A 220,613-nucleotide genomic window follows, 5' to 3' on the forward strand; every position below is an offset into this window, starting at 1 on the left:
GCAGCGGCGCGCCGACCGGCGGCGGGGGAGGCAGCGGCGCGCCCGGCGGCGGAGGCAGCGGCGCGCCCGGGGGAGGCGGCACGGGTGCACCCGGCGCCGGCGGCATGCTGACCGAGATGATGTTGGGCCCGGCAGGCGGCGCAGGCGGCACGGGCTGCTCGGCGGGCATCGGCAGGAACATGTGCTTGGTGAACTGCGGCTGGTAGGCGCCTTCGCCACCGACCTTCACGCCGCCGCTCTCACCGGACGAGACCGGGGTGCCATCGGGCAGTGTCACGGCCGCATGGCCGCTGTTCCAGCCGATGACCAACGCACCAGGCTCCGAGCCGTGCTTGAAGCCGCGGGCCAGCAGGGCGCTCTCCATGTTCCCGGTATGGAAACGGTCGCCGTAGATCGGTCGCCCGGTGGCTGCGTTGCTCACCCAGGAGGCCAGCCCTGAGCAGTCCGTACCTGCGGGGCTGTCGCCGCCGGAGACGTACGGCGTGCCCGAGACCTGGTTGATGAGCGTCAACATCGTCGCTAGAGCAAACATGCGGCCGGACATTAACAGAACGCCCGGAGCGCTCCAAAAACCGTGAGAGCGGCCACAATACGGATAGTCTATGACGAAGATCACCAAAGTGGCTCGAGTTTGGCAACACTCGACAGCTACATGGAGGGGTTCTACTCTCGCGCCCGAAACACACATCCGCCCAGCGGAGCTCTGTCCTCAGACCGTCAAAACCGCCTGGCAGGTGGACATTCGGACCGACGAACGGACAGGCCGCCGACCCGCCGGAGGCGGCCACCGGCCGACACGCGACGATCCCGCTTCGACCGATCCGGGGTGGCCCCGTCACCGCCGCCGTTACCATTCGCCGGTGGCCAAACTGGAGTTGACCCGATCGTTGTCCATATCCCCTGAGCAGGCGTGGGACCATGCGTCCAATCTCTCCGAACTGGGCGACTGGCTCACGATGCATCAGGGGTGGCGGGGCGAGGTGCCCGCAGAACTCCGCGAGGGCACCACGCTGGTGGGTGTCGCCGGCGCCAAGGGCATGCGCAACCGGGTGGCATGGACGATCCGCACCTTTGATCCGCCGCAACTGCTGAAGGTCACCGGTGACGGCGTCGGCGGGACGAAGTACGCCCTGACGATGTCGGTGAAGCCCGCACCCGACGGATGCACGTTCACCGTGCTCATCGATCTGGGTGGCCGTCCGCTGTTCGGTCCCATCGGCGCCGCCGCCGCCCGTGCGGTCAAGGGTGACATCGAGCGCTCGATCGAACGCTTCGAGGAGCTGTACGGCTGACGCCCGGTCAGCCGCCCGCAGGCGTGGCGACCGCGGCGATCCGGGCCGCGACGTCGGCGGCGACCGCGAGGGCGGCGGCATCCTCGGCCGCCTCGTACCGGTCCGCGGCGGCGTCGTAGGTGGCGCCGGCGATGGCGGCGTGATCGGTGTCCAGTTCCACCATGTCGACCGGCCAGTCCTCGCGCCGCAACGCCGAGGCGAATTCCCGGCTCGCCGTCGCCGGCACGACGTCGTCGCGCGTCCCGTGTAAGAGGAGGAAGGGCGAGCGATGGCCGTCGCGGGGCAGGCTCGTCGGCAGGGTCTCGCCGGTGAACGGCTCGGGGGCCATGAAAGCCCCTGCGAGACAGACGGTATGGCGCACCCGCAGGTCGAGTTCGGCGGCCCGCAGCGCTAGCCCGGCCGCCGCTAGGCCTCCCATGGACCAGCCGACCACCACGAGTTCGTCAGGTGCGGCGGCGCGCTGCTGTGCGAAGCGCACGGATCCGAGCAGGTCCGACCTGCCCGCATCCTCGGCATGGGCATCCCAGTCGGCTGCCACGACGGCGACCCCGTGGTCGGCCACCTGCTGCGCCAGAGCGCGCACCGCGCTGCGCGAGTCGGTCTGCATGCCGTGCCAGATCAGCACCGTCGGTCCGCCGCCGACTCCGAACAGGTCGGCCTGCCGGCCGGGCGCGTACTCGACTGTCTGCACGGCGCCAGTCTGCCGCAGCGGCCGGGCGGCCGCCACGACTCAGCCCCGCCGGTGCACCGACACCGCGTAGTCGCCGCCGGTGAACGGTTCGCGTTCCCAGGTGGCCCAGCGGGCGACCGGCTGCAATCCGGCCGACTCCGCCAGTCGGTCGTAGTCCGCCACGGACAGCCGATCGGGGCGGATCTGGAAGCCGGCGACCAGCAGACCACCCGCTGTGAGGCGGTCGGCGACCGCAGCGAGCACCCGGCCCTCGGTCCCCGGTTCGACGAAGATCATCACGTTGCCTGCCATCACCGCCAGGTCGAAGACGTCGCGGAGGTGCACTCCCAGGTCGCCGAGATCCGCCTCGATCCATGTCATCGCGGGTTGCTTGGCGCGAGCCGCGGACAGCATGCCGGCGTCGACATCGACGCCGACCACGGTGTGACCCCGGTCCGCCAGCGCGATCGCCACCCGTCCCGTGCCGCAACCGGCGTCGAGCACGCGGCTGCCGCCGTGCTCGGCCAGCAGTGCCGACACCAGGTCGGCCTCGCCGTGCACGTTGCGCCCCTCGGCGGCGAGGGACCGCCATCTCGAGTCGTAGTCGTCGCCCCGCGGGGCATCGGTGCGCTGCCATCGGGTGCTCACCGGATCAGGGTCTCAGATCGGCGCTGATCGGCGCCAACGATGTGCGTCCCGCCGCGAGAATCATCTAGTCTGGCGAACTATGAGGTCGACGAGGAGGATCGCCGCGACGGCGGCACTGCTTGTCCTGGTGAGCGGCGGCGGTTCCGCCGGTGTCGCGGCCGCCCAGCCCGGGCCGCTTCCGGGCCCGGCGCCGGAGCCCACGCCGTCCGCCGAAGTCGCACCCGCCCCGGCGCCCGCAGCGGCGCCGCCCCGCGGACGCCTGCCCGGTCCCGCGACCGCACCCGAACCGGCCCCGGCCGAGAGCCCGGCACCGTCCGGGGAGACCGCGCCCGCCGAAGAAGTCGCACCGCCGGAGGCCGCGCTGCCCGCCGAGGCCGCGTTGCCCGCCGAAGCCGCACCTTCCGCGGAGGCCGCACCGTCCGCGGAAGCCGCACCGCCCGCGGAGGCTTCGCCGGGATCGGCACCGGCGCCGGACGCCGCGCCCGAAGAGGGCGCACCGCCGGCCGAGCCGCAGACCGCCATGAGCGAGGACGGCTCCTACAACGTGGGCACCCAGATCGTCCCGGGAACGTATGTGTCCTCCGGTCCGGTGGAAGGCGGCGTCTGCTACTGGAAGCGCCTCGGCGCCGGTGACCACGGCGAGATCCTCGACAATGCGATGACGAAGAAGCCTCAGACGGTGTCGATCGAGGCGACGGACCGGGCTTTCAGCACCTCCGGCTGTCAGCCGTGGCAGCGGTCGAACTCGGCGGCACCCGCGAAGACCCTGCCGCCGATCGTGGCCGGACTCCAGTTCCGGCAGTGGATCAACACCATCGACAACAACGCCCGCCAGTCCGGCAACGGCGCGCTGCCCCCGCGCTGACGCCGCCTCAGAACTGCGGCAGCCGGACCACCTGGACGAAGAACTCGTCGATCTGGCGTACCGCGTTCATGAACTGATCGAGGTCGACGGGCTTGGTGACGTAGGCGTTGGCGTGCAATTTGTAGCTGCGGAGGATGTCCTCCTCCGCCGACGAGGTGGTCAGCACGACGACCGGGATGTGCGAAAGGTCGGGATCGGACTTGATCGTCTCGAGTAGCTGCCTGCCGTCGTACTTCGGCAGGTTGAGGTCGAGCAGGATCAGGTCCGGACGCGGCGCATCCGGGTAGGCGCCCCGCTGATACAGGAAGTCGAGGCCTTCCTCGCCGTCGTGCGCGACATGAAGGTTGTTCTTGATCTTGTTGTGCTCGAACGCTTCCCGGGTGATCAGCTCGTCCCCGGGGTCGTCCTCGATCAACAGGACGTCGATGGCGCGGCCGGCCGTGGTCATGAGGGTGTTCCTTCCGATGAGGCCGCCGCCAGTTCGTCGGTTGCGGCGTGGGGCGCGGTGAGCGCAGCGGGCAGGGTGAAGCGGAACCGGGTCCCGTCGGTGTAGTCGGTGTCGATCCAGATGGCGCCGCCGTGGTGTTCGACGATCTTCTTGCACAGCGCCAGGCCGATGCCGGTGCCGGTGTAGGTGTCGCGCCCGTGGAGCCGCTGGAAGATCACGAACACCTTGTCGACGAACTCGGCTGCGATGCCGATGCCGTTGTCCGAGACGGTGATGAGCCATTGCCCGTCGTCATCGCCTGCGCCGGCCTCGCAGTCGATGACGATGCGCGGAGCGCGGTCCTCGTGCCGGAACTTCACGGCGTTGCCGATCAGGTTCTGCCAGAGCATCGCCATCAGCGTCGGGTCACCGATGACTGGGGGGAGCGGCGCGGACCGGACGATCTGCGCGCCTGCCTCCTCGATCGAGGTCTCCAGGTTGGACAGCGCGGCGTCGAGGGCGGCGTCGAGCTCGATCTCGGCGTACGTCGCGTTGAGCCGGCCGACGCGGGAGAACGTCAGGAGATCGTTGATCAGCACCTGCATCCGCTTGGCCCCGTCGACGGCGAACCCGATGTAGGAGATCCCGCGCTCGTCGAGCTGATCGCCGTACCGCTTCTCCAGCAGCTGACAGAACGAGGCCACCTTGCGCAGCGGTTCCTGCAGATCGTGCGAGGCGACGTAGGCGAACTGCTCGAGTTCGGCGTTGGACCGGCGCAGGTCGACTGCCTGCTCGTCGAGCGCTTCGGCCTGCAGCACAAGCCGCTCGCGCGCCGATCGCGAGGAGTCGAGCTCGTCGACGATGCGTTGCCGCATGTTCTCGACGTCAACGGCGATGCCGCGGATGTCCTTGGGTCCCCGGGGGACGATGCGTTCGGTGAAGTTGCCTTCGGTGATGCGGCGGCAGGTCTCGGCCAGACGTGCCAGCGGGCGGCTGACCGCATTGCGGACCAGCACCGCCAACCCCACCGCCGCGGCGACGAACGCGACCACGATCGCGGCCAGAACACGGTCCCGCCAGGTGCGGACCTGGGCGAGTTCGTCCACACCGGTGGCTCTCGCCGCCGACAGCTGCTCGTTCTGGACGTTGAACAGGGCCCGCAGGTTGTCGAACTCGAGCTTGCCGCGCTCGGCGGTCGCGCTGTCGACGAAGCTCGGTTGGCCGGGAGTGATACTGCGGATCAACGGCTCCGCGTAGTTCGTCCGCCATGATTCTGCGGCGTTCTCGATGGCGTCCAGGTCGGCAAGCAGGTCGGGCCGTTCAACCAGCCGCGCGCGGATGTCATCGGCGGCGACCTGCTCCGCGCGCTGTCCGTCGTAGTACGGCTCGAGGAACTGACGATCGGCGGCGATGGCGTACCCGCGGACCGCGGTCTCCTGATCACGCAGCGCCGCCTGGAGTTGATAGGCCGCCACCCGGGACGGTTGGATGCCGTCGACCAGATCGCGGGCCACCCCGTCGGTCCGGTTGAGCAGCACCACGGTGGCCACCGCCCCCGCCAGCACGACGAAGCCGATGACGGCCAGCACCAGGGTCTGCCAGCCCGCGACCGTCAGCTGCGAGCCCCGGTGCCGGTCGGCGACGGGTGCCGGTTCAGCGGTCACTGCGCCGTCCGTTCCACCCGCACCACCGCGATGTCGTCGGTGATGCCGCCATGGCCACGCGCCATCTCTTCCGCTCCGTTGATCAGTGCTTCGACGAATTCCGGGCCGGGCAGGGCGGCCAGCGACCTGGCCAGTTCGAGGAGTCCGTCCTCGCCCAGACGTTCGTTGCCGCGGCCGGAATGCCCTTCGAACAGCCCGTCGGTCAATAGGACCAGCCCCTTGCCGACGGGGAGTTCGACCTGTTGGGGCGCCCAGTCACCGGAGTGCAGCCCCAGGGCGGGACCGCCGGGTGGCTCCACCCAGTCGACCGTCCCGTGGCCGTGCAGCAGCATCCCCGGATGACCGGCACGGACCGCGGTGATCAGCGGTTTGTCGGGCGGGATCGCCAGGCTGAGCACGGTGGCGAAGATCCTCCTGCTGGCGCGCTCGGCATGCAGGATCCGCTCGAGCTGTCGCATCCGCTCGCTGCCGCGCAGGCCGGCGAAGGTCAACGCGCGCCACGCGATGCGCAACGCCACGCCGAGCGCCGCCTCGTCCGGTCCGTGACCTGCGACGTCACCGATCATCACGTGCACCGTGCGGTCCGGTGTCTGCACGAAGTCGTAGAAGTCACCACCGAGCAGAGCGTTCTCCCGGCCGGGGCGGTACTGCGCGACGATCTCGACGCCCGGATTGTCGAGCAGCAGCGGCGAGGGAAGCAGCCCCCGTTCGAGCCGGGAGTTCTCCCGGGCCCGCAGCCGGCTGGCGTGCAGCTCCACCGCGGTCAGCTCAGCACGCTTGCGTTCGATGGCGTAGAGCACCGCGCGACGCAGCATCTCGGGTTCGACCCGGCCCTTGACCAGGTAGTCCTGGGCGCCGGAGGCGACGGCGGAAACCCCGAAGTGCTCGTCGTTGCGGCCCGTGAGGACGATCACCGGGATGGTGGCGTCGCGGGCAGCGATGCGGTCGAGCGCCTCGATGCCGTTGACATCGGGCAGATGCATGTCGAGCAGCACGCAGTCCGGGCGCCTTCTCGTCAGCTCGCGTTCGGCCTGCGCCATCGATTCGGCCCAGACGACGATGAACTCGGCGTCGGCGTCGGCCACCAGTTCTTGGACGAGTACGGCGTCGCCGCGGTCATCCTCGACCAACAGCAAGGACAACGTCTGACGCTCGATCGGGGGTGGGAGCACGGGCATCGGTCCCGAGTCGTGCGGGGCGCGCATCGGCAAGTCGTCCTTCACCTCACATCACGCGGGCCGCGTCCGCCTCCGACCGAAGCGACGCTGACGACAATACCCAGCGGGTCCGGCGCGGGTGCGGCGATACCGGTGTATTCCGCCGGGTGAGGCGCTGATCCGCGTCAGGACGCCAGCACGAACGACAGGAAGAAGCCGCCGGCGGTGGCGAAGGCGTTCAGCGGCCGGCCGTGTTCGAAGGCCTCGGGCATCAGGGTGTCGGCCAGCGAGGCGAGCACCGCGCCGCCGGCGTACGCCAGAGCCACCGCGAGGACGTGTTCGCTCATCGCGCCTGCTGTGAAGCGGCCGATCACCACCGCCGCGGCCAACAGCACCCCGCACGCCACCCACGTCCCGATCACCGCGCGCGCACTGGTCCCGCCGCTGCGCATCGCGACGGCGCTCACCAGGGCCTCCGGCAGATTCGAGAAGAAGATCGCCACCAGCAGCGACAGCGACACCCCGCCGACCAGGGACACCCCGAGGGCGAGGTTCTCCGGCACTCCGTCGAGGGTCACCGCGGCCAGCAGCGCAAGGCCCATGCCCGAACGCCCGCCGGAGGCCGCGACCTCGCGCTCGTCCGGGCCGGACTTGCCGCTGATGTGGCGATCGAGCGCGGTGTCGATGAGCACGAACGTGGCGGCGCCCGCCAGCAGGCCCAGCCCCGACGGAAGTGCGCCGCCCATCGTGAACGCCTCTTCGAAGAGTTCGAAGGCCAGCGCCGAGATGAGTGCGCCACTGGCGAACGCCAGCAGCACCCCGGTGACCTTCTTGGGTGGACTCCACCGCACACCGACCGACGCCCCGATGACGAGGGCGCTGGACGCGGCGAGCCCGAACAAGACCGCGATGAGCACGTCGGCATCCACTCCTTTCCGGTACCGACTACGGTGTGGCCGTTTCGGCGCCGCCCAAACCGCCGCGGAATAGGCCGCCGCCGGCGAATGGTTGGCTCTCGACATGACCGACATCACATTCGACCCGCGTGCGCTGGTCGCCCAGAGCCGGCTGGGTGTGCTCGCCACGCTGAAAGCCGACGGCCGTCCGCAGTTGTCGCCGGTCACGCCGTACTACGAGCGCGACGCCGACCTGCTCTACGTGTCGATGACCGAAGGCCGGGCGAAGACCGCCAACCTGCGCCGGGATCCGCGTGCCGCACTGGAGGTGACGAGTCCCGACGGGTGGTCCTGGGCCACCGCGGAGGGCACGGTCACGCTCACCGGCCCGGGCACCGACCCGCACGGTCCCGAAGTCGAGGCCCTCGTCGACTACTACCGCAGGGCTGCGGGCGAGCATCCCGACTGGGACGAGTACCGCAGCGTCATGGTCTCCGACCGGCGCGTGCTGATGACGATGACGGTCGCGCACGTCTACGGCGAGCGCCTGCGCTGAGGTCGCCGCTCAGGCGGTGGGAGCCGCCCCGAGCACCTTCTGCAGGTCGGGCTTCATCGCCTGCAGCTGAGCACCCCAGTACCCCCAGCTGTGGTTCCCGTCCGGCGGGAAGTTGAAGATCGCGTTGCGCCCGCCCGCGGCGACATAGCTCTCCTGGAACGCCTTGTTGGTGTTCAGCGTGATGTTCTCGAGGAGCCGGCGGAGAACGTCCCGCCGAAATTGCCTCCCGCAGTGCTCAGGTCCGATGTCGTGCCGGTGCCGCAGTACACCCACACCGCCGTGCCGTTGGCGACCAGCCTGGCGATGTTGACCGTCGGGTCGTTGCGCCGCCATGCGACGTCACGGGCCGGCCCCCACATGTTCGTCGAGTTGTAACCCCCCGCGTCCTTCATCGCCAGCCCGATCATGGTGGGCCACAGGCCCAGTGAGGGATTGAGGTAACCCGACAGCGATCCCGCGAAGATGAACTGGGCGGGATGCCAGATCGCGAGGTTCAGCGCTGACCCGCCCGACATCGACACGCCCACAACGGCATTCCCCGTCGGTGAGATGCCGCGGTTGGCCGCCAGCCAGGCGGGCAGCTCCCGGGTGAGGAAGGTCTCCCACTTGTAGGTGACGGTGCCGCTGGACCCCGCCGCCGGCTGGTACCAGTCGCTGTAGAAACTCGACTGTCCGCCGACGGGCATCACCAGCGACAGACCCGACTGGTGGTACCACTCGAACGCCGCGGTGTTGATGTCCCACCCGTTGGCGTCCTCCTGGGCCCGAAGGCCGTCGAGCAGGTACACCGCGCGGGGGCCGCCGCCCTGAAACTGGATCCGGATGTCGCGGCCCATCGACGGCGACGGCACCGCCAGGGTCTCCACCGGCAGTCCCTCCCGCGAGTAGGCCGCGGCGGTGGCGGACTGGCCCGCGATCCCCAGCAGGCCCGGCAGCATCAGCGCGAGCAGGACGACGACCGACGCCCGGGGTGTCCGTGCGCGCGACCTGGATTCAGAACAAGCCATCATCGGTATCCGTCTCGGTTCGTTGGCAGTGCACCGGGCACGGTATCGCCGTCGAAGCGGTCCGGCGCGCCGCCCACGCCGGGCGTGATCGGCTTGTGATCAGGGAGAGGGGCAATCGATTTCAGGGCCGGAAGGAACCGTTCACCCGGTTCGGGGAGACAAGTGTGCCGTTGATCGTCGAGCTCATCGATCCGTTCTGCGTGCGCTCGAGGCGCTCAGCCCGCTCGAGCTGACGCTTGTTGCGCACCTTCTCGCGGAACTCCGCCTGCTTCAGCTGCTGCTTCTCGAAGACCGTGAGGTCGTCGTTGTCACCGGTGAACTGCACTCCGAGCGACGAGCCGTCGGAACGCACGATCCAGGACGCGCGGGTGGTGCCGGCGGCCGCGGTGTAGATGCCGGCGGGCGGTTCGGCGGGGGCGGCGGTGAATTCGTAGGTGGTCCCGTCCATGGTCAGGTCGCCCTCGACATCGGTGCCGTCGAACGATGCCGTCAGTGTGTCGCGGAATCGTGATGTGATGTCGATGCCGCCGGCGTTCTGTTCGCCGAAGAACCAGGCTTCGTCGTCGGTGCCGTTGCAGGCGTACGCGGTGATGTTCTTGCCGTCGACGGTGATGCCTATCGTCATCGCGGCGCCGTCCTTGTCCATGTCAGCGACGAAGGTGGCCGACGGCGGGAAGGCGGTGGCAGCGGACGTGGCCGACGAGGTCTGTGGGGCATCCGGTTTCGCGGGTTCGGAGCCACCGCCGCAGGCCGACAGGGTGCCCAGTGCGAGCAACGCACCGGAGCAGGTGAGCACGATCCGGCGGTATCCACCCATGATGAGGTCCTTTCTGTGCGCTCCGGGCGGAGCGGGTCATTCCCATCGACGGGCCGCGGGTCGAAAAGGTTCATCGCGGTTCGCGGTGACCTCCGCGCCGCGGTGCCAAGCCTGACAGAATCGGGCACAACCGGTGTCGGGTTGAACCGGATCGCAGTCCCACCCGTCGAACAGGTGAGAGATGACAAGCCCGGAGACGCCACCAACAGCGCGCACCGCCGGCCAGGCCGAGCAGTTGCGCGCGATGCATGATGCGCACAGCCTTCCGCTTCAGCGCTATGTGCTGCGGCTGACCCGCGGCGATCAGCAGTTCGCGGAGGATGTGGTGCAGGAGTCACTGTTGCGGCTCTGGCAGAAGCCGGAGGTGCTGGCCCGGCCGAGTGAGTCGGTGCGGGCCTGGCTGAACACCGTCGCCAAGAACCTGGTCATCGACGATCGTCGCAGCGCGCGCTTCACCCGCGAGCAGCAGACCGAGGAGATGCCGGAACGCCAGACGCCTGACATCTTCGGCCCCTCGGTCGACAAGATGGTGCTGGCGGACGTCTTGCGGTCATTGAGTCCGGAGCACCGGGCCGCGATCGTCCGAACGTACTACCTCGGGCAGACCATCAGTGACATCGCCGCGCACGAGGGGGTACCGCCCGGCACCGTGAAATCACGGCTGCACTACGCGGTTCGGGCGTTGCGGACAGCTTTGGAGGAGAGGGGGGTGGTCCGATGAGTACGGACGACAACCTGGCCGAGTGGGATGCGGCCTACGTGCTCGGCGCCCTGACGCCGCAGGAGCAGCAGGAGTACGAGCGGTATCTCGCCGCCGACCCTGCGCGCGCCGCGGAGGTGGAGGAGCTGCGGGTGATCCCGCCGCTCCTCGACGCGCTGACACCCGAGGAGGCCTACGCGCTCCTCGATCCGGCCGGCACGGACGAGGAACCGGGGGAGCCCGCCGCGGTGACGTCCCTCGCCGACGCCCGCGCCGGGCGGAAGGGCCGCTCGCGGACGGGGATGTGGACGAGTGCGCTGGCCGCCGCCGCGGCACTGCTGCTCATCGGCGGCTTCGTCGGGTACGCGGTGATCCCGCGGCAGGCCACCCCGACGGGCGAGGTGGCGCTGCAGGCGATGTCGCCGGGCTCCCGGGGCGGTGTCAGCGCCGCGCTCGCGGTGTCCGAGAAGGGCTGGGGCACCCGCTTCGACTGGACGTGCGAGTACACCGCCGACTGGGCCACCGGCGTGGCGAGTTACGACCTGGTGGTCACCACCGTCGACGGCGCTCAGTCGACGGTGGCGTCGTGGAGTCCGGCCGGCGACGAAGCCAGCGGGCTTGCCGCCGCCACGGTCATCCCCACCTCGCAGATCCGCACCGTCGACATCCGGGTCGCGGGGACGGACACCAAGCTCGCGGTGACGACGGTGAACGCCTGACCGGGACGACTCAGCCGCAGAGGCGCCGCACCTCGGCGTCGGCTGCGTCGGCGTCGCGCAACCGGGCCGCCTGATCGGGATCGGAGTTCTGCGCGCCTGCCGTTGCGGCGGCCGCGATGTCCATGAGTGCGTCGGCGAGTCGGTGCACCGCTTCGGAGAGATCGGTGGGGGTCGCCGGATCGAGGCGCGCCAGCAGGTACTGGCCGCCGTCGAAGAGGGACAGCCGGGCATTGGCGGCCGCGGCGAGCGAGCCCGCGACGTCGTCAGGCGCGACCGGCCCGGGCTCGCCGGTGTTCAACGACACACCCGTCCGCACCAGATCCGCTGCCGCACAGGCATTCTGCTTGGCCTGATCGCGCTGCGCCTGCGGGTACTGCACATCAGCGGCCGACCCGGGGAACGTGCGCCACAACGCCCACCCGGACAGGCCGAGCGCCGCGACGGCGAGCACCAGCGCAGTGCCCGACACCCACCGTGAGCGTTGCGGTACCCCGGTGTCCGGCGTCTGACCGGGCAAAGGCTGCGACATGTCGGCGATCGTAGCCGCGACGAGGCGTACTCCCACATCGACGGCCGGGTCCGCCGGCGCGCCCGCATCCGAAATAGGATCTCCCCATGCGGCTGCCGGTGCTCATCGCGATCACGGCGGCGACGGTCGCGCTGGCCGCGTGCAGCCCGGCCGCGACCGAGCCGCAGCCGCCCGCCGGACCGGCCGCCCCACCGGTCCCGACGGTCGCCGACGACTCGCGGCCGCCCGGCGCCGCCGTGCTGATCGGCCCGGCGGCGCAGTACCAGGGCACCGGCCCGACCGACGCCGACACCTTGACCATCGGTGACGCCGCCACCGACACGGTGGGCGGTCTGCTTCCCGGCGACACGATGCTCAGCCCGTTCGAGGTGTCGACGCCGATTCTCGAACTCCTGGACCCCGCGCTGCTCGACGCGGTCCAGCGGGCCGCCCGGCGCGCCGCCGCCGACGGTGTCGAGATGAGGATCACCTCGGGTTGGCGGTCGCGCGGGTTCCAGCAGCGGCTGCTCGACGACGGCGTGCGCACCTACGGCGGTCTCGACGCCGCACGGCAGTTCGTCGCCACCCCCGAGGTGTCAAGGCACGTCGTCGGCGAGGCGATCGACATCGGCCCGACCACCGCGGCGGAGTGGATGATCGCCAATGGCCGCCAATTCGGGCTCTGCCAGATCTTCGCCAACGAGAACTGGCACTTCGAGCTCGCCACCGACGAGCGCGGCGAGTGCCCGCCGCTGCGCCCCAACGCGGCCGGCTGAACGCGCCGCGTGTTCGACCACGCGGTGTAATCACCGACGGCAGGGGTACACGAAACCGTGCCCGAGACCATGACGATCCGAGATCCCCGCACCGGTGACGTCGCCGCCGAAGTCCCGATCGCCGACGCGTCCACCTGCGACGCAGCGGTGCGCCGCGCGCATGCTGCCGCGGCAGGCTGGGCCCGCACCCCGGCCGCCGAGAGGGCTGCCGCGCTGAGCGCGGCCGCCGGCGCGGTGCGCGCCGCCGCCGACGAGCTGGCCGGCCTCAACGAACGTGAGACCGGAAAGCTCATCGACGACGCGCGTGGCGGTGTGGAGGCCGGCGCCGGGACACTCGTCCAGTACGCGGAACTGGGCCCGCTGCACCGCGGCCGTAGCCTGCACGGCGGCTGGTCGGCCACCGACCTGATGATCCCCGAGCCACGCGGTGTGGCGGCGGTGCTGACGCCGTGGAACGACCCCGTCGCCGTGGCGGCCGGGCTGCTGGGCGCTGCGCTGGTGGCCGGCAACACGGTCGTGCACAAGCCCAGTGAACGGTGCCCGGGCACCGGCCGCCGGTTCGCCGAACTGCTGGCCGCCCAGCTGCCCGACGGTGTGCTGGAGATCGTCGACGGCGACGCGACGGTGGGCGCCCGGCTCGCCGCAGCCGAAGAGGTCGACGTCGTCGCGCACGTCGGCAGCAGTGTCACCGGCCGCGCCATCGCCCGGGCCTGCGCCGAGCGGGGCGCCAAGGCGATTCTGGAGAACGGCGGCAACGACGCGCTGCTCGTCGACGACGGCGTCGACCCCCGGTGGGCCGCCGAGCAGGCGGCGCAGGGCGCCTTCGCCAACGCGGGCCAGATCTGCGTGTCCGTGGAGCGCATCTTCGTCACCGAATCCGTCGCCCAACAGTTCCTCGACGCGCTCGTCGAGCAGGCCGGCGTCTGGGCCGACCGAATCGGACCGCTGGTCGACGAGCGTCAGCGCGAAGTGGTGCACCGGCACGTCACCGAGGCGGTCAAGGAGGGAGCGCGGGTGCTCGCCGGGGGCGAGCAGGGCCGCGGGCCGGGCACCTTCTACCCGCCGACCGTGCTGACCGACTGCGCTCCGGACATGTTGGTGTTCCGCGAGGAGACGTTCGGTCCGATCGCCCCGGTGCGGGTGGTTCCGGACTTCGGCACCGCGCTCACGGAGGCCGCCGACGACCGCTACGGCCTGGCGGCCACCGTGCTGACGCCGGACATGGCACACGCACAGGAGGCGTGGCGGGCGCTTCCGGTGGGCACGGTGAAGATCAACGCCGTGTTCGGCGGGGCGCCCGGCGGCGCCGCCGAACCGCGCCGCGCCAGTGGCAGCGGCATGGGCTACGGCCCGGAACTCCTCGACGAGATGACGGCCATGAAGGTGGTGCACTGGTCACCGCCGCCGGCGTGAGCCGGCCGGCTCACCGCCCGGCTCCGGCGAAATCGGCGACGATGCGGCCGAGTTCGGCCCCGCGTTGCTCCTGCACGAAGTGGCCTGCACCCGCGATGGTCACGTGCGCCTGATCCCGCGCCCCCGGCACCCGCTGCTGGAACACCTTCTCCCAACCGGCGGTCGCGGGATCACCGTCGGAGTAGGCCGTCAGGAACGGCCGGTGCCACCGCTCGAGCGCGGCCATCGTGGCGCGTCCGATCGCGGCGCCAGGATCGTTGCGCGTCAACGGGATCAGCGCGGTGAGCTGCCGCAGCCCGGCCTGATAGGACGGGTCCGGGAACGGCGCGTCGTACGCGGCGAGCACACCGGGTTCCAGCGGCCCGGCGACCGCGTCGAGGAACATGCTGGCTGTGATGGTGGGACTGCGCTGGTAGTACGACACATAGTCCAGCAGCGTCTCGGTCAACAGCACCGCATCGTCGCCGACCCCGTGGTGCGGCCACGTCAGGGCCCCCGCCAGCGCGGGGTCGCAGGTGTGCAGGATGGTGTTGGCGGCGACCACGCCGGAGAACCGGTCCGGATCGCGGGCCAGCACGCTCAGCCCGATCGGCCCGCCCCAGTCCTGAGCCACCAGGGTCACCTCGCGCAGATCCAGCCCGGTGACCAGGCTGTGCACCCAGTCGACGTGCCGGCCGAATGTGTAATCCGTTCTCTGCGTTGGCTTGTCGGAGCGACCGAAGCCGATGTGGTCCGGTGCGACGACGCGGTGCCCGGCATCCACGAGCACCCCGATCGTCGTCCGGTAGAGGTACGACCACGTGGGCTGTCCGTGCAGCAGCAGCACCGCAGGGCGATCGGGCGGCCCTTCGTCGACGTAGTGCATCCGCACCGGCTCGCCCCCGCGGCATCGCACGTCGATGTAGTGCGGTGCGAAGTCGAAGCCGGGCAGGTCCGCGAAACGGTCGTCGGGTGTCCTCAAGACGTCCATCTTCACCCGTCCCGCCGCGTCGTCGGACACCGAACCCGTAGCTTGGTCTGCTGGTGAGAACATTAATCGACTTCGACGCCGCACCCGCGTTCGCCATCCCGGCCATCGACGCCCGGGGTGCGCCGACGGTGTGCGAAGGCATGCTGCTCGAGGGTCCGCAGGGATGGGGCGAGTTCAGCCCGCCCGCCGACGGCGGTGACACCGAGGCCGCGCGCTGGCTGACCGCTGCCGCCGAACCGGGCACCGTGGGCTGGCCCGACCCGCTGCGCGGGCGGGTGCCGATCGCGGTTCCTGTGCCCGCCCTCGACACCGACCGCGCGCACGCGATGGCCGCCTCGTCCGGTTGCCGGGCCGCCGACGTCACCGTCATCGGTACCGCGGATTCCCTCGCCGGCGACATCGCCCGCGTCGCCGCCGTCCGCGACGCCATCGGCACGGCCGGTGCCCTGCGCTGCATCCCGTACCGGCGGTGGGACGTCGAAACGGCGGTGCGTGCGATCGAAGCGCTCGCCGAAGCCGCCGGCGGTCTCGAGTTCGTCGAACAGCCCTGCCGCACAATCGCAGAGCTCGCCGCGGTGCATCACCGGGTCGATGTCCTGGTCGCCGTCGACGCGTCGGCCTTCGAGCTGGCCGGGGTGACGCCCGGCGCGCTCGCCGACGCCGCGGATCTCGCCATGCTCCGGTGCGGGCCGCTGGGCGGGGTGCGGCGCGCGCTGCGCGTCGCGGAGGCGACTGGCCTGCCGTGCACGGTGGGATCGGCAGGCGAGACCAGTGTCGGACTGGCCGCCGGGCTGGCACTGGCGGGCGTGCTTCCGCAGCTGCGTTTCGCGTGCGGCCTCGGCACCGGCCTATTGCGCGGCGGCGACGTCGTCGGCGGGCGAAGCCTCATCCCGGTCGACGGCCATCTGCCGGTGGCGCCGATGCCCGCAGCACCCGACCGCGCGCTCCTCGAGCGGTTCGCGATCACCGATCCCGCCCGCGTCGCCTGGTGGCGCAACCGGTTGCGTCGCGCCACCGGGAGCTGACGTTTCGCGGAAAAGCGATTCGGGCAGACTGTCGGTCTGCCGTCGCGGGGACGGCACGCCGGGCATCCCTCCCCGAAAGGCGGCGGTGTGATGAGTGAGCAGACCACGACGGCCAACGGCCTCGGCACGAGCCTCAAGTCACGGCACATCACAATGATCTCGATCGCCGGCGTCATCGGCGCCGGACTCTTCGTCGGATCGGCCAATGCGATCAAGGAGGCCGGGCCTGCGGTCCTGATCTCGTATTTCCTGGCCGGCACGCTGGTGGTGCTGGTGATGCGGATGCTCGGGGAGATGGCCACCGCCAATCCCGACACGGGGTCCTTCTCGGTGTACTCCGACCGGGCATTCGGCGGCTGGGCGGGATTCTCCGTCGGCTGGCTGTACTGGTGGTTCTGGGTGCTGGTGATCCCGGTGGAGGCGACGGCCGCCGCGGAGATCCTGTCCAACCTCGTCGGTGGGGCACAGTGGTTCTGGGCGCTCGCGGTCACGCTGCTGCTGACGGTGACCAACCTCGCCAGCGTCGGCAACTACGGCGAGTTCGAATTCTGGTTCGCCCTGATCAAGGTCGTCGCCATCGTCGCGTTCATCGGGATCGGCCTGGCCGCCATCTTCGGCGTCATCCCCGACTCGCAGGTGAGCGGCGTCCAGCAGCTGTGGGAGCCGGACGGCTTCATGCCCAACGGTTTCGGCGCGGTGATCGCCGGCATGTTGATCACCATGTTCTCCTTCATGGGCACCGAGATCGTGACGATCGCGGCCGCCGAGTCGCCGAACCCGTCGAAGGGGATCAGCAAGGCGGTCAACTCGGTGATCTGGCGGATCTCGCTGTTCTACCTCGGGTCGATCTTCGTGATCGTCGCCCTCATGCCCTACGACCAACTCGAAGACGGCTCCTACCAGTCGACGCTGGAGGCCATCGGCATCCCGGGATCGAAGCTGATCATGGATCTGGTGATCCTCACCGCGGTGGCGTCGTGCCTGAATTCGGCCCTGTACACCGCGTCCCGAATGCTGTTCTCACTGGCCGATCGCCGCGACGCACCACAGGTGGTGCGCAGGGTCGCCGGCAACGGCGCGCCGTGGGTGGCGGTGCTGGCGTCGACGTTCGTCGGGTTCCTCACGGTGATCGGCAACTATCTGTTGCCGGAGAAGATTTTCGGCTATCTGCTGGCGACCAGCGGCGCGGTGGCGTTGTTCATCTACCTGGCCATCGCGTCGAGTCAGTTCGTGCTGGGCAGACGGATGCGCGCGGAGGGCGAAGAGCTGCCGTTGCGGATGTGGCTGTTCCCGTATCTGACGGCGGTCGTGATCGTGTGCATCATCGCGGTGCTCGTGCTGATGGCGTTCGATCCCGGTCAGCAGCAGGCAATCCTGCTCTCGACGGTGTCGGCGTTGTTCATCGTGGGCGCCGGAGTGGTGGTGCACCGCCGGCGCAGCCGCGACACCACACCGGTGTAGCTCATTCCTGTTCGCGCAGCGCGGCCCGGATCATCGGCAGCAGCCATCCCGACAGCGGCCAGACCGCGGCAAGCGCGATGGCGCAGGCCACGCCGACGAGGTTGAGCACGGCGCGGTGTTGCGGGTCGCGGGTGACGCTCGGGCGCAGCAGCAGGAAGGTGGTCAGCACCCATCCGGCCAGATACCCGGTGATCAGCACGACGTTCATGTCCCGCCGTTTCTACCCCTCCCGCGAATCCGCCGCATTCCGGCAGGTCAGGCCGGCCACACCTGCCTGCGGTGGGCGGCGTCGAAGAACATCCACTCGTAGCGGGCGGTGGTGGCGAAGTGTGCGCGGGCAACGGCTTCGTCCTCGGCGGTGAGCGCCGGCCCGATCCGGTCGGTGAGGTCGAGCACCTGCCTCACGGTCGCGGCGAACTCCTCCCCGCCGTAGCTGTCGATCCAGCGTTGGTAGCGGGGGTCGGTTGATCCCCGGTCGGCAAGTGCGGCACCGACTTCGGCGTAGATCCAGTAACACGGCAGGACGGCGGCCAGCCCGTCGGCGAAGGTCCCGCCGTACGCGGTGGCGATGAGATAGCTGGTGTAGGCGACGGTCGTCGGGCTCGCGGTGACACCGGCCAGGGCGGCGGCGTCGAGGCCGAGCTCGGGCAGCAGCGCGCTGTGCAGTTCCAGCTCGACGTCGAACACCTCAGCGGCGTGCCTGCTGAACATCGCCGTGTCGGTCAGCGTCGGCGCCTTCGCGCCGACGATCGCCAGCGCGCGGGCGTAGTCACGCAGATAATGCACGTCCTGCGCCACGTACTCGGCGAACGCGCCGGCGTCGAGGCTGCCGTCGGTGAGGCCGGTCAGGAAGGGGTGTCTGAGGATGGCGTCGAAGGTCGGCGCGATTTCGTGCCACAGTCTCGCCGACCAGGAGTGCGGATTCGACGCGCCGATGGTGGGGTTCGTCACGACGACCATCCTCGCAGCAGCGACCAGGGGCTCACTGTGCGGCGTGTCGTCGACGATGCCGCCGGAACTCGCCGGCTCGCCGCACACTCGGCGCCACCGCCACGGTGTTCACAGCCGCCCCTTGAGGATCAGGTTCCAATAGCTGCGCGGCAGTCCGTAACGGTCGAACGCCCAGGCGCTGCGCCGCGCGGCGAGCGGCTCGAGGAACGACGGCAGCGACGAGGTGATGGCGCCGCTGCGGTCGAACTCGCCGGGGATGAGGCGGTGCGCCGAGGTGGTGACCGGGGCGACGGTGTAGCCGTCGTAGGTGTCGAGGCGCTTGCCGGCGCGGGCGGCGAGCAGGTTGTCCACCAGGATCGCGATCTGGCGCCGCAGTGCGCCGCCGGAGGGGTCGGTGTCCACGGCGGCCGCGTCGCCTGCCGCCCAAACGTTGGCGTGGTCGCGGTGCTGCAGGGTCAGCGGATCGATGTCGATGAGACCGTGCGGCGCCCGGCCGGCGAGGCCGGAGGCCTCGATCCAGTGCGGACCCCGGAACGGCGGAACGAGGTGGAGCATGTCGTAGGGCAGCTCACGGGTCGCTCCGGCGTTGTCCGCCACCGTGATTCGCCGCTCGCCTGGATCGACGGCGGTGACCGCGGTGTCGTGCAGGACGTGCACGCCGAGTTCGTGGCAGCGGCCGAGCAGCCGGTCGTCGAGGTCCGGCACGCCGAGCAGGCGGGGCCGGTCGATCACCAGTGTGATGTCGACCGGTCGCGAAGTCTTGTGCCAGTGCGCGGCCGCCAGGAACAGCGGCTTGAGGGTGGTGCCGGTGCAACTCACCGGCGGCCGGGGCACCGTGAAGACGGCCCGGCCGTGCGGGGCGATCTCCTGCACCAGTCGCCACGTCTCCTCGGCCTGGTTCAGGTAGTTGCTGGCCACCGAGGACGTGGCCATCGCGGCGTCCACCCCGGGCAGGGCGTCGGTGTCGGGAACCAGCCCCGGTCCCAGGATCAGGTCCCGGTACCCGTATCGCTTCCCGGAGGCGCACTCGACGACGCCCTGTGCGGCGTCCACCGCGACGGCGGAGTCGCGGATCCAGTCGCAACCGCTCGGCGTGACCGACCGCTGGGTCCGTTCGGCACTCTGCAGGGTGGCCTGGCCGCCGCCGACGTAGGACAGCAGCGGACGGTAGGTGTGCACCTGCTGCGGTTCGATCACGGCGACGTCCTCGACGCCCTGCCGGATAAGGCGGGCCGCGGCGCTGATGCCCGCGTTGCCGCCCCCGATGACAAGGACGTCGTACGAACCGTCGGCAACCATCCCCGCGCTCTACCCTCAGACGGCGGCGGTCAACCCTTCGCCCGGGTCCTGGCCTGTTCGAGCTCGGCGATCAGGGCGTCCACCTCGGCGCGCCGCTCGGCAGGCACCAGCAGCGAGTAGAAGGTGCCGACGCTGACTGTCACCTGCAGCAGGTCCTCCTTCTCGCGGCCGAACAGCTTCTTGCGGCGGGTGATCTCGTCGACCCGGGTGTCGGAGTACTGGTCGGCCGGGTTGCGGCCACGCGACGATCCGGTCCTGAGTTTCTCGACCCAGTTGCCGTCGACCACGATGCTTTCCCCGTTGAGCCCGTCGATGCGGAACATGGGTGAAGTAAACCAGCGCGAAGCGCGGAGCGCGGTGACTCGGCGGCGGATTCGCCGCCGGGCCACGGCCCGCGACCGTGCGACGATCGGTTGGTGCCGGATTGGACCTACCACCCGTTGAGTCCCGTCGCCGGCGCCGTGCTCGGTGAGCACCGGACCCGGGTGCTGGCGCTGCGCCTTCTCGCAACACTGATCCGCTTCGCCGGCGGCCGGCGCTGGATCCCGCGGGTGTTCGACCACCCGCGGTCGCCGCCGGAGTGGGCGGGCCGCTTCGGCGCGTCGGTGCCGCTGTCCGTCGCCCGCGACGCCGTGACCGTCCTGCCGGTGCAGGGCGCGGGGATCGTGGAGATCGGCCCGGTGGGCGCCGCGGACATCGACCGCCTGCGTGCCGCGACCGCGGGACGGACCTGCCGCGTCGTCGCCGTCGCCACCGACGACGCCACCGCGCGCGCCGCCACCCCCTACGCCGACGAGGTCACCGTGGGGGAGGACCGGGCGACGATCCGGCTTGACGACCCGGGGATCGCCGACGCCGTCGACGCGCTGAGGCGGGGTCCGACGGTGCTCGCCACTCCGGCGGTGCTGCTCGCCGCCGGGCCCGGCTGGTTCCACCGGGTGATCGAGGCGGCCACGGCGACGTCACCGCCGCCGCCGGCGCTGCGGGACGTACCGGCCGACCCGCGCCGCTGGCCGGGCTGGCTGTGGGGCGTCCTCGTCGGTCTCGGTATGATCGTCGCCGGCGCGGGCGCGGCACTGATCGCACTCGGGCCGGTGCTGCTGTGGTACGACCGCGACCACCTCGGCGCGTCGGTCGCCGACCTGCACGCCGTCAACCATCATCTCGTGGGCTTCCTCCAGCATGACCGGATCACCATGGCCGGCAACATGATCGGCATCGGCGTGCTCTACCTGGGGCTGGCGTGGGGCGGGATGCGGCTGGGACGCCGGTGGGCCCGCAACGCGCTGCTGATCTCGGGCCTTGTGACGTTCCTGACCTACTTCTACTTCCTCGGCACCGGCTTCCTCGAGCCCCTGCACACACTCGTCGTCATCGTGTTATTCCCGATGCTCCTTCTCGCGGTGTGGCGCGTGGTTCCGCCGCCGTCGTGGCGCGCCCCGATCGAGGGCGCCGAATCCGAACGGCGCCGGGCGTTGTGGGGACAGCTGCTGATGATCGGGGTCGGCGGGGGCCTGGTGGTCGCGGGCGGCGTCATCTCGACCGTCGGCCTCACGTCGGTGTTCGTGCCGACCGACCTGACCTTCATGGACACCGATGCGCACACACTCGATTCGGCGGGCCCGCAACTGTTGTCGTTCATCGCCCACGACAGGGCCGGCTTCGGCGGCGCGCTGATCGGCGCCGGTCTGGCCGTCCTGCTGATCAGCATGTGGGGCTGGCGGCGCGGCGAGATCTGGGTGTGGTGGGCGCTGCTGGTCGGGTGCGCGGTCGGCACCCTGCCCGTGCTGGTGATCCACTTCTCGATCGGGTACACCAGCTTCATCCACCTGCTACCGGTCTACGTCCTGATCGCCGCGACGGGTACGGCGCTCGCCCTTGCCAGGCCGTATCTCGCGGCGCGTGAGGCCGTGACCATTCCCACAACCGCGGTGCCGTGAGCGGGAAATTCGCCCCTCACCCACGGCGTTGAACCGGGCACATGACGACTGCCAGCATCCCCGCCGACCACGCCCCCGCCGCCCCGACGCTGTGGACTCCTCAGCGTGTCCTGGTGACGCGCTCGGCGTCGGAGACTCCGCACGGGGCCGCCATCATCGAGCGATGTGGCACCGCGGGCGTCACCGACATCACGGTGCTTTCCGGTGATCGGCTGCCGCCGGTGCGCGCCGAGAACGACCGGGCGGCCTACGCACTGGCCAAGCGCACACTGGCCGTGGTGGTCGCGCCACCCAGCAAGCGCCGGCTGCAGCCCATCCCGCCGAGCGCCGACTGGCGCATCGACCTCGCCGAGGGCTGCCCGGCGCACTGCCAGTACTGCTACCTCGCCGGGTCGCTGTCGGGTCCGCCGATCACCCGCGTCTACGCGAACCTGCCCGAGATCCTCGCGGCGATGGACGAGCACGTCGGCCAGGGCACGATCACCTCGGCCTCCGAATCGCGCTCGGCCGAGGGCACCACGTTCGAGGCCTCCTGCTACACCGATCCGCTCGCGCTGGAGCACCTCACCGGCTCGCTGTCGACCACGATCGCCCATGTCGGCACCCGCGACTGGGCGGGCCCGGTGGGGCTGCGCTTCACCACCAAGTTCGACAACGTCGCCGCGCTCACCGGCCTGCCACACGCCGGCCGCACCCGCGTGCGGATCTCGGTCAACGCCGACGACGTCGCCCGCCGCTTCGAGGGCGGCACCGCACCGCTGGCGCGCCGGCTCGCGGCGATGCGCACGCTCGCGCTGGCCGGCTATCCCGTGGGGCTGACCATTGCCCCGATCATGGCCACGCCGCAGTGGCGCGACGGTTACGCGGCGCTGCTGCGCGATGTCGCCGCCGCACTCGCCGACGTCCCGGATCCCGACCTCACCGTCGAGTGCATCACCCACCGGTTCACCGCGTCGAGCAAGGACGTGCTGCTTGGGTGGTATCCGCGCACCAAGCTGGACATGGACGAGTCGGGCCGCACCCGCAAGTTCGGCAAGTTCGGCTCCGCCAAGTACGTCTATCCCAAGGACACCATGGCGGAGATGCGGGCCTGGTTCGAGGCCGAGCTGGCCGAGGTACTGCCCGCCGCCCGCGTCCTGTACTGGACCTGAGCGCCGCGGGCCCGCGCACCCTGGCTCCCGATCGACGGTCGCACCTTGGCAGACTGGGGTCATGGCACAGATAACGTTGCGTGGAAATCCGATCAACACGGTAGGGGAGCTGCCCGCCGTCGGTTCAGCGGCACCGCAGTTCACTCTCACCGGAACCGATCTCGGCGCGGTGACGAGCGACGACTTCCGCGACGCGCCCGTCCTGCTCAACATCTTCCCGTCGGTCGACACTCCCGTGTGCGCCACCAGCGTGCGGACGTTCAACGAGCGCGCCGCGGCCGGCGGCGTCTCGGTGCTCTGCGTGTCGAAGGACCTGCCGTTCGCCCAGAAGCGGTTCTGCGGCGCCGAGGACATCGAGAACGTCAAGACGGCGTCGGCGTTCCGCGACAGCTTCGGGGAGGACTTCGGCATCACGATCGCCGACGGACCGATGGCCGGCCTGCTCGCGCGCGCCGTCGTGGTGATCGGCGCCGACCAGAAGGTGGCCTACGCCGAACTGGTGCCCGAGATCGGCACCGAACCCGACTACGACGCCGCGCTCGCCGCGCTGAAGTCCGCCTAGAACCCACCTCTTCCGCCGAACGTGCGGTCACTGCGAAGAATCGCCTCGATTTTCGCAGTGGCCGCACGTTCGGCGCATTGGGGCGCCCGCCCGAAACGCGTCTGACCAGCCGCGCGATCACCGTTCGGTATCGGTACGGCATCTCCTTCGCCGAGACGCCCGCCCAGTTGGCATTCCGGCCGCCGCGAGTTGTAGAAGTGACTGTGGTGACAGATGTCAACCGACGCGTCGACCCGACGCGGCAATTCTCGTGGTGCAGGGAGTGGATTCGAATGAGGCGTATCTATGCCGTTGTGATCGGTGTGGCCATGCTGCTGGTGACCGCGGGCCACGCCTCGGCCGATCCCTACACCCGCTCGACGGCGCATCAGCAGGCCATCGACTACGTGATCGCCCGCGCGCTGGCACAGCGCGGGGTGCCGTTCGTCTACGGCGGCGGTGACGCCACCGGTCCGACCAGCAAGGCCGCACGCAAGGATGCTGACCCCGCCGTCCTGGCGTTCGACCCGACCGCCACCGTCGCCGGCTTCGACGCGTCGGGCCTGATGCTCTACGCGTTCGCCGGTGTCGGCGTGAAGATCCCGCGCTCGTCGGGTGACCAGTTCCTGGCGGCGGCGAAGGTCGCGCCTGCGCAGGCGCTGCCGGGCGATCTGCTCTTCTACGGTCCGAACGGAACCCAGAGCGTGGCGATGTACCTGGGCAACGGGCAGATGCTGGAGGCGACCGATCCCGCGGTGGCCGTGACGCCGGTCCGCACCGCCAACATGATGCCCTACCTCGGCCGCTTCATCGCCTGAGCAGGTCAGGCGTCGCCGGCCTGCCACAGGCGCTGGTAGTAGTCGATCCGCACCGCATCGCGCCGCACGCCGTAGGCCGCGAGGAGTTCGTCCTCCCAATCGGCGGGGCCGAAGTTCCACGACAGCGACAGCAGAGCGACGGCGATGTCGGCCCACCGGTCGGCGACTCCGAGGTCGCCGAGGTCGACGTGCGCACTGAACGCACCGTCGTCGCCGATCAGGGTGTTCGGCGCGCACGCGTCGCCGTGGCAGACCACCATCCGGTCGACGGGCGGCGCCTCGCCCACGGTCGCGCGGGCCTGGGCCGGCACCTCTCGCCGCAGCCGCGTCGGCACCGACCAGTCGAAGGGACACCCGGCGACGGGCAGGGTGTCGTGCAGGCGCCGCAGACCGGAACCGATGGCGCGGACCGCCGTTCGCGGTGCGGCGAGCCAGCGCGGGTCCACCGCCGAGCGTCCCGGCATGCCCGCGGTGTGCAGCCAGCCGTCGCCGACGGCGATCAGGCGGGGGACCGGAGTGAATCGTGCCGCCCAGCGCATCCTCTCGGCCTCGGCGGTCAGCAGGTGCGGTCTGCCCGCAGGTGCGGTCTTGACGAACTCCCGGCGCTCGCCGGTGCCGATCTGGAAGGTGACGCCGCCGAGTTCGTTCACCCAGACCGCGGCCACCGGCCTGCCCGCGGCGATGTCGTCGACCACAGAGGGCACCGGGGTCGGGCCGGTGGGTGCGCTCACGGATTCGGCCGGCGCGTCAAACGGTGGGCATCCGGCCGACCAGCGTGAGCATGATGACGATGCCGGGCAGCAGGTTGGTGACCGAGTGGGCGGCGATGCTGGCGACCAGGCTCCCGGTGTACAGCCGGGCCAGGCCGAGCGGGATCGCGACGATGAGAAGCAGTGGCGTCCTGCTCAACTCGAGGTGGGCCACCGCGAACAGCACAGTCGTCACCGCGAAGGCGACCCACCGGCCCCAGCGCCAGTCGATGGCACCCCAGAGCAGTCCGCGGTACACGATCTCCTCGCACACCGGCGCCACCAGCACCACACAGAGGAAGATGGCCACCGCCCAGGCCCATGACGTCCGGATGTCCCCGAAGGCCGCGCCCACCGCGGAGTTCGCCTCGGGCCCCACGATCGACAGATAGAGCGCCGCGGCGGGCAGCGTGATGAACAGCCCGCCGAATCCGAACAGGGCACCCCATCCGAGGCCGCGCCACGTCCAATGCAGCCGCAGGTCGATGCGCGGCCCGTTGCCACGTAACCGCGTGATCAGCACCGCGAGACCCGCGGCGCATACGGTGGGGACTACCAGGACCGTCGCGATCTTCCCCACCGACGCCCCGCCACCCCCCAGCACCAGCAGCAACAGGAGCCCGACCGCCACATAGGTGGTCACCACCACCAGGTACGCGCCGATGCCCCAGCGGTGCGGCCGCGCCGCGGGCGGGGCCGGCGGCGGGGCGGCGGCCTCGGGCGGTCCGGGCACTACGACCGGATTGTGTTCGGCATTCACGTCTTCGACGCTACTGCAGTCACGCGACACTGCCGATCGCCGAAACACCACGGCCGTCCGCAGCAGGCGCCCGTGTGTCACACTCTGCGACGGGCACACCGATCGGGCAGGGGGTGAGCGCGTGAACGAGGCACACGAGCGCTGCGGTAGTGACGAGTGGCGGCAGATAATCCGGGACGTCATCCTGCCGTGGGCCCTCGGCAGCACCGATCTCGGTGACGACGTCCTGGAGGTCGGACCCGGCTACGGCGCGACCACCGACGTGCTCAGCGGCACTGTGGGCCACGTGACGGCGGTGGAGATCGACGCCGGCCTGGCCGCCATGCTCACCGAGCGCTACTCCGGGGCGCCCTCGGTGGACATCGTGCACGGCGACGCCACCGCGCTGCCCTACGAAAGCGACCGGTTCACCGGCGCGGCGTGTTTCACGATGCTGCACCATGTTCCGACGGCGCAGCTGCAGGACCGGCTCTTCGCCGAGGTCGCGCGGGTGCTCGCCCCGGGGGCGGTACTGGTCGCGAGCGACAGCCTCGCCAGCGACGAGCTCGAGGCCCACCACGAAGGCGACACCTACAACCCCGTGGATCCGGACTCGCTGGCGTCCAGGCTCGCGGCGGCGGGCTTCGAGGGGATCGAGGTGCGCACGAATCCGTACGGCTGGACCGCCACCGCCCGAGCGCTCACCTCATAGGCTGCTGCGCCCCGAGATGGCGTTCACCAGCGCCACGGCGTGCTCGCTGACACCCCTGTGGGACGCGCGGACGTCGACCACCACATCGCCGACGACCCGCATCGCGTGGGTGCTGACGTAGCCGGTGTCGGACCGGACCCGGACCAGTTCGACGCCGTCGTCGCGCTGCGGTTCGTCCATCGACAGCAGCCACGGCTCCGGGTCCTCGTCGGTGACGGTCAGCACCCCACCCGCGCAGCGCTGCCAGGTGGCCACCGTCCGGTCGACGAAAGCACGTGCGGCGGAGGGAGTTTTGAACTCGATCACTCCCTGGTCCACGTCGGCGGTCTCGTCGTCGGCGTCCAGCACCGCACCACGCACCGCACCGAATCCGCTGCCGTCGTACACCTCGGTCATCGTATTCGCCTCGACGGCAAGGCATTCGGCGGGGGCGTAGGCCTTGCCCTCGCGGAGTTCGAACAGCGTGCGGTAGGTGAACGTCGTCGTCAGCACCGCCGGCGCGATGATCGCATTGACCTCCGTCTCGCTGAGCAGCATGCTCGCCAGTGGGTCGACCGGCGGCGGACCGGCTTCCTCGACAGCGGGGGTGCAACCCGCGCAACCCACCGCCACGGCGGCCGCGGTACCCACCACGCCCGCGCGGATTCGACCTGCCCGCATGGGTCGATCGTAAGCCGCGCGGACCGAGGTGGACTGCACGAATCAGGCCGTCAGCGGCCCACACCGAGATCGTCGGACCGTCCCGCTGCGATGCGGGACCACTGCGGGATCGGCCGCCCGTCGCTGCGCGTGTTGGAGCCGTCGACCTGCCAGGGTTGCGGCCAGCCGGACGGCGAGTCCTCCCAGGGCTCCTGCCGCCCGTAGACGGTGAGGTCCATCAGCGCGAGGCTGTAGTCCATCGCCTCGACACCGCGCAGTGTGGTCCAGTAGGTCTCGAACACCCGGTCACCGTCGCGTACGTAGCAGACGATGTGCATCATGCCGGCCTGCCGCCCGACGAGCAGCCGGTCCAGGGACGGCAACGCGGAGTACCACGGCACGTCCCAGCCCATGAACTCGCGATAGCGCAGACTCTCGTCGAGCGGGCCCTGACAGAACACGGCGTAGGTGATGTCCCGCGAGTGCAGGTACGACAGCTCCGTGACCTGCGTGGTCACCCAGGTGCAGCCCTCGCACTGCTCGGGAGCCGGCCGCCCGGGATTCCACATGAAGTAGTAGGCGACGAGCTGCGTGCGTCCGTCGAAGGCGTCACGGAGCGTGAGGGGGCCACCCGGGCCGGCGATCTCGAGTCCGGCGTCCACTTCGACCATCGGCAGCCGACGGCGGGCCGCGGCGATCGCGTCGCCCTGCCGGGTGTGTGCCTTCTCCTGGACCCGCAGCTCGCTCAGCTGTGTCTCGAACGCGGCACGGTCGACGGGTGGGGGCAGCGGTGTTCCCGCCGGGACGCCGGTCACGGCGTCGAGGGGGCGCAGTGGGCGCAGCCATCCGGCTCACGCGCGGGGCGGACATCGTTCGGATCGTCGGGATCGGGCTCTCCGAACCACCGCCACGGCTCGCGACGGCCGTACTCGTCGTGCCAGCACCACCACTCGTACGCCGGGGTCTGCGGATAGCCCGGCGGCGAATCCTCCCATGTCTCCTGGCGACCCAGCGCTGTCATGTCCAGGAAGCTCCACGTGTTGACGAAAGCCTCGTCGCCACGGTTGTTGATGCAATAGGTGCGGAACACCTGGTCGCCGGTGTCACCGGCGCGGATGAAGGCGTTGGTGCCGTGCCACTCGTGCACCCCGAAGTCGACGTCGAAGCCGCTGTCCGGTTCGGCGACGATGGTGTACCAGGGGATGTCCCAACCCATCCGGGCCTTGATGCGGGCGATGTCGGCCTGCGAGCCGCGTGACACGTACACCAGCGTGGTGTCACGGGCGTTGAGGTGCGCGAGGTTGCCGATGTGGTCGGCCATCAGGGAGCAGCCGACGCAACCGTGGTCGGGCCACCCGTGCAGGCCGGGATCGACGAACGCGCGATAGACGATCAACTGGCGCCGCCCGTCGAAGAGATCGAGCAGGCCCACCTCGCCGTCGGGCCCGTCGAAGACGTAGTCCCTGTCCACCGCCATCCACGGCATCCTGCGGCGCTGCGCGGCGAGCGCGTCCTTCGCCCGGGTCAGCTCCTTCTCTTTGACCAGCATCTCCTGCAGAGCAGCTTCCCACTGCTGCGCGGACACCACCGGAGGCGTGTGCATCGCCCGTCCCCTCTCCACCGCGGCGGCCGTCGTCGATGACCCCGCCGGACGTTATACAGATCAGTTGAACATTCCGAATCCACCACAACACAGGCGCCCGCTATAGTCAACAAAATGGTTGAAGATCAGGTGCTCGACCGCACCTACGGCGCGCTGGCGGACCCCACCCGCCGCCGCCTCCTGGAGGCCCTGCGCGGGGGCGATGCGCGGATCACCGATCTCGCGGCGCCACTGCCGATGACGTTCGCCGGGGTGTCGCGGCACATCGGCGTGCTGGAGTCGGCAGGACTGGTGCAACGGGAGGTCCGCGGCCGTGAGCACTGGGTGTCGCTGCGTCCCGACGGGCTGACGCTGGCACAGCGGTGGCTCGACCAGCAGACGGACTTCTGGACCGCACGCGCCGACGCGCTGCAGGACCGCCTGCGCCGGAAGGGGCAGGCGCGTTGACCGAGGCGCCGGTCGTGCGGGTGCAGCGCGTGATGGCCGCCCCACCCGATGTCGTGTTCGACCAGTGGCTGGACCCGGAGTCATTGGCGGAGTGGATGTGTCCGCGCCCGGACCGGTGCATCCACGTCTTCATCGACCCACGCGTCGACGGCCGGTTCCGCTTCGACGTCGACAACGCGGGCACGCTCGTGCTCATCACCGGGCGCTTCCTCGCCATCGAGCGCCCGCGCCTACTGCGGTTGACGTGGAGCAACTCCGACTGGCCGGATCCGACGGTCAGCAGCGTGGTCGAGGTGACGTTCACGCCGGCCGGTGACGAGCAGACGGTGATGGCCATCGAGCACGCGATGCTGCCGCCGCACGAGTACGACAACTTCCACGGCGGCTGGACCGCCATCTGCGAACAGCTCGCGGAGGCGCTGACCGGCGGGTGACGGCGACGCCGGTCAGCCGGGAATCTGGGTCTGCTGGTAGAGCGCGAGTTTCCAGCCGGCGTCCGTGCGCGTGTAGACGCTGGACATGGCGCCGACGAACGGCGGGCTGTCGCCGTCGCGGTATCCGGTCGCCGTGTAGACGAGGATCCTCGTATCGTCAGCGGGGCGGACGAGGCGGACGTCGCCGAGTTCATAGCGGCGCCACGGCGGGGATTGCGACAACGCCGCCACCACCGCGTCGCGGTCCATCACCATGCCGTTAGCGAGCACCATCAGGGCGTCGGGCAGCATGACCCCGGCGTAGAACTCGGACCCGGTGCCGTTGCACAGCGAATCCCAGCCGGCCCGTTCGAGTTCGAGGAGCAGATCGAGCACTTCATCGGTCACCCCCGGGGGATACCCGCGTGCGGCGACATTCATGACCGGAAATCGGTCAACGGCCGCGCCAGGTGGGTTTGCGCTTCTCGAGCCAGGCCCTCGGGCCCTCGGCCGCATCCTCGGTGGCACCGGCCACCTTGCGCATCGTCTCGCCGAACCGGACCGACTCGATCCAGCCCATGTCCGCAGACCGCCAGGCGACCTCCTTGGTGGCCCGCTGCGCCAGGGGCGCCGCCTCGGTCAGCGTCCGCGCCCACGCACGGGCCTCCTGTTGCAGCGCATCGGGTTCCACCAGCCGCCACACCAGGCCGATCTCCTTGGCGCGTTGGGCGCTCATCGGCTTGCCGGTCAGCAGCAGCTCCATCGCGTTGGCCCATCCGACGCGCTGGGGCAGCCGGATGGCCCCGACGATCGTCGGGACGCCGATCGCCACCTCGGGGTAGGAGAAGGTGGCCTCGGTGCTGGCGATGATGAAGTCGCAGAACAGGACTCCGGTCAGTCCGTAACCGATGCACGGGCCGTGCACCGCGGCGATGGTCGGCTTGAACAGTTCCATGCCGCTTTCGAAGGAGTTGATGGTCGGCTTCTCCCAGAACGTGCCGCCGAAGGTGCCCACCACGCCTTCGCTGTCCTTCAGGTCGCCACCGGCGCAGTGCACGTCCCCGTTGGCGGTCAGGATCGCGACCCAGGCGTCCTCGTCGTCGCGGAACCTGTCCCACGCCGCGTTGAGGTCACTGCGCAGCGCACCGTTGATGGCGTTGCGTGCCTCGGGGCGGTCCATGGTGATGGTCGCGACGTGATCGTCCAGCTCGTAGGTGACGAATCCCATGGCTGAACACTAGGTGCGCAGGTGTGCCGACTCCAGCGCACCGTCGGCGATCATCGTCCGCAGGGCCCGGCGGTCCAGCTTGCCGCTGGCCAGAGTCGGGATGCGGTCACTCGTGGCCGATGCCCACCGGGTGGGGATCTTGTAGGCCGACAGGTGGGCGCGCGCGTACGCCGCGAGGGCGGCGAAGTCTGTCGGGCCCGCCTGCGCCGCCGGGACGACGACCGCACACACCTCCTCGCCGCGCTCCGGGTGCTCCACCCCCACCACCACGCACTGCGCCACGTCGGCCGACGACTCGATCACCGCCTCCACCTCCAGAGGGGACACGTTCGCGCCCGCGGCCTTGATGAGGTCACCGGTGCGGCCGACGTAGAACAGCCGCGGGTCGCCGGTCCTGCGGTAGACCCGGTCACCGGTGTGGTACCAGCCGTCCCGGTCGAAGGTCTCCCAGCGCTCCTTCTTGTTGTAGCCGGCCATCACCCCGACGCCGCGGACCAGCAGTTCCCCGGTGGTCCCGTCGGATACCGGTACGCCGTCGTTGTCGACGACCGCGATGTCGGTGAAGACGAAACCGCCCGCGGTCTCGGACATGGTGCGGTGCACCGGGTAACCGTCCGGCACGTCGGTCATCGCGATGTCGAGCGGACCGTCGCGCAAAATGGGCGCACTGCTCAGGTCGCGGGCGGCGAAGCTGGGGTGCTCGCGCAGCCGCTGGGTGAACGCCGGCCAGCCCACCACCCCGGTGGCCCGTTCCCGCTCGACGAGGTCGAGCGCCGTGCCCGCGTCGAGCCGCGCCATGGTGAGCACCGTGGTCGGTTCATGCAACGCCCCGGCCGCCGCGAGCACGCCGCCGATCCAGAAGAACGGCATGGCGCAGAGGATCCGGGGCGGACCGGAGGACCGGGAGATGGCCCTGACGGCGGCGGGCCAGGTCGAGGTCTGCCGGGCCAGCGTGCCGTGCGTGTGCAGCACGCCCTTGGGGTCCGCCGTGGACCCGGAGGTGTGCACCATGATCGCCAGGTCGGCGGGCGACACCTCGGCCTCGACGGCGGCCAGGATCTCCGGCGCCACCCCGTCCGCGGAGTCGTCGTCCCACACGGTCGCCCATGCGCGATCGGCGGGCCCGGTCAGCACGACGCGGCGCAGATACGGCGCAGCGGCCACCGCGACATCGCCGTCGCGCTGCGCGGCCAGTTCCGGAAGCGCGGCCTCCAAACGTTCCGAGGTGTCGGTGGTGAGCACCCGGGGCGGCGCCACCAACAGCCCGACGTCGGCCAGCCGCAACACCTTCGCGATCTCGGCCGGCGCGTACATCGTGCTCAGCGGGACGACGACCGCACCGATTCGGGACAGTGCGAGCCACCAGACGACCCACTCGGCGCCGTTGGGGAAGAACAGCCCGACGCGGGCGCCCTTGCCGACACCGCTGCGCAGCAGCCGTCGCGCGATGTGGGCGGACCGCCGGTCGGCGTCGTCGTAGGTGAGTCGGTCGGTGGGGGTGACGAGGTAGGGGTGAGACCCGTGTTCACGCACGCTGCGCCGCAGGAGCGCCGGAACGGTCGGCGGGATCGCCGCGGGGATGGATGTCACAGTCCCGATCCTGCCCAACGACGGCGAACACGGAACGCCCGGGCGCCGCACCACGTTGAATCAGGCATGCCATCGACGCTCCACGACGAGGCAGCGGCCCGCCGGACCCCGGCCGATCTGGCCGACCGCCTCCTCGACATCAAGCGGATCTACCACGAGCCGGGCATCGACCGGTTCCCGCGCGCCCGACAGGTGCTCGACCGGTACGCCGGTGCCGAACTCATCGAGGTTCCGTCGCACCAGGCCATCCCCGGCCTGTACGGCAACGAGGGCAACGTCGAGGACTGGGTGCGCATCAAGCGCGAGGTGCTGGTGCTCGGCGAGAAGAAGAGCCTGGCAGCGCGCCGCAACGAACGGTCGAGTGACTGGATCGCGCCGTCCACCGCGAACGGCTGCGCCATGGCGTGCTCCTACTGTTACGTGCCGCGACGCAAGGGCTATGCCAACCCGATCACGGTGTTCGCCAACATCGAGAAGATCACCGGCTACCTCGAGCGGCACGCGGCACGCCAGGGCGTCAAGCCGGAGCCCAATCAGTGCGATCCCGTCGACTGGGTCTACGACATCGGTGAGAACAGCGACTGCTCCGTCGATGCGATGGTGTCCGACAACGTCCGCGACCTCGTCGAGCTGTTCACCCGTGTCCCCAACGCCAAGGCGAGCTTCGCGACGAAGCTCGTCAACCGGGACCTGCTCGACTACGACCCGCGCGGCGGCACCCGGGTGCGGTTCAGCCTGATGCCCGCGGACACGTCGCGCACTGTGGACGTCCGTACGTCGAAGATCGCCGACCGCATCGCCGCACTCGACGACTTCGTCGACGCGGGCTACGAGGTGCACCTCAACTTCAGCCCGGTGATCGTGCACGAGAACTGGCTGGCCGACTGGGCGGAACTGCTCGAGCAGATCGCCGACGGCACCAACGAACGCACGAAGCGGCAACTCGCCGCGGAGATCATCTTCCTCACCCACAACGAGGGCCTGCACGACGTCAACATGGGCTGGCACCCCAAGGGTGAGGACCTGCTGTGGCGGCCGGACCTGCAGCAGCTCAAGCGGAGCCAGAGCGGCCAGTGGAACGTCCGGTACAAGTCGCCGTGGAAGGGCCGCTGGGTGGAGCAGCTCACCGACCTGATCGCCGAGACGCTGCCGGACTGCCGGATCCGGTACGCCTTCTAGACTATTCGTGCTTCGGCGTGCCGACCGCGCTGGACAGGTCGGTGTCGAGGAATGCGGCCGTGTCGTAGTACGTGCGGAACGCGGTGATGCTGCCGTTCTTCGCCTCCAGCACGCTCACCCCGTCGTAGCGGAACGCCGTCCCGTCCCGCAGGGTGCCCTCGGAGGTCCACTCCAGGAACGTCACGTCGTCGTCAGTGACCCGGTGCCGGAACGCCGCGTCGATGTCACCGAAGACGTCACGGTACTGCTGCCAGAACGCCCGGGCGCCGTCCTTGCCGCGCTGCCCGTGCGGCAGGCCGGCCTTGTTCAACGTCGCGTCGTCGCCGAACAGGTCCACCAGCGGATCGACGTCGCGGTCCCGGTGCAGCCTGTCCAGTGCGTTGACGAATTTCTGCGCCAGATCATGCATGGTGCCGATGTACCCCGCGCCGCCAGGACCATGCGGCACGTCAGCCGTTCGTCACACATTTCGACGTCCCGATGTCGGCGGCCACGGCCGATAGAATGCCGAGATGGGCCGCGAGCTCCAGGTGACGTTCGACTGCGCCGATCCGGCTGCCCTCGCCGGGTTCTGGGCGGAGGTGCTGGGTTTCGTCGTCCAGCCGCCTCCGGAGGGGTTCGACACGTGGGACGACGCGCTCGAGGCGATGGGCGTTCCGCCTGAACGACGCAACGACGCCTCGGCCCTGGTCGACCCTGATGGCCGCGGGTCGCGCATCTACTTCCAGCGCGTGGCCGAGGGCAAATCCGCCAAGAACCGGGTGCATCTCGATGTGCGCGTGGCACCCGGATCGAGCGGGGACGAGCGGATGACCGTATTGGAGCGCGAGTGCGAACGACTACAGGGCCTCGGCGCCACCCGGCTGAGCCGGCACGAACCCGCGCCCCCGTTGCAGGGCGGCCACATCGTCATGGCCGACCCCGAGGGCAACGAGTTCTGCCTCGACTGACCGGTCGCACCGATGAGTGATCCACCGAGAACCGCCGACGGTCACCACATCGTCGTCGACGGACGCAAATGGCGGGCGACCGACCCGGCGATCCCCCAGGAGCGGCGGGCCGAGCTCACCCGCATCCTGATGGGGTGGCGGCGAAAGGTGCGCCAGGCCCGCGGAACCGATCGCGAACCGGCGGTGCGGGCGGGTGTGCACGCGGCCAAGGTCGCACTGGGGGAGCGGGGCACACCGTGGTGGGAGCAGACCGACGAGGAGCGCCGGGCGCGGTGGGAGACCCACGTCCCTGCACCCGACGACTCGTCACCGAACTAGTGCCGCCGGGCGGTCCACGGGCGCTCGTTGCGTTCGCGCCGCTCCGCTTCGTCGGCGCGGTCCTCGGCCCAGAAGTCCTCGAATCGCTCGCCCGGGCGGACGTTGGGGACGCGGTTCATGATGTTGCTGAACCATTTCGGCGGCGTCTTGGGCTCATACTGGGGAAGCACGGCGCTCAGCGATGCGAGTGTCTTGAGGACGACGAAGACCCCGAAGAACGCGCTGGGCGAGTCGGTCAGGGCGATGCCGATGAATCCGAAGATCAGGGTGAGATGGACGACGACGACGCGGCTCAGCCCGCGCTGGGCGGTCTGTTCGAGCTGCCAGAACGACCACCTGCGCAGGCTGAACAGGTCGGCGAAGAAATCCAGCGCGAGGAAGGCGAGCACGCTCAGACATCCGAATCCGACGCTGCGCCAGTCGACATCGGCGAGGCGGCCCTCGCCGTTGCGGTTGAGCAGGAACAAGATCGCCGCGAGGAACACCGCGTGCGCCGCGCAGAACGCGAAACCGGTGACGGCGAAGCCGGTGAGGAACGAGGAGCTGTTGCGTGAACTGCGCCGGTCCGCGCTCGGCGCCGTGTACCGGAAGTGACCGCTGCGCGGAGACCACCGCCGGTGCAGCACGATCCGGGCCACGATGAACGCGCACATCGCGAGGTTCTCGAACCAGTAGACCACCAGCGTGGTGGGTCCGGACCAGTCCTCGAAGAACCAGCCGACAATCGGGACCGCGATCACCGCCAGCAGGCTCAGCGGGTGGACGAAACGCGTCACCCGGTGGTCCTGTTCGCCGGCATGCCCGCTCCTCTCCGCCGATCACGCACCGCGCAGTGCGCACGTCGGAGATTAACCCGGCCGCCGAGGCGCCGCCGGGATCAGCGTCGGGAGAGCTCCGCCTCCAGCCGCTCGATCAGCGTCTTGCGGGCCTTGCCGTCACGCTCGCGCTGCAGCGCGGAGGTGAGCTGACGCTTGTCGAGTTCCCCGACGAGCTTGACGGCTTGGGCGACCGGCAGCTCGTCGAGCCGGCCGACCGCGCGTGCGCCCTTGGCGGCCTTGGTGTTCGGCACGTGCTGCCTGCCGGATGCCGACGCGCTGCGCTTCTTGCTGTCGGTGGCTTTCTTCTCTGCCTCGGAAAGCTGATCCCATGCCTTCTTCGGCAGGTACCGCTTCGTCTCACCACGGTTGCCGCGGGCGCGCGCGCCGCCGTCCTTCGTCTGCCAGTCTTCCTTGCCCCACTGCTCCAGAGACTTCTGCCGGTCGTCTTTCGGGCCTCGGTAGCCGCCGCCCTGCCGCTCGTACTCCTGGGTCAGCAGCTGACTCTTGCGTGCCGACCACTGCCCCTTCTTGCCGCCCTTGTCCGAGGCCTTGATCTCTTCTTTGATGCGCTCCCGTAATTCGGGATCGGTGTACTCCGCCATGGAGGGGGAGATACCCGCTTTCGGCTTGGGTGTTCCGCACCATCACGGCGGCGGCCCGGCCGGGCCCGGCTGACAGTGCGGACACCACCAGGTGCGTCGCCGCTCCGGATCGTTGGGCACCTCGGCGACCACCCGCACCGTGGTCCCGCAGCGCAGGCACGGCCGGCCGGCGCGACCGGCCACCCAGTGCTGCTCACCCTTGCGGCGCACCCCCGTCGTCACCTGCATCGCGCCCGGGACGGTGGCCGAGTGTCGAAGCGCCCGAGCACCGAGGTCCAGCAGGGCCGGCAGGTCCACGAGTCGCACCGGCGTCCACGGGCTGTGGCCGCGCAGGAAGCACAGCTCGTTGGCCCACAGGTTGCCGAAGCCCGCCACGCAGCGCTGGTCGAGCAGGGCGGCGACGAGCGGGCGGTCCGGTTCGGCCGCGATGCGGCGCGCGGCCTCGTCGATGTCCCAATCGTCGCGAAGCGGGTCGGGGCCGAGGTGTCCGACGACGTCGGATTCGTCGCGGGTGCGCAGCAACTCGACCACGGGCAGCTTCACGCCGTAGGCGGCGGGCCCATCGGTGCGAAGCACGACCCGGACGTCGGGCATGACCGCGCGCGGCAACCAGCGCCCGGTCGGGGAGATGGTCCACGATCCCGACATCCGCAGGTGGGTGTGCAGGGTGAGGTCGCCCGACAGCCGGGTGAGAAGGTGCTTGCCGTGCGTGATGTGGGCCTGCACGGTCCTGCCGGTGAGGTCGTCCGTAGCGTGACTCGGCACCCGTAGCTCGCCGTGAGTCAGCGTGCGACCACGCAGCGCGCGGTCGAGTCGTTGCGCCAGTGCGTACACGGTGTCACCCTCGGGCACGCGTCAGCGCTCTTGACCGCGGCGACTCAGCAGTCGAGCTGGACGATGGCGGTGGAGACGATGTCCGTCGCGGAACCCACGGTGACGCCGAGGGGGTCGAGTTCCTTCTGGACCAGGCTGACGATGGTGGCCGAGCCGACGCCCTGGCGGGAGGCCTGGCACGCCTGATAGCCCGTGGTGAGCAGCTGCGCCTGGGACAGGAACGGGAACTTGTCCTGCAGGCGCAGGAAGTCGGCCTCGCCGGCGGCCGCGGGCGGTGCGAAGGCCAGCCCGGCGGATGCGGCGATGACCAGGGCTGCGAATGATCGGACCATGGGACTTCCTTCGGCTTGCGGCGGGATCGCACGATCGAACTGGCGGACGCTGACGCTGGTCATTGTCCACCACGGGCGGGCTCAAACATCGGGAAGTCGCGCTGCCGGTCGCTCACACTGGGAGATGTTGGGATCGGTAGCCGGCTGCGCGCCGTGTACTCGAAGCACGAGCAGCGCCATGGGGGCGGTGCCCGACGAGAGGATCCGACCTTGAACCGACTCACACGGTTCGTGACGGCGGCCGCGGTGTCCGGCGGGGTGGCGTTGACCGGCTTCGCGTTGACCGCGGGCACGTCGACCGCTCAGGGCCCCAGCTATCAGGGCGGGAACTGCCCGGTGGGGCAGACCTGCACGCACTGGTGTCCAGGCGATCCGGCCATACCGGGCGGCCAGGTGCTGACGTGGGACCGCAAGGTCTGCCATGACTGGTATTGGAATTCCGAGGGCATCGTCGACGTCACCACCTGGACCATCTATCCCTGGTCCGGCGCGCCGCATCCGGCCACGCCGCCGCCACCGCTGTATCCGGCACCTCCGCCGCCGCCGCTGCCGCCGGGTACGCCGTTCTGCAGCCCGCGTGGATCGCTCATCATCATTCCGCCGATCTGCGACGAGATCGGCGTCGACATGCCGCCCGGGTCGGTGCGGCGTTAGTGACGAAGGGGGCAGAAGATTGCGGGTGGTGAGCGCGCGCCATTTCATCGCGGCGCCGATCGGCGAGGTGTTCGACTGGCTCGCCGACGGACGGAACTGGGCGGCGATCCCGGGAATGTTCTACTCCCGGGTCCGCCCCGTCGACGGCCCCGAGCCGTACGGCGTCGGCTCGATCCGGGAGTTCGCCTCCTCCGGTTCGAAGGTGACCGAACTGGTAACCGGATTCGAGCGGCCGCATTTCATGAGTTATCAGGCGCTGAGCTCGATTCCGCCGATACGGCACGGCGGCGGATCGATGACCTTCCGGGTGGTGCCCGGCGGGACAGAGGTTGAGTGGGAGACCAGGATTCGGCTCGAGTCACCGGTGTTCGCCGGCGCGCTGACGGCGATGTATGCGCCGCTGGTCAAGCTGGGTTTCCTGATGCTGATGCGCACCGCGGCGCGCGCTCTGGGCTAACCGAGGCCCGCGCGCCACTTGTCGAGTAGCCGTCGGTCCCGTTTGGTCGGCCGCCCGGCCCCGCGGTCACGGACCGCCACCGCGATGACCGGCTCCGCGGGCCGCGCCGGTGTCCGGTCCAGGTAACACGTCACCGCTTCGGCCGCACCGACCCTCTTGTGGATCACCCGCAGCACCTCGACGATCCGCGTGGTGTCGGCCATCCGGACGTGGATCTGGTCACCGGGGGAGAGCATCGTCGACGGTTTGGCGATCCGGTCGTTGACGCGGACGTGGCCACCGCGGCAGGCCGCGGCGGCGTCCGGCCTGGTCTTCGTCAACCGCACCGACCACAGCCAGCGGTCCACGCGCGTCGCCTCCACGGACCCATCATGGCGGCTCGGCGCGCACTCATCCAGCGCGACGGCGTGAGTGACGGTGCTAAGTTCGGCATCGACAGCGTCTAGGGTTCCGACGCGCTTGCGCGTGCCTGGTCCGAGCGACGCCACCGCGACTCCCGACGAGTCGCGGTCATCTGAACGGACAAAAGCCTGGAGGATCTCCGGCGGTGCGCCGCGCCCCGCCGAGGAGGTCCATGATGCGCACAGGCACCCAACCGCACACACCTGCTTCGGCGGGCCGACCGGCTGTCGTCCGATGACACTCACCATCGCCCTCGCCGTGCTGTTCTCGGCGCTGTTGCACGCGATCTGGAACTCACTGGCGCACGGGGCCAGTGACCGGCTGGTCGGCTTCGCGTTGATCGGCGTGGTGGATGCGGTGGGCGGGGCGGCGATGGCGGCGGTCGGCGGGCTGCCCCCGGCCGGCGCCTGGCCGTTCATCGTCGCCTCTGCGGCACTGCACGTCGTCTACAACCTGCTGCTGCTCGCCAGCTATCAACTCGGCGAGTTCAGCCAGATGTACCCGCTGGCCCGCGGCACGTCGCCGTGGGTGGTCGCGCTGGTGTCGATCGTGGCTCTCGGCCACGATCTGCCGATCGGACAACTTCTCGGCGTGCTGGCGGTATCGGCCGGTCTCATCGCCCTCGTCCTGGTCGGCGGGCGGCCGGGGCGGCGGGAGCTGCCCGCGCTCGCGGTGGCGATGCTCACGGGCCTGATGATCGCCGCGTACACCGTGGTCGACGGTGTGGGCGTGATGCAGGCGCCACTGTGGTCCTACACCGGGTGGATGTTCCTCCTGCAGGGCCCGCCGATCGCCGTCATCGCGCTCATCCGGCGGCGACGCGCCGGGCTGTCGCGGTCGGTGCGCATGTCGGCGGCGTCCGGCGCCGCCGGCGGCGTGATCTCGCTGACCGCCTACACGATCGTGTTGTGGGCGCAGACCAGCGGTGCGCTGGCGCCCATCGCGGCTCTGCGGGAAACGAGCATCGTGTTCGGCGCGTTGATCGGCGCGTGGTTCCTCGACGAGAAGATGGGGGCGCGCCGGGCGATCGCGGCCGGTGTGGTGCTGGCCGGTGTGCTGCTGATCAGCCTGACGTGAGTCGGCTCAGCTCGAGGCGTCGAGGATCTTGATCGCGAAGACGAGCGTGTCGCCCTTCTCGATGCCGGCGCTGGGCTGGCCGTCGGGATAGCCGTCGGCCGAGGTCATCGCGACACCGACGGTGGAACCGACCTTCTGCCCGGCGATGGCCTTCTGGAAGCCGGCCACGACACCGTCGAGCGAGAACTCGACCGGGGGACCCCCCACGTAGCTGCTGTCGAACACCGAGCCGTCCCGGCCGTTCACGCCCATGTAGCAGACCGACACCGATGCGGTGTCCGCGACGACCGGGCCGTCGCCCGCCTGCAGGGTCTGCACCTGGGTCTCACCCACACTGAACGGTGCGGTCACGGTGATGAGCGGGGCGGCCGCGTCGGTGGACCCGGTGACCGCCACGCTGCCGGTCGCCCCTGGCAGCGTCCACTCCGGTGCGGCGCCCTGCGCGGGCGGTGTCGACGGGCACGCGGCGGCGGCGGCCGGCGCCTCGGGGGTCGCCGGCGCCGCCGGGGACGGCGGGAAGAATTCGACCGGTGTGCGCGACGACGACGAGCTCGTCGACGCGGTGCTCGTGTCGGACCCGCACGCGGTGAGCCCGATGACGAGCGATGCGGCGCACGCTGCGAGCGCGACGGACGAGGACAGGCGAGGAGAGTTCACGATCCGCCACGCTACCGCCGACGCACCGGTCGTCGGCCGAAGGCCCGGTCCGGGCCGCGCACCGCGACCCGGACCGGGCTCCGCGTCAGCCGGACATGCGCGCAAGCATGCCGGCCTCGTAGGCACCGCCGGGACTGCGCACGATGACGTTCATCCGGTTGGCGGCGTTGGTGAGGGCGACCAGGCAGATGAGGGCGGCCACCTGGTCGTCGTCGTAGTGCGTGCGGACCTGGTCCCACGTGCCGTCGGACACGCCGGTGTGCGCGTCGGCGAGCCGGGTGCCCTCCTCGGCCAGCGCCAGCGCGGCTCGCTCGGCTTCGGTGAAGACGGTGGCCTCCCGCCACGCGGCCACCATGTGCAGCCGATGCGCGGTCTCACCGGCGGCAGTCGCCTCCTTGGTGTGCATGTCGGTGCAGAAGGCGCAGCCATTGATCTGGCTCGCCCGCAGGCTCACCAACTCCTTCGTGGTGGTCGGCAGCGTCGATTCCTCGATGACCCTCGCAGCGGTGGTGAATCGTTTGGCGAATATCGTGGCGAACCCGTTGCCGAACAGATCGAACCGTGCATCCATGTCGTCCTCCTGTGGTGTGGTGCTGGACGACCTCTAGATGCCGGCGGCGGGCGATTTGTGACACGTCGCCGAAATTCGACGCGATTCTCAGTTCAGCACGGCCAGATCATGCACGGAATCGCGCGGCAGGTCTCCGTCGACCACGGCACGGATCTCCATGTATCGCAAGTTGATCGACCCCTTGTGATTGTCCAGGAACGCGGTGTCGGCGGCGTCACGCCCGGTGGCGATGCGCACCATGGACTGCCGCGGCGCCAGGCAGGTGGGATCCACCACGCGCCAGACGCCGTCGACGAAGGCCTCCGCGACCGCGTGGAAATCCATCGGGTCACAACCCGGCGCGTAGACGGCGACCATCCTCGCCGGGACGTTGACCGAGCGGAGCAGCGCGATCACCAGATGGGCGTAGTCGCGGCACACCCCGGAACCGGCGAGCAGGGTGTCCGCGGCTCCGTCGATGGGGTCGCTGGACCCCGGTACGTACATGAGCCGGGTTCCCACCCACGACGAGACCTTCTCCAGCAGGGTCGCCGAGTCGGCGTACTCCCCGAACTCGGTGGCCGCGAACCCGAAGAACTTGTCGGCCTCGGCGTAGCGGCTGGGCCGCAGATAGGTCGACATGTCGATTTCCCGGACCTCCGCCGGATCGGTGCGACCGAGGATCGTGGCCCGATAGGAGGCGGTGACGGTTCCTTCGGGAGCGTCGAAGCGATGGATGCGTGTGCCGTGCTCGCCGATGAGCTCCTCGGCCTCCACGGCCCTGCCCTTGCAGCGGAACTCGAGCGATTCGGTGACCTGCGCCCCGGGTTGGTGCGCGAGCGCGATCTGGAACTCCAGGGTGGTCGCGGCGGTGACGTCGATCTCGAGGTCGGCACCGACGTCACGCTTGAAGGCCGGCGGGGCATCGGTTTGCCCTGTTGACTTCTTGCCGGGCCACAGGGGCATCACGCACCGCTTTCGTCGACGGATTCGTCATCGCAATGGGTAACGGCACACCTTCTTGACCGTGGCGACGATTCGCACACCCTAGCGGCGGTCGTCGGCGGTCGCTCGGCGAGTCGGCCGCCTCGGTCAGTCGTCGGCGTCGGGGCTCATCGAGGCGTGGGGTTCTTGGCCGCGACGATCGCCGACTCGATGGCCGTGAAGCATTCCGCCGCAGCGGGTTCGGTGCCCAGTCCGACATACAAGCTGCCGGGCCGCTCGCTGCCCGCGAATCCCGTGATCGTGAACCCGGCGGTCTCACCGGCCAGCCGGCCCAGTTCGGCGCCCAAACCGGTGCCGGCCGCGATCGATGCCTGGGTCAGTGGCACCGAGAGGATCGAGGTTCCGCGGCTGGCGCCGTCGATCGCGACGAGGACGTGCGTCGGGTGCAGTATCGCGACGGTGTCGTGCTCGGCGTCGGGATCAGCGGAGTTGGCCCGGCGCCGCATCAGCTTTCCGAAGCCCTTGTCAGCCGGTGGATTCTCGCTGTGCGTGAGCCACATCCGCACACCGGTCAGGTCGAGTTGGTTCGACTCGGCGTGGGCGGTGAGCTTGTCGCGGACATGGGGGGCCAGGTCGACCATCTGCACCGCGCTGGTGTGTCGCACGTACATCGGCATGCGAGGAGTATCCACGATGAGTTACTGCCACCGAGCGGGTCTGCCCCGAGAAGAACCGATGAAGAAAGCTGAGATCTGATGGGAAACGAGCATCCGCGCGGCGGTCACCTGGCGATCAACGGGCTGAATCTGTACCACGAGGTGTACGGCGACCTCAGCGCATCGACGCCGCCGTTGTTGCTGATTCCCGGTGCGTTCATGGCCACCGAATCCATGAAGGTGTGGGCTGAGGCATTCTCAGCCGACCGCACGGTGATCGTGTTCGATCAACAGGGGCACGGCCGCACGCCGGACACCGCGCGGGCGATGTCCTACGAGCAGTTCGCCGACGACGCCGCCGCGCTGTTGCGCGCTCTGGGGGTGGCGCGTGCGGATGTGATGGGTTACTCGCAGGGCGGTGGGGTCGCTCTGCAGCTGGCGATCCGGCACGGCGCCCTGGTGAGCAAGTTGGTGTCGATGTCGGCGACGTTCCGAAAGGACGGCTGGTACCCGTCGGTGTTCGAGGCCCTCGGTGGTCTCACCGCCGATGTGTTCGCCGGCACGCCGGTCGAGGCGGCGTTCAAGCAACACACCCCGGACGCCGGAGCGTTCGACGCCTACGTCGAGAAGATGAAGACCCTGAACATCGACGACCAGGACATCAGCGACGACGCGATGCGGTCGATCTCGGCCAACACGATGGTCATCGTCGGCGACGCGGACGGGGTGACGCTCGAACACGCGCTGGCGATGTTCGCGCTGCGCGGGGGAGGCGACGCGCAGGCGGCGGCAACGGGGGTGCTGACGGACGTTCCGGCCGCTCGACTGGTGGTGCTGCCGGCGATGTCGCACATCGGGATCTCGGGGGCCTCAGAGCTTCTGGTGCCGATGATCACGGCTTTTCTCGATGAGGTGCCACCGGAGACCCCGGACCTCTTCTGAATGTGGGGGCGAACGCCCTCGCGCCGATGGTTCGGCACCGAAAACGGTTGAGCGGCACCCACATCAGCCGCCGGCCAGGCCTGGCGGTGTTCGCCGGCTCCGGCGTGCGCGGCGGAGCCGGTCGGTCAGGGTGGTCGCCATCTCTGCACTCGTTGCGCCGGGGCGACGGCGAAGCGCCCGGGTGGCAGCGCCGCCGAGCCGTCGCGGGGTCATCAGCCGTTGCGGGCTGACTTCGTGGTTGAGCACGCGCAGCAGCGTCTGCGTCGCGACGGAATCCCCGGCGATGTCGCGCAGCATCTCCGTGACGAGTGGAGTCGGCGGACCGGGCGCTCCCATGTCCGTGGCGAACCAGTACATCGGGTGGGCGTCGCGGTCGCGCCAGCCCCACCATCGCCGGGTCGCCTCGTCGACGGCCCGGCCGTCGGCGAGGTCGGCGGGCAGCACATCGGCGAGACGCTCTGCCTGTCGCAGCGCGTCGGCGATGCCCTGCGCCGGCGTGAAGTCCTTGAAGTGCCCGGCGTCGCCCACCAGGACCCAGCCGGGCCCCGCGGTCTGACGAAAGTACCCGTGCCACTTCGTCATCACCCGGATCGGGCCTACTCGCTGTGCGCCGGTGAGCAACTCGGCGAGTTCGGGCCAGCCGGCGATACCGGCGTCGAACGCCGCATCGCGGTTCGCGCCCACCGCCGCGCCCGTGGCGATGGTGACCATGTACAGGCCGGCATCGGTGGGGCAGGCCAGGTATCCGCGTTCGCCGAGGCGTGCGAGTCGCAGGCGGCCTTCACGGCTGGTGACTCCCTCGAAGTAGGCCCACGCCGGCATCCGGCCCGGCGGGGTGGTCAGGTACTCCTGAGCGCCGACGTTCGCGGCCACGCCGGACTGCCGGCCGTCGGCGCCGACCACCAGGTGCGCCCTGATGGGCCCGCGGCCGGTCTCGACACCGACCGTCCGCTCACCTTCGGTGAGCACCCCGGTCACCTTCACCCCGGTGCGCACGTCTGCACCCGCCGCGACTGCCGATTCGACCAGAAGCGCGTCGAGTGTCAACCTGCGCACGCACAGTCCCGGTCGGGGGAACACCGCGGGATCGAGCCCCCCGTCGATGCGCACGTCCTCGTTGACGAGGGTGAAGCGGTCGATCGGCACGGCGCCGGCCGCCATCACCGCATCAAGGGCACCGATGCGCTCGAGCACAGCCGTCCCGCAGGGCTGGATGACGTGGGTGGACGGCGTCTCGGAGGGAAACTGCGCCTTGTCCACTATGCATACGGTGAATCCCCGGCGCGCGAGCATCACCGCCAGCGGGGAGCCGGCGCACCTCGCACCCACGATCACCACGTCGAAGATCCGCATCGGACGTCCCGCCTCGAGGAGAACTTACCAGTGGATAGTCTGCCCCCAACGAGGGAACTTATCAATGGTCAGATCGTGCGCTAGGCTCGCGCCATGTCAGGCAGTGCCCGGTCGTATCACCACGGCCACCTCCGCGAAGCAGCGATCGAGGCTGCGGTCGCAGAGGTGGACCGAGTCGGAGCCGCCGGAGTGAGCATGCGTGAGATCGCACGTCGCGCCGGCGTGACGCACGCGGCCCTGGCGTACCAGTTCGGCGATAAGGCCGGGCTGTTCACCGCGATCGCCACCGAGGGGTTCCGCCTGGCGGCCGCCGCGATCGGGCCCGCTGCCACGGGACCGGACGCATTCCTCAAGGGCGGCATGGCCTACGTCATGTTCGCCCTGACGCATCCCGGGCACTACGAGGTGATGTTCCGCCCGGACCTGTACGGCGAGGACGACCCCCAGCTCGTCGAGGCCCGCGACGCAGCCTTCGCACTCCTCTACGACAGCGCCAGGACGAGCGTGGCAGCGCCGCCCACCCGGGACGTCACGGGTGTCGTCGTCGCGGGATGGTCGATGTCGCACGGACTGGCCACGCTCTGGCGCACCGGCAATCTGCGTGGCCGGATCGGCGACGACCCGACCCGACTCGCCCGGCAGATCGCCGAGTGCATCGTCGAACTCGGCGATCTCGCCGGCCGCTACCTCGACACCCTCGACGAGCCGGACACGGACGCGAAGTGATCGGTCAGTGATCCCGGCTGGTCAGTAATCCCATACAGCGGGCACCATCCGGAAGCCGTCGCCGGCGACCGCCACGTGGCAGACCGACGGGAACGGCAGGTGGGTGGCCACCAGCGCCTCGCCGCTCGCGGCGAGCTCGCGCAGCAGTTTGATCCGGACCCGTGTCGACTCCTCGGGGTCGTGTTCGAAGCCGTTCTGCCAGTCGGGTTTGTCGAATCCTGGCTGGAACACCGCGTCGCCGGCGAAAGTGAGTGCCTCGCCGCCAGATTCGAGGCGGACGATGCTGTGTCCCGGGGTGTGACCACCGGTGCGGCGGAGCAGCACGCCGGGTGCCACCTCGTACTCCGTCTCGAACGGCCGCAACTGGCCGCGGTAGACGTCGAGGAATTGCGCGGCGGTCCGCCGAAGCACGTCCGGAATCGGAGCAGGCATGACGGTGCGGGAGAAGTCGGGCGCCTCCCAGAATTCGGCCTCGGCCGCCGCCAGATGGACCCGAAGATCGGGCCGCAGTTGATTTCTGAGCCCGTCGACGAGCAGTCCGCCGATGTGATCCATGTGCAGGTGGGTGAGCACCACATCGGTCACGGAGGCGGGATCGATCCCGGCGGCGACGAGTCGCGAGGCCAATTGCCCGGCCCGCGGGAAGTCAGGGAACTCCGTCCCGAGTCCCGAGTCGATGAGGATGGTCTTGCCTCCGCTGCGCACCACGGCCACGTTCAGCGGCCAGTCGAGCACCTCCGGTGGCAGGTACATGTCCTCGAGCCAGGCCGACAGGTCGGCAGGGGCGGCGTTGGTGGCCATCGTCACGGCGGTGATCGGCAGCACCCCGTCGCTGATCACCAGCACGTCGATGTCGCCGACCTTCAGCGCGTAGCGCGAGGGAACCAATTCGTCATAGCCCGTCGCGAAAGGGCGTGATGTGTCGACCAAGCTCATGTTTTTCTCCTCTTGTGAACCCGAAGACATGGTGGAAGTGACCTGTCCTCCTGGTTGATCGTCTGGCGACGGCCGGATTCATCCGGCCGACAACCCGCACGGCTCCACGTCGCTTCCCGGTGATGCAATCCCGTTCGAGTAGTTGACTACTCGTGTCTGCATCGCCCTCGCGAATTACGTTCGCCGAGAGAGCGAAACGGACCAATAAGGAGGTTGCCATGAACGGCGTTCTGTACTGGAATTCAGTCCTTCTCGAAGCCTCGCGACGAGATTTCACCCGCGGCTATGCCAATAACCAACAGCCCGGACCCATCCGGACGTCCTGGGCCATGGCGATCGTTCATGTGGCGATTCATGATGCGGTCGCCTTCAGCACCAATCAGCCGGGGGCTTGCTATCTCAACAAGAAGGGGGTCGCTCACAACGTCCCCAACCTGACCGGTCCCGTCGACAGCGTCATCGCCGGGGCAGCGGTGACGACGCTCAAGGCTCTCTACCCCGCTTACACCACGTTCTTCGACGACGCGCTCGGCACGGTGAACACTGCTGCCTTCAACCACGGCGTGACGATCGGCGAGGCCATCCTGCTGCATCGCGCGAACGACGGCGCACACACCATGCTCACCGCGCCGCAACCGGCGGCACCGAAGTACGGACAGCACCGCGCCGACCCCTACTCGCCGAGTCAACCGCGGCTGGGGCCGGTCTGGGGCCAGGTGACCCGCTTCACCGGCACGGCGCATCAACCGCTGGACCCGTTCCCAGGCAACAAAGAAGGGATCTATCTCGACGACGCCCACTACCGTGACGACTACGAGGAGGTGGTCGAGCGCGGCGCGGTGGCGCGCGGATTCCGCAGCTCCGAACAGGAGCGAATCGGCGTCTACTGGGGGTATGACGGCGCCAATAACCTGGGTGTGCCGCCGCGGCTGTACAACCAAATCGCGCGGGCCATCACACAGAAGCGCAATCTCAATCTTGCGCGGGTGGCTGAGCTGTTCGCGGCCCTGAACGTGGCGATGGCCGATGCCGGAATCGATGCGTGGCACTACAAATACCTGCACGACCTGTGGCGGCCGGTGGTCGGGATACGCCAGGAGTCGGCCCCCGATGGCGATGCGTTCTGGGCTCCCCTCGGGGCTCCGCAGACCAACGCGGCGCGGGGCACGCTGACTCCACCGTTTCCCGCTTATCCCTCCGGCCACGCGACCTTTGGCGCCGCGCTCATGCAGGCGCTGCGGCTCGGACTGCACAAGGCGGCCGGTCCGATCACACTTCAGGAGGTGCTCGACGTCGAAGACGGAGACTCCACTGCGGTCGCCGAGGAGACGTTCACCTTCGTCTCCGACGAACTGGACGGCGTGTCGATCGACCCTGACGGGTCGGTCCGGACACGCACACCGATCACCTTCAAGAACTTTGCCGAGCCGGTGTGGGAGAACGCGGTGAGCCGCATCTACCTCGGTGTGCACTGGCGCTTCGACGGCCTTCCGCGCAGCGCCGGAGACAATGTCGGCGGGGTTCCGCTGGGCTTGGCCATCGGGCTCGAGGCGCACGACTTCTTCAACGAGGCGCCGTCACTGGGAGGTAGTGCCTAGCCGGCGTCGAACCGGACGGCTCGCTCATTTCATCCATTTGCATGAGGTGCTGCGCAGTTGCGAGTGCTTGTCTATAGGCGTGGCGCTTCGGAAGCGGTCGGCTCCATCAAGGGTGTGTGCACAGGGGCCAGATCGCCGCCGCGGCTGGGTGTGGGGGCACCCTGAGCCGCCTGGATACGCGGCCACGTTCGACCGGGAGTGCCGGTCCGCCTCGTCGACGAGGAGACCACGCGCGAGGGGTCCGGTCGAACAGGTCGCGATCTTCAGTGGGCACAAACCCGTCCGCAACTGATGACGGCTGAAGATTCCCGATCCTGACCGGTCCCGCCGTGCTAGACATTGGTGACTGAACCAATGCCGACCAGCCGGATAAGGACGACAAGCATGGTTTCGGTCGATGAGTTCTCGAAACTGGTCGACGCCGCCTACGCAGCGGCGGCGGTTCCAGCGCAGTGGCATTCGGTACTGACCGGGGTCGGCCGCACGCTCGGCGGCAATGGCGCCGCGCTACTGACCTCGAATGGCCCCGTCTGGACGATCGACCATGCACTTCTTCCTTCGGAAGCGCAGATGAGCTATGCCCAGCACTATTGCCGCGTAGATCACACCATGGCGGCCCTCCGAAAGGGACCGGTGGGTGCCTTGAGAACGGGCGATGAACTCATCCGGCCTTACCGCAACGAGGAGTTCTACAGGGACTGGCTCCATCCTCACGGGATCGAAGACGGCATGTTCGTTCGACTCGACGGCACGCCGAACCCAACGGTCCTCATCGTCCACACCGGAAAGCGCCGAACGGCGTTCGCGACCGACGAACGTGTCAGCGTGATGCGAGCCTTATCGCCCCACCTGCAGCGCGCCCTCGGTATGCGCAGGCAACTTTCGGGCGCTGCCGACCATGCGGCAGACATCGTTGACGCGCTCACCTCAGTGACACACGGTGTAGTCGTCATCGGCGCCAGGCGCACCATCGTCATGCTCAATTCCACCGCCGAACAACAGCTTCGCGCAGCAGACGGCCTGCACTTCCGCTTCGGCAGGCTCGGTGCCGACACCGCCGGTGCCGAGCACGCGCTACGGCGCAGTCTCACTGCTGCCCTTTTCGGCGATCAGTCAGGCATCCGCTCCGGAGGGACGCTGCTATGCGAGCGCCCCTCGGGCAAGCGGGCTTAAGTGATTCGCATCCTCCCGCTAGGCAAGGAGCGTCGCGGCGAACAACACACCGAGCCCGCAGCCCTTGTCACCATCACGGATCCTGACGCCGAGCCGGTGCCTCAGCCGCAGCTGTGGCATCGCCTGTACGGATTCACCAAGACCGAGTCCGAGGTCGCCTCCCAGGTCATGCAAGGCGCTAGTCCGCGAGATATCGCATCGGAACTCTGCGTATCGCTCTCGACGGTGAGAACCCACCTTCAGCACATCTTCGAGAAGACGAAGACCCACCGCCAAGGTGAACTCGTCCGCCTCCTCCTGGCACTCGGGCACTGACGCCTCGGCCTCTTGGCCGGCATAGGCGTCGCCGGTGCGCGCGCCACGAGGAGCGCACTTCCTGCCACCGGTCGATCAATTTCTGCCAGCGGAATTAAACCCCTGACCTGCCCGTTCAATGGATCAGACCGGAACGAGAACCACCAAGAACCGGCCGACACCGCGTCCGAACCGCGACCTCTCCCGCCACGGCTCGAACCTCGAGACAAGAAAGAAGTACGGCCATGAACAAGTTCGGATTCGCCACCATCGCCGCCAGCGCCTTCGCCGCCGCCTTCATCGGCCTCGCCGGCCCCGCCGCCGCCGCACCCACCGGCCCCGGCAACGCCGAACAAGCCATCGAAGAACTGCGCTCGCAGGGCTACCGCGTTCAGGTCAACCGCCTCAACGACGTCCCGCTCGACGAGGCCCGCGTCGTCTCGGTCAGCCCCAACGCCAGCATCCGCCCCGACGCGATCCGCTCCAACGACAAGAACAACAGCACCTTCAGCCCAACAGTCACGGTCAGCGTCAAGTAACACCCCCGCACCACGATCACGGCCCCCGGAGCAATCCGGGGGCCGTCGTCGTTGTCTACGAGTCCGGTCCGACCACCCGCAGCTTGCCGGCGATCCGCATCAGGGCCTGTTGGTCGGTGGCGGTGAGGCGGTCGAGAACGAACTCGCGCACTGAGCGCACGTGGATCGGCGCCGCTTCGACCACGAGGCGGTAGCCGTCGTCGGTGAGCGCAGCGATCGTGTAGCGGCCGTCGTCGGGATCCGGTGAGCGGGTGGCCCAACCGCGTTGTTCGAACCGCTTGACGACGTTCGACAGCCGCGACAGGGAACCGTTGGCCAGATACGCCAACTCGCTCATGCGAATTCGGCGATTCGGGGCTTCTGAGATGTGGCTCAACGTCAGGTACTCGAACAGGGTCAGGTCGATCTGACGGAGCGGTGCCTCCAGCTTGCCTGGCAGCAGCAGGATCACCGAAATAAGGCTGGTCCAGACGTCTTTCTCCTGCGGGCTGAGCCATTGCGGATCGGCGGTACGCGCCATCGGTGCCTCCTGTCGATGTCCGGATGAGTTTACACGTGAAGTGATTCGCGGTATGGTTAGTTCATGGATGAAGTGAAATCAGGAACAGCGGTCGAGTTCTTCGTCACGCCGGGGTACGGCGAGATGTTGCGCAAAGAACGGCATTACAGCCAAGCGGTGCGGATCGGGGACAGGGTGGAGATCTCCGGACAGGGGGGCTGGGACGACGAGTTGAACTTCCCGGAATCGCTCAAGGACGAGATCGAGCGGGCCTTCGAGAACGTCGAGCGGACGCTCGCCACGGCCGGCGCCTCCTGGCGTGACGTGGTCCACCTGAACTCGTATCACATTGCCAGCCGACCGGATTCCATCGGCGATGAGCACAATGACGTCATGATCGCGCAGCTGCGCAAGTGGATGCCCGACCACGCGCCGATCTGGACAGAGACCGGTGTCACCGCGCTAGGGGCGCCCAAGATGCGGGTTGAGATCCGCGTCACCGCCATCCTCGGCCTACACGAGGGGAGTGCTCTGCCCGAATGACGTCGAAGCCCGTCCGACCCTTCGGCGGCCGGTTCTTCGCGATGGCGAGGAGGGATGCACCATGACGCCCAACTACCTGCGTCGCCGCTGACGCTGTGGAAGCGTTGACATGCGTTTGTCGGGACCGGACCACCGGAGGCAGGGCATGGCCATCATCGACGTGCCGGGGTGCGCGCTGCACTACGAGGCGCGCGGCAGCGGCGAGCCGCTGGTGCTCGTCCACGGCACGGGCACGGACGCTACGACCTGGGATCCGGTGCTCGATCTGCTCGCCGCCGATCATCAGGTGATCACCTACGACCGCCGCGGGTACGGGCGTTCGACACATCGGCCGGTGCGCGACTACCGCCTGCACACGAACGACCTGGCTGCGCTGCTCGAGCACGTCTGCGACCGCTCCGCTCATGTCGTGGGCTGGAGCTCCGGCGGAAACGTTGCGATGGCGCTGGCGGCCGCAGACCCGTCACGAATGCGCAGCCTGTGCGTCATAGAACCGCCGTTCCACAACGTCCGCCTCGGCGACAGGGCGGTCCTCGCTGCCACGACCCGGGTGAAATGGCAGCAGTGCCGCGGACGCCGAATCGAGGCGGGCGAGGAGTTCTTCCGGAGCGTCTACGCGCTGCGGTCCGGCGGTAACGCCTACGACCTCGCTACTGACCAAGTCCGGGAGGGCATGCGGCGCAACGTGGAACCGGTGCTGGTCGAGTTCGATCCGCACCCGTTCGGCGTCTCCGTCGAATATGTCGCCACCCGGTCCGTCGCCGCCGCACCGGTTCCCATGACCTGGATCCTCGGTGACCAGAGCCCGCAGTGGCTGCACCGGATCCATCATCGGTTCAGTCAGCGCCGGCCGGACCTTCGCACGGTGGTGATCCCGAACGTCGGACACCTGGCGCACGACCAAGATCCGGAGGCGTTCGCGAGGGCGGTGACGTCGGGGGCGTGAGCCCCGACTTCGAGCGGTAACCCGCGTATCGCTCGCTGCGCGGCAGCAAGCGGGCTTCGCGTGAGTCGTCGGCACCGATCGTGTTCGAAGGGCGACATCCACCCCTCTGCCTCGCCGCAATGGCCGAGTGATGGCGGATCGGTGCGACAACCTCGACCTGGCGCAACGTTGCCGTAATGGCTGAGTTTCGGCAGTGTGGGGAGATGAGCGAAAACGCGAAGGTCACCGTTGAACGAACCATCGATGCGTCCGCAGCCGCGGTCTTCGACGTCATCTCCAATCCCGAGCGCCACCCAGCACTCGACGGCTCGGGTTTCCTCCGCAGTGTCCATCACGCTGACCGGATACAGGCAGTGGGCGAGGTGTTCACGATGAACATGCAGGGCGACCACATGGGCGGGGAGTACAAGACCGACAATCACGTGTCCGGTTATGCGAAGGACAAGCTGCTCGCCTGGAAGACCGCGCCCGCGGGCACGGAGCCTCCAGGATGGGAGTGGCTGTGGGAGTTCGAGTCTCAGGGGCCGAATCAGACGTTGGTACGCCACACCTATGACTGGTCGAAGGTCACGGACAAGAAGCTTCTCGAGAAGGTGGCGTTCCCTCTGGTCACCAAGGATCAACTGGATGACACGCTGGCCGGGCTCGCCGTCGAGACCTCGTCCTGACCGGGCGGCTCATCGGGGGAGCGGACTCGGTTTCGTCCTATCCGTTGTCCCGCCAGGTGAGTACCTCCTTGAGAGACGTGAGGTCGTAACCGTTCTTGGCGGTGAGTTCGGTCTGGAACAACGTGACTCCCGCCTCGCGGAAGGCATCGGCGCTGTCGGCGTTCTCCCAGAGCGTCGAGCGTTCGATATCGGCGCCGCTGCGGCCGAACGTCGCTGCCAGCTCGTCGACGCGGTCGCTGGACTTGCGGAAGGCGTCGAGGTCGGTGAACGCGTGCCAGATGTCGGCGTGCCGGGCAACGGCGGGCAACGAGCGCTTGGGCCCGGTCCCGCCGATGAGGATCGGTAGCTTGCGCACGGGCGGCGGAATCAGTGCGGCGAGCCGGTTCTCGATGCGGATCAGGCTCTCGTCGAACAGGTCGAAGCGGGAGCCGAAGGTGCCGAAGTCGTAACCGTAAGTGGTGTAATCCTTTTCGTACCAGCCCGCGCCGAGGCCGAGGATGAGCCGGCCGCCGCTGATGTGGTCGACGGTGCGCGCCATGTCAGCGAGCAGATCCGCGTTGCGGTAGCCGACGCCGGTGACGAGGAGCCCGATTTCGGCGTGTGAAGTGATCTCGCCCCACGACGCGAGCGCGGTCCAACCCTCGAAGTTGGCGACGTCGGGTTGGTCGTCGAACATGACCGGCTTGCCGTCGACGATTCCCTTCATCGCGGGGTAGTGGAAGTGGTCGTAGCCGAAGATCACGTCGACACCGAGGTCGTCGGCGGCCAGGACGGCCTCGCGCCATGTGCGGTAATCGGGCGTGCCGCCGGGCTGAATCTGCACGGCGACGCGGACGGGACGGGTCATGGATGCTCCTGAGTCGGGGGAGAGGCGACTCTTGAGCCAAGTTCAGCGGGTGCGGGTTTATTCCGGATCGGCGCGTCGACGCCGACTCTCATTCCAGGATTGCCCGCGCTGCGCGTTCGGCGATCAGCATGACCGGCGCGTTGGTATTCCCCGAAGTGATGGTGGGCATCGCCGATGCGTCAACCACTCGAAGGCCGGCGACGCGGTACACGCGGCAATCGGTGTCGAGAACCGTAGCGGCCGACCGCGGCCCCCCGCGTGGATCGAACGCCCCCATCGCGCAGGTGCCCACCGGATGAAAGATGGTCGTCCCCAGCTCACGGGCCGCTTGCTCCAGGTCTTCGTCGCTCTTCAGCTGAGGGCCAGGAAGCACTTCTTCTGGGCGGTAGCGGGTCAGGGGTTGCGCCGCCATGATCTGCCGGGTCATCCGGAGGCCGAGCACGGCGATTCGACGATCGGCGTCAGTCGACAGGTAGTTGCAGGAGATGCGCGGGGAGGTCAGCGGATCTGCACCGGCTATGCGCACATGACCTCGAGAGGTGGGGCGCAGATTGCACACCGACGGAGTGATCGCTCCGAAGGGATGCAGGGGCTCGCCGAACTTGGCCAACGACAACGGCTGCACATGCCACTCCAGATCGGAACTGGCCAGTGTGGGATCGCTCTTGGCGAAGGCTCCCAACGTGGAGGGCGGCATGGTCAGGGGTCCTGAGCGCAGCAACAAGTACTGAATTCCCATGCCCGCACGGGTGATCCAATTCCGATACAGCGTGTTGACAGTCCGGGCGCCCCACACGCGGTAGACCGTTCGCAGCTGCAAGTGGTCCTGGAGGTTTTCGCCCACCCCGGGTAGATCGACGGTGACCGGCACCTGATGCTGGGTGAGCAGCCCCGCTGGCCCGAGCCCCGAGGCCTGCATGAGCTGCGGCGACCCTATCGCTCCGGCGCTCAGGATCACCTCCCGGCGGGCCTGGACGTCGATGATCTGGCCGTCTCTGCGCAGCCGGACACCGGTGGCGCGGTGCGCAGCTGTGGTCCAGGCGCCGCGACGCTGACCTTCGTGGACCTGGTCGTCCATCAGCAGGTGCAGGGCCTGAGTGTGGGTGTAGATGGTGAGATTCGGTCGTTGCGCGATGGGGTGCAGGAAGGAATCGGCCATCGACCAGCGGCGGCCACGCCGTTGATTGACGTGAAAGTACGCACTGCCGTCGTTGCTTCCGCGGTTGAACTCGTCGATCGGGTCAATGCCCAGTTCGGCAGCGGCGGCCTGCCAGGCGTCCAGGATCTTCCAGCGCACTCGTGGCCGCTCGACAGCGATCTCACCACCGGCGCCGTGCCACTCGTCGGCGCCGCCGAAGTAGTCTTCCAACTCCTTGTAGATCGTCAGGGTTTCACCAGGCCCGCCCGTTCCACCCCACAGCCACCGCTCGTCATCGGTGGCCTGTGCCCACAGCTCGTAATCGGAGGCCTGGCCGCGCATATGGATCATCGCGTTGATCGACGAGCTCCCGCCGATCACCCGGCCCCGCGCGTAGTGAATGCTGCGGCCGGCCAGTCCGGGGTCGGGCTCGGTTACGAAACACCAGTCGGTGCGTGGGTTGGCAATGGTGTACAGGTAGCCCACCGGAACCTTGATCCAGAACCAGTCGTCTTTGCCGCCGGCCTCGATCAAGAGCACACGGTGGTCAGGATTGGCGCTGAGCCGGTTGGCGAGCAGGCAGCCCGCACTGCCTGCTCCTACGATGACGAAGTCGAACTCGGCGACGGGGCTCACTTCCGGCGCGGTCAGTCTTTTTCCTCGTCGCGGCGGTGCGCGGCCTCAATCACCTCGGGCGAGGCTGGTTTCTGCAACCAGGCCCGTATCCGCAACAAGCCACCGGCGACGGTGCCGACGGCCAGGACCGCAACGAAGATCCAGAGCGCAGTGGACATACAGCCAGTGTCCTCCAGCGCCCAAACTGTTCGGGCCGATATCCGTGACAGGACCCGCAGCGAGATGAGCGTCCATTGCGCCAACGCTATCGATCAGCACCTCGGGCTCAGAAGTTCACTGCAACGGCTCGGGCGTGAAGGTGACGTCGACACCGCCCACCGTCATCGTCACCTGATCTTCCATCACCATCACCTGCGCCGAGACCCGTCGATCGATGCTCTGAGCCAGTTGCTGCACCGGCCCGTGCGGTATCTGCACCACCGACAGGTTCGACAGCTTCGCCACCTTGGGTCCCACGGTGCGCCACCAGGTGGCCACGCCGGCGGCGAACGGGAACAGCAGCACCTGGTCAGCCTGGCTGGCCGCCTTGCCCAAGGCGCGTTCATCCGGTTGGCCAACATTGATCCACTCCAGGATCCGGCCCGTGTAGTCCGCAAGCCGCAAGTCCGGTACACCGGGGGTGGACAGGCCCGCCCCGAACGCCAACTCACCGTCGACGGCGCTGAGCCGGTGTGCGCGCAGCCCAAACGCCAACAACCGCACCACCATCCGCTCATCGGTCTCACTGGGATGACGGGCTACGGTCAGAGTGTGATCGGCGTAGTAACCGTGATCGACATCGGAGACGCCAAGTTCGACTTTGAACACTGTTGCAGAAAGAGCCACGTCATAGTGTCCACCCTGGTGGTGTTCCCCGAGTAGTCAGGCTGCTTCCGAAACCCACCCAACCCCAGGTTGGGCCTCCATGGCCTACGCGCATCCCCTAAGGCACAGTCGCGTAGATTCTTCGGGAACAGTCCGAGCATTCAACGAAGGCCATCATGTCCGAGCATCAAGACACAGACGTTCCACCGAATCACCTCTCCATCGATCCACGCAGCGCCTTCTACAACGAAGAGGTCCTTCGCCGCGACGTGGGTATTCGCTTCAATGGCGCCGAGAAAACCAATGTTCACGAGTACAACGTGGCCGAGGGTTGGGTGCGTGTTGAGGTCCCTACCGCGAAAGATCGCCACGGAAATCCAATGGTCGTCAAGGTCAGTGGGACGGTTGAACCTTATTTCCGCTGAGCGGGGGGTAACGCCACCCCCGCCGGACTCGATAACCACAGCATGACCTCGGGACCTGCTGCCGGAGCGCTCGCCACCGCGCTGATTGCACCTTGGTTGTTCGCAGGACCGGCGTATGCGCAAGCCTCAGCAGTTCTCGATCGTGTCCCTGTGATCGCATCCGCGACGTGCGCTGGCAACGTCCGCGCCGAGGCGCAGGTGACGCCTGTTCAGGCCGGCGATCGGGTGCAGGACGGTGTGAAGGTGGCGATCCACTACGACGCCGGCATTTACGACGGATCATGCGCGCTCACCGTGACTGCCAACTGGGCGAACCTCGACACCGGCGCATCGGGACAGGGCGAGATCACGGCCGTGTCCACGATATGGGGGCAATACGGCTTCATCGGCTACGCTGAAACATCGTTCGACACAGGTAGCGGGGCGGTGGTCGCCACCGTAAGTTCGCACCCCGGAGCGGAAATGCGAATTTCGACGTGAAAGTGGCGTCGCCGTCGATTTGATCGGCAGAGCCCGCGCCAGCACGGTCTGCCGTGTCGTCGCCAAACCACAGCGGGGGCAATCCCAGCGAAGTTGCGGTGCTGTCCAGGGGCCAGGTCTCTACCCGCTACTCTCGGCGCCGCGGGCCCAATCGCCTGCCGAAAGTTTCTTCGAGCGGGCGGTTCGGCTTGTGTCATCGACCATACGAAACTGACATAATGTGGCTTATCGGCACAATGTTGAGCTGCGGGCACATCCGTACTGTCAACATATGTTGACGCGCGCGGCAGGGTCCTCGTGCCGACAGCGCGCGATTATTTCGCATGGGCCCGCCCGCTCAGCCCGCCGGTGCGCGACAACGCAATGTACTGAAACCACGCGCAGCGTCCGGCTCTGAGTTTCATGATGCTGCGGCCGGCCGTCTCGCCGGTGACAGACCGTCACCGGGCGGACCTCACCCGCCCAGCCCGACCGAAGCTTCACGCCCCCGCACGGCCGACCGCAAAACGTCACTGTGACGAATGGCGGCCGGCCGACGTGGCCTCTCCGCTTCATAGTCAACTGTTGCACAACCGTTTTCGGAGCCAACTGGTGATCCCCGAGTTCTGCGGCTCCTGTCCCAATACGGTCCGATTAGGTGATTGCCCTACTCGCGGGTAACGTTCGAGGCGGTTGTTGCTCCAGACACGGGTAGCCAACTCATTCCGGTGCTTTCGCGCATCTCACATCTACTGAGACTCTGCTCGACACCCGAAGGTTCTGACCACATACACGCGGTAGCACGGGTCGATAACCCTGCGTGGCCCATCACATCGATCATTAATGAGTACGACCGATCGTGTCTTCTGCGTGTGACTTACGCATCTCACGGCATTCCAAACGGGCTGCCATCAATGAACAGCCAGACCGGTGCATTCCGGCCTGAGCATCGAGGAGAATAATGACGACAAGCAATCCCACCACCCACGATTCGACTTCCCATCGCTCGAATGGTCCCGTTGCCTACGCTGCCGAGGGTGCCCAACCGGCTCGAGTCGCTCGCCGCGGTGATGAGACGAAAGCTGCTTTCAAGACAACGGAATTCATCGCCTACGTCCTAGCGGTCATCGGCGTGCTGGTCGCGTCATTCCTCGTTGAGACCACTGAGGCACACGAGGACTACTTCCGGGCCGACCGGGCATGGTTCCTCGTCGTCATCCTCAGCATCGGTTACATGGTGAGCCGCGGGTTGGCGAAGTCCGGCAGCCGCCACCACGGCGACTCTTAAGCGCCGCAGGCCCCCGTCGTGACATGACGACGCCAGGGTCAAGCGCAAAAGTTCGATCTTTCGACGGCCCCCGCCAGCGTTATCGCGTTGGCGGGGGTCATTTTTCGCGTGGCGACGGAACATTCATGGACCGTTGGTCGCGTAATGAATTGTGCACAAATAGGATTGATGTTATGCGCGTTCGAAAGGGTCGCTAGCCGCGATGGGAACGGCGCAGGGTTGAGCGGCATAACGGCACTTTGAGGCGTGCGTCGGGCTGTTCTCTGGTTGGAAGGCTTCCTGCGCAATCCGAGCTCGTGGCCACGCAGTAGAGCTAGGCTGGCGTTGGCACGCTGCAGCGTGCGTGGTCAGTTGCGAGGTTCCGGTGCCCGATACACGGTATGCGCTGAGCGGCGATATACATGTCGCGTACCAAGTGATGGGCGACGGCCAAACTAACCTCGTTTACATTCCCGGCTGGGTGTCGCATCTCGAGCTGGAGCTGGAAAACGGGCTGTCGCGGCTGTTCTACGAAGCGCTGGCGTCGTTCACCACGCTGGTCCGTTTCGACAAGCGCGGAACCGGGATGTCGGACCGAATGATCGGCACGCTTTCGCTCGAGGACCGGATGGATGACATCCGCGCCGTGCTCGACGCCGCAGGGATCGAGCGCACGTCGCTGTTCGGGTTCTCAGAGGGCGGAACCCTAGGTGCGATTTTCGCCGCTCGGCACCCCGACCGCGTCGAGAAACTGGTCCTGTTCGCCAGCCACGCCGGCAAGGTCACCGGCAGCCCGGATTTCCCGTGCGGCTACGAGTCGGAAGAAAAAATCCACTGGCTCGAGGACATCATCGAGAAGCGCTGGGGCACAGGTGACTCTCTGGAACACCTAGCTCCGTCGTTGTGGCGGCATCGACAGGCCGATCGAGCCAGGGCCGGAATGGCCCGCTTCGAGCGCATGGCGGCCTCCCCTGGCTCGGCCCTGGCACTTTTCCGAGCCAACATCGGCAACGACGCCAGGTCAGTGTTGCCGCAGGTCCAGGCCCCCACGCTGGTGTTGCATCGCGCGGGTGACCGCTTCGTTCCGCGCTGCAACGGCGAGCACCTGGCGGCGGCGATCCCCGACGCCCACCTGATCGTCGTCGACGGCGACGACCACCTGCCGTACGTCGGCGACATGACGGCCGTCTTGCGAGAGACCGAGCGATTCCTCGTCGGCACAACGCACCACGCGGAAAGCCTTCGAGGGCGGGCCGGTCTCGTCGGCGACCCGCTGAACTCGCTCAGCCCCGCCGAGCTGCGGGTCGCCGAATGCGTCGCACAAGGGATGTCCAACCCTGCGATCGCAGAGGCCCTGCACCTGTCGCGACATACCGTGGAATCACACCTGAAGCGGATTTACACCAAACTCGGCGTGACCCGCATCCAGCTTGCCGCGGCGATCACGGCCGGCGCCAACCGCTAGCGGGAAGATTGGCCGAGTTCGGGGATGCGCCTGCGGGTCGCCGCTCGAATACTCAATCCATGAGTATCGACAACAACCTCCCCGTCGGGTCCTACCTGCAGCTGGAGCGCGACGGCGGCGAGCGCCTGAAGTTCCTGGGCGACAGCGCGATGTGTCTCAAGATCGACGGCGCCGGCACCGCTGACGCGTTGACGTTCTACGAGTACATATCCGAACCCGGTGTCACCGGCCCTCCTCAACACATCCACCATGGCCACGACGAGACCTTCTACGTCGTCGACGGCACCTATGAGTTCACCTTCGGCACCGAGGGGGTGATCGCCGAACCCGGTGCGTTTCTGTACGTCCCGCGCGGCCGGCCCCACACCTTCCGCAACGCCGGGCATGGGTCAGGTCGCATCGTTGGCACGTTCGCTCCGGCCCGCTTCGCTGAGTACTTTCGCGAGCTTGCGGAGATCATCGACCGCACCGGCGGCCCGCCGAATCGGGCGCAGTGGGCTGAGCTTTACGGCCGCTACGACACCACCTTCCTCGACGATGCGTAGGTGAGATGCGCGCTGGCGCCGTGCGCGTTTAGGCGTTTCCCATGCCTTCGACGACGGCGACGCACAGTCCGGCGGCGATCGCTGCGAGTTCGGCAGGCGTCTCCTTCGGGTCGCTGAGCCACGTCTCGATGAGGTGGTTGGCGCCGCCGACCATGAACAGCGCCCCTCGGCGCAACGCGTCCGCACTCGGTGTCTCGTCGCCGAGGACCTCGGGAGCGAGTTCGACGATCAGGGAGGCGATCTGGTCGAGGATTCCCGCACGGTGTTCGGGAAGACCCGGGACGGCGCTGACGTCGCCGGTCGCGATGCGATGGACGTGCGGGTCCGCGGCGATGATCTCCAGGAACGCGGTCAGTGCCGACGTCAGCTTGTCGGCAAGGGTGCCCGGATCACCGACCCCGGCCTCGACCAACGCGGCGAGCAGCTCGGCACGCACCTCGTCGACGACCGCGAACACGATCGCCTCCCGATTCGGGAACTGCTCGTAGAAGTAGCGGGTGGTCAGCCCCGCGGCACTGCACACCCCGCGCACCGTCACGTCGGCGACGCCGGACGTCCCCCAGATCTGGCGTGCCGCGGCGATCAGCTTCTGACGCCGCTCGGTGCGGCGGTCGTCCGCACTCACGCCGCCGTAGTCACGCACCACCTCCGCGCGTTTCATTGACACGACCCTACCTGCGATCTAGTTTTGGACAACGGTTGTTATCAGAAGTGCTCGAGGAGCGTTGCGATGAACCATTCCGTGCCCGCCCGCCATCCGTCGAAGCCCGGTCCGGTCCCAGCGGCCGTCCGGCTGTTCGCGAACCTGCTGGGCGTCGAGCCTCCGTCCGCCGAGCGCTGGCAGCGGCTCGGCGAGCACCTCACCGTCGGCGACGAACCGATGGACCGCCTGGTCGACTGGATGTCGGCCACGGGGATGGAGCAGCTGCGGCCACTGTTCGACCGCGCGCTGACGTCGGGCATCGACAGCGTGCCTGAGGCGCCAGAAGCCCTGCGCGCGTTCTTCACCGAGGTCGAGACGGCTCCCGCGTGGGTCGACTGGGAGCTGCTGCGCATCGGGCAGCGGGCGATGCGCCGCGGCGGGGCCGACGGCATGTACATCGCGCGTGATGTGTCGCTACTGGGCGGCTACCAGTTCTCCGGCTTCAACAAGACGCTGATCCGGACGGGCGCGCTGGAGAAGGGGTCGAACAAGCGATTCGCCGAGACCATGCAGTGGGCGATGGACACCTTCGTCGAGGGCGGTCTGGCGCCGCAGGGCGTCGGCTACCGATCGACGCTGCGGGTGCGGCTGATTCATGCGTTCGTGCGTCGTCACGTCGCGACGATGCCGGACTGGCGGGGCGACGAGTGGGGCCTGCCGGTCAACCAGACGGACATGGCCGCGACGCTGGTCGGCGCGCTGATCGCACCGTCGGCGGGCGGCCTGGCGATGGGACTTGTGTTGTCGCCCAAAGAATATGACGCCATCGCGCACCTGACCCGTTACGTCGGGTGGCTGCTCGGGGTGGACGACGCGTGGCTGCCGCGCAATTTCCGCGACGGCATCCGGGTGCTGTATCACACCGTGGCGGCGCTATCGGAGCCCGACGAGTCGACGAAACAGTTGGCGATGCCGATGGCCGAGGACCCGCTGCGGTGGAACTATCCCCTGCTGGCGTCGCTGCGCCGTCGGCTGGCGCGCGCCCAGCACCTGTCGGTGACCAGCGCCTACCTGGGCCCGCGGGCGATGCGGTCGCTGGGTCTGCCTGCGTATGTGCCGCCCTGGTACCCGGCCATGAGGTTGCCGGCCAACCTCGTGCGAAGCGCGGCGGCGCTGACCCGACGTGGCGGGCTCGACCGGGCGGCGCAGCGCGGCTACCGGGAGCAGAAGGCGTTGCTGCGCATCATGATCGGTGACGACGAGGCGACGGTCGGCGAGTCAGCCACACATGTGAGCCGGGTGGCCTGACCGGAGCAATTCCCCAGTTGGGGACGGCGACGACAATCGACCGATACCCTACGCAAGCAACTCGGCATCGATCTCGCTGCGCGGCAGCGCGATCCACGGCCCTGCCGGATCGATCACCAAGCCGCCGTACCCATCTGACCGCATCTTGTGCAACACCGCTGAAACCGACATCGCGGCTACCGCATCGGAGGGGCTGTAGGCGACGACCTCCGGCGCACTGGTGAAACCCAGCAGCGCCGAAGACCCATCGGCAAGGGTCGTCGACCGGACACCGATCTTGCCCGGCGCACTCCGATCATCAGCGGCCAGCAGCAGCGGCCCATCATCACGCAGCACGTCCACCACGCTGCTGCGCTCTGCCTGTCGGGCGGCGAACCTCACGACGGCGTCCTTCAACGGGCCATTGCGCGGATTGCGCAGCGCGAAGTCGACCTCATCCGCCGCCAAGGCACACGTCGGACCCGCTGGGTCGAGGTACACCCACCCATCCCCCTGCTGTCGCGCAAGCTCCAAGGCGCCAACTGCCGGCGTGACCATCGACTGCGTCCGAGTGCCTGGCGGATGCAGTCGCGCGATCTGCTCATTGCTGGTGAACGCGAACAGGGTCCGGCGCCCGTCAGGGCCCGTACCGCCACGGATCTGAAGGCGGGACCCCGCGGTGAACATGGCCTCGGCCAGCGCGTCGGAGCCGGTGATGTCGAGTAGCAATTCGCCGGACATGCACTGGCGCAACACCTCCAACGCACCTTTCGGCCCCGGCTCGGCGGCGAACGCTGCCACCGCGTGCCGAACGGCGCGATTGTCGACCGATGTCATCACACAAGTATCCGCCGGCATCCCACTCGCTACTCACGGACAACTGCTCAGCCCCGCAGGTCGGCCAGCGATTTCCTGATGCCGCCGTCGAGCACGATCTGCACCGCGGCCACCGCGATCATCACCGTGGCGGTCACCACGTGAATCACCGCGTCGGTCACGTTGTTCGGGAACGTGAAGACGTAGGCGACCTGTTGCGAGAAGAACGCCCAGATCCCCGGCAGCCCAGCGGCCACCGCGCCGACGAGCAGGTACAGCACCGACCATGACTTGCGCAGCGCGAACACCAGTCCGGGCCCGAAAAGCGCGACGCCGGCGAGCGCGTGCCAGCCGTTGTAGTCCATCCCAAGGATCTGAACTGTCGGCGCGCCGGGTCCGGTCGCGAAGCTGGGTTCGGCTATGTAGCCGATAACCGCCTGGATCAGGTGCAGCACACAGATGATCAGCAGTCCGACCTGAGCCAAACTCCACCGCATTGCGCGCCTCCCCTGCCCTCTGAATCGGATACTACGCGCTGTAGTAGTCGATGCCAATGCCCTGACGGAAGCACTTGGAAAGGAGGTCAGTTCGGGGAAACGATCCCGTGGTCGTAGGCGTAGACGATCGCCGCCGCCCGGTCGCGCAGACCGAGCTTGAAGAAGATGCGGCCGATGTGACTCTTGACCGTCACACCGGAGATGAACAGCTCGTCGGCGATCTCGCCGTTCGACCGGCCCCGGGCGATCAACGTCAACACATCGAGTTCGCGGGACGTCAGGTCGGTGGCGACCGGTTCGTGCGGCGACTGCGCCGCACCGCGATACACGTTCAGCACCCGTGAGGTCACCGCCGGATCGAGATAGCTGTCACCCCGGGCAACGGCGCGCACGGCGTGGATCAGCTCCTCGGCCGACGAGTCCTTCAACACGAATCCCGCTGCGCCGGCGCGTAACACACCGGAGAGGAGGTCGTCGTCGTTGAACGTCGTGAGGGCGAGCACCGGCGGCCCACCGCCGCTGGTGAGCAGCCGGGTGGCTTCGATGCCGTCGACCCGCTTCATCCGCAGATCCATCACCACGACGTCGGGCCGGTGCTGCTCGACCGCTTCGAGCACCTCGTCGCCGTCCGAGCATTCGGCCACGACCACGATGCCGTCCTTGCGACGAAGGATGCGCCGCAGCCCCGAACGCACCAATTCCTGGTCGTCCACCAGCAGTGCGGTGATCTCCGCCGTCTCGTGGCTCACAGCGGGCAATGCCTCGGCGGCCGGCCGGCGTTCCCGTCGGCCAGCGGGATGTCGGCACGCACCGACCAGGCGCCTTCGGACGGCCCGGCCTCGATCCGCCCACCCAGCAGTTCGACGCGCTGGCGCATCCCCTGCATGCCGCGGCCCTCCCCCGGGCACGCGGCGCCGACGGTGACCGGAATGTCGTTGGTGACGGTCAGCAGCGCGTGGTGGGCGGTGATGGTGAGCACGACATGACACCGGGCGTCCGCGGCGTGTTTGGCGACGTTCGCCAGCGACTCCTGGGTGATCCGGTACAGCGCCAGGCCGACGGCGGCGGTCACCCGGTCCAGCGGGCCGTCGACGACGAGATCCACCTGCACGCCGGCGCGAGCGAAATCGTCGACCAGGCCGCAAATGTCGGCGACGCCGGGTTCGGGCGCCGTCTTCACCGTGGTGGTGTCCAGCAGCCCGACGGTGCGGCGGATGTCGGCCATCGCCTGGCGACCGAGCTGCTCGGCCTGCTCGAGCGCCTCGACGGCATCGTCGACGTCACGATCCTCCTGCAGTCCGCGGCGGGCGCCGGTGACGTGCAACAGGGTGATGGACAGCGAATGGGCGATCACGTCGTGCACCTCGCGGGCGATGCGGCGGCGTTCCTCACCGGCGGCCATCTCGGCGAGCCGGGCCTGAGCCTGCTGCTGCTGGATCAGCAGCTGGCTCTGACCGTTCATCAGATACCCCACCAGCCAACCGATCCCGACGAAACTCAGGTACAGCGGCAGCGAATCGACGCGACCAGCCGCGGACGCCACCAGCAGCAGAACCGCCGCTGCCGACGCCGCCAAGAATCCGCCCGTCATCGCGGTCAACGCGCCCACCACGCCGACCATCAGGCCCAGCAGCAACGGCGCGAAGTCGTCGGCGACCGGACCCGAGGTGGCGAACAGAAAGATTCCGGTGGCCGCCGTCCATGCGACGCACAGCGCGAAACCCTCGTGCTTGGGCCCGAACGTGAAGAAACACAACCACGGCGTGAGCGACACGACAAGCGCGACGGCGGCGATCGGCAAGTCGGACAGCGGGCGCTGCAGAGCCGCAACGAGGCCGACGCCCAGCATCGTGGCGTCGACGGCCATCACGAATCGCCACGTGTAACCGAGCGGAATCATCTCGGCTCCGCGGCGGAGGCATCTCCGCAGGTAGCGCTCTGCCTGACGCGGCATCGTGCCATCGTAGAAGAGTCGGCCGCGGGCGTACATCATCCCGTGGTCGGCATCTGTCGTCCTACCACGGTCGCAGACGCGATCGACCCGCAGCACGACGCGTACGCCCGTACCAGTTCGTAGCGTCGAGACATGACATGGTCAGAGTTGCACGAACGCATGGCATTCATGGCTGATCTCATCGAACGGGCCACCGTCGACCCCGAACGGGCACTCGAGCTCGACGACCGTGCCACCGAGGTGATGCGCCTCTTCGGTGACGAGGAGGGGCTGCTGCTGTCGCTTCGGCACCGCTGGATGACGATGCTGGCGGCCCGGCTCGACCAGGCGGTGCACGACGACTTCCCCGCCGAGCAGGCCCACGCCGAACTGATCGCGAGCCACCCCGGGTTGCGTGCGCTGCTCGACGCCGCCGCCCGGCGCTCGGTCCGGATGCGCGGCCTGCAACGCGGCGAGCAGCGGATCATCGACATCCACTCCAGCCCGGACACGAACCGCCGAACAGTCGCCTGACCTCCACATCGGCTCATCAAAGCGTCACTGTGACAATTCATCCCGGTTCCGCTCGAGCCGGAATGTGTGCACAATAGGTCGTCTGAAACCCCCGGACGACAGGAGCGATCTTGGCCGCTGTGTTGGCGCCCCCGTCAGGTCAGTACCGGACTCGGGGACGACACAGGAAGCCACCGTCGCATCGGCAGCAGTTCGTCAGGCGCTGTCTGGCCGGCGGCGGGGTCACCGCTCTGCTGGCCGGCCTGCTCGTGCTGGCCGGCCTCGTGATCACATGGCCGATGAAGGCGGCGGGGCCGATGGTGGGGCCCCGGCCGGCACCGTCGGCGACGGCGGCGCCGCCGCCACGCCCCTCGCCCGATCCGCCGTCACGCACGGCGACCGCGTCGGACATCCGCGGGTTCACCGAGAGCGGGCCGCGCTGTGACCCGGCCCAGACCGCGCTGGCGATCGGCCGCACTCCACGGTCGCTGGTGGTGATCTGCACCGCCGCCGCGGGACGACTCGAGTACCTCGGTGTCCGGTTGAGCGACTCTGCGATGCTCCGAACCACTGCCGAGCGCACCGCCGCGCGGGGATTCGTCGCGCGCAACGACGATGTGCGCTACGCCGTCTCACCCACCGAGCTGCTGATCACCGCCGGCAGCACCGTCGTCAAGCGCGAACCGATGATCGAATTCGTGCGCGCCGGCGCCGCCGATGCCCCGGCACCGCGGTGATGCGTCGAGTGACTACGGTGTGACGGTGCGGACTCTCCTGCTGATCGGCGTGCTCCTGTTCGGGATCGTCGCGGCGCCGTGGACTGCATACGCAGATCCGGACACGGACGGCTCGGTCCCCTTCGTCGACACACCGCAGATCGTCGACAGCCATCCGCTCCAGGTGGAGTCGTGGACCGTGCAGGACGGCGGCCTTACCCTGCGTCTTCGTTTCACCGCGGGCACCCCTGAGTGCTTCGGCGTGCACGCCACGGTGCTGGAGACTGCCGACACCGTCGAAGTGCGGTTGCGCAGCGGCGCCCGGCCCGAGTCCGTCGCCCGTGCCTGCATCATGATCGCGGTGTCGGGCACGCTCGACGTGCCGCTGGCCCAGCCGTTGGCGCACCGCGCGGTGCTCACCCCGTACTGAGCCCTGGGTTCACGGACGGAGGCCGCGCACCGCCCAGACGCCGCGCCGGCCATGCCCGTGCTCCGTGACGCTCATATCGGTGAATCCCGCAGCCCGGCACAGCGAGGCGAAGGCCTCCGCCTGATCGCCGGTCCAGCCGTGTGAGGCCAACCCGGTGGCGTCGGCGGAGGTTCGGCGCTCGACGGCCAGCAATCGCCCCCCGGGCTGCAGGACGCGGTGGGCTTCGGCGAGCCCGGCGTCGACGTCCTTCCAGTGGTGCACCGTCGCCAACGACCACAGCACCGTCGCCGACGCATCCGGCACCGGAACCTGCTCGGCGCTCCCCTGCGCCCAGCCGACCTTCCCACTGCCGCGGGTGACGAGCCGGGCCACCCGCAGCATCACCGGCGCCGGGTCGACACCCGTGGCGCTGGCCCCCCGGCGTGCGGTGGCGCGCACCGCCACCCCCGCACCGCAACCGATGTCGACGACGCGATCGGCGTCCGAAACCTCGGCGAGCTCGACCGCGAGGCGGGCGTTGGGGCGCCCGATCAACAGCAGGGCGATCGCGAACAGCAACCCGCCCGGGCCGGCGAAGCCCGGATGGTCCGCGTGATGATTGACAACGGTGGTCTCGGCCATCCCTGACTCCTTCGGCCACATCGGCGGTGATCTCGAAAAGACCTTGCCGGTTCAAGCCGGGTTGAAGTCAAATGCGGAGATGGAACTGATCCCGATCGGTGATGCGGCGCTGCGGCTGGGGATGCGGACGTCCGCACTGCGCTATTACGACGAGCGCGGACTGGTGTCGCCGTGCGCACGCAGGGGCGGACGCCGCATGTACGGGCCCGACGAGTTGCGGCGGTTGGCCTTCCTCAAGCTCGCCAACGGACTGGGACTGCCTCTGGACACCGCCGCCGCGGTGCTGGACGCCCCCAGTTCCGATTGGCGACAGACGGTCCGCGACCAGATCGACGCCCTCGACCGCGTCATCGCGCAGGCGAAAGGCGCACAGGTGTTCCTCACCCATGCCCTGCACTGCCCGGCCGACCATCCGGCCCGGGAATGCGCGACGATGGTCGGCACGCTCGACCGCTTGGTCGACGGCCTCAGCGTGGAACAGCTGGCCGCCGAGCAGATGGGTGCTCACCCCGCCGGCGAGTCATGACCGCCTGCGGCCCGCGTCCACGGCCACGTCATCAGCGCCCACACTCCGAACACGGCGGCCGCGCCCACGACGACGTAGAGCGGCCACGGGCCGAGGACGTCGAGCAGGCTCCCGGTGCTCGGCTTGCCGTTCAGGAAGCCGTAATTGCTGCCCGTCAGCCGGTTGAACGCGAACGTGACCACCATCCACGCCGACGTCACCGCCACCGCGATGCGATAGCTGCGCCAGTTCGGGCGAATGCCGCGCCCCCAGGTGAGATACACCGCCCCCCACACGACGACGAGGTGGATGAACCAGAAGCCGAGGTACTGGTAGTGCGGAAAGTCCGGGCCGCGCAGGGCCGGTGAGATCAGCGCCTGCACGCTCAGCACCAGGCCCCAGTAGTACATCAGCGCATGCGCCCAGTGTCGCTGGGACCACCAGGCGTACGCCGACACCACGGTGGCGAGATCGGTGAGATGCAGCGGGACCGACCGGTCGATGCTGGGTGGAAACATCGAATAGGCAACCGCCACAGCGTAGATCGCCGCCGTCGACGCTCCGACGACGCGGCCTAACCGGCGGGACTGCGCTGGGCTCTGACGGCGGCCGAGCCACACCAGCAGCACCCCGCCTGCCGCGAACACCGCGATGGCGGCCCAGTGCGAGATCCCGTAGGCGGTGAACTCACCGGATGCGCTCGCCACGATTGGCACGCTATCGCGATTAGTCCTGCGGTGGTTTGGGCACTCACCTTTCGGTGTGACGCAAGCCACACGTCTTCCAGCTGCCGTCAGGAGAGCGCCATGACCGCCGGGGAACAGGCCAAGAGGACAGACGTCGACAAGGCGCTGATGGGCAGCGCCACCTATCGCAGCCTGGGCGAGCAGCGTCTCTCGCCGGGTGAGGAGCGGTTCGAGAAGGGCCGGCGCACCGTCGGCCTCTTCCTCGCACCGATCGTCGCGATCGCCTTCCTCGCCCTGCCACTGGACATCCCGCCGCAACAACAGACATTGGCCGGCGTGCTGCTCGGCGTGATCGTGCTGTGGGTGAGCGAAGCGGTTCCGATCCCCATCGGTGGCCTGCTCGGCGTCGCGGTGGTGGTCTTCATGGGTGTCGCGCCCGCCGACGACGTGCTGGGCCCCTTCGGTTCCTCGACGGTGTTCACATTCATCGGCGCGTTCATCCTCGCGCAGGCGATGCTGAAACACGGTCTCGCCCGGCGGTTCGCGTTCCGCATCCTGGCACTGCCCCGGGTGGGGCAGTCCACCACCGGGGTCATCGTCGCCTTCGGCGGGATCACCGCACTGCTGTCGGCATTCGTCTCCAACACCGCCACCGTCGCCATGTTGCTGCCCACCGCGATCGGCATCCTCGGCGTGGTGGCGAAGCTGCTGCAGGTCCAGGGCAAGGTCCCCGACGACTTCGATCCGCTGCGGCTGAAGGTCGGCGCCGCCATCATGCTCATGCTGGCGTACTCGGCCAGCGTGGGCGGCCTGCTGACGCCGGTGGGCAGCCCACCCAACCTGATCGGCCGCGGGCTCATCGAGGAGGCCACCGGCGAGCGGATCAGCTTCGGCCAGTGGATGGTGATGGCAGCGCCGATCTGCCTGCTGATGTTCGTGGTCCTCGCATTCGTGCTCATCAAGCTGAACAAGCCGGAGATCAAGCGCATCGAGGGCGTCACCGAGTACGTCCACGAACAGCGTGCCGAGATGGGCAAGCTGTCGAGGGCGGAGAAGAACACTCTCATCGCCTTCGGCATCACCGTCTCGCTCTGGATCTTCCCCGGGATCATCGCGCTCATCTTCGGCAACGACTCCGACATCTACACCGCGGTCAGCGACCGGCTCGACGAGGGCACGGTCGCGGTGTTCGGCGCGGCGCTGCTGTTCCTGCTGCCCACCGACTGGGAGAACCGCGAATTCACGTTGCGGTGGAAGGACGCCGCACAGATCGACTGGGGCACCATCGTATTGTTCGGCACCGGCATCATCTTCGGGTCGCTGCTCGCCGACACCGGATTGGCCGAGACGATCGGCACCTCGGTGGCCGACTCCCTCGGGCTGTCCAGCGTCCTGCCGATCACGATCTTCGCTGTGCTGCTGGCGATCGTGGTGTCGGAGACGACGAGCAACACCGCATCGGCCGCAGTCGTGGTGCCGATCATCATCCCGGTGGCGGTGGCCGCGGGTGTAAACCCGTTCGTGCCTGCCCTGGCGGCCACCTTCGCGGCGTCGTTCGGCTTCATGCTCCCGGTGTCCACTCCGCAGAACGCCATCGTCTACGGGTCGGGGGCGGTGCCGATCACCACGATGATCCGCTCCGGCATCACCTTCGACATCGCCGGCGCGATCCTGATCATCCTGTTCCTGCCGCTGTTGGTCGCGATGCTGGGGCTCGGATCGTGACCCCCCAGAAGATCGCGGTGATCCCTGGTGACGGGATCGGCGGGGAGGTGATCGACTCGGCCCGCGCGGTCCTGGACGCGGTGTGCGCCAAGCACTCGATCTCGCTGTCCTACACCGATTTCGACTGGTCGTGCGAACGCTACGCCAACGAGGGCGCGATGATGCCCGCCGACGGGATCGACACCTTGGGCGAGTTCGACGCCATCCTGCTCGGCGCCGTCGGCTGGCCGGGCGTCCCCGACCACGTCTCGCTGTGGGGACTGCTCATCCCCATCCGGCGGGCCTTCCGCCAGTACGTGAACCTGCGGCCGATCCGGGTGTTCGACGGCGTGCGCAGTCCGCTGCGCGACGCCGACGGGGTGGACTTCGTCGTGGTCCGCGAGAACGTCGAGGGTGAGTACAGCGAGATCGGCGGCCGGATGAACCGCGGCTTCCCCGACGAGATGGCGGTGCAGGAGTCGGTGTTCACCCGGGTCGGCATCACCCGGATCGCGGATTACGCACTGGAACTCGCCGCGACCCGGCGCAAACACCTCACCTCGGCGACCAAGTCGAACGGCATCGTGCACACGCTCCCGTTCTGGGACGAGGTCGTCGCCGAACGTAGCGCCCGCCATCCCGACATCGAGGTGGTCAGTGAGCACATCGACGCGCTGGCAGCCAAATTCGTACTGGACCCGCAGCGCTTCGACGTGGTGGTGGCATCGAACCTGTTCGGCGACATCCTGTCCGACCTCGCGGCCGGGGTCGCCGGGTCGATCGGTATCGCGCCGTCGGCGAACCTCGATCCGACCAAGCAGTACCCGTCGATGTTCGAACCGGTGCACGGCTCGGCGCCCGACATCGCCGGACGCGGAGTGGCCAATCCCGTCGGCGCGGTGTGGTCGGCCGCGATGATGCTCGACCACCTCGGCCACCCGGCGGCCGCCGCGGACATCGTCACCGCGATGGCGGCCACCCTCGCCGAACCGCACACCCGCACCGGCGACCTCGGCGGCACCGCGTCCACCCGCGAGGTGACCGAGGCCCTGGTGGACGCCCTGCGCTGAGGCCGGATACGGCGCGCGGGGAGCCTATTTGGACTCCGCGTCGTCCTCTTCTTCGGCCTCCTCCTCGGCGACCTGCTGCCCGGCGTCCTCGGTGTCACGCCGGCGCTCCCGCAGCACGAAGGCGGCAATCGCGAGGGCCAGCACCACGCCCGCGAGCACCCCGATCTCCACCACGGCGCGGGCGAACACCGGGCCCTGATCGAGCAGTTTCGCCGCCTCCACGGACAGCACCACGATCTCCTTGATGCCGGCGAGGATGCCGACGATCAGGAACGGTTCGGCGACGATCTCGTGAGATCGCAGACACGACCGCACTGCGTAGAGCAGTTCGACGAAGATGAAGATCAGCAGCAGGCCGTCGAGCACCTCGAGCATGACCGTCGAGGCGGGCGAGTTGCGCAGCCGCAGCATCGTGTTGAACTGGGCGACCAGCAAGGCGCCCGAGCCGATCACCAGGACGACGGCGATCGCCCAGTAGATGGTGTCCTCCATGACGCCGAGGGCACGGTCGGCGAACCGCTGCCGGTCGTCTTCCTTCTCTTCGTTCTTGGCGTCTTTGGCGTCCTTGGCGTCTCTCGTCTTCGCCATCAGCGGTTCAGCCGCCAGATGCTGGTGGACAACGCAGTGGCGAACGCGCACCACAGCGGATAGGGCGCCAGCACCGCCGCGCCAGGTCCGCGCGCCTCGATCGCACGCCGGGTCAGGTCGGCGCTGCTTGCCGTCAGCGCCGCCGCGGCCACCGCCGACGCCCCGAGCCGGTGCTGGTTGAAGAACAGCCACGTCCAGCCGCCGTTGAGGACGAGATTCGCCGCCAGCGCGACGCGGTAGGCGCGCGCCTTCTCGGGCGCGGTTCCGTCGAGTTCGTCGAGGGTGCCCGCGGACACCGCGGCGATGTCGGCGTACAGGATGGGCCAGACGATCGGAAAGGCTTGCCGCGGTGGCTGAAAGCTCGGCTTCTTCAGCTTCGCGTACCACGCCGAGTCGGCCGGCCGGCTCGCCAGACCGCCCACTGCCGCGGTGGCGAAGACTGCTCCGGCCGTCTTGGCCAGGGTGGCTGCCCGCATGGGGACCCCTTTCGTCGGATGAGCGATACCCGAATCGCGACCCGGCGAATCTCCGCCGCTCCCAGACTCAGCCGACCGCGGCACCACGCACGCGTCGCCGCGTGGCCATCCGATAGCCGCCGTAGAGCACTGCGGCCACCGCGAAGTTGACGAAGTAGGCGATGTCGGCGCCGTGCCAGGCCCGTGCCACGAAGCCCTCGATGAGCGTGGTGTGCATGAACGGCATCGCGGCGAGATAGGCCACCACGAACGCGCCCAGTGCCACCGCCGCGTCGCGCGGGTCGGTGTGCTCGGCAGCGGGATCGATGGTGTCCCGCCCGGCGCTGCGGAGCCGCCAGTCGATGACGACCACGGCGACGAACGCCGGAATCCAGTAACTCACCAGCAGCAGTACGTCGGTGAACCTCGTTGCGGTGTCGGCGGCATGCAGCCACAGGATGAGCAGGAACGCCAACGCCGTGATGATGACCGCCGACACCGGCCTGCGGACCCGGACGCCGACCGTCTGCAATGCCAGCGAGCCGCTGTAGTCGTTCATCACCCCGGAGCCCACCGAGGCCAGCGCGATGACCACCAGCGCCAGGCCGCCGACGACGCCGCCGCCCATCACCGAGCGCACCCCTTCGGCGGTCTGGTCGGCGAGCAGGTCGGCGGCGGCGATGCCGATCGCCTGAACGAAGATGTAGGCCAACACCACCCCGCCGAACGTGTATCCGAAGACCTGAGCACGCCGTGAGGTCGCGGGCAGGTAGCGGCTGAAGTCGGCGGCATAGCTGGCCCAGGAGATCGCGAGGCTGAACGCGATTGTCACCTCCAGGACGAACGCTCCGACCAAGTCGGGGCCCGTCACGGTGGCGGCGGTGATCACGTCGTGGCTGCTGACGACCTTGATGGCGAACACCAGGAAGGTGGCGAACAGCACGACGGTCAGCACGGCCTGCAGCCGGTGGATCAGCTCGTAGCCGAAGAACCCCACGACGCCCTGCACGCCCAGCACGATCAGCACGGCGACCCAGAACGGGATGCCGAGCAGGGCCGCGAGCGCCTCGCCGCCGAACAGCCCCACCAGCGCGTCCCACGCGATCGACGATCCCCACTGCAGCACGCCCGGCAGCACCACCCCGCCGCCGAAGGCCATCCTGGAATGCGGCAGCTGTCCGGTGCCGGTGCGCGGCCCCCAGGTCGAAAGGTAGGCAACCACAAGCGAACCGAGAACGGTGCCGATGACCATCGCCAGCATTCCCAGCCAGAAGCCGAGGCCGAGCACGATGGCCAACGTGCCGGTGAACACCCCGCTCATGGTGACCTGCGGTGCGAACCACACCGTGAACAACCGGGACGTCTTGCCGTACCGCTGGTCGGTCGGGATGGGCGCGATGCCGTGGGTCTCCACGGACATGTCACCCACCCCCGAGGGTCGGTGACCTGTGAAGGTCGCCGCGGTCAGCGCACTCGACGTCGGGCCGGAAGTCATGCGTTCATTCGACCACGGTCGACCGGTCCCGCCCCGGGCCACCTCGCCGCCGTGTCGGGCGCGGCGAAGGCTAGCGTCAGGGGAACTGACAACGAAGGCGAGCTAACGATCGGAGTGGGTGTGGTCGAGACCGACGCGAACCGGTCGATGCCCGCCTTCCCGCCGGTGCGACGGCCCGGCCTGCTGGTCGCCGGGCTGAGCGTCGTGGTGCTCACGGTCGCGGTGCTGCAGACGGCGGTCGTTCCGGTACTCGGCATCATCGCCACGCAGTTGTCCGTGTCCGGTGTCGCCGTCAGCTGGGCGGTCACCGCCAACCTTCTCGCCGCCATCGCCCTGACCCCGCTCATCGGCCGGCTCGCCGACCTGTACAGCAAGAAGCGCGTCCTGCTCACCGTCCTGGCCGTGGTCCTGGTCGGCAGTGTCCTCGCGGCCACCACGTCGTCACTCGCGATGCTGATCGTGGGTCGCGTCCTGCAGGGTGCGTCGTACGCGCTCTACCCGATCGGGGTGGCGGTCCTGCGCGAAGAGTTGCCGCGCGAGCGGCTGGTGGGCGCGATGACGGTGATGTCGGGAACGCTCGGATTCGGCGGCGGGGCGGGTCTGGTGGTCACCGGCCTGCTGATGGCCGACGACGCCGGCTATCAGCGGGTGTTTTGGCTGACCACGGCGTTCACCGTCGTGGTCATCGGCGTGGTGCTGGCGGTGGTGCCGTCCCGGAAGCGCACGTCGTCCGGGTCGATCGACTGGCTGGGGGCCGCGGGTCTGGCGGCGGGCCTTTCGGCGGTGCTGCTCGCAGTCACCCAGGGCAACAGCTGGGGATGGGCGTCGCCGCGCACGATCGGCACCGCGGTGACGGGAGTCGTCGTGCTGGTGGCCTGGTGGTGGTGGGAGCGGCGCGCCGCGCGGCCGCTCGTGTCGACCCGGATGCTCGCCCGCCGGCCGATCCTGCTCACCAACCTGGCCACCGTGTTCGTCGGCATGGGCCTGTATTTCGCGTTTCTCGGGCTGACGCAGTTCGTGCAGACGCCGAGCGCGGCCGGTTACGGCTTCGGCGCCGATGTGCTCGAGGCGAGCGTGGTATACCTGCTGCCGGGTGCGGTGACGGGATTCGGGGTCGCACTCATCAGCGGGCGGTTCATCGAGCGGTTCGGCGCGCGCCGGGTACTCGTGGCGGCCGCGCTCGCCGGCATCGCCGGGTTCGTCATGCTGGCGGTCGCTCACGGCCGCCCCTGGCAGGTGATCGTCGCCGGCATCCTGGCCAATGCCTACATCAGTCTCGGCTACGGCGCGCTGCCCGCGCTCATCGTCGGCGACGTCGACGCGGGCGAGACCGGGGTTTCGACCGGCATGAACGCCATCGCCCGCACCATCGGCAGTTCGACGGCGGCCGCGGTGGTCGCGGTGCTGCTGTCGCACACCCAGCCCGGCACCGGGCTACCGGTAGAAGCCGGCTTCGTGACGATCTTCTGGGCGGGCGCGGTGACGGCCGCGCTCGCGATGGTGCTCATCGCCCTGTCGCGGTCCCGGGAACGCGGTGTCGACACCGACGAAGCGCGCCACGAGACGCGGGCGATGAACCACGAGTGGGGTTAGCGCAACGCCGCGAGGTTCGACACCGACTTCTGCACGTCGGATTCGATGACCTTGGCGACGAGATTGCCCACCCTGGTGTTCAGCAGGCCGCCGGAGAGGTCCGCGATCACCCGGAACTTCGAGCCGTCGCCCTCCTCCTCCACGTGCAGCGACAGTGCGATGCAGACCGCGGGCCTGCCGGTGCCGACGAGCTCGATGTCCTTGGGCTCGTCGTAGCGGGTGACCCGCCAGTGGATGGTGTTGCGGAAGCCCTTGACCTTGATCAAGGACGACACACAGGTGCCGACCTCGATCTCGTCGGGCACGTGACTGCGCCAGCCGGCGAAGATCGTCAGCCACTCGTCGAAGCGGCGCAGGTTGGAGGCCAGCTCCCATGCGTCCTCCGGGCTCAGGTCCGAGGAAACCGCGACGTCAACCGATGCCATGCCACCTCACTACCCGATGAAGTGCGAATGGTAAACGGCCTCCGGTTCCCGGAGACCCCGATCCGCCACCTCATTCCACGCGGAATCTCTCGATGTCACCCGGCATAACGAAGGATTCCATTGTCGGAATGTTAAATCGTTGCGGAATCGCTTGCGAAGGTCGCCGGTATCGGCCATGGTTTATACGGCTTGCGGGGGGCTGCATCGAGGAGGACTGCGTTCTGACCGGCACACACACCACCGCCGTCGACAACATCACCGGCACCCCGGGCGGATCCGCCGCGACCGGCCCGGTGATCGAGATCGACCACGTCACGAAGCGCTTCGCCGATTACGTGGCGGTGGCCGATGCCGACTTCTCGATCGGCTCGGGAGAATTCTTCTCCATGCTCGGGCCGTCGGGCTGCGGCAAGACCACCACGCTGCGCATGATCGCCGGGTTCGAGACCCCCACGTCGGGCGCCATCCGCCTCGAGGGCGCCGACGTGTCCCGGGTCCCCCCGCACAAACGCAACGTCAACACGGTCTTTCAGCACTACGCGCTGTTCCCGCACATGTCGGTGTGGGACAACGTGGCCTACGGTCCGCGCAGCAGGAAGAAGGAAAAGGCGGAGATCAAGCGTCGCGTCGACGAACTGCTCGAGATCGTCCGGCTGACCGACTTCGCCACCCGCAGGCCGGGTCAACTCTCCGGCGGCCAGCAACAGCGGGTGGCGCTGGCGCGGGCACTGGTCAACTACCCGAGCGCACTGCTGCTCGACGAACCGCTCGGCGCGCTCGACCTCAAGTTGCGTCAGATCATGCAGTTCGAGCTCAAGAGGATCCAGCGCGAGGTCGGCATCACGTTCATCTACGTGACGCACGACCAGGAGGAGGCGCTGACCATGAGCGACCGCATCGCGGTGATGAACGCGGGCAACGTGGAGCAGATCGGCACGCCGAACGAGATCTACGAGCGGCCCGCCACCGTGTTCGTCGCCAGCTTCATCGGCCAGGCGAATCTCTGGCCCGGACGCCAGACCGGCCGGAGCAACGGCGGCCTGGTCGACGTCGAGGTCCTCGGCACCACACTGCGGGCCCGTCCCGGCGAGACCACCATCGAGGCCGGCGGCCACGCGACGCTGATGATCCGTCCCGAGCGGGTCAGGGTCGCGATGGAACAGCCCGCCGCGGAGTTCGCGGCCGTCCGCGCGAAGGTCAGGGACCTGACGTTCCAGGGACCGGTGGTGCGGCTCTCACTGGCCGCCGCCGACGAGTCCGCCATCGTCGCGCACGTCGGGCCCGAGCAGGAACTGCCGCTGCTGCGCCCCGGCGACGAGGTCTTCGCCTACTGGTCGCCGGAAGCCTCGCTCGTGCTGCCCGCTGCGGACATCCCCACCACGGAGGACCTGGAGGAGATGCTCGACGATTCCTGATCGTCTCGGCATCGGCGTCCGCTCCCCCCACCCATCACGAAAGGCACACCCGCCATGCGCTCCAAGAACTCCGCCGACATCGACCCCGCGCTGCTCGCCCGGCTGACCGCCGCCAGGACGTCCCGCCGTCGCTTCATCGGCGGCGGCGCTGCCGCCGCGGCGGCCCTGGCACTGGGCCCCACCGTGCTGGCGGCCTGCGGCTCCGACAGCGGCAGCGGTTCGTCGTCGCCGACCGCCACCGATGACGGTGCGCCGGCCAGCGGCAATCTGCGGATCTCCAACTGGCCGCTGTACATGGCCGACGGCTTCATCGCCGCCTTCCAGACGGCCACCGGCCTGACCGTCGACTACAAAGAGGACTACAACGACAACGAAGAGTGGTTCGCCAAGGTCAAGGAGCCGCTGTCGCGCGGGCAGGACATCGGCGCCGACCTCGTGGTGCCGACGCAGTTCATGGCCGCGCGGCTCAACTCGCTCGGCTGGCTCAACGAGATCAGCGAATCCCGGTGGACCAACAAAAAGAACCTGCTGCCCGAACTGATGGACTCGCCCGCCGATTCGGGACGCAAGTTCAGTGCGCCGTACATGTCCTACATGGTCGGCCTGGCCTACAACCGGGCCGCCACAGGCCGTGACATCACCAAGGTCGACGACCTGTGGGACCCTGCGTTCAAGGGCAAGGTGAGCTTGTTCTCCGACACCCAGGACGGGCTCGGGATGATCATGCTCGCGCAGGGCAACTCGCCGGAGAACGCGGACTCCAAGACCGTTCAGCAGGCGGTGGACCTGATCCGCGAGCAGAAGGACCGCGGCCAGATCCGCCGGTTCACCGGCAACGACTACTCCGACGACCTCGCGGCCGGCAATCTCGTGATCGCACAGGCGTATTCGGGCGACGTCGTGCAGCTGCAGAAGGACAATCCCGACCTGCAGTTCATCGTGCCCGAGTCCGGCGGCCTGACGTCGATCGACACCATGGTCATCCCGAACTCGACCAAGAACAAGACCGCCGCCGAGGAGTGGATCAACTACGTCTACGACCGCGCGAACTACGCGAAGCTGATCGCCTTCACCCAGTACGTGCCGGTGTTGTCGGACATGGATGCAGAACTCGACAAGCTCGACCCGACGCTGGCGAAGAACGTGCTGATCAACCCGCCGCAGGCCACCCGCGACAAGCTGGCGACCTGGCCGGCGCTGACCGACGAACAGACCCAGGAGTTCAACGCCGCCTACGCCGCGGTCACCGGCGCCTGACACATGGCAGGCACCGCCACCAGCAGTCGCAGGCGCAGCAGGATCGCGCCGTATCTGATGATCCTGCCCGCACTGGCGTACCTGGCCGTCTTCTTCGTCGTGCCGCTGGTCTCGCTGGCGCGCACATCGCTGTCGTCGTCGGGCGGGTCGGTGTTCCTGCCGACGCTGACGTTCTCCTGGGAATTCGGCAATTACGCCGACGCGTTCAGTCGCTACCACGACCAGATCCTGCGGTCGTTCGGCTACGCGCTGACCGCGACGGTGGTGTGTCTGCTGCTGGCGTTCCCGCTGGCGTACGTGATCGCGTTCAAGGCGGGCCGATTCAAGAACCTGATCCTGGGCCTGGTGATACTGCCGTTCTTCGTCACCTTCCTGATCCGCACGATCGCGTGGAAGACGATCCTGGCCGACGACGGCTGGGTGGTCTCCGCCCTGGGCACCGTGGGGCTGCTGCCCAGTGACGGCCGGCTGCTGTCCACCAGCTGGGCGGTGATCGGCGGGCTGATCTACAACTGGATCATCTTCATGATCCTGCCGCTCTACGTCAGCCTGGAGAAGATCGACCCGCGCTTGGTCGAGGCGTCCAAGGACCTGTACTCGTCGAACACCCGCAGCTTCACCAAGGTGATCCTGCCGCTGGCCCTGCCGGGCGTGCTGGCCGGCAGTCTGCTCGTGTTCATCCCCGCCGCAGGCGATTTCATCAACGCCGAGTATCTCGGCAGCACCCAGACCACGATGATCGGCAACGTGATCCAGCAACAATTCCTGGTGGTCAAGGACTACCCGGCCGCGGCGGCACTCAGCCTGGTGCTGATGTCGATCATCCTCGCCGGTGTGCTGCTGTACACGCGTGCGCTCGGCACGGAGGACCTGGTATGACGACTCAGGCGGGCGCCGCGGTGGCTGCCGCGGCCCAGGAGGCCGGGCAACCGGCCAAGACGATCAAGGGCAGCCCGCGATGGGGTGACTGGGCCCTGCGGATCGTGGCCGGCCTGGTCCTGCTCTACCTGTTCATCCCGATCTTCGTGATCGTGCTGTTCTCGTTCAACGACCCGAACGGCAAGTTCAACTACAGCTGGCAGGGGTTCACGCTCGACAACTGGCTCGATCCGTTCAAGTATCCGGCGCTCACCGAGGCGATGAAGCTCAGCCTCAGTGTGGCCGGAGTGTCGACGGCGGTCGCGCTGGTGCTGGGCACGCTGGTGGCGATCGCCCTGGTGCGCCAGCGATTCCGCGGTCAGCGAGCGGTCGACACGTTCCTGATCCTGCCGCTGACGGCGCCCGAGGTGGTGATGGGTGCGTCGCTGCTGGTGCTGTTCCTCGACCTGGGCTGGGCGACGGGCTATGTCACGATCCTGTTGGCGCACATCGCGTTCGAGGTCAGCTTCATCGCGATGACGGTGCGGGCCAGGATGCGCGGGTTCGACTGGACGCTGGAGGACGCGTCGATGGATCTGGGTGCGGGGCCGGCCAGGACGTTCTTCAAGGTGACCCTGCCGCTCATCGTTCCGGGCATCATCGCCGCGGCAATGCTGTCGTTCGCGCTGTCGCTCGACGACTTCATCATCACCTACTTCGTGAGTGGCTCGTCGGTCACCTACCCGCTGTATGTGAACGCCGCCGTGAAGGCCGCGGTGCCGCCGCAGATCAACGTGCTGGCCACCGCGATCCTGGTGGTCAGCCTGATCCTGCTCGGCGTGGGAACTCTGTACCGGCGCAAGCGGATCGACGGCTGAGGGCTTCTGCGCTCAGCGGTCGAGCGTCACCGTCACCGAGACCTCACCGCGGTCGTCGCGGTGCGCGACGGCGTGACCCGTGCGGTCGCGGCCCTCGAAGTCGAGCAGGGTGATCGGCGCACCGCCGCCGAGGAAGTTGCGCCACCAGTTCTTCTTGTCGGGCGCGACGACGCCGATGAGGATCGTCTCTCCGCGGCGGCGGTAGCCCACCGGCGTCTCGAACGTGGTGCCTGAACGCCGTCCCACATAGCGGATCACCACCAGGCCGCGGCCGACCAGGCGGCCCACGAGGGGCAGGTTCAGCAGCCCGGTCACACCGGCGTTCACGACACCCACGACCGGTGAGTTGAACATCCCTCGCGCCATCGCCACCTCCCTGATGCTCCGACGAGCGTAGCGCTCAGCCGACCTCGGCGGGGACCGGCGCCGGCCGGCTCCCGGCACGCGCGGCGCCGATGCCCGCCGCCACCACGAAACAGATGCCGACCGCCGCCGAGACACCGGGGATCTGGTGTAGCACCACCAAACCGATGATCAGCGCGAACGCCGGTTCGAGGCTCATCAGCGTGCCGAAGGCGGCCGTGGTGAGCCGGCGCAGCGCCAGCAGCTCCAGCGCGAACGGGACCACCGGCAGCAGGACGGCCAGCCCGAGGCCGATCAGCAGGAGTTGCGGTGTGAGCCGGTCGAAGACGTCCGGGCCGACCACCGCGGTCGCGACCAGCGCCGCCACCGGCATCGACACCGAGAGACCGCCGATCCCGGCGACCTGGTCACCGACCCGCTGGGTCAGCAGGATGTAGCCCGCCCAGCAGCACGCGGCGGCCAGTGCGTACATCACGCCGACCGGGTCGACGGTGCCCGACCACGGCTCGGTCATCAACAGCACCCCGGCGGCGGCCGAGGCCGGCCACACGATGCGCCCGAGGCCGCGGCCGTGGGCGACCGCCACGGCGAGGGGGCCGAGGAACTCCAGTGCGCTGGCCGTTCCCATCGGGATCCGGTCCAGGGCGGCCATGAACAACAGAGTGACTCCTGCGATGACGACGCCGAGGCCGACACAGGTGGCGAACGTCCGGCGGGTGAACCGCGCGGCGCGTGGCCGCAGCAGGACCAGGAACAGCAGGCCGGCCCAGGCCAGCCGCAGCCAGGCGGCGCCGTCGGCGCCGATCCGGTCGATCAGCGCGACCGAGACCGCGACGCCGAGTTGCACCGACAGCATGGCCGCCACGGCCATGAACGCCCCGGTACGGGCGTGTCTGTTGGACATGCCTGAATTGAACGGGAGTCGGACCGTTCGCGTCCACGCGATTTCGACGGACACACCGTTCGGCTTCTACGAACAATCGCTGTCCGCCGTCACGTGACGAGGTGAATCGCGCCGTCCTGCAGCCGGACCGGGACCGTCTGCAACCCGAACCGGCTGCCGAACAACCGAACCATCGCGGAGTACGGGCGGAAGCCGAAGATGCGACCCTTCGGTCCCTCCAGCATCCGACCGTTCGTGACGTCGTACCGCGCGCGGTGCCACGGGCATTCCAGGCAGCCCGACGCGGTGACGCGGCCACGGCCCATGCGGGCGAACTGGTGGCGGCAGACGTTACCGACGGCGAACGGCTCTCCCTGCGGGGTGACGCCGACCGCCAAGACGCCGTGCCGCTCGGTTCTCACCTCCCGGACGCCGCGCTCGCCGAGCTGGTCGACGCGGATGAGCAGATCACCCTGTGCCACCGCGGGGTTGTCGTGGGTGACCGGCGGCAGCATGCTGCCGGTGTCGACGCCGCGCTCGTGCGGGTCGTTGCGTAGGCGGACCATGCCCTAACGGTGCCCGCGATGCGGCCGGTCAAACCGGGGCCGGCCGGTCAGCTCGGTGCGGCGTAGCGCTCGGCGAGGCGCCGCAACGTCGACGCGATCCCGTCGGCGTTCTTGCGGTGCATGCCGAACATCGTGATCAGCAGCGGCGCCTTGGCGGTCGAGTAGTCGAACGTCTCGGTGACCTCGGTGGCATCGGGCGCCACCTGGGTGAGTTCCCAGCGCCACCGGTGCCCGAGGGGATGCTGCCACTCGATGACGCGATCGTCCTGCGCGACCGTGACGGTGGACGTGATCTTGTACGGCACGCCGTACTGCTTCATGCCGACGGTGAACGTGTCACCGGGAGCCACGCGTCGTGGTCCGGTGATCGGCACGTCGCGGATCGTGCCCGAGCCGTCGAGTTCGGGATGGCGGTGCGGGTCGGCCAGCAGCGCGTAGATCTCGGCCGCAGGCGCGTTCACCCGCACGCGCCGGGAGACTTTCTGGGAGCCGGTGTCGAGTGCCTCGACGGTGGAAGTGACCATGGATTTCGGCTACCCCGACGCCCCGGACGGGCAAACGCGCGCCGTCAGGACGACTGCGACGTCGGTTCGTATCCGCAGATGGCCTCGACTTTGTCGGCCGATGCGCTGGCGGGGTCGAACTCGTAGCCCACCCACTCGCGCGCCAGCCGCCGGGCGAGCTCCAGGCCCACCACGCGCTGTCCGAAGCAGAGCACCTGGGCGTTGTTGGACAGCACCGACCGCTCGACGGAAAAACTGTCATGGGCGGTGACAGCGCGGATGCCCGGCACCTTGTTGGCGCTGATCGCCACGCCGAGGCCGGTGCCGCACACCAGCAGAGCGCGGTCGGCCTTGCCCTCGGCCACCAGACGTGCGGCGGCGACCGCGATGTGCGGGTAGGCGGTGTTCTCGTCGGTGCCCACGCCGACGTCGGTGACCTCGGCGACGCGGTCGTCGGCCTTCAGGTCGCCCTTGAGGGCTTCCTTGTACTCGTAGCCTGCGTCGTCGGAACCCACGACGATGCGAAGTCGGTCGGTCGTCAGTCGGTCGGTCATTGCTTGTCTCCTCCTGCGGTCAGCGTGAAGCAGCCCGCGACGGTGCGTGCGCACATCGCCAGCGACGTGGCGCCGGCGTCGGGTGTGCCGACACTGCGCTCGGCCAGCGGTCGGGCGCGGCCGACCTTCGGCCGCATCTCGGCGGTCGCGCGGGCCGCCTCGGTCGCCGTCTCGGCGGCCGATGTCCAGGCCTGTTGCCAGGATTCACCGTCGGCGGTCCTGCGCTCGAGTTCCTCGACGAACGGCAGCAGCGCGTCGAGCATGGTCTTGTCCCCCGGCGCCGCCCCGCCCAGTTCGATCAACGCGTCGTAACCGTCGCGCATGCCCGCGGCCACGGTGGCGGAGTCCGGGCGTCCGGTGTCGCCGAGACGTCCCCCGAGGGCGCTGAGCAGCGCACCCCACAGCACGCCGGAGGTGCCGCCGGCCTTGGCCGCCCACTCCCTGCCGGCCGCACTCAGCACGGAGCCCTGGCCGGCACCGGCGTCGACGGCGCGCGCGGCGGCGGCACGGGCGGCCGAGGATCCCTTCACCATGCCGCGGCCGTGGTCGCCGTCGCCGGCGACCGCGTCGATGCGGCCGAGCTCGTCCTCCGCGTCGGCGAGCATGTCGGCCATCGCCTCGAGCGCCCTCGCGACCAGCCGGCCGCCGGACCGACCCTCGTCGTCGGAGAGTTCGGCCGGCCGCGGCGCCTCGGGTGCGGATCCGGTGTCGGTGTCCGTGCGCCGCTGACCCTGCTCTCCGACCGGCACCGCGCCCTTCCGGTAGGCAGGCGTGTCCGCCGGTGCGGTCCAGTACCGCTCGAGTGTCTCGTCCAGCCACATCACGGTCAGTGAGCAGCCCGCCATGTCGAGGCTGGTGACGAGTTCACCCACCTCCGGGTCGACGACGGTGTAGCCCCGCTCGCGCAGCAGCCGTGCCGCCTCGCCCCAGACCACGAACAGCTCTTCGTACTTGGTGCGGCCGAGTCCGTTGAGGATCACCGCGATCCGCTCCTGAACGTTGTCCGGTTTCTCCGCCAGCACGCCGTCGACGAGGGTGGCGGCCAGGTCCGCCGCGGTCGGCATCGACTCCTCGGCCACGCCCGGTTCGCCGTGGATGCCGAGCCCGACGCCCATCGTGCCCTCGGGCACGGTGAACAGCGGGTGATCGGCGCCCGGCAGGGTGCACCCGTCGAACGCCACGCCGAGGGTGCGGGTGGCGGCGTTCGCGGCTTCTGCGACCGCGACCACACCGGCCAGGTCGAGACCCTCCTCGGCGGCGGCGCTCGCGCACTTGAAGACGGTGAAATCGCCTGCGATGCCGCGTCTCTTGGACTCCTCGCCCTTCGGGGCACTGGCGACGTCGTCGGTGACGGCGAAGTAATGCGCGTCGATGCCCTCGCCGCGCAGCTGTGTCACCGCCAGGCCGAAGTTCATCACGTCGCCCGCGTAGTTACCGGTGGTGAGCAGCACACCGGCGTCGCCGTGCGCGGCGCGCGCCACCGACGCCGCCTCCTCGGCCGACGGGGAGGTGAAGATGTTGCCGACCACGGCGCCGTCGGCGAAGCCGGTTCCCACCGTGCCGCAGAACGCCGGGTAGTGGCCGGATCCGCCGCCGATGACGACGGCGACCTTGCCGGGCCGGGTCTCCTGCGCGCGCACCACTCCGCCGGGCACGCCGACGACGTAGCGGGCGTTGGCGTCGAGGAACCCGACGAGCATGTCCTCGGTGAACCGCGCCGGGTCGTTGAAGAGCTTGGTCATCGCAGCCGGTCTCCCGACTCGGCGTCGAACAGGTAGACCCGGTCGGGCGGTGCGGTGACGGTCACCTGCTGCTCGGGCTCGTAGCTCTCCGCGGCCGGTGTCTGGACCACGATGCCCTCCTCCATCCCGGCGACGGTGCTGGTGGCCAGGCCGAACTCGAGCAGGTGCTCGAAGTACGCGATCGTGGCGGCCACGCCGCGGGACGGGTCGGCGGCGATCGCGCAGTCCTGCGGGCGGACGCCGACACTGACCTTCGTGCCGTCGGCGATGCCGGTCACGGTGGTGTCCAGAGCGCCTGCGCCCCTGCCGATCTCGACCCGCACACGGCCGTCGACCGTGCGGGCGGTGCCGCGCAGCACGTTGATCTGTGGTTCGCCGACGAACTGCGCGACGAACAGGTTCGCCGGGTCGTCGAACACCTCGTCCGGCGTGCCGAACTGCTGGACCACGCCGGCGTCCATCACGGCGAGGCGGTCGGCCAGCGACAGCGCCTCGACCTGGTCGTGGGTGACCACGATGGTGGTATAGCCGAATTCGCGCTGCAGCACCTTCAGTTCACGCCGCACCCGCTGTCGCGCCGAGGCGTCGAGGTGGCTGAGCGGTTCGTCGAGCAGCAGCACCGGCGGGTTGCGCACCAGCGCGCGCGCCAACGCCACCCGCTGCTTCTGACCGCTGGACAGCCCGGCCGGCCGCAGGTTCATCATGTCGCGCATCTCGAGCCGCTCGCTGATGGAGTCGACCATCTGCTCGGCGCCCTTGACCTTGCGTGCCTTCAGGCCGTAGAGCAGGTTGTCGCGCACCGACATCGGCGGGTACAGCGCGTAGCTCTCGAAGCCGACACCGATGCCGCGCTTGGCCGCGGGCAGCTGGGAGATCTCCCGCTCGCCGATCTTGATGGACCCACTGGTGACGGTCTCCAGTCCGGCGATCATCCGCAGGGTGGTCGTCTTGCCGCAGCCCGACGGTCCCAGCAGGGCGATCAGCTCGCCGGGAGCGATGTCGAGGTTGATGCCCTTGACCGCCTGGAAGCTCTCGCGGCCCCGCGCCATGTACGTCTTGACCAGGTCGGTGAGGGTGAGGCTCTGTGCGGTCGTGGTCTTCGGGGAGTTCATCGCTGCCGTCACTTCATCGCCTCCAGCATCTTGTCGGCGCCGAGCCGTTCGGTGTCGCCGTCGCCGGCGGAGAACACGTGGACGTCGCCGTCCGCAACCGACATGGTGATCTCGGCGCCCTCGTCGACGCCCTCACGCCCGGACGCCAGCACGATCAACGACACTCCCCCGACCTCGACGGTCAGTTCGACGTTGCGGCCGAGTCGCTCGGCGAGCGACACCCTGCCGCGCAGTGCGCCCGCACCGGGGGTGACGTGGATATCGCAGGGCCGCAGTCCGACCCGCACGCGGTCACCCCGGTCGACCGTGGTGCCTGCGGGCACCGGCACGTCGAACGAGCCGTCGCCCAGCCGGATCCGGCCGTCGTCGACGACGCCGTCGAGGAGGTTGATCTCCGGCTGCCCCAGCGCCTTGGCGACGAAGGTGTCCGCCGGTCGTCGCCAGATCTCCTCCGGAGTGCCGATCTGGACGAGGGTGCCCTCGCGCATCACCGCGATGCGATCGCCGAGTGCGAGCGCCTCCTGGTAGTCGTGGGTGACGTAGAGCGTGGTGGTGTTCGACATCGCGCCCAGTTGTTTGAGCTCGGCCCGCATCGAGGCACGCAGCTTGGCGTCGAGGTGGCTGAGCGGTTCGTCGAGCAGGTAGATGTCGGCGGGCCGCACCAGCACCCGGCCCAGGGCGACGCGCTGGCGCTGGCCGTTGGACAGCTCGCGCGGGAACCGTGCGAGCAGGTGGTTGATCCCCAGCGTGGTGGTGACCTGGTCGATCCGCTCGGTGCGCTGCGCCTCGGTGTAGCGGCCCGTCCTACCCGATTTCAGCGGTGAGGCGAGGTTCTCGCTGACCGTCTTCTGCGGGTAGAGCGCGTAGCTCTCGAAGGCCATCGCGACGTTGCGGTGATACGGCTCCACCCGGGTGACGTCCCGGCCGCCGATCGCCACCGACCCGCCGTCGATGTCGACCAGGCCGGCGATCGACTTGAGCGTCGTGGTCTTGCCCGCGCCGCTGGGCCCGAGGATGACGAAGAACTCGCCGTCCTCGATGTCGACGGAGATCCCGTTGACCGCGTGGGTTTTTCCGAACGACTTGTGCAGATCGACAACCGATACCGTGGCCATCAGGCTTTCACCGCCCCGAACGACAGGCCCCGGACCAGGTAGCGCTGAATGGTCAGCGCCAGGATGAGGGGCGGGAGAGCCGCGATGATCGCCGCCGCGGCCGTGAGGTTGTAGTACGCCTGGCCACCGCCGCCGAGGAACTTCGTGATCGCCACGGTGACGGTGCCGGCATTGCTGTCGGCCAGGATGAGCGGGAACACGTAGTTGTTCCAGGCGAAGATGAACGCCAGCAGCGCCGCCGCGGCGATACCCGGCCGCACGATGGGCAGCGCGACCATCATGAAGGCGCGCCTGCGGGTGTAGCCGTCGAGCAGCGCCGCCTGCTCGAGATCCTCCGGCAGATCCTGGAAGTAGGACCTCAGGATCCACACCACCAGCGGCATCGTGACCAGCTGCAGCACCCAGATCATGCCGACTTTGGTGTCGAACAGGCCGATCTGGTTGTAGATCACGAACAGCGGCACGATGACCATCAGCTCCGGCGCGAAGCGGAACGACAGCATCTGGAACATCAGGTCGTTGGAGCCCCGGTACTGCCAGCGGCCGGCGGCGTAGGCGGCGGGAATACCGATGATCAGCGAGACGAGCACCGCGCCACCGCAGTTGAGCAGACTGGTCAGCAGTGACGCCTTGAAGTCGACGCTGGTCATCTGGGTGCCCTTCTCGGACAGCACCGTGGCGAAGTTCGACCAGGTCGGGCTGAACGAGAAGTAGGTGGTGGTCTGCTGCTCGGCGTTCTTCAGGGCCAGCATCAGCATCCAGAAGATGGGGAACAGCGAGAACAGGAACCAGAACACCAGTCCCACATCGGCGGCCACCGCGCCGATCGACATCCGCTTCTGGCCCGGGAGGAGTTCGGCCCGGCTCAACTTGAGTGCCATCTCTTTAGGACTCCGCTCCGGCAGCACGACGCTGCGCCTTGCCGAGCACGCTCACCAGGTAGCGCGCGGTGATGAACACGATGATCCAGAGCAGCAGCATGTAGGTGCTGCCGCGGGAGTAGTCGAGGTTGATGATCGAGTCCTCGAACGCGCCGATCTGCAGGGTGCGGGTGGCCACACCCGGGCCGCCCGCCGTGAGCACGTAGATGTGGTCGAACACCTTGAGGTTGTCCATGAACCGGAAGATGACGGCGACAAGGATGTAGGGCCACAGCATCGGCAGCATCAGCTTGCGGAACATGTAGAACCACCCCGCGCCGTCCACCTCGGACGCCTCGAACGGCTCCCTGGGCAGTGACCGGATGCCCGCAAGCACCAGGATCGCCACGAACGGGGTGAAGATCCAGATGTCGACCAGGATCACCGAGAACAGCGCGTTGCCCGCCGACAGCCAGTCGAAGGTGTTGCCCAGCCCGAGGACGTGGTTGAGGATGCCGAACTGCGGGTTGAACATCAGCTTCCAGATGACGCCCGCGATCACCGGGGCGATCATCAGCGGCAGGATCAGCACCTTCTCGAAGATCTTGCCGATGATCGACGACCGGTTGAGCAGCAGCGCCAACCCGACGCCGAGCACGGTCTCGATCGCCGTGGCCAGCACCGCGAAGATCGCGGTGACCTGCACGCTGCGCCAGAACACCTGATCGCCGAGCACCGAGGCGAAGTTCTGAAACCAGACGAAATGCGGGTCGGGGTTGACCGCGGCGTAGTTGAGGAAGGCGTAGTACGCGCCGACGGCGAACGGATAGAGGATCCCGATGACGATCACCAGGGCCGGGATCGAGAGCAGGTACGGCCGCAGCCTGCGGCGCCAGGTCGGCACCTCGGGCAGGTCGCGCCCCGGAGTCCGGGCCGGCTGCTCCGGCGACGTCTCCGGAGCCTTGGGGGTTTGAGTTGTCATGTGCGCCAGCGCTCCTAGAGGTTGACCTTGGAGGTGTTGGTCTTGGCGAGGCTGCGCAGCCGGGTCGCCGCGTCGTCACCGCCGTAGATGTCCTGCAGCGCCACCGCCCAGCTCTGCGTGGTGTCGAAGAACTTCTTCTGCGGGGTGAACTGGATCTTCGACTCCCCGATCACCGTCTCGAACGCCTCGAGGTAGCCGAACTGATCGGCGGCGACCCGCTTGAACGTGGTGTCGAACACCGACTTCCGCACCGGATCGGCGTAGGTGCCGCCCTGGACGGCCTTGTTCATGGACTTCTTACCGGTGGCCCACTGGATGAACAGCCAGGCCGGCAGCTTGTTCCGCGACGCCGAGCTCATCGCCCAGCTCCACGTCCAGAGATTCGTCTTGTAGTTGCCGTCGGGCCCTGCGGGTCCCGCGTACCACGCGATGTTGCCCGCCTCCTTGCTCGCTCCCGGCTTGTTCTTCGGGTAGGTGGCGCTGTCGGCGTCGAACACCATCATCGCCTTGCCGTCGCCGAGATCGCCGGTGGCATTCGGGTAGTCGTAGGTGGTCCACGACGTGGGCCCGGCCCGGTGCTGCAGGTCGATCCACTTGTTGGTGAAGTCGATGGCCTTGTCGCTGTCCATCTCGGCGACCAGTTCGGAGCCGTTGAACGTGTAGTCGACCGCACCCTGGCGGGTGTACTGGGTCATGAAGCCGGGATGGATGGTCGCCCACGACTTGGAGCCGCGGGTGGACAGGCCGTACCGGTTCTCCGAGCGGTCGGTGAGGTCGACCGCGAGCTGGATGAAGTCGTCGAGGTTGTCGGGCAGCTTCTTGATGCCCTTCTCGTCGAACACCCGCTTGTTGTAGGCCACGACGTTGTTCTCGAACCCCCACGGGATCGCCCACTGTCCGCCGGTGCCCAACGGGTTTCCGAGGGTGAAGTCCCACCGGGTGGAGGTGCGCAGCCCGTCGAAGATGTCCTCGAAGTCGTACTCCGCGCTGGTGGCGGAGCTGTTCTTCAGCCAGGGGTCGAGGTCTTCGATCCAGCCCGGCGGGCCGTACTGCCAGATGAAGTACGCACCGAGCATGAACGCGTCGTGCTTGCCCGAACCGCCGGCGAGCTCGGTGTTCAACTTGGTGAAGTAGTCGGCCTCGGGCACCAGGTCGACGTTGACGTTGATGCCGGTGAGGTCGGTGAACTCCTGCAGCAGTGGCTGATACGACAGCTGGTAGGGGTGCGGGGTCTGCAGGATGTTGATCGTCGACCCCGCCGCCTTGCGCCAGTCGAATCCGCCGCTGATCTCCGATGCCCCGTTCGGCGCACCGGCCTTACCGCCCACGCCGCAGGCCGACAGCACCGGCAGGCTCGCCGCGGCGGCTCCGGCGATGCCCATCGCGGTCAACATGTCGCGCCGCGTCATCCGCGGACCCGAGGGATTGAATCGACTCATGTCTTCGGTCCTTCGCTCGATCAGGCCGGGATCAACGAGACCTTGACGGACTCCTTGCCGCTCGCCACCAGGTCCAGGCCCTTCTGGAAGTCGGTGAGCGGCAGTTGGTGGGTGCAGATCTGCTCCATCGGCAGCACACCGGACTCGATCATCTTGATGGCGGCCGGCCAGCAGTACGGGCCGAGGTGAGCGCCGAGGACGTCGAGTTCCTTGTCGTCGCTGATGATGCTCCAGTCCACGGTGACGTCGCTGCCGAAGACGCCGTACTCGACGTAGCGGCCGAGCTTGCGCAGCAGGTTCAGCCCCTGCGGCACGGCGGAGGTGTGGCCGGTGCCCTCGAGGTAGACGTCCGCGCCGTAGCCCTCGGTGAGGTCCTTGACGATCTGCTCGGCGTCCTGCTCGGCGATGTTGATGGTCAGGTCGGCGCCACACCGGGTGGCCAGTTCCAGCTTCTCGGGCGCCATGTCCAGCGCGATCACCCGCATCGGGTTCTTGGCGCGTGCACCCGCGACCATGCCGAGGCCGATCGGGCCGCAACCGGCGACCACCACGGTGTCCTCGAAGGTGATCTGCGCGCGCTCGACGGCGTGCAGTGCGCATGACAGCGGCTCGGCGAACGCCGCGTGCGCGGGGGCGACATCGCCGGACACCTTGTGCACCAGTGCTTCCGCCGGATAGACCATGTAGCTGGCCATCGCCCCGGGCGTGCGGCGCTTGAAGCCGTAGAGGTCGTGCGGCTGGCACATGTGGTACTGGCCGCGTTTGCAGAACCGGCACTCCCAGCAGGGCACGATCTGCTCGGAGACCACCCGGTCGCCGACCGCGATCCCCCAGCGCTGCGCGGCCTCGTCGTCGAGTTCGACCACCCGGCCGACGAATTCGTGCCCCGGGATCACCATGGTCTCGGCCCAGGCCGGGCGGTTCTCGTCGCCCCAGAACTTGGCGGCGCCGTGGTAGCACTTCAGGTCACTGGCACAGATGCCCACCGCCTCGACCCGGATGAGCGCTTCCCCGGGACCGCGCTGGGGCACGGCGACTTCCTCGAGTCGGTAGTCGTGCGGGCCGTGGCACACCACTGCCTGCATCTTCTCGGGAATCTGTGCGGTCATCGCGGCTCCTCGGGATGTGGTTGCAGTCACATTAACCAACCTATGCACATATGTCCAGAACACTTGTTCAACGAGAATTTGTTCAGGAACAGGTGTTCATTCTGGGTGTCGATGGCATACTCGGTGCGTGCCCCGGCCCGCACAGCCCGTCAGCCCGGCCGGTGTCGACGGTGCCGCCGCCGACGCCGACGCCGGCCACTTCTCGGCGTCGCTGCTGTACACCGCGGCCAAGCTCTACTACACCGAGGACGCCACCCAGGCCGACGTGGCCGCCCAGCTCGGCACCAGCCGCGCGACGGTGAGTCGCCTTCTGGCCGAAGCCAAACGGCGCGGCATCGTCCGCATCGAGGTCGTCCCACCGGCAGAGGTGGCCACCGGCGATCTGAGCGACCGACTGATGCGCGCGCTGGCGCTGACGACGGTGTTCCTCAGTCACCCGCTGCCGAATCCGGGACCGGGCCGGACGATCGTCGACGTGATGGGCGCCGCGCTGGCGCCGGCGGTCGGTCGCGCGCTCGGCGCGGCGGGCCTGCTACCCGGCGACGTGCTGCTGGTGTCGTCGGGACGGACCGTCTACGAGGTGGCGCAGTACGAGATGCACGCACTGCCCGGGGTCCTCGTCGCCCCGACCGTGGGCGGCAACGACCAGCCCGAAGAGTGGTATCAGACCAACGAGATCACCCGGCTGGTGGCCAACCGAGTCAACGGAAGGCCCAATTACCTGTTCGCCCCGGCACTTCCGGGTGCCGACCTGTACCCGTCCCTGCTCAACGACCCGAGCATCCAACGGGTGCTGCATCTGTGGCCGCACGCCCGGTGCGCGCTCATGGGCGTGGGGGCGCCTCCGCTGATGCGCTCGGACATCCCCCGGTTCGTGCCCACCCGGTCGACCTCCCTGCGCGCCGCGGTGGGTGACGTCTGCTCCCGGTTCTACGACCGCGACGGCGAACCGGTCGAGTTCGACGGCAGCGACCGGTTGATCGCCGTCGAACTGGATGCCCTGCGCCACATCCCGGTCACCATCGCCGTGGCCGTCGGGCCGGACAAGGTCGAGTCGATCATCGCGGGCGCCCGCGGCGGTTACTTCAATCAGCTCGTCACCGATCCTGCGACGGCCGCGGCGATCCTCGACGCCATCGACCACGACGCCTGACCGCCGTTGTGAAAGGACACCCGTGACCACGACCGCCGATGCGCGCTACTCCGGAGTGCTGCGCCTGGACCGCAAGCGCGCCCTGATCACCGGCGCGACCAAGGGCATCGGCGCCGACATCGCGCAGGCCTTCGCCGCCGCCGGTGCACAGCTGGTGCTCAGCGGCCGCGACGAGGGCGAACTGGATGCGGCACGCGCCACGCTGTCGGATCGCTATGGTGCTCAGGTGCGCACCGCCGCAGTCGATCTCGCGCGGCCGGACGGACCGGACATGCTCGCCGGACTCGCCGTCGAAGCCTTCGGTGGCCTCGACGTGCTGGTCAACAACGCCGGCATCTCCCATCCCCAGCCGGCCGTCGACACCGATCCCGCCCTGTTCGACGCCACCATCGCCGTCAATCTGCGGGCGCCTGCGCTGCTGGCCGCCGCCGTCGGTGCGGCGATGGTCCGGCAGGGCACCGGCGGCGCCATCATCACCGTCGCCTCCGCCGCGGCGCTGGCGCCACTGCCCGACCACTACGCGTACTGCGCGTCGAAGGCAGGGCTCGTCATGGCGACCAAGGTTCTCGCCCGCGAGCTCGGTCCGCACGGCATCCGGGCCAACTCGGTGTGCCCGACGGTCGTGCTGACCGAGATGGGGCAGCGGGTGTGGGGCGAGGACGCCAAGGCGGCTCCCATGCTCGCGCGTATCCCGCTGGGCCGCTTCGCCGTTCCGCACGAGGTGTCCGACGCGGTGGTGTGGCTGGCATCCGACGCCGCCAGCATGGTCAACGGTGTGGACCTGCCGCTCGACGGCGGCTACACGATGGGCTGATCGCGCCGTTCGGTGGCCGCGAGCCGGTGCACCTGCTCGCGGGTGGCCGGGTACAACTCCAGCCATGTCCCGTACAGATCGTCGTAGCGGGCCCGGTTTGCGGGGTCGGGTTCGATCTCCCTGGCGATCCTGGCCCAGTCGGTGCTCGGCGGCACCAGGCCGATGCCGATCGCTGCCAGGAGCGCGTCGCCGTAACTCGCCCCGATCGCCTGCTCGGGGACCTGCTGCGGGCGACCGGTGATGTCGGACAGCGTCTGCGCCCACACGGGACTGCGCAGGCCGCCGCCGACCGCGACCGTGCGGGCCGCCGAATGGGCGTCGTCGAACTTCTCCAGGATCTGCCGGATACCGAAAGAGATGCCCTCGTAGGCCGCCCGGAACAGGTGACCGCGGCTGTGGCGCAACGTCAGCCCGGCGACCACGCCGCGGGCCTGGGGGTCGAACACCGGCGTGCGCTCCCCCGCGAGGTACGGCAGCATCAGCAGCCCGTCGCTGCCGGGCGGCACGCTGCGCGCCTCGGCCATCAGATCGTCGAAACTGGCGCCGCCGGTGATGTTCTGCAGCCAGCCGATGAGGCTGCCCGCCGTGGAGGTGCCCGCGGCCAGCGCCAGTGTGTCGGGTTCGACGCCGGCTGTGGTCCACAGCGCCGGATCGCTGTGATAGGTGTCGATGACCTGCACCAGGAACATCGTCGACCCGTACATCAGCATCTGATCGCCCGGACGCCGGACGCCCACCGAGAAGGCCTCCGAGTAGGCGTCGACCGTGCCTGCCGCCACGGGGGTGCCCGCGGGCACGCCGGTGGCATCGGCCGCCGCCGGGGTCACCCGGCCCACCACGTCGCTGGGCCAGACCAGCCTCGGCAGCGGCAGATGTCCGCAGATCCGGCGCGCCCATTCGTCGTTCCAGGCGAACTCGCGGGTGGCGTACATCGGATCGCACTGGCTGGCGGTGTGGTGGTCCATCACGTACTCGCCGGTGAGCTTCGCCGCGATGTAGGAGTTCGACCCGTACCAGCCGGCGGCGCGTTCGAAGACCTCCGGCTCGTGACGGCGGACCCACTCCAGTTTGGGCCCTACGGCCTGGCTCGACAGCAGGGTGCCGGCGCGCTCGAGGATCGCCTGCTCCCCCAGTTCGGCTGTCAGCGAGGCGATCTCGTCGGTGGCCCGGGTGTCGACGCCGTATAGGATCGCCGGCCGCAGCGGTCGCAGGTCGCCGTCGCACAGCACCAGGCACGGCCCGACACCGCTGACGCACATGCCGGCCACTGCGGCGCCGTCGGGCAGTTGCGCCGTCAACGCGGTGCTGATCCGGCAGACCTCGCTCCACCACAGGCCCTCGGCGTCGACCTCCGCCCATCCCGGGCGCGGCAGGCTCATCGCGTGTGCGATCGTCTCCGACGCGATCACCGAACCTTCGGCGTCGACCAGCACGCCCTTCGTGCTTCCCGTGCCCATGTCGATTCCGAGCAGCAGATCCACGGTCCCGACCCTACGCGGTGGCGATACTCCGGCGTGGGCCGATCAGTGGGTGCGCGACGGGAACGGATCGTCGGCGAAGTCGATCTGCGCGTCGGGATTGCCGATCGCGGTCACCATCCCCGTGCCGAAGGCACCGAGGTGGTCGAACAGGGTGGCCGTGCCGACCGCGACGCCGTCGTCCGCCCAGTGGGCGTCGGCCTGCACCCCCACCCAGTCGTCGACCGGCAGCCGCGCCAGCGCCACGGTGAGGTCGCCGTTGATGTAGCCGACACCGGCGGTGCCCAGGTTGGTCACCAGGCTCGTGCCCTCGGCCACCATGGCCGCCCGGACGAACGGCGTGTTGTCTGTGCCCTCGACCACGTCGGCGGTGCGGTTGACGGTGCGCTTGCGGGCGGCGTTCTGATGGTCGACGATCGCATGCGACCAGCCCACCCCGTCACTGCCGATGTTGATCGGCCTGCCCTGGTCCAGAGCGGCGGGCGGTTCGAAATCCATTGCCGCCGTCCACTCCTCGCCGCGCGGCGGTGCGCCACGGCGGTACTGCACCAGCGTCGCGCGAGCCACCGTGACGCCGCCCTGCACGATCTCGCACTCCGCGTTGCACACCCGCCTGCCGTCGCGGACCAGCCGCGTGACGGTCTCGGTCGGTACTCCCTTCGCGGCGCGGAAGAGGTCGACGGTGAGCCTAGCCGGCATGAGCTCCGGCGATCCGAACTGCGTCTCGAGCGCACGGGCAGCCAGCCCGACGACCGCTGGACCGTTGAGATGGTCAGCACCCCAGTGACTTTGGGCGAACCGCGTCGGATGGAAGCGATCCTGGTCGAGCTGCGTGAAATGCGCGGGCCGGGTCACCGGGGCATCTTCGCACAGTGCTGATCGTTCATCATCACTGGACGGTACTGGACACATGCTGCGGTATTCCCGGACAATCGGCGGATGGACACCCGCCGGCTGCAACTGCTGCTGGCGCTGTCGCGGCTCGGCTCGATGCGGGCGGTCGCCGACTCACACGGACTCACCACGTCGACGGTGTCACAGCAGTTGGCCGCACTGGCCAGGGACACCGACACCCGGCTCATCGAACCCGACGGCCGGCGCGTGCGGCTCACCCCGGCCGGGCGGCGGCTGGCCGACCACGCGGTGACGATCCTGGCGGCGGTCGACGCCGCGCGCCTCGACCTCGACCCCGACGCCGACCCGGCGGGCACGCTGCGCGTCGGCGGGTTCGCCACCGGGATCCGGGTCTCTTTGTTGCCGATCCTCGACGAACTGTCCCGCAGCCATCCCCAGGTCGACGTCGTGATCAGCGAATACGAGCCGATCGAGGCGTTCCGTCTGCTCGCCGACGACGACCTCGACCTGGCGCTGACCTACGAGTACGACCTCGCGCCGGCATCGCCGGACGCCGTCCTGGAGGCGGTGCCACTGTGGTCGACACCGTGGGGCCTCGGAGTGCCCGACGACGACCCCAGCGACATCGCGGATCTCCGCGACTTCGCCGATCGCCGCTGGATCGTCAACTCCCGCAACACCGCCGACGAGGACGCTGTCCGCACGCTGGCGTCGCTGGCCGGTTTCACACCGACCATCGCCCACCAGATCGACAGCCTCGAGCTCGTCGAGGACCTGATCCGGACCGGCTACGGCGTCGGACTGCTGCCCGTGCACCGGCCGACGGGACCCGGCGTACGGGTGCTGCCGCTCACCGAACCCGCCGTCATACTGACCGCGTTCGCCGTCACGCGGCGCGGCCGCTCGACGTGGCCGCCCCTGCGGCTGGTGCTCGACCGATTACGACCGCGGACCCGTCCGGTGCCTGCCGAATCGTGGCCGAGGCCGGCGGCCCGCCAGTGACGCGACCGGATGCACTGTCCTGCAATGACTTCGCGTCACTGCCCGAGGGTCAGCGGCTGCGCGGCGCGGTACTGGTCCAGCACGGCAGGGGTGGCGTCGGCGGTGTAGGAGGCCGTGATGCCGAAGGACCACTGCGGCGGCTCACCACCGGCGGCGAGCGTCCACGCGGCCTGCCTGGCAGCGCCGAGCGCCACATACTCCCCGGGGGTGGGAACGTGTACCGGCCTGCCCCAGATCGCGGGTGCGATCTTGCGGACGGCCCCGGATCGTGCCCCGCCGCCCACCAGGATGATGCGCTCCACCGCGACCCCCTGCGCCGCGATCTTGTCGATGCAGTAGGCCAGCGAGGCCAGCAGCCCTTCGACCGCCGCCCGCGCCATGTTGGCGGAGGTGAGGTTCCGGGTCGTCGCCCCGTGCAGGGCGCCCGCCGACTCCGGCAGATTCGGTGAGCGCTCGCCGTCCAGGTACGGCACCAGCGTCAGACCCTCGGCTCCCGGCGGCGCCGACAGCGCCAGCCGGTCGAGCTCGTCGAAGTCCACCCGGAGCAGCGCGGCGACCGCGGCCAGCACCGGTGCGCCGTTGAGTGTGCACACCAGGGGCAACTGCCGGCCGGTGGCATCGGCGAAACCCGCGACGATGCCTTCGGCGTCATGGGCTGCGGTGTGGCCGACCGCGCTGACCACGCCCGAGGTCCCCACGGAGATCACGCAGTCCCCCGGCTGGGCGCCGAGCCCCAACGCCGCGGCGGCGTTGTCACCCGCGCCGGGCCCGAGCACAGCGCCGGCCGGTGTGCGGCCGGCCTCGTCGTGCGGACCGAGCACGACCGGCAACGACGGACCGCGGCCCCGCATGGCCAGCGCGAGGAGATCGTGGTCGTAGGCGTCGCGCTCCGCCGAGAAGTACCCGGTGCCGCTGGCGTCACTGCGGTCGGTACGCAGGTCGGCGATGTCGGTCGAACCGGACAGCCGCCACGTCAACCAGTCGTGCGGCAGGCACACCGCCGCGGTCGCATCGGCGTGTGCCGGTTCGGCATCGGCGAGCCAGCGCAGTTTCGCCGCGGTGATCGACGCCACCGGCACCACGCCGATGCGGTCCGCCCATGCGGCTCCGCCGCCGAGCTCGCCGACCAGATCCGCGGCCGCGGCAGCGGATCTGGTGTCGTTCCACAGCAAGGCGTTCCGCACCACCGAACCGTGCCGGTCCAGACACACCATGCCGTGTTGTTGCGCGCCGACCGAAACGGCGGCGACGTCGTCGAGGCCGCCGGCGGCGCTGACGGTGGCCTGCAACGCCGACCACCACAGTTGCGGGTCGACCTCGGTGCCGTCGGGGTGCGGCGACGACGCCGCGCGCACCACCTCACCGCTCTCGGCATCGCAGATGACGACCTTGCAGGACTGCGTCGACGAGTCGAATCCCGCAACCAGCGTCACCGCTACCTCCTCGAGTCCGGTCGAATGTCCCAGCCTAGTCAGCCGGGCCGATGATTCCCGGACGCTGTACGGGTCGGTACCGGTATGCGAAAACTCGTCATCACCCAGAACGCCACGCTGGACGGATCGATCGAGATGCTCGACGACTGGTTCGACCCGCAGCTGCAGGACCAGGAACTGCTCGACGAGACGCACCGCCAGGACCGGGATTCCGACGCGCTGCTGCTCGGACGGCGGACGTTCGAGGACTTCCGGGGGTACTGGCCCGAGCAGACCGACGACAGCACCGGCATCACCGACTACCTCAACCAGGTCGCCAAGTACGTGGTGTCCTCCACACTGGAGGATCCGCGCTGGGCGAACTCGACGGTGCTGCGTGGGGATCCGGTGGCCGAGGTGGCCGCGCTGAAGGCCGCACCGGGCCGCGACATCGTGCTGACCGGCAGCATCTCGCTCGCCCATGCGCTCATCGCGGCCGGAGCGGTCGACGAGTTCCGGCTGACCGTCTACCCGACGGTGCAGGGCCGCGGACGACGGCTGTTCCCCGACGGCCTCACACTCCCCCGGCTCTCGGTGCTCGAGCCGGCACGCACCTTCGGTTCCGGCGTCACCTTGCTCAAGTACCGCGTCGGCTGACTGCGCCGAAGAGGCGCTGGGGACGACGGAAGACCGACACGTCGTATTGCGGCAGATCAGGGTTTGTGAAGCGGATGCCGTGGGAACCCCCGGGCCATGTTGATTCGACGAGTCGCGCGCCCCATGTTGTCCGCCGTTTTCATCGGGCGCGGCGTAGACGCGCTGCGGAGTCCCAAGCCCGCCGCCGACGCCGCCCGACCGACGCTCGACGGCCTGAGCAAGCTGCCCGATCCGGTCGGCCCCAATGTGCCGTCCGACGCCGAGACGGTCGCCAAGGTGACCGCGGCTGTTCAGATCGGTGGCGGCCTGCTGCTGGCGACGGGCAAGCTGCCGCGGTTCGCCTCGGCCGCACTCGCCCTCAGCGTGGTGCCGGGAAGCCTCGGCGCCCACGCCTTCTGGACCGAGACCGAGCCGGGCCGCAAGGCCGACGAGCGTCGCGCGTTCCTCACCGACATCAGCCTCATCGGCGGCCTGATCATCGCCGCCGTCGACACCGAGGGCAAGCCGTCCCTCGGCTGGCGCGGCCGGCGCGCCGCACGCAAGGTCTCGGTGGCCGTCACCTCCGCGCTGCCGGTGGGCGCGGCCGCGGGCAACTCGCTGACCGACAGCGAACTCGCCGAGAAGGTCGGCCACGGCCTGCAGGTCAGCGCCGAGCGCAGCCGGGAGCTCGCGCAGATCGCCCGTGAGCGCGGTGCCGAGTTCGCCGAGGTCGCAGGCAAGCGCGGTGCGGAGTGGGCCGATGTGGCACGCGAGCGCGGCGCCGAACTCGCCGAGGTCGCGAGCAAGCGCAGCGCCGAACTCGCCGAGGTGGCAGGCAAGCGGGGCGCCGAACTGGCCGACGTGGCAGGCAAGCGCAGCGCCGAACTCGCCGAGGTGGCTCGGGAACGCGGTTACGACTGGGCCGAACTCGCCCGCGAGCGCGGGTCGGAGTGGGCCGACGTCGCCCGCGACCGCGCCCCCGAGCTCGCCGACGTGGCCGCCAAGCGCAGCGCCGCCGTCGCCGACGCCGCCCGCTACCGGGCCGGCGACATCGCGGGCACCACACGCAAGGAACTGAAGAAGACCCGCAAGGAGCTCAACAAGCAGCAGAAGCGCCTGCGCTGACCCCGAAAGCCGTCACCGCCCGAGCGGCCGTCGCCCCTTCCCGGCGCCCGCTCGGGCGGTACATTCGCATCCACCCCTTGTGAGCAGGAGCGAATGCGATGACTTCAGGCGAGTACGGTTCCCCGTCCGGTTCCTACGGCTCGCCGGGAGCGGGTGCGCCCGGCGCATTGCTGCCACGGTTCCTGGCCCGCCTGATCGACGGCATCCTCGTCGGCATCGTCGCCGGGCTGCTCATCGTGCTGACCGACAGCATGTCGAGCTTCTGGGCATCCGGCCTGTTCACCGGCGTGCCGATGTTCCTCTACTTCTTCGCGTTCGAGTTGACCCAGGGCTGGACGCCGGGCAAGAAGCTGCTCGGCCTGCACGTGCGTGGCGCCGGCGGCGCAGCCAAGCCGTCCGCCCGCGAGGCGGCGATCCGCAACGCGTTCACGGTCCTGACCATCATTCCGCTGGTCGGTGGGCTGCTGGCGTTCGTGGCGATGGTCGTCATCGCGGTGACCATCAACGGCAGCCCGACCAAGCAGGGCAAGCACGACGAGCTGGCCGGCGGGACGCAGGTCGTCAAGGGTTGACGGCCAGCGGCATCCACCGGCGATGGTTAACTGCGATGGTGGGCAGACAACCGAATCTCGCACGACGCTTCTTCGACCGGTTCGAGGCGGTGCACGCCGTCACCTACTTCGCCCCGGAGGCGCGGGCCGCGATGGACGCGCTCGGGTACCGCGGCTTCTGGATGGGCTACTTCGCGGCGCGCTCGGCGCCGCTGGGGCCGGTTCCGGCGGAGGTGGTTACCGCCGTGTTCTACAACTTCGCACCCTCGCGGGTGGCCAAGGCCCTGCCCGCGGCCTGGGAGGTGGCCGGCCCGGCCGAGGCCCTGCGCGCGCGTGAGGAGTCTGCCGTCGCCGCGCTGCGGCGCTACGGCCTGGTCGACGACGACGGCCTGCGCACCGCAGCCGAACTCGCGGCCAGGGCCGCCGTCGCGGCACCGGTCGACGGTCGGCCGCTGTTCGCCGCCAACCTGTCGCTGGACTGGCCCGCCGATCCCGTGGCGCGGCTGTGGCATGCCGCGACGCTGCTGCGCGAACACCGTGGCGACGCGCATGTGGCGGTGCTCGCCGCCGCAGGCGTCAGCGGCCGCGAATGCAACGTGTTGCACGCCGCCGCGGGCAAGGTGCCCGCCGAGATGATCATGCGCAGCCGGGATTACGACGAGCAGCAATGGGCCGAGCACCAGCGCCGGCTCGCCGCACGCGGCCTGCTCGACGACAGCGGAGCGCTCACCGATGCAGGCCGGGAACTCAAGCAGCACATCGAGGACACCACCGACGCGTTGGCGCTCTCGGCGCTCGACGACCTCACCGACGACGAGGTCGAACACCTGTTCCGGACGCTGACACCGCTCGCCCGCGCCGTGGTGGCCGGAGGCGACGTGCCGCAGGCCACCCCGATGGGTCTCAATCGCGACAACCTCGACGACGAGAGCGCCGGGCTCAGGACTTCTTGACCGGGTCGTGGCCCCAGTTCTTCAGCGAGTACCGCCACGCCGAGTCTTCGATATCGCCTGAGGGCCGTTGCGCCAGATGACGTTTGGTGTAACCGACGACCTTGCGCATGTGCGCGTAGTCCTCGTCGGACAGGTCGGACTTCTTGGCCTTCAGGATCTTGACGATGTGCCGGCCGCTCTCGTGGCCGGTGGACTCGCCGCCGCCGGACTTCTGGCCCACCGACTTCGAATCGTCGGAGTCGAGCCACTTCTCCAGCTCCGACGGGGTCATGTTGACGACGTCGTGGAACTCGTCCCACGTCTGCTTGTGGTCCTCGTCCTGCTTGGTGTCACTCTCGGCCATCGGTCACTTCTTCTTCAGCGCGCCCGGCTTGTGGACGGCGTCGTTACCGCTCTTCTCGCTCTTCACCCGGTACTGCGGCTCGTCCTTCGACGCCTTGACCTTGCGGCCGGCCGCCTCTTTTTCCGAGGTGATCTTCTCCTGGACGGTGCCCTCGGCGGTACTGCCGTGACTCTGCCAGCTGACCTTGTCGCCCTTCTTGAACTCTTTGCTCATGAGCGGCGGGTACCCGTCGGCCCCGCCGTCATTCGCGGCGTCCGGGATTCGTCACATTTCAGCGGGGCGCGTACATGATGACGCCGACGCCGATGAGACTCACCACGGCGCCGGTGATGTCCCACCTGTCCGGGCGGAAACCGTCGGCGACCATCCCCCACGCCAGCGAGCCGGCGATGAACACGCCGCCGTAGGCCGCCAGCACCCTGCCGAACTGGGCGTCGGGCTGGAACGCCGCGACGAAACCGTAGGCGCCCAGGGCGATCACCCCGAATCCGACCCACCACCAGCCGCGGTTTTCCCGCACTCCTTGCCAGACCAGCCAGGCGCCGCCGATCTCCAGCAGCGCTGCGAGCACGAACAACATCACCGACTTGGCCACGACCATGCCCGTCAGCCTGCCGCGAGCGTGCACGTTTGTCGGTGATTGACGGCGTGTCGGGCCGCAGACACGCGCACTCGCGGACTTCTAAGAGCCGAGGTTGCGGTTCCACTCCAGCCAGCCCACGCCGGTACGGCCGTCGGTGAGCGTCACCGTTGCCCAGGCGCGCGGGAAGTGGCTGATCCGGCCGTCGTCGGCGGTCAGCCGCACCGGCGCGAAACCGCGAAGGTCGACGGTGGCGTCCACGTCGCCGGGCGACATGGTCAGCGTGGTGGTGACGGGTAGGCCGTTGTCGGCGAACGTCGCCTGCGCGGTGACCGTCGCGGTCTCCTGCAGCGGCGCCCCCGGCGGTTGCACGTAGCCGACGCTGAGCGGCGGCGCCCCGGGAATGCGCAGGTCGACACCGTGCAGATGGGTGCCGTCGTCGAGGTGCAGCGCACTCCACACCCAGTCCATGGACCACCAGTCGCGCACGCCCCAGGAGTGGTCGCGCTGCCCGGGCGCATCGCGCAGCGTCACCGTCCGGCCATCGGCGGTGATCGTGCCCGACACCGTGCAGGCGATCTCGTATCGAGGGGTGATGCGGTACTGGTAGGGCGTGCCGGCCGTGGTCCAGGTGAGGTCCATCGTCAGCTCGACCGGACGGCCCTCGGCGCCCTCGAGCAGTGCGCCGGCGTCGTCGAACGCCTGTCCGCTGCCCCGCACGGTCACCCGGAAGCGGCGAAGCGGTTCGTCGGCCGCCATGGAGATCTCGACGGCGTCACCCCGCGCCAGGAACGGATCCTCAGGCAGTGGCGCCTCGAAGTCGAGGACCGCGATGGTCGGCATGTCGGGCCCGCAGATCAGCGCGTTGAGCCAGGCCGTGCGCCGGTTGGGATACAGACCGACCCTGACCCAGCCGCCGATGCCCTGGCCGGCGTCGACGACGTCGAAGTACCAGCTCTCGTTCCACAATTCCTCGTCGCCCGGCGGGTGCCCGCCCTCGTCGCCTGCCGACGGTTGCAGGGCTTCGGGCAGCGGCGCCGACGGCAGCACGTCGAGCGCGCCGGTGTCGAGCACATGAGAGCAGTGCCGCGCGAGCATGGTCATGAACATGCGGTCGCCGCGGTCGGTGCGCTCAACGAGCATCGACGACACGATCGCCATCATCACCCCGAAGAAGCTCTGCCGCCGGACGCCGTCGCGCACCTCGTCGAGGCTGACGGTCGACTGTGGTCCGAGCGCCTCGTGGTATGCCCGCAGCAGGGCGTCGTAGTGGTCGCGGCGCGCCGACTCCGTCAGGGCGCAGCCCAGGAAGTACGCCACGTCGGTGAAGGCCGGGCCCCACGTGACGGTCTGCCAGTCCACCACCGTCAGCGGGCGGTCGGCGCCGGCCTGACCGAACAGCATGTTGTCGAGCCGGTAGTCGCCGTGCACCAGACCCGCGACACGTTGCGCGGCGGCCTCTTCGGCGACATAGGCGTCGAAGCTCGCCACCAGCCGCTCGCACACCTCGCGGTGTCCTGGTTCGATCGTCTCGGCGTAGCGTTCGGCGAAGCCGGCCCACAGCGCGGCGATCAGGCCCTGGTTCATCGGCGACTCCCGGTTGAGCCAGTCCGCATCGGCCAGCGCGGGATCACCGAGCAGCGGCCCGTGCACCCGGCCCAGTTCGGTCAGGGCGAGCGTCGCCTGTTCGATTGTCGCGCCGCGGATCTCGTCGCCCACAATGGCGGGCGCCGCGTCGCCTAGCACCAAGTGGAACGTTCCGTTCGCGGCGTCGTAGGCGGCGTCGTGGCAGGGTGCGACCGGGCCGCCGAGCCGCGGGGCGATGTCGGTGTAGAACCGCACCTCGCGTTCGTAGAGTCCCATCGCCAGCCCGGTCTGCCTGCTGTTGGCGTCGGTGGCGGCGACCTTGAGCACCACCGACTCCGGGCCCGGCGCCGCGTCGTCGGCGTACTGCAGCGAGACGCGGTAGCACTCGCTCATCTGGCCGGTGCCGATGCGTTCGAAGGAGAAGCCGGCGACGCGTCCCGCGCCGATCGCCGTGGTCAGCCAGTCGGCGGTCAGGTCGTCCGGCCGTTCGATCACCAGGTCGTCACGTGCGTCCACCGGATGAACGTAGCAGTGGGGTGGATCACACTGTTGACGGGTGTCAATCAGTGCGGCGCGCTGGTGGAAGGGGTGTGGCAGTGCTGCGGCGGTGCTGGGGGCACGTCGAGTGCGGGGTTGCGGTCGAAGAAGCCGTAGGGCTTGAGCCAGAACGACACCACGTCGACCGGCATCACCGGCCAGTCCTCCGGCCGGGTGATGTGGTGGATGCCGAAGACGTACCACAGCACCACGTCGGTGTTGTCGATCGACCGGTTCGCCTTCGTCCACTCGCCGAGCCCGGTGTCGGTCTCCGACTGGTTGACGAATTCGCCTGCAGGCCAGCGCTCGTCCGGGTTGTTCGGTGTCACCCACAGGGTGTGGCCGATCACGTTGGCGCGGCGCAGCACCGGCGACGCCGGGTCGAACATCGGCGGGAGCGCCCCGGTGGGGATCAGCTTGTAGGACGGGTGGGTGCCCAGTCCGTTGACGACGTTGGTGTTGACCACCTTCCAGCCGCGCTGGGAGGCGAAGTCGACGTCCTGCCTGCCGTCGGCCTCGGTGAGCAACGGCACCTCGCGCAGCAGCACCGACAGGCCGTACGGGTTGGCTGGCCCCATCGGCTCGGCGTAGGACTCCGTGCGGTAGACCGTGTTCGCGCCGCCGTCGACGTCGAGGTCCAGCCGGGCCACCAGGAAGTGCTGGTGGAACGGCGCATACGTGCGGTCGTCGACCAGCGTGCCGTTCGGGTGGGGCTGACCGGGGGCGAGCGGGGTGGTGACCATGATCCCGGTCGCGCGCACCTCACACTCGATGTTGCCGTCCTGGTAGAGCCGCCAGTACACCAGGTACTCGTAGTTCGCGACCGTGACGTGGAACGACACGGTGAGCCGCCGCATCCGTCGCACCTCGGCGCCTGCGTCGTGGTCGACGTGCTTCCACAGGACCGCGTTGTCCTCCTCGTGGATGCAGATCGCGTTGGTGATCGTGTACGGCACGCCGCGGCTGTCGTGCAGCACAGCGTCCAGGTAGCGGATCTCGCCGAGGCAGTCACAGCCCAGTTCCAGTGACGTCGTCATGAAGCCGAGGCCCCATTCGCCGATGTCGAACGCCGTGCGGCGGTAGTGATCGTGCGACGAATCCCGGTACGGCACCACCATCTCGGCGAACGAAAGCCGGTGCGCCACCGACCGGTCGCGGTCGCCGTCCCGGTAGGACACCGTGTGCAGCGTCATTCCCTCCCGGTGGTTGAACCCGATCCGCAGCGACCAGTTCTGCCACTGCAGCAGATTTCCGTCGAGCCGGAACGACGTTCCCTGCGGCTGGGTGATGTGCAGCGGCGCCAGTGGCTCGCGGCGCCACGCCGCCCTGATCCGCTCGGGGATGTGGGCCGGCGCGTATTCGCCCATGACGTCCGGTGGTTCGGCGCCGCCGCCGGCGAACGGGCCGGTGTCCTCGATCCGGAGCAACGACATGGCGTTGAGGTCGACGACGCAGTGCAGCCCACTGACCATGTGCGCATAGGGATTGGCACCCGGTGCGCCGCGCAGCCAGGTGTCGGACCAGCCGATCCGCCGGTCGCGGAATTCCGTTGGAGCGACGGCGTTTCCGTACGTCCAGGTGTCCATGAACACGAGCTCGAGGTCGGTGATGCCGCGGCGGGCCAGGGCGGCGATCAGATCCGGATGCGAGCGCAGCATCCGGTCGCATTCGGCGAACTCGTCGACCGTGAAGTTGGCCTGCACGCCGGGCAGGTGCGTGAACGACTCCACCCGGTCCTCGGTCAGCGACACCACGCCCTTGTACGTGGAGTTGGTCGCCCGGTGCAGGCAGATCACCGTGGCACGGCGCTGCGGCGCGATGCCTGTGGCAGCGAACTCGCGAAGCTCCGCCTTGCCCGGTTCGCTCAGTTCGACCGACGCGAACCGCCAGCCGTCGTCGACGTCGGTGTCGCGGCGCAGTATCGCTGACACCGCCTCGAATTCGTCTGCGGCCAGGGGATCCAGGGGATGCACGCGATCACGCAATCACATCCGGCGGCGCCCCGCAGGCGTTCAGGGTGCTGGGCGCGCTAACGCGCCGCGAGGCTGAAGCCCTCCCACGCCTGCCTGCGGTCGACGTCGGGGTCGAACTCGATCCGGGGCTTGCGGTCGAACACCCGCACGGCGCGTTGGTCGGCGGTGTAGAGCGGCCAGTCCTCCCCCGGCACACCCGTGCGGCCGAACGCCCGCCAGCGCCGCTGCACGTCCCGGCTCACCCGGCGGGCCGACCGCTGGTCGGCGGCCGCGGTGAGCAGCGACCCCAGCCGGGTGCGGTAGGTGTCGAACACGGCGAGCAGCTCCATGGCGTGCGTGGCGCCGAGCCCGGACCACTGCAGCGTGCGGGGTGCGTAGTCGTAGCGGTAGACGTAGGTGGGCGCGTGCCGGGAATGCGCCCCGGCGACCTCCCAGGTGGCCGTGCCGAAGGCGAAGTCGCCGCCGAGCCGCACACACGCCGACGGGCTCGGGTAGCCGGGGTAGGCCGACGTGATGCGTTCGCGCCGCTCGGCGTCCGAGTTGGCCAGCAGCAGCTCGATGGTCGCCTCGGACGTCGGCAGCAGCTGCAGGAACCGGGTGAACAGCTTGCCCTCCTCGGCGTTGTTGCCGACGATGAGGGGCACCCGGTGGGCGGTGCCCTCGCGCATCGCCTCGACCGGATCGCGGGGCAGGTAGTCGGTGCCGAACGCCGGGCCGACCGCGAACGCTCCCGGCAGGTCGTCCGTGCCGCGGGTGAGCAACCGGTCAAGCGCGGTCACCAGCTCCCTCGGCCTGGCCGCCATCAGCGCCGCGGCCCCGTCCTGGGGTTGCGCGCCGAGCAGCCCGGCGAACTGGTCGGCGAAGGTCGCGGCGGCTTCCGGTGACCGCACCATGCCACTGACCGGGCTCTGCGAGATGACCCGCGCGAAAAGGCCTTTGGCTTGCGGCACGGCCAGCAGCGTCGCGACGGCGTGCGCCCCGGCGCTCTCGCCGAAGATCGTCACGTTGTCCGGGTCGCCGCCGAACACCTCGACGTTGTCGCGCACCCAGCGCAGCGCCATCACCAGGTCGCGCAGGTACAGGTTGCCGTCGATCGGGTTCTCCGGCGTGGACAGCGACGACAGGTCCATGCAGCCCAGCGCCCCGAGCCGGTAGTTCACCGAGATGTAGACGCAGCCCCGCCGCGCCATCGCCGCACCGTCGTAGAGCGGTGTCGCCGAGCTGCCGAGCAGGTAGCCGCCCCCGTGGACGAAGAACATCACCGGCATCGGGCCGTCGGGCCGCGACTGCGGCGCAACGACGTTGAGCGTCAGGCAATCCTCGCTCATCGGCTGGTACTTGTTGACCCCGACCAGGGTGTACCTGCGCTGCTGCGGCGCGCAGTACCCGATGCTGTGGCAGTGCCGGACACCGCGCCACGGCTGCGCGGGTAACGGCGCCCGGAACCGCCGCCGGCCCACCGGCGGCTGGGCGTACGGGACGGCCCGCCAGCGGTGCACGCCGTCACGGGTGAAGCCTTCGATCGTGCCGGTGCTGATCGTTGCGCGGACCGTGTGTTCGTGCATTCACCGACCGTAGCGAACGAACCGCCGTTCGCCGCGCCTGACGGGCCCCACCGCATCGGCCCGCTAGCCTGGCTGCATGCGGATTGCTGTGTTGATCGCGGCGTCTGTGCTGGTGGCGGGGGTTTGCGCAGGGTGCGGCGGGCAGGACGGCGAGTCCGGGGCACCGTCGGGTTCCCGATTGTCGGTGCCGTCGCCCACGTCGCGCCCGAGCGTCCCGGCCACCACCACTGCGACGTCGAAGCCGCCGGTGGGCGCGCCGCTCGCCGGCGCTGCGATCGGCGACGTCATCGCGTTCGTCGCGGCCGGAACGCCCACCGACGTGAGCGGCTTCCACGAGGCGACACGGGACGGCGAGGTGTCACGACTCGGCGATGCCGTCGCATTCACCACACCGTCGGGCACGACGCGGTGCATGACCGATCCGCAGTCCGACGGCGGGCTGGACTGCCTGGTCCGGCTGACCGACTCGCCACCGGCCCCGCCCGACATCGCGGGCCAGTGGATCGGCGACTGGGTGGACTTCACCGGCCCGACGCTCGACGTCGGATCGGTGCACGGCGATCCCGGCCCGTTCGTGCGGGGCGACGGGGCCGCACTGCCCTACGGCCGGTCGCTGGCCTTCGGTGACTTCCGGTGCCGCGCCGACCCCGCGGGCCTGTTCTGTGTGAACTACGCCCACCAGACGGCCGCCCGCCTCAGCGACGCCGGGGTGGAGCCGTTCGGCTGCCTGAAGAAGGTGAGCCCGCCGGCCGACATCGGGATCCGGTACGGCTGCCCGGAATGACCCGCCGCACCTAGTCGGTGGTGCGAAGCCGCGCCTGCCAGTCCATGTCGGTCGCACCGGTGACCATGCCGGCGTAGAGCCAGGTGCTCGAGCTGCCCGCCACCACCCAGTACAGGATCCAGGGTGCGAACCCCACGAAAGGGCTGTGCTCAAACCATTCATCCATCGTCACCGCAGAGTACGAGCAGCGGCGCCGCGGTGCGTCCTCAGGTCAGGCGACGCCCTTGCGCCGCAGCAGCGGGAGCACACCCTCGGCGAACCAGTGCGCCTCCTCGAGGTGCGGGTAGCCCGACAGGATGAACTCGTCGAAGCCCAGCGCGTGGTACTCGACGACCAGGTTGGCGACCTCCTCGTGGCTGCCGACCAGCGCCGTCCCCGCGCCGCCGCGCACCAGCCCGACCCCCGCCCACAGGTTCGGGTAGATCTCCAGCTGGTCCACCCGTCCGCCGTGCAGCGCCGTCATCCGCCGTTGCCCTTCGGATTCCGACTTCGAGTGCAGGGCGGTGGCCTTCGCGATCTGTTCGGGCGTCAGCTGGCCGACGAGTTCGTCGGCGACGGCCCATGCCGCCGCGGAGGTGTCGCGGCTGATGGTGTGCAGCCGGATGCCGAAGCGGATGGTGCGCCCGCGCTCGGCGGCCAGCGCGCGAACCCGCTCGATCTTGGCGGCCGCCGCCTGCGGGGGCTCACCCCAGGTCAGGTAGACGTCGACGTACTGCGCGGCGATCGGCAGCGCGGCGGCCGAGGACCCGCCGAAGTAGATGCCGGGCAACGGGTTCGGTGGCGCCGACACCCGGGCGTCGGCGACCCGGTAGTGGTCGCCGGAGAAGTCCAGTGACTCCTGCTGCCAGAGCGTGCTGACGATGTGCAGGAACTCGCCGGTGCGGGCGTAGCGCTGATCGTGGTCCAGCCAGTCGCCGAACCGTCGCTGCTCGAGGTCGTCTCCCCCGCTGACGATGTTGAGCAGGACGCGCCCGTCGGAGAATCGCTGCAGGGTGGCGGCCTGCTGGGCGGCCAGCGTCGGCGGCACCAGCCCGGGGCGGAACGCCACGAGGAACTTCAGCCGCTCGGTCTCCGACAACAGCGCCGCCGCGGTCAACCACGCGTCCTCGCACCAGGTTCCGGTCGGGGTGAGCACTCCCTCGAAGCCCAGACGGTCGGCCGCGCGGGCCACCTCGGCGAGGTAACGCCGGCTGGGTTCGCGGTACCCGGCGGGCACGGTGTGGTGCGACGAGGCGTGCGAGGCGCCGACGATGTTGCGGCTGTCGCCGTTGGTGGGCAGGAACCAGAAGAATTTGGCGGGGGTGGGCATGTTCACTCCTTGTTGCGGTCGATGTAGAGCGGGGCCAGCACGTCGCCGTAGCGGCGGTCGACCCAGCGGGAGAAGTCGGGGGCCGACGCGATCTGCTGCGACTCCGCGAAGAGGTCGGCCATCTCCTGCTCGGACGCCACGAGTTGATCGGACAGGTCGAAGGGCAGTCGCAGGCTGCGGCCCTGCGCCAGCTTTGCGACCTCGGGGTCGAGGCCGACGTCCTCGCCGTAACGGGTGGCCCACTCGTCGGGGTTGTCGTGCGCCCACCGGACGGCCTTGGCGTAACGCACCAGCAGATCGCTCAGCGCCGAGTTGCGCTTCGGGTCGGCCAGCGCCGCGTCGGCCGCCACGCCGAAGCCGGCGCCGTTGGTGACGCCGGTGGCGCGGGCGATGCTGCGCACGGGCAGCTCCGTCTCGGCCTGTGCGGTGTAGGGGTCCCACACCGCCCACACGTCGACGCGGCGCTGGGTGAACGCCGACAGCGCATCGGCGGGCTGCAGGAACACCAGCTTGACGTCGGCGGGCGTCAGCCCAGCCCGGTCCAGCTGGACCAGCGTATGGCCGTGTGCGGAGCTGCCTTTGGCGACCGCGATGCTCTTGCCCCGCAGGTCGCCGTTCGACTGCAGCGGCGAATCGGCGTGCACCAGGATCTGGTCGCCGAACCCTCCGCCGTCGTATGCCGAGACGATCTTGACCTTCGCGTTGGAGGCGGCGCCGAAGATCGGCGGGGTGTTGCCGGTGATCGCGAAGTCGATCTTGCCTGCGGTCGCGGCCTCGATCTGCGGCGGGCCGGAGGTGAACGTCGAGAACTCGACGGCATACGGCAGGTTCTCCAGTGCTCCCGCGGCCGTCAGCAGCGCCTGGGTGCCGCCCTTCTGGTCGCCGATGTGCAGGGTGACACCGGCCAGTTCGGACAGCGGGACGGTCTCCGGGGCCTGCTGCGCACCGGATGAAGCCTCTCGTGACACACAGCCGGCGAGCAGGCTCACCGCCGTCAGCGCGGCGAGCAGCGCCGCGATCGGCCGGGGTCTGGGCATGGTCGTCTCCTCAGTCGAAGTCGTCGTCAGCGGGTGACGCCGAGCCGGTCGAGCAGCTCGGCGCGGTAATGCTCGGTGTGGGCGGCCGATTCGCCCGGCGGGTGGCGTGGATCGTCGATCTCGAGGGTGTGCGCCACCTTCCCGTCGTCGAGCACCAGCACGCGGTCGGCCAGCGCGACGGCCTCGTCGACGTCGTGGGTGACCAGCAGCACCCCGAATCCGTGTTCACGCCAGAGGTCGACCAGCAGGGAGCGCATGCTCAGCCTGGTGAGCGCGTCGAGCGCGCCGAACGGTTCGTCGAGCAGCATCAGTTCCGGCTCGGCGACCAGGGCCCGAGCCAGCGAAACCCGTTGCGCCTGACCGCCCGAGAGGGTCAACGGCCACACACCGGCGCGGTCGGCCAGGCCGACGTCGGCCAGCGCACGCCGAGCCCGCTCGTTCGCCTCGCCGCGGGACAGGCATTGCCGCGTCAGCCCGTAGACGACGTTGGTGAGCACGTCCCGCCACGGGAAGAGCCGCGGCTCCTGGAACGCCAGGGCGGGCGCTGCGGCCACCACCCGCTCACCGGTGTGATCGGTGGACAGCCCGGCCAGCACCCGGAGCACCGTCGACTTGCCGGATCCGCTGCGGCCGATCAGCGCGACGATCTCACCGCGGGCGATGTGCAGCGAGACGTCGCTGAGCACATGGTGGTCGCCGTACCACTTGTCGACGTGGCGGAGCTCGCCAGCGGTCTGCGTGCGGCGTTCGCTTGCGATGGTCATGTGCGGTACCTCAATGCTCGGCGCTCGAGAGCGCGGACGATGGCATCGGTGCCGATGCCCAGCAGTGCGTAGACGACGAGCCCGAAGATGATGATGTCGATGCGCAGGAAGTCGCGGGCGTTGTTGATCAGGAAGCCGATCCCCTTGTCGGCGTTGATCTGCTCGGCGACGATCAGCGTCAGCCACGCGATAGCCAGCGACTGCCGGAAGCCGACCAGCACCTGGGGCGCGGCGCTGGGCACGATGATGTCGCGAAATCGCTGCCAGAACGAGAATCCCAGTACCTGAGCGGTTTCGAAGAGTTTCGGGTCCACCTGGCGGATGGCCGAGAAGGTGTTGAGGTAGAGCGGGAAACTCACGCCGAGCGCCACCAGCAGCACCTTGGGCAGTTCGCCGATGCCGAACCACACGATGAACAGCGGGATCAGGCCGAGATGCGGCAGCGCGCGCACCATCTGCATCGGCGGGTCGACGGTGGCCTCCAGCCAGCGGGACAGTCCCACCGCGGTACCGACCGCGATCCCGACGACGCTGCCCAGCAGCAACCCTTCGACGACGCGGATGCCCGACACCCGCAGCGCATCGGCCAGTTGGCCGTTGCCGATCAGCTCGACGCCGGCCTCGGCGATCAGTGACGGCGCCGGCAACACGCCCTGCGGGATGAGGCCCAGCGCGCTGCCCAGCTGCCACAACAGCAGCAGAACCACCGGCGACGCCAACCGGATGAAACCCCACTTACGTTCGCGGCGAACGCCTTTCGTGCGCCCACCGATGCCTGCCGTGCCTACCGCGCCCGGCGCAGTCGCCACCTCCGATGAACTCGCCACGGTGAGACGACGCTACGGGCGCACATCGCAGCGGCGTAAGGGTTCTGTTCGCGGTGAGGAAAAGAAACCGCCGGAACACGCGCCCGGCGGCCGGCGGTGCATCGTCAGCCGAGCCGGAAGCTCCCGCTGACCAGGGTCGGCGTCACCGCCCGGCCGTTGATCGTCGATCCCATCGCGCCGTTGCGCATCACCACCAGCTGCGCGGCCTGCTGCAGTTGACGCCGGCTGCGCACCTGCGTGCGGAACTGCTCGGCCGCGAGCCGCTGCCCGTCGGCCTGTTCGAGGTCGTGATCGCTGACACCGCCGCTGTACTGGACGCCGATCGCGGACTCGTCGGGCCGGCGCACCCATGTCGAGCGCACGCCACCGGTATCGGCGGTGTACACCCCCGCCGGCGCTTGCGCCGGCGGGGCGATGAACGGGTACGCGACGCCGTTCACGGTCAGTTCGCCCTCGACGTCGGTGCCGTCGAACGTCGCCTCGAGCGTGTCGCGGAAGCGGGAGTCGATGTCGATGCGGCCGCTGGACTGGCTGCCGAAGAACCATGCTTCGTCGTCGGACCCGTTGCACGCGTAGGCGGCGATGTCCGAGCCGTCGACGGAGATCCCGATGCTCATCGCCCTGCCGTCCCTGGTGATGTCGGCGATGTAGGTGCCCGAGGGCGGGAAGGTGGTGGCCGACGTCGCCGCGACCGACGGCCCGGTCGCCTCGAGCGACGACCCGCCGGAACACGCCACGAGACCGAGCGCGAGCAGCCCACCGATGCTCACCAGCAGTGCGCGCATGTGCGTGAGCATGTGCTCAGCATCCCCCGCCCTTGTTGATCGCGGGCGGAAACCGGCGCCAACGCAGCGGCCCTACAGACGGGTCAGTAGGTCACTGTCCTCGATCGCCGCCATGGCCAACGTGCGGTACCCGTATTCGTCGAACAGCACGGTGATGCGGTCCTGTTCGGCGCCGATCACCACGCCGTCGCCGAATTCGCGGTGGCGCACCGCCGTGTCCACCGGGACGGCCGCAGCGTCGGCGCTGCCGGTGGGCGGATGGTCGGCGTCCAGGCACCGGTCGCAGTTGCCGCACGGGGCGGGCAGCGCCTCGCCGAAATACGCCAGCAGGAACCGGCGCCGGCAGTCGCGGGTCTCGGCGTACCCGCGCATCATCTCCACGCGGCTGCGGTCGATCCGTTCCCGGGTCTCGATGACGTGGCGCGCCTGCTTCACGGCGGTCGCCGGGTCGACGCCGGCGGCTGTCAGGCCCCTGCGTGTCGACAGGACCGCCCCGGCCTGCTCGAGCAGGTTCACGGCGTTGGTCAGGGCCCGTCCACGCAGGTCGAGGTTGGCGCGCAGCTCCTTGAGCCGCCGGGGCTCGTCGTCGTCGAGCGCGCGGTACACCTCGGCGATGGTCTGCTCGTCGGGGGTGTGGGTGGTGAAGAACCGCGCCAGCCCCAGATCCTCGGGCCGGTAGTACAGCAGTGCGGTCGCCTCGTCGCCGTCCCGGCCGCCGCGACCGATCTGCTGGTAGTAGGAGTCCAGCGATTCGGGCACCGAGGCGTGCACCACGAAGCGCACATTCGCCTTGTCGATGCCCATCCCGAATGCCGAGGTCGCGGTCACCACGTCGAACCGGTCGTCGCGGAAGCCCGCGTGCACCTCGTCGCGCTGGGCCGCGCTGAGGCCTGCGTGATAGACGGCGGTACGCATGCCCCGCCCGGCCAGCGCGTCGGCGTAGAACTCGGCGTCCTTGCGCGTCGCGGCGTACAGCAGGCCGGGCCGGCCCAGCGTGGGCACCCGCTCGCAGACGGCCGCACGCTTGCCGTCGTCGTCGAGGTGCTGCTCGACCTGGAGGCGCAGATTCGGGCGGTCGAAGCCGCCGATCACCGACACCGGGTCCCGCAGTCCGAGACCGGCGCTGATCTCGCGGCGCACCACCGTGGACGCGGTGGCCGTCAGGGCCGCCACCGGCACACCACGGCCGAGGCGGCCGAACACGTCGGACAGCCGCAGATAGTCGGGGCGGAAGTCGTGCCCCCATGCCGACACGCAGTGCGCCTCGTCCACCACGATCAGGCTCACGACCGCGTCGGCGAGGCGGGCCACGACGTCGTCGTTGGCCAGTTGCTCCGGGGACACGAAGATCACGTCGGCTCTCCCCCGGCCGATGGCGTCCCAGGCGCGCCTGCGTTCGTTCGCGCGCTGCCCCGAGTGCACCGCGACGGCCACCGCCGCGGTGCCGTCCAGGGCGGCGATCTGGTCGTGCTGCAGGGCGATCAGCGGTGACACCACCACGGTGGCGTGCTCCAGCAGCAGCGCAGGCACCTGGTAGATCGCCGACTTGCCCCAGCCGGTCGGCATCACCGCGACCAGGTCGCGTCCGGCCAGCAAGGCCTCCATGGCCTCGAGCTGTTCGGGCCGCAGCCGTGACCAGCCGAACTCCCGCTGTGCCACGGCGGCCAGGTCGTCACGTGTTTCGGTGCGGTGCTGCGCCACCGCGGTCTGCTACCCCGCGCCTGCGGGGCCAAACTAGCGCCAGCCGTCAGCCGCCTTGGCCGCCCGCACGAGTTCGTCACAGAGCTTGCGCAGCTCGTCGGACTCGGCGCCCTCGTCCAACGCGATCGCGACATCCTCTGCGGCGCAACGCACCTGGTAGACCCGGTCGGAGAGCTGCGCGGCCTCGTCCGCGGTCAGCACCACGGCGTCCGGCGCGACTGCGCTGCCCTTGACCATGGCCCGCTGCTCGTAGGCGCGCTGACGGCAGGACTGTCTGCAGTACTGGCGCCGCCTGCCCATCCCGGCGTCGGCCACCTCGCGGCCGCACCAGCGGCAGGGTTGCAGACGGCGACGTCTGACATCGTCGCGATGCTCGCGGCTACGCACTTCAGGCCCCACGGTGGTCGACTGTAGACGGCCCACGGCGCGGTTCCCGGTATCCTGGGGGTCGAGTCGGGAACTCAACGGGCACCGACCGCGTTGATGATCCGGCAACTTACACATCGAGGAGTGTTGACGATGGCTGATCGCGTCCTGAGAGGCAGTCGCCTCGGAGCCGTGAGCTACGAGACCGACCGCAACCACGACCTGGCGCCGCGTCAGGTGGCTCGCTACCGAACCGACAACGGCGAGGAGTTCGACGTCCCGTTCGCCGACGACGCCGAGATCCCCGGCACCTGGCTGTGCCGCAACGGCATGGAGGGCACCCTGATCGAGGGTGACGTGCCGGAGCCCAAGAAGGTGAAGCCCCCGCGCACCCACTGGGACATGCTGCTCGAACGGCGTTCGGTCGACGAGTTGGAAGAGCTGCTCAAGGAGCGCCTGGACCTGATCAAGTCCAAGCGCCGCGGCAGCTGAGCACCCGCTAGCGGACGATGCCGCGGGCGCGATCGAGGCGCCCGCGGACACCCCAGGTGGCGACCTTGAACATCGCTTCCCGGATGTTGGACCCGCTCATCTTGGACACGCCGAGTTCTCGTTCGCTGAACGTGATCGGCACCTCCACCACGACGAAGCCCTGGTTGATCGCGCGCCAGGTCAGGTCGATCTGGAAGCAGTAGCCCTTCGAGTCCACCGCGGCCAGATCGATCTTCTCGAGTACCTCGCGGCGGTAGGCCCGGTACCCGGCGGTGATGTCGTGGATGTCGACACCCAGCAGCACCCGGGCATAGGTGTTGGCGGTCTTCGACAGGGCGTAGCGCCGCCGCGGCCAGTTCCGGATCGTGCCGCCTGGGACGTACCGCGACCCGATCGCCACGTCGGCGCCGCCGTCGACGGCCTCCAGCAGCCGGTGCAGCTGTTCGGGTGCGTGGCTGCCGTCGGCGTCCATCTCCACCAGCACCGAGTACTGCCTGCCCAGTCCCCAGGCGAAACCGGCCAGATACGCCGCTCCGAGCCCGTCCTTGCTGGTGCGGTGCATGACGTGCACCCGGTCGGGGTCGGCGAGCGCGAATTCGTCGGCCAGCTCACCGGTGCCGTCCGGGCTGCCGTCGTCGACGATCAGGATGTGCACGCCGGGGCAGGCCTGGTGTACGCGGCCGACGATCAGCGGCAGGTTCTCCCGCTCGTTGTAGGTCGGGATGATGACAAGCGCGCGCTGACTCGGCCGGGTGGCGCCGCCGGCACCCTCCCCCGGCCGCGCTCCACCAGGGACAGTCATGTGAGTCCTCCGTCGTTGCCGCCCTCGTCGGACGGGCTGTTCCCGGTCTTCCCGGCCCTCTGCCGGCGCCGTCTGATCGCCGATACGAACGCTCCATTGTGCAGCATGGCCGCCAGCACCGACGCGACGCCGACCGCGATGATCACGGCCTGCACGATGGGTCCCCAGCGGGTGGCGGGTGTGAGCTGCGTCTTCAGCCTGATCTGCTGATCGAGGTAGGCCGGCTCGAAGAACCCGGTCCGCGCCAGCTCACGTCCGTCGGGGGCGATCATCGCGCTGATGCCCGTGGTGCCCGCGACCACCACGAACCGGTCGTGCTCGACGGCGCGCAGCCGGGCGAACGCCAACTGCTGCTCGCTCATCGGCTCGGTGAACGTGGCGTTGTTCGACGGCACCGCCAGCATCTGCGCGCCGGCCAGCACCGACTCCCTCGCGGCCCGGTCGAAGATCACCTCCCAGCAGGTGGTCACCCCGACGGGAACGCCGGCCGCGTGCACCACCCCGTTGCCGGAGCCGGGGATGAAGTAGCCGGCCCGGTCGGCGTAGGGCGACAGCTTGGAGAAGAAGCCGCGCCACGGCAGGTACTCCCCGAACGGCTGCACGATCCGCTTGTCGTGCCGTTCGGCGGGTCCGGTTCCGGGCTGCCACACGATCACCGAGTTGGTGGACACCGGGTTCTCCGGGCGGTAGCCGGGGGCCCTGACGACGCCGCCGACCAGGATCGGTGCGTCGATGGCGTCGGCGGCCGCGGTGATCTGCTCCGCGGCGTCCGGATTGGCCAGCGGGTCGATGTCCGAGGAGTTCTCCGGCCAGATGACCAGTGCCGGGTGCGGCGCACGGCCGGCCCGCACGTCCTCGGCCAGCCGCAGCGTCTCCTGCACGTGGTTGTCGAGGACCGCGCGGCGCTGGGCGTTGAAGTCCAGCCCGAGCCGCGGCACGTTGCCCTGCACGGCGGCGACGGTGACGGCGGGGTCGTCTCCGGCGCCGACCCCGGAGTGCCGGACCTGCGGGGCGACCAGCGCGGTGCCCAGCAGTGCCGCGCTGATGCAGATGCCGGGCAGCACGACGGCGGGCAGCGCGGTGTGCGTGTCGTCCTCGTGGTGCCACCAGCGGACGGCCTCGACGACGATCGCGGTCAGGCAGAAACCGGTCAGCGCGACCGCGAAGGACAGCAGCGGCGCACCGCCGGCCCGCACCAGCGGCAGCAGCGGTCCGTTGGTCTGACTGAAGGCCACCACACCCCACGGGAACCCGCCGAACGGCACCGTCGACTTGAGCCACTCCTGGCCCACCCAGAGCGCCGCCAGCCAGAGCGGCAGGCCGGGCAGCCGCCGCACCAGCACCGCGACGGCGCCGAACAGCCCGGGGAACAGGGCCTGCACCACGGCCAGCGCCAGCCACGGCACGGGGCCGACCAGCCCGCTGATCCACGGCAGCAACGGCACGTAGAACACCGTGCCGAACAGCACGCCGTAGCCGAATCCGCCGGCGACCGTCGTCGACGGTCGCATCAGCGTCCACCCCAGCAGGGCGAACGCGACGACCGCGGCCCACCACCAGCCGAACGGCGGGAAGCTCAGGCACAGCAGCATCCCGCCGACGGCGACCGAGCCCAGCTGCGCCCACCGCGACAGCACGGCCGGGCCCGCGCCGCGGGCGATGCGGGTCAGCCGCGACGGCTGCGTGTGCCGCTCCGCCCGGTGCGCGCGCGAACGTGGGGCAACGTCCTCGCCGAAGGATTCCCGGCGGGCGGCCTCGTCGCCGGAACTCTCCTCGACGGTCTCGTTCGGGCCGGTGTCGAGGTCGTCGGAATCGGTGTCGACGGGGACCGCGGGGATCACGTCGGTGTCGTCCATCGCCCGGCGGCGACGGCGGCGCGGTGGGTCAGCCATGGATGACGGCACCTCGGTGGACGGTCTGGCGGCACCTCGGCGACGGGTCGCCCGGCGCCAGCCTCGGCAGCGCCGGGACCCGGGACCGCGGGTCGGTGGACCAGCGCGCCACACCGTCGGCCGGCGCGCTCACCGTCAGGTCGTCGGCGTCCCAGACCGCGTAGGAGGCGGGCGCTCCGGGGACCAGGGTGCCGGTGACGCCGTCGTTGACGCCTGCGGCCCGCCAGGCGCCCCGGGTCGCGGCCGCGAAACCGGCCCGCAGCGACACCGCGCTGCCCGGTGTCCGGTGTGCGCTCGCGGCGCGGACCCAGCCCCAGGGATCCAGCCCGGTGACGGGGCTGTCCGAGCCGAAGGCGAGGGGCACGCCTTGGGATGCTAACAGCGCGAACGGGTTGAGCCCGGCGGCGCGATCCGGGCCGAGCCGCTGGGCGTACATGCCGTCGGGTCCGCCCCAGAGGGCGTCGAAGGAGGGCTGGACACTGGCGTGCACACCCCACGACCCCAGCAGCGTGGCCTGCTCGGCGGTGACCATCTCCAGGTGTTCGAGGCGGTGACCGCAGCGCGCGACCGCGGGCGCGCCGACCCGCTCGACGATGCGGGCCAGTGCCTCGACCACCGCGCCGACCGCGGCGTCACCGATCACGTGGAAACCCGCGGTGATCCCGGCGTCGGTGCATGCGGCCAGGTGCGCGGTGATCTCGCCGGCGTCGAGATAGGTGTTGCCGCAGCTGTCCGGCGCGTCGGCGTACGGCGTGTGCAGCCAGGCCGTTCGCGACCCCAGGGCGCCGTCGACGAACAGGTCGCCGGCCAGTCCGCGCGCCCCGGTGCGGTCGAGGAGGTCGCGGGCCGCACCGGGGCTGCTGACCGCTTCACCCCAGTACCCGACGACGTCGACACCGTGCGTCAGGTCGCGGACGGCGAGCCAGTCGTCGAGGCCGCCGATCTGCGGACCGGCGCACTCGTGCACCGCGACGATCCCGCCGGCGGCGGCCGCGTCGAGGGCTGCCGTCTGCGCGTCCCGGCGCTGCCGGGCGGTCAGGTGCCCGCGCGCGGCGGCCCGCACCCGGTGGTGGGCGTCGGCGGTCAGCGGCAGCTCGGCGGAGAACCCTGCGGCGTCCTCGACCCCCGGGGCCGACCGGCGCAGCGCCGTGGTGGCCGCCGCGGAATGGACGTCGACGCGGGACAGGTACGCCGGCCGTTCCCCGAGCAGCCCGTCGAGGTCCGAGGTGCTCGGCGGGCGGCGTTCCGGCCACCCGGACTCGTCCCAGCCGTGTCCCCAGATCACTCCCTCGGGGTGGGCCTTGGCGTGGTCGGCGACCATCGTCAGGCAGTGCCGCAGCGACGTCGTCGTACGCAGGTCGAGCCCGGTCAGCGTCAGTCCGGTCGCGGTCAGGTGGATGTGGCTGTCGACGAATGCCGGCGCCACGAACCCGCCGTCGAGGTCGACGACGGAGGCATCGGGGAACTGAGCCCGGCCGACGTCGTCGGCGCCGAGCCAGACGACGGTGTCGCCGCGGACCGCCATCGCGGTGGCGTCGGGCATGGCCGGGCTGTGTATCCGCCCGCCCGATAGCAGTGTCGTCACCACGAGTCCGACACGCTAGTCGGGCTTGCGCTCCACGACCTCGGGCAGGGCGGCCGAAGCGGTGCCGGGCGGGGTGTCGTGGACGTCGACGACCTCGCCGTCGATGTAGCCCCCGTCGCGGTAGTCCCGGCTGTAGGGCGGCATGCCCGCCACGGTGACCACGGGGACACGGCCGAGACGCCGGGCGGCCATCGCCGTCGCCGCGGGCCGGACGGCGGCCCTTGTCGGCGGCAGCAGTAGCAGCGCGCCGAGCACCGACGAGGCGACGCCGGGAATCGCCACCAGCACCGTGCCGAGCGCGACGAGCGCGCTGTCGGTCACGGCGCCGCGGGCCGACGCGGCGGTCATCCCGGACTGCAGCCTGCCGATCTGGCGCCGCAGCTGCGAGCCGGCCAGCGCCAGGCCGAGCACGAAGGTGGCGAGCACCAGCAGGAGTGTCCAGCCGAACCCGATCGTCGACACCAGCGCGACGAGCACCGCCAGTTCGACGACCGTGTAGAGCAGGAACAGCCGCATCATCATGATCGGACAACGTTCCGCACGGCGCCGGGGTTCCGTAGATTGATCACGTGGTAGACGACGTGCGCGACATCAAGATCACCGCACCGAACGGTCCCCTCGAGGCCATGGTGTCCGTGCCCGACGGTTCCGGTCCGTGGCCGGGCGTGGTGGTGGTGCACGATGCCATCGGCTACAGCCCCGACAACCGCAGGACGACCGCGCGGATCTGCGCCCAGGGGTACGTGACCATCACCCCGAATCTGTTCTCCCGCGGCCGGGTGCGGTGCATCACCAGCGCGTTCCGCAGCCTGTCTACCGGCACCGGCCCCACCGTCGACGACATCCTGGCCGCCCGGGAACACCTGCTCGCCATGCCCGAGTGCAGCGGGCCGGTCGGCATCGTGGGTTTCTGCATGGGCGGACAGTTCGCGCTGCTGCTGTCGCCGCGCGGGTTCGCCGCGTCGGCGCCGTTCTACGGCACGCCGTTGCCGCGCGGCCTCAACGAGGCGCTCGACGCGTCCTGCCCGGTGGTCGCGAGCTTCGGCAGGCGCGATCCGCTGGGCATCGGCGCGGGTGAACGCCTGACCAAGGCGGTGAAAGCCCGCAACATCACCGCCGACGTCAAGGTGTACCCGGACGTCGGCCACAGCTTCGCCAACCAGCTGCCCGCTCAACCGCTGCTGCGGATCACCGGATTCGGCTACGACGAGGCCGCCACCGAGGACGCCTGGTCGAGGGTGTTCGCGTTCTTCGACACGCACCTGCGCGCCGGTTAGGCCGCCCGCACCTCGATCGCCGCGTGCACCTTGTCCACGCCACCGCGGATCAGTGCCTGCGGAATCCACCACCAGGCGTGCCACCAGTAGCGCCGGGTCACCATGTCGAACACCCGCCGGGTCTCCGACTTCGGCAGGTTGCGGGCGATCGCCTCCACCGGTTCACCCTTGGGCTTGCCGAGCACGCCGCACTTCTGGATGGTCACCCGCGGAGTGTTGTTGATGCGCTTGGTTTTCCACGAGCCGTCGTCGGTGCTGATGAGCAGCCGGTCACCGTCGGGCACACCCCACACCGGGGTCGGCTTCGGCCTGCCGTCCTTGGTGAACGTGGTCAGCAGCAGGTACTTCTCGTTGTAGACGTCCTGGAACGTCGGAGCCATTTCAGCCCACCGCCTTCAATTCGATGGTGACGTTCTTCTTCAACCCGCCGTTGAGCTTGGAGAAGAACCCGAAGCCCTTGCCGAGCAGGCCGTAACGCCGGCCGATCGCGTCGTAGGTGGGTCCGTTGGCCGACTTGTCGAGGAGCGTCGCCGTCGCCTCGACCGCCTCGCCCTTGGGATTGCCGCTGCGGTCGCACTCGGCGATCGTGACCCGCGGGGTGTTGCGGATGCGCTTGACCTTCCAGGACTTCTCCTGGGTGATCACCACCAGCCCGTCGCCCGACGGCGCGGCCCAGATCGGTGTCGGCTTGGGCCTGCCGTCCTTGGTGAACGTGGTCAGCAGGATGTACTCGGCCTTGGCGACCTCAGCGAATGTGGGCACGACAGTCACCGTACCCATTCCGGCCGATCAACCCTCGAGGTCGCCCTCGGTCTCCAGCAGTACCTGGCGCAGGCCGTCGAGCGTCGCGGGTTCGGGCTGCGCCCACATCCCCCGGCCCGCCGCCTCCAGCAACCGCTCCGCCATCCCGTGCAGCGCCCACGGGTTGGACTCGGACATGAACTTGCGGTTCTCGTCGTCGAGGACGTACTCGCTGCTGAGCCGCTCGTACATCCAGTCGGCCATCACCCCGGCGGTGGCGTCGTAGCCGAACAGGTAGTCGACGGTGGCGGCCATCTCGAAGGCGCCCTTGTAGCCGTGCCTGCGCATCGCGGTCATCCAGCGGGGGTTGACCACGCGGGCACGGAACACCCGGGTGGTCTCCTCGCTCAAGGTGCGGGTGCGCACCGCGTCGGGGCGGGTGTTGTCACCGATGTAGGCCGCGGGGTCCTTGCCGGTGAGCGCCCGCACCGTGGCAATCATCCCGCCGTGGTACTGGAAGTAGTCGTCGGAGTCGGCGATGTCGTGCTCGCGGGTGTCGGTGTTCTTCGCGGCCACCGCGATGCGCCGGTAGTTCTGGTTCATGTCCTCGGTCGCCTGCCTGCCGTCGAGGCCCCGGCCGTAGGCGAATCCGCCCCACGCGGTGTAGACCTCGGCGAGATCGGCGTCGTCACGCCAGTTGCGGCTGTCGATCAGCTGCAGCAGGCCCGCGCCGTAGGTTCCCGGCTTGGAGCCGAAGATCCTTGTGGTGGCGCGACGTTGGTCGCCGTGCTCGGCGAGGTCGGCCTGCGCGTGGGCGCGCACGTAATTGTCCTCGGCGGGTTCGTCGAGGCCGGCGACGAGCGCCACCGCGTCGTCGAGCATCGTGACCACGTGTGGGAACGCGTCGCGAAAGAAGCCCGAGATCCGCACGGTGACGTCGATGCGGGGCCTGCCGAGCTCGGCCGGTGTGATGGCCTCGAGGTCGACGACGCGCCGCGACGCGTCGTCCCACACCGGCCGCACCCCCAGCAGCGCCAGCACCTCGGCGATGTCGTCGCCGGAGGTGCGCATGGCCGAGGTGCCCCACACCGACAGCCCGACCGATCTCGGCCAGCGGCCGTGGTCGTCGCGGTAGCGGGTCAGCAGCGAATCCGCCATGGCCACACCGGTTTCCCAGGCCAGCCGGGACGGCACCGCCTTGGGGTCCACCGAGTAGAAGTTGCGTCCGGTCGGCAGCACGTTGACCAGGCCGCGCAGCGGTGATCCCGACGGGCCTGCGGCGATGAAGCGGCCGTCCAGCGCGCGCAGCACCTGCTCGATCTCGGCCGACGTGCCTGCCAGCCGGGGCACCACCTCGGTCGCGGCGAACCGCAGGATGGCCGCCACCGCGGGGTCGTCGGTGATCCCGTCGACGGCGTCGGCGTCCCACCCCGACTGCTGCAGCGCGGCCACCAGTTCGCGGGCGGCGGACTCCGCGGCGTCGACGGCGGTGCGCTCGTCGTTGCCGTCCTCGGCCAGACCGAGGGCCTGCCGCAGCCCCGGCACCGTCTGCTCGCCGCCGAACAACTGCCGGGCCCGCAGGATCGCCAGCACCAGGTCGAGCTGCGACTCGCCCTCCGGCGGATGCCCGAGCACGTGCAGGCCGTCGCGGATCTGGACGTCCTTGATCTCGCACAGCCAGCCGTCGACGTGCAACAGCATGTCGTCGAACGAGTCCTCGTCGGGGCGTTCGGCCAGCCCGAGGTCGTGGTCCATCTTCGCCGCCCGCATCAGCGTCCAGATCTGCTGGCGAATGGCGGGCAGCTTCCCCGGATCGAGGGCGGAGACGTTGGCGTGCTCGTCGAGGAGCTGCTCGAGGCGGGCGATGTCGCCGTAACTCTCGGCCCGCGCCATCGGCGGGATCAGGTGGTCGACGAGGGTGGCGTGCGCGCGGCGCTTGGCCTGGGTGCCCTCGCCGGGGTCGTTGACCAGGAACGGGTAGATCAGCGGCAAATTGCCCAGTGCCGCGTCGGTGCCGCACGCCGCGGACATGCCGAGGGTCTTGCCCGGCAGCCACTCCAGGTTGCCGTGCTTGCCCAGGTGCACGACCGCGTCGGCCCCGAAGCCCGCGTCGAGCCAGTGGTAGGCCGCAAGGTAGTGGTGGCTCGGCGGGAGGTCGGGGTCGTGGTAGATGGCGACGGGGTTCTCCCCGAAGCCGCGCGGCGGCTGCACCATCAGCACGACGTTGCCCGACTGCATCGCGGCGATGACGATCTCGCCGTCGGCGTCGTGGCTGCGGTCCACGAACAGGTCCCCCGGCGGCGGCCCCCAGTGCTCGACGATGGCGTCGGTGAGTTCGGCGGGCAGGGTGGCGAACCACGCGCGGTAGTCGGCTGCGGCGATCCGGATCGGATTTCCCGCCAGCTGGCCCTCCGTCAGCCAGGCGGCGTCCTGGCCGCCCCGTTCGATCAGCGCGTGGATCAGCGCGTCGCCGTCGCCGGCCTCGACTCCCGGGAAGTCCCCGACGGCGTAACCGTGGGCGGCCATCGCGCGCAGCAGTTCGATGGCGCTGGCGGGGGTGTCGAGCCCGACGGCGTTGCCGATGCGCGCGTGCTTGGTCGGATACGCGGAGAACACCACGGCCACCCGCTTGTCCGGCGGCGCGACGGCGCGCAGCCGTGCGTGCCGGACGGCGAGGCCCGCCACCCGGCCGCAGCGCTCCGGGTCGGCCACGTAGGACACCAGGCCCTCGGCGTCGATCTCCTTGAACGAGAACGGGACCGTGATGAGCCTGCCGTCGAACTCCGGAACGGCCACCTGGGTGGCGACATCAAGCGGGGACATCCCGTCGTCGTTGGCGGCCCACTGCGCCCGGGAACTCGTCAGGCACAACCCCTGCAGGATCGGGATGTCCAGCGCCGCGAGATGGGCGACGTCCCAGGTGTCGTCGTTGCCGCCCGCGCCCACCGAGGCGGGTGTCGCTCCCCCCGCGGCCAGCACCGTGGTGACCATGGCGTCGGCAGCCCTCAGTGTGTCGAGCAGTTCGGCGGGCGCGGTGCGCAACGATGCGCAGAAGACCGGAAGTGGTTGCCCGCCTGCGAGTTCGATGGCCGAGCAGAGCGCGTCGACGTAGCCGGTGTTGCCGGCCAGATGCTGCGCCCGGTAGTAGAGCACGGCGACCGTTGGACCGTCGACGTCGGCGGCGTCGCGCTCGAGAACACCCCATTCGGGGGTGGATTGCGGTGGGGCGAAACCGAATCCGGTCATCAGGATGGTGTCGCACAGGAAGGCGTGCAGCCGGCGAAGGTTCTCCACCCCGCCCTGGGCGAGGTAGATGTGGGCCTGCAGCGCCACTCCGGCCGGCGTCGTCGAGCGACGCATCAGTTCGGCGTCGGGCGCCTGCTCCCCGGAGACGACCACGGCGGGCACCCCGCTGGCGACGACGGCGGCAATGCCGTCCTCCCATGCGCGGTACCCGCCGAGAATTCGTACGACGACGCAGTCGGCGCCGTCCAGCAACTCCGTCAGCTCACCGTCCACCAGGCGGGTCGGGTTGGCCCACCGGTACTGCGCGCCGCTGGCGCGTGCGGTGGTGAGGTCGGTGTCGGACGTCGACAGCAACAGGACGGTCGGATGACGGGACGGCTGGGCCACCCGTCATTCGTACCCCACCCGGGGTCAGCGGTCGTAGTTTCCCCAGCGCGCATGCCACGACTGCTGGTAGGGCAGTCCGATCGCGGCGATGAGGACGAACAGAGCGACGACGAGAGCGATGATGGTGAACATCGCGGCCCCCTTCCCTTGTATGCGATACCGGCGGTATCGCCTCACCTGAAAGGTACGGAGCCGCAGGGGCGAATCAAAGCGTTTGTGTGGAGGAGATCACACGCCCCGACAGTGTGAAGGACGTCACACCTGCCGGCGTTTCCGCGCTTCAGCGGTCCGTGACGAAGCCCTCGGCGATCATCCAGTCGCGGGCGACGACGGCCGGGTCACGGCCCTCGACGTCGACCTGCTTGTTCATCTCGATGATCGCGTCGTTCGTCAGCGCGGCCGTCACCGGCGCGGTCACCGCGGCGATCTCAGGATGTGCGTCGAAGAAGCCGCGCTTCATGGTGACCGACGGGTTGTAGTGGGCGAAGAACTGCTTGTCGTCGGTGAGCACCACCAGATCGAGGGCGGCGATCCGGCCGTCGGTGGTGAACACCTCGCCGAAGTCGCACTGCGTGGCGTCGGCGGTGGCCTGGTAGATGATGCCGACCTGCAGGATCGGCGTCTGGGCGCGGGCAGGGTCGAACCCGTAGGCGGCGGCCATCCCGGGGAAGCCGTCCTGGCGGGCGCGGAACTCGGTGTCCACACAGGTCTTCGCGGCGGCAGGATCGCGGCGCACCAGATCGGCGTACTGCGACAGGGTGCGCACCCCGGTCCGCTCGACCACGCGCCTGCTCGCGGCCAGCGCGTAGGTGTCGTCCATCGGTCCGGGCTCCAGCCACACCATGTCGTTGCGGGCGAGGTCCTCGTCGCGCACCGCCTCGAACTGCTCGCGGGTGTCCGGGATCGGCTTCTCGTTGCCGAGGTAGTTGATCCACGCGTTGCCGGTGAACTCGTAGGCGACGTCGACCTGTCCACGCAGTTGCGCCTCGCGGGTGCTGCGCGACCCGACGATCCCGGTCAGGTCGCGGACGTCGGCGCCGGCCGCGGCGAGGGTGTACTCGAGGATGTAGCCCAGGATGACCTGCTCGGTGTACTCCTTGGAGCCGACGGTGATCTTCACGCCCTGCAGCTCGGGCGCAGGCTCGATCGATCCGGGACCCACTTCGAACGGCACCGCGCTGCCCGACCCCAGGCCGCACCCGGACAACACCAGCACGACACACGACGCCAGCGCGACCAGCGCCCGCCGCGCCGTCACCGCAGGCCCTTGGGTCCGACGTAGAACTCCGCGAGGCCGCCGACCCAGTCCACGAGCAGCGCCAGGCACACCGCCAGCACGCTGCCAAGGATCAGCGTCACGTTGTCCTGAAGCTTGTAGCCGGTGTCGATCAGGATGCCCAGACCGCCGGCGTTGACCAGGAACGACAGTGTCGCGGTGCCGACCGCCAGCACCAGCGAGGTGCGCAGCCCGGCCAGGATGTAGGGCACCGCCAGCGGGAGTTCGACCCGCAACAGCAGCGCGGCGCGCGACATGCCCTGACCGAGTCCGGCGTCGATCAGCGACCGGTCGACCTGATCGATGCCGAGGATGGTGCTGGCCAGCACGGGCAGCAGCGAGTACAGCGCGATGGGCAGCACGCCGATCCAGAACCCGGTCCGCGCGGTGAGGAGGAACAGCAGCACCAGCAGGCCGATCGCCGGCGCGGCCTGCCCGATGTTCGCCACACCGATCACCAACGGCCGCAGGATCTTTGCGCCGGGACGGGTGACGAGCACGCCGAGCGGGACGCCGATGAGCAGGACGATGGCGGTGACGGCGCCGGTGATCAGCAGGTGCTGCCAGATCAGCGAGGCGACGTTCGCCGGGTTGATGTTCTCCTTCTGGGTGGCGGTCAGATCGCGGTTGAACGCCCAGAACACCACGGCCGCAGCCACGATGAGCACGAGCACCGGCTGGATGTAGAGCCGGACCCGCTCGGCCGCGGAGGCCTTGGGGGTGACGACGGTCTTGACGGCACTGGTCACGGTTCGTCGTTCCCGGTGGCCGCCTCCGCATCCGACCGCAGCGTGGTGATGGTCTCGATCAGGGTGTCCAGCGTGACGACCCCGACGTACCGGCTGCCGGGTCCGGCGACCACCGCTGAGGCGTGCTGTTCGGCCAGGATCGCCTCGAGGGCGTCCTCGAGTGTCGACTGCGTGCTGACCACGTCGAGCGGCTCGGCGACGTCGCTGAGCGAGCCGGCGTGCCGCAGCCGCTTCTCGCGCACCCAGCTGACCGGACGGTCACGGTCGTCGAGCAGCACCAGCCAGTCGAAGTCGGTCCCGGCCAGCGCGGTGCGGGCCTGTTCGACGGTGTCGTCGCGGTGCACGGCCGGGTGCGGTCGCAGTTCGACGTCCTTGACCCGCAGCAGGCCGAGCTGCCGCAGCGAGGCGCCGGACCCGACGAAGCCGGCGACGGTGTCGTCCGCGGGGCTGGCCAGGATGGTCTGCGGGGTGTCGTACTGCAGCACCTTGGACCGCTGCCCCAGCACGGCGATGCGGTCACCGAGCTTGACCGCCTCGCCGAAGTCGTGCGTGACGAAGACGATCGTCTTGCGGAGTTCGGTCTGCAGCCGCAGCAGCTCGTCCTGCAGCGTGCTGCGGGTGATCGGGTCCACCGCGCCGAACGGCTCGTCCATCAGCAGCACCGGCGGATCGGCGGCCAGCGCGCGGGCCACCCCGACCCGCTGCTGCTGGCCGCCCGACAGCTGGCGCGGATAGCGCTGCGCGTACTGCGCCGGCTCGAGTCCCACCATGTCGAGCAGTTCGTCGACCCGGTCGCCGATGCGCTTGCGGTCCCAGCCCAGCAGGCCCGGGACCAGGCCGACGTTCTGCCGGATCGTCATGTGCGGGAAGAGGCCGGCCTGCTGGATGGCGTAGCCGATCGAACGCCGGAGCTCCGTCGGCTTGATCGACAGCGCGTCCTTGTCGCCGATCTCGATGCGACCCGAGGTCGGTTCGGACAGCCGGTTGATCATCCGCATGGTGGTGGTCTTGCCGCAGCCCGACGGGCCGACGAAGACGACGATCTCACCGGCGGGGATCTCGAGCGAGACATTCTCCACCGCAGGGTCTTTCGAACCCGGATACACCTTCGACACGTTGTCCAGCAGGATCCGCACCCCGGTCGGATCCTGCTTGGTGGGGTTTTCGGCTGTCAGTCCGGTTGTCATCGGACACCTTTCGATGTGGTGAGGCGCCCGAGCAGGACGAGCAGGGCATCCAGCACAAGCGCCAGGATGACGATCAGCAGGGTGCCTGCGAGTGCCATCGGCAGTGCCGTGGGGCTGCCGACACGGGCCAGCCCGGCGAAGATCAGGTTTCCCAGACCCGGGCCCTTGACGTAGGCGGCGATGGCCAGCACGCCCATCGACATCTGGGTGCTCATCCGCATGGCCGACAGGATCGACGGCCAGGCCAGCCGGATCTCGACGCGGCCGAGGGTGCCGATCCGGCTCAGTCCGATGCCGCGCGCCGCGTCGGTGAGGGCGGGGTCGATCGCGGTGAGACCGACGATGGTGTTGCGGATGATCGGCAGCAGCGAGTACAGCACCAGCGCCGCGATGCTGGTGGCCACGCCGAGGCCGAACAGCGGGATGAGCAGGCCGAGCAGGGCGAAGGACGGAACGGTCAGGATGATGCTCGACGTCGTCGTGGCGAGGTTGGCGGCCAGCGGGCTGCGATAGGTCAGCACACCGACGGCCACGCCGATCACGGTCGCGATCAGCACGCTCTGCACCACCGCGCTGACGTGCTGATAGGAATCGAACAGAAGCTGGGATTGGTGGGAGGTCACGTAGTCCCACAGACCTCGCACGCCCACCTCCGCTGTAGGTTCGTCCCGCGTGTGCGCAGCACCCTACGCCCGGGGTGCCTGGCTGGTACCCGAACCCGACTAGATCAAAACGGCTCGGTGATGCCACCGGTTCGGTTCTCACTGAGTCAAACCCTGGGCCGGCGCGCGCCGTTGCGGAAGCGTCTGCGCCCGTGCGCGTGGTGAAATTGGGTGCCCGGATCGGAGCCCGCATCGATGGAATCCAGCTGAGCGGCGTGTCCGACGCGGGGACGGCGGCACGCATCAACGACGCGCTGCTCGAGCACAAAGTGATCTTCTTCCGCGAGCAACACGACCTGGACGACGACGGCCAGCTGGCGTTCGCGCGCAGGCTCGGGACGCCGACGACGGCCCATCCCACCGTGACCTCCCGCGGCGAGCGGGTGCTGCCCATCGACTCCCGCTACGACAAGGCCAACAGCTGGCACACCGACGTGACGTTCGTCGACCGCATCCCGAAGGCCTCGCTGCTGCGGGCGGTGACGCTGCCCGAGTACGGCGGAACCACCACGTGGGCGTCGACGGAGGCCGCCTACGACCGGCTGCCGGAACCGCTGCGGGCGCTGGTCGACAACCTGTGGGCGGTGCACACCAACGCCTATGACTACATCGCCGACGTCGAGACGCCTTCTGCGTCGGCGTCGGCCGCCGAGCGGCAGTACCGCTCGGAGTTCGTGAAGGACTACTACGAGACCGAGCATCCAGTGGTGCGGGTGCATCCGGAGACCGGACGCCGGGTGCTGGTGCTCGGGCACTTCGTCAAGAACTTCGTCGGCTTGAACTCCGCGGAGTCGGTCGCCCTTTTCGGCCTGCTGCAGGCCCGGATCACGAAGCTGGAGAACACCATCCGGTGGAACTGGGCGCCGGGCGACGTCGCGATCTGGGACAACAGGGCCACCCAGCACTACGCGGTCTCCGATTACGACGACCAGTTCCGCCGGCTCAGCCGGGTCACCCTGGCCGGCGACATCCCGGTGGACGTCCACGGCAGGCGCAGCAGGGTGATCTCCGGTGACGCGTCGCACTATTCGGCAGTGGTGACACCGATCGCGCTGGCCAGCTGAGGCTACAGCCGTCCCATCTCCCGCGACATCGCCGAGCGCTCCAGGAAGTCCAGGCGGGCGGGCGGATGCGTCCGCTGCGGGGTCTCGAACACCGCGTGCAGCCACTGGGCGAGTCGGTGTGCCCTGCCGGGCACCACGGGCGCGGCAGCCGCGGTCGAGAACAGCACCTGCTGCTCGGTGATCAGCACCTGCGTGGTCGGCTCCTGCGCGGCAGGCACGACCAACGGCATCGTCGCCACTGGTGCCGTTGACAGTTCGGTCATTTCATCTACCCCCTCGCGTCCGGACCACCCGGACTTGATGAAGCGAACGCTACGACTCAACCCCAGCTACCTCACGCGTAGTCGACTACCCGTGCGCGTGGCTATCAGGGATATCCCCATCAGCACTGCTGAGTGCTGTGGTATCCAAGTCCAGCTATCGCCGCTCCGGCGTGCCGGGTCGCCGATGCGAATCCTGGCTAACACCCGGTCGTGTCGTGCGGCGGGACTCCTAGAATGGTGAGACCGATGAGCCGACACCGTGACCAGGACGCCTGCCCCGGCGCACTCAGCGTGCACCGGGCCGCCGACGGCGCGCTGGCGCGCGTGCGCCTGCCCGGCGGCATGGTGACACCCGACCAGTTGCGGGCACTGGCTGGCGCGGCAAATGAGTTCGGCTCGCCCGCAATGGAACTCACCTCCCGCGGCAACATCCAGATCCGCGCCGTCACCGACACCGCCGCGCTCGCCGACGCCGTGGCCGCCGCAGGGCTGTTGCCGTCGGCCTCCCACGAACGGGTGCGCAACGTCGTCGCGTCGCCGTTGTCCGGCCGCGCCGGGGGCGCCGCCGACGTCCGCGCCCTGGTGAGCCTGCTGGACAACGGCATCCAGGCCGCGCCGGAACTGGCCGGCCTGTCCGGCCGGTTCTGGTTCGGCCTCGACGACGGCCGCGGCGACGTCTCCGGACTTGCCGCCGACGTCGGCGTGCACATGCTCGACGGCGAGACCGCCGCGCTGCTGCTGGCCGGCCGCGACACCGGAGTGCGGCTGTCCCCCGCCAACGTGGTCGCCACGCTCGTCACGATCGCCGAGCGGTTCGCCGCCTCCCGCGGAACATGCTGGCGCGTCGCCGAACTCGCCGACATCCAGCCCCTGCTCGACGGGTTCGACCGGCAGGCCCCGGCGGGCCGGACATGGCCGCCGTCGGCGCGGCCGCCCGTCGGGTGGCTGCCCCAGGGCGACGGCCGCGTCACCCTGGGCGCCGCGGTCCCCCTCGGAGTGCTGCAGGCCCGGGTCGCCGAATTCCTGGCCGCAATCGAGGCGCCGATGGTGATCACGCCGTGGCGTTCGGTGCTGGTGCACGACCTGGACGAGGGCGTCGCCGACGTCGCGCTGCGGGTGCTGGCGCCGATGGGCCTGGTCTTCGACGCGAACTCGCCGTGGCTGGACGTCAGCGCGTGCACCGGGAGCCCGGGGTGTGAGCGCTCCGCGGCGGACGTGCGTGCCGACGCCGCCGCCGCCGTCCACACCCCCGCCGAGGGCCACCGCCACTTCGTCGGCTGCGATCGCGCCTGCGGCAGCCCCGCCACCGGTGACGTGCTCGTGGCGACCGACTCCGGCTACCGGCGGCGGGTGTCGCGCACCGTAGGGTGAGCGCGTGCTCGACTACATCCGCGACGCCGCGGAGATCTATCGGCAGTCGTTCGCGACCATCCGCGCCGAGGCGGATCTGACCCGTTTCCCCGCCGACGTCGCGCGGGTGGTGGTGCGGTTGATCCACACCTGCGGCCAGGTCGACGTGGCCGAGCACGTGGCCTTCACCGCCGACGTCGTCGCCCGCACCCACGCCGCGCTCGCCGCGGGCGCCCCCGTGCTCTGCGACTCCTCGATGGTCGCCGCGGGCATCACCCGGTCCCGGCTGCCCGCCGACAACGAGGTGGTGTCGCTGGTCGCCGACCCGCGGGCGGCCGCACACGCCGAGCGCACCGGCAACACCCGGTCGGCGGCCGCGGTGGAACTGTGGGCCGAGCGGCTTGGCGGCGCCGTGCTCGCCATCGGCAACGCGCCGACCGCGCTGTTCCGGCTGCTCGAGCTGATCGACGCCGGTGCGCCGGTTCCGGCCGCGGTGCTCGGCGGGCCGGTCGGGTTCGTCGGCTCCGCGCAGTCCAAGCAGGAACTCGTCGACAACCCGCGCGGCATCGCCTATCTGATGGTGACCGGGCGGCGCGGCGGCAGCGCGATGGCGGCCGCCGCCGTCAACGCGATCGCGAATGAGCACGAATGAGGGGCACGCTCTGGGGTGTCGGCCTTGGACCCGGCGATCCCGAACTCGTCACCGTCAAGGCGGCCCGGGTGATCGGGCAGGCCGACGTGATCGCCTATCACAGCGCCCGGCACGGCCGCAGCATCGCCCGCGGCATCGCCGAACCCTATCTGCGCGACGGACAGATCGAGGAGCACCTGGTCTACCCCGTCACCACCGAGACCACCGACCACCCCGGCGGCTATGCCGGCGCCATCGAGGACTTCTACCGCGAGGCCGCCGAGCGGATCGCCGCCCACCTGGACGCGGGCCGCGACGTCGCGCTGCTGGCCGAGGGCGACCCGCTGTTCTACAGCTCCTACATGCACATGCACACCCGGCTCACCGAGCGCTTCGACGCGGTGATCGTGCCCGGGGTGACGTCGGTGAGCGCCGCGTCCGCGGCCACCGGCATCCCGCTCGTCCAGGGCGACGAGGTGCTGACCATCCTGCCGGGCACGTTGCCCGCCGACGAGTTGCGCCGCCGCCTCGCCGACACCGACGCCGCCGTGATCCTCAAGCTCGGACGATCCTATCCGGTTGTGCGGGAGGCACTTTCGGCGGCAGATCGGCTCGACGGCGCCTTCTACGTGGAGCGGGCGAGCACGCCGGCGCAGCGGGTGCTGCCCGCGGGTGAGGCGGACGCCGACGCCGTGCCCTACTTCTCGATCGCGATGCTCCCCGGTGGTCACCGCCACCCGCCGCTGCCCGCCGGCGTCGCCGTGGTGGGCCTGGGACCCGGTGACCCGGACTGGCTGACGCCGCAGAGCCGCCGGGAACTGGCCGCGGCCACCGACCTGATCGGCTACGCCCCCTACCTGGACCGGGTCCGCCCGCGCGCCGACCAGCGCAGGCACCCCAGCGACAACACCGACGAACCCGCCCGCGCCCGCCTGGCGTGCGAACTGGCGCAGCAGGGCCGCGCCGTCGCCGTGGTGTCCTCCGGCGACCCGGGGGTGTTCGCGATGGCCACCGCGGTGGTGGAGGAAGCCAAGCAGTGGCCCGGTGTCGAGGTGCGCGTCATCCCGGCGATGACGGCGGCGCAGGCCGTCGCCAGCCGGGTCGGCGCTCCGCTGGGCCACGACTACGCGGTGTTGTCGCTGTCCGACCGGCTCAAGCCGTGGGACGTGATCGAGAGGCGCCTGGCCGCCGCGGCCGCCGCCGATCTGGTGCTCGCCATCTACAACCCCGCGTCGAAGTCGCGGACCTGGCAGGTCGGTGCGGCGCGCGATCTGCTGCTGCGCCACCGCGACGCGGACACCCCGGTGGTGATCGGGCGCGACGTCGCCGGACCCGAGGAACGGATCACGGTGGTACGCCTGGCCGATCTGGACCCCGCCGACGTCGACATGCGCTGCCTGCTGATCGTGGGGTCCTCCCAGACCCAGTGGTACCGCGACGATTCCCACGGTGACGACTCCGGTGACCGGGTTTTCACACCACGGCGCTATCCGACCTGATAGGTACTCTGCATGACTTCGACCGTCTCGATCCCCGCGCGGCCCACCGACATCACTCCGCAGTGGCTGACCTCTGTGCTGGGCGCCGACGTCCGCGAGGTGGACGTCGCGCCGATCGGGACCGGCCAGACCGGCGCCACCTACCGGCTGTCGGTCGGCTACGGCGACACCGACGTGCGCCTGCCCGCCACCTTCGCGGTGAAACTGCCCGCCCAGGACGAGGCGGTGCGCGAGCGTGTCACCCTCGGCTACCTGTCCGAGCACGCGTTCTACCAGTCGCTCGCCGACCGCACCACTGTCCCGGTGCCGGACTGCTACCACTGCGAGATCGACCGCGACGGAGCAGATTTCGTGTTGCTGCTGGCCGACATGGCGCCCGCGGTGCAGGGCGACCAGATCGCCGGGTGCAGTGCCGAGGAGGCGCGGCTCGCCGCGGTCGCGATCGCCGGCCTGCACGGGCCCAGCTGGGGTGACGAGGACCTGGCGGCCACCCCCGGCATCGCGATGGTCAAACCGGACGCGGCCACGGCCCAGGGCATGGGCGACGTCGCCAGGATGGCCGCCGACATGACGATCGAGAAGCTGGGCGACAAGGTGTCGCCGCAGGACCGCGAGACCCTCGTCGAGGCCATGTCGGTGGTGACGCCGTGGCTGCTGACCGAGCCCGACCGGTTCTCCCTGCTGCACGGCGACTACCGGCTCGACAACCTGCTCTTCGACCCCGACCGCACCCGCGTGACGGTGGTGGACTGGCAGACCCTCGGTGTCGGACTGCCGGCCCGCGACCTGGCGTACTTCCTGGCAACCAGCCTGCCGTCGGAGCTGCGCCCGCAGGTGGAACGCGACCTGGTCGAGGCCTACCACCGCGAGCTGCTGACCCACGGGGTGGCGGACTACAGCGCCGAGGACTGCTGGCGCGACTACCGGCTCGGCACGCTGCAGGCCCCGCTGATCACCGTGCTGGGCTGCGCGTTCGCCTCGTCGACCGAGCGCGGGGACGACATGATGGCGGTGATGGCGCAGCGCGGCTGCCAGGCGATCCGCGACCTCGGGGCCCTCGAGCTCATCGAGAGCTGATCCAGGCCACCGCCTCGTCGACGGTGTGCACCGTGTCGACCCCCGCGGGCAGCGGCGGGCGGCCGACCATCACCACCGGCAGCTCCAGGGTGGCCGCCGCATCGAGCTTGGCCCGCGTCATGTCGCCGCCGCTGTTCTTGGTGACCACGGCGTCGATGCGACGGTCCCCCATGAGCTGCAGCTCATCGTCGTAGCGGTAGGGCCCGCGGGACAGCAGCAGCTCGTGCCGCCGTGGCAGCACCGCGGCGTCGGGGGCGGTGACGGCACGGATCAGGAACCAGGCGTCGACGTCGGCGAAGGCCGCGATGCCGCTGCGGCCGGTGGTCAGGAAAACCCGCGAGAATCGTTGACGCACAACCGATTCTGCGGCGTGCCGATCCGAATCGACGACGATCGCCGTGCCGTCCGGCCACGGCGGGCGGGCCAGCACCAGATGCGGCACCCCAGCCTGCGCGCACGCCCGCGCGGCGTTGGCGGTGATGGTCGCGGCGAACGGGTGCGTCGCGTCCACCACGGCGTCGACGCCGGCCTCCGCCAACCAGTGGCGCAGTCCCTCGACGCCGCCGAAGCCGCCGACGCGCACGTCGCCGACCGGCAGCGCCGGGTCGGGCACCCGGCCGGCCAGCGAACTGATCACGTGCACAGCGGGATGCAGCCGGGCGGCGAGCGCGCGGGCCTCCCCCGTACCGCCGAGCAGCAGCACCCGCAGCCGGGTGGTCACCGGCTCACCTCAGTGCCGCCCGCGCCGTGTCCGGCCGCTGGAGTACAGGTAGCTGTCGGAAAAGCCCTCGGCGGCGAGGACCTCGCCGACGACGATCACGGCGGTGCGGGTGATGCCGGCCTCGTGCGTCCGCTCCGCGAGTTCCGCCAACGGGCACCGCACCACCACCTCTTGCGGCCAGCTCGCGAATGCCACCACGGCGCAGGGGGTTTCGGGCCGATACCCACCGGCGAGCAGCTCGGGCACGATCGCGTCGATCTGGGCGGCCGCGAGGTGCAGCACCAGCGTGGCGCCGGGGGCCGACAGGGTGCGCAGGTCCTCCCCCGCAGGCATCGCCGTCGACAGCGTCGCCACCCGGCTCAGCGTGACCGTCTGGGCGACGCCGGGCAGGGTCAGTTCGCGGCCCAGTGCGGCCGCGGCGGCGGCGAACGCCGGCACGCCGGGCACGATCTCGTAATCCACCCCGAGGTCGTCGAGGCGGCGGCACTGCTCGGCCAGCGCGCTGTAAATCGACGGGTCACCCGAGTGCAGTCGCGCCACGTCCAGTCCCGCGGCGTGCGCATCGGCCAGTTCGCCGACGATCTGCTCGAGCGTCAGGGGCCCGGTGTCGACGATCTTCGCGTCCGGCGGGCAGTTGGCCAGCAGGTCGTCGGGCATGATCGAGCCGGCATAGAGGCATACCGGGCACCGTTGCAGCAGTCGCTGCCCGCGCACGGTGATCAGGTCGGCGGCGCCCGGGCCGGCGCCGATGAAGTAGACCGTCACGATGTCACCACCGACCACTGGGTGACCGGCATCGCCGGCCGCCATCCGGTGAACCCGCCCAGCGGCTCGCCGCGGTAGTGCTGGAACCGGCGCAACTCACCGCCGAGACGTGAATACCACTGCAGCACAAGCGCTTCAGACTCCACGGTGACGGTGTTGACCACCAGCCGCCCGCCCGCGGGCAACCGCTCGACGCAGGCGTCCAGAAGTCCCGGTGCGGTGACGCCGCCGCCGACGAAGATCGCCGCGGGTGTCGGCACGCCTGCCACGCCCGCACTGCTGAGTTCGGCGGCGCGGAACGCCTCGGGGGCGGCGCCGCGCACGTCCACGCGCACCCCGAACGCCTCGGCGTTCGTCACGATACGGGCGCGACGTCGCTCGTCGCACTCGAAGGCGACCGCCGAACACCCCGGGCCGCTGCGGCACCACTCGATAGCGATGCTGCCCGCACCGGCGCCCACGTCCCACAGCAATTCACCGGGACGGGGGGCGAGCGCGGCGAGGGTGACGGCGCGGATGCCGTGCTTGGTGATCTGCCCGTCGTGGTCGAACGCGTCGTCGCCCGGCCACGCCACCCGCTCGTCGGGCAGGTAGCGCACCGCCACGACGTTCAGGTCGTCGATGTCGGCGGGCGCCCGGCCGGCCCACTGCGCGGCGGTGCCGTCGCGGCGCCGTTCGTCCGGGCCGCCGAGTTGCTCGAGCACGGTGAGCTCGGAGTCGCCCCGGCCGTGCGCCGTCAGCAGCGCGGCCAGCGCCCCAGGCGTGGTGCGGTCGGTGGACAGCACCACCGCGCGGCCGCCCCGGCGCACCGCGGTGTGCGGGGCGGCTGTGACGAGGCTGATCACCTCGCTGTCCTGCACGCTCCAGCCGAGCCGGGCGCAGGCCAGCGTCACCGAGGAGACGTGCGGCAGCACCGACACCCGGTCCGCGCCGAACCGCCGGATCAGCGTCGCGCCGATCCCGTGCAGCATCGGGTCGCCGCTGGCCACCACGTGCACGTCGCCGGTGGCCTCCCCGAGCGCCGCGAGCGCCGGCACCAGCGGCGACGGCCACTCCCGGCGCTGCGCGCCCACCGACTCGTCGAGCAGGCGCAGCTGGCGGGCGGAGCCGTAGACCACCGTCGCGCGGCGCAGTTCGGCCGCCGACGCCGGCGCCAGTCCACCCATGCCGTCGGCGCCGACACCCACCACGAAGATCATCGCGGCATCCTGCGCCACACCGGCCGCGGCACCATCCGCAACGCGAAGAAGAGCAGCCGAAGGGCGCCCGGCACCCAGACGTGGCTGCGCCCCCGCCGCAACGCCCGCACGGTCGCATCGGCGACCTGCGCGGGCGTGCTCGGCAGCGGCGCGGGTGACATCCCCTCGGTCATCCGGCCGATCACGAATCCCGGCCGCACGACCAGCAGCCGCACCCCGGAACCGTGCAGCGCGTCGGTCAGGCCGGCGCAGAACCCGTCCAGTCCCGCCTTGGCCGATCCGTACACGTAGTTCGCGCGGCGCACCCGCACCCCCGCCACCGAGGAGAAGGTGACGATGGTGCCCACACCGACTTCCCGCATCGCGGCGGCCAGTGCGGTGAGCAGGCTGACCTGCGCGACGAAGTCGGTGTGCACGATCGCCGCGGCGTGCGCCGGGTCGCGTTCGGCGCGGGCCTGGTCGCCGAGCACCCCGAACGCCAGCACCGCGGTGCCGATCGGCCCGTGCTCGGCGACGATCGCGTCGATCAGCGCACCGTGGGCCGCGACGTCGTCGGCGTCGAACGCCACCGTGTGCACCGCCTGCGCACCGGCGGCCCGAACCGCCGCCACCTGCTCGCCCAGTCGCTCCGGGCCGCGGGCCGCCAGCACCACCGTGGCGCCGGGCGCCAGCCGAACGGCGAGTTCGGTGCCGATCTCGCTGCGCCCCCCGAAGACGACGACGACGCCGGGTCCGAGCCTGTCAGCCGTGTCGGCCGTGTCTTTCACAGCTGCGATTATGTCCTGCGCTAGCGTGGGCGTTGATGGCGAAGGCAACGACCCGGCTCACCAACGACGCGATCGCGTTCCTCACCGAACGCCATCTCGCGATGCTGACCACGCTGCGGGCGGACAACTCGCCGCACGTGGTCGCGGTCGGATTCACCTTCGACCCCAAGACCCACATCGCGCGTGTCATCACCACCGGCGGCTCTCAGAAGGCGGTGAACGCCGACCAGCGCGGCGCGGCCGTGCTCAGTCAGGTCGACGGCGCGCGCTGGCTGTCGCTCGAGGGCAAGTCCGCCGTCAACACCGACCCCGAGGCGGTGCGCGACGCGGAACTGCGCTACGCGCAGCGGTACCGCACGCCGCGGGTGAATCCGCGCAGGGTGGTCATCGAGGTACGGGTGGAGCGGGTACTCGGCTCCTCCGACCTGCTCGACCGCGGCGAGGACTAGCGACCCGGACCTCGCGCGTCACACCGTCGCCGCGGGACCGGCCGGCACCACGACCAGCTCGTGCGGTCTGCTGTTGACCGGCAGCACGCCGTCCTCGGTGACGATCACGATGTCCTCGATGCGAGCACCCCACTGCCCCGGGAAGTAGATGCCCGGTTCGACGCTGAACGCCATCCCGGGTTCGAGCGGCAGGTCGTTACCGGCCACCACGTAGGGCTCCTCGTGCACCGACAGCCCGATGCCGTGCCCGGTGCGGTGCACGAACGCCTCGGCCAGACCCTCGGCGGCCAGCACGTCGCGGGCCGCGGCGTCGACCTGTTCGGCGGTCACCCCGGGGCGGACGGCCTCCACCGCGGCGCGCTGCGCCCGCTGCAGCACCGCGTAGCGCCGGGCCACCTCGGGATCGGGCTCACCGATGCTGTAGGTCCGGGTGGAGTCCGAGTTGTATCCGGGCTCGACCGGTCCACCGATGTCGACGACCACGATGTCGCCGGCCCGCAGTTCGCGGTCCGAGCATTCGTGGTGCGGGTCGGCGCCGTGCGGGCCCGAGCCGACGATGATGAACGCGACCTCCGAATGTCCCTCGTCGACAATCGCTTTCGCGATGTCCGCCGCCACGTCGGCCTCGGTGCGGCCCGGCACCAGGAATTCGGGCACCCGCTCGTGCACCCGGTCGATCGCCGCGCCCGCCGTGCGCAGCGCGTCGATCTCCGCCGCGTCCTTGACCATCCGCAGCCGCCGCAGCACATCGGTGGCCAGCACCGGGACCACGCCGAGCACCCCGGCCAGCGGCAGCAGGTGCAGGGCCGGCATCGCGTCGGTGACCGCAGTGGCGGCAGGCGCGCCGCCGAGCGCATCGGCCACCAGCCGGTAGGGGTCGTCGCCGTCCACCCAGTCGCGCACGGCCACGCCGAGTTCGGTGACCGCGGACTCCCTGAGCGCGGCCAGCTCCAGCCGCGGCACCACGACCGTCGGCGACCCCTGCCCACCTGCGGCGGGCACCACCAGTGCGGTCAGCCGCTCGAAGGTCTGTGCCCGCGAACCCGTCAGGTAGCGCAGGTCGTAGCCGGGGGTGATGACCAGGCCGGCCAGCCCGGCCTCGGCGGTCGCCTCCGCGGCGGCGGCTAGTCGGCGGGCGTACACATCGGAATCGAAACGGGCGGAACTCATGGCTGAAAGGCTAATCGCCGCCAGTAGTGTGAGCCGAATGCTGCGCGACATCCGCGAACTCACCGACAGTCACGAGTACGCCGAGGAGTTGCGGCGGCGCTGGGGCGGCCTGCTCAGCTACCGCTACATCGGCAGGCAGTACGCGACCATGGATCCGCGGGACGTCGACGACACCGTCGTGGTGCGCCACGACATGCGCAATCCCACCGGCGGCCTGCTGCTGGCGGTGTTGTCGACCGCGGCGCCCGAGAGCGGGCACATGTCCGACCTCGAGGCGGTGCCCAATCCCGTCGTGCACTCGTGCCAGGTCATCGACCCCGGCCGCGACGTCCGCCGCTTCGAGGTGGTGTCCGAGGAGCTGCGGCGCGGCAGGCAGATGGGTTACAGCCGGGCCAAGATCGTCGACGCCGACCGGCCGGACCGCGTGCTGGCACTGATCGAGGGCCAGGGCGTCAGCATCGGCGTCCCGCCGGAGGGGCTGCAGAAGATGGAGGTCGACAACATCGAGGTGGTCGACTCGCCGGACCTGCCGCCGCTGTGGCAGGTGTTCGGCGGTCACCGAAGGCCCGACGGGCACTGGGCGCTGCCCGAACTCTCGGCCGACGTGGCCTCGCCGGACGCCGCCCTGCACATCGGGCCCCAGTTCGTGCTGCTCGAGACGGCGGCCACCGACGCGGCGGCCCGGCTCGCGGGCACCGGCCGGCTGCAGGGCGCGTCGTCACACGTCATGTTCATGGCGCGCGGCACGGCCGGGCCGTTCCGCGCCGAGTCCGAAGCCATGACCGGCACCGACGGCCTGGTCGCGGCCAGGGTGGTGCTCTACGACGAAGGCAACGACAACCGGCCGATCACCAGCGGCGCCTACATGTTCGAGAGCGCACGATGAGCGGGCCGCTGCTGCTGCTCGACGGGGCCAGCATGTGGTTCCGGTCGTACTTCGCCCTGCCGTCGTCGATCACCGCGCCCGACGGCCGGCCGGTCAACGCGCTGCGCGGCTTCCTCGACGCGGTGGCGATGCTGATCGGCCGCGAACGGCCGGGCCGGCTGGTGGTGTGCCGCGACGACGACTGGCGCCCGCAGTGGCGGGTGGACCTGATCCCGTCGTACAAGGCGCACCGCGTCGCCGAGGCCGAACCGGCCGGCACCCCCGACGTCGAGGAGGTGCCCGACGAGCTGACCCCGCAGGTGGACATGATCATGGCGGTGCTCGACGCGTTCGGCATCGCCACCGCCGGCGCGCCCGGATACGAGGCCGACGATGTGCTGGGCACCCTGGCCGCCCGCGAACGCAAGGACCGGGTCGTCGTGGTCAGCGGGGACCGCGACCTCCTTCAACTCGTCGCCGACGACCCCGTCCAGGTGCGGGTGCTCTACCTGGGCCGCGGCATGTCCAAGGCCTCGATGTTCGGCCCGGCGGAGGTCGCCGACCAGTACCACGTGCCGGTCGAGCGGGCCGGGCCGGCGTACGCCGAACTGGCGCTGCTGCGCGGCGACCCGTCCGACGGTCTGCCCGGCGTGCCGGGCGTCGGCGAGAAGACGGCGGCCACCCTGCTCGCGCAGTACGGCTCGCTGGAGGCGATCGTGGCCGCCGCCGACGACCCGAAGTCGAAGATGAGCAAGGCCTACCGCAAGAAGCTGCTCGCGGCGACGGACTACATCGAGGCCGCCGGCCCGGTGGTGCGGGTGGCCCACGACGCGCCCGTCACCTTCACCACCGAGTCCGACACGCTGCCGCTGGCCGCCGTCCATCCGCGCAAGGTCGCCGACCTGGCCGGCGAACTGGGCGTCACGTCATCGGTCGGGCGCCTGCAGAAGGCGCTCGACGAGCTGCCGGACTAGCGGGGCCTGCCGACCTCGTAGGTTCCGTCATCGTCCTGGAACGTCACCGTCACCGTGCGCTTGGTGCCGTCGATGCTGACGTCGCAGTCGAACGTCGCGCCCTGCTTGACCTCGGGGCTCTGGCCGTCATTGCAGACGACGTCCTGCACGTTCTTGGCGCCGTAGCCGTTCTCCTCGTCGGTGAGGATCTGCTCCACACCCGACTGCGCGGCGTTGACGTCGAGCTTGGTGGTGACCGCCCAGCCCGGCAGCCACAGGGCCGTCACCAGCACGGCGATGGCGAGGATCGCCACCAGCCCGCCGACGACGCCGAGGATCAGTTTCAGCGAACTCTTCGACCCGGACTCCGAGCCGGGCGCCTGGTACTGCCCGTACTGGTTGTACTGGTCGGGCTGCTGGCCGTACTGGGGCGGCTGCCCGTACTGGGGCTGGCCGTACTGCGGTTGCTGCGCGGTCTGCCCGTACTGTCCCGGCTGCTGGCCGTACTGCGGCGGCTGGCCGTACTGCTGCCCCGGCTGCTGGCCGTACTGCCCGTACTGCTCGGTGGACGGGTACTGCGGCTGCTGCGGCGCCTGGTAGGTCGGCTGCTCCTGGCCCGGCTGCTGATACTGCGGATACTGCTGCTGACCGTAGGCCGGCGGCGGCTGCTGCCAGCTGGGCACCTGGGTGGTCGACTCGTCGGCGGGCTGCGGCTGCCACGACGGCTGCTGAGACGTGGACTGGTCACCGCTCGCGCCCGAGGGCTGCCACGATGCGCTCGACGGCTCACCCGAGGGCTGATCGGTGCCGGCCTCCGGTTGCTGGCCCTGCCACGGCTGCGAGGGGTCGGAACCCTGCGGTCCGCTCATCGTCTCTCCTTGGTCGTCCTGAGGTGGATCCTGCGGTCAGGTCCTGGGTCGGCTGGCAACACACTACCCCGCATCAACTGCCACGACGCCGCGTCGAATGTCGTTGATGGCGCGTTTCGCCGCCGTGCGCATCGCCGCCGTCGGCGCCGCGTTGCGCACCTGGTCGAGGAGGTCGAGGACCTGACGGCACCACCGGACGAAATCGCCTGCCGACAACGGCGACCCGCTGCCAGCGACGTCGGATGCGGCCAGCGCGGTCGTGAGATCGCCGGTGGTGGCCCACCGGTACACCGCGGCGACGAACCCGTCGTCCGGTTCGCGGCTGGGCCCGATCCGGTGCCGCTGCTCCTCGGCCCGCAACTCCGCCGACGTACGCCTGGTCCGCGCCAGCGCACGCCGCAGCGCGGCCGTCGGCGCCTCCAGACCCGCTGGCGCGCCGGGTGTGTCGCCCCGCGATTCGTAGAGCACCGTGGACAGCACCGCGGCGAGTTCGGCGGGCCCGAGGCCCTCCCAGATGCCGCCGCGCAGGCACTCGGCCACCAAAAGGTCACTCTCGCTGTAGATCCGGGCCAGCAGCCGGCCGTCGTCGGTGGCCTTCGGGTCACCGTCGTCCGCCGTCTCGATGTACCCACGTTCGGCGAGCAGGGTGACGATCCTGTCGAACGTCCGGGCCAGCGAATTGGTGGCGGCGGCCACCTTCTGCTGGATCTCGGCGTTGTCGCGTTCGATGCGCAGGTACCGCTCGGCGAGACGGATCCTGTCCTCACGGTCGGGCGCGTGGTGCGCCGGATGGTTGCGCAGCCGCTCCCGCAGCCCGGGCAGCTCCGGATCGACGTCGCGTTCCTCCGCGGCACCGCCCCGCCTACGGTGCGACGGCAAATCCAGGCCTGCGGCCGCCGAGCGCAGCGCCGAGGCCAGGTCCCGTCGTGCCCGCGGGTTGCGGTGCTCGACGCGCTTGGGCAACGCCATCGACCCCACGGTGGTCGACGCCCCGGTGTAGTCGGCCGACGAGATCCTGCCCGCCCAACGGTGTTCGGTGAGCACCAGCGGTCGCGGGTCGTCGCTGTCGCGGTCCGGTTCGAGGACCACGGCCAGCCCGCCGCGGCGGCCCTGCGCGATGTTGATGATGTCGCCACGGCGCAATGCGGCCAGCGCGTCGTTGACGGCTTTGCGCCGGTGCAGCCGCGAGGCCCGCGACTGCGCGCGCTCCCGGGTCGAGATCTGGGCCCGCAGCCGCGCGTAGTCCAGCATCGGCGCGTCGCGCCCGCCCAGTTCGGCGGCGATCTCGTCGAGCAGCCGCTCGCCGCGCTCGACGCCACGGCGCAGCCCCACCACCGAGCGGTCCGCCTGGTACTGGGCGAACGACTGCTCGAGGAGCTGATGGGCCTGTTCCGGGCCCATGTGCTGGACCAGGTTGATCGTCATGTTGTAGGACGGCGCGAACGAACTGCGCAGCGGGAACGTGCGGGTGGAGGCCAGCCCGGCGATCTCGGCCGGTTCGGCCATGTCGTCGTGCGAATGCCACAGCACCACCGCGTGGCCCTCGACGTCGATGCCGCGCCGGCCGGCACGCCCCGTCAGCTGGGTGTACTCCCCCGGCGTCAACGGCATGTGCTGCTCGCCGTTGAACTTCACCAGCCGCTCGAGCACCACCGTGCGGGCGGGCATGTTGATGCCGAGGGCCAGGGTCTCCGTGGCGAACACCGCCTTGACCAGCCCGGCGGTGAACAGCTCCTCCACGGTGTGCCGGAACACCGGGAGCATCCCGGCGTGGTGGGCGGCGAGTCCGCGCAGCAGGCCTTCGCGCCACTCGTGGTAGTCGAGCACGATCAGGTCGTCCTCGGGCAGGTCGGCGCAGCGGCGCTCGACGATCTCGGCGATGCGGGCCCGTTCCTCGTTGTCGGTCAGCCGCAGCGGGGAGCGCAGGCACTGCTTGACCGCGGCGTCGCAGCCGGCGCGGGAGAAGATGAACGTGATCGCGGGCAGCAGGCCCTCACGGTCGAGCGCGGCGAGCACGTCGGGCCTGCTGGGCGGCCGGGCGCCCACCGACCGGCCCCGGTGCGACGACCGGCCGCCGCGCCCCCGCGGCTGCCAGTCCGAGAGCCGGTCGGCCTCCCTGCGATGGGCGATGTGGCGCAACAACTCCGGATCGACCACGAGTTCGCGGCCACGGGCGGACGGGTCGTGGGCGCGGTAGTCGAACAGGTCGAACAGCCGCTTGCCGACCAGCACGTGCTGCCACAGCGGCACCGGCCGGTGCTCGTCGACCACCACGGTGGTGTCGCCGCGCACCGTCTGGATCCAGCCGCCGAACTCCTCGGCGTTGCTGACGGTCGCCGACAGGCTGACCAGCCGGACGTCGTCGGGCAGGTGCAGGATCACCTCCTCCCACACCGCCCCGCGCATCCGGTCGGCGAGGAAGTGCACCTCGTCCATCACGACGAACGCCAGTCCGCGCAATGCCGGCGAATCGGCGTAGAGCATGTTGCGCAGCACCTCGGTGGTCATCACCACCACGTCGGCGTCACCGTTGATCGACTGGTCGCCGGTGAGCAGCCCGATGCGCGCCGCGCCGTACCGCGCCACCAGATCGGTGTGCTTCTGGTTGCTCAGCGCCTTGATCGGCGTGGTGTAGAAGCACTTCCGGCCCGCGGCCAGCGCGAGGTGCACGGCGAACTCGCCGACGACCGTCTTGCCCGCGCCGGTCGGCGCGCACACCAGCACACCGTGACCGTTCTCCAGCGCCCGGCAGGCCCGCAGCTGGAAGTCGTCGAGCGCGAACGGCAGCGCCGCGGTGAAGTCGGCGAGTTCGGTCGCCGACGACTCAGGTGGATTCGTCATCGATCGTGACCCGGGAGGGCGACGGCACCGCCGACGGCGCCTCGATCGGATCGGCGGTGCCGATCGGCGCGGCCTCGTCTTCGGGGACGTCCTCGAGCGCTTCGCGCTTCGCCTTGCGCCTGTCGTGGATGCGGGCCACCTGGATGGCCAGCTCCAGCAGCACGGTCAGCGCACCGGCCAGGGCGAGCATCGTGAACGGATCAGACCCGGGCGTGGCGAACGCGGCGAAGACGAACAGCCCGAAGATCATCCCGCGGCGCCACGCCTTGAGCCGCTCGTAGGTGAGGACGCCGATCAGGTTGAGCATGATGATCAGCAGCGGGAATTCGAAGCTGATGCCGAACACCAGCAGCAGGTTGATCAGGAAGCCGAAGTACTGGTCGCCGGACAGCGCGGTGACCTGCACGTCGCTGCCGACGGTGAGCAGGAAGCCCAGCGCCGTCGCCAGCACCACGTAGGCCAGCACCGCGCCACCGATGAACAGCAGCGCGCCGATGGCCACGAACGCGGTCGCGAACCGGCGCTCGTTCTTGTAGAGCCCCGGGGTGATGAACGCCCACACCTGGTGCAGCCACACCGGGCAGGCCAGCACGATGCCGGCCATCAGGGCCACCTTGAGGCGGAGCATGAACTGGTCGAAGGGCCCCGTCGCCAGCAGGCGGCACCCGCCGCCGGGGGTGATGTCGGCACGCGCGTAGTCGGGCAGCGCACAGTAGGGGCCGCGCAACCATTCGCCGAGGCTGTGCATGCCGAAGATGCCGTGGGTGTACCAGAAGAACCCGAGGATCGTCGTCAGCACCACCGCGGCGGCCGCGATGAGCAGCCGGTTGCGCAGCTCGGCGAGGTGTTCGACCAACGACATGGTGCCGTCGGGATTGGCTCGGGCGCGCCGGCGGCGCGGATCGAGCTTCCGGAGAATCGGAGGGGTCTGCAACGGCCTGCCTAGTGGATGCGACCTATGAGCACAGCCTGACGACCGCGGCGCCGGGCCGCGTCACACGAAACGGTGGGGTCAGGCCGGGCGCTTGTCGGACGACGGTTCGGCGGCCGGTGCCGGGTCGGCGACGTCGACGCGCTCTGAGGCGATCGGCGTGGCCGGGCCCGGCGTCTCGGGCTTCGGCTCGGTCTTGCCGTCGGCCTGCATCTCCTTGATCTCCGACTTGAAGATCCGCATCGACTTGCCCAGCGAGCGTGCTGCATCCGGCAGCTTCTTGGCGCCGAAGAGCAGCACGAACACCGCGATGACGATTACCCAGTGCCAGGGTTGTAGACCGCCCATGTTGGTCACCTCCAAAGTCTGGGCCGAGTCTACCCGCCTGCGTCGCCGTCCTCGTAGGCGCGCAGCGCCGCGGTCGCCGATTCCTGGACCCGGCGGGCCAGCGCCTCCGGGGCGAGCACACGCACCGCCGGCCCGAAGCCGAGCACGAAGCGGGCCATCCAGGCGTCGGACGCGTAGGTCATCGCGGCTTCGCAGGCGCCGTCGGGCAGCTCTCGCACCACCCGCAACGGGTAATAGTCGAACATCCACGACGCGGACCGGTCGACGAGCAGCGTCGCCGACGGCAGCGCCGGATCGGCGGTGTCGGGGTCGAACAGCGAGGTGTCGGGCCCCGCCTCGACCGCGGGCGGCGGCGGCGCCGCGGGCTCGTCGAGCACGCGGGCCTCGACGATGCGGTCGAAGCGGAACAGCCGGACGCCTTCGGCCGACCGGCACCACGCCTCCAGGTAGCTGTTGTCGCCGACGAGCACCACCCGGATGGGATCGACGACGCGGCTGGTCAACACGTCATGGGAGGCGGAGTAGTACTCGATGCTCAGCGCGCGCGCGTTGCGCACGGCGGCCCGGACCGCGGCGGCCGCCTCGCTCTCCGCCGGGGCGCGCTCGTCGACGGCGGTCACCGCGTCGCCGATGTCGTGACCGGCGGCGCCGGCTGCCGACTCGATCTTGGCGATCGCGCTGCGCGCCGCCTCGGGGTCGACCATGCCGGGCACGTCCACCAGTGCCCGCAGCGCCACCAGCACGCCGGTCGCCTCCGGGGAGGTCAGCCGCAGCGGATGGTCGATGCCCGCGGAGAACGTCACTTCGATGGTGTCGCCGGAGAATTCGAAGTCGATGAGGTCGCCGGGGCCGTAGCCGGGCAGACCGCACATCCACAGCTGGTTGATGTCCTCACGGAGCTGCCCGACGGAGACACCGAGGTCGGATGCGGCCTCCGCGTAGGTGATCCGGGGGTTGGCCTGGAAGTACGGGACCATGTTGAGCAGCCGCACCAGCCGCGTCGAGACGGCGCTCATGACGTCACTCCGCTCTCGGCGTGGGCGCGCAGCCGGGCCAGCACGTCCTCGCGCAGCGACTCCGGCTCCAGCGCAACGGCATCGGCGCCGAAGCTGGCGATCTCGCGGGCCAGCCGGTCGGTCATGCCGATGTCGACGGCGATCTCCTCGCCGGGGCGGCCGGCCAGCGTGCGGGGTCCGATCACGGTGGCCTGCCTGCGCAGCGCGGTGGCGCGGCCGTCGGCCACCCACACCTTGGCCTGCCCTCCGGTGGGCCATTCGGCCACCGCCCGGTGCACGATCTCGCGCAGGTCGACTCCGTCGGGCATGCGGACGGCGCCGGCAGGGCCGATGGCGGTGACCTCGGCGCCGATCCGCGACAGCCGGAAGGTGCGGGTGGCGTCGCGATCGCGGTCGTGGCCGACGAGGTACCAGCGACCGCGGTAGGTGAGCACGCCCCACGGCTCGACGGTGCGGGTGGTGTAGGGCTCGCTGCGCGACGGCCGATGACCGAACTGCACGGCCCGGCCGGCGTCGATGGCGGCCAGCAGGACCCCGAGCACCTCCTCGGATCCGCGCAGCCCCGGCAGCGCCGCGGTGGAGGTGATCGCCACGCCGTCGGCGACGTCGACGTCCGCGCCGGCCGCCCGCAGTTTGAGCAGTGCGCCCTGCGTGGCGGTGATCAGCTCGGGCGACTCCCACAGCTGGGTGGCGACCGCGACGGCCGCCGCCTCGTCGGCGGTGAGCTCGACGGCTGGCAGCGCGTAGGCGTCGCGGTTGATGCGGTACCCCTCGGTGGGGTCGAACTGGGAGACGCGGCCGGTCTCCAGCGGGATGCCGAGATCGCGCAGCTCGTTCTTGTCCCGCTCGAACATCCGCGCGAACGCCTCGTCGCTGGGGCTGTCGGCATAACCGGCGACCACCTGACGGATGCGGTCGGCCGTGATGAAGGTGCGGGTCGACAGCAGCGCGATCACGAGGTTCATCAATCGTTCGACTTTGGAGGTCGCCACGTCGTCAAGCCTAGGGCTTGTGCTGTCCGTTTCCTCGCACCGGCGGGGCCGCGAGCAGAACGAAGCGAGTGCTCCGCGCAGCCGCTCGGCGCCCTACATGCTGGCGATGAGCCGCTTGACCCGCTCGTCGACCGACCGGAACGGGTCCTTGCACAGCACCGTGCGCTGAGCCTGGTCGTTGAGCTTGAGGTGCACCCAGTCGACGGTGAAGTCGCGTCCGGCTTCCTGTGCCGCGCTGATGAACTCGCCGCGCAGCTTGGCCCGGGTGGTCTGCGGTGGGGTGTCCACCGCCGCCTCGATGTCCTCGTCGGTGGTGATCCGGGTGGCCAGGCCCTTGCGCTGCAGCAGGTCGAACACGCCGCGGCCGCGCTTGATGTCGTGGTACGCCAGGTCGAGCTGGCTGATCTTCGGGTCGGACAGCTCCATGTCGTAGCGGTCCTGGTAGCGCTGGAACAGCTTGCGCTTGATCACCCAGTCGATCTCGGTGTCGACCTTGGCGAAGTCCTGGCTCTCCACCGCGTCGAGCTGGCGGCCCCACAGGTCGACGACCTGCTCGATCTGGGAGTCCGGCTCGCGGGTCTGCAGGTACTCGACGGCCCGGGCGTAGTACTCGCGCTGGATGTCCAGGGCGCTGGCCTGACGCCCGCCTGCCAGCCGCACCGGGCGCCGCCCGGTCAGGTCATGGCTGACCTCGCGGATGGCGCGGATCGGGTTGTCCAGCGAGAAGTCGCGGAACGGAACGCCGGCCTCGATCATCTCGAGCACCAGCGACGCGGTGCCCACCTTGAGCATGGTGCTGGACTCGCACATGTTGGAGTCGCCGACGATGACGTGCAGCCTGCGGTACTTCTCGGCGTCGGCGTGGGGCTCGTCGCGGGTGTTGATGATCGGCCTGCTGCGGGTGGTCGCGCTCGACACGCCCTCCCAGATGTGTTCGGCGCGCTGGCTGAGGCAGAACGTGGCGGCCTTCGGCGTCTGCAGCACCTTGCCCGCGCCGCAGATCAGCTGGCGCGTCACCAGGAACGGCAGCAGCACGTCGGAGATGCGGGAGAACTCGCCGGCGCGCACGATCAGGTAGTTCTCGTGGCAGCCGTAGGAGTTGCCCGCCGAATCGGTGTTGTTCTTGAACAGGTAGATGTCGCCGCCGATGCCCTCGTCGGCCAGCCGTTGTTCGGCGTCGATGAGGAGGTCCTCGAGCACCCGCTCGCCGGCACGGTCGTGGGTCACCAGTTGGGTGAGGTTGTCGCATTCGGCGGTGGCGTACTCGGGGTGGCTGCCCACGTCGAGGTACAGGCGCGCGCCGTTGCGCAGGAAGACGTTGGAACTGCGGCCCCACGACACCACCCGGCGGAACAGATACCGGGCGACCTCGTCCGGACTGAGCCGGCGATGGCCGTGGAACGTGCAGGTCACGCCGAATTCGGTTTCAATGCCCATGATTCGTCGCTGCACACTGTCGAGCTTACGGGGTGCCGTGCGGTACATGCGGGCAAGCCGTCGAACGCGCGCCGCGGCGACTGGCGTTGACACTGCCGTCACCGATTGTCACGGCTGCGCGACGATCGCACTGGTCCGGGCGTCGACGGGTGCTTGTGGAGGCGGCGCGGCCCCTGTGGATAACGTCGGCGCCGCCCACCCGAAATCTGTCAGCATGAGGCATGGGGGGACACACCGAGGTCGATCCGGGCCGGCTACGGGCGTCGGCCGATTCCGTGCGGCGCGCCGCCGACGAGCTCGGTGGCTTCCGTTGGCCGACACTGGATGTCGAGGCTCTGCGCGGGTCCGACGTCGGGCAGTCGGCGGTGCCGGCAGTGCTCGCGGCCCGGGCCGCCGGCCTGGTGACGGCGTTACGGGACTGGGCGGACGCAGCGGTGGCCGCGGCGGCGGCGTTCGAACGCGCCGAACAGGGCTCCGCGGGCCGTTTCGGCCGGTGAGCGCGCCGACCCTGGCGGCGGCGTCGGCGTGGCGGCCCGAGGCTCTCGCGGCGCTGGCCGACAGCTGGGACGCCACCGCCGCGCAGGTCGAGGAGCTGCTCGGGTCGATCGCCGCAGCCCGCGCGGGCGGGCATCCGTCGGCGGGTGCCGCCGCCGACGCCGCCCGGCGCAGCGCCGTGGAGGTGGCCGCCGACGGTGAGGCCCTGCTGCGGGCGATGACCCTGGCGGCGGCCGCCGCCCGCGACGGCGCCGGTCAGCTGGCGCGCGCCCAGGCCGACGTGGCGGCGGTGGTCGCCTCCGCGCGCGAGGACGGCTGTGTCGTGGCCGACGGCGGCACCGCCTCCCCCGGCGCGGCCCCGGCGCCGCTGCTCGTCGCGCTGTCCGGTGGTGACCCGTCGATCGCCCGGCACCTGATGGAGCGCAGGGCCGCCGAGCTCACAGCGATGATCGCCGCCGCGCTCGACCGGCTGGGTGCCGCCGACGCCGACGCCGCCCGCGACCTCGCCGAGGCGGACGCGTCGAGCGGCGCCCCGGCGCGACGGCCGGCGACCACGAATCCAGCAGGCAGCGTGCCGCTCTCGGGCGCCGACCTGGTGGCCGGCTGGCCCCGGCTCCACCAGGACCGCATCGCCGCCCAGATCGCGGGGATGACGCCCGGGCAGCGCCGCACGCTGGTCGACGAGTTCCCCCAGCAGGTCGGCAACACCGACGGTGTGCCGTGGGACATGCGCTTCGCCGCCAACCGGATCAACATCGCCGAGGCGATCGTGGCCGAGGCCGGCGCCGATCCGGCGTCGCGGCGACGCATCGAGTTCTACCGCGGCCTGCTCGCCGAGGTCGACGACCCCGCCCGCACCGGCGCCCGCGTCGACCGGCAGATCCTGGCCTTCGATCCGGCCCGGGCATCACTGGTCGAACTCACCGGATCGCTGGCCACCGCACGCAGCGTCGCGGTGCTGGTGCCCGGACTCAACACCACCGTCGAGGGTTCGGCGGGCACCACGCAGACCGCGCGCCGGTTCGTGTCGGCCACCCGCGGCGACGTCGCGATGATCACCTACCTGGGCGGGCCGTTTCCCCGCGGCAATCCGCTGACCGGCCTGGTCGGCGCGGCGGACCCCCGCTACGCGCTGGACATGGCGCCCCGGCTGGTGTCGTTCAGCCACGACGTCGAGCGGACCGTCGAGGCGACCGGCCGCAGCGTGCCGGTGACCTACGTCGGGCACTCCTACGGCGGCTCGATCGTGGGCACCGCGGAAGCGCTGGGCCTCACAGGCGACCGGATCCTCTACGTCGCGGCCGCCGGGGCCGGCGTCGGGGTCGAGCACCCGGACGAATGGCGCAACCGCAACCCCGACGTGCTGCGCTTCTCGATGACCGCACCGGGTGACCCCATCGAGCTGGTGCAGGGCATTCCCGGCGGCCCGCACGGCGCCGACCCCGACGAGATGCCCGGTGTCATCCGGCTGGACGCCGGTCGCTACGACGACGGCAGGCCGATGGCGGGTCCGGCGGCCCACAGCGACGTGCTGAACTGGCCGTCGGACGCCTGGCGCAACGTGCTGGGGGTGATCACCGGCGACCCGGAGTCGCTGCACGGTCCCCGGGTTCGACCCAGCCGAGTCGGCGGCTGACGGCGTCGGCCGCCGCGATCGTCTGCTTGGCGACCTCCTCGAAGCGGTCGTCGCCGAGCCGGTAGGACGGCCCCGACACGCTGACCGCCGCGACGACCCGCGCGTCGTCGTCGTAGACCGGTGCGGCGACGGCGTTGAGCCCGACCTCGAGTTCTTCGCTGACGCTCGCCCAGCCGCGTTCCCGCACGCCGTCCAGCTGGCGCAGCAGCGCCTCGACGTCGACGACGGTGTTGGGTGTGAACGCCTCGAACGGACCGGCCAAGCGGTCCCGGACCTCCTGGGCGGACAGGCCGGACAGCAGCGCCTTGCCGCTGGACGTGGCATGCGGAGGGCAGGTCTGGCCGACCCAGGTGCGCAGGCTGATCTCCGCGGGCGCGATCGACTCCACGATGTTGATCACCCGGTCGTCGGCGAGGATCGCGAGGTTGCTGGTCTCGCCGACGGCCTCGGTGAGGCCGTCGCAGATGTCCTGGCTCAGTTTGCCGAGGTCGAGGTGCGCCCTGCTGGCGCGGGCCAGCCGGGCGATCGAGAACCCGAGCCGGTACTTGCCGCGGCCTGAAACCTGCTCGACGTATCCGCGGGACTCCAGCACGGCGATAAGCCGCGACACGGTCGACTTGTGCACGCCGAGTTCGGCGGCGATCTCGGTGACACCGGCCTGCCCCGACTTCGCCAGGCTCTCCAGCACCAGCAGCGCCCGGTCCACTGACTGCACCGCCGCTGCCGGTCTGTCCTCGCCGTTTGCCATCGCCGGTCGATCCTATCCGGGTGGGATCGCGAAGTTGCGGACCCGGCGCTGGACGGCGGCGATCTCGCGCAGGCCGTCGCCGAGCAGGCTGCGGTTCAGCGGCGACAACTCCGCATAGGTGATGACGTCGCCGGGGGCGTGGCCGGCGGCGAGCTGACCGACCTGGTGGGTCATCCGCAGTCGCTGCACCATCGCGAAGACGTCGGACAGCGCGGTGACGTCGTGATCGGTGATCGCCCCCGCCTCGGCCGCGGCGGCCAGCCGGGCGGGCGTGCCGCCGGTGGTCACATTGGCGGTCAGTCCGCCCCAGCGGGCCAGATTGACGATCGGCAGCACCGCATGGTTCTTCAGGTCGAACGTTCCGCCGCGCCGGGACAGCACGTCGCGCAGCGACCGGGTGCGCACCTTCCCCGACAGCGCGTCGAGCAGTTGGAGGCGCAGCGCGTTCGGGTGCCGGTCGCGCATCCGCCGGTAGGCGGCGGGCACGGTGTGCAGCGCCGGATCGCCCCACACCACCCGTCCGTCGATGAGCAGCGACGACAGGATCAGCCCGCGGTCGCGCAGCGGGTCGTCGAGCCAGCCTGTCGCCGCGCCGGACCACTGCGCGGCAGATCGGGAGAACGCGGGCCGGTCCGCGGTGGCGCCGTTGCGGTCCGACGGCAGTCCGCACGCGTCGAGGATGTGGTGGGTGCGTGCGGCGAGCGCACGCAGCGAGTCCGCGGCGGGTGAAAGGCGGTCGGCCCACGACAGCGCGCTGTCCACATCGGAGGACGGCATCGCCTCGCGGCGCGCCACGGAGCCGAGGGTCAGCCAGGCGAACCCGTCGTCGGGGGCGTCGGGCGTCTCGGCCCGTGCCAGTTCGAGCGCCTTGCGGACCAGGCTGTCGATGACGACCGAGAGGATCGCGCTGGTGGCCGACGCCTTGGTGCCGTTGCGGAACAGGTCCGCGGCGACCCCGGTCACCCGCTGCCCCACGCGGGCCAGTTCGGCGCTGTCGGCGGCCGTGGCGATGCCGCGGCGCAGCAGGAAGCTCTGCCGGGCGGACGCGGCCAGCAGGTCGCCGTCCTCCAGCACGCCGACGACGTCGCCGCGCGGGGTCACCACCGGCATGTGCCGCAGGCCGCACTCGAGCATCTCCATCAGCACGGTCTCCGCCGTCTGATCGGCGGTCACGGTCCGCACCGGTGCGCTCATCACCGCCGAGATCGGCACGTCCACCGAGAGTCCCGCCGCGACGACCCTGCTGCGCAGGTCCCGGTCGGTGAAGATGCCGAATGCGCCGTCCGGCAGGCGGATCAGTGCATAGGACACGTGATGGGCCGTCATCTGCACCACCGCGTCACGCACGGTGGTGGCAGGCGGCACCACGAGCACGTCGCCGTGCAGGAGTTCGCCGACCGCGCGGTTGTCGGTGGCAGGGGCGATCGCGGGGCGCTCGCCCGAGGTGTTCCATGCCGACGACGCCAGGAAGGCCAGCCCCGCCGGCCGGGCGAACTGGGCCCGCACCGGCGCGCCCGGCAGCCGGATCAGCGTGCTCGGCACCGCTGCTCGTGCGTCGAACTCCATCCCGCCGCCGGTGAGCAGCGGTGTGTAACCGAAGATGCCGCCGCGCCCGACGGTGTCGATGACGGCGCCGTCGACGCCGGCCCGCAGGGCGACCTGACCGGAGTGGACCATCCAGACGTCGTCGGGCACCCGGTCGGTGTAGTCGGCGATCAGCGCGCCTGCCGGGAACTCGACGATCGACGCGCCGGCGGCGAGCTCGGCGAGCTCGTCGCCGGGCATCGCCTGGAACGGGGTGTGCTCGGCCAGGAACGCCGGCAGGTCCGCCGGCTCAGGGGTTGCGGATGAGGTCAGCGCACTTCTCCGCCATCGTCATCACGGTGATGTTGGGGTTCACCGCAGGCAGTTTCGGCATCGCCGACGCGTCCACGACACGAAGCCGCGACACCCCCTTGACCCGCAGCTGCGGGTCGAGCACCGCCATCGGGTCGTCGGCTGCGCCCATCCGGGCGGTGGCGGCCGGGTGGTAGACGGTGTTGTGGCACTTGTGGATGTAGTCGAGGAGTTCGTCGTCGGTGGTGGCCTCGGGACCCGGCGCGAGTTCGCGCGCCACCCAGTCGGCCAGGGCGGGTTGCTCGGCGATCCGGCGGGCCAGCCGCACCCCGGCGAGCATGATGCGGTCGTCGTAGCCCTCCGGGTCGGTGAAGTAGCGCGGGTCGACCCTGGCCCGGTCGCGGAAGTCCCGCGAACGCAGCTGCACCGTGCCGCGGCTGCGGCCTTGCGTCACGTTGGGCGTGAGGCAGAACCCGTTGTCGGTGGTGGGGTAGCCGCGCCGCAGGGTGTTCATGTCGAACGGCACACTGCCGTAGTGCATCATCAGGTCCGGCTGGGTGGTGCCCTCGTCGACGGTGGTGAACAGCCCGATCTCCCACCACTGCGTCGAGGTCGTCACCATCGGCCGCGACGCCTCCCAGAACACCAGTCCCTCGACGTGGTCGTCGAGGTTGGCGCCCACCCCCGGCGAGTCGACGCGGACCGGGACACCGATCTCACGAAGATGCGCGGTGGGCCCGATCCCGGAGAGCATCAACAGTTTCGGCGTGTCGATGGCGCCGGCGCACAGGATCACCTCGCGGCGGGCCGCCACGGTGTCGTACCCGGTGAGGTCGGGCCGCTGATAGCGCACGCCGGTGGCGTTGCGGGCATCGTCGAACAGGATTTCGGCGATCCGGCAGTCCGTGCGCACCTCCAGGTTGCGGCGTCGGCCGAGAACCGGGTGCAGGTAGGCGTGTGAACTCGAGTTTCGCAGCCCGTCCTCACCGGCGTTGATCTGGAACCAGCCCGCGCCGTTGCGCACCGTCTCGCCGCGGTTGAAGGCGACGGTCGGCATCCCGAGCGCCGCGGCCGCTTCGAGTACCGCTGCGCCGCAGGGGTCTTCGGGTGGAATGTCGCGCAGGCCGACCGTTCCGGTCAACCGGCGCATCAGCGGCAGCACCTCCTCGGCGCTCCAGCCGGTCGCCCCCATCGCGGCCCACTCGTCGAGCGCCTCGGCGGGCGGCCAGAACGCGATGCACGAGTTGTGCGACGAGCAGCCGCCGAGCACGCGGGCGCGGGCGTGCCGCATGAACGAGTTGCCCCGCTCCTGCGGCTCCACCGGATAGTCCCAGTCGTACCCCGAGTCCAGCAGGTGCATCCAGTCCGAGAGCACCAGGATGGCGTCGTCGCCGACGTCTGTGGGTCCGGCCTCGATCAGGCACACGGTGACGTCGGGATCCTCGGACAGCCGGGCCGCCAGCGCGCACCCGGCGGTACCGCCGCCGGCGACGATGTAATCGAATGTGCCTGTGGGAGAAGCGGTGTCAGTCATCCAGGACGGCCTCGGCCTTCGTGGTGGCGGCATGGCTCTCCAGGCAACCGATGTGGTTGCGTCCCTTGAGGAAGTACCACAGCAGCCCCGCGCCGAGGATCACGCCGATGTAGATGAACGCGCCCCACGTGTTGTACCAGGGCTCGCCGTAGACGGCCGCCCGCGGCCACGCCAGGTTGAGCGCCATCCCGGCGCCCCACACCACCGCGAAGATGTTGACCGGCAGGCCCCAGCGGCCCATGGTGAAGTAGCCGCCCTCCTTGAGATCCTTCGGCGGCCACTGCCCCTGCAGCCGCTTCTTGAGCAACGGCCCAGTGACCATCAGGTAGGCCAGGTAGATCATGATGATCGCGATCGAGGTCAGCACCGTGAAGATCTTCGGCTGGCCGATGTTGATGACCAGGATGATCACCGCGATGACGCCGATGGTCACGGCGGGGACGATCGGTGTCTGCGTCTTCGGGTTGACGGTGGCCAGCCGTTCACCGAACGGCAGTGCGTTGTCGCGGGCCATCGCGAAGGTAAGCCGGATCGCCGCGGTGTGCACGGCCAGCGTGCACACCGTGACCGCGATGACGATGCAGACCAGGAAGATCTTGCCCAGCGGCCCCCACATCACCTGCTCGACGATGTACTGCAGGCCACCCGAGCTCTCACCGAGCTTGGGGTCCGCCAGGTTCGGCGCCGCCAGCACCGCGAACACCAGGATGCCGCCGCCGATCACGAACGAGGCCAGGATCGCCCGGAAGATCGCCTTGGGGGCGGTGCGGCGGGGTTCGACCGTTTCCTCGCCCAGTGAGCTGGCGGTGTCGAAGCCGTACATCACGTATCCCGACGCCAGGGACGCCACCAGGAACGCGCCGAGGTATCCCATGCTCTCCCCCGCGCCATAACCGTTGGCGGAGAAGAAGACATCCGGACTGTTCTCCAGGTTCACCGCGAGCAGCACCACGATCAGCACCGCGGCGATGAGTTCGATGAACACCCCGGAGCTGTTGATCCTCGCCATCAGCTTCACCCCGAGCGCGTTGATCAGGGTGGTGAACGCGATCAGGATGGTGCCGAGCAGCACGGCGTTCGCGGCGTAGGAGGCGTTGTCGCTGCCGTCGCCGATGATCTGGAAGCCGCTCCACAGCCTCGGCAGGTTGAGCTGGTAGGCCAGCGCCACCGCGGAGATGGTGACGATGGAGGCGGTGAGCATCAGCCAACCCGACATCCACCCCACCAGCCTGCTGGCGAGTTTCTTGCTCCAGTTGTAGACCGACCCGGCTACCGGGTACTTCGCGGCGAGTTCCATGAAGCACAGCGCGACGGCCATCTGCCCGACGAACACGATCGGCCACGACCACAGGTACGCCGGACCCGCTGCGCCGAAACCGAAGTAGAACAGCTGGAACGTGCCGGTCAGGATGGAGATGTAGCTGACGCCCGCGGCGAAGCTGGCGAACTTGCCGATGCTGCGGTCCAGGGACTCCTTGTAGCCGAAGTCCTCCATCCCGCTGTCGGCCAGAACTCCTCCCGTCGCTCCGCTCGCCCTGTTCGGTTCCTTGATCACCATCGTGGTGTCCTCTCTGCGGCTAGCCCTTGAACCAGCCGGCCGGCTTCGGCGCGACGTTGTGCCAGATGTGTTTGATCTCCTGATACTCCGCGAGCCCGGTCGGTCCGAGTTCGCGGCCGTTGCCCGACTTCCCGTAACCGCCCCACTCCGCCGCGGCGGTGTAGTAGCCGAAGTCGTTGAGCCACACCGTGCCGTGCCGCAGTGCCCGCACCACACGATCGCCCCGCGCCGCGTCCGATGTCCGGACTCCGGCCGCGAGACCGTACTGCGTGTCGTTTCCGAGTGCGACCGCCTCGGACTCGTCGGTGAACCGCTCCACGGTCAGGATCGGCCCGAAGGTCTCCTCGGTGACGATCCGCATCGACCGGTCGCAGCGGTCGAAGATCGTCGGCAGGTAGAAGCTGCCCGCGGCCAGCGCCTGACCACTGGGCCGCGCGCCACCGGTGACCAGTACCGCGCCCTCCGAGATGCCGAGCGCGACGTACTCCTCCACCTTCGCGCGATGCTGTTCGGAGACCAGCGGACCGGTCTCACTGGTGGGGTCCATGCCGTCGCCGACGCGGATCTTCTCGGCACGGCGGGCGAGTTCGGCGACGAAGTCGTCGGCGATCGATTCCTCGACGATCAGCCGCGTTCCCGACGAGCAGACCTGGCCCGAATGCAGGAACACGCCGGTGAGCACCTGGTCGACCGACGACTCCCAGTCCGCGTCCGCGAACACGATGTGGGGGTTCTTGCCGCCGAGCTCCAGCGCCACCCTGGTGACGTGCTTGGCGGCGGTCTCGGCGATGACGCGCCCGGTGGCCGCACCCCCGGTGAAGGAGATGAGGTCGACGGCCGCGTTGTCGGTGAGCGCCTCGCCGAGGCGGGCGCCGCTGCCCTGCACCAGGTTGACGACCCCCGGGGGGACACCGGCCTCGACGAGCAGGTGGGTGAACGCGATGGTGGTCAGCGGGGTCACCTCGCTGGGCTTGGCGACCATCGTCGCGCCGGCGGCCAGCGCGGGCGCGATCTTCCACACCATCTGCAGCAGTGGGTAGTTCCACGGCGCGATCAGCACGCAGACGCCGACCGGTTCGCGCACCACCCTGCTGATCACCGTCGGGTCGCCTACGTCGACGAGGCGGTCTGACTGGGCCGCGATCAGCTGGGCGTAGTACCGGAACACCGACGTGACGTCGTCGATGTCGATCTCGCTCTCGGCCAGCGTCTTGCCGGTGTCGAGGGTCTCCAGCCGGGCCAGCCGGTCCTTGTCGCGCTGCAGCAGATCGGCGACCCGCAGCAGCAGGGCGGCACGGTCGCCGGCGGCGGTGGCCGGCCACTGCCCGTCGTCGAAGGCGGCCCGCGCGGCGGCCACCGCGGCCCGTGCGTCATCAGGGGTCGCCTCGTCGACGGTCGCGGCGACGGAGCCGTCGGCGGGGTTGATCACCTCCCGGGTGCCCCCGTCGGAGGCATGGCGCCATGACCCTCCGATGTAGAGGTCCGGTTCACCGTCCACGACACGTCCCGTCAGTCACAGTCGAGACGGGACACTACCCACTCCTGGAACTCCGCGATGTGATGTTCGGCGGGGACGAGGACACCGCCCTTCCGGTACGCCCGCGACGCCATCGCCGGCTGCGTTCGCTCGCAGGCCTCGAAGTCCTGTTCGTTGACCCGGTGGAACAGCTCGACCGACCGGGTGACGTCACGCCCGGAGGCGATCACGTCGGCGGTGTAGAGCCAGTCGCACTCCACGACGGTCCGCGTCGGTGACATCGGGATCATCCGGTGGAAGATGATGTGGTCGGGGACCAGGTTGATGAACACCGTCGGCTTGACCGTGATCGCGTAGTAGCGGCGGTCCTGGCCGTCGGTGATGCCCGGCAGCCGCTCGAACCCGGGGGCGCCGTCCACTGTGAATCCGTCCACGGCCGAGCCGAATTCGGCACCTCGGCCGATGTTCGCCTGGGCGGCCACACCGCGGGCGAACTCGGGCAGCACGCCGACGAGTTCGGGGTGGATCGAGCTGCAGTGGTAGCACTCCATGAAGTTCTCGACGATCAGCTTCCAGTTCGCGGCGACGTCGTAGACGATGCGCCTGCCGACGTCCAGCCCGCCGATGCCGTAGCGGTTGATCGCGTCGGCGTCGCCGAGGGTGCGGGTGGCCTCGGCGACCACGTCGTCGAAGGGTGGCGGCGTGTCGGACAGGCACACCCACGCATAGCCGAGCCATTCGGTGAGGGCGACGGGGACGAGCCCGAACCGGTAGCGGTCGATCGGCGCGCCGTCGCCGTCGGTCAGCGTCCCGATGTTCGGCGCCGCGACGAGCTTGCCGTCGAGTGCGTACGTCCAGGAGTGGTACGGGCAACGCAGGTTGCGCCGTAGCTCGCCCGCGTCGTCGGTGCACAGCTGCGCCCCGCGGTGGCGGCAGATGTTGAGGAACGCCCGCAGCAGCCCGTCCCGTCCCCGGACCAGCAGCACGCTCTCGCGGCCCACCTGCACCTTCCGGAACTGGCCGGGAGTCGCGAGTTCGGCGGACCGCACCGCGCAGAACCACATGTCCTCGAAGATGCGTTCCTGCTCGGCGGCGAACACCCGCTCGCTGGTGTAGTACTCGCCGCGCAGGGTGGCGCGCAGCCCCGGGGGCGGTTGCACGGTGGTCATGTGGTCACCAGCCGCCGGGGATCGAACAGCGTGATCGGGTGGCGGGTGGCGCCCTCGGTCGCCAGGTCGGCCAGGATCTCGCCCACCACCGGCACGAACTTGAAGCCGTGCCCCGAGAAGCCGCACGCCACGGTGACGTTCGCGCTGTCGGGGTGGCGGGCGATGACGAAGTGCTGGTCGGGGGTGTTGGAGTACATGCATGTCGCCGAGTGCACGAGCGGCCCGTCCAGGGCGGGCAGCAGTTCGGCGACCCTGCTGCGCATCTCGCCGACCTCGCGGTCGTGCACCTCGCGGTCGATGGTCTCGGGCGTGCAGACCACACCCCTGCGGAAGAACGCGATCTTCACTCCCCCGACCGGGCCGTCGATCGCGGGGAAGCCGTAGATCTGCTCGCCCCCGGCGTCCTCGGCGATGAAGATCGGCTGGTCGGCGAAGGCGCTTGCGCCGCCGACCGGATCGAACCAGTACAGCACCTGCCGTTCGACGGTGATCGGGATGCTGAACTCCGCCAACAGCTGTGGCGCCCAGGCGCCCGGGCAGACGACGAGCTGGCCCGCGGTGTAGGTGCCGCGCGCCGTCGTCACCGTGACGCCCCCGGCGGTCTCCGCCCAGTGCAGCACCTCCTCGCCGAAGGACAGGGTGGCGCCCGCCTGCCCGGCGAGGTCGATGTGGGCCTGCACGGTCATCTCGGGCCTGGCGAATCCGGCCTTGGCCTCGTAGAGCGCGATGTCCTCGTCGCGGGGGGTGAAATTCGGGTGCCTGCGCAGGATCTCGGTGGCGTCGAGCACCTCGTGCGGCAGGTCCCATTCCTGGCTGGCGCGCAGACTGCCCGCGACGGTGAGGCTGTCGGGCGGCCCGATGAACAGCCCTCCGGTCAGCCGGAACACCTCGCGCCCGGAGTCGGCGGCGAGCTTGTCCCACAGTTCGTAGGAGCGCAGCAGCAGGGGGACGTAGGCGGGGTCCTCGAAGTAGGACTGCCGGATGATCCGTGACCCGCCGTGGCTGGAGCCGCGGTCGTGGGCGGGGCTGAACTTCTCCAGCCCGAGCACACGCTGCCCGCGGGCGGCGAGGTGGTAGGCCGCCGCGCTGCCCATCCCGCCGAGACCGATCACGATGACGTCGTATGTCATGGCCTACCTTCTGATCCGGGCCATCTCGGGGTCGACCACCGGTTCGGGGTGGACGGCCGCGGTGTGCCGTGTTCCGCGATAGTCCACGGAAACGGTGTCGCCGTTCGCGACGGCGGTGGGCAGCCACGCGTAGGCGATGGTGCGGCCGACGGTCGGCGAATACCCCGCACTCGTCACGTAGCCCGCGCACTCCGCGCCGACGTACACCGGCTCCTTGCCGAGCACCACTGCCGCTGGGTCGTCGAAAACGATGCTGCGCAACGTGTTCGGAGGCGGTTCTGCGGCCTCCAATGCGGTTTTGCCGACGAAGTCGTCCTTGGCCATCCGGACGGCGAACGCCAGGCCGGCGGCCGCAGGCGAATGCTCGGCGGTGACGTCGGTGCCCCAGCTGCGGTAGCCCTTCTCGATGCGCAGGCTGTTGAACGCGATCCGGCCCGCGGCGATGACGCCGTGGTCACGGCCGGCCTCGAAGAGCAGGTCCCACAGCGCCGCACCGTATTGGGCCTCGGTGTAGATCTCCCAGCCCAGTTCGCCGACGTAGGAGACGCGCAACATGGTCACCGGAAGCGCGTCGAGGTGGGTGTGCAGTGCGCGGAAATACGGGAAGGCGTTGTGGGAGAGGTCGTCCGGGCACAGCGGCTGCACGAGGTCGCGGGCGAGTGGTCCCCACACGCCGACGCAACAGGTGCCACCGGTGATGTCGCGCAGTGTCACGTCCGGCGGCAGATGGCGGGTCAGCCAGTCGAAATCCAGCGGCGAGTTGGCACCGACCTGAAAGGTGGTGTCGGCGAGCCGGGTCACCGTGAGGTCGCTGCGGACGCCGCCGGTGTGGTCGAGCAGCAGGGTGTAGGTGACCGAGCCGACGCTCTTGTCGACGTTGTTCGTCGTCATCCGCTGCAGGAAAGCGGCGGCGCCCGGCCCGGCGATCTCGTAGCGGGTCAGCGGCGTCATGTCGTACATCGCCACGCGGTGCCGCGTCCAGTGCGCCTCGGCGACCGAGATCGGCGACCAGAACCGCGCCGACCATTCGTCGCGCCGCGGGAGGTCGAGGTCGTCGATGCGTTCGGCCAGTCCGGCGTTGGCCTCGAACCAGGCCGGCCGCTCCCAGCCGCCGCCCTCGTAGAAGAAGGCGCCGAGCTCGCGGTGCCGGGCGTGGAACGGGCTGGTGCGCAGCCCACGCAGGGCGGTGCGGTACTGGTGCGGGTGGATGACGTCGTACACCTCGACGAACGCCTGTGAGCTGGTCTGCGCGATGAACTTCGGGCTGCGCGCCACCTCCTCGAACCGGTACAGGTCGCATTCGTGGACGTCGATCGAGGGCGCGCCGTCGACGATCCACTCGGCGGTCGCCTTGGCCACCCCGGCCGAATGCGTCACCCAGACGGCCTCGGCCACCCAGAAGCCGCTGAGCTCGCGGTGCTCACCCATCAGCGACAGACCGTCGGGAGTGAACGAGAAGATGCCGTTGAAGGCCTCCTCGACCTTCGAATCGTCCAGTGCGGGCAGCAGTGCGGTCGCCTCGGCCCACGCGGGGGCGAAGTCCTCGTCGGTGAACGGAAGCATCGAGGGCATGGTCTCCCCCGCGGTGTCGGCCGACAGGGTGGCCGTCTCCACCGGCATCGGGCGGTGGGCGTAGGAGCCGATACCGATGCGGTCGACGTGTTCGCGGAAGTACAGGTCGGCGTCCTGGTGGCGCAGGATGGGCAGCCCGGCCTCGAGGGCTTCGGTGTTGCGGCCGACGAGCGGCGCCACCTGGCCTGTCTTCGCGTACTGGTGGGCCATCGGCACCAGGGGCAGCACCAGGCCGACCTGCCGGGCGAGTTGCGCGCCCCAGAAGCCCGCGGCGCAGACGACGATGTCGGCGGGCAGCACCCCGTCGGCGGTGTGTACGCCGGTCACCCGGCCGGCGTGGTCGGCGATGCCGAGCACCTCGGTGCCGGCCAAGAAGGTGGCGCCGCGTGCCATCGCGCGTCGCGCCTGCGCTTCGGCGGCGCGCACGGCCTTGGCCAATCCGTCGGTGGGCGTGTGGAATCCGCCGCGAACCCGGTCCTTGTCGAGCAGCGGGTGAAGCGCCAGGCATTCGTCGGCGGTGATCAGCTCACCCCGGATGCCCCATGCCTGCGCCCAGCCGGCCTTGCGGTGCAGGTCGGCCCACCGCTCTGGCGTCGTGGCGATCTCGAGTCCGCCGACCGGGTTGAACACCCAGCCGCCCGGGTGGTCGAGCGTGCGGAACTTCTCCACGGTGTAGCGGGCGAATGCCGTCATCGTCCTGGACGGGTTGGTCTGGAACACCAGGCCGGGAGCGTGCGATGTCGACCCGCCGGTGGCGAACAGCGGTCCGCGGTCGACCACCGTCACGTCGGCGCACCCGCGCGCGGTCAGTTCGTCGGCGAGCGAGGTGCCGACGATCCCGGCACCGATCACGACGATTTTCGGCATGGATTGACCACTTCCAGACGGATACTGCCTATTTTGTTGCGCTTGACGCAACGTGATGTTCTATACGCAACACATCCTCGTCTTCGCCGACGTCTGCGTCAACTCGGACACGCGCGCGAACGTTTCAGACTTCGCGCAACGGATATGCTGAACGCAACCGGATTAACGGCAGCGGCGACGACTTGGGTTTACGCCACGCGCTGCCACTCGATCATCAGTAGACCGGTCACACGCTCGCACCTCATCGGACCCGGTGCCCTACGGCAACGGATTCGAGATATGTCCGCGAACAGCAACAGCGCCACCGGCCTGCACTACGACACGCAAGACCTGGCCGACCTCTTCGAGCGCGCCGCCCGCACGATCGCCGAATCGGTGGAACTCCGCAACAGAGCCCAGGCGATACGGAGTACCAGGCGGGCCACCTGCCCCCCCGTGAGGTGAGCTAATCCGCGGGCTTGTCCCCGGACTCGGCGCCACCGGCGTCGGCCTGGCCGGCCTCGGGCAGCAGCGCCTCCAGTGCCGCACCGGTGATCCGCCGGAACGCACGACGGGGCCGGTTCGCATCCAGGATCGCGACCTCCAGCGTCGACACCCCGAGCGTGCGGGCCTCGCTGCCGTTGCCGCCCGCGCCCGCACTCAGCGCCGCCACCGCGATCTTCACGGCGTCGCCCAGCTCGGCGTTCTCCGTGTACGAATCGTTGAGCGCCGTCAGGATCGGCTCGGTGGTACCGCCCATCACGACGAAATGCGGTTCGTCGGCGATGGAGCCGTCATAGGTGATCCGGTAGAGCTCCGGCGCCTTGGTCTCGCCGTAGTGCGCCACCTCGGCGACGCACAGCTCCACCTCGTACGGCTTGGCCTGCTCGGTGAAGATGGTGCCCAGCGTCTGGGCGTACACGTTCGCCAGCTGGCGGCCGGTCACGTCGCGGCGCGAGTACGCGTAGCCCTGCGTGTCGGCGAACCGGATGCCGCCGCTGCGCATCGTGTTGAACTCGTTGAACCGGCCGACCGCCGCGAAGCCCACCCGGTCGTAGAGCTCGCTGACCTTCTGCAGTGACCGCGACGGGTTCTCGGCGACGAACAGCACACCGCCCGCGTAGGCCAGCGCGACCACGCTGCGGCCCCGGGAGATGCCTTTGCGCGCCAGCTCCGAACGTTCGCGCATCGCCTGTTCGGGCGAGATGAAATAGGGGAAGCTCACGAATCTGTACCTCGCGGCGCATGCGCATCGGGGCCGAAGGTATCGGCGCGGGAACGACTCTGGATGACTTCGCGAGCCAGTGTGGCGATGTGGTCCTGGCTCACTTCTTCGGCGCCGTCGGCGCTGAGGACCACCGCTGTCGGATAGATGCCGCGCACGAGATCCGGCCCGCCGGTGGCGGAGTCGTCGTCAGCCGCGTCGTACAGCGCCTCGATGGCCACGCGCAGCGCCGAATCGGCGTCCTGCACCTGCCCGTACAGCTTCTTGATCGCGGACTTGGCGAACAGCGAGCCGGAACCGACGGACTGGTAGCCCTCCTCCTCGATGTTCCAGCCACCCGCCGCGTCGAAGGACACGATCCGCCCGGCGCCCTGAGGGTCGGGATCGTCGAGATCGAATCCGGCGAGCAGCGGCAACGCGATGAAGCCCTGCAGTGCCGCGCCGAGATTGCCGCGCACCATGGTCGCCAGCCGGTTGACCTTGCCGGGGAACGTCAGCGGGACGCCCTCGATCTTCTCGTAGTGCTCGAGTTCGACGGCGTACAACCGGGCGAACTCCACCGCGATGGCCGCGGTGCCCGCGATCCCGGTGGCCGTGTAATCGTCGGTGATGTACACCTTCTGCACGTCACGACTGGCGATCATGTTGCCCTGCGTGGCACGCCGGTCGCCGGCCATCACCACGCCGCCGGGGAACTTCAGCGCGACGATCGTCGTGCCGTGCGGCACCGCGTCCGTGACCCGCCCGACGTGCTCCGCACCACCGCCGAACGGCAGCAGATGGGGCGCCTGCCTGCGCAGCATGTCAGAGAACGACGACAGGTCCACCGGTACGGCGGGTGCCCCAGGGGTCGGGAGTGCGAATCGGGCGAAGGCCTGGTGATCGTGCGGCCAGGTCACTGTCCGCCCTTCTGGACGTACGCACGCACGAAGTCTTCGGCGTTCTCCTCCAGGACGTCGTCGATCTCGTCCAGCAGGTCGTCGGTCTCCTCGGTCAGCTTCTCGCGACGCTCCTGGCCGGCGGCCGTGCTGCCGGTGACGTCATCGTCCTCACCGCCACCACCGCCGCGCTTGGTCTGCTCCTGAGCCATCGCTGCCTCCTGCACATGTCATCGGTGAACGAAGCCGCGCACCGGTTCTTTCACATTACCGGTCCGAATCCCGATTGCCCGGGATAGCCGGATCAGTTGGTGAGCTGCGCTACCAGTTCGGCGGCGCTGTCCACCGAGTCCAGCAACGCTCCGACATGGGCCTTGCTGCCCCGCAGCGGCTCCAGCGTCGGGATCCGGACCAGTGAATCGCCGCCCAGATCGAAGATCACCGAGTCCCAGCTGGCCGCGGCGATGTCGGCGCCGAACCGGCGCAGGCACTCTCCGCGGAAGTACGCCCGGGTGTCGGTCGGCGGGTTGTCCACGGCGTCGATCACCTGCTGCTCGGTGACCAGTCGCTTCATCGACCCGCGGGCCACCAGCCGGTTGTAAAGACCCTTGTCGAGTCGCACGTCGGAGTACTGCAGGTCGACCAGGTGCAGGCGCGGCGCCGACCAGCTGAGGTTCTCGCGGTTGCGGAAGCCCTCCAGCAGCCGGAGCTTGGCCGGCCAGTCCAGGATCTCGGCGCACTCCATCGGGTCGCGCTCGAGCAGGTCGAGCACCTCGGCCCAGGTCTCCACGACATGGGACGCCCGCGGATCGGGGTCGCGCGAGTCCACCATCTTGGCCACCCGGTCCAGGTAGATGCGTTGCATCGCAAGGGCGGTGAGTTCGCGGCCGTCGGCCAGTGCGACGGTGGCCCGCAGCGACGGGTCACGGCTGATCACGTGGACGGCGTGCACCGGCCTCGCCAGCGCGAGGTCGGTGAGGTCGACGCCCTCCTCGATCAGGTCGAGCACCAGGGACGCGGTGCCGACCTTGAGGTAGGTGGACGTCTCGGCCAGGTTCGCGTCGCCGATGATGACGTGCAGCCTGCGGTACTTGTCGGCGTCGGCGTGCGGCTCGTCGCGGGTGTTGATGATGCCGCGCTTGAGCGTGGTCTCCAGGCCGACCTCGACCTCGATGTAGTCGGCGCGCTGGGTGAGCTGGAAGCCCGGCTCGTCGCCCGCGGCGCCGATGCCGACCCGTCCGGACCCGGTGACCACCTGCCGCGACACCAGGAACGGCGTGAACCCGGCGATGACCGCCGAGAACGGCGTCTGACGGCTCATCAGGTAGTTCTCGTGCGACCCGTACGAGGCGCCCTTGCCGTCGACGTTGTTCTTGTACAGCTGCAGCTTGGCCGCACCCGGGACGCTCGCCACGTGCCGCGCGGCGGCCTCCATCACCCGCTCGCCGGCCTTGTCCCAGATCACCGCGTCCATCGGGTCGGTCACCTCGGGCGCCGAGTACTCCGGATGGGCGTGATCGACGTAGAGCCTGGCGCCGTTGGTGAGGATCATGTTGGCGGCGCCCACCTCGTCGGCGTCGACCACCGGCGGTGGCCCGGCCGAGCGGCTCAGGTCGAACCCGCGGGCGTCGCGCAGCGGGGACTCCACCTCGTAGTCCCACCGGGTGCGCTTGGCGCGCTGGATGCCTGCGGCGGCGGCGTAGGCCAGCACGGCCTGCGTGGACGTGAGGATCGGATTCGCGGTCGGATCAGACGGCGAGGAGATGCCGTACTCGACCTCCGTTCCGATGATCCGTTGCATGCCGTCAGCCTAGGCGACGGCCGCGAGGCGGCGGTGACCGACGGTGGCGGGGCCGGCTGCCGGGATACTGGGACGGTGCGGGTTCTGATCGTCGAAGACGAGCGCCGGCTGGCGGCGACGCTCGCCGCCGGCCTGGCCGCCGAGGGCTTCACGACCGTCGAGGCCTTCGACGGGGTGGACGGTCTGCGGCGGGCGTGCGAGGAGCAGTTCGACGTCGTGGTGCTCGACATCATGCTGCCCGGACTGTCGGGCTACGAGGTGCTGCGGCGGATGCGGCGCCACGGCGTGTGGACGCCGGTGATGATGCTGACCGCCAAGGACGGCGAGTACGACCAGACCGACGCGTTCGACCTCGGCGCCGACGACTACCTGACCAAGCCGTTCTCGTTCGCCGTGCTAGTGGCCCGGCTGCGGGCGCTCAACCGGCGCAGCGCGGTGCAACGACCGAAGGTGCTCACCGCGGGCACCCTGACGCTCGACCCGGTGCGCCGGGTGGTGATGCGCAACCGGACGCCGATCCCGCTGACCCCGCGCGAGTACGGCCTGCTCGAATTCCTGATGCGCCACCCCGACACCGCACTCGCCAAGACGACGATCCTGCACAGCGTGTGGGACGCGCAATACGACGGCCCCGACAACGTGGTGGAGGTCTACGTCGGCTACCTGCGCCGCAAGATCGACGTGCCGTTCGGCGCCAACAGCATCAAGACGATCCGCGGTGTCGGCTACCGGCTCGACTCCGGCGCCGTCGACAGCGCCAGCTGAACGGTCAGCACCGACCCGCCGCCGGGACGCTCGCCGAACGACACCGCGCCGGCGTGGGCGGTGACGATCTCCTTGACGATCGCCAGTCCCAGCCCGGCGCCGCCACCGGTGCGGGACCGGTCCGGGTCGAGCCGGACGAATCTGTCGAACACCCGGGCCCGCTCGTGGGGCGGCACTCCCGGCCCGTCGTCGGCCACCGTCAGCACGGCCGCGCCTGCGGCGGCGCGCACGGTGACGTCGACCCGGTTCGACGCATGCCGGGCCGCGTTGTCGAGCACGTTGCGCACCACGCGCGACAGCGCGGCGCGGTCGCCGAGCAAGCGGACCGGCGCCAGATCGCTGTGCACGACCGGACCGGAGCGCCCCGCCACGGCGTCGACCTCGGCAGCGACGAGGTCGTCGAGGTCGACGTCCTCCCGGCGCAGCACCAGCCCGCGCTCGTCGGCCCGGGCCAGCAGCAGCAGGTCCTCGATGAGCGCCTGCATCCGGTGCGCCTCGGGCAGCAGCGTCTTTGTGGCCAGGGGGCCCAGCAGGTCCGGGTGGGCGGCCGCCACCTCCAGCGCCGAGACGATGGTGGCCAGCGGGCTGCGCAACTCGTGGGAGGCGTCGCCGACGAACCGCTGCTGGGCGGCGTGACCGGCCTCAATCCGCGCCAGCATCTCATTCATCGTCACCGCGAGCGCGGCGATCTCGTCGCGGCTGTCCGGCACGGGCACCCGCTCGGTCAGGTCCGAGGTGGTGATGGCGTCGACCCGGCCGCGGATCGCCTCCACCGACCGCATCGACCGGCGCACCAGCAGGTACGTCGCCGCCGCGGACACCGCGATCACGATGGGCGCCGAGACCGCGAGCGCGATGATCACCGCCCGGACGGTCGACTCCACGACGTGGCTGCCCTCACCGACCAGCACGGTGTGGCTGCCGCCGGGCCCGTCGTAGGTGCCCGCGCTGAACCGGATCGGCCCGTACGGCGACGCGTGCTCGGGCATGCCGATCCGCACCACGTCACCGATCTCGCCGATCGGGATCAGCGGGGTGTCAGGCGCGGCCTGCGACCGCCGCACCACCACGCCGTCGGTGGTGAGGATCTGCACCGCGAGGATCCGTTCGTCGGTGTCGAGCAGCCCGGGATCGAGCCGGTCGACGCCGTCGGTGCGCAGGGCCGAGGCGATCTCGCCGAGCCGCTCGGCCGCGGCGCTGTCCACGTCGGCCAGCAGCGTCCGGTACAGCACCGCGGCCAGTCCGGCGCCCGACAACGTCAACGCCACGAACACCACCGCGGCGGCGACGAACGACGAGCGCGCCGAGATGCCCCACCGGGTCCGCGGCAGGACGCGGTCTGCGGGGGCCGGCGTATCCACCGGTCCATCATTACCGCTGCCGCGCGGGAAGGGATCGCGCACAATGGTGCGCTGTGTCCGACGAGCGGCAGGTCCACGAGTGGTTCCTGCAGCGAGGGCTGCCGCTGGTGCTCACCCGGCGGGTGCGTTCACGCCGGTTGATCGAGCGGTCCGCCCCCATGGTCTCCGGGCTCGGCGCCGTCACCGCCCTGATGCTTTCGGCGGCCGAACTCACCGACGGTGATCCCGATCTCGGCTACGTGCTGAGGCTCGGTCTGATCGCCGCGGCACTCGTCGTGGCGCCGTTCGTGATGAACATGCTGCGTCGCACCGTCACCCGCCTCGGCCTGGCGGGACGGCGTTCGGCGGCAGTGCTGGTGATGGCGATCTTCGTCGCCGTCATGCCGGTCGCCGTCAACGGCTGGTCGGCGGAGGCGCTGGCCGAGGCGCCGGTCTTCCTGCTGCTGTCCCTGCTCGCGATCTGGCTGACCTATGTCGGCTTCGGCTCGATCGCGCTGTGGGCGTTCCGCTTCGCGTTCCTGCAGCTGGGAGCGCTGGGCACCTTGATGAGCCGCGCCCTGCCGTTCCTGATGCTGACCGTGGTGGTGTACTTCACCGGCGAACTGTGGCAGCTGTCGGCACGGGTGACGCGGGAGCGGCTGTGGGAGACCATCGCGTTCCTCGCGCTGGTGGCGATCCTGTTCATGGTCACCACCATTCGCGACGAGGTGCGATCCCTGCGGGAGGAGCGCGCCGAGGAGCAGAATCCGAACGAACTGCTGGCGGGCACCCCACTGGCCGTCACGCCCGGGCACCAGCCGCCGCGCACCTCGCTGTCCCGCGGCGAGCGGGTCAACGTCGTCGCGATCATGCTGGTGGCTCAGGCGATCCAGGTGGTGTTCTTCACCGCGGGCCTGTTCGCGTTCTTCCTGGCCCTCGGAGTGATCGCCATCCCCGACGAGGTGACCGTGCTGTGGTCCGCCGAGGAGGTCTGCGCAGAAGGTCAACCACCCTGCGCCGGAACGTGGTTCGGCATCGCCCTGCCGGTGCCGCAGACGGTGGTGCACATGTCGCTGTTCGTGTCCGTGCTGTCCGGGCTGTACTTCACCGTCAGCACCAGTGTCGATCCGCTCTACCGGGAGCGGTTCTTCGATCCGCTGATCGCCGACGTCGCCGTCAGCCTCGCCGGTCGCGACGCCTACCTCGAGCGGGAGGCCGCGCAGGGCTGAGCAGGCGGGCGACGTGGCCTCGCACGATGCGCTCGGCCAGCTCGGCGCTGACGCGGCCCGGTTCCACGGCCACCGAACAGGCCAGACCGTCGAGCAGCGCGAGCAGTTCCACCGCCGCCGCCCGGTCGTCGACACCGGCGTCGGCGAGCACGCCGGCCAGGTGGTCCTCGAGCGCCCGCCACTCGCGGCGGTGGCGCGCCGCGGTGCCCTCGTCGACCGCGGCGCGGGCCAGGCGCAGCAACCAGATCACACTGACGTCGCGATCATCGGCGCTGACCAGCGCGACGGCCAGTTCGGCGCACAACTGTGCCGGGGAGAGCCCCGCCGGCAGCCGGTCGGCCAGCCGGTCGCGGAACCGCTGCGCGGCCCGGTCCATCGCCGCGTCGAGCATCGCGTCGCGGGTCGGGAAGTGATGCTGCACAGCACCGATCGACACCCCGGCGACCGCGGCGACCTTGCGCACGGAGACTCCCTCGAAGCCCTCGGCGAGCAGGGCGCGCAGCACCGCGTCGACCATGCGCTCGTAGGGTGCGCTCACGCGCCCATCATACCGGCGCCAATACGATCGTATGGTACGTTCGGCAGCCATGGCAGCAGTGCGCTACCCGGCCCTCGATGTGCTGCGCGGGATCGCGATCCTGGGCACGCTGGGCACCAACATCTGGATCTTCACCCATCCGCAGGGATTGATCGGCTATCTCAGCGGGACTCCCGACAGTGGTTGGCGGCCGGTGGAACTCGTCCTTCAGTGGCTCACCCAGGGGAAGTTCCTCGGTCTTCTCACGGTGATGTTCGGGATCGGACTGGCGCTGCAGCAGGCGTCGGCACGCCGATCCGGCCTGGCGTGGCCCGGCAGCTACCCGTGGCGGGCCGCGCTGCTGCTCATCGACGGCATCGCCCACTTCGTGCTGATGACCGAGTTCGACGTGCTGATGGGCTACGCCGTCACCGGGTGGATCGTCGCCTATCTGCTGGTGACCGCCCCGCGTGTGCAGTGGCGGGTGATCGCCAGCGCGACGGCGGTGCACATGACGATGCTCGCCGCGATCACCGCTGCTGTCGCCTTTGCTCCCCGCACCGACGGCGGGCCGTCAATGCTCGACCCCAACCCCTACGCCGACGGATCCTGGTGGGACCTGGTGATCTTCCGCCTCGACCACGCGTGGCTGTTCCGGCTCGAGACCGTGCTGATCTTCCCGCTGTCCATTGCGCTGTTCCTGCTCGGCGCACGATTGTTCGACGCGGGTGTGCTCGATGAGCGGGGCGCGAGGCTGCGCCGCCGCCTGATGATCGCCGGCTTCGGCGTCGCCCTTCCACTCGACTTCGCTCTTGAACTCGGCGTCCCCGGCGGCGCCGGACTGCTGGCCTCCCGCTACGGCACCGCACCCGTGGTCGCCCTCGGGGTCCTCGCCCTCGTCGCGGAGTACTACCACCGCAGGCCCGACCGTGCGCGCAGCATCGCCGGTCGCCGGCTCTCCGAGGTGGGCCGGATGGCATTGTCCAGCTACGTGCTGCAGAACCTCGTGGCCTCGGTGCTGTGCTACGGCTGGGGTCTCGGCCTGGCGGCGGCGACACCGGCTGAGCACCGCGTGCCGGTCACCATCGCGATCTACGTCGTGGTGACCGCCATCGTCATGACGTTCGCCCACCTGTGGTTGCGCCGGTACGACCGCGGCCCGGTGGAGTGGCTGTGGAACACCACCTACCGGGCCGTCACCGTGCGCAGCGGCACGGCGGCCGAGAGGAAGCCGCGGCCCGCCCACCGGTGACCGATCGTGACTTCAGTCCGCATGCCGGCGCGGGTCCGTGGAAGGTTGTCCCATGACGTCCGGTGAATCGAACGCGCCCACGACCGTCGACCGCGTCGCGGCCGAGAACTGGTTCCTCAGGAAGGGCGTGCCCTCGGTGCTGACCCGGCGGGAGCGGTGGCGCCGGGTGTGGTCGCGGTCGGCGCCCGCCCTCGCCGGCGTGGCGGCGTTGCAGATCGCCGTGCTCGCGCTCACCCTCGGCACGGGCTCGCCGGAGATCCACATCGACACCACCGCCTCGACGCGGAGCTGGGTCGGCATCGTCGTCCTGGTGGTCACGGTGCCGGCCATGGCGCTGACCGGATACGCCGTCTCCCGCCTGGCCTCCGACCGGACCCGTCGCCATGCGGCCGGCGCGTCGGTTCTCGTCGTGCTGGCCGCCGGGCTCTTCGACGGCAACACGAACATGGTCGACGATGTGGTGTCGACGGCGCTGCTCGTCGGCTTCGTGATCCTCCTCACCGGGCTCGGAGTGGGATCGGTGCTGGCGTGGGCGCTCCGGCTGACCGCCTCGCACCTGGCGTCCATCGCGACGCTCGCCGCACGTGCCCTGCCGGTGGTGCTGCTGACGGTCCTGGTGTTCTTCAACGGCGCGATCTGGGGCATGGCCTCCACCATCGGTCGCGACCGGATGTGGCTGATCGTGGGGTTCATGTCGCTGATCGCCGTCGCCTTCCTGCTGACCGGGCTGTGGGAGCGGGTCAAACCGATGCTGGCGCAGTCAGGGACGACCGAGGCGGCCGCCGCGGGCCTGGCGGGGACCCCGTTCGAGTCGATGCCCGATCCGCCGGATCCGCCGCCGCTGCGGCGGGGTGAGCGGATCAACGTCCTGTTCGTCGTCGCGGCATCCCAGGTCACCCAGGTGCTGGCGGTGGCCGTCGCCACGACCCTGATCTTCCTCGGGCTGGCGCTGCTGGTGCTGAGCCCGCCGCTGCTCGACGAATGGACCCGGCACAACACCGGGAACGCCGTCATCCTCGACGCGACCATCCCGCTGCCTCAGGCGCTGGTTCACGTGCTGATGTTCCTGGGCGCGTTGACCTTCATGTACGTCAGTGCCCGGGCCGTCGGCGACGGCGAATACCGCACGGAGTTCCTCGACCCACTGGTCGAGGACCTGCGGACCACCGTCACCGCCCGCAACCGCTACCGCAGCCACGGGGACTGACGCGATGCGAGAGGCCTCCGCAGCGCACTGCGGAGGCCCCTCGTCGGTGTTCGGCGGCTACAGGTACTGGCCGAGATTCGACTCCGTGTCGATGGCCCTGCTTGCGCTCGACGACTTGCCGGTGACCAGCGTGCGGATGTAGACGATCCGCTCGCCCTTCTTGCCCGAGATACGGGCCCAGTCATCGGGATTCGTCGTGTTCGGCAGATCCTCGTTCTCGGCGAACTCGTCGACGATCGAGTCGAGCAGGTGCTGGATGCGCAGGCCCTTCTGGCCCGTCTCCAGCACCGACTTGATCGCGTTCTTCTTCGCCCGGTCGACGACGTTCTGGATCATGGCGCCGGAGTTGAAGTCCTTGAAGTACATGACTTCCTTGTCACCGTTGGCGTAGGTGACCTCCAGGAACCGGTTGTCGTCGATCTCGGCGTACATCCGGTCGACGACCTTCTCGATCATCGCCTTGATGGTCAGCGAACGGTCGCCGCTGAACTCGGCGAGATCGTCGTCGTTGATCGGCAGTTCCTCGGTCAGGTACTTGCTGAAGATGTCCTGAGCCGACTCGGCGTCCGGCCGCTCGATCTTGATCTTGACGTCCAGGCGGCCGGGCCGCAGGATCGCCGGGTCGATCATGTCCTCGCGGTTGGAGGCGCCGATCACGATGACGTTCTCCAGGCCCTCGACGCCGTCGATCTCCGAGAGCAGCTGTGGCACCACGGTGGTCTCCACGTCGGAGCTCACGCCGGTGCCGCGGGTGCGGAAGATGGAGTCCATCTCGTCGAAGAACACGATCACCGGTGTGCCCTCGGACGCCTTCTCGCGCGCCCGCTGGAAGATCAGCCGGATGTGGCGTTCGGTCTCGCCGACGAACTTGTTGAGCAGCTCGGGGCCCTTGATGTTGAGGAAGTAGGACTTCGCCTCGCGCGCGTCGTCGCCACGCACCTCGGCCATCTTCTTGGCCAGCGAGTTGGCCACCGCCTTGGCGATCAGCGTCTTGCCGCAACCGGGCGGACCGTAGAGCAGCACACCCTTGGGCGGTCGCAGCGAGTACTCCCGGTAGAGCTCCTTGTGCAGGAACGGCAGCTCCACCGCGTCGCGGATCTGCTCGATCTGACGGCCGAGGCCACCAATGTCGTTGTAGCTGACGTCGGGCACCTCCTCGAGCACCAGGTCCTCGACCTCGGCCTTGGGGATGCGCTCGAAGGCGTAGCCGGCCTTGGTGTCGACCAGCAGCGAGTCACCGGGCCGCAGCCTGCGCGGCCGGTTGTCGTTGTCGTTGTCGATGTCGGCGTCGGGATCATCCGGCAGGTGCTCGGCGGCCACCAGCGGTTCGGCCAGCCACACGATGCGCTCCTCGTCGGCATGACCGACGACCAGCGCCCGGTGTCCGTCGGAGAGGATCTCGCGCAGCGTGCTGATCTCGCCGACCGACTCGAACGTGCCCGCCTCGACGACGGTCAGCGCCTCGTTCAGGCGGACCGTCTGGCCCTGCTTGAGTCCCTCGGTCTCGATGTTCGGCGAGCAGGTCAGGCGCATCTTGCGGCCGGAGGTGAACACGTCGACCGTGTCGTCGTCGTGTGTCCCCAGCAGCACGCCGTAACCGCTCGGCGGCTGCCCCAGCCGGTCGACCTCCTCGCGCAGCGCCAGCAACTGCTGACGGGCCTCCTTGAGGGTCTCCATCAGCTTGGCGTTGCGTGCGGCGAGCGAGTCGATCCGGGCTTCGAGCTGATGGACGTCACGCGCGGTGCGCAGCCCGCTCTGCGGGCCCACAGCGTTCTCCAGCTGCTCGCGCAGCAGCGCGGCCTCTCGGCGCAGCTGTTCCAATTCGGCAGCATCATCGCTGGACATCGGGGTCCCGAAACCGTCCGAGAAGGCTTCCGAACGATCTGACTCACTCATACCGAACTCCCTCCCGCACCGAATATTGGTGCAGTAACAACTTCAACGCTACCGGCGATTCAGCCTTTGTGTGCGGTGTAGCAATGGGACACACCAGCATCACTGTTAACGTAAGAAAGCGTTGGACCCTTCGAAAGGACAGTTGTGATCCTGAAAACCCTCGTAACCGGCATGGCAGCGGCCGCCGTTGTCGGAGCCGCCGCGGTGGGTGTGACCTCGATTGCATCCCCTGCGATCTCGTCCGCTTCCCCCGTCGCGTTCGGCGCGCCGGTGCCCACCGCACCCGCGCCGGAGATCACCGGTGAGATCACCCAGACGGTCAACGCCCTCGGCTCCGGCGGTTCCTTCCGCGGCAAGTCGCCCTACATCCAGGGCCTGGGCCGGTTCACCGGCAAGGGCGCCGAGATCAAGTACAACGACGCGGTGGCGAAGGGCTACCTGCCGCTGAGCGCCACCGTCGCCACCCCCGATCTCAACGGAAACCTGGCGACGGCGAACGTCACCGCGACGCTGGCCAACGGTCAGGTCCGCTCGATGCCGCTCTCGTTCGTGCGCGGCCCGAGCCCCACCGGCTGGCAGCTGTCGAGCCAGTCGCTGTTCGCCCTCGGCGACCTGGTGGGCTGACGATCCGCCGTACAAGCACCGTCATCTCGAGCGCCGTCACCATCCTGGTGGCGGCGTTCGGGCTTGTCGGGTGCAGTGCCGACGCCCCACAGCCTGCGCCGGCCCCACCGGCGCGCAGCACACCCGCAGGCCCGCCGCCGGCCCCGGTGGCCGCGCCGCTGCCGCCCCCCAGCGCTCTGACCGATGTGCTCTACCGCCTGGCCGACGTGAACGTGCCCGGCGCCGAGAAGACCACATTCGTCGAAGAGGCCACCAACGCCGACACCGAGGCCCTCGACCGCTTCGGCCGGGCGCTGACCGACAACGGCTACCACCCGATGACCTTCGACGCCGCCGACCTGGCCTGGTCGGAGTCCGACCCCGGCAACGTCACCGCGACGGTGATCGCCAGGACCCCCGCGGGACGGGAGGGCGGCGACTTCACCTTCCCGATGGAGTTCGCGCGCACGCCCGACGGCGGCTGGCAGCTCACCCACGAGACCGCCGAACTGCTCTTCGCACTGAACGCGCCCGCCGCGCCTGCGCCGCCGCGCTGAGGCCGCTCATGTGGATCGGCTGGCTCGAATTCGACCTGCTCCTCGGCGACGTCCGTTCGCTCAAGCAGAAGCGGTCCGCGGTGCGGCCGGTGATCGCAGAATTGGCCCGCAGGTTCGGCGTGTCGGCCGCCGAGGTCGGCTCCCAGGAACTGCACCGGCGGGCCGCCGTGGGCGTGGCGATGGTCGCGGCGGACCGGGCGCACGTGGTCGAGGTGCTCGACGCCGCCGAGCGGCTGGTGGCGGCACGGCCCGAACTGGAACTGCTGTCGGTCCGGCGCGGCCTGCGCCGCAGCACCGACGAGTGATCAGGTCCCGAGCTGCCGCTTGCGGCGCAGCGGCATCGGCGCCACGGCGCCCGGCGCGAGCCGGCGCGCGCTGATCAGGAACGCGGTGTGGCCGCGCATGGTGTGCTGCGGGCGGACCGCCAGACCCACCACGTACCAGCCGCGCTGCATGCTCTCCCACGCCCGCGGCTCGGTCCAGCACTGCTGCTCGCGCAGCGCCTCCACCGCCCGCGAGAGCTGCGTGACGGTCGCGACGTAGATCATCAGCACCCCGCCGGGCACCAGATTGCGCGACACCGTGTCGAGCACCTCCCACGGCGAGAGCATGTCCAGCACCACCCGGTCGACCTCCGGACCGGAGTAGTCGTTCACGTCGGCGATCACCAGGTCCCAGTTGGGCGGGCGCTCACCGAAGAAGGTGACGACGTTGCGCTCGGCGTGCACGGCATGGTCGTCGCGGACGTCGTAGGACGACACGTGACCGCCGGGGCCGACGGCCCGCAACAGCGAGCAGGTCAGCGCGCCCGAACCCGCGCCCGCTTCGAGCACCCGTGCGCCGGGGAAGATGTCCCCCTCGTGCACGATCTGGGCGGCGTCCTTCGGGTAGATCACCTGCGCCCCGCGCGGCATGGACATCACGTAGTCGACCAGGAGGGGGCGCAGCACCAGGAACTGGTCACCGCTCGTCGACTTCACCACGCTGCCCTCGGGCAGCCCGACCACGGAGTCGAGCGCGATGATCCCGCGGTGGGTGTGGAACTCGCGGCCGGGCTCGAGCAGCATCGTGTAGTGCCTGCCCTTGGCGTCGGTGAGCTGCACGCGGTCGCCGACAGCGAAGGGACCGGTGCGGCGCATAGCCGTCAAGCCTGCCAGGGGACGCGCCGCCGCGGGTGCGCGGGGTTGTCGGGGGGCCGTCCTAGGCTGCTGTGCGTGAGCAGCGAACGGGGTGGTGTGCGGCGGCCCGCGCTGTCCCCCTCGCGGGCCAGCGATTTCAAGCAGTGCCCGCTGCTGTACCGGTTCCGGGCCATCGACCGCCTCCCGGAGCCCACCTCTCCCGCGCAGCTGCGGGGTTCGGTCGCCCACGCCGCGCTCGAACAGCTGTACTCCCTGCCCGCCGAGCAGCGGGGCCACGACACCGCGCTGGCACTCGTCGGTCCCGCATGGGACCGCGTGGTGGCCGAACACCCCGACCTCGTCGCCGACGTCGACCCCGCGGTGCGCACGGCGCTGATCGACGAGGTGCGCAAGCTGCTGTCGGGCTACTACCGCCTCGAGGACCCGACCCGGTTCGACCCGCAGTCCTGCGAGCAGCGCGTCGAGGTGGAACTCGCCGACGGCACCCTGCTGCGGGGATTCGTCGACCGCATCGACGTCGCCGCCACCGGCGAGCTGCGGGTGGTCGACTACAAGACCGGCAAGGCGCCGCCGGAGGCCCGCACGCTGGCCGAGGCGAAGGCGCTGTTCCAGATGAAGTTCTACGCCGTCGCACTGCTGCGGTCCCGCGGCGTGCTCCCGGCCCGGCTGCGGCTGCTCTACCTGGCCGACGGACAGGTGCTCGACTACTCCCCCGACGCCGACGAGCTGCTGCGTTTCGAGCGCACGCTGTCGGCGATGTGGCGGGCGATCCAGGCGGCGGGCGCCTCGGGCGATTTCCGGCCCAAGCCGTCGCGGCTGTGCGACTGGTGCGCCCATCACGCGCACTGCCCGGCGTTCGGCGGCACGCCACCGCCCTACCCCGGCTGGCCCACCGTGATCGACGACGGCGACCCCGACGCGGTGCTGCAGACGGCGGCGGAGCCCGCTGCGTGATCGACTGCCTCTACCGCCGCCTGCCCGGCGGCGGGCCCGCCGGTGAGCGCTTCGAATCCACCGACGGCACCCGCAGCAACTGGGCCGCCGACATCCAGCACGGCTCGCCGCCGCTGGCGCTGATGACCCGCGCCATCGAGGACCTGGCGGCAGGCACGCCGCTGCGGATCGGCCGGCTCAGCCTCGACATCCTCGGCGCCATCCCGGTCGCGCCGGTGACGGTGCGCAGCAGGGTGTCCCGGCCGGGCACCCGGATCTCGATGATGGTGGCCGAGATGACCGCCGCCGCACCCGACGGCTCCGAACGTGCGGTGGCCCGCGTGACCGCCTGGCTGCTGGCCACCAGCGACACCCGCGAGGTGGCAACCGACCGGTATCCACCGCTCGTCGAGGGCGCGGCGATACCGGTGCCGCACAGCTGGGAGGGCGCACAGGGCTACCTCGAGACGGTCAGGTGGCGCAGGCAGCCCAGCGCCGGCGGCGATGCCGCGGTGGCCTGGCTCAGCCCGCTGGTGCCGCTGATCGACGACGAGGAGACGACGGCGGTGCAGCGGCTGGCGATGGTCGTCGACTCCGCCAACGGGGCGGGCGCCGCGCTGGACCCCGAACGGTTCATGTTCATGAACACCGACACCACCGTCCACCTGCACCGCCTGCCGAGCGGGTCGAACTTCGCGCTACGGGCGCGCGGTTCGATCGGTCCGGACGGTGTCGGCGTCACCACGGCGGAGATCTTCGACCGGCAGGGGTTCGTCGGCACCAGCGCGCAGACACTGTTGGTGCAGCGCCGGTGAGCGCGGATCTGCGGTGGCAGTTCGACCTGGTGTGGGCGCTGGCCGAGGTGCACCTCGACGCCTTGGTCGATGCCGATTTCCTGTGGCAGCCGAGCGAACTGGTGTGGACCGTGCGACCGGAAGACGATGGCCGCTGGCGCCCCGACTGGGCGGACACCGAGCCCGACCCGATCCCGGTTCCCACGATCGCGTGGCTCACCTGGCACATCGACTGGTGGTGGTCGGTGACGCTGGCACACGCGCGCGGCGAGACCGCGCCGGAGCGCACCGACGTGACGTGGCCCGGTTCCGGGTCGGCGGCGGTGACGCGGTTACGCGAGCTGGCAGGGCAGTGGCGGGCACTGCTGGAGGAGCTGAGCACGCAGGACCTGCACCGGCCGTCCACCTTCCCCTGGGGCGCCGACGCCGGCCGCACCATGGCCCACACCGTGCTGTGGGTGAATGTCGAACTGACCAAGAACATCTCGGAGATCGGTCAGTTGCGGCTGCTGCGCGCCGCAACCAGCTGACGGCGGCCCGCCGCCGATCCGCCGAACGTGAGCTTGTTTCTCAAAAGTCGCCCGATCATCGCCATCTTGCTCACGTTCGGCGTACGTATATGCCCTTGCATCTATATAGATGACGTGCAATATTAGGGGCATGGACGTATTCGAGGCGGTGGCAGAGCCCAGCCGGCGGGCACTGCTCGACGCACTGACCGAAGGTGAACGCACGGCCGGCGACCTGGTCGCCACACTGCCGGGCCTGACACAGCCGACGGTGTCGCGACACCTGCGGGTGCTGCGCGAGGTCGGCCTCGTCGAGGTGCGACCCGACGCCCAACGCCGCATCTACGCGTTGCGCGCCGACGGCCTGGTGGCGATCGACCAGTGGATCGACCGCTACCGCCAGTTCTGGACCGGTCACCTCGATGCGTTGGAGCGTCATCTGCGGACCACCCGGGGGCCGGCCGAATGACCGGGCGCGACGGCACACTCACGATCGACGGTGACCGCGCGGTGCTGCACTTCGAGCGCCGACTGCCCTACCCCGTCGAGGCCGTGTGGTCGGCCATCACCGACCCCGGCGAACGGCAGCAGTGGTTCGGGCCGACCACCATCGATCCCCGCGAAGGCGGCACCATCGAGATGGTCGCGACCGGCCCGCCGGTGCCCGACGACCTCAAACGGATGACCGGCCGGATCCTGGTGTGGGATCCACCGCACGTGCTCGAACACGAGTGGAGGCAGCAGATCGTCGAGGACGGTGTGGTGCGTTACGAACTGACCCCCGACGGCGCCGGCGCCACCGTGCTGCGCTTCACCCATCGCGGCCTCGGGGTGCGCAACGCCACGGGCTTCCGCGGCGGCACCGAGGCCTTCCTCGATCGGCTGGAGGCCCACCTCGGCGGCACCGAACTACCAGAATGGACCAACCGGATACGGAGAAATCATGCCTGACAACCACTTCGACGACGGTGCGCCGCGGGTGGCGGTGGCCTACCACTCCGGCTTCGGGCACACCGAGACGCTGGCACACGCCGTCACCGCGGGTGCCCGCGACGCCGGCGCCGACGTGACCCTGATCGCCGTCGACGCGATGTCCGGCGCGGACTGGGACATCCTGGACACCGCCGACGCGATCGTGTTCGGCACGCCGACCTACATGGGCAACGTGTCCGCGGCGTTCCAGGCGTTCGCGGAGAAGACCGGCAGGCGCTGCCAGGAAGGCACCTGGAGCGACAAGATCGCGGCGGGATTCACCAATTCGGGCGGCAAGAGCGGTGACAAGCTGCAGACGCTGACGTCGCTCGCCGTGTTCGCCGCCCAGCACCACATGCACTGGGTCAACCTCGGTCTGGTGGCAGGCTGGAACAGCTCCGCCTCCGGTCCCGACGACCTCAACCGGCTGGCGTTCTTCCTCGGGGCGGGCGCACAGACCGACGTCGACGCCGGACCGGACCGGGTGCACGGTTCCGACGCCCGGACCTGTGCCCATCTCGGGACCCGGGTGGCCGTGGTGACGCGCCAGCTCAAGGCCGGCAGGCACGCTATGTCAGCGGCTTCAGATCCTGCAGCAGCGTCGGCACCAGCTCACTGACGGTCGGGTGGATGTGCATGGTGCGGGATATCGCCGTGTAGGGCAGCTTGGCGGTCATCACGTCGAGAATCGAGTGGATCACCTCGTCGCCGCCGACGCCGAAGATCGCGGCGCCCAGGATCTCCTCGGTCTCCGCGTCGACCACCACCTTCATGAAGCCCTGGGTCTCGCCCTTCTCGACGGCGCGGCCGACGCGCGTCATCGGGCGCTTGCCCACCAACGCTTTCCTGCCCGACGCCCGCACCTGGTCGACCGACATCCCGGCCCGGCCCAGCGGCGGATCGATGTACAGCGCGTAGGTGGTGATGCGGTCGCTGACCCGCCGGGGGTCGTCGTCGAGCAGGTTGGCCGCGACGATCTCGAAGTCGTTGTACGACGTGTGGGTGAAGGCGCCCTTGCCGTTGCAGTCCCCCATCGCCCAGATGTGCTCGGCGGTGGTGCGCAGCTGGTCGTCGACGACGATGAAGCCCCGTTCGTCGGTCTGCACACCGGCGGCGTCGAGACCCAGGTCGTCGGTGTTCGGCAGGCGCCCGACCGCGACGAGGAGGTGGGTGCCGGACACGGCGTCGGCGCCGGCGCGGGGTATCACGTCGAAGCCGTTGTCGCGCTTGGTGAACCGCATGTCATTGGCGCCGACGATGATGGTGATGCCCTCGGCCTCGAGGATCTCGCAGACGGTGGCCGAGACGTCCTCGTCCTCCCGGGACGTCAGCCGGGGGCCCTTCTCGATGACGGTGACCTCGGCGCCGAACCTGCGGTACATCTGCGCGAATTCGAGCGCGATGTAGCTGCCGCCGATGATCACCAGATGCTCGGGCACGGTGTCGAGTTCGAGGATGCCGACGTTGGTGAGGTAGTCGATGTCCGAGAGGCCCGGCAGGTCGGGTGCCACGGCGCGGCCGCCCACGTTGAGGAAGATGCGGTCGGCGGTCAGGATTCGGCCGTCGACGTCCACGGTGTGCGGATCGGTGAAGCGGGCGTGGCCGCGGATGAAGGTGCAGCCCTTCATGCCCTGCAGCCATGACTCGAGGCCACGGCGATCGTCGAGCATGATCCTGTCCTTGCGGGCCTTCACCTTGGCCATGTCGACGGCGACGTCGCCGGTGCCGATGCCGTAGTCGGCGCCGCGCCGGGCCAGGTGGGCCGCGTGCGCGCTCGCCACCAGCGTCTTGGTGGGGATGCAGCCGTAGTTGACGCAGGTGCCGCCGACCAGTTTGCGCTCGATCACCGCGACGGTCTGGCCTGCCTCGGTCAACCGGCCGGCCAGCGGCGGTCCGGCCTGCCCCGCGCCGATGACGATCGCGTCGAAATGCTCTGTCGCCTCGCTCATCTCCGGCGTCCGCTCAGATCAGGCTGACGAGGAACACGACCAGGAAACCGCCGCCGACGGCGACAGCGTCCTCGATGATCGCACCGGGCCGGTCCTTACCACCGTTCGCCGCCCCCAGCCGGGACCGCAGCTCCGCGCCGCCCAGTGTGCCGAGCACCGCGCCGATCATCCCGGCGCCGATGGAGCTGAAGGTGTGGTAGAACGCGCTGCCGATCACCGCACCGGCGAATGCGCCCATCAGGAGGCGGGTGACGAACTGCGGCGGCGTCTTGCGGCTCGGCGTCTTCGGCAGCTGGTCGGTGACGAGCTCGACCACCAGGAGGACGGAGAGCACCGCCACGGTGATCGGATGTGCCACCCATTCCGACCATTTGCCCTCGACGTCGATCCAGCCCAGGAACGCGCCCCAGGCCACCACCGCCGGGGCGGTCAGCGCCCGCAGCCCGGCGATCACCCCGATCAGCAGCGCGAGCACCAACACCAGGACATGCGTCATGCGTACCTCCGAGGGCGGGCGAAACGTCCTCCGGACGCTAACACGCAGACCGTGACGGGGCCCGGCGATCTAGAAGCGGCAGAACCTGATGTCGGAGGCCAGGATCGCCTTGGCGCCGATGGCGGCGATCTCGTCCATGATGGCGTTGACGTCGCGGCGCGGCACCAGTGCCCGCACCGCCACCCAGTCGGGGTCGGCCAGCGGTGCGATGGTGGGTGATTCGAGTCCCGGGGTGACGGCGGTGGCGCGGTCGAGCACCGTGCGCGGGCAGTCGTAGTCCAGCATCAGGTACTGCTGGCCGAACACCACGCCCTGCACCCGGGCGGCCAGCTGGTCGCAGGCGGCCGACCTGTCGTCGGACGGGCCGTCCTGCTCGATCAGCACCGCCTCCGAATCACACAGCGACTCACCGAAAGCCGTCAGATTGTGCTGTCGCAACGTGCGGCCGGAGCCGACCACGTCGGCGATCGCGTCGGCCACCCCGAGCTGGACCGAGATCTCCACGGCACCGTCCAGCCGGATCACCGCGGCGTCGATCCCCCGCGCCGCCAGGTCTTTCCGCACGAGATTCGGGTAGGCCGTGGCGATCCGCTTACCGGCCAGGTCGGCCGCGGTCCAGTCCCGGCCCGCCGGTGCGGCGTAGCGGAACGTCGACGAACCGAAGCCGAGCGCAAGCCGCTCGCGTACCGGCGCATCCGACTCGGCGGCCAGATCCCGCCCGGTGATGCCGAGGTCCAGCTGGCCCGAGCCGACGTAGATCGCGATGTCCTTGGGCCGCAGGAAGAAGAACTCCACGTTGTTGGCCGGGTCGATGACCGTGAGGTCCTTGGGGTCTGTGCGCTTCCGGTATCCCGCCTCGGCGAGGATCTCCGCGGCGGATTCGCTCAGCGCGCCCTTGTTGGGAACCGCTACCCGCAACATGCCGCTCACAGCTTCCGGTAGACGTCGTCGAGGGACAGCCCGCGGGCCAGCATCAGCACCTGGGTCCAGTACAGGAGCTGGCTGACTTCGTCGGCGAGCGCGTCGTCACTCTCGTGCTCGGCCGCCAGCCACACCTCGCCAGCCTCCTCGAGGATCTTCTTGCCGAGGCCGTGCACGCCGCCGTCCAGCGCGGCGACGGTGCCGCTGCCGGCGGGCCGGCTGCGCGCTTTCTCGCTGAGCTCGGCGAACAGGGCGTCGAAGGTCTTCACGGGCAGTTATTGTCCCATGCCAGGTCGACCGGGCGACGCCCGACCGCTGCTCAGGTGGCGGCTCTGGGCAACTCCTCGCCCTTGAGGATCGAGCCGTGCATGTCCTCCAACGACACGCCCTTGGTCTCCATCACCCAGCGCCACACGAAGAGCCCGGACAGGATCGCGCACAACCCGTAGAAGCCGTAGGCCAGCCCGAGGTGTTCGCGCAGGCCGGGGAAGGTGACGGTGATCAGCCAGTTCGCCGCCCACTGGCCGGCGGCGGCGATCCCGAGAGCCGCGGCGCGGATGCGGTTGGGGAACATCTCGCCCAGCAGCACCCAGACCACCGGACCCCACGACATGCCGAAGGCGACGACGAACAGGTTGGCCGCCACCAGCGCGACCACGCCCGACGCGCCGGGCAGGCTCGGGTTGCCGTCGGGCCCCACGGCCGCGTTGGCGAAGATGACCGCCATCGTGATGAGTGTGACGGCCATGCCGGAGGAACCGATGAGGAGCAACGGTTTCCGGCCTATCTTGTCGATGAGCGCGATGGCGATCAGGGTGGTGAGCACGTTGATCACCGACGTGATCACGGTGTAGATCGCCGATTCGTCGGCGCTGAATCCGACGGCCTGCCAGAGCACGTTCGAGTAGTAGAAGATCACGTTGATGCCGACGAACTGCTGGAAGATCGACAGGCCCAGGCCCACCCAGACGATGCCGTAAATGCCGCCGGTCGGCTTGCGCAGGTCACGCCACGACGGCTTGTCCTCGCGCTCCAGAGTCTCCCGGATGCGGGTGATGGTGATCTCCAGGTTCTTCTGCCCGAGCAGCATGTTGAGCACCCGGCGGGCTTCCGGGATCTTGTGGCTGGCAACGAGATAGCGCGGCGACTCCGGGATGGTGAAGGCCAGTGCGCCGTACAGCACGGCGGGCAGCGCCATGGCCAGAAACATCCAGCGCCAGGCGTCGAGGCCCAGCCACAGCGGCTCGTTGGGCCCGCCCGCGGTCCACTGCAGGAGCCAGTTGACGACGAAGGACAGGAAGATGCCGGAGACGATCGCCAGCTGTTGCAGCGAACCCAGCCGGCCACGGATGCCCGGTGGCGAGGTCTCGGCGATGTAGGCGGGCGCGATGACCGACGCGACGCCGACGCCGATGCCGCCGACCACCCGGAAGATGACCACCCACAGCACATCGGGCGCGAGGCCGGTGCCGAAGGCACTGATCAGGAAGAGCACCGCGGCGATCTTCATCACCGCGATGCGGCCGATCTTGTCGGCGATGCGGCCCGCGGTCATGGCGCCCGCCGCGGCGCCCAGCAGCGCCGAGGCGACGGCGAAGCCGAGTTCGGCGTTGCCGATCCCGAAGTCCTCCTGGATCGAGTCGACCGCACCGTTGATCACCGCACTGTCGTACCCGAACAGCAGGCCGCCGAGCGCGGCCACCGATGCGATCCGCAACGCGGTCTTGCCCGAGGAGAAGTCCTCGTCCGAGACCGGTAGGTCATCGCCTACCGGGGCTCCACCGTGTCCTGCCATGGGATTTCCTTTCCGCAGCGCTGCGTGGAATCACTCGTTCCCCACGATTGCACAATTCACACCTGCGCAAGGGCGTATCGAGACCGGGAAGTGGGCCGTGAACTTGTGCTCAGGCGCTGCGTTCGGAGAGCTCGTCGGTCAGCCCGGCGTGGATGGCCCGGAGGTCCTCGACGCCGAGGCCGAGCAGCGACTGCGCGTGGCGCCGTCCCGGCCCGGCGGGCACCGCGATGTCGTTGGGCACCACCAGTACCGGGCAGCCCGCGCCCTCGGCGGCCGCCGTGCCCGTCACCGAATCCTCGACGGCCAGGCACGCGCCGGGCGCCAGTCCCAGCAACTCCGCCGCACGCAGATACGGATCCGGCGCTGGTTTGCCGTTCGTCACCTCGTCGCCGCAGACGGTAGCCGAGAAGTAGTGACCGCCAATGCTTTTGAGTGCTTTGTCGGTGAGTGGCCGCAGCGTGTTGGTGACCAGCGCCAACGGCACCCCATCGGCGGCCAGCGCATCGAGCAGCTCGCGAGCTCCCGCACACCACGGCAGGCCCTGCTCGAACAACTCGGCGGTGTAGTCGTGCAGCCACCGGTGCGCCTCGGCCATCGCCTCCGGGTCGGGCTCCAGGCGCAGGTCGGCGAACACGGTGCGCATGGTGTTCTCCGCCGAGCTGCCCACCAGCGCCTGGCGCACCTCGGCGCTCAGTTCACCGCCGAGCCGGCCGTAGAGCGCCTCCAGCGAGATGTCCCACAGTTTCTCGGAATCCACCAGGGTGCCGTCCATGTCGAAGAGGACGGCGGCGAGCACCTCCCCCATTCAGTCCTCCGGGTTGTAGCCGAGATTGGGGGCGAGCCAGCGCTCGGCCTCCTTCAGCGTCCAGCCCTTGCGCTTCGCGTAGTCGGCGACCTGGTCCTGGGAGATCCGGCCGACGACGAAGTACTGCGACTGCGGGTGCGAGAAGTACCAGCCGCTGACGGCGGCGCCGGGCCACATCGCCATCGACTCGGTCAGCTCGATCCCGGTGCGCTCCTTGACGTCCATCAACTCCCAAAGCGTCGCCTTCTCGGTGTGTTCCGGGCAGGCCGGGTAGCCGGGGGCGGGGCGGATGCCTGAGTACTTCTCACCGATCAGCGCCTCGTTGTCCAGCTGCTCGTCGGGCTGGTATCCCCAGAACTCCTTGCGGACCCGCTGGTGCATCCGTTCGGCGAACGCCTCTGCCAGCCGGTCGGCGAGCGACTCCAGCAGGATCGCGTTGTAGTCGTCGTTGGCCGCCTTGAATTCGGCGATCCTGTCGTGGATGCCGAGCCCCGTCGTTACGGCGAACGCGCCGACGTAGTCCCGGAGGCCCGTGTCCTTGGGCGCGACGAAATCGCCGAGGGACCGGTTCGGGATGCCGTCGCGGTGCTCGCCCTGCTGGCGCAGGTTGCGCAACGTCTTCAGCACCTCGGAACGGCTCTCGTCGGTGTAGACCTCGACGTCGTCACCGACCGCGTTCGCCGGGAAGAAGCCGATCACGCCGTTGGCGGTCAGCCACTTCTCCTTGATGAGGGTGTCCAGCATCTCCTGGGCGTCGTCGTACAGCTTGCGGGCCGTCTCGCCCGACACCGGGTTGTTGAGGATGTCGGGGAAGCGGCCCTTCATCTCCCAGGCATTGAAGAACGGTTGCCAGTCGATGTACTCGCGCAGCTCGGCGAAGTCGTAGTCGCCGAACTCCCGCACGCCGAGGCCTTGCGCGGGCACCGGCGGCGTGTAGTCGTCCCAGTCGATCGGCGTCCGGTTCGCCCGCGCCTTCTCCAGCGTCAGCATCGGCCGCTCGCTCTTCTGCGCATGCCGCTCGCGAAGCGACGCGTAATCCTTCTCGGTGGCCTCCAGCAGGGCAGGCCGCTGCTTGTCGTCGAGCAGGGCCGCGGCGACCGGCACCGAGCGGGACGCGTCCTTCACCCAGACCACCGGACCGCTTCGGCGCGGCGCCACCTTCACGGCGGTGTGAGCGCGCGAGGTGGTCGCGCCGCCGATCAGCAGCGGGATCTCCAGGCCCTGGCGCTCCATCTCGACGGCGAAGTTGACCATCTCGTCCAGCGACGGGGTGATCAGGCCGGACAGCCCGATGATGTCGGCGTCGTGCTCCTTGGCCGCGTCCAGGATCTTGTCGGCAGGCACCATCACACCGAGGTCGATCACCTCGTAGTTGTTGCACTGCAGCACGACTCCGACGATGTTCTTGCCGATGTCGTGGACGTCACCCTTGACGGTCGCCATGATGATCGTGCCGTTGGTGTCCTTGCTCGCAGCGGCCCCGGTCTGCTCCTTCTCCGCCTCGATGAACGGCAACAGGTACGCCACGGCCTTCTTCATCACCCGGGCCGACTTCACCACCTGCGGCAGGAACATCTTGCCCGCGCCGAACAGGTCGCCGACGACGTTCATGCCATCCATCAGCGGGCCCTCGATCACCTCGATCGGACGACCGCCCGCTGCCTCGATCTCGGCGCGCAGTTCCTCGGTGTCGGCGTCGACGTTGGCGTCGATGCCCTTGACCAGGGCGTGCGTGATCCGCTCCCGGATCGGGAGGCTGCGCCACTCGGCCGCCACCGGATCATCGGCCTTCTCCGAGCTGTTGAATCGCTCGGCGATCTCCAGCAGCCGTTCGGCGGCGTCCTCGCGACGGTTCAGCACGACGTCCTCGATCCGGTCCCGCAGTTCGGGGTCGATCGAGTCGTAGGGCACCAGCGCACCGGCATTGACGATGCCCATGTCCAGGCCGGCCTTGATGGCGTGGTAGAGGAACACCGCGTGGATCGCCTCGCGGACGGGGTTGTTGCCCCGGAACGAGAACGACACGTTGGAGATGCCGCCGGAGATGTGCACGCCGGGGAGGTTCTCCTTGATCCAGGCGCAGGCCTCGATGAAGTCGATCCCGTATGTCGCGTGCTCCTCGATGCCCGTCGCGAGCGCGAAGCAGTTCGGGTCGAAGATGATGTCCTCGGGCGGGAAGCCGACCTCCTCGGTCAGGATCCGGTAGGCGCGCCCGCAGATCTCCTTGCGGCGCTCCAGATTGTCGGCCTGGCCCTGCTCGTCGAAGGCCATCACGACGACGGCGGCACCGTACTTGCGGCACAGCCGTGCCTCGCGGATGAACTTCTCCTCGCCCTCCTTCATGGAGATCGAGTTGACGATCGGCTTGCCCTGCACGTTCTTCAGGCCCGCCTCGATGACCTCCCACTTGGACGAGTCGATCATCACCGGGACGCGACTGATGTCCGGTTCGGCCGCGATCAGCTTGGTGAACCGGTCCATCGCGGCGACGCCGTCGATCATGCCCTCGTCCATGTTGATGTCGATGACCTGCGCACCGACCTCGACCTGCTGCAGGGCGACCGACAGCGCGGTGTCGTAGTCCTCGGCCTTGATCAGGTTCCGGAACCGGGCCGAACCGGTGATGTTGGTGCGCTCACCGATGTTGACGAACAGGGAGTCGTCGTTGATGTTGAGCGGCTCCAGGCCCGCGAGCCGGGTGGCGACCTCGATCTCCGGCAGCTCGCGCGGCGGCTTGCCCTCGACGACCTTGGCGATCTCGGCGATGTGCTCGGGCGCCGTTCCGCAGCACCCACCGACGAGGTTGACCAGGCCGGCTTCGGCGAACTCGCCGATGTAGCCGGCCTGATGCTCCGGGTCCTCGTCGTACTCGCCGAACGCGTTGGGCAGGCCGGCATTCGGGTAGCAGGACACGAAGGTGTCCGCGATCCGCGCCATCTCGGCGATGTAGGGCCTCATCTCCGGCGCGCCCAGGGCGCAGTTCAGGCCGACCGCGAGCGGCTTGGCGTGCCTGATCGCATTCCAGAACGCCTCGGTGACCTGACCGGACAGTGTCCGCCCTGAGGCGTCGGTGATCGTGCCCGAGATGATCAACGGCCAGCGGCGTCCGCGCTCCTCGAACAGGGTCTCGACGGCGAACACCGCCGCCTTGGCGTTCAGCGAGTCGAAGATCGTCTCGATGATGAGGAGGTCGGCACCGCCGTCGACAAGGCCGTTGGCGGCCTCGAGATAGGCGGCGACCAGCTGGTCGTAGGAGACGTTGCGCGCTCCGGGGTCGTTGACGTCCGGTGAGATCGACGCGGTCCGCGTGGTGGGCCCCAGCGCGCCCGCGACGTAGCGGGGCTTGTCCGGGGTGCTGTACTCGTCGGCTGCGCTGCGGGCCAGCGCGGCGCCGGCGAAATTCAGCTCGTAGGCGAGCTCGGCCATGTCGTAGTCCGAGAGCGAGACCGCGTTCGCGTTGAACGTGTTGGTCTCGAGGATGTCGGCGCCCGCCTCGAGGTACTCGCGGTGGATGCCCTCGATGATCTGCGGCTGCGTCAGGTTGAGCAGGTCGTTGTTGCCCTGCAGGGCGGTCGGCCACTCGGTGAACCGGTCGCCGCGGTAGCCGGCCTCGTCGGGTCGGTCGCGCTGGATCGCCGTGCCCATCGCGCCGTCGATCACCACGATCCGCTGGCGCAGAGCTGCCGTCAGTTCCTCGGTGCAGTCGGGGCGGATGTTCGGCGCGAAGGTGGTCGACTCGACGGTGTTCGACTCGACGGCGGTCGACTCAGACGTGTTCACGCGCACTCCTTCCGTAGCGGAAGGCGTCCTTGACTCTGCCGAGCGTGGCGGATACCGAGGGAGATCCAGGCCCCCCGATAGCCGTTGCAACGCCTCTCGACCAGAAAAGTCTACGTCCTCACCCGATCGACGTCCGGACGCCCGGCTGACCACGACCTGTTCGGTGATCGCACCACGATCAACCGAGGTGCAGCCGAGGGTATTTCGTCTCGCCGGCCCCGGCCTGCTGGAGCGGCTGCGGTCACAACGACAGGGTAGTCGCGGCGTGCACCCCGCCCGAGCGGCCGATGACGCTCGTCACCACCCCGGAGGCCTTACGCTGGCCAGGTGACCCCATCGGAATTCGGTGCACCGAAGGGACCTGAGCTGCCCGAACTGCACGACGCCATCATCGTCGCGGCGTTCGAGGGCTGGAACGACGCCGGAGACGCGGCCAGCGACGCGCTCGAGCACCTGGACGCGATCTGGGAGGCCGACCCGATCGTCGAGATCGACGACGAGTCCTACTACGACTACCAGGTCAATCGCCCGGTGATCCGGCAGATCGACGGTGTCACCCGCGAGCTGGTGTGGCCGTCGATGCGGATCTCGCACTGCCGCCCGCCGGGCGCCGAACGCGACATCGTGCTGATGCACGGCGTCGAGCCGAACATGCGGTGGCGGACGTTCTGCGCCGAACTCCTGGCGATCGCCGACAAGCTGAACGTCCAGACGGTCGTGATCCTCGGCGCGCTGCTGGCCGACACCCCGCACACCCGGCCGGTGCCGGTGTCCGGAGCCGCCTACTCCCCCGAGTCGGCCAAGTTCTTCGGGCTCGAGGAGACCCGCTACGAGGGACCGACCGGCATCGCCGGGGTGTTCCAGGACGCGTGCGTGCAGGCCGGCATCCCCGCGGTGACCTTCTGGGCGGCCGTACCGCACTACGTCTCGCAGCCGCCGAACCCCAAGGCGACGGTCGCGCTGCTGCGCCGGGTCGAGGACGTGCTGGACATCGAGGTGCCGCTGGCGGACCTGCCGACGGCCGCCGAGGAGTGGGAAGAGGCCGTCACGGAGATGACCGCCGACGACGACGAGATCGCCGAGTACGTGACGGCACTCGAGGAACGCGGCGACGCCGAGGTCGACATGCACGAGACCCTGAGCAAGATCGACGGCGACGCGCTGGCCGCCGAGTTCGAGCGTTACCTGCGCCGGCGCGGACCGGGTTACCGCAGCTAGGCCGGACCGCTCAGCTCTTGACGGCCTGCGGCGGCTTCCAGGTGCCGTTCAGCGCGTCGGGTTTCGGCCAGTACAGCCGCAGCACCATCTGGAACGGGCCGGCGGGCGCGGGCAGCCAGTTCGACTCCTTGTCGATGCCCGGCGACTTGTTCTGCACCAGGAACGTGTACCCGCCGTCGGGATCGGCGACCAGGCTGGGCAGCATCGGCGAGTTGATCAGCCAGCGGTTCAGCGGGTTGGTGACGAGCAGGCTCTGCGGCATCTCGTACATGGTCAGCGACCAGAACGCATTGACCGGCGGCAGCTGGCCGGGCGCGAACCGCACGGTGTAGTTGTTGGCGCCGGTCAGCGGCGCCCCGGTGGAGTCGTTGGTCAGCGTCGGATACAGCGCCTCAGCAGCGGTGTTGCCGTAGATGCCGAACACCGCGCCGGCCATCCGATAGAGGTAGTTGCCCTTCAGTTCGGCGGCGGTGCCGAAGAACTGCGCCGGCCCCACCTCACCGGTGTCGATCTTGTCCTTCTTCAGTTTGTCGAGCTCCGCCCAGGCGTCGGCCATGCCGCCCTCGACGGCCGAGCGCATCTCCGGGCTGAGCTCGTCGGCCGCGAAGTCACCGTCGGGCCCGATGCCGATGGTCGCGAACCGGTCGCGGAGGTCCTTCTCCTCGGGCAGCACGGGCGCGAACCGCAGCGCGAAGTTGAGGATCTCGAAGAACTGCGGCGAGGTGCGCTGCTGGTCGGGCGTCAGCGGCGGCACGAAGTCGATCGCGGGCGCAGGCGCAGCAGGCGGTTGCCGGAGGAACACCGACAGCGGCGTCACCTGGTAGCCGGCCTGGATCCGCTTGACGTTCTCCAGGTCCGACGGGTTCAACAGCTGGGTGCGGTAGATGACGTTGTTCAGCTCGGTGTCCGACCGGATCACCTCGTCGACGCCCTCGGGCTTGTCGCCCTGCCAGCCGGGGCCGGCGAGCAGGTACTTCCCCCCGCCGTTGCCGGTGGTACGGCTGCCGACGTAGGCGATGTTGTTGGTATAGCCGTTGACGAACTGCAGCGAGTAGTAGCGGTCCTGTTCGACCGGCGGAACCGTCAGCACCAGTGGCTCGGCGCGCAGGTCGGCGCCCACCACCGAATAGGGCGTGTCGGAGTTCGGCGTCTGGACGGTCTTGTCCTCCGGCGTGAACAGCCGCGCGGTGTTGTGGATCGCGTTCCAGCCGCCCTTGTACTCGGGGTTGTCGCGGTTGACGAAGTACGAGTACTGCACCCGGTAGTTGTCGACGACCGGGAAACCCCAGACGTAGGCCTCCTTGGCGATCGCGCGCGCCTGCTGCGGGGTGACTTCCGCGGGGGGTGGCGGGGTCGACGGGTCGGCTTCCCGGCCGTCCTTGACACAACCGGCGAGCAGGATGGTTCCGATCAGGATCGCGGCGACACGGCGAATCACTTCTTCAGGCCGTGGGTGCGGGCGCCCAGCGAACGCTTCAGTGCGGTGACCTCGGCGTCCATCTGCGGCAGGATCTTCGGCGCCGCCTTCAGCAGCGATGCCTGCCCGATCCTGGTGGTGAGCACCGGTTTGAACCAGCGGGCGAGCCCCACCCAGCGCGGGCAGTAGATGCGGTCTTTGCGGCGTTCGATGCCCTTGACGAACACCTCGCCGCACTCCTCCACCGAGGTGGTCTTGCTCAACGGCCCCGGGAGGGAGTCGAGCATCGCGACGAAGCTCGGCAGATCGCTCTTGGTGTCCTGCACCAGTGGCGTGTCGATCCAGGACATATGTGCGCAGCCCACTCCGACGCCGTGATGCGCCACCTCCAGCCGCAGGGCGTTCGCGAACTGCTCGACGCCCGCCTTCGATGCGTCGTAGGGCGCCATGCCGGGCGCGGCCGCGAATGCCGCCAGCGACGAGACGACCAGGATGTATCCCTTGCGGTCGATCAATGACGGCAGGGTGGCCCGGACGGTGTTGAACACGCCGACGATGTTGACGTCGAGCACCCGCCGGAACGCGTCGGGATCGACCACCAGCACCGAGCCGTAGCTGGCGATGCCGGCGTTGGCGATGACGATGTCGATGCCGCCGAAGCGGGCCACCGCCTGCTCCGCCACTCCCTGCATGCTCTTGAGGTCGCTCACATCGGCCACGACGGTCAGCACGCGGTCCTCGCCGAGGTCGCCGGCCAGTGCGGCCAGCGGCCCCTCGTCGAGGTCGGTCAGCACCAACGTGGCGCCCTTCGCATGCAGCCTGCGGGCCAGTTCCTCGCCCACACCCCTCGCGCCGCCGGTGATCACCACGACCTTGCCACGTACCGAAGTCATGCGACGCAAGCTACTCCACCGGGTCGGCGTTCGTGCCGGGACCACGCGGCCGGAGGCCGTCAAGCGTCGGTCTTCGCCGTCCGGCGCGGGCGGTCGATCACCTCCGGGCTACGGGAGCTGCACGCCGAGCAGCGCGTCGACGGCGTCGCGCACCAGGCGCGGCGCCTCATCGTCGTTCCCGCCGTACTGCAACGCATCGGCGCACCAGCCATCAAGTGCGGCAAGAGCTTTCGGGGTGTCCAGATCGTCGGCGAGGTATTGCCGGACGCGGGCCAGCACATCGCCTGCGTCGGGACCGGCCTGCAGCATCGTCGCGGCCTGCCAGTGCCGCAGCCGGGACTGCGCCTCGTCGAGCACGGCGGCGCTCCACGACCGGTCGGCGCGGTAGTGGCCTGCGAGCAGGCCGAGCCGGATCGCCGCGGGATCGACGCCCTCGGCACGCAGCCGCGAGACCAGCACCAGGTTGCCGCGGCTCTTGGACATCTTGTGCCCGTCCCAGCCGATCATCCCGGCGTGCACGTAGTGGCGGGCGAACCGCCGCTCACCGGTGACGGATTCGGCGTGTGCGGCCGAGAACTCGTGGTGTGGGAAGATCAGGTCGCTGCCTCCGCCCTGGATGTCCAGTCCGGTGCCGATGCGGTCGAGCGCGATCGCCGCGCACTCCACGTGCCAGCCCGGCCGGCCCGGGCCGAACGGCGACGGCCAGCTCGGCTCGCCGGACCGCTCGGCGAGCCACAGCAACGCGTCGAGTTGGTCGCCCTTGCCCGGACGGTCCGGGTCGCCGCCGCGCTCACCGAACAGGCGCAGCATGGTGTCGCGGTCGTAGCCGGACTCGTAGCCGAACTGCACGGTGGCGTCGGCGCGGAAATAGACGTCCGGGTACTGCGCGTCCTCGACGACGTACGCCGCGCCGGAGGCCAGCATCTTCTCCACCAGCTCGACGACCTCGGCGATGGCCTCGGTCGCGGCGACGTAGTGGTGCGGCGGCAGCACCCGCAGCGCGGACATGTCCTGGCGGAACAGTTCGGTCTCGCGGTCGCCGAGCTCGCGCCAGCCGATCCCGTCGCGGGCGGCGCGCTCGAACAGCGGGTCGTCGACGTCGGTGATGTTCTGCACGTAGTGCACCCGGTGCCCGGCGTCGAGCCACAGCCGATGCACCAGATCGAACGTCAGATAGGTGGCGGCGTGACCCAGATGGGTGGCGTCGTACGGGGTGATGCCGCACACGTACATCGTGGCGGTCTCGCCGGGCGACACGGGCCGCACCTGACGGTCGGCGCTGTCGTAGAGGCGCAGCTGCGGTCCACGGCCCGGCAGTTCCGGAACGGTCGTCGCCGGCCACGATTGCATGGCTTCGACTCTAAGGTGTTCGGTCAGGACGGCCTCCCGCTGGTGCGTGACTCCCCGACACCGACAACGACGGACGTGATTTGATTCCCGGGCCGCCCGTCAGGGCCTGCGGATGATGTCCAGCAGCTGGTCGGCCAGTTCACTGCGGCACATCACGAAGTCCGGCAGATACGGGTCGGGGCGGTTGTAGATCATCGGCGAACCGTCCAGCCGCGACGCGTGCAGGCCCGCGGCGAGGACGACCCCCGCGGGAGCCGCGGAGTCCCACTCCCACTGCCCGCCGGCGTGGATGTAGGCGTCGACGTCGCCGCGCACCACCGCCATCGCCTTGGCGCCTGCGGATCCGATCCGCACCGGCTGGATGTCGAGGTGCTCACGCAGACGCCACAGCACCGCCGGTGGGCGGCTGGCGCTGGCGGCGATGCGGATGGGCCCCTCCCGTCGTGGCGGAGGCGGGGTGACGGTGTCGCTGCGGAACACCTCGCCCGTGGCGGGCAGCGCCACCACCGCGTCGGTGAGGCCGCCGTCGGGGCCGCCTGCGCCGCGCTGCCACAGCGCGATGTGCACCGCCCAGTCGTCGTGGCCGGGCAGCGAGAACTCGTGTGTGCCGTCCACCGGGTCGACGATCCAGACCCGGTCGGCCTGCACCCGGGACAGGTCGTCGACCGCCTCCTCGGACAGCACCGCGTCGTCGGGGCGGTGCCGGCGCAGCCGGTCGAGGATCAGCGCGTTGGCCCGCATGTCGCCGACGTCCCCGAGGTAGTACGGATCGTAGAAGCCCACCTCGTCGCGGACCCCGAGCAGCAGTTCGCCGGCTTCGGCCGCGACCGCCGCGGCCAGCGCCGCATCGGTCAGGCTCATCCGGTCAGTATCGCCAACGCGCGGTCCGCGGACACCATGGGACCTCCGGACGGACTACCGTGAGGAGTGATGAGCACAGCAGATGAGCCCTCCGACTCCCTCGTGAAGGCACCGGCGAAGACCCGGACCCCGGCGGCGAAAGCCGTGAAGCCGATCGACACGAGGCGTGAGGGCGCGTTCTGCACGTGCGGCATGCAGTTGTCGCTGACCCGTGTCTGCTCCAACTGCGACTAGAACGCCGGCCACGGGATCGGCCGGTGCCGATCGGGCGTCGGCATCACCGGATCGTCCAGCAGCGCAACCACTCTCGCACGCAGAGCGGCGACCTCTGCACGGGTGACGTGCTCGCGCAGCTGCTCGGCCAGATCGCCGCGCAACGCCTCGTCGAGCCCGAGCACCGCCTCCAGCGTCGGGTCGTCGACCGGTTTGCCCGACCAGCCCCACAGCACGGTGCGCAGCTTGTCCTCGACGTGCAGGGTGACGCCGTGGTCGACGCCGTAGACACGGCCGTCGACTCCGGTGAGGATGTGGCCGCCCTTGCGGTCGGCGTTGTTCACCAGCACGTCGAACACGGCCATCCGGTAGAGCCGCGGGTCGTCGGCGTGCACGAGGGTCACCTCGTCGCCGGCGTAGTCGTAGGCCTGCAGGATCGGCAGGTAGCCCGGTGGCACCCGGCCGGCGGGCAGTAGGTCCACCAGATCGGGTCCGGATGCGGGGGCGTCGTCGGCGTCCCCGTCGATGTCGTCGCCGGGCTGGTCCACCCACAGCTGGATCATCCCGCCGCCGGCAGGTCCGTCACGGATGATGGTGTGCGGCACGATGTCCCACCCCAGTGCGTGAGACACCAGGTAGGCGCCCACCTCGCGGCCCGCCAGCGTGCCGTCGGGAAAGTCCCACAGCGGCGCCTCCCCGGCGATCGGCTTGTACACGCAGTGCACCTGCCGATCGCCCAGATGCGCCTCGCACAGGAACGTGGCGTTGCTCGCCGAGCGGATCCGTCCGATGACGGTCAGTTCGCCGCACCGCAGCACCTCCTCGACGCCACTGGCGGCACCTGCCGCCGGGTCAGGTGTCGGGTTCATCGTCGGGTTCGGTGAGCGCGCCGCGCCGGTAGCCGTTGGTGCGGACGCAGATGTGGCCCTCGGGGTCGAGCGGTTCGTCGCAGAGCGGGCAGGGCGGCCGCCCGGCCGAGATGACCCGGTTCGAGCGGTTCGCGAACTGGCGTGCCGACTCGGGCGTCAGGAACACCCGGACGGCGTCGGGGCCCTCCTCGGCGTCGTCGAGCACCACCGAGGCGTCGAACTCGGTCTCGGAGACGGCGAGCAGTTCCACGACGATCGTCTGCGCCTCGGAGTCCCAGCCCAGACCCATCGTGCCGACCCGGAATTCGGCGTCGACAGGCGTCTCGAGTGGGCTGAGGTCGTCGATCTCCCCGGTCTCCGGCGGGATCGGGGTGCCGAACCTGCGATTGATCTCGAGCAGCAGCGCCGCGATGCGCTCGGCCAGCACGGCCACCTGCTGCTTCTCCAAGATCACCGAGACAACCCGCTTCTCGTGCACGGCCTGCAGATAGAAGGTGCGGTTGCCGGGTTGCCCGACGGTCCCGGCCACGAAACGGTCGGGCATGCGGAAGACGTGAATAGCGCGGGCCATGGCACCTCCCAAAATACCGGTAGGGCCGTCGCGACAGTAATCACGACGGCGCCGGTCAGTCGACGGAACCGCCGACCACCGCGTCGTCGGCGGGCACCGGCCGCTCTGATGCATCGCCGTCGGCCTTGGCCGGGGCGGCCACCAGTCCCGATGTCAGGCTCGGCCCGGTGTGGTTGACATGCAGGACGAACGGCCGCAGCGATGTGTACCGGATCACACTCATCGACGCGGGGTCGGCGGTGATGCGCTGGAAGCCGTCGAGGTGCACGCCGAGCGCGTCGGCCAGCACCGCCTTGATCACGTCGCCGTGGGTGCACGCCACCCACAGCACGTCACCCTCGTGCTTCTCGGCCAGCACCCGGTCGTGCTCGCGCACCGCCGCCACGGCTCGCGCCTGCACCTGCGCCAGGCCTTCACCGTCGGGGAACACCGCGGCGCTTGGCTGTTGCTGGACCACCGCCCAGAGCGGCTCCTTGACCAGGTCGCCGATCTTGCGGCCGGTCCAGGCGCCGTAGTCGACCTCCGAGAGCCGCTCGTCGACCACCGGTTCCAGCTGGAGCGCGGCGGCGAGCGGTTCGACCGTGCGACGGCAGCGCAGCAGCGGTGACCGCACGATCGCGCGCACGGGCAGCGCGCCGATGCGCTCCACCACGCCGTCGGCCTGGTCGCGGCCCTTGTCGTCGAGATCCACGCCCTCGCTGCGGCCCGCCAGTGTGTGCGCGGTGTTCGACGTGGAGCGGCCGTGCCGCAACAGGATCACGGTCATGACGCCGCCACCACCCCGGTGCCGAGCAGCACCAGCACGACCGTGCCGAGCAGCACCCGGTACCCGACGAACCAGTACATGCTGTGCCGGACGAGGAAGCGCAGGAACCACGCGACCGCGGCGAAGCCGACGACGAACGCGATGAGCGTCGCGACGAGCAGCTGCGGTCCGGTGGCGCTCATGCCCTCCCCGACCGGGTCGAACGCGTCGGGCAGCGAGAAGAGTCCGGAGGCGAACACCGCCGGGATCGCCAGCAGGAAGCCGAATCGGGCGGCGAGTTCGCGGTTCATCCCGAGGAACAGCCCGGCGCTGATGGTGGCGCCCGACCGCGACACACCGGGCAGCAGCGCCAGACACTGCGCCAGGCCGACGATCACGCCGTCGCGCCACGTCAGGTTCTCCACACGGCGGCCCTGGCGCCCGACGTACTCGGCCGCCGCGATGACGGCCGAGAACACGATCAGCGCGATCGCGATCGCCCACAGATTGCGGGCCGCCGTGCGGATCTCGTCCTTGAGCAGCAGGCCGATCAGCCCGATTGGGATGGTGCCGATGATCACGTACCACCCGAGCCGGTAGTCCGCGTTGCGGTGTTCGGGCGCGAACAGTCCGCGGAACCATGCGGTGACGATGCGGCCGATGTCGCGGGCGAAGTACAGCAGCACGGCGAATTCGGTGCCGAGCTGGGTGACCGCCGTGAACGAGGCACCGGCATCACCGGAGAAGAACACCCTCGAGGCGATGGCGAGGTGGCCGGAGGAGGACACCGGGAGGAACTCGGTGAGGCCCTGCAGGATCGCCAGGACCACCACCTGCACCCACGACATGGCCTCGGTCACGCCGACGACCGTACCGTGGGCGGCGGGTCAGCGAGGGGGGCGCGGCACCGGATGCGCGTCGGCGACCGCGTCGCGCACGGCCGCGGCGACGCTGCGTTCGTCGGACAGGTCGATGTCGGTGAGGCCGCGGCTCGCGACCGCCACCACGTCCTCGGCCTGCGGCACGGGGTGCCTCAGGCGCGGCCGGTACACCTCGACCACGAGCTGCTGGCGCTCGACGTGGAATGAGAAACTGCGGCCGTCGCCGAGCTGGCCGAACCCGCTGGCGTGCACACCAGTGGAGATGTCTTCGATGAAAAAGTCTTCTTCGCTCTGACTCCGACGTGTGGCGAGCGTCATAGTCGCACCATACCTCCGGTATCGCCGTCGGCAACACCGGGTGAAGCGGATCGCTGCGCGACCCGCCCGTCGCGGACGTGCCTAGACTTGCTGGACCTGTCGAACGTCCCGTGAATCGACCTCACGAACCGAGAGCTACCCCTTGTCATACCACCTAAACTCCGTGACCCAGCGCTTTCTCGCCGGCGTCGCGGTGGTGGCAATCCTCGCCGTGGCCGGCTGCGCGACCGGCCCGGACGACGGCCCGCCGCCGACCATCGTGCCGGCGACCGCCGCGGAGTCTCCCCCGGTCAGCGGCGCTCCCGCGGGACTGGTGCGGCCGCTCGCCACGCAGACCCGAAGCGCCGTGTTCGACGGAGCAACCCGCTCGCTGGTGGTGCTGGGCGCCGGCGCGGACGGCCGCTCACAGGTGACGGTCATCGGCCCAGGAACGGATACCCGGACGGTGTCACTCGACGGTGCGGCGACCGCGGTGATCGGCGACGGCCGGGGCGAGGTGTACGCCGCCGCACGGGGCGGCTACTTCCGCGTCGACGTCGCCCGCGGCGGGGCCACCCGCGGCGGGGCCACCCGCGTCGACGTGGACGGGCGGCAGGACACCGACTTCACCGCGATCGCGCGCCGCGCCGACGGCCGGCTGGCACTCGGGACCGCCGACGGCGCGGTGGTCACACTGTCGCCCGCGGACGGCGACCTCGCCGCGGTGGCCGCGGAACTGAAGATCTTCGCCCGCGTCGACGCCCTTGCGGCACAGGGCGACACCATGGTTGTCCTCGACCGCGGGCAGACGTCGGTGACCACCGTCGACGCGTCCGGCACCGACGCCCGGCACGCGCTGCGCGCCGGTGAGGGCGCCACCACGATGGCCGTCGACCCGGCGGGGCGGGTGCTGGTGGCCGACACCCGCGGCGACGGGCTGCTGGTGTTCGGCACCGACCCGCTGATCCTGCGCCAGCGCTACCCGGTGCGCGGGGCGCCCTACGGGCTGGCCGCCTCACCGACGCTGTCCTGGGTGTCGCAGACTGCCACCAACATGGTCATTGGATACGATCTGGCCACTGGCATCCCGGTGGAAAAGGTGCGATATCGGACCGTGCGGCAACCCGACTCCCTGGCCTTCGACGACGCGTCGGGCACGCTGTATGTCGTGTCCGGTGCGGGAGACGGTGTCCAGGTGATCGCGAACGCGGCGGCGGGCGGGCCGTGAGCGCCATGCACCGCGGCCGGATGCCGCAGGGCTGGGAGGGCGACCTGTCCGACGACTACGAGTGGGTGCCGTTGCGGCTGCCACCCGACGTCACCCGGCTGACCGCGTCGATCCGGCTGTCCATCGAAGCCGAGTACCGCGGCTGGGAACTGACCCGGGTGCGGGCCTACACCGACGGCAGCCGACGGGTGTTGCTGCGCCGCAAGAAGACCGCGGGCATCACCGATCAGCCGGGACAGTGACCAGGTGATCTACCGCGCAGTCCGCCGGCTGCTGTTCTCGGTCCCTGCCGAACGCGTGCACACCTGGGTGTTCACCCTGCTGCGCGCCGTCACCGCGGTGGCCCCGCTGCGGGCCGCGCTGACACGCTGGCTCGCTCCGCGCGACCCGGTGTTGGCCACCACGGTGTTCGGGGTGCGGTTCCCCGGCCCGCTCGGGCTGGCCGCCGGCTTCGACAAGGACGGCCGCGGCGTGCGCACCTGGCCCGCGCTGGGCTTCGGCTACGCCGAGGTGGGCACCGTGACCGCGCACCCGCAACCGGGCAACCCGCAGCCGCGGCTGTTCCGGTTGGCCGAGGACCGCGCACTGCTCAACCGGATGGGCTTCAACAACTCCGGCGCGGCCGAGCTGGCGCAGCGGCTGGCGCGGGCGCGACCCGCCGCCCCCGTCGGCGTCAACATCGGCAAGACGAAGGCCACCCCGGCGCAGGACGCCGTCGCCGACTACACCGAGAGTGCCCGGCACGTCGGGCCGGTGGCCGCGTTCGTCGTCGTCAACGTCAGCTCCCCCAACACCCCGGGGCTGCGCGACCTGCAAGCGGTCGACTCGCTGCGGCCCATCCTCGCCGCGGTCCGTGCCCAGACGACGGCTCCGGTGCTGGTGAAGATCGCGCCCGACCTCGAAGACGGCGACATCGACCAGATCGCCGATCTCGCAGTCGAACTCGGCCTTGCGGGCATCGTCGCGACGAACACGACGGTGTCGCGGGAGCAGCTTCACACCCCCGGCGTGACCGACCTGGGCGCCGGCGGCGTGTCCGGGCCGCCGGTCGCGCAGCGTTCGGCCGAGGTGCTGCGCCGGCTCTACCGGCGGGTCGGCGACCGCCTGGTGCTGGTGAGCGTCGGCGGCATCGAGACCGCCGACGACGCGTGGGACCGCATCACCGCGGGCGCCTCACTGCTGCAGGGCTACACCGGCTTCATCTACGGCGGCGGCCTGTGGGCCAAGCACATCCACGACGGCCTGGCCCGCCGCCTGCACGACGGCGGATTCGCGTCACTGGCCGAGGCCGTCGGCTCCGCGGCCGACTGACATCACTTCTGTTCGTGGGTACCGGTGATCAGCGCCCGGGCGATCGCGTGGGAGAAGAGGTTGAAACCGAGGTAGGCAGGCGTCGCCTCGGCGGGCACCTCGAGCTTCTCGACGTCCACGGCGTGCACCGCGATGATGTACCGGTGCGGGCCGTGCCCTGGGGGCGGCGCCGCACCGATGAACCGCTGCAGGCCGGCGTCGTTGGACAACGTCACCGCGTCACCGGGGAAGCCCTTGCTGCTGCCGTCGCCGACACCCGCGGGCAGGTCGGTGACGGTCGCGGGCAGGTTGAACACCGCCCAGTGCCAGAACCCCGAACCGGTCGGCGCGTCGGGGTCGTAGACCGTCACGGCGAAGCTGCGGGTCTCCTCCGGGAAGCCCGACCAGCTCAGCTGCGGCGAGACGTCCGAGCCGCCTGCGCCCATGATGCCGCTGACCTGATCGTTGGACAGCGGTTGGCCGTCGGTCACCGACTCCGAGGTCAGCGTGAAGGTGGGCAACTTCGGCAGGAACTCGTAGGGGTCGTAGGGGAAGGCCATGATGTCCTTTCGATGACGGATACGGGAGGAGAACCCGGCTCAGCAGTGCTCGAGGAAGTGTTCGAGCACCCGGGCGCCGAATTCGAGCGCGTCGACGGGCACCCGCTCGTCGACACCGTGGAACAACGCCGAGAAATCGAGATCCGGCGGCAGCCGCAACGGCGCGAAGCCGAAGCAGCGAATCCCCAACTTGGCGAACGCTTTCGCGTCGGTACCGCCGGAGAGCATGTACGGCACCGTGCGGGCGTCCGGGTCGAGGGTGAGCAGCGCGGCATTCATCGCGTCGACCAGGTCACCGTCGAAACTCGTCTCGTAGGAGTCGAGATCGCGTTCCCAGGTGCGGGTGACGTGCGGGCCGATCAACTCGTCGACCTCCCGCTCGAACGCCTCCTTGCGGCCGGGGAGCACGCGGCAGTCCACCACCGCCTCGGCGGTCGCCGGGATGACGTTCGCCTTGTAGCCGGCCTTGAGCATCGTCGGGTTGGCGGTGTCACGCAGCGTCGCGCCGACGATCCGGGCGATTCCGCCCAGTTTGGCGATCGAACCCTCGAGATCCGGGGAGTCCACGTCGAACGTGTACCCGGTTTCCTCGGCGACCGCGCTCAGGAACTGCTCGACGGTGTCGGTGAGCACCAGCGGGAACCGGTGCCGGCCCAGCCGCGCCACCGCCTCGGCGATCAACGTCACCGCGTTGTCGTCGTGCACCATCGAGCCGTGGCCTGCGCGCGCGCGTGCCGACAGCCGCATCCACGACAGGCCCTTCTCCGCGGTCTCGATGAGGTAGAGCCTGCGCTCACCGCCGTCGCGGCGCGGCACGGTCAGCGAGAACCCGCCCACCTCGCCGATGGCTTCGGTGACGCCGTCGAACAGGTCGGGCCGGTGCTGGATGAGCCACTGGGCGCCGTAGGTGCCGCCGTGCTCCTCGTCGGAGACGAACGCGAACACCAGATCGCGGGGCGGCACGATGCCCGCACGCTTGAAGTGCCGGGCGACGGCGATCATCATGCCGCACATGTCCTTCATGTCGACCGCGCCGCGGCCCCACACGTAGCCGTCCTCGATCGCCCCGGAGAACGGGTGCACGCTCCAGTCCGCGGGTTCGGCGGGCACCACGTCGAGGTGGCCGTGGATCATCAGCGCGCCCCTCGACCGGTCGGCGCCGGGCAGCCGGGCGAACACGTTGCCCCGACCGGGTGCGCCCGCCTCGACGTACTCGGTCTCGTAGCCGACCTCCTCGAGTTTCTGCGCCACCCAGCGCGCGCATTCCTCCTCGCCCTTGGTGGTGGCGGGGTCGCCGGTGTTGGAGGTGTCGAACCGGATCAACGCGCTGACGAGTTCGACGACCTCGTGGGATGCGTCCGGGGCTGAAGTCACAATCACCATTCGTACCACCCGGCCCGGCGTCGGGTTTGGGTCCGGGCCACGCCATCCGTTAGCCTTAGTCGCTCACTGACGGTCCGAGTGGCGGAATGGCAGACGCGCTAGCTTGAGGTGCTAGTGCCCTATTAACGGGCGTGGGGGTTCAAGTCCCCCCTCGGACACCAGAACTCTCAATACACGTCGCGCACGTAGCGTTTCGACGCCACCAGCTCACGTTTGTAGTCGTGGGCCTGTTCGTTCGTCATGGCGCCGTGCTTGCGGATGATCGCGGTCAGCGCGTTGTCGACGTCGCGCGCCATCCGGGTGGCGTCGCCGCAGACGTAGAAGTGCGCGCCGTCCTGCAGCCGCCGCCACACCTCGGCGCCGCGCTCGAGCATCCGGTGCTGGACGTACACCCGGTCCTTCTGGTCCCGGGAGAACGCCAGGTCCAACTCCAGGAAGCCGTCGCTGACCATGTGCTCGAGGTCGTCGCGGTAGTAGAAGTCGGTCTCGCGGTGCTGGTCGCCGAAGAACAGCCAGTTGCGCCCGGTGTGTCCGAGTGCGCGGCGCTCCTGCAGGAATCCGCGGAACGGTGCGATCCCGGTGCCGGGGCCGACCATGATCATCGGCGTGCCCGCGTCCTCCGGCGGGCGGAAGTGCGGTGAGCGCTGCAGGAACACCGGCACCGGCGCCTCCGCGGCCCGATCGGCGAGGAATGTCGAGCACACGCCGCCGCGGCGGCCGCCGTCGGTGCCGTGGTAGCGCACCACGGACACCGTCAGCTGCACCTCGTTCGGGCTGACCAACGGGCTCGACGAGATGGAGTAGTTGCGCGGCGTCAGCCGGACCAGCACCTCCTGCCACTGCGCCGGGTCGGCGTGCACCGCGAACTCGCGGACGATGTCCAGCCCGTCGCGGGTGGCGAGCCACTTGTCGAGCTTGTCCTTCGGCGCCCGCAGCGGCCGCGCGTCACGGCTGTTCTCGGCGACGAACCGCAGCAGGTTCGGCGTGACCTTGCGGATGTCGTAACAGGTGGCCAGCGCGTCGCGCAGGGGCTGTTCGGCGCCGTCCACCTCGACCACCTGCTCCCCGCGCAGGCCGGTGGCCGACAGCCACCCGTCGACCACCGCGGGATCGTTGCGGGCGAACACCCCGAGCGAATCTCCGACGCCGTAGCCGACACCGAACTGCGAGATGTCGAATCCGAACAGCCGCACCTCTTTCGCCGAGGAAGGGCCGCTGAGCACGACGTTGCGGCTCAGCGGTGCCTGCACCGGCTTGGCGCGGGTGAACGGCTCGGCGACGGTGGCCGGCCGGGTGATCGTCGTGGTGCCGCCGCGGGCCGTGCCGGCCGGTGTGGGTTCAGCACCGAGCAGGGCGACGACGTCGTCGGTCCAGTCCTGCATCGGTTCCTCGTCGTACGCTTCGCATTCCGCGCGGCTGCGCAGCCTGGTGGCGCCGAGCGCGGCCAACCGGTCGTCCAGCGAGCGGGCATGCCCGCAGAAGTCGTCGTACGCCCGGTCCCCGATCCCGAGCACGGCGAAGCGGACACCGTCGAGGGCGGGCGCCTGCGCCGACTCCAGGCGGCTCCAGAAGTCCGCGCCGTTGTCCGGCGGGCCGCCGTCGCCGAAGGTGCTGGTGACCACCAGCACGTCGCGGGCCGTCGTGAGATCGGTCACCGCCACGTCGTCCATGTTGCGTAGCTGCGCAGCAACGAGTTTCGCGGCGACCCGGCCCGCCACCTCCTCGGCGTTTCCGGTCTGCGACGCCCACAGCACCAGCGGTCCTCCCCCGGCGGGTGCGGCCTCGGCTGCGGCGGGCGCGGCACCGACCCGGGAGTAGCGCCCGGCCAGCACACCGTCGATCCACAGCCGCACGTCGGCGCGCACCGGGGCGTGCGCGGGCAGCACCGGAACTCCGCTGGGGTGATCACCCAGCGCACCGAGAAATGCAGCGAGGTAGAGCTTCTCGTCGTCGGTCAGGGTCGGCTTGCGGGTTCGCCCGATGCCCAGTTCGGCGACCAGCGGGTGGCCGGCCGGGATGCCCACCGGTTTCACCGGGCGCATGCTGATCGCGCACACCTTGAACTCCGGTTGCAGCGACTCCGGGTCGACGGCGTCGTTGGTCAGAGCGTTGATGGTCAGGTACTCGCCGTGTTCGTCGTTCCAGTGGAACGGCACGAAGCAGCTGCCGGGTCGCACCCGGTCGGTCACCACCGCGGGCAGCACGGCACGGCCGCGCCGCGAGGCGAGTTCCACCGACGTCCCGTCGGTGATCTCGAGGGCCACCGCGTCCACGGGATGGATCTCGACGAACGGACCACTGTTGAGTTTGTTGAGCTTGTCCACCCTGCCGGTCTTGGTCATGGTGTGCCACTGGTGCTGCAGCCGACCGGTGTTCAGCACGATCGGGTAGTCGGTGTCGGGCAGTTCGTCGGCGTCGACGTGCGGTCGTGGGAAGAACACCGCCCGGCGGGACGGCGTCGCGAACGCCAGCCGGGGCGTGGCGCCGTCCTCGTCGACGAGGAGGTGCTGGCTGACACCGTCGTTGAGGTAGCGGATCGGGTGCCGGTCGGTGTCGCCGCCGGGCAACCCCTGCGGCGGCACCGGCCACTGCAACGGTGTTCGGCGGAGCCGGTCGTAGCTGACGCCGCGCAGGTCGTAGCCCGTCCGCAGATTGGTGAATCCGGTGATCTCGTCGATGATCTCGGCGCTGCTGCGGTAGTCGAAGTGCTCGCCGAAGCCGAGCTGGGCGGCGATGTCGCAGATCAGCTGCCAGTCCGGGCGGGCCTGTCCGGCCGGCGGGATCGACTGCTGCAGCAGCGTCATCGTGCGGTCAGAGTTGATCATCACCGCGTCCGATTCGGCCCACAGCGTGGCGGGCAGCACGATGTCGGCGTAGCGGTTGGTCGCGTTGTCCCGGTAGGTGTCCTGGGTGATCACCAGTTCGGCGGCCTCGAGTCCCGCGATCGTGGTCTTCCGGTTCGGCATGGTGGCCACCGGATTGGTGCAGATGATCCAGCACGCCTTGATCTCGCCGGCGGCGAGCCGTTCGAACATGTCGACCGCACCCGGCCCGAACTCGCTGCGGATGGTGTCCGGCGGCAGACCCCACTTCTGTTCGACGAACGCCCGGTCGTCGTCGGATACCACCGATCGCTGCCCGGGCAGGCCTGGGCCCATGTAGCCCATTTCACGCCCGCCCATGGCGTTGGGCTGACCGGTCAGCGACATCGGCCCGGTGCCGGGGCGGCAGATCGCGCCGGTCGCCAGGTGCAGGTTGCAGATCGCGTTGGTGTTCCAGGTGCCGTGGGTGCTCTGGTTCATCCCCACCGCCCAGCAGGTCATCCAGTCGCCGGCCTCGGCGATCATCGCGGCGGCCAACCGGAGGTCCGATTCGCCGATCCCGGTGATCTCCGACACCCGCGCGGGCGGATAGTCCGCCAGGAACGGGCGCATCTGCTCCCAGCCCTCGGTGTGCTCGGCGATGAACTGCTCGTCGATGTCGCCGCTCTCCACCAGCAGGTGCAGCAGTCCGTTGAGCAGCGCGAGGTCGGTGCCCGGCTTGATCTGCAGGAACAGATCCGCCTTCTCGGCGGTGGTGGTGCGCCGGGGATCGACGACGATCAGCTTGGCGCCCGCCTTGAGCCGGTCGGCCATGCGCAGGTAGAGGATCGGGTGACAGTCGGCCATGTTGGACCCGATGACGAAGAACAGGTTCGTCAGGTCGAAGTCGGTGTACGACCCGGGTGGGCCGTCGGAGCCGAGGGACTGCTTGTAGCCGGTGCCCGCGCTGGCCATGCAGAGCCGCGAGTTCGACTCCATGTACTTGGTTCGCAGGAAGCCCTTGGCGAGTTTGGTTGCCAGATACTGCGATTCGAGTGACATCTGCCCGGAGACGTACAGTGCGACCGCGTCCGGTCCGTACTTGTCGACGATGGCCCGCAACCGCCGGCCGGCTTCGGCGATCGCGTCGTCCACGGGCACCGGCACCGGTTCGTCGTCGCGGCCCGGCCGCAGCAGCCCCGACTTCAGCCGCCCCTCGTCGGCCCGCATCATCTCGGCGTGGGTGGCGCCCTTGGTGCACAACCGGCCCGCGTTGGTCGGGTGCAGCTTGTCCCCCGACACGCGGGCGATCACCGGGTGGTCGGCGTCACCGTCGGTCTGCACCTCGATGCCGCAGCCGACGCCGCAGTACGAGCATGCCGTCCTGGTCACCGCCATGACCCCAATGGTGTGCGGGTCCTGTTCCGGTTCGTTTCCGGTGACGTTATCGGGAGGAAAACTGGTGCTCACCGCCGTCACACGGCCTCGGTGAGCCGCATCTGCGCTGGTCAGCCCGTCGATGCCGGGGCGGGAACGCGGCCAATGTGTTCTCCGCCACCCGCCTTGGCCGTCTGCATCCGTAAATAGACGACCCAGGTCACGACCGCGCAGACCACGTAGAAGCCCATGAACACCCAGAACGCGTTGGTGGCCGACTTCGCGTCGCCGACGTAAGACGCGCGCAGCACGATGTTGATGAACACACCGCCGAGGGCGCCGACGGCTCCGGCGAATCCGATCAGCGCACCGGACATGCTGCGCGACCAGGCCGCCTTCTCCGCCGGGCTCCACTCGTCGTGGCCCTGGGCCTTCGCCTCGAAGATCGACGGGATCATCTTGTACGTCGAGCCGTTGCCGATCCCGGACAGGATGAACAGCATGATGAAGCCGGCCACGTAGAACGCCATCTGCCCGCCGGTCGGCGCGCCGGCCGTCCCGTCGTCGATCATGCCGGTGGTCACCAGGATCCCGGCGGCGAACGTCATCGCGACGAAGGTGTACAGCGTGATCCGTCCGCCGCCGATCCGGTCGGCGAGCTTGCCGCCGAACGGCCGCGAGATGGAGCCGAGAAGCGGCCCGATGAACGAGATCTGCGCGGCGTGCAGTGAGGCCTGCGCCGCGGTGTCGCCGCCGGCGAGGTAGTTGATCTGCAGCACCTGCCCGAAGGCGAACGAGAATCCGATGAACGATCCGAACGTGCCGATGTAGAGGAAGCTCATCACCCAGGAGTGCTGGTAGCGCAGCGCTTCGGCGAGCGCGCCGAGGTTGGACCGCTGGTTGCCGAGGTTGTCCATGAACAGCGCGGCGCCGACCGCGGCCGCGGCGATCAGCACGAGGTAGGTGGCACAGACGATTTCGGGAGCGGTGTTGCCGACGGTGGCGATCACGAGCAGTCCGACCAACTGGATCACGGGGACGCCGATGTTGCCGCCGCCGGCGTTCAGGCCCAGCGCCCAGCCCTTGAGCCGCTGCGGGTAGAAGGCGTTGATGTTGGTCATCGACGAGGCGAAGTTGCCGCCGCCGAAGCCCGCGAACGCGGCCACCACCATGAACGTCGTGTAGGACGTGCCCGGGTTCTTCATCACGTACCACGTCATGAGCGTCGGGATCAGCAGGAGCAGCGCACTGACGATCGTCCAGTTACGGCCGCCGAACCGGGCGGGCGCGATGGTGTACGGGATGCGCATGAAGGCGCCGATCAGGGTCGGCATCGCCACCAGGTAGAACTTGCCCGCCGGGTCGATGCCGTAGACGTCCTGCGGCATGAACAGCACCATCACCGACCAGATCGACCAGATCGAGAACCCGACGTGCTCGGCGAAGATCGACCAGATCAGGTTGCGCTTGGCGATCTTGTTCCCGCCCGAGTTCCACGCCTCGACGTCCTCGGCGTCCCAGTGTGCGATGTCGCGGCTCATGCCATCTGTCTACTGCCGGGCCGTTCCGCGGCCGTTGCCCCCCGATGTCGGCTGTGTCAACTCGCGCTCACACCCTCGCTGCGGGGCTGCTGTGCACAACGAGATCCACGGTCGACTCCGCGACGAAACCACCACGAAACAATCGCCGCCTAGTCATGGAGCATGAGCGACGGCAGCATTCCCCGATTCCTGCAGGGCGCCTTCGAGTTCGAGGGCAACGGCCTCACCAAGCCCGCGCCGATCGACGAAGCCCTGCGATACACGGTGCCCGCCGGGTCGGTGACCCAGCCGGTGTACTTCCGCGGCGGCAACTCCTGCGACGAGATGGTCACCGTGGTGCTGATGCGCGACGGTGCGCCGATGCGGTACTTCCCCATCGCCGCCAAGGGCGCCACCCATGTCGCGCTGCGGGTGGTCGAGGACCTGCTCGGCGACACCGTGCTCGAACTGTTCGTCGCCGCGCCTGCGGGCTGCTCGGGCACCGTCGTCGTCGACCTCGGACTGGTGGAGGTCTGATGCGCAGGCTGGTGGTGGTCGGCAACGGCATGGCGGGCGTGCGCGCCATCGAGGAGATCCTCGCCAGGGGTGGCGGCAAGATGTTCGACATCACCGTCTTCGGCGACGAACCGTACGGCAACTACAACCGGATCCTGCTGTCGAACGTGCTGGCGGGCAGCCAGGACGTCGAGGCCGACGCCGGGGAGATCTACCTCAACGCGCTGGACTGGTACGCCGACAACGGCATCGAACTCCGGGCCGGGGTGCGGGTGGTCCGCATCGACCGGTTCGCCCGCCTGGTGTACGCCGACGACGGCACCGTGCTGCACTACGACGATCTGGTGCTCGCCACCGGCAGCCGGTCGTTCTTCCCACCCATGACGGGTCTGTGGGCCGACGACACGACGCTGACCGACGGGGTGTTCGGCTTCCGCACCCTCGACGACTGCATGGGCATGATCGACGAGGCGCAGCACCGCACCAGGGCCGTGGTGATCGGCGGTGGCCTGCTGGGTCTCGAGGCCGCTCGCGGGCTGCAGAACCGTGGTCTGGCAGTGGATGTCGTGCATGCGGGTCCGGTGCTGATGAACGCGCAACTCGACGTCACGGCGGGCGCCATCCTTCGGCGGTCGGTGGAGGCGCTCGGCATCACCGTGCACACCGAGAAGCGCACCACCGAGGTGCTCACCGACGACTCCGGCAGATTGTCCGGGATCGTGTTCTCCGACGGGTCGACCATCGACTGCGACATGCTGGTGATCGCGGCGGGCATCCGGCCCAATGTCGGCCTGGCGCAACGGGCCGGGTTGACCGTCGAACGCGCGATCGTGGTCGACGATCACATGCGCTCGGTCGACGACGCGCACATCTACGTGGTCGGCGAGTGCGCCCAGCACCGCGGCCAGGTGTACGGGCTGGTGGCTCCGCTGTGGGAGCAGGCCGGGGTGCTCGCCGACCAGCTGACCGGGTCGAACCCGGCTGCGGCGTACCACGGGTCGCGCACCGCGACCAAGCTCAAGGTGGCCGGCGTGGACGTGGCGTCGATGGGCCTCAAGGCGCCGGAGCGGCCCGACGACGAATTCGTCCAGTACTCCGAGCCCCGGCACGGGGTCTACAAGACGATCGTCATCCGGGACGGGAAGCTGGTGGGCGCCACCCTTCTCGGTGACGTCAGCAAGGTGTCGTTCCTCACCCAGGCCTTCGACAGCGGGTTGCCGCTCCCCGACGAGCGGGTGTCGCTGATGTTCGACATCGGCACCCCCGACGTCGCGGTGGGCGTCGCCGAGCTCGCCGACGACGCCCAGATCTGCAACTGCAACGGGGTCAGCAAGGGCGCGCTGGTCGGCTGTGTCCGCGGCGGCGAGACGTCGGTGTCGGGCGTGATGGCGAAGACGAAGGCGGGCAAGGGCTGCGGCTCGTGCAAGGAGCTGGTGGGCCAGGTCGTCGAATGGGCGGCAGGCGGCGCGGTCAGCGAGGACCCGTCGGCGTCGTGGTACGTGCCCGGGGTGCCCTACGACAAGCCGACGCTGATGCGCCACATCCGCGAGCTCAGACTGCATTCGGTGTCCTCGGTGTTCGCCGCGCTGGCGCCCGACGGGCGCGAGGACGCGGGGTCCAAGATGGCCCTGGCCTCGCTGCTGGAGACGATGTGGGCCGACGAGTACGTCGACGAGCGCGACGCCCGGTTCATCAACGACCGGGTGCATGCCAACATCCAGCGCGACGGCACGTTCTCGGTGGTGCCGCAGATGAAGGGCGGCGTGACCGACGTCGCGCAGCTGCGCACGATCGCCGACGTCGCGGAGAAGTACGCAATTCCGATGATCAAGCTGACCGGTGGCCAGCGCATCGACCTGCTCGGGATACGCAAGGAGGATCTGCCCGCGGTGTGGGCCGACCTCGACATGCCGTCGGGCTACGCGTACGGCAAGAGCTTCCGGACCGTGAAAACGTGTGTGGGCAGCGACTTCTGCCGTTTCGGGCTGGGTGACTCGACGGCACTCGGCATCGCGATCGAGGAGCGCTACCAGGGCCTGGCGAGCCCCGCGAAGATGAAACTGGCCGTCACCGGATGCCCGCGCAACTGCGCCGAGGCGCTGTGCAAGGACCTCGGCGTGGTGGCCGTGGACGGCGGCCGGTGGGAGATCTACGTCGGCGGGGCGGCGGGTGCGCACATCCGCAAGGGCGACCTGCTCGCGACCGTCGACGACCCGCAGACGGTGATCACGCTGACCGGACGCTTCCTGCAGTACTACCGGGAGAACGCGAACTGGCTGGAGCGCACCTACGCGTTCGTGCCGAGGGTGGGCATCGAGCACCTGCGGGCGGTGGTGGTGGACGACAGCGAGGGCATCGCGGCGGGACTGGACCAGAGGATGCAGAAGTCGGTGGACGCTTACCGCGACCCGTGGCGGGACGGACAGGACCCGGTGACCGAAGGACAGTTCCGGCCGTCCCTGCCATTGCTGCCGCTTCCCCTGGTGCCGGTGCGATGAGCGTCGACATCGGCTCACTGGACGAGGTACCGGTCGGCGAGGGACGCACGTACTCGGTGCGCGGCGAGCAGATCGCGGTGTTCCGGCTGCGCGACGGCACGCTGCGGGCGATCGACGCGGTGTGCCCGCACCGCGGCGGACCGCTGGCCGACGGACTCGCCGACGACCGCGTCGTGGTCTGCCCGCTGCACGGGCACACCTTCGATCTCTGCGACGGGCGCGAGGCCGCCGGCGCCGACATGTCGGTGCGCAGCTTCCCCGTCGAGGCCGTCGACGGAACCATCCGCATCACGCTCTGATCCCCGCGGGAATACCCGGCCGGCCGGCACAGTTCGGTGACATATCACGCAATCCGGCCAGGCTGAAGGAGCACGTCATGCGTTACGCGATCATCGGAGCAGGGAACATCGGCACGGCCGTCGCGGGGCATTTCGCCCGTACCGGCACCGACGTCGGACTGGCCGCCTCACGCGGCATCGAGGCGGTCCGCGGCGTCGCGGACGCGATCGGACCGAACGTCATCCCGTCCGAGGTGTCCGACGCACTGGCGGCCGACGTCGTCATCCTCGCCGTCCCGTTCGAGGCGGTGCAGGGACTGGTCGGCTCGGTGCCGGATTGGCAGGACCGCATCATCGTCGACGCCACCAACGCCATCGACTACCGCGACTTCTCCCCCGCCGACCTCGGCGGGCGGGCGTCGTCCGACATCGTCGAGGAGTGGGCCACCGGCGCCAGGGTGGTCAAGGCCTTCGGCCACACCTGGGCCAAGGTGCTGGCGCGCGAACCCGGCGACGGGCACGGCGGCCGCCGCGTGCTGTTCGTGTCCGGCAATCACCCGGAGGCGAACGCCACTGTGGCCGAGCTGATCTCCGACCTCGGATTCGAGGCGCTCGATCTGGGCCGCAACGACGGCGGCGGACTGCTGCAGCAGTTCGGCGGGCCGTTGACCACCAAGAGCTTCATCTCGCAGGCCATCGGGGGCGCGGGGCCGGCCGAGATGGATCTCGTGTAGTCCGGCTCGCAGGCGGCGGAGACGGTACACGATTTCGTTACCAGGTTTGCGGTGCATCGTGACCATGGCTCGCGGTCGACATCGCTACGTTGCCGCCCGCCCTGCCTCACCATGCATACATGCGTCATTCGAAGGTATGCACGGTGCTCTTGGGCATCTGCCTGCTCGTCGCCGGATGCACCACGACGAGCAATGCCACGTCCGCCGCGCCGACGAGCACCCGTTTCGCCATTCCGCGTCCCCTCGTCGAACGTGAGCTGGCGGGACTGCTTCTCACACCGCAGGAGGCGGCCGCCGCAATGGGATCGCCCGGCATGATGGTCACCGAATCTCAGACCGCGATGTCCGACAACAGCGCGATCATGGCACCCGCGGAGTGTCTCGCCATTGACGGCGCCGCGGAGGCGCTGGTGTACGCGGGCAGCGGCTTCCAGGCCATGCGCGATCAGAGCCTCAACAACGGTGACGATTTCACCCACTACTTCAAGCAGGCAGTGGTGCAGTTCCCCTATCTCGAGAAGGCCGCCGCCTTCTTCGAGACCTCGGTCGGCCAGTGGCCGAACTGCCACCATTACGTGCACACCCAGAGCGGATCACGCTGGGATGTCGGGGAACTCAGGACCGACGACGAGATCCTGAGCACCAACGTCGTTCAGCAGGAAGCCGCCGCACCGGGGTGGGGGTGCGGCCGGGCGCTCGCCCTGCGCAACAACATCATCATCGACGTCAACACGTGCAGCGCCGACCCCGCCGACTCGGCGGTGAGGATCGCCGACCTCATCGGAGACAAGGTCCTGGCACAGTGGTGACGGCTCAGCCTTCCGCGGGCTTGACCGCCAGCACCGGCTTGGGGCACTCCAGCAGGACACGCTGCGCCACACTGCCCATCAGCAGCTTGCCCACCGGGTTGCGGTGCCGGAGCCCGATGACGAGCAGTTCGGCCTCGTCGCGGTCCATCGCGCGGACCAGTTCCTCGGCGGCGTCCACACCGACGGGCTGGCTGAGCTCGAACGGCACCCCGCATTCGGTGAGCCTGGCCTCGACGTCGTGCACCTCGTGCTCCTGGGCGAAGCGCTTGTCGACGTAGGACTCGCCGGAGGTGGCGTTGATCACCAGTAGGCCGGTGTCTCGGCGCTTGGCCTCGGTGATGCCGTGTTCGAGTGCGGCGCGGCCGAACTCGTCGGCCGAATATCCAACCACGATCATCGATTCTCCTCCCGCAAGCGGTCGTCGGTCATGACTGTGCCGCCTTCGCCTTCTGGTCCGCGTCGTCCTCGACGATCAACAGAGACTCCTCACTGCGGTGCATCAACTTCAGGATCAGCGGCATGACGAGCAGGATCGCCATCAGGATGTAGGTGATGATCGCCACCGGCTCGGTGAACAGGCTGGACCAGTCCCCGCCGCCGAGCTGAAGGCTCTGACGGAGTTGACGTTCCACGCGCGGCCCGAGGATCACCCCGATGATCAGCGGCAGCACGGGCAGGCCGAAGCGCCGCATCATCAGGCCGAGCAGGCCGAACACCAGCAGCAGCGCCAGGTCGAGCGGCTGCACGTTCACCGCGAGCGCACCGAGCGTCGCGAAGAACAGGATGCCGGCGTACAGGTAGGGCCGGGGTGTGCGCAGCAGCTTCGCCCACAGCGGCGCCAGCGGCAGGTTGATCAGCAGCAGCAGCAGGTTGCCGATGAAGAGGCTGGCGATCAGCGTCCAGATCAGCAACGGCTCCTTGTCGAAGAGCGTCGGGCCGGGCTGGATCCCGTACGACACGAAGGCGGTCAGCATGACGGCCGCGGTGGCGTTGGTGGGCAGGCCGAGCGACAGCATCGGCACCAGCGTGCCCGCGGCCGAGGCGTTGTTGGCGGCCTCGGGTCCGGCGACACCTTCGATGGCGCCCTTGCCGAACTCCTCCTTGTGATTCGAGAGCCGCTTCTCGGTGATGTAGGACAGGAACGTCGGCAGCTCGGCGCCGCCGGCGGGCAGTGCGCCGAACGGGAATCCGTACGCGGTGCCGCGCAGCCACGGCTTCCACGACCGCCGGAAGTCGTCACGTCCCATCCAGGGACGGCCCACCGGGATCACCTCGGCGGGGCGGCGCCGGAGGTGTGCGGCGACCCATAGCGCCTCGCCGACCGCGAAGATGGCCACCGCGATGACGACGATGTCGATGCCGTCGGAGAGCTGCGGCAGCCCGAACGTCGCGCGCGGCTGGCCGGTGAGGAAGTCGATGCCGACCACGCCGATCCCGAGACCCAGGAACAGCGAGATGGCGCCGCGCAGTTTGGAGGCGCCGAGCACCGCGGTGACCGCGACGAGCGCGAAGATCATGATGGCCAGATAGGACGGCGCCCCGAGCGACACCGCGAACCGCGAGATCGGCGGTGCGAAGGTCGCCAGCAGGGCGGTGCCGATCGCGCCCGCGACGAACGACCCGATGGCCGCGGTCGCCAGAGCCTGTGCGGCGCGCCCCGCCTTGGCCATCTTGTTGCCCTCGATCGCGGTGATCACCGAGGACGATTCGCCCGGGGTGTTCAACAGGATCGAGGTGGTGGAACCGCCGTACATGCCGCCGTAGAAGATGCCGGCGAACATGATGAACGCCGCGCTGGGGCTGACGTTGTAGGTGACGGGAAGCAGCAGCGCGACCGTCATCGCGGGCCCGATGCCGGGCAGCACGCCCACCGCGGTGCCCAGCAGCACGCCGATGACCGCGTACAGCAGGTTCATCGGGGTCGCCGCCTCGGCGAATCCCTGGAGCAGCCAGTCGAAGTTGTTCATCTACAGGATCCCGTCCAGAATGCCTGCGGGCAGCGGGATCCCGAGCCCGGAATAGAATGCGTAGAAGCTCACCAGCGCGAGCACCACGCCGATGGCGAGATTGCGCACGTAGTGCCGGTTGCCCAGAATCGTTGCCGCACCGGCGAACAGCAGCGTGCTGGTGATCACCCAGCCGAGCGGTTCGACCAGCAGGATGACGGCGACGAACACGCCGACGAGCATCCCGACGGTGCGCCAGTCGCTTGGCGCGTCCGGGTCGACGTCCTCACCGGCATCGGCCTCACCGACCGATCCGCGCGGTATCGCCACCGCGAGGATGATGGCCAGCACGATCAGCACGATGCCGATGACCATCGGGAAGGCCTTGGGGCCGACCGGGTCCACCTTGGCGAATCCGGGTTCCAGCGACAGCGCGCCGTAGATGAGGAAGGCGCCCACCGCGACGAGCACCGCGCAGACGAGGTACTGCGCCTTGTCGATCCGCTTCTCGTCGAGGACCGGTTCCCGGTCCGGTGGTTCCTGGGCCGGCGGTTCCGGCCTCTCGGTGGTGGTCACAGCAGCCCCAGTTCGGTCAGGGTCGAGGAGACCCGGTTGTCCTGGTCCACGAGGAACTGCTCGAACGCAGGCCCGGTCACGAACGCGTCGGTCCAGCCGTTCTTCACCAGGGCGTCCTTCCAGCCCTGTGAGGCGTGCAACTCCTCGAGCACCTTGATCATCTTCTGTTTGGCATCGTCGGAAATGCCTGGCGGAGCAAGGACTCCGCGCCAGTTGGCGAAGGTCAAGTCGATGCCGGACTCCTTGAGTGTCGGTGCGTCGATGCCTTCGACGCGCTCGTCGCTCGACACCGCGAGCACCCGCAACTGGCCGGCCTCGATCTGATCGATGAGCTCACCCGGGCTCGACGTGCCCGCGGTGATCTTGTTGCCCAGCAGCGCCGTCAACAGGTCACCGCCGCCGTCGTAGGTGACGAAGTTGACCGACTTGGGGTCGACGCCGACGGCCTCGGCGGTTTCCATCGGGAACAGGTGATCCGGTCCGCCCGGCGAGGATCCGCCACCGATGGTGACCTTCGACGGGTCCTTCTTCCATGCCGCG

Annotated in this window: 234 protein-coding genes, 1 tRNA gene and 1 pseudogene (1 of these 236 running past the window's edge); 92 read left to right on the forward strand and 144 right to left on the reverse strand. The window is 69.6% G+C overall.

The features are described 5' to 3' along the window. On the reverse strand, positions 1-532 hold a 532-nt coding region (locus tag O6P37_RS17200; RefSeq protein WP_269895225.1), incomplete at its 3' end, for a C40 family peptidase. A gap of 328 nt (positions 533-860) precedes the next feature. On the opposite strand from O6P37_RS17200, the gene O6P37_RS17205 reads away from it, so the two are divergent. Further along, positions 861-1,292 carry a type II toxin-antitoxin system Rv0910 family toxin gene (locus tag O6P37_RS17205; protein ID WP_269895226.1) on the forward strand — a complete coding sequence of 144 codons (432 nt, stop codon included), beginning with the start codon at positions 861-863 and terminating at the stop codon, positions 1,290-1,292. 7 nt (positions 1,293-1,299) lie between these two features. Here the strand turns inward: O6P37_RS17205 and O6P37_RS17210 are convergent, their stop codons facing one another. Together O6P37_RS17210 and O6P37_RS17215 are read right to left on the reverse strand one after the other, a co-directional pair. Further along, positions 1,300-1,983: an alpha/beta hydrolase family protein gene (locus tag O6P37_RS17210; RefSeq protein ID WP_269895227.1), complete on the reverse strand. Its 684-nt coding sequence runs from the start codon at positions 1,981-1,983 to the stop codon at positions 1,300-1,302. Between the two features lie 39 nt (positions 1,984-2,022). Further along, the gene (locus O6P37_RS17215; protein WP_269895228.1) at positions 2,023-2,610 is read right to left on the reverse strand and encodes a class I SAM-dependent DNA methyltransferase; all 588 of its coding nucleotides are present in this window, start codon (positions 2,608-2,610) and stop codon (positions 2,023-2,025) included. Positions 2,611-2,689: 79 nt separating this feature from the next. Between O6P37_RS17215 and O6P37_RS17220 the strand changes: the two genes are divergently transcribed. After that, positions 2,690-3,475 carry a hypothetical protein gene (locus O6P37_RS17220; protein WP_269895229.1) on the forward strand — a complete coding sequence of 262 codons (786 nt, stop codon included), beginning with the start codon at positions 2,690-2,692 and terminating at the stop codon, positions 3,473-3,475. 7 nt (positions 3,476-3,482) lie between these two features. Here O6P37_RS17220 and O6P37_RS17225 read toward each other — a convergent pair whose 3' ends face one another. The 4 genes from O6P37_RS17225 to O6P37_RS17240 form a co-directional block, all read right to left on the reverse strand. Beyond that, positions 3,483-3,923 carry a response regulator gene (locus O6P37_RS17225; protein ID WP_264011030.1) on the reverse strand — a complete coding sequence of 147 codons (441 nt, stop codon included), beginning with the start codon at positions 3,921-3,923 and terminating at the stop codon, positions 3,483-3,485. Beyond that, positions 3,920-5,566, reverse strand: coding sequence for a sensor histidine kinase (locus O6P37_RS17230; RefSeq protein ID WP_269895230.1), 1,647 nt, complete (start codon positions 5,564-5,566; stop codon positions 3,920-3,922). Before O6P37_RS17230 ends, O6P37_RS17225 begins: the two co-directional genes overlap by 4 nt. Further along, complete coding sequence (locus O6P37_RS17235; protein ID WP_269895231.1) at positions 5,563-6,771, reverse strand: PP2C family protein-serine/threonine phosphatase; 1,209 nt, start codon at positions 6,769-6,771, stop codon at positions 5,563-5,565. Before O6P37_RS17235 ends, O6P37_RS17230 begins: the two co-directional genes overlap by 4 nt. Before the next feature lie 137 nt (positions 6,772-6,908). Further along, entirely contained in the window at positions 6,909-7,640 is a 732-nt protein-coding gene (locus tag O6P37_RS17240; protein ID WP_269895232.1) for a ZIP family metal transporter, read from the reverse strand. Between the two features lie 103 nt (positions 7,641-7,743). Between O6P37_RS17240 and O6P37_RS17245 the strand changes: the two genes are divergently transcribed. Further along, on the forward strand, positions 7,744-8,175 hold the full coding sequence (locus O6P37_RS17245; RefSeq protein WP_269895233.1) for a PPOX class F420-dependent oxidoreductase: 432 nt from the start codon (positions 7,744-7,746) through the stop codon (positions 8,173-8,175). Positions 8,176-8,184: 9 nt separating this feature from the next. On the opposite strand, the pseudogene O6P37_RS17250 reads toward O6P37_RS17245, so the two are convergent. Then, positions 8,185-9,113, reverse strand: a pseudogene (locus O6P37_RS17250) (esterase family protein). 190 nt (positions 9,114-9,303) lie between these two features. Beyond that, positions 9,304-9,999, reverse strand: a complete 696-nt coding sequence (locus tag O6P37_RS17255; RefSeq protein WP_269895234.1) for a hypothetical protein — start codon at positions 9,997-9,999, stop codon at positions 9,304-9,306. A gap of 181 nt (positions 10,000-10,180) precedes the next feature. On the opposite strand from O6P37_RS17255, the gene O6P37_RS17260 reads away from it, so the two are divergent. After that, positions 10,181-10,720 carry a sigma-70 family RNA polymerase sigma factor gene (locus tag O6P37_RS17260; RefSeq protein WP_269895235.1) on the forward strand — a complete coding sequence of 180 codons (540 nt, stop codon included), beginning with the start codon at positions 10,181-10,183 and terminating at the stop codon, positions 10,718-10,720. Continuing rightward, positions 10,717-11,418, forward strand: a complete 702-nt coding sequence (locus O6P37_RS17265; RefSeq protein ID WP_269895236.1) for an anti-sigma factor family protein — start codon at positions 10,717-10,719, stop codon at positions 11,416-11,418. Before O6P37_RS17260 ends, O6P37_RS17265 begins: the two co-directional genes overlap by 4 nt. 10 nt (positions 11,419-11,428) lie before the next feature. On the opposite strand, the gene O6P37_RS17270 is transcribed toward O6P37_RS17265, so the two are convergent. Further along, a complete protein-coding gene (locus O6P37_RS17270) occupies positions 11,429-11,947 on the reverse strand; it encodes a hypothetical protein (protein ID WP_269895237.1) in 519 nt (172 codons plus the stop codon). Between the two features lie 86 nt (positions 11,948-12,033). Between O6P37_RS17270 and O6P37_RS17275 the strand changes: the two genes are divergently transcribed. Next, positions 12,034-12,702 (forward strand): M15 family metallopeptidase, encoded by a 669-nt coding sequence (locus O6P37_RS17275; protein WP_269895238.1) that lies wholly within the window; start codon positions 12,034-12,036, stop codon positions 12,700-12,702. 69 nt (positions 12,703-12,771) lie between these two features. Beyond that, entirely contained in the window at positions 12,772-14,115 is a 1,344-nt protein-coding gene (locus O6P37_RS17280) for an aldehyde dehydrogenase family protein (protein ID WP_269895239.1), read from the forward strand. A gap of 10 nt (positions 14,116-14,125) precedes the next feature. Here O6P37_RS17280 and O6P37_RS17285 read toward each other — a convergent pair whose 3' ends face one another. Further along, positions 14,126-15,115: a haloalkane dehalogenase gene (locus tag O6P37_RS17285; RefSeq protein ID WP_332909800.1), complete on the reverse strand. Its 990-nt coding sequence runs from the start codon at positions 15,113-15,115 to the stop codon at positions 14,126-14,128. A gap of 23 nt (positions 15,116-15,138) precedes the next feature. Here O6P37_RS17285 and O6P37_RS17290 point away from each other — a divergent pair, with 23 nt between their 5' ends. Together O6P37_RS17290 and O6P37_RS17295 are read left to right on the forward strand one after the other, a co-directional pair. Beyond that, positions 15,139-16,110, forward strand: coding sequence for an enolase C-terminal domain-like protein (locus tag O6P37_RS17290; protein WP_269895240.1), 972 nt, complete (start codon positions 15,139-15,141; stop codon positions 16,108-16,110). Between the two features lie 90 nt (positions 16,111-16,200). After that, a complete protein-coding gene (locus tag O6P37_RS17295; RefSeq protein WP_269895241.1) occupies positions 16,201-17,571 on the forward strand; it encodes an amino acid permease in 1,371 nt (456 codons plus the stop codon). A 1-nt stretch (position 17,572) separates the two neighbouring features. Here O6P37_RS17295 and O6P37_RS17300 read toward each other — a convergent pair whose 3' ends face one another. From O6P37_RS17300 to O6P37_RS17315, 4 genes are all read right to left on the reverse strand, one after another. Beyond that, complete coding sequence (locus O6P37_RS17300) at positions 17,573-17,779, reverse strand: hypothetical protein (protein WP_269895242.1); 207 nt, start codon at positions 17,777-17,779, stop codon at positions 17,573-17,575. 47 nt (positions 17,780-17,826) lie between these two features. Further along, a complete protein-coding gene (gene tenA / locus O6P37_RS17305) occupies positions 17,827-18,522 on the reverse strand; it encodes a thiaminase II (protein ID WP_408633192.1) in 696 nt (231 codons plus the stop codon). A 108-nt stretch (positions 18,523-18,630) separates the two neighbouring features. Next, positions 18,631-19,821, reverse strand: a complete 1,191-nt coding sequence (locus O6P37_RS17310) for an NAD(P)/FAD-dependent oxidoreductase (protein ID WP_269895243.1) — start codon at positions 19,819-19,821, stop codon at positions 18,631-18,633. Between the two features lie 29 nt (positions 19,822-19,850). After that, positions 19,851-20,144, reverse strand: coding sequence for a hypothetical protein (locus tag O6P37_RS17315; RefSeq protein WP_264013163.1), 294 nt, complete (start codon positions 20,142-20,144; stop codon positions 19,851-19,853). A 93-nt stretch (positions 20,145-20,237) separates the two neighbouring features. Between O6P37_RS17315 and O6P37_RS17320 the strand changes: the two genes are divergently transcribed. The 4 genes from O6P37_RS17320 to ripD all read left to right on the forward strand — a co-directional run bounded on the left by O6P37_RS17320 (position 20,238) and on the right by ripD (position 24,271). Further along, the gene (locus O6P37_RS17320; protein ID WP_269895244.1) at positions 20,238-21,761 is read left to right on the forward strand and encodes a hypothetical protein; all 1,524 of its coding nucleotides are present in this window, start codon (positions 20,238-20,240) and stop codon (positions 21,759-21,761) included. A 41-nt stretch (positions 21,762-21,802) separates the two neighbouring features. After that, positions 21,803-22,912, forward strand: a complete 1,110-nt coding sequence (locus O6P37_RS17325; RefSeq protein ID WP_269895245.1) for a spore photoproduct lyase family protein — start codon at positions 21,803-21,805, stop codon at positions 22,910-22,912. 61 nt (positions 22,913-22,973) lie between these two features. Next, entirely contained in the window at positions 22,974-23,474 is a 501-nt protein-coding gene (tpx, locus tag O6P37_RS17330; protein ID WP_269895246.1) for a thiol peroxidase, read from the forward strand. Between the two features lie 272 nt (positions 23,475-23,746). Beyond that, positions 23,747-24,271, forward strand: coding sequence for an NlpC/P60 family peptidoglycan-binding protein RipD (gene ripD / locus O6P37_RS17335; RefSeq protein WP_264013167.1), 525 nt, complete (start codon positions 23,747-23,749; stop codon positions 24,269-24,271). Positions 24,272-24,276: 5 nt separating this feature from the next. On the opposite strand, the gene O6P37_RS17340 is transcribed toward ripD, so the two are convergent. Both O6P37_RS17340 and O6P37_RS17345 read right to left on the reverse strand, forming a co-directional pair. After that, positions 24,277-25,002: an aminoglycoside 3'-phosphotransferase gene (locus O6P37_RS17340; RefSeq protein WP_269895247.1), complete on the reverse strand. Its 726-nt coding sequence runs from the start codon at positions 25,000-25,002 to the stop codon at positions 24,277-24,279. A gap of 16 nt (positions 25,003-25,018) precedes the next feature. Then, entirely contained in the window at positions 25,019-25,753 is a 735-nt protein-coding gene (locus O6P37_RS17345) for a CPBP family intramembrane glutamic endopeptidase (protein ID WP_269895440.1), read from the reverse strand. 148 nt (positions 25,754-25,901) lie between these two features. On the opposite strand from O6P37_RS17345, the gene O6P37_RS17350 reads away from it, so the two are divergent. After that, positions 25,902-26,471, forward strand: coding sequence for a class I SAM-dependent methyltransferase (locus O6P37_RS17350; RefSeq protein WP_269895248.1), 570 nt, complete (start codon positions 25,902-25,904; stop codon positions 26,469-26,471). On the opposite strand, the gene O6P37_RS17355 is transcribed toward O6P37_RS17350, so the two are convergent. The 3 genes from O6P37_RS17355 to O6P37_RS17365 are packed head-to-tail and all read right to left on the reverse strand — an operon-like array spanning position 26,466 to position 28,713. After that, positions 26,466-27,131: a sensor domain-containing protein gene (locus O6P37_RS17355; protein ID WP_269895249.1), complete on the reverse strand. Its 666-nt coding sequence runs from the start codon at positions 27,129-27,131 to the stop codon at positions 26,466-26,468. The two genes, O6P37_RS17350 and O6P37_RS17355, sit on opposite strands and share 6 nt — an antisense overlap. A 50-nt stretch (positions 27,132-27,181) precedes the next feature. Beyond that, positions 27,182-27,925: a DUF899 family protein gene (locus O6P37_RS17360; protein ID WP_269895250.1), complete on the reverse strand. Its 744-nt coding sequence runs from the start codon at positions 27,923-27,925 to the stop codon at positions 27,182-27,184. Beyond that, positions 27,922-28,713, reverse strand: a complete 792-nt coding sequence (locus tag O6P37_RS17365; protein WP_269895251.1) for a DUF899 domain-containing protein — start codon at positions 28,711-28,713, stop codon at positions 27,922-27,924. Before O6P37_RS17365 ends, O6P37_RS17360 begins: the two co-directional genes overlap by 4 nt. Positions 28,714-28,827: 114 nt before the next feature. Here O6P37_RS17365 and O6P37_RS17370 point away from each other — a divergent pair, with 114 nt between their 5' ends. Both O6P37_RS17370 and O6P37_RS17375 read left to right on the forward strand, forming a co-directional pair. After that, positions 28,828-29,160, forward strand: a complete 333-nt coding sequence (locus tag O6P37_RS17370) for an ArsR/SmtB family transcription factor (protein WP_269895252.1) — start codon at positions 28,828-28,830, stop codon at positions 29,158-29,160. Beyond that, on the forward strand, positions 29,157-29,594 hold the full coding sequence (locus O6P37_RS17375) for an SRPBCC family protein (protein WP_269895253.1): 438 nt from the start codon (positions 29,157-29,159) through the stop codon (positions 29,592-29,594). The genes O6P37_RS17370 and O6P37_RS17375 overlap by 4 nt, the downstream gene beginning before the upstream one ends. 12 nt (positions 29,595-29,606) lie before the next feature. Here the strand turns inward: O6P37_RS17375 and O6P37_RS17380 are convergent, their stop codons facing one another. The 3 genes from O6P37_RS17380 to O6P37_RS17390 are packed head-to-tail and all read right to left on the reverse strand — an operon-like array spanning position 29,607 to position 32,391. Next, positions 29,607-30,014, reverse strand: coding sequence for a nuclear transport factor 2 family protein (locus tag O6P37_RS17380; protein ID WP_408633193.1), 408 nt, complete (start codon positions 30,012-30,014; stop codon positions 29,607-29,609). A gap of 13 nt (positions 30,015-30,027) precedes the next feature. Next, positions 30,028-30,801: an enoyl-CoA hydratase/isomerase family protein gene (locus tag O6P37_RS17385; RefSeq protein WP_269895255.1), complete on the reverse strand. Its 774-nt coding sequence runs from the start codon at positions 30,799-30,801 to the stop codon at positions 30,028-30,030. Between the two features lie 9 nt (positions 30,802-30,810). Then, a complete protein-coding gene (locus O6P37_RS17390; protein ID WP_269895256.1) occupies positions 30,811-32,391 on the reverse strand; it encodes a class I adenylate-forming enzyme family protein in 1,581 nt (526 codons plus the stop codon). Positions 32,392-32,457: 66 nt separating this feature from the next. Between O6P37_RS17390 and O6P37_RS17395 the strand changes: the two genes are divergently transcribed. Next, complete coding sequence (locus O6P37_RS17395; RefSeq protein WP_269895257.1) at positions 32,458-33,570, forward strand: spore photoproduct lyase family protein; 1,113 nt, start codon at positions 32,458-32,460, stop codon at positions 33,568-33,570. 1 nt (position 33,571) lies between these two features. On the opposite strand, the gene O6P37_RS17400 is transcribed toward O6P37_RS17395, so the two are convergent. Beyond that, positions 33,572-33,979, reverse strand: coding sequence for a nuclear transport factor 2 family protein (locus O6P37_RS17400; protein WP_269895258.1), 408 nt, complete (start codon positions 33,977-33,979; stop codon positions 33,572-33,574). Between the two features lie 103 nt (positions 33,980-34,082). On the opposite strand from O6P37_RS17400, the gene O6P37_RS17405 reads away from it, so the two are divergent. Together O6P37_RS17405 and O6P37_RS17410 are read left to right on the forward strand one after the other, a co-directional pair. Continuing rightward, a complete protein-coding gene (locus O6P37_RS17405; protein WP_269895259.1) occupies positions 34,083-34,520 on the forward strand; it encodes a VOC family protein in 438 nt (145 codons plus the stop codon). Positions 34,521-34,532: 12 nt separating this feature from the next. Next, the gene (locus O6P37_RS17410; protein ID WP_269895260.1) at positions 34,533-34,838 is read left to right on the forward strand and encodes a hypothetical protein; all 306 of its coding nucleotides are present in this window, start codon (positions 34,533-34,535) and stop codon (positions 34,836-34,838) included. On the opposite strand, the gene O6P37_RS17415 is transcribed toward O6P37_RS17410, so the two are convergent. The 4 genes from O6P37_RS17415 to O6P37_RS17430 form a co-directional block, all read right to left on the reverse strand. Beyond that, the gene (locus O6P37_RS17415; RefSeq protein ID WP_269895261.1) at positions 34,835-35,614 is read right to left on the reverse strand and encodes a DUF6498-containing protein; all 780 of its coding nucleotides are present in this window, start codon (positions 35,612-35,614) and stop codon (positions 34,835-34,837) included. The two genes, O6P37_RS17410 and O6P37_RS17415, sit on opposite strands and share 4 nt — an antisense overlap. A gap of 101 nt (positions 35,615-35,715) precedes the next feature. Then, positions 35,716-36,258, reverse strand: a complete 543-nt coding sequence (locus tag O6P37_RS17420) for a hypothetical protein (protein ID WP_264013184.1) — start codon at positions 36,256-36,258, stop codon at positions 35,716-35,718. 42 nt (positions 36,259-36,300) lie between these two features. After that, the gene (locus O6P37_RS17425; protein WP_269895262.1) at positions 36,301-37,110 is read right to left on the reverse strand and encodes a DNA-formamidopyrimidine glycosylase family protein; all 810 of its coding nucleotides are present in this window, start codon (positions 37,108-37,110) and stop codon (positions 36,301-36,303) included. Between the two features lie 26 nt (positions 37,111-37,136). Continuing rightward, positions 37,137-37,424, reverse strand: coding sequence for a DUF732 domain-containing protein (locus O6P37_RS17430; RefSeq protein WP_269895263.1), 288 nt, complete (start codon positions 37,422-37,424; stop codon positions 37,137-37,139). Between the two features lie 210 nt (positions 37,425-37,634). On the opposite strand from O6P37_RS17430, the gene O6P37_RS17435 reads away from it, so the two are divergent. Next, entirely contained in the window at positions 37,635-38,078 is a 444-nt protein-coding gene (locus tag O6P37_RS17435; RefSeq protein WP_269895264.1) for a hypothetical protein, read from the forward strand. A gap of 28 nt (positions 38,079-38,106) precedes the next feature. Then, positions 38,107-38,535, forward strand: coding sequence for an SRPBCC family protein (locus O6P37_RS17440; protein WP_269895265.1), 429 nt, complete (start codon positions 38,107-38,109; stop codon positions 38,533-38,535). Here the strand turns inward: O6P37_RS17440 and O6P37_RS17445 are convergent. Continuing rightward, positions 38,532-38,897, reverse strand: a complete 366-nt coding sequence (locus O6P37_RS17445; protein WP_269895266.1) for an RNA-binding S4 domain-containing protein — start codon at positions 38,895-38,897, stop codon at positions 38,532-38,534. The two genes, O6P37_RS17440 and O6P37_RS17445, sit on opposite strands and share 4 nt — an antisense overlap. 274 nt (positions 38,898-39,171) lie before the next feature. Here O6P37_RS17445 and O6P37_RS17450 point away from each other — a divergent pair, with 274 nt between their 5' ends. Next, the gene (locus tag O6P37_RS17450; RefSeq protein ID WP_269895267.1) at positions 39,172-40,014 is read left to right on the forward strand and encodes an EamA family transporter; all 843 of its coding nucleotides are present in this window, start codon (positions 39,172-39,174) and stop codon (positions 40,012-40,014) included. 6 nt (positions 40,015-40,020) lie between these two features. Here the strand turns inward: O6P37_RS17450 and O6P37_RS17455 are convergent, their stop codons facing one another. The 4 genes from O6P37_RS17455 to O6P37_RS17470 all read right to left on the reverse strand — a co-directional run bounded on the left by O6P37_RS17455 (position 40,021) and on the right by O6P37_RS17470 (position 42,843). Then, entirely contained in the window at positions 40,021-40,671 is a 651-nt protein-coding gene (locus O6P37_RS17455) for an FKBP-type peptidyl-prolyl cis-trans isomerase (RefSeq protein WP_269895268.1), read from the reverse strand. Between the two features lie 85 nt (positions 40,672-40,756). Further along, positions 40,757-41,242 carry a carboxymuconolactone decarboxylase family protein gene (locus O6P37_RS17460; protein WP_269895269.1) on the reverse strand — a complete coding sequence of 162 codons (486 nt, stop codon included), beginning with the start codon at positions 41,240-41,242 and terminating at the stop codon, positions 40,757-40,759. Positions 41,243-41,329: 87 nt separating this feature from the next. Next, positions 41,330-42,187, reverse strand: a complete 858-nt coding sequence (locus O6P37_RS17465) for a transglutaminase-like domain-containing protein (RefSeq protein WP_269895270.1) — start codon at positions 42,185-42,187, stop codon at positions 41,330-41,332. 146 nt (positions 42,188-42,333) lie between these two features. Continuing rightward, positions 42,334-42,843 carry a hypothetical protein gene (locus O6P37_RS17470; protein WP_269895271.1) on the reverse strand — a complete coding sequence of 170 codons (510 nt, stop codon included), beginning with the start codon at positions 42,841-42,843 and terminating at the stop codon, positions 42,334-42,336. 78 nt (positions 42,844-42,921) lie between these two features. Here O6P37_RS17470 and O6P37_RS17475 point away from each other — a divergent pair, with 78 nt between their 5' ends. After that, entirely contained in the window at positions 42,922-43,764 is an 843-nt protein-coding gene (locus O6P37_RS17475) for an alpha/beta fold hydrolase (RefSeq protein ID WP_269895272.1), read from the forward strand. Between the two features lie 63 nt (positions 43,765-43,827). Here the strand turns inward: O6P37_RS17475 and O6P37_RS17480 are convergent, their stop codons facing one another. Next, complete coding sequence (locus O6P37_RS17480; RefSeq protein WP_269895273.1) at positions 43,828-45,117, reverse strand: NAD(P)/FAD-dependent oxidoreductase; 1,290 nt, start codon at positions 45,115-45,117, stop codon at positions 43,828-43,830. Between the two features lie 93 nt (positions 45,118-45,210). Here O6P37_RS17480 and O6P37_RS17485 point away from each other — a divergent pair, with 93 nt between their 5' ends. Further along, positions 45,211-45,843 (forward strand): TetR/AcrR family transcriptional regulator, encoded by a 633-nt coding sequence (locus O6P37_RS17485; RefSeq protein ID WP_269895274.1) that lies wholly within the window; start codon positions 45,211-45,213, stop codon positions 45,841-45,843. Between the two features lie 21 nt (positions 45,844-45,864). On the opposite strand, the gene O6P37_RS17490 is transcribed toward O6P37_RS17485, so the two are convergent. Then, the gene (locus O6P37_RS17490; protein WP_269895275.1) at positions 45,865-46,779 is read right to left on the reverse strand and encodes an MBL fold metallo-hydrolase; all 915 of its coding nucleotides are present in this window, start codon (positions 46,777-46,779) and stop codon (positions 45,865-45,867) included. A gap of 218 nt (positions 46,780-46,997) precedes the next feature. Between O6P37_RS17490 and O6P37_RS17495 the strand changes: the two genes are divergently transcribed. From O6P37_RS17495 to O6P37_RS17510, 4 genes are all read left to right on the forward strand, one after another. Continuing rightward, entirely contained in the window at positions 46,998-48,377 is a 1,380-nt protein-coding gene (locus O6P37_RS17495; RefSeq protein ID WP_269895276.1) for a vanadium-dependent haloperoxidase, read from the forward strand. Between the two features lie 384 nt (positions 48,378-48,761). Then, a complete protein-coding gene (locus O6P37_RS17500; RefSeq protein ID WP_269895277.1) occupies positions 48,762-49,550 on the forward strand; it encodes a helix-turn-helix transcriptional regulator in 789 nt (262 codons plus the stop codon). After that, positions 49,551-49,865 (forward strand): helix-turn-helix transcriptional regulator, encoded by a 315-nt coding sequence (locus tag O6P37_RS17505; protein ID WP_269895278.1) that lies wholly within the window; start codon positions 49,551-49,553, stop codon positions 49,863-49,865. Positions 49,866-50,089: 224 nt separating this feature from the next. Continuing rightward, positions 50,090-50,383, forward strand: coding sequence for a hypothetical protein (locus tag O6P37_RS17510; protein WP_264011761.1), 294 nt, complete (start codon positions 50,090-50,092; stop codon positions 50,381-50,383). Positions 50,384-50,438: 55 nt separating this feature from the next. Here O6P37_RS17510 and O6P37_RS17515 read toward each other — a convergent pair whose 3' ends face one another. Further along, a complete protein-coding gene (locus O6P37_RS17515) occupies positions 50,439-50,903 on the reverse strand; it encodes a MarR family winged helix-turn-helix transcriptional regulator (protein ID WP_269895279.1) in 465 nt (154 codons plus the stop codon). Between the two features lie 63 nt (positions 50,904-50,966). Between O6P37_RS17515 and O6P37_RS17520 the strand changes: the two genes are divergently transcribed. The 3 genes from O6P37_RS17520 to O6P37_RS17530 all read left to right on the forward strand — a co-directional run bounded on the left by O6P37_RS17520 (position 50,967) and on the right by O6P37_RS17530 (position 53,039). Then, on the forward strand, positions 50,967-51,425 hold the full coding sequence (locus O6P37_RS17520) for a RidA family protein (protein WP_269895280.1): 459 nt from the start codon (positions 50,967-50,969) through the stop codon (positions 51,423-51,425). A 145-nt stretch (positions 51,426-51,570) separates the two neighbouring features. Beyond that, the gene (locus tag O6P37_RS17525; RefSeq protein ID WP_269895281.1) at positions 51,571-52,371 is read left to right on the forward strand and encodes an alpha/beta fold hydrolase; all 801 of its coding nucleotides are present in this window, start codon (positions 51,571-51,573) and stop codon (positions 52,369-52,371) included. 203 nt (positions 52,372-52,574) lie between these two features. Then, a complete protein-coding gene (locus tag O6P37_RS17530) occupies positions 52,575-53,039 on the forward strand; it encodes an SRPBCC family protein (protein ID WP_269895282.1) in 465 nt (154 codons plus the stop codon). Positions 53,040-53,076: 37 nt separating this feature from the next. On the opposite strand, the gene O6P37_RS17535 is transcribed toward O6P37_RS17530, so the two are convergent. The 4 genes from O6P37_RS17535 to O6P37_RS17550 form a co-directional block, all read right to left on the reverse strand. After that, positions 53,077-53,886, reverse strand: coding sequence for an LLM class F420-dependent oxidoreductase (locus O6P37_RS17535; protein WP_269895283.1), 810 nt, complete (start codon positions 53,884-53,886; stop codon positions 53,077-53,079). Between the two features lie 88 nt (positions 53,887-53,974). Continuing rightward, positions 53,975-55,660 (reverse strand): GMC family oxidoreductase, encoded by a 1,686-nt coding sequence (locus O6P37_RS17540; RefSeq protein ID WP_269895284.1) that lies wholly within the window; start codon positions 55,658-55,660, stop codon positions 53,975-53,977. A gap of 11 nt (positions 55,661-55,671) precedes the next feature. Continuing rightward, positions 55,672-55,818 carry a hypothetical protein gene (locus O6P37_RS17545; RefSeq protein WP_269895285.1) on the reverse strand — a complete coding sequence of 49 codons (147 nt, stop codon included), beginning with the start codon at positions 55,816-55,818 and terminating at the stop codon, positions 55,672-55,674. 115 nt (positions 55,819-55,933) lie between these two features. Next, positions 55,934-56,485, reverse strand: coding sequence for a YaeQ family protein (locus O6P37_RS17550; protein WP_269895286.1), 552 nt, complete (start codon positions 56,483-56,485; stop codon positions 55,934-55,936). Positions 56,486-56,640: 155 nt separating this feature from the next. Between O6P37_RS17550 and O6P37_RS17555 the strand changes: the two genes are divergently transcribed. The 5 genes from O6P37_RS17555 to O6P37_RS17575 all read left to right on the forward strand — a co-directional run bounded on the left by O6P37_RS17555 (position 56,641) and on the right by O6P37_RS17575 (position 60,625). Then, the gene (locus O6P37_RS17555; protein WP_269895287.1) at positions 56,641-56,889 is read left to right on the forward strand and encodes a DUF3297 family protein; all 249 of its coding nucleotides are present in this window, start codon (positions 56,641-56,643) and stop codon (positions 56,887-56,889) included. A gap of 42 nt (positions 56,890-56,931) precedes the next feature. Further along, positions 56,932-57,369 (forward strand): hypothetical protein, encoded by a 438-nt coding sequence (locus O6P37_RS17560; RefSeq protein ID WP_269895288.1) that lies wholly within the window; start codon positions 56,932-56,934, stop codon positions 57,367-57,369. Between the two features lie 940 nt (positions 57,370-58,309). Next, positions 58,310-58,636, forward strand: a complete 327-nt coding sequence (locus O6P37_RS17565; protein ID WP_269895289.1) for a hypothetical protein — start codon at positions 58,310-58,312, stop codon at positions 58,634-58,636. Between the two features lie 364 nt (positions 58,637-59,000). Beyond that, complete coding sequence (locus tag O6P37_RS17570) at positions 59,001-60,080, forward strand: alpha/beta fold hydrolase (protein WP_269895290.1); 1,080 nt, start codon at positions 59,001-59,003, stop codon at positions 60,078-60,080. 59 nt (positions 60,081-60,139) lie between these two features. Continuing rightward, complete coding sequence (locus tag O6P37_RS17575; RefSeq protein ID WP_269895291.1) at positions 60,140-60,625, forward strand: cupin domain-containing protein; 486 nt, start codon at positions 60,140-60,142, stop codon at positions 60,623-60,625. 28 nt (positions 60,626-60,653) lie between these two features. On the opposite strand, the gene O6P37_RS17580 is transcribed toward O6P37_RS17575, so the two are convergent. Beyond that, positions 60,654-61,286, reverse strand: coding sequence for a TetR/AcrR family transcriptional regulator (locus O6P37_RS17580; RefSeq protein ID WP_269895292.1), 633 nt, complete (start codon positions 61,284-61,286; stop codon positions 60,654-60,656). 69 nt (positions 61,287-61,355) lie between these two features. On the opposite strand from O6P37_RS17580, the gene O6P37_RS17585 reads away from it, so the two are divergent. Then, positions 61,356-62,576, forward strand: coding sequence for an oxygenase MpaB family protein (locus O6P37_RS17585; RefSeq protein ID WP_269895293.1), 1,221 nt, complete (start codon positions 61,356-61,358; stop codon positions 62,574-62,576). 48 nt (positions 62,577-62,624) lie between these two features. Here O6P37_RS17585 and O6P37_RS17590 read toward each other — a convergent pair whose 3' ends face one another. The 4 genes from O6P37_RS17590 to O6P37_RS17605 form a co-directional block, all read right to left on the reverse strand. Next, on the reverse strand, positions 62,625-63,392 hold the full coding sequence (locus O6P37_RS17590; RefSeq protein ID WP_269895294.1) for an SseB family protein: 768 nt from the start codon (positions 63,390-63,392) through the stop codon (positions 62,625-62,627). Between the two features lie 47 nt (positions 63,393-63,439). Further along, on the reverse strand, positions 63,440-63,868 hold the full coding sequence (locus O6P37_RS17595) for a DUF4383 domain-containing protein (RefSeq protein WP_269895295.1): 429 nt from the start codon (positions 63,866-63,868) through the stop codon (positions 63,440-63,442). 86 nt (positions 63,869-63,954) lie between these two features. After that, entirely contained in the window at positions 63,955-64,617 is a 663-nt protein-coding gene (locus O6P37_RS17600) for a response regulator (protein WP_269895296.1), read from the reverse strand. Then, positions 64,614-65,822, reverse strand: a complete 1,209-nt coding sequence (locus tag O6P37_RS17605) for a sensor histidine kinase (RefSeq protein WP_269895297.1) — start codon at positions 65,820-65,822, stop codon at positions 64,614-64,616. The genes O6P37_RS17600 and O6P37_RS17605 overlap by 4 nt, the downstream gene beginning before the upstream one ends. A gap of 132 nt (positions 65,823-65,954) precedes the next feature. On the opposite strand from O6P37_RS17605, the gene O6P37_RS17610 reads away from it, so the two are divergent. The 3 genes from O6P37_RS17610 to O6P37_RS17620 all read left to right on the forward strand — a co-directional run bounded on the left by O6P37_RS17610 (position 65,955) and on the right by O6P37_RS17620 (position 67,460). Further along, positions 65,955-66,335 carry a hypothetical protein gene (locus O6P37_RS17610; protein WP_269895298.1) on the forward strand — a complete coding sequence of 127 codons (381 nt, stop codon included), beginning with the start codon at positions 65,955-65,957 and terminating at the stop codon, positions 66,333-66,335. A 119-nt stretch (positions 66,336-66,454) separates the two neighbouring features. Further along, positions 66,455-67,051 carry a hypothetical protein gene (locus O6P37_RS17615; RefSeq protein WP_269895441.1) on the forward strand — a complete coding sequence of 199 codons (597 nt, stop codon included), beginning with the start codon at positions 66,455-66,457 and terminating at the stop codon, positions 67,049-67,051. Positions 67,052-67,076: 25 nt separating this feature from the next. Continuing rightward, positions 67,077-67,460, forward strand: coding sequence for a hypothetical protein (locus O6P37_RS17620; protein WP_269895299.1), 384 nt, complete (start codon positions 67,077-67,079; stop codon positions 67,458-67,460). Positions 67,461-67,469: 9 nt separating this feature from the next. Here O6P37_RS17620 and O6P37_RS17625 read toward each other — a convergent pair whose 3' ends face one another. Beyond that, positions 67,470-68,081 (reverse strand): class I SAM-dependent methyltransferase, encoded by a 612-nt coding sequence (locus O6P37_RS17625; protein ID WP_269895300.1) that lies wholly within the window; start codon positions 68,079-68,081, stop codon positions 67,470-67,472. A 79-nt stretch (positions 68,082-68,160) separates the two neighbouring features. Between O6P37_RS17625 and O6P37_RS17630 the strand changes: the two genes are divergently transcribed. Continuing rightward, the gene (locus O6P37_RS17630) at positions 68,161-68,607 is read left to right on the forward strand and encodes a MerR family transcriptional regulator (RefSeq protein WP_269895301.1); all 447 of its coding nucleotides are present in this window, start codon (positions 68,161-68,163) and stop codon (positions 68,605-68,607) included. On the opposite strand, the gene O6P37_RS17635 is transcribed toward O6P37_RS17630, so the two are convergent. Beyond that, complete coding sequence (locus O6P37_RS17635; RefSeq protein WP_332909803.1) at positions 68,586-69,296, reverse strand: YwaF family protein; 711 nt, start codon at positions 69,294-69,296, stop codon at positions 68,586-68,588. The two genes, O6P37_RS17630 and O6P37_RS17635, sit on opposite strands and share 22 nt — an antisense overlap. A 96-nt stretch (positions 69,297-69,392) precedes the next feature. Here O6P37_RS17635 and O6P37_RS17640 point away from each other — a divergent pair, with 96 nt between their 5' ends. Next, positions 69,393-70,997, forward strand: a complete 1,605-nt coding sequence (locus O6P37_RS17640) for an SLC13 family permease (RefSeq protein ID WP_269895303.1) — start codon at positions 69,393-69,395, stop codon at positions 70,995-70,997. Next, entirely contained in the window at positions 70,994-72,046 is a 1,053-nt protein-coding gene (locus tag O6P37_RS17645; protein ID WP_269895304.1) for a tartrate dehydrogenase, read from the forward strand. Before O6P37_RS17640 ends, O6P37_RS17645 begins: the two co-directional genes overlap by 4 nt. 24 nt (positions 72,047-72,070) lie before the next feature. Here the strand turns inward: O6P37_RS17645 and O6P37_RS17650 are convergent, their stop codons facing one another. The 3 genes from O6P37_RS17650 to O6P37_RS17660 form a co-directional block, all read right to left on the reverse strand. Next, the gene (locus tag O6P37_RS17650) at positions 72,071-72,634 is read right to left on the reverse strand and encodes a phosphate-starvation-inducible PsiE family protein (RefSeq protein ID WP_269895305.1); all 564 of its coding nucleotides are present in this window, start codon (positions 72,632-72,634) and stop codon (positions 72,071-72,073) included. After that, the gene (locus tag O6P37_RS17655; protein WP_269895306.1) at positions 72,634-73,110 is read right to left on the reverse strand and encodes a TspO/MBR family protein; all 477 of its coding nucleotides are present in this window, start codon (positions 73,108-73,110) and stop codon (positions 72,634-72,636) included. Before O6P37_RS17655 ends, O6P37_RS17650 begins: the two co-directional genes overlap by 1 nt. A 67-nt stretch (positions 73,111-73,177) precedes the next feature. Then, entirely contained in the window at positions 73,178-74,584 is a 1,407-nt protein-coding gene (locus tag O6P37_RS17660) for a purine-cytosine permease family protein (protein ID WP_269895307.1), read from the reverse strand. Between the two features lie 147 nt (positions 74,585-74,731). Here O6P37_RS17660 and O6P37_RS17665 point away from each other — a divergent pair, with 147 nt between their 5' ends. Continuing rightward, a complete protein-coding gene (locus tag O6P37_RS17665; protein WP_269895442.1) occupies positions 74,732-76,177 on the forward strand; it encodes an MFS transporter in 1,446 nt (481 codons plus the stop codon). On the opposite strand, the gene O6P37_RS17670 is transcribed toward O6P37_RS17665, so the two are convergent. Further along, complete coding sequence (locus O6P37_RS17670) at positions 76,174-76,602, reverse strand: type II toxin-antitoxin system Rv0910 family toxin (RefSeq protein WP_269895308.1); 429 nt, start codon at positions 76,600-76,602, stop codon at positions 76,174-76,176. The two genes, O6P37_RS17665 and O6P37_RS17670, sit on opposite strands and share 4 nt — an antisense overlap. A gap of 293 nt (positions 76,603-76,895) precedes the next feature. On the opposite strand from O6P37_RS17670, the gene O6P37_RS17675 reads away from it, so the two are divergent. The 4 genes from O6P37_RS17675 to O6P37_RS17690 are packed head-to-tail and all read left to right on the forward strand — an operon-like array spanning position 76,896 to position 81,010. Continuing rightward, positions 76,896-78,017, forward strand: coding sequence for an ABC transporter ATP-binding protein (locus tag O6P37_RS17675; RefSeq protein ID WP_269895309.1), 1,122 nt, complete (start codon positions 76,896-76,898; stop codon positions 78,015-78,017). Between the two features lie 54 nt (positions 78,018-78,071). After that, the gene (locus tag O6P37_RS17680) at positions 78,072-79,274 is read left to right on the forward strand and encodes a polyamine ABC transporter substrate-binding protein (protein WP_269895310.1); all 1,203 of its coding nucleotides are present in this window, start codon (positions 78,072-78,074) and stop codon (positions 79,272-79,274) included. A gap of 3 nt (positions 79,275-79,277) precedes the next feature. Then, positions 79,278-80,153 (forward strand): ABC transporter permease, encoded by an 876-nt coding sequence (locus tag O6P37_RS17685; RefSeq protein ID WP_269895311.1) that lies wholly within the window; start codon positions 79,278-79,280, stop codon positions 80,151-80,153. Then, complete coding sequence (locus O6P37_RS17690; RefSeq protein WP_269895312.1) at positions 80,150-81,010, forward strand: ABC transporter permease; 861 nt, start codon at positions 80,150-80,152, stop codon at positions 81,008-81,010. The genes O6P37_RS17685 and O6P37_RS17690 overlap by 4 nt, the downstream gene beginning before the upstream one ends. 12 nt (positions 81,011-81,022) lie before the next feature. Here the strand turns inward: O6P37_RS17690 and O6P37_RS17695 are convergent, their stop codons facing one another. The 12 genes from O6P37_RS17695 to eltD all read right to left on the reverse strand — a co-directional run bounded on the left by O6P37_RS17695 (position 81,023) and on the right by eltD (position 92,238). After that, the gene (locus O6P37_RS17695) at positions 81,023-81,376 is read right to left on the reverse strand and encodes a hypothetical protein (RefSeq protein WP_269895313.1); all 354 of its coding nucleotides are present in this window, start codon (positions 81,374-81,376) and stop codon (positions 81,023-81,025) included. Positions 81,377-81,410: 34 nt separating this feature from the next. Then, positions 81,411-82,277: an EamA family transporter gene (locus O6P37_RS17700; protein WP_269895314.1), complete on the reverse strand. Its 867-nt coding sequence runs from the start codon at positions 82,275-82,277 to the stop codon at positions 81,411-81,413. An 89-nt stretch (positions 82,278-82,366) separates the two neighbouring features. Next, positions 82,367-82,822 carry a Rieske (2Fe-2S) protein gene (locus O6P37_RS17705; protein WP_269895315.1) on the reverse strand — a complete coding sequence of 152 codons (456 nt, stop codon included), beginning with the start codon at positions 82,820-82,822 and terminating at the stop codon, positions 82,367-82,369. Between the two features lie 47 nt (positions 82,823-82,869). Then, positions 82,870-83,346: an SRPBCC family protein gene (locus tag O6P37_RS17710; protein ID WP_269895316.1), complete on the reverse strand. Its 477-nt coding sequence runs from the start codon at positions 83,344-83,346 to the stop codon at positions 82,870-82,872. Between the two features lie 44 nt (positions 83,347-83,390). Continuing rightward, positions 83,391-83,879: a ribose-5-phosphate isomerase gene (locus O6P37_RS17715; RefSeq protein WP_269895317.1), complete on the reverse strand. Its 489-nt coding sequence runs from the start codon at positions 83,877-83,879 to the stop codon at positions 83,391-83,393. Then, positions 83,876-85,621 (reverse strand): D-erythrulose 4-kinase, encoded by a 1,746-nt coding sequence (gene derK, locus O6P37_RS17720; protein WP_269895318.1) that lies wholly within the window; start codon positions 85,619-85,621, stop codon positions 83,876-83,878. The genes O6P37_RS17715 and derK overlap by 4 nt, the downstream gene beginning before the upstream one ends. Next, positions 85,618-86,733: an ABC transporter ATP-binding protein gene (locus tag O6P37_RS17725; protein ID WP_269895443.1), complete on the reverse strand. Its 1,116-nt coding sequence runs from the start codon at positions 86,731-86,733 to the stop codon at positions 85,618-85,620. The genes derK and O6P37_RS17725 overlap by 4 nt, the downstream gene beginning before the upstream one ends. A gap of 8 nt (positions 86,734-86,741) precedes the next feature. After that, a complete protein-coding gene (locus O6P37_RS17730) occupies positions 86,742-87,848 on the reverse strand; it encodes an ABC transporter ATP-binding protein (protein WP_269895319.1) in 1,107 nt (368 codons plus the stop codon). Then, on the reverse strand, positions 87,848-88,729 hold the full coding sequence (locus O6P37_RS17735) for a carbohydrate ABC transporter permease (protein ID WP_264015781.1): 882 nt from the start codon (positions 88,727-88,729) through the stop codon (positions 87,848-87,850). The genes O6P37_RS17730 and O6P37_RS17735 overlap by 1 nt, the downstream gene beginning before the upstream one ends. Before the next feature lie 4 nt (positions 88,730-88,733). Beyond that, positions 88,734-89,690 carry a carbohydrate ABC transporter permease gene (locus O6P37_RS17740; protein WP_264015780.1) on the reverse strand — a complete coding sequence of 319 codons (957 nt, stop codon included), beginning with the start codon at positions 89,688-89,690 and terminating at the stop codon, positions 88,734-88,736. Positions 89,691-89,704: 14 nt separating this feature from the next. Beyond that, complete coding sequence (locus O6P37_RS17745; RefSeq protein WP_269895320.1) at positions 89,705-91,129, reverse strand: extracellular solute-binding protein; 1,425 nt, start codon at positions 91,127-91,129, stop codon at positions 89,705-89,707. A 20-nt stretch (positions 91,130-91,149) separates the two neighbouring features. After that, positions 91,150-92,238, reverse strand: coding sequence for an erythritol/L-threitol dehyrogenase (eltD, locus tag O6P37_RS17750; protein WP_269895321.1), 1,089 nt, complete (start codon positions 92,236-92,238; stop codon positions 91,150-91,152). A gap of 127 nt (positions 92,239-92,365) precedes the next feature. On the opposite strand from eltD, the gene O6P37_RS17755 reads away from it, so the two are divergent. Together O6P37_RS17755 and O6P37_RS17760 are read left to right on the forward strand one after the other, a co-directional pair. After that, positions 92,366-93,391, forward strand: coding sequence for a sugar-binding transcriptional regulator (locus tag O6P37_RS17755; RefSeq protein ID WP_269895322.1), 1,026 nt, complete (start codon positions 92,366-92,368; stop codon positions 93,389-93,391). Positions 93,392-93,413: 22 nt separating this feature from the next. After that, the gene (locus O6P37_RS17760) at positions 93,414-94,205 is read left to right on the forward strand and encodes an SDR family NAD(P)-dependent oxidoreductase (protein WP_269895323.1); all 792 of its coding nucleotides are present in this window, start codon (positions 93,414-93,416) and stop codon (positions 94,203-94,205) included. Here O6P37_RS17760 and O6P37_RS17765 read toward each other — a convergent pair. After that, positions 94,190-95,686 (reverse strand): FGGY-family carbohydrate kinase, encoded by a 1,497-nt coding sequence (locus tag O6P37_RS17765; RefSeq protein ID WP_269895324.1) that lies wholly within the window; start codon positions 95,684-95,686, stop codon positions 94,190-94,192. The two genes, O6P37_RS17760 and O6P37_RS17765, sit on opposite strands and share 16 nt — an antisense overlap. Before the next feature lie 42 nt (positions 95,687-95,728). Beyond that, positions 95,729-96,595 (reverse strand): acyl-CoA thioesterase domain-containing protein, encoded by an 867-nt coding sequence (locus tag O6P37_RS17770; protein ID WP_269895325.1) that lies wholly within the window; start codon positions 96,593-96,595, stop codon positions 95,729-95,731. A 27-nt stretch (positions 96,596-96,622) separates the two neighbouring features. Here O6P37_RS17770 and O6P37_RS17775 point away from each other — a divergent pair, with 27 nt between their 5' ends. Further along, a complete protein-coding gene (locus O6P37_RS17775; protein WP_269895326.1) occupies positions 96,623-97,540 on the forward strand; it encodes a LysR family transcriptional regulator in 918 nt (305 codons plus the stop codon). A gap of 35 nt (positions 97,541-97,575) precedes the next feature. Here the strand turns inward: O6P37_RS17775 and O6P37_RS17780 are convergent, their stop codons facing one another. Then, positions 97,576-98,973, reverse strand: coding sequence for a xylulokinase (locus O6P37_RS17780; protein ID WP_269895327.1), 1,398 nt, complete (start codon positions 98,971-98,973; stop codon positions 97,576-97,578). Positions 98,974-99,057: 84 nt separating this feature from the next. On the opposite strand from O6P37_RS17780, the gene O6P37_RS17785 reads away from it, so the two are divergent. The 4 genes from O6P37_RS17785 (at position 99,058) to O6P37_RS17800 (ending at position 102,217) form a co-directional block, all read left to right on the forward strand. Beyond that, on the forward strand, positions 99,058-99,609 hold the full coding sequence (locus O6P37_RS17785) for a dihydrofolate reductase family protein (RefSeq protein WP_269895328.1): 552 nt from the start codon (positions 99,058-99,060) through the stop codon (positions 99,607-99,609). A 96-nt stretch (positions 99,610-99,705) separates the two neighbouring features. Beyond that, positions 99,706-100,713, forward strand: coding sequence for a DoxX family protein (locus O6P37_RS17790; protein WP_269895329.1), 1,008 nt, complete (start codon positions 99,706-99,708; stop codon positions 100,711-100,713). A 98-nt stretch (positions 100,714-100,811) separates the two neighbouring features. Continuing rightward, entirely contained in the window at positions 100,812-101,285 is a 474-nt protein-coding gene (locus O6P37_RS17795) for an RDD family protein (RefSeq protein ID WP_269895330.1), read from the forward strand. A gap of 38 nt (positions 101,286-101,323) precedes the next feature. Beyond that, on the forward strand, positions 101,324-102,217 hold the full coding sequence (locus O6P37_RS17800) for an SCO6745 family protein (RefSeq protein ID WP_269895331.1): 894 nt from the start codon (positions 101,324-101,326) through the stop codon (positions 102,215-102,217). Here O6P37_RS17800 and O6P37_RS17805 read toward each other — a convergent pair. The 6 genes from O6P37_RS17805 to O6P37_RS17830 all read right to left on the reverse strand — a co-directional run bounded on the left by O6P37_RS17805 (position 102,204) and on the right by O6P37_RS17830 (position 108,802). After that, a complete protein-coding gene (locus tag O6P37_RS17805; RefSeq protein WP_269895332.1) occupies positions 102,204-102,560 on the reverse strand; it encodes a DUF3140 domain-containing protein in 357 nt (118 codons plus the stop codon). The two genes, O6P37_RS17800 and O6P37_RS17805, sit on opposite strands and share 14 nt — an antisense overlap. A gap of 3 nt (positions 102,561-102,563) precedes the next feature. After that, positions 102,564-102,773, reverse strand: coding sequence for a hypervirulence associated TUDOR domain-containing protein (locus O6P37_RS17810; protein WP_269895333.1), 210 nt, complete (start codon positions 102,771-102,773; stop codon positions 102,564-102,566). Between the two features lie 58 nt (positions 102,774-102,831). Next, positions 102,832-103,161: a YnfA family protein gene (locus tag O6P37_RS17815; protein ID WP_269895334.1), complete on the reverse strand. Its 330-nt coding sequence runs from the start codon at positions 103,159-103,161 to the stop codon at positions 102,832-102,834. An 81-nt stretch (positions 103,162-103,242) separates the two neighbouring features. After that, positions 103,243-105,243 carry a DUF7064 domain-containing protein gene (locus tag O6P37_RS17820; RefSeq protein WP_269895335.1) on the reverse strand — a complete coding sequence of 667 codons (2,001 nt, stop codon included), beginning with the start codon at positions 105,241-105,243 and terminating at the stop codon, positions 103,243-103,245. Positions 105,244-105,290: 47 nt separating this feature from the next. Continuing rightward, positions 105,291-107,237 (reverse strand): primary-amine oxidase, encoded by a 1,947-nt coding sequence (locus O6P37_RS17825; protein ID WP_408633194.1) that lies wholly within the window; start codon positions 107,235-107,237, stop codon positions 105,291-105,293. A 56-nt stretch (positions 107,238-107,293) separates the two neighbouring features. Beyond that, a complete protein-coding gene (locus O6P37_RS17830) occupies positions 107,294-108,802 on the reverse strand; it encodes a carboxylesterase/lipase family protein (protein ID WP_269895337.1) in 1,509 nt (502 codons plus the stop codon). Positions 108,803-108,878: 76 nt separating this feature from the next. Here O6P37_RS17830 and O6P37_RS17835 point away from each other — a divergent pair, with 76 nt between their 5' ends. Continuing rightward, positions 108,879-109,586: a hypothetical protein gene (locus O6P37_RS17835; RefSeq protein ID WP_269895338.1), complete on the forward strand. Its 708-nt coding sequence runs from the start codon at positions 108,879-108,881 to the stop codon at positions 109,584-109,586. Between the two features lie 10 nt (positions 109,587-109,596). On the opposite strand, the gene O6P37_RS17840 is transcribed toward O6P37_RS17835, so the two are convergent. From O6P37_RS17840 to O6P37_RS17875, 8 genes are all read right to left on the reverse strand, one after another. Further along, entirely contained in the window at positions 109,597-109,752 is a 156-nt protein-coding gene (locus O6P37_RS17840) for a hypothetical protein (RefSeq protein WP_269895339.1), read from the reverse strand. A 45-nt stretch (positions 109,753-109,797) separates the two neighbouring features. Further along, a complete protein-coding gene (locus O6P37_RS17845) occupies positions 109,798-110,895 on the reverse strand; it encodes an LLM class flavin-dependent oxidoreductase (protein ID WP_269895340.1) in 1,098 nt (365 codons plus the stop codon). A gap of 2 nt (positions 110,896-110,897) precedes the next feature. Further along, a complete protein-coding gene (locus O6P37_RS17850) occupies positions 110,898-111,932 on the reverse strand; it encodes an ABC transporter substrate-binding protein (RefSeq protein WP_269895341.1) in 1,035 nt (344 codons plus the stop codon). 26 nt (positions 111,933-111,958) lie between these two features. Next, the gene (locus O6P37_RS17855; protein ID WP_269895342.1) at positions 111,959-112,696 is read right to left on the reverse strand and encodes an ABC transporter ATP-binding protein; all 738 of its coding nucleotides are present in this window, start codon (positions 112,694-112,696) and stop codon (positions 111,959-111,961) included. Then, positions 112,693-113,469 (reverse strand): ABC transporter permease, encoded by a 777-nt coding sequence (locus O6P37_RS17860; protein WP_269895444.1) that lies wholly within the window; start codon positions 113,467-113,469, stop codon positions 112,693-112,695. The genes O6P37_RS17855 and O6P37_RS17860 overlap by 4 nt, the downstream gene beginning before the upstream one ends. A gap of 158 nt (positions 113,470-113,627) precedes the next feature. After that, the gene (locus tag O6P37_RS17865) at positions 113,628-114,320 is read right to left on the reverse strand and encodes a hypothetical protein (protein WP_269895343.1); all 693 of its coding nucleotides are present in this window, start codon (positions 114,318-114,320) and stop codon (positions 113,628-113,630) included. 60 nt (positions 114,321-114,380) lie between these two features. Further along, entirely contained in the window at positions 114,381-116,009 is a 1,629-nt protein-coding gene (locus O6P37_RS17870) for a RecQ family ATP-dependent DNA helicase (RefSeq protein ID WP_269895344.1), read from the reverse strand. Positions 116,010-116,042: 33 nt separating this feature from the next. Beyond that, positions 116,043-116,408 (reverse strand): hypothetical protein, encoded by a 366-nt coding sequence (locus tag O6P37_RS17875; protein ID WP_269895345.1) that lies wholly within the window; start codon positions 116,406-116,408, stop codon positions 116,043-116,045. Between the two features lie 120 nt (positions 116,409-116,528). Between O6P37_RS17875 and rbpA the strand changes: the two genes are divergently transcribed. Continuing rightward, positions 116,529-116,867, forward strand: a complete 339-nt coding sequence (gene rbpA, locus O6P37_RS17880) for an RNA polymerase-binding protein RbpA (RefSeq protein ID WP_264015750.1) — start codon at positions 116,529-116,531, stop codon at positions 116,865-116,867. Between the two features lie 7 nt (positions 116,868-116,874). On the opposite strand, the gene O6P37_RS28565 is transcribed toward rbpA, so the two are convergent. Genes O6P37_RS28565 through O6P37_RS17895 form a run of 4 tightly spaced genes read right to left on the reverse strand, consistent with a single transcriptional unit; the run spans position 116,875 to position 121,668 of the window. Beyond that, positions 116,875-117,669 carry a polyprenol monophosphomannose synthase gene (locus tag O6P37_RS28565; protein WP_408633195.1) on the reverse strand — a complete coding sequence of 265 codons (795 nt, stop codon included), beginning with the start codon at positions 117,667-117,669 and terminating at the stop codon, positions 116,875-116,877. Next, positions 117,666-119,561, reverse strand: a complete 1,896-nt coding sequence (gene lnt / locus O6P37_RS17885; protein ID WP_408633196.1) for an apolipoprotein N-acyltransferase — start codon at positions 119,559-119,561, stop codon at positions 117,666-117,668. The genes O6P37_RS28565 and lnt overlap by 4 nt, the downstream gene beginning before the upstream one ends. Beyond that, entirely contained in the window at positions 119,554-121,146 is a 1,593-nt protein-coding gene (locus O6P37_RS17890) for an amidohydrolase (RefSeq protein ID WP_269895346.1), read from the reverse strand. The genes lnt and O6P37_RS17890 overlap by 8 nt, the downstream gene beginning before the upstream one ends. Positions 121,147-121,161: 15 nt before the next feature. Beyond that, positions 121,162-121,668: an FxsA family protein gene (locus O6P37_RS17895; protein WP_269895347.1), complete on the reverse strand. Its 507-nt coding sequence runs from the start codon at positions 121,666-121,668 to the stop codon at positions 121,162-121,164. A gap of 104 nt (positions 121,669-121,772) precedes the next feature. Here O6P37_RS17895 and O6P37_RS17900 point away from each other — a divergent pair, with 104 nt between their 5' ends. Next, positions 121,773-122,423 carry a dienelactone hydrolase family protein gene (locus O6P37_RS17900; RefSeq protein WP_408633201.1) on the forward strand — a complete coding sequence of 217 codons (651 nt, stop codon included), beginning with the start codon at positions 121,773-121,775 and terminating at the stop codon, positions 122,421-122,423. On the opposite strand, the gene O6P37_RS17905 is transcribed toward O6P37_RS17900, so the two are convergent. The 7 genes from O6P37_RS17905 to O6P37_RS17935 form a co-directional block, all read right to left on the reverse strand. After that, the gene (locus O6P37_RS17905; RefSeq protein ID WP_269895348.1) at positions 122,420-122,803 is read right to left on the reverse strand and encodes a PPOX class F420-dependent oxidoreductase; all 384 of its coding nucleotides are present in this window, start codon (positions 122,801-122,803) and stop codon (positions 122,420-122,422) included. The genes O6P37_RS17900 and O6P37_RS17905 overlap by 4 nt on opposite strands. 1 nt (position 122,804) lies before the next feature. After that, positions 122,805-123,203, reverse strand: a complete 399-nt coding sequence (locus tag O6P37_RS17910; RefSeq protein ID WP_269895349.1) for a PPOX class F420-dependent oxidoreductase — start codon at positions 123,201-123,203, stop codon at positions 122,805-122,807. A gap of 9 nt (positions 123,204-123,212) precedes the next feature. Next, positions 123,213-126,797, reverse strand: coding sequence for a cobaltochelatase subunit CobN (cobN, locus tag O6P37_RS17915; RefSeq protein WP_269895350.1), 3,585 nt, complete (start codon positions 126,795-126,797; stop codon positions 123,213-123,215). 280 nt (positions 126,798-127,077) lie between these two features. Next, positions 127,078-128,055: a glycine betaine ABC transporter substrate-binding protein gene (locus O6P37_RS17920; protein ID WP_264015742.1), complete on the reverse strand. Its 978-nt coding sequence runs from the start codon at positions 128,053-128,055 to the stop codon at positions 127,078-127,080. Next, positions 128,052-128,822, reverse strand: a complete 771-nt coding sequence (locus tag O6P37_RS17925) for an ABC transporter permease (RefSeq protein ID WP_269895351.1) — start codon at positions 128,820-128,822, stop codon at positions 128,052-128,054. Before O6P37_RS17925 ends, O6P37_RS17920 begins: the two co-directional genes overlap by 4 nt. Next, on the reverse strand, positions 128,819-130,009 hold the full coding sequence (locus O6P37_RS17930; RefSeq protein WP_269895352.1) for an ATP-binding cassette domain-containing protein: 1,191 nt from the start codon (positions 130,007-130,009) through the stop codon (positions 128,819-128,821). Before O6P37_RS17930 ends, O6P37_RS17925 begins: the two co-directional genes overlap by 4 nt. Then, entirely contained in the window at positions 130,006-130,653 is a 648-nt protein-coding gene (locus tag O6P37_RS17935) for an ABC transporter permease (protein ID WP_269895353.1), read from the reverse strand. Before O6P37_RS17935 ends, O6P37_RS17930 begins: the two co-directional genes overlap by 4 nt. Positions 130,654-130,823: 170 nt before the next feature. Between O6P37_RS17935 and O6P37_RS17940 the strand changes: the two genes are divergently transcribed. Continuing rightward, positions 130,824-131,735, forward strand: coding sequence for a TauD/TfdA dioxygenase family protein (locus tag O6P37_RS17940; RefSeq protein WP_269895354.1), 912 nt, complete (start codon positions 130,824-130,826; stop codon positions 131,733-131,735). A 2-nt stretch (positions 131,736-131,737) separates the two neighbouring features. Here the strand turns inward: O6P37_RS17940 and O6P37_RS17945 are convergent, their stop codons facing one another. After that, positions 131,738-131,998, reverse strand: coding sequence for a hypothetical protein (locus O6P37_RS17945; protein ID WP_269895355.1), 261 nt, complete (start codon positions 131,996-131,998; stop codon positions 131,738-131,740). A 246-nt stretch (positions 131,999-132,244) separates the two neighbouring features. Here O6P37_RS17945 and cobG point away from each other — a divergent pair, with 246 nt between their 5' ends. Genes cobG through O6P37_RS17965 form a run of 4 tightly spaced genes read left to right on the forward strand, consistent with a single transcriptional unit; the run spans position 132,245 to position 136,555 of the window. Beyond that, positions 132,245-133,369 (forward strand): precorrin-3B synthase, encoded by a 1,125-nt coding sequence (cobG, locus tag O6P37_RS17950; RefSeq protein WP_269895356.1) that lies wholly within the window; start codon positions 132,245-132,247, stop codon positions 133,367-133,369. 4 nt (positions 133,370-133,373) lie between these two features. Beyond that, on the forward strand, positions 133,374-134,000 hold the full coding sequence (locus tag O6P37_RS17955) for a precorrin-8X methylmutase (RefSeq protein ID WP_269895357.1): 627 nt from the start codon (positions 133,374-133,376) through the stop codon (positions 133,998-134,000). After that, positions 133,997-135,478: a precorrin-2 C(20)-methyltransferase gene (locus O6P37_RS17960; protein ID WP_269895358.1), complete on the forward strand. Its 1,482-nt coding sequence runs from the start codon at positions 133,997-133,999 to the stop codon at positions 135,476-135,478. The genes O6P37_RS17955 and O6P37_RS17960 overlap by 4 nt, the downstream gene beginning before the upstream one ends. A 12-nt stretch (positions 135,479-135,490) precedes the next feature. Next, on the forward strand, positions 135,491-136,555 hold the full coding sequence (locus tag O6P37_RS17965) for a phosphotransferase family protein (protein WP_269895359.1): 1,065 nt from the start codon (positions 135,491-135,493) through the stop codon (positions 136,553-136,555). Here the strand turns inward: O6P37_RS17965 and O6P37_RS17970 are convergent. From O6P37_RS17970 to O6P37_RS17985, 4 genes are read right to left on the reverse strand one after another with little or no spacing between them, the layout of a single operon-like run. Beyond that, positions 136,542-137,264, reverse strand: a complete 723-nt coding sequence (locus O6P37_RS17970; RefSeq protein ID WP_269895446.1) for a cobalt-precorrin-6A reductase — start codon at positions 137,262-137,264, stop codon at positions 136,542-136,544. The genes O6P37_RS17965 and O6P37_RS17970 overlap by 14 nt on opposite strands. Before the next feature lie 21 nt (positions 137,265-137,285). Further along, positions 137,286-138,041, reverse strand: coding sequence for a precorrin-4 C(11)-methyltransferase (gene cobM, locus O6P37_RS17975; RefSeq protein ID WP_269895360.1), 756 nt, complete (start codon positions 138,039-138,041; stop codon positions 137,286-137,288). Then, the gene (cbiE, locus tag O6P37_RS17980; protein ID WP_269895447.1) at positions 138,038-139,240 is read right to left on the reverse strand and encodes a precorrin-6y C5,15-methyltransferase (decarboxylating) subunit CbiE; all 1,203 of its coding nucleotides are present in this window, start codon (positions 139,238-139,240) and stop codon (positions 138,038-138,040) included. Before cbiE ends, cobM begins: the two co-directional genes overlap by 4 nt. Next, complete coding sequence (locus O6P37_RS17985) at positions 139,237-140,007, reverse strand: SDR family NAD(P)-dependent oxidoreductase (protein ID WP_269895361.1); 771 nt, start codon at positions 140,005-140,007, stop codon at positions 139,237-139,239. Before O6P37_RS17985 ends, cbiE begins: the two co-directional genes overlap by 4 nt. A gap of 35 nt (positions 140,008-140,042) precedes the next feature. On the opposite strand from O6P37_RS17985, the gene O6P37_RS17990 reads away from it, so the two are divergent. Next, positions 140,043-140,456: a F420-dependent biliverdin reductase gene (locus tag O6P37_RS17990; protein WP_264012747.1), complete on the forward strand. Its 414-nt coding sequence runs from the start codon at positions 140,043-140,045 to the stop codon at positions 140,454-140,456. An 18-nt stretch (positions 140,457-140,474) separates the two neighbouring features. Here the strand turns inward: O6P37_RS17990 and O6P37_RS17995 are convergent, their stop codons facing one another. After that, a complete protein-coding gene (locus tag O6P37_RS17995) occupies positions 140,475-141,626 on the reverse strand; it encodes a M24 family metallopeptidase (RefSeq protein ID WP_269895362.1) in 1,152 nt (383 codons plus the stop codon). A 37-nt stretch (positions 141,627-141,663) separates the two neighbouring features. On the opposite strand from O6P37_RS17995, the gene O6P37_RS18000 reads away from it, so the two are divergent. Both O6P37_RS18000 and O6P37_RS18005 read left to right on the forward strand, forming a co-directional pair. Continuing rightward, complete coding sequence (locus tag O6P37_RS18000) at positions 141,664-142,512, forward strand: hypothetical protein (RefSeq protein WP_269895363.1); 849 nt, start codon at positions 141,664-141,666, stop codon at positions 142,510-142,512. After that, entirely contained in the window at positions 142,509-143,465 is a 957-nt protein-coding gene (locus tag O6P37_RS18005; protein ID WP_264012750.1) for a 5'-3' exonuclease, read from the forward strand. The genes O6P37_RS18000 and O6P37_RS18005 overlap by 4 nt, the downstream gene beginning before the upstream one ends. Here the strand turns inward: O6P37_RS18005 and O6P37_RS18010 are convergent. From O6P37_RS18010 to pafA, 7 genes are all read right to left on the reverse strand, one after another. Beyond that, positions 143,462-144,313: a DUF4333 domain-containing protein gene (locus O6P37_RS18010; protein ID WP_269895364.1), complete on the reverse strand. Its 852-nt coding sequence runs from the start codon at positions 144,311-144,313 to the stop codon at positions 143,462-143,464. The genes O6P37_RS18005 and O6P37_RS18010 overlap by 4 nt on opposite strands. 63 nt (positions 144,314-144,376) lie before the next feature. After that, positions 144,377-147,154 (reverse strand): DEAD/DEAH box helicase, encoded by a 2,778-nt coding sequence (locus tag O6P37_RS18015; RefSeq protein ID WP_269895365.1) that lies wholly within the window; start codon positions 147,152-147,154, stop codon positions 144,377-144,379. Then, positions 147,138-148,088 (reverse strand): twin-arginine translocase subunit TatC, encoded by a 951-nt coding sequence (tatC, locus tag O6P37_RS18020; RefSeq protein ID WP_269895366.1) that lies wholly within the window; start codon positions 148,086-148,088, stop codon positions 147,138-147,140. The genes O6P37_RS18015 and tatC overlap by 17 nt, the downstream gene beginning before the upstream one ends. A gap of 78 nt (positions 148,089-148,166) precedes the next feature. After that, positions 148,167-148,433 (reverse strand): Sec-independent protein translocase subunit TatA, encoded by a 267-nt coding sequence (gene tatA / locus O6P37_RS18025; protein ID WP_264012754.1) that lies wholly within the window; start codon positions 148,431-148,433, stop codon positions 148,167-148,169. Between the two features lie 29 nt (positions 148,434-148,462). Next, on the reverse strand, positions 148,463-149,449 hold the full coding sequence (locus tag O6P37_RS18030) for a helix-turn-helix transcriptional regulator (protein WP_264012755.1): 987 nt from the start codon (positions 149,447-149,449) through the stop codon (positions 148,463-148,465). After that, positions 149,446-150,441, reverse strand: a complete 996-nt coding sequence (locus O6P37_RS18035; protein WP_269895367.1) for a helix-turn-helix transcriptional regulator — start codon at positions 150,439-150,441, stop codon at positions 149,446-149,448. The genes O6P37_RS18030 and O6P37_RS18035 overlap by 4 nt, the downstream gene beginning before the upstream one ends. Positions 150,442-150,534: 93 nt before the next feature. Then, positions 150,535-151,893 carry a Pup--protein ligase gene (pafA, locus tag O6P37_RS18040; RefSeq protein WP_264012757.1) on the reverse strand — a complete coding sequence of 453 codons (1,359 nt, stop codon included), beginning with the start codon at positions 151,891-151,893 and terminating at the stop codon, positions 150,535-150,537. Positions 151,894-152,099: 206 nt separating this feature from the next. Between pafA and O6P37_RS18045 the strand changes: the two genes are divergently transcribed. Next, on the forward strand, positions 152,100-152,375 hold the full coding sequence (locus O6P37_RS18045; protein ID WP_269895368.1) for a DUF7162 family protein: 276 nt from the start codon (positions 152,100-152,102) through the stop codon (positions 152,373-152,375). Then, complete coding sequence (locus O6P37_RS18050; protein ID WP_269895369.1) at positions 152,372-154,009, forward strand: alpha/beta hydrolase; 1,638 nt, start codon at positions 152,372-152,374, stop codon at positions 154,007-154,009. The genes O6P37_RS18045 and O6P37_RS18050 overlap by 4 nt, the downstream gene beginning before the upstream one ends. Here the strand turns inward: O6P37_RS18050 and O6P37_RS18055 are convergent. The 12 genes from O6P37_RS18055 to dop all read right to left on the reverse strand — a co-directional run bounded on the left by O6P37_RS18055 (position 153,948) and on the right by dop (position 169,783). Then, positions 153,948-154,757 carry an IclR family transcriptional regulator gene (locus O6P37_RS18055; protein WP_269895370.1) on the reverse strand — a complete coding sequence of 270 codons (810 nt, stop codon included), beginning with the start codon at positions 154,755-154,757 and terminating at the stop codon, positions 153,948-153,950. The two genes, O6P37_RS18050 and O6P37_RS18055, sit on opposite strands and share 62 nt — an antisense overlap. Before the next feature lie 12 nt (positions 154,758-154,769). Continuing rightward, positions 154,770-156,542, reverse strand: a complete 1,773-nt coding sequence (locus O6P37_RS18060; RefSeq protein WP_269895371.1) for a putative nucleotidyltransferase substrate binding domain-containing protein — start codon at positions 156,540-156,542, stop codon at positions 154,770-154,772. 49 nt (positions 156,543-156,591) lie between these two features. Beyond that, positions 156,592-158,127: a GMC family oxidoreductase gene (locus O6P37_RS18065; RefSeq protein WP_269895372.1), complete on the reverse strand. Its 1,536-nt coding sequence runs from the start codon at positions 158,125-158,127 to the stop codon at positions 156,592-156,594. Next, positions 158,120-159,685 carry an APC family permease gene (locus O6P37_RS18070; RefSeq protein WP_269895373.1) on the reverse strand — a complete coding sequence of 522 codons (1,566 nt, stop codon included), beginning with the start codon at positions 159,683-159,685 and terminating at the stop codon, positions 158,120-158,122. The genes O6P37_RS18065 and O6P37_RS18070 overlap by 8 nt, the downstream gene beginning before the upstream one ends. Positions 159,686-159,704: 19 nt before the next feature. Beyond that, positions 159,705-161,183, reverse strand: a complete 1,479-nt coding sequence (locus O6P37_RS18075; RefSeq protein WP_269895374.1) for an aldehyde dehydrogenase family protein — start codon at positions 161,181-161,183, stop codon at positions 159,705-159,707. An 11-nt stretch (positions 161,184-161,194) separates the two neighbouring features. Next, positions 161,195-162,331, reverse strand: coding sequence for an aromatic ring-hydroxylating oxygenase subunit alpha (locus O6P37_RS18080; RefSeq protein ID WP_269895375.1), 1,137 nt, complete (start codon positions 162,329-162,331; stop codon positions 161,195-161,197). Beyond that, the gene (solA, locus tag O6P37_RS18085; protein WP_269895376.1) at positions 162,328-163,461 is read right to left on the reverse strand and encodes an N-methyl-L-tryptophan oxidase; all 1,134 of its coding nucleotides are present in this window, start codon (positions 163,459-163,461) and stop codon (positions 162,328-162,330) included. The genes O6P37_RS18080 and solA overlap by 4 nt, the downstream gene beginning before the upstream one ends. Positions 163,462-163,464: 3 nt before the next feature. Beyond that, positions 163,465-165,900, reverse strand: a complete 2,436-nt coding sequence (locus tag O6P37_RS18090) for a GcvT family protein (RefSeq protein WP_269895377.1) — start codon at positions 165,898-165,900, stop codon at positions 163,465-163,467. 445 nt (positions 165,901-166,345) lie between these two features. After that, entirely contained in the window at positions 166,346-167,104 is a 759-nt protein-coding gene (gene prcA / locus O6P37_RS18095; protein WP_269895378.1) for a proteasome subunit alpha, read from the reverse strand. Then, complete coding sequence (gene prcB, locus O6P37_RS18100; RefSeq protein WP_408633197.1) at positions 167,101-168,003, reverse strand: proteasome subunit beta; 903 nt, start codon at positions 168,001-168,003, stop codon at positions 167,101-167,103. Before prcB ends, prcA begins: the two co-directional genes overlap by 4 nt. Then, a complete protein-coding gene (locus O6P37_RS18105; RefSeq protein ID WP_264010673.1) occupies positions 168,000-168,194 on the reverse strand; it encodes a ubiquitin-like protein Pup in 195 nt (64 codons plus the stop codon). The genes prcB and O6P37_RS18105 overlap by 4 nt, the downstream gene beginning before the upstream one ends. Before the next feature lie 92 nt (positions 168,195-168,286). Continuing rightward, positions 168,287-169,783, reverse strand: coding sequence for a depupylase/deamidase Dop (gene dop / locus O6P37_RS18110; protein WP_269895379.1), 1,497 nt, complete (start codon positions 169,781-169,783; stop codon positions 168,287-168,289). Between the two features lie 75 nt (positions 169,784-169,858). Between dop and O6P37_RS18115 the strand changes: the two genes are divergently transcribed. Then, a complete protein-coding gene (locus O6P37_RS18115) occupies positions 169,859-170,548 on the forward strand; it encodes a response regulator transcription factor (RefSeq protein ID WP_269895380.1) in 690 nt (229 codons plus the stop codon). Here the strand turns inward: O6P37_RS18115 and O6P37_RS18120 are convergent. Then, on the reverse strand, positions 170,509-171,909 hold the full coding sequence (locus O6P37_RS18120) for a sensor histidine kinase (RefSeq protein ID WP_269895381.1): 1,401 nt from the start codon (positions 171,907-171,909) through the stop codon (positions 170,509-170,511). The two genes, O6P37_RS18115 and O6P37_RS18120, sit on opposite strands and share 40 nt — an antisense overlap. A 53-nt stretch (positions 171,910-171,962) precedes the next feature. Here O6P37_RS18120 and O6P37_RS18125 point away from each other — a divergent pair, with 53 nt between their 5' ends. Then, positions 171,963-173,117, forward strand: a complete 1,155-nt coding sequence (locus O6P37_RS18125) for a hypothetical protein (RefSeq protein WP_269895382.1) — start codon at positions 171,963-171,965, stop codon at positions 173,115-173,117. On the opposite strand, the gene O6P37_RS18130 is transcribed toward O6P37_RS18125, so the two are convergent. Then, positions 173,065-173,655, reverse strand: coding sequence for a TetR/AcrR family transcriptional regulator (locus tag O6P37_RS18130; RefSeq protein ID WP_269895383.1), 591 nt, complete (start codon positions 173,653-173,655; stop codon positions 173,065-173,067). The two genes, O6P37_RS18125 and O6P37_RS18130, sit on opposite strands and share 53 nt — an antisense overlap. A 49-nt stretch (positions 173,656-173,704) precedes the next feature. On the opposite strand from O6P37_RS18130, the gene O6P37_RS18135 reads away from it, so the two are divergent. After that, positions 173,705-174,886, forward strand: a complete 1,182-nt coding sequence (locus O6P37_RS18135; RefSeq protein WP_269895384.1) for a DUF418 domain-containing protein — start codon at positions 173,705-173,707, stop codon at positions 174,884-174,886. 52 nt (positions 174,887-174,938) lie between these two features. Further along, on the forward strand, positions 174,939-176,093 hold the full coding sequence (locus O6P37_RS18140) for a hypothetical protein (protein ID WP_269895385.1): 1,155 nt from the start codon (positions 174,939-174,941) through the stop codon (positions 176,091-176,093). Between the two features lie 57 nt (positions 176,094-176,150). Here the strand turns inward: O6P37_RS18140 and arc are convergent, their stop codons facing one another. Further along, the gene (arc, locus tag O6P37_RS18145) at positions 176,151-177,989 is read right to left on the reverse strand and encodes a proteasome ATPase (protein ID WP_264010679.1); all 1,839 of its coding nucleotides are present in this window, start codon (positions 177,987-177,989) and stop codon (positions 176,151-176,153) included. Positions 177,990-178,160: 171 nt separating this feature from the next. Between arc and O6P37_RS18150 the strand changes: the two genes are divergently transcribed. The 3 genes from O6P37_RS18150 to O6P37_RS18160 are packed head-to-tail and all read left to right on the forward strand — an operon-like array spanning position 178,161 to position 179,454. Further along, the gene (locus O6P37_RS18150) at positions 178,161-178,613 is read left to right on the forward strand and encodes a hypothetical protein (RefSeq protein WP_332909802.1); all 453 of its coding nucleotides are present in this window, start codon (positions 178,161-178,163) and stop codon (positions 178,611-178,613) included. 47 nt (positions 178,614-178,660) lie between these two features. After that, positions 178,661-179,149: a hypothetical protein gene (locus O6P37_RS18155; RefSeq protein ID WP_269895387.1), complete on the forward strand. Its 489-nt coding sequence runs from the start codon at positions 178,661-178,663 to the stop codon at positions 179,147-179,149. 8 nt (positions 179,150-179,157) lie between these two features. Beyond that, a complete protein-coding gene (locus tag O6P37_RS18160) occupies positions 179,158-179,454 on the forward strand; it encodes a DUF503 domain-containing protein (RefSeq protein ID WP_264010682.1) in 297 nt (98 codons plus the stop codon). Here the strand turns inward: O6P37_RS18160 and O6P37_RS18165 are convergent, their stop codons facing one another. Then, on the reverse strand, positions 179,455-180,288 hold the full coding sequence (locus O6P37_RS18165) for a tRNA (adenine-N1)-methyltransferase (RefSeq protein ID WP_264010683.1): 834 nt from the start codon (positions 180,286-180,288) through the stop codon (positions 179,455-179,457). A 75-nt stretch (positions 180,289-180,363) separates the two neighbouring features. Here O6P37_RS18165 and O6P37_RS18170 point away from each other — a divergent pair, with 75 nt between their 5' ends. The 6 genes from O6P37_RS18170 (at position 180,364) to O6P37_RS18195 (ending at position 184,115) form a co-directional block, all read left to right on the forward strand. Continuing rightward, a complete protein-coding gene (locus tag O6P37_RS18170) occupies positions 180,364-181,242 on the forward strand; it encodes a RecB family exonuclease (RefSeq protein WP_269895388.1) in 879 nt (292 codons plus the stop codon). Further along, complete coding sequence (locus O6P37_RS18175; protein ID WP_269895389.1) at positions 181,239-182,036, forward strand: thioesterase family protein; 798 nt, start codon at positions 181,239-181,241, stop codon at positions 182,034-182,036. Before O6P37_RS18170 ends, O6P37_RS18175 begins: the two co-directional genes overlap by 4 nt. Beyond that, on the forward strand, positions 182,033-182,545 hold the full coding sequence (locus O6P37_RS18180; protein ID WP_269895390.1) for a DinB family protein: 513 nt from the start codon (positions 182,033-182,035) through the stop codon (positions 182,543-182,545). Before O6P37_RS18175 ends, O6P37_RS18180 begins: the two co-directional genes overlap by 4 nt. Before the next feature lie 130 nt (positions 182,546-182,675). Then, positions 182,676-182,993 (forward strand): ArsR/SmtB family transcription factor, encoded by a 318-nt coding sequence (locus tag O6P37_RS18185; protein WP_264010687.1) that lies wholly within the window; start codon positions 182,676-182,678, stop codon positions 182,991-182,993. Then, entirely contained in the window at positions 182,990-183,475 is a 486-nt protein-coding gene (locus O6P37_RS18190) for an SRPBCC family protein (RefSeq protein ID WP_269895391.1), read from the forward strand. Before O6P37_RS18185 ends, O6P37_RS18190 begins: the two co-directional genes overlap by 4 nt. Then, positions 183,468-184,115, forward strand: a complete 648-nt coding sequence (locus tag O6P37_RS18195; protein ID WP_269895392.1) for a flavodoxin family protein — start codon at positions 183,468-183,470, stop codon at positions 184,113-184,115. The genes O6P37_RS18190 and O6P37_RS18195 overlap by 8 nt, the downstream gene beginning before the upstream one ends. Here the strand turns inward: O6P37_RS18195 and O6P37_RS18200 are convergent. The 7 genes from O6P37_RS18200 to metH form a co-directional block, all read right to left on the reverse strand. After that, entirely contained in the window at positions 184,066-185,445 is a 1,380-nt protein-coding gene (locus O6P37_RS18200) for an FAD-containing oxidoreductase (protein WP_269895393.1), read from the reverse strand. The genes O6P37_RS18195 and O6P37_RS18200 overlap by 50 nt on opposite strands. Before the next feature lie 13 nt (positions 185,446-185,458). Further along, a complete protein-coding gene (locus tag O6P37_RS18205; RefSeq protein WP_269895394.1) occupies positions 185,459-185,941 on the reverse strand; it encodes a DUF4126 family protein in 483 nt (160 codons plus the stop codon). A 69-nt stretch (positions 185,942-186,010) separates the two neighbouring features. Beyond that, entirely contained in the window at positions 186,011-186,862 is an 852-nt protein-coding gene (gene hisG / locus O6P37_RS18210) for an ATP phosphoribosyltransferase (RefSeq protein WP_269895395.1), read from the reverse strand. 5 nt (positions 186,863-186,867) lie between these two features. After that, positions 186,868-187,137: a phosphoribosyl-ATP diphosphatase gene (locus O6P37_RS18215; RefSeq protein WP_264010707.1), complete on the reverse strand. Its 270-nt coding sequence runs from the start codon at positions 187,135-187,137 to the stop codon at positions 186,868-186,870. A 44-nt stretch (positions 187,138-187,181) separates the two neighbouring features. Next, positions 187,182-188,657 (reverse strand): sugar porter family MFS transporter, encoded by a 1,476-nt coding sequence (locus tag O6P37_RS18220; protein WP_269895396.1) that lies wholly within the window; start codon positions 188,655-188,657, stop codon positions 187,182-187,184. A 109-nt stretch (positions 188,658-188,766) separates the two neighbouring features. Then, positions 188,767-189,462: an HAD family hydrolase gene (locus O6P37_RS18225; protein ID WP_269895397.1), complete on the reverse strand. Its 696-nt coding sequence runs from the start codon at positions 189,460-189,462 to the stop codon at positions 188,767-188,769. Then, the gene (metH, locus tag O6P37_RS18230; protein WP_269895449.1) at positions 189,463-193,107 is read right to left on the reverse strand and encodes a methionine synthase; all 3,645 of its coding nucleotides are present in this window, start codon (positions 193,105-193,107) and stop codon (positions 189,463-189,465) included. A 462-nt stretch (positions 193,108-193,569) separates the two neighbouring features. Between metH and O6P37_RS18235 the strand changes: the two genes are divergently transcribed. Next, positions 193,570-194,460: a PAC2 family protein gene (locus O6P37_RS18235; RefSeq protein WP_269895398.1), complete on the forward strand. Its 891-nt coding sequence runs from the start codon at positions 193,570-193,572 to the stop codon at positions 194,458-194,460. Positions 194,461-194,470: 10 nt separating this feature from the next. Here O6P37_RS18235 and O6P37_RS18240 read toward each other — a convergent pair whose 3' ends face one another. The 4 genes from O6P37_RS18240 to O6P37_RS18255 all read right to left on the reverse strand — a co-directional run bounded on the left by O6P37_RS18240 (position 194,471) and on the right by O6P37_RS18255 (position 198,981). Further along, entirely contained in the window at positions 194,471-195,898 is a 1,428-nt protein-coding gene (locus O6P37_RS18240) for a DUF1254 domain-containing protein (RefSeq protein ID WP_269895399.1), read from the reverse strand. Beyond that, positions 195,895-196,770, reverse strand: a complete 876-nt coding sequence (locus O6P37_RS18245) for an SDR family oxidoreductase (RefSeq protein WP_269895400.1) — start codon at positions 196,768-196,770, stop codon at positions 195,895-195,897. The genes O6P37_RS18240 and O6P37_RS18245 overlap by 4 nt, the downstream gene beginning before the upstream one ends. Before the next feature lie 108 nt (positions 196,771-196,878). Next, complete coding sequence (mshC, locus tag O6P37_RS18250; protein ID WP_269895401.1) at positions 196,879-198,120, reverse strand: cysteine--1-D-myo-inosityl 2-amino-2-deoxy-alpha-D-glucopyranoside ligase; 1,242 nt, start codon at positions 198,118-198,120, stop codon at positions 196,879-196,881. Between the two features lie 99 nt (positions 198,121-198,219). Beyond that, complete coding sequence (locus O6P37_RS18255; protein WP_269895402.1) at positions 198,220-198,981, reverse strand: 3'(2'),5'-bisphosphate nucleotidase CysQ; 762 nt, start codon at positions 198,979-198,981, stop codon at positions 198,220-198,222. Positions 198,982-199,050: 69 nt separating this feature from the next. Between O6P37_RS18255 and O6P37_RS18260 the strand changes: the two genes are divergently transcribed. Next, on the forward strand, positions 199,051-199,215 hold the full coding sequence (locus O6P37_RS18260; RefSeq protein ID WP_264010701.1) for a hypothetical protein: 165 nt from the start codon (positions 199,051-199,053) through the stop codon (positions 199,213-199,215). On the opposite strand, the gene O6P37_RS18265 is transcribed toward O6P37_RS18260, so the two are convergent. The 5 genes from O6P37_RS18265 to O6P37_RS18285 are packed head-to-tail and all read right to left on the reverse strand — an operon-like array spanning position 199,212 to position 202,578. Next, complete coding sequence (locus tag O6P37_RS18265) at positions 199,212-200,063, reverse strand: SCO1664 family protein (protein WP_269895403.1); 852 nt, start codon at positions 200,061-200,063, stop codon at positions 199,212-199,214. The genes O6P37_RS18260 and O6P37_RS18265 overlap by 4 nt on opposite strands. Continuing rightward, positions 200,047-200,634, reverse strand: coding sequence for a DUF3090 domain-containing protein (locus O6P37_RS18270; RefSeq protein ID WP_269895404.1), 588 nt, complete (start codon positions 200,632-200,634; stop codon positions 200,047-200,049). The genes O6P37_RS18265 and O6P37_RS18270 overlap by 17 nt, the downstream gene beginning before the upstream one ends. Before the next feature lie 55 nt (positions 200,635-200,689). After that, entirely contained in the window at positions 200,690-201,400 is a 711-nt protein-coding gene (locus O6P37_RS18275; protein ID WP_269895405.1) for a histidine phosphatase family protein, read from the reverse strand. Continuing rightward, on the reverse strand, positions 201,397-202,227 hold the full coding sequence (locus O6P37_RS18280; RefSeq protein ID WP_269895450.1) for an undecaprenyl-diphosphate phosphatase: 831 nt from the start codon (positions 202,225-202,227) through the stop codon (positions 201,397-201,399). The genes O6P37_RS18275 and O6P37_RS18280 overlap by 4 nt, the downstream gene beginning before the upstream one ends. A 39-nt stretch (positions 202,228-202,266) precedes the next feature. Continuing rightward, complete coding sequence (locus tag O6P37_RS18285; protein WP_269895406.1) at positions 202,267-202,578, reverse strand: hypothetical protein; 312 nt, start codon at positions 202,576-202,578, stop codon at positions 202,267-202,269. Between the two features lie 142 nt (positions 202,579-202,720). Here O6P37_RS18285 and O6P37_RS18290 point away from each other — a divergent pair, with 142 nt between their 5' ends. The 3 genes from O6P37_RS18290 to O6P37_RS18300 are packed head-to-tail and all read left to right on the forward strand — an operon-like array spanning position 202,721 to position 205,096. Next, the gene (locus O6P37_RS18290; RefSeq protein WP_408633198.1) at positions 202,721-203,785 is read left to right on the forward strand and encodes a YncE family protein; all 1,065 of its coding nucleotides are present in this window, start codon (positions 202,721-202,723) and stop codon (positions 203,783-203,785) included. Positions 203,786-203,790: 5 nt separating this feature from the next. Then, positions 203,791-204,027 (forward strand): DUF5703 family protein, encoded by a 237-nt coding sequence (locus tag O6P37_RS18295; RefSeq protein WP_264012514.1) that lies wholly within the window; start codon positions 203,791-203,793, stop codon positions 204,025-204,027. Between the two features lie 7 nt (positions 204,028-204,034). Further along, positions 204,035-205,096, forward strand: coding sequence for a quinone-dependent dihydroorotate dehydrogenase (locus O6P37_RS18300; protein WP_269895451.1), 1,062 nt, complete (start codon positions 204,035-204,037; stop codon positions 205,094-205,096). A 2-nt stretch (positions 205,097-205,098) separates the two neighbouring features. On the opposite strand, the gene O6P37_RS18305 is transcribed toward O6P37_RS18300, so the two are convergent. Further along, a complete protein-coding gene (locus O6P37_RS18305) occupies positions 205,099-205,635 on the reverse strand; it encodes a YbhB/YbcL family Raf kinase inhibitor-like protein (RefSeq protein WP_269895408.1) in 537 nt (178 codons plus the stop codon). Between the two features lie 39 nt (positions 205,636-205,674). Beyond that, positions 205,675-207,018: a M20/M25/M40 family metallo-hydrolase gene (locus O6P37_RS18310; protein ID WP_269895409.1), complete on the reverse strand. Its 1,344-nt coding sequence runs from the start codon at positions 207,016-207,018 to the stop codon at positions 205,675-205,677. A 72-nt stretch (positions 207,019-207,090) separates the two neighbouring features. Here O6P37_RS18310 and O6P37_RS18315 point away from each other — a divergent pair. Further along, positions 207,091-207,179, forward strand: a tRNA-Leu gene (locus O6P37_RS18315). Between the two features lie 6 nt (positions 207,180-207,185). Here the strand turns inward: O6P37_RS18315 and O6P37_RS18320 are convergent. Next, positions 207,186-211,217, reverse strand: coding sequence for a bifunctional nitrate reductase/sulfite reductase flavoprotein subunit alpha (locus O6P37_RS18320; RefSeq protein WP_269895410.1), 4,032 nt, complete (start codon positions 211,215-211,217; stop codon positions 207,186-207,188). Between the two features lie 110 nt (positions 211,218-211,327). Further along, on the reverse strand, positions 211,328-212,737 hold the full coding sequence (locus O6P37_RS18325; RefSeq protein ID WP_269895411.1) for a nitrate/nitrite transporter: 1,410 nt from the start codon (positions 212,735-212,737) through the stop codon (positions 211,328-211,330). 162 nt (positions 212,738-212,899) lie between these two features. On the opposite strand from O6P37_RS18325, the gene O6P37_RS18330 reads away from it, so the two are divergent. The 5 genes from O6P37_RS18330 to O6P37_RS18350 all read left to right on the forward strand — a co-directional run bounded on the left by O6P37_RS18330 (position 212,900) and on the right by O6P37_RS18350 (position 217,551). Continuing rightward, the gene (locus O6P37_RS18330) at positions 212,900-213,253 is read left to right on the forward strand and encodes a molybdopterin oxidoreductase (protein ID WP_269895412.1); all 354 of its coding nucleotides are present in this window, start codon (positions 212,900-212,902) and stop codon (positions 213,251-213,253) included. Further along, positions 213,253-215,730, forward strand: coding sequence for a nitrite reductase large subunit NirB (nirB, locus tag O6P37_RS18335; protein WP_269895413.1), 2,478 nt, complete (start codon positions 213,253-213,255; stop codon positions 215,728-215,730). Before O6P37_RS18330 ends, nirB begins: the two co-directional genes overlap by 1 nt. Next, positions 215,727-216,029, forward strand: coding sequence for a Rieske (2Fe-2S) protein (locus O6P37_RS18340; protein WP_269895414.1), 303 nt, complete (start codon positions 215,727-215,729; stop codon positions 216,027-216,029). The genes nirB and O6P37_RS18340 overlap by 4 nt, the downstream gene beginning before the upstream one ends. Before the next feature lie 77 nt (positions 216,030-216,106). Continuing rightward, positions 216,107-216,742 carry an NADPH-dependent F420 reductase gene (locus O6P37_RS18345; RefSeq protein ID WP_269895415.1) on the forward strand — a complete coding sequence of 212 codons (636 nt, stop codon included), beginning with the start codon at positions 216,107-216,109 and terminating at the stop codon, positions 216,740-216,742. Between the two features lie 119 nt (positions 216,743-216,861). Next, positions 216,862-217,551 (forward strand): sensor domain-containing protein, encoded by a 690-nt coding sequence (locus tag O6P37_RS18350; RefSeq protein ID WP_269895416.1) that lies wholly within the window; start codon positions 216,862-216,864, stop codon positions 217,549-217,551. A 4-nt stretch (positions 217,552-217,555) separates the two neighbouring features. On the opposite strand, the gene O6P37_RS18355 is transcribed toward O6P37_RS18350, so the two are convergent. The 4 genes in view from O6P37_RS18355 to O6P37_RS18370 are tightly spaced (at most 28 nt apart) and all read right to left on the reverse strand, a layout consistent with a single transcriptional unit that may run on beyond the window. Further along, a complete protein-coding gene (locus tag O6P37_RS18355; protein ID WP_269895417.1) occupies positions 217,556-217,948 on the reverse strand; it encodes a universal stress protein in 393 nt (130 codons plus the stop codon). A gap of 28 nt (positions 217,949-217,976) precedes the next feature. Continuing rightward, positions 217,977-219,518: a tripartite tricarboxylate transporter permease gene (locus O6P37_RS18360; RefSeq protein ID WP_264012488.1), complete on the reverse strand. Its 1,542-nt coding sequence runs from the start codon at positions 219,516-219,518 to the stop codon at positions 217,977-217,979. Then, a complete protein-coding gene (locus O6P37_RS18365; protein WP_408633199.1) occupies positions 219,519-220,073 on the reverse strand; it encodes a tripartite tricarboxylate transporter TctB family protein in 555 nt (184 codons plus the stop codon). After that, a protein-coding gene (locus tag O6P37_RS18370; protein ID WP_264012489.1) for a Bug family tripartite tricarboxylate transporter substrate binding protein crosses the window boundary here: on the reverse strand, positions 220,070-220,613 show its 3' portion. Its footprint extends 446 nt past the window's final position; 544 of the gene's 990 nt are visible here — the last part of the coding sequence; its start codon lies beyond the right edge, outside the window; it ends in the stop codon at positions 220,070-220,072. The genes O6P37_RS18365 and O6P37_RS18370 overlap by 4 nt, the downstream gene beginning before the upstream one ends.

The sequence above is a fragment of the Mycobacterium hippophais genome (assembly GCF_027529605.1).
GTDB lineage: Bacteria > Actinomycetota > Actinomycetes > Mycobacteriales > Mycobacteriaceae > Mycobacterium > Mycobacterium arseniciresistens.

What these genes read in the sequence shown, in the direction of transcription:
- O6P37_RS17220 (WP_269895229.1), top strand. Translation starts at nt 2,690, where the DNA reads ATGAGGTCGACGAGGAGGATCGCCGCGACGGCGGCACTGCTTGTCCTG.
- O6P37_RS17225 (WP_264011030.1), bottom strand. Translation starts at nt 3,923, where the DNA reads ATGACCACGGCCGGCCGCGCCATCGACGTCCTGTTGATCGAGGACGAC.
- O6P37_RS17235 (WP_269895231.1), bottom strand. Translation starts at nt 6,771, where the DNA reads ATGCGCGCCCCGCACGACTCGGGACCGATGCCCGTGCTCCCACCCCCG.
- O6P37_RS17245 (WP_269895233.1), top strand. Translation starts at nt 7,744, where the DNA reads ATGACCGACATCACATTCGACCCGCGTGCGCTGGTCGCCCAGAGCCGG.
- O6P37_RS17255 (WP_269895234.1), bottom strand. Translation starts at nt 9,999, where the DNA reads ATGGGTGGATACCGCCGGATCGTGCTCACCTGCTCCGGTGCGTTGCTC.
- O6P37_RS17260 (WP_269895235.1), top strand. Translation starts at nt 10,181, where the DNA reads ATGACAAGCCCGGAGACGCCACCAACAGCGCGCACCGCCGGCCAGGCC.
- O6P37_RS17265 (WP_269895236.1), top strand. Translation starts at nt 10,717, where the DNA reads ATGAGTACGGACGACAACCTGGCCGAGTGGGATGCGGCCTACGTGCTC.
- O6P37_RS17270 (WP_269895237.1), bottom strand. Translation starts at nt 11,947, where the DNA reads ATGTCGCAGCCTTTGCCCGGTCAGACGCCGGACACCGGGGTACCGCAA.
- O6P37_RS17275 (WP_269895238.1), top strand. Translation starts at nt 12,034, where the DNA reads ATGCGGCTGCCGGTGCTCATCGCGATCACGGCGGCGACGGTCGCGCTG.
- O6P37_RS17280 (WP_269895239.1), top strand. Translation starts at nt 12,772, where the DNA reads ATGACGATCCGAGATCCCCGCACCGGTGACGTCGCCGCCGAAGTCCCG.
- O6P37_RS17295 (WP_269895241.1), top strand. Translation starts at nt 16,201, where the DNA reads ATGAGTGAGCAGACCACGACGGCCAACGGCCTCGGCACGAGCCTCAAG.
- O6P37_RS17300 (WP_269895242.1), bottom strand. Translation starts at nt 17,779, where the DNA reads ATGAACGTCGTGCTGATCACCGGGTATCTGGCCGGATGGGTGCTGACC.
- O6P37_RS17310 (WP_269895243.1), bottom strand. Translation starts at nt 19,821, where the DNA reads ATGGTTGCCGACGGTTCGTACGACGTCCTTGTCATCGGGGGCGGCAAC.
- O6P37_RS17315 (WP_264013163.1), bottom strand. Translation starts at nt 20,144, where the DNA reads ATGTTCCGCATCGACGGGCTCAACGGGGAAAGCATCGTGGTCGACGGC.
- O6P37_RS17325 (WP_269895245.1), top strand. Translation starts at nt 21,803, where the DNA reads ATGACGACTGCCAGCATCCCCGCCGACCACGCCCCCGCCGCCCCGACG.
- tpx (WP_269895246.1), top strand. Translation starts at nt 22,974, where the DNA reads ATGGCACAGATAACGTTGCGTGGAAATCCGATCAACACGGTAGGGGAG.
- ripD (WP_264013167.1), top strand. Translation starts at nt 23,747, where the DNA reads ATGAGGCGTATCTATGCCGTTGTGATCGGTGTGGCCATGCTGCTGGTG.
- O6P37_RS17355 (WP_269895249.1), bottom strand. Translation starts at nt 27,131, where the DNA reads ATGCGGGCAGGTCGAATCCGCGCGGGCGTGGTGGGTACCGCGGCCGCC.
- O6P37_RS17365 (WP_269895251.1), bottom strand. Translation starts at nt 28,713, where the DNA reads ATGCACACGCCTCCGGTGGTGTCCGCGCAGCAGTGGGAAGCTGCTCTG.
- O6P37_RS17370 (WP_269895252.1), top strand. Translation starts at nt 28,828, where the DNA reads ATGGTTGAAGATCAGGTGCTCGACCGCACCTACGGCGCGCTGGCGGAC.
- O6P37_RS17380 (WP_408633193.1), bottom strand. Translation starts at nt 30,014, where the DNA reads ATGAATGTCGCCGCACGCGGGTATCCCCCGGGGGTGACCGATGAAGTG.
- O6P37_RS17385 (WP_269895255.1), bottom strand. Translation starts at nt 30,801, where the DNA reads ATGGGATTCGTCACCTACGAGCTGGACGATCACGTCGCGACCATCACC.
- O6P37_RS17395 (WP_269895257.1), top strand. Translation starts at nt 32,458, where the DNA reads ATGCCATCGACGCTCCACGACGAGGCAGCGGCCCGCCGGACCCCGGCC.
- O6P37_RS17400 (WP_269895258.1), bottom strand. Translation starts at nt 33,979, where the DNA reads ATGCATGATCTGGCGCAGAAATTCGTCAACGCACTGGACAGGCTGCAC.
- O6P37_RS17405 (WP_269895259.1), top strand. Translation starts at nt 34,083, where the DNA reads ATGGGCCGCGAGCTCCAGGTGACGTTCGACTGCGCCGATCCGGCTGCC.
- O6P37_RS17410 (WP_269895260.1), top strand. Translation starts at nt 34,533, where the DNA reads ATGAGTGATCCACCGAGAACCGCCGACGGTCACCACATCGTCGTCGAC.
- O6P37_RS17420 (WP_264013184.1), bottom strand. Translation starts at nt 36,258, where the DNA reads ATGGCGGAGTACACCGATCCCGAATTACGGGAGCGCATCAAAGAAGAG.
- O6P37_RS17430 (WP_269895263.1), bottom strand. Translation starts at nt 37,424, where the DNA reads ATGGTCCGATCATTCGCAGCCCTGGTCATCGCCGCATCCGCCGGGCTG.
- O6P37_RS17450 (WP_269895267.1), top strand. Translation starts at nt 39,172, where the DNA reads ATGACACTCACCATCGCCCTCGCCGTGCTGTTCTCGGCGCTGTTGCAC.
- O6P37_RS17460 (WP_269895269.1), bottom strand. Translation starts at nt 41,242, where the DNA reads ATGGATGCACGGTTCGATCTGTTCGGCAACGGGTTCGCCACGATATTC.
- O6P37_RS17465 (WP_269895270.1), bottom strand. Translation starts at nt 42,187, where the DNA reads ATGCCCCTGTGGCCCGGCAAGAAGTCAACAGGGCAAACCGATGCCCCG.
- O6P37_RS17470 (WP_269895271.1), bottom strand. Translation starts at nt 42,843, where the DNA reads ATGCCGATGTACGTGCGACACACCAGCGCGGTGCAGATGGTCGACCTG.
- O6P37_RS17475 (WP_269895272.1), top strand. Translation starts at nt 42,922, where the DNA reads ATGGGAAACGAGCATCCGCGCGGCGGTCACCTGGCGATCAACGGGCTG.
- O6P37_RS17480 (WP_269895273.1), bottom strand. Translation starts at nt 45,117, where the DNA reads ATGCGGATCTTCGACGTGGTGATCGTGGGTGCGAGGTGCGCCGGCTCC.
- O6P37_RS17485 (WP_269895274.1), top strand. Translation starts at nt 45,211, where the DNA reads ATGTCAGGCAGTGCCCGGTCGTATCACCACGGCCACCTCCGCGAAGCA.
- O6P37_RS17490 (WP_269895275.1), bottom strand. Translation starts at nt 46,779, where the DNA reads ATGAGCTTGGTCGACACATCACGCCCTTTCGCGACGGGCTATGACGAA.
- O6P37_RS17495 (WP_269895276.1), top strand. Translation starts at nt 46,998, where the DNA reads ATGAACGGCGTTCTGTACTGGAATTCAGTCCTTCTCGAAGCCTCGCGA.
- O6P37_RS17500 (WP_269895277.1), top strand. Translation starts at nt 48,762, where the DNA reads ATGGTTTCGGTCGATGAGTTCTCGAAACTGGTCGACGCCGCCTACGCA.
- O6P37_RS17510 (WP_264011761.1), top strand. Translation starts at nt 50,090, where the DNA reads ATGAACAAGTTCGGATTCGCCACCATCGCCGCCAGCGCCTTCGCCGCC.
- O6P37_RS17515 (WP_269895279.1), bottom strand. Translation starts at nt 50,903, where the DNA reads ATGGCGCGTACCGCCGATCCGCAATGGCTCAGCCCGCAGGAGAAAGAC.
- O6P37_RS17520 (WP_269895280.1), top strand. Translation starts at nt 50,967, where the DNA reads ATGGATGAAGTGAAATCAGGAACAGCGGTCGAGTTCTTCGTCACGCCG.
- O6P37_RS17525 (WP_269895281.1), top strand. Translation starts at nt 51,571, where the DNA reads ATGGCCATCATCGACGTGCCGGGGTGCGCGCTGCACTACGAGGCGCGC.
- O6P37_RS17530 (WP_269895282.1), top strand. Translation starts at nt 52,575, where the DNA reads ATGAGCGAAAACGCGAAGGTCACCGTTGAACGAACCATCGATGCGTCC.
- O6P37_RS17535 (WP_269895283.1), bottom strand. Translation starts at nt 53,886, where the DNA reads ATGACCCGTCCCGTCCGCGTCGCCGTGCAGATTCAGCCCGGCGGCACG.
- O6P37_RS17545 (WP_269895285.1), bottom strand. Translation starts at nt 55,818, where the DNA reads ATGTCCACTGCGCTCTGGATCTTCGTTGCGGTCCTGGCCGTCGGCACC.
- O6P37_RS17555 (WP_269895287.1), top strand. Translation starts at nt 56,641, where the DNA reads ATGTCCGAGCATCAAGACACAGACGTTCCACCGAATCACCTCTCCATC.
- O6P37_RS17560 (WP_269895288.1), top strand. Translation starts at nt 56,932, where the DNA reads ATGACCTCGGGACCTGCTGCCGGAGCGCTCGCCACCGCGCTGATTGCA.
- O6P37_RS17565 (WP_269895289.1), top strand. Translation starts at nt 58,310, where the DNA reads ATGACGACAAGCAATCCCACCACCCACGATTCGACTTCCCATCGCTCG.
- O6P37_RS17575 (WP_269895291.1), top strand. Translation starts at nt 60,140, where the DNA reads ATGAGTATCGACAACAACCTCCCCGTCGGGTCCTACCTGCAGCTGGAG.
- O6P37_RS17580 (WP_269895292.1), bottom strand. Translation starts at nt 61,286, where the DNA reads ATGAAACGCGCGGAGGTGGTGCGTGACTACGGCGGCGTGAGTGCGGAC.
- O6P37_RS17585 (WP_269895293.1), top strand. Translation starts at nt 61,356, where the DNA reads ATGAACCATTCCGTGCCCGCCCGCCATCCGTCGAAGCCCGGTCCGGTC.
- O6P37_RS17590 (WP_269895294.1), bottom strand. Translation starts at nt 63,392, where the DNA reads ATGACATCGGTCGACAATCGCGCCGTTCGGCACGCGGTGGCAGCGTTC.
- O6P37_RS17595 (WP_269895295.1), bottom strand. Translation starts at nt 63,868, where the DNA reads ATGCGGTGGAGTTTGGCTCAGGTCGGACTGCTGATCATCTGTGTGCTG.
- O6P37_RS17605 (WP_269895297.1), bottom strand. Translation starts at nt 65,822, where the DNA reads ATGCCGCGTCAGGCAGAGCGCTACCTGCGGAGATGCCTCCGCCGCGGA.
- O6P37_RS17610 (WP_269895298.1), top strand. Translation starts at nt 65,955, where the DNA reads ATGACATGGTCAGAGTTGCACGAACGCATGGCATTCATGGCTGATCTC.
- O6P37_RS17625 (WP_269895300.1), bottom strand. Translation starts at nt 68,081, where the DNA reads ATGGCCGAGACCACCGTTGTCAATCATCACGCGGACCATCCGGGCTTC.
- O6P37_RS17630 (WP_269895301.1), top strand. Translation starts at nt 68,161, where the DNA reads ATGGAACTGATCCCGATCGGTGATGCGGCGCTGCGGCTGGGGATGCGG.
- O6P37_RS17640 (WP_269895303.1), top strand. Translation starts at nt 69,393, where the DNA reads ATGACCGCCGGGGAACAGGCCAAGAGGACAGACGTCGACAAGGCGCTG.
- O6P37_RS17650 (WP_269895305.1), bottom strand. Translation starts at nt 72,634, where the DNA reads ATGGCGAAGACGAGAGACGCCAAGGACGCCAAAGACGCCAAGAACGAA.
- O6P37_RS17655 (WP_269895306.1), bottom strand. Translation starts at nt 73,110, where the DNA reads ATGCGGGCAGCCACCCTGGCCAAGACGGCCGGAGCAGTCTTCGCCACC.
- O6P37_RS17660 (WP_269895307.1), bottom strand. Translation starts at nt 74,584, where the DNA reads ATGACTTCCGGCCCGACGTCGAGTGCGCTGACCGCGGCGACCTTCACA.
- O6P37_RS17665 (WP_269895442.1), top strand. Translation starts at nt 74,732, where the DNA reads ATGCCCGCCTTCCCGCCGGTGCGACGGCCCGGCCTGCTGGTCGCCGGG.
- O6P37_RS17670 (WP_269895308.1), bottom strand. Translation starts at nt 76,602, where the DNA reads ATGGCATCGGTTGACGTCGCGGTTTCCTCGGACCTGAGCCCGGAGGAC.
- O6P37_RS17680 (WP_269895310.1), top strand. Translation starts at nt 78,072, where the DNA reads ATGCGCTCCAAGAACTCCGCCGACATCGACCCCGCGCTGCTCGCCCGG.
- O6P37_RS17685 (WP_269895311.1), top strand. Translation starts at nt 79,278, where the DNA reads ATGGCAGGCACCGCCACCAGCAGTCGCAGGCGCAGCAGGATCGCGCCG.
- O6P37_RS17690 (WP_269895312.1), top strand. Translation starts at nt 80,150, where the DNA reads ATGACGACTCAGGCGGGCGCCGCGGTGGCTGCCGCGGCCCAGGAGGCC.
- O6P37_RS17695 (WP_269895313.1), bottom strand. Translation starts at nt 81,376, where the DNA reads ATGGCGCGAGGGATGTTCAACTCACCGGTCGTGGGTGTCGTGAACGCC.
- O6P37_RS17700 (WP_269895314.1), bottom strand. Translation starts at nt 82,277, where the DNA reads ATGTCCAACAGACACGCCCGTACCGGGGCGTTCATGGCCGTGGCGGCC.
- O6P37_RS17705 (WP_269895315.1), bottom strand. Translation starts at nt 82,822, where the DNA reads ATGGTCCGCCTACGCAACGACCCGCACGAGCGCGGCGTCGACACCGGC.
- O6P37_RS17710 (WP_269895316.1), bottom strand. Translation starts at nt 83,346, where the DNA reads ATGGTCACTTCCACCGTCGAGGCACTCGACACCGGCTCCCAGAAAGTC.
- O6P37_RS17715 (WP_269895317.1), bottom strand. Translation starts at nt 83,879, where the DNA reads ATGACCGACCGACTGACGACCGACCGACTTCGCATCGTCGTGGGTTCC.
- derK (WP_269895318.1), bottom strand. Translation starts at nt 85,621, where the DNA reads ATGACCAAGCTCTTCAACGACCCGGCGCGGTTCACCGAGGACATGCTC.
- O6P37_RS17725 (WP_269895443.1), bottom strand. Translation starts at nt 86,733, where the DNA reads ATGAACTCCCCGAAGACCACGACCGCACAGAGCCTCACCCTCACCGAC.
- O6P37_RS17730 (WP_269895319.1), bottom strand. Translation starts at nt 87,848, where the DNA reads ATGGCCACGGTATCGGTTGTCGATCTGCACAAGTCGTTCGGAAAAACC.
- O6P37_RS17735 (WP_264015781.1), bottom strand. Translation starts at nt 88,729, where the DNA reads ATGGCACTCAAGTTGAGCCGGGCCGAACTCCTCCCGGGCCAGAAGCGG.
- O6P37_RS17740 (WP_264015780.1), bottom strand. Translation starts at nt 89,690, where the DNA reads ATGACAACTCAAACCCCCAAGGCTCCGGAGACGTCGCCGGAGCAGCCG.
- O6P37_RS17745 (WP_269895320.1), bottom strand. Translation starts at nt 91,129, where the DNA reads ATGAGTCGATTCAATCCCTCGGGTCCGCGGATGACGCGGCGCGACATG.
- eltD (WP_269895321.1), bottom strand. Translation starts at nt 92,238, where the DNA reads ATGACCGCACAGATTCCCGAGAAGATGCAGGCAGTGGTGTGCCACGGC.
- O6P37_RS17770 (WP_269895325.1), bottom strand. Translation starts at nt 96,595, where the DNA reads ATGTGTCCAGTACCGTCCAGTGATGATGAACGATCAGCACTGTGCGAA.
- O6P37_RS17775 (WP_269895326.1), top strand. Translation starts at nt 96,623, where the DNA reads ATGGACACCCGCCGGCTGCAACTGCTGCTGGCGCTGTCGCGGCTCGGC.
- O6P37_RS17785 (WP_269895328.1), top strand. Translation starts at nt 99,058, where the DNA reads ATGCGAAAACTCGTCATCACCCAGAACGCCACGCTGGACGGATCGATC.
- O6P37_RS17790 (WP_269895329.1), top strand. Translation starts at nt 99,706, where the DNA reads ATGTTGATTCGACGAGTCGCGCGCCCCATGTTGTCCGCCGTTTTCATC.
- O6P37_RS17795 (WP_269895330.1), top strand. Translation starts at nt 100,812, where the DNA reads ATGACTTCAGGCGAGTACGGTTCCCCGTCCGGTTCCTACGGCTCGCCG.
- O6P37_RS17805 (WP_269895332.1), bottom strand. Translation starts at nt 102,560, where the DNA reads ATGGCCGAGAGTGACACCAAGCAGGACGAGGACCACAAGCAGACGTGG.
- O6P37_RS17810 (WP_269895333.1), bottom strand. Translation starts at nt 102,773, where the DNA reads ATGAGCAAAGAGTTCAAGAAGGGCGACAAGGTCAGCTGGCAGAGTCAC.
- O6P37_RS17815 (WP_269895334.1), bottom strand. Translation starts at nt 103,161, where the DNA reads ATGGTCGTGGCCAAGTCGGTGATGTTGTTCGTGCTCGCAGCGCTGCTG.
- O6P37_RS17830 (WP_269895337.1), bottom strand. Translation starts at nt 108,802, where the DNA reads ATGCACGAACACACGGTCCGCGCAACGATCAGCACCGGCACGATCGAA.
- O6P37_RS17835 (WP_269895338.1), top strand. Translation starts at nt 108,879, where the DNA reads ATGCGGATTGCTGTGTTGATCGCGGCGTCTGTGCTGGTGGCGGGGGTT.
- O6P37_RS17840 (WP_269895339.1), bottom strand. Translation starts at nt 109,752, where the DNA reads ATGGATGAATGGTTTGAGCACAGCCCTTTCGTGGGGTTCGCACCCTGG.
- O6P37_RS17845 (WP_269895340.1), bottom strand. Translation starts at nt 110,895, where the DNA reads ATGCCCACCCCCGCCAAATTCTTCTGGTTCCTGCCCACCAACGGCGAC.
- O6P37_RS17850 (WP_269895341.1), bottom strand. Translation starts at nt 111,932, where the DNA reads ATGCCCAGACCCCGGCCGATCGCGGCGCTGCTCGCCGCGCTGACGGCG.
- O6P37_RS17855 (WP_269895342.1), bottom strand. Translation starts at nt 112,696, where the DNA reads ATGACCATCGCAAGCGAACGCCGCACGCAGACCGCTGGCGAGCTCCGC.
- O6P37_RS17865 (WP_269895343.1), bottom strand. Translation starts at nt 114,320, where the DNA reads ATGCTCACGCACATGCGCGCACTGCTGGTGAGCATCGGTGGGCTGCTC.
- rbpA (WP_264015750.1), top strand. Translation starts at nt 116,529, where the DNA reads ATGGCTGATCGCGTCCTGAGAGGCAGTCGCCTCGGAGCCGTGAGCTAC.
- O6P37_RS28565 (WP_408633195.1), bottom strand. Translation starts at nt 117,669, where the DNA reads ATGACTGTCCCTGGTGGAGCGCGGCCGGGGGAGGGTGCCGGCGGCGCC.
- lnt (WP_408633196.1), bottom strand. Translation starts at nt 119,561, where the DNA reads ATGGCTGACCCACCGCGCCGCCGTCGCCGCCGGGCGATGGACGACACC.
- O6P37_RS17895 (WP_269895347.1), bottom strand. Translation starts at nt 121,668, where the DNA reads ATGATGATGCGGCTGTTCCTGCTCTACACGGTCGTCGAACTGGCGGTG.
- O6P37_RS17900 (WP_408633201.1), top strand. Translation starts at nt 121,773, where the DNA reads ATGGTGTCCGTGCCCGACGGTTCCGGTCCGTGGCCGGGCGTGGTGGTG.
- O6P37_RS17905 (WP_269895348.1), bottom strand. Translation starts at nt 122,803, where the DNA reads ATGGCTCCGACGTTCCAGGACGTCTACAACGAGAAGTACCTGCTGCTG.
- O6P37_RS17910 (WP_269895349.1), bottom strand. Translation starts at nt 123,203, where the DNA reads ATGGGTACGGTGACTGTCGTGCCCACATTCGCTGAGGTCGCCAAGGCC.
- O6P37_RS17930 (WP_269895352.1), bottom strand. Translation starts at nt 130,009, where the DNA reads ATGACAACCGGACTGACAGCCGAAAACCCCACCAAGCAGGATCCGACC.
- O6P37_RS17945 (WP_269895355.1), bottom strand. Translation starts at nt 131,998, where the DNA reads ATGACCGAACTGTCAACGGCACCAGTGGCGACGATGCCGTTGGTCGTG.
- cobG (WP_269895356.1), top strand. Translation starts at nt 132,245, where the DNA reads ATGAGCCGACACCGTGACCAGGACGCCTGCCCCGGCGCACTCAGCGTG.
- O6P37_RS17960 (WP_269895358.1), top strand. Translation starts at nt 133,997, where the DNA reads ATGAGGGGCACGCTCTGGGGTGTCGGCCTTGGACCCGGCGATCCCGAA.
- O6P37_RS17965 (WP_269895359.1), top strand. Translation starts at nt 135,491, where the DNA reads ATGACTTCGACCGTCTCGATCCCCGCGCGGCCCACCGACATCACTCCG.
- cbiE (WP_269895447.1), bottom strand. Translation starts at nt 139,240, where the DNA reads ATGATCTTCGTGGTGGGTGTCGGCGCCGACGGCATGGGTGGACTGGCG.
- O6P37_RS17990 (WP_264012747.1), top strand. Translation starts at nt 140,043, where the DNA reads ATGGCGAAGGCAACGACCCGGCTCACCAACGACGCGATCGCGTTCCTC.
- O6P37_RS17995 (WP_269895362.1), bottom strand. Translation starts at nt 141,626, where the DNA reads ATGAGTTCCGCCCGTTTCGATTCCGATGTGTACGCCCGCCGACTAGCC.
- O6P37_RS18000 (WP_269895363.1), top strand. Translation starts at nt 141,664, where the DNA reads ATGCTGCGCGACATCCGCGAACTCACCGACAGTCACGAGTACGCCGAG.
- O6P37_RS18005 (WP_264012750.1), top strand. Translation starts at nt 142,509, where the DNA reads ATGAGCGGGCCGCTGCTGCTGCTCGACGGGGCCAGCATGTGGTTCCGG.
- O6P37_RS18010 (WP_269895364.1), bottom strand. Translation starts at nt 144,313, where the DNA reads ATGAGCGGACCGCAGGGTTCCGACCCCTCGCAGCCGTGGCAGGGCCAG.
- O6P37_RS18015 (WP_269895365.1), bottom strand. Translation starts at nt 147,154, where the DNA reads ATGACGAATCCACCTGAGTCGTCGGCGACCGAACTCGCCGACTTCACC.
- tatA (WP_264012754.1), bottom strand. Translation starts at nt 148,433, where the DNA reads ATGGGCGGTCTACAACCCTGGCACTGGGTAATCGTCATCGCGGTGTTC.
- O6P37_RS18030 (WP_264012755.1), bottom strand. Translation starts at nt 149,449, where the DNA reads ATGAGCGCCGTCTCGACGCGGCTGGTGCGGCTGCTCAACATGGTCCCG.
- O6P37_RS18045 (WP_269895368.1), top strand. Translation starts at nt 152,100, where the DNA reads ATGGGGGGACACACCGAGGTCGATCCGGGCCGGCTACGGGCGTCGGCC.
- O6P37_RS18055 (WP_269895370.1), bottom strand. Translation starts at nt 154,757, where the DNA reads ATGGCAAACGGCGAGGACAGACCGGCAGCGGCGGTGCAGTCAGTGGAC.
- O6P37_RS18060 (WP_269895371.1), bottom strand. Translation starts at nt 156,542, where the DNA reads ATGCCCGGCGACGAGCTCGCCGAGCTCGCCGCCGGCGCGTCGATCGTC.
- O6P37_RS18065 (WP_269895372.1), bottom strand. Translation starts at nt 158,127, where the DNA reads ATGACTGACACCGCTTCTCCCACAGGCACATTCGATTACATCGTCGCC.
- O6P37_RS18070 (WP_269895373.1), bottom strand. Translation starts at nt 159,685, where the DNA reads ATGGTGATCAAGGAACCGAACAGGGCGAGCGGAGCGACGGGAGGAGTT.
- O6P37_RS18080 (WP_269895375.1), bottom strand. Translation starts at nt 162,331, where the DNA reads ATGACCACCGTGCAACCGCCCCCGGGGCTGCGCGCCACCCTGCGCGGC.
- solA (WP_269895376.1), bottom strand. Translation starts at nt 163,461, where the DNA reads ATGACATACGACGTCATCGTGATCGGTCTCGGCGGGATGGGCAGCGCG.
- O6P37_RS18090 (WP_269895377.1), bottom strand. Translation starts at nt 165,900, where the DNA reads ATGCCGAAAATCGTCGTGATCGGTGCCGGGATCGTCGGCACCTCGCTC.
- O6P37_RS18105 (WP_264010673.1), bottom strand. Translation starts at nt 168,194, where the DNA reads ATGGCTCAGGAGCAGACCAAGCGCGGCGGTGGTGGCGGTGAGGACGAT.
- dop (WP_269895379.1), bottom strand. Translation starts at nt 169,783, where the DNA reads ATGCAACGGATCATCGGAACGGAGGTCGAGTACGGCATCTCCTCGCCG.
- O6P37_RS18135 (WP_269895384.1), top strand. Translation starts at nt 173,705, where the DNA reads ATGGCAGCAGTGCGCTACCCGGCCCTCGATGTGCTGCGCGGGATCGCG.
- O6P37_RS18140 (WP_269895385.1), top strand. Translation starts at nt 174,939, where the DNA reads ATGACGTCCGGTGAATCGAACGCGCCCACGACCGTCGACCGCGTCGCG.
- arc (WP_264010679.1), bottom strand. Translation starts at nt 177,989, where the DNA reads ATGAGTGAGTCAGATCGTTCGGAAGCCTTCTCGGACGGTTTCGGGACC.
- O6P37_RS18150 (WP_332909802.1), top strand. Translation starts at nt 178,161, where the DNA reads ATGGCAGCGGCCGCCGTTGTCGGAGCCGCCGCGGTGGGTGTGACCTCG.
- O6P37_RS18160 (WP_264010682.1), top strand. Translation starts at nt 179,158, where the DNA reads ATGTGGATCGGCTGGCTCGAATTCGACCTGCTCCTCGGCGACGTCCGT.
- O6P37_RS18165 (WP_264010683.1), bottom strand. Translation starts at nt 180,288, where the DNA reads ATGCGCCGCACCGGTCCCTTCGCTGTCGGCGACCGCGTGCAGCTCACC.
- O6P37_RS18185 (WP_264010687.1), top strand. Translation starts at nt 182,676, where the DNA reads ATGGACGTATTCGAGGCGGTGGCAGAGCCCAGCCGGCGGGCACTGCTC.
- O6P37_RS18190 (WP_269895391.1), top strand. Translation starts at nt 182,990, where the DNA reads ATGACCGGGCGCGACGGCACACTCACGATCGACGGTGACCGCGCGGTG.
- O6P37_RS18195 (WP_269895392.1), top strand. Translation starts at nt 183,468, where the DNA reads ATGCCTGACAACCACTTCGACGACGGTGCGCCGCGGGTGGCGGTGGCC.
- O6P37_RS18200 (WP_269895393.1), bottom strand. Translation starts at nt 185,445, where the DNA reads ATGAGCGAGGCGACAGAGCATTTCGACGCGATCGTCATCGGCGCGGGG.
- O6P37_RS18205 (WP_269895394.1), bottom strand. Translation starts at nt 185,941, where the DNA reads ATGACGCATGTCCTGGTGTTGGTGCTCGCGCTGCTGATCGGGGTGATC.
- hisG (WP_269895395.1), bottom strand. Translation starts at nt 186,862, where the DNA reads ATGTTGCGGGTAGCGGTTCCCAACAAGGGCGCGCTGAGCGAATCCGCC.
- O6P37_RS18220 (WP_269895396.1), bottom strand. Translation starts at nt 188,657, where the DNA reads ATGGCAGGACACGGTGGAGCCCCGGTAGGCGATGACCTACCGGTCTCG.
- O6P37_RS18225 (WP_269895397.1), bottom strand. Translation starts at nt 189,462, where the DNA reads ATGGGGGAGGTGCTCGCCGCCGTCCTCTTCGACATGGACGGCACCCTG.
- metH (WP_269895449.1), bottom strand. Translation starts at nt 193,107, where the DNA reads ATGGGCACGGCGATCCAGCGCGACCGACCCGACGAGGCCGGCTACCGC.
- O6P37_RS18245 (WP_269895400.1), bottom strand. Translation starts at nt 196,770, where the DNA reads ATGACTTCGGTACGTGGCAAGGTCGTGGTGATCACCGGCGGCGCGAGG.
- mshC (WP_269895401.1), bottom strand. Translation starts at nt 198,120, where the DNA reads ATGCAATCGTGGCCGGCGACGACCGTTCCGGAACTGCCGGGCCGTGGA.
- O6P37_RS18255 (WP_269895402.1), bottom strand. Translation starts at nt 198,981, where the DNA reads ATGAGCCTGACCGATGCGGCGCTGGCCGCGGCGGTCGCGGCCGAAGCC.
- O6P37_RS18260 (WP_264010701.1), top strand. Translation starts at nt 199,051, where the DNA reads ATGAGCACAGCAGATGAGCCCTCCGACTCCCTCGTGAAGGCACCGGCG.
- O6P37_RS18265 (WP_269895403.1), bottom strand. Translation starts at nt 200,063, where the DNA reads ATGAACCCGACACCTGACCCGGCGGCAGGTGCCGCCAGTGGCGTCGAG.
- O6P37_RS18270 (WP_269895404.1), bottom strand. Translation starts at nt 200,634, where the DNA reads ATGGCCCGCGCTATTCACGTCTTCCGCATGCCCGACCGTTTCGTGGCC.
- O6P37_RS18275 (WP_269895405.1), bottom strand. Translation starts at nt 201,400, where the DNA reads ATGACCGTGATCCTGTTGCGGCACGGCCGCTCCACGTCGAACACCGCG.
- O6P37_RS18280 (WP_269895450.1), bottom strand. Translation starts at nt 202,227, where the DNA reads ATGTCGTGGGTGCAGGTGGTGGTCCTGGCGATCCTGCAGGGCCTCACC.
- O6P37_RS18285 (WP_269895406.1), bottom strand. Translation starts at nt 202,578, where the DNA reads ATGACGCTCGCCACACGTCGGAGTCAGAGCGAAGAAGACTTTTTCATC.
- O6P37_RS18295 (WP_264012514.1), top strand. Translation starts at nt 203,791, where the DNA reads ATGCACCGCGGCCGGATGCCGCAGGGCTGGGAGGGCGACCTGTCCGAC.
- O6P37_RS18305 (WP_269895408.1), bottom strand. Translation starts at nt 205,635, where the DNA reads ATGGCCTTCCCCTACGACCCCTACGAGTTCCTGCCGAAGTTGCCCACC.
- O6P37_RS18310 (WP_269895409.1), bottom strand. Translation starts at nt 207,018, where the DNA reads ATGGTGATTGTGACTTCAGCCCCGGACGCATCCCACGAGGTCGTCGAA.
- O6P37_RS18320 (WP_269895410.1), bottom strand. Translation starts at nt 211,217, where the DNA reads ATGGCGGTGACCAGGACGGCATGCTCGTACTGCGGCGTCGGCTGCGGC.
- O6P37_RS18325 (WP_269895411.1), bottom strand. Translation starts at nt 212,737, where the DNA reads ATGAGCCGCGACATCGCACACTGGGACGCCGAGGACGTCGAGGCGTGG.
- O6P37_RS18330 (WP_269895412.1), top strand. Translation starts at nt 212,900, where the DNA reads ATGAGCGACGGCAGCATTCCCCGATTCCTGCAGGGCGCCTTCGAGTTC.
- nirB (WP_269895413.1), top strand. Translation starts at nt 213,253, where the DNA reads ATGCGCAGGCTGGTGGTGGTCGGCAACGGCATGGCGGGCGTGCGCGCC.
- O6P37_RS18340 (WP_269895414.1), top strand. Translation starts at nt 215,727, where the DNA reads ATGAGCGTCGACATCGGCTCACTGGACGAGGTACCGGTCGGCGAGGGA.
- O6P37_RS18345 (WP_269895415.1), top strand. Translation starts at nt 216,107, where the DNA reads ATGCGTTACGCGATCATCGGAGCAGGGAACATCGGCACGGCCGTCGCG.
- O6P37_RS18350 (WP_269895416.1), top strand. Translation starts at nt 216,862, where the DNA reads ATGCGTCATTCGAAGGTATGCACGGTGCTCTTGGGCATCTGCCTGCTC.
- O6P37_RS18355 (WP_269895417.1), bottom strand. Translation starts at nt 217,948, where the DNA reads ATGATCGTGGTTGGATATTCGGCCGACGAGTTCGGCCGCGCCGCACTC.
- O6P37_RS18360 (WP_264012488.1), bottom strand. Translation starts at nt 219,518, where the DNA reads ATGAACAACTTCGACTGGCTGCTCCAGGGATTCGCCGAGGCGGCGACC.